176 protein-coding genes, 3 tRNA genes, 1 pseudogene and 1 other annotated feature are annotated in these 194,656 nt (G+C 55.6%); of the genes and pseudogenes, 84 read left to right on the top strand and 96 right to left on the bottom strand.

Going from position 1 to position 194,656, the window contains the following annotated elements; genetic code table 11:
• Positions 1-378 precede the first annotated feature (378 nt).
• The 9 genes from B4056_RS16105 to B4056_RS16145 all read right to left on the bottom strand — a co-directional run bounded on the left by B4056_RS16105 (position 379) and on the right by B4056_RS16145 (position 9,572).
• Positions 379-1,458 (bottom strand): acyltransferase family protein, encoded by a 1,080-nt coding sequence (locus tag B4056_RS16105; RefSeq protein ID WP_094111349.1) that lies wholly within the window; start codon positions 1,456-1,458, stop codon positions 379-381.
• Between the two features lie 399 nt (positions 1,459-1,857).
• Positions 1,858-2,610 (bottom strand): L-cystine ABC transporter ATP-binding protein TcyN, encoded by a 753-nt coding sequence (tcyN, locus tag B4056_RS16110; RefSeq protein ID WP_071667940.1) that lies wholly within the window; start codon positions 2,608-2,610, stop codon positions 1,858-1,860.
• Positions 2,607-3,275, bottom strand: a complete 669-nt coding sequence (tcyL, locus tag B4056_RS16115) for a cystine ABC transporter permease (protein ID WP_071667941.1) — start codon at positions 3,273-3,275, stop codon at positions 2,607-2,609. The genes tcyN and tcyL overlap by 4 nt, the downstream gene beginning before the upstream one ends.
• The gene (gene tcyJ / locus B4056_RS16120; RefSeq protein WP_039385043.1) at positions 3,275-4,075 is read right to left on the bottom strand and encodes a cystine ABC transporter substrate-binding protein; all 801 of its coding nucleotides are present in this window, start codon (positions 4,073-4,075) and stop codon (positions 3,275-3,277) included. The genes tcyL and tcyJ overlap by 1 nt, the downstream gene beginning before the upstream one ends.
• 164 nt (positions 4,076-4,239) lie before the next feature.
• Positions 4,240-5,226, bottom strand: a complete 987-nt coding sequence (locus B4056_RS16125; RefSeq protein WP_094111347.1) for a D-cysteine desulfhydrase — start codon at positions 5,224-5,226, stop codon at positions 4,240-4,242.
• Between the two features lie 129 nt (positions 5,227-5,355).
• Positions 5,356-5,859 carry a flagella biosynthesis regulatory protein FliZ gene (gene fliZ / locus B4056_RS16130; RefSeq protein WP_039385047.1) on the bottom strand — a complete coding sequence of 168 codons (504 nt, stop codon included), beginning with the start codon at positions 5,857-5,859 and terminating at the stop codon, positions 5,356-5,358.
• A gap of 48 nt (positions 5,860-5,907) precedes the next feature.
• Positions 5,908-6,630, bottom strand: a complete 723-nt coding sequence (locus tag B4056_RS16135) for an RNA polymerase sigma factor FliA (RefSeq protein ID WP_039385048.1) — start codon at positions 6,628-6,630, stop codon at positions 5,908-5,910.
• A 140-nt stretch (positions 6,631-6,770) separates the two neighbouring features.
• The gene (locus tag B4056_RS16140; protein ID WP_113655073.1) at positions 6,771-7,742 is read right to left on the bottom strand and encodes an HNH endonuclease signature motif containing protein; all 972 of its coding nucleotides are present in this window, start codon (positions 7,740-7,742) and stop codon (positions 6,771-6,773) included.
• A 153-nt stretch (positions 7,743-7,895) separates the two neighbouring features.
• Positions 7,896-9,572 (bottom strand): FliC/FljB family flagellin, encoded by a 1,677-nt coding sequence (locus B4056_RS16145; protein WP_113655072.1) that lies wholly within the window; start codon positions 9,570-9,572, stop codon positions 7,896-7,898.
• A gap of 335 nt (positions 9,573-9,907) precedes the next feature.
• On the opposite strand from B4056_RS16145, the gene fliD reads away from it, so the two are divergent.
• From fliD to fliT, 3 genes are read left to right on the top strand one after another with little or no spacing between them, the layout of a single operon-like run.
• Positions 9,908-11,329, top strand: a complete 1,422-nt coding sequence (fliD, locus tag B4056_RS16150; protein ID WP_113655071.1) for a flagellar filament capping protein FliD — start codon at positions 9,908-9,910, stop codon at positions 11,327-11,329.
• A gap of 9 nt (positions 11,330-11,338) precedes the next feature.
• Positions 11,339-11,719, top strand: a complete 381-nt coding sequence (gene fliS, locus B4056_RS16155) for a flagellar export chaperone FliS (RefSeq protein WP_094111344.1) — start codon at positions 11,339-11,341, stop codon at positions 11,717-11,719.
• Between the two features lie 24 nt (positions 11,720-11,743).
• Entirely contained in the window at positions 11,744-12,097 is a 354-nt protein-coding gene (fliT, locus tag B4056_RS16160) for a flagella biosynthesis regulatory protein FliT (protein ID WP_094111343.1), read from the top strand.
• A 40-nt stretch (positions 12,098-12,137) separates the two neighbouring features.
• On the opposite strand, the gene yedD is transcribed toward fliT, so the two are convergent.
• Complete coding sequence (yedD, locus tag B4056_RS16165; RefSeq protein ID WP_071667948.1) at positions 12,138-12,605, bottom strand: lipoprotein YedD; 468 nt, start codon at positions 12,603-12,605, stop codon at positions 12,138-12,140.
• Between the two features lie 147 nt (positions 12,606-12,752).
• On the opposite strand from yedD, the gene B4056_RS16170 reads away from it, so the two are divergent.
• Both B4056_RS16170 and B4056_RS16175 read left to right on the top strand, forming a co-directional pair.
• Entirely contained in the window at positions 12,753-13,076 is a 324-nt protein-coding gene (locus tag B4056_RS16170; RefSeq protein ID WP_039385062.1) for a DUF6388 family protein, read from the top strand.
• 308 nt (positions 13,077-13,384) lie between these two features.
• Positions 13,385-13,624 (top strand): DinI-like family protein, encoded by a 240-nt coding sequence (locus B4056_RS16175; RefSeq protein WP_039385064.1) that lies wholly within the window; start codon positions 13,385-13,387, stop codon positions 13,622-13,624.
• Between the two features lie 19 nt (positions 13,625-13,643).
• On the opposite strand, the gene B4056_RS16180 is transcribed toward B4056_RS16175, so the two are convergent.
• From B4056_RS16180 to B4056_RS16195, 4 genes are all read right to left on the bottom strand, one after another.
• Positions 13,644-13,910 (bottom strand): hypothetical protein, encoded by a 267-nt coding sequence (locus tag B4056_RS16180; protein WP_039385065.1) that lies wholly within the window; start codon positions 13,908-13,910, stop codon positions 13,644-13,646.
• Positions 13,911-14,055: 145 nt separating this feature from the next.
• On the bottom strand, positions 14,056-14,460 hold the full coding sequence (locus tag B4056_RS16185; protein WP_288655317.1) for a hypothetical protein: 405 nt from the start codon (positions 14,458-14,460) through the stop codon (positions 14,056-14,058).
• Positions 14,461-14,548: 88 nt separating this feature from the next.
• Positions 14,549-14,839, bottom strand: coding sequence for a hypothetical protein (locus B4056_RS16190; RefSeq protein WP_094111341.1), 291 nt, complete (start codon positions 14,837-14,839; stop codon positions 14,549-14,551).
• Positions 14,820-15,209, bottom strand: coding sequence for a hypothetical protein (locus B4056_RS16195; RefSeq protein ID WP_039385067.1), 390 nt, complete (start codon positions 15,207-15,209; stop codon positions 14,820-14,822). Before B4056_RS16195 ends, B4056_RS16190 begins: the two co-directional genes overlap by 20 nt.
• A gap of 140 nt (positions 15,210-15,349) precedes the next feature.
• Here B4056_RS16195 and B4056_RS16200 point away from each other — a divergent pair, with 140 nt between their 5' ends.
• Entirely contained in the window at positions 15,350-16,006 is a 657-nt protein-coding gene (locus tag B4056_RS16200; RefSeq protein ID WP_288655320.1) for a helix-turn-helix domain-containing protein, read from the top strand.
• 17 nt (positions 16,007-16,023) lie between these two features.
• Here the strand turns inward: B4056_RS16200 and B4056_RS16205 are convergent, their stop codons facing one another.
• Complete coding sequence (locus B4056_RS16205; RefSeq protein WP_039385074.1) at positions 16,024-16,269, bottom strand: hypothetical protein; 246 nt, start codon at positions 16,267-16,269, stop codon at positions 16,024-16,026.
• 242 nt (positions 16,270-16,511) lie between these two features.
• Between B4056_RS16205 and B4056_RS16210 the strand changes: the two genes are divergently transcribed.
• Positions 16,512-17,723: a diguanylate phosphodiesterase gene (locus B4056_RS16210; protein WP_071667952.1), complete on the top strand. Its 1,212-nt coding sequence runs from the start codon at positions 16,512-16,514 to the stop codon at positions 17,721-17,723.
• Between the two features lie 31 nt (positions 17,724-17,754).
• Here B4056_RS16210 and B4056_RS16215 read toward each other — a convergent pair whose 3' ends face one another.
• Positions 17,755-17,943 carry a hypothetical protein gene (locus tag B4056_RS16215; protein WP_039385080.1) on the bottom strand — a complete coding sequence of 63 codons (189 nt, stop codon included), beginning with the start codon at positions 17,941-17,943 and terminating at the stop codon, positions 17,755-17,757.
• Between the two features lie 979 nt (positions 17,944-18,922).
• Between B4056_RS16215 and B4056_RS16220 the strand changes: the two genes are divergently transcribed.
• The 3 genes from B4056_RS16220 to B4056_RS16230 all read left to right on the top strand — a co-directional run bounded on the left by B4056_RS16220 (position 18,923) and on the right by B4056_RS16230 (position 19,960).
• Positions 18,923-19,099: a hypothetical protein gene (locus B4056_RS16220; protein ID WP_158086436.1), complete on the top strand. Its 177-nt coding sequence runs from the start codon at positions 18,923-18,925 to the stop codon at positions 19,097-19,099.
• A gap of 84 nt (positions 19,100-19,183) precedes the next feature.
• Positions 19,184-19,357: a hypothetical protein gene (locus B4056_RS16225; RefSeq protein ID WP_190289136.1), complete on the top strand. Its 174-nt coding sequence runs from the start codon at positions 19,184-19,186 to the stop codon at positions 19,355-19,357.
• Between the two features lie 210 nt (positions 19,358-19,567).
• Positions 19,568-19,960 (top strand): YgiW/YdeI family stress tolerance OB fold protein, encoded by a 393-nt coding sequence (locus B4056_RS16230; RefSeq protein WP_094111339.1) that lies wholly within the window; start codon positions 19,568-19,570, stop codon positions 19,958-19,960.
• A 48-nt stretch (positions 19,961-20,008) separates the two neighbouring features.
• Here the strand turns inward: B4056_RS16230 and B4056_RS16235 are convergent, their stop codons facing one another.
• A complete protein-coding gene (locus B4056_RS16235; RefSeq protein ID WP_039385086.1) occupies positions 20,009-20,320 on the bottom strand; it encodes a hypothetical protein in 312 nt (103 codons plus the stop codon).
• A 394-nt stretch (positions 20,321-20,714) separates the two neighbouring features.
• Between B4056_RS16235 and B4056_RS16240 the strand changes: the two genes are divergently transcribed.
• Positions 20,715-20,972 carry a biofilm development regulator YmgB/AriR family protein gene (locus tag B4056_RS16240; RefSeq protein ID WP_065649031.1) on the top strand — a complete coding sequence of 86 codons (258 nt, stop codon included), beginning with the start codon at positions 20,715-20,717 and terminating at the stop codon, positions 20,970-20,972.
• A gap of 30 nt (positions 20,973-21,002) precedes the next feature.
• On the opposite strand, the gene umuC is transcribed toward B4056_RS16240, so the two are convergent.
• Positions 21,003-22,265, bottom strand: a complete 1,263-nt coding sequence (umuC, locus tag B4056_RS16245; protein WP_288655324.1) for a translesion error-prone DNA polymerase V subunit UmuC — start codon at positions 22,263-22,265, stop codon at positions 21,003-21,005.
• Positions 22,266-22,688 carry a translesion error-prone DNA polymerase V autoproteolytic subunit gene (umuD, locus tag B4056_RS16250; RefSeq protein WP_071668089.1) on the bottom strand — a complete coding sequence of 141 codons (423 nt, stop codon included), beginning with the start codon at positions 22,686-22,688 and terminating at the stop codon, positions 22,266-22,268.
• Positions 22,689-22,971: 283 nt separating this feature from the next.
• On the opposite strand from umuD, the gene B4056_RS16255 reads away from it, so the two are divergent.
• The 5 genes from B4056_RS16255 to B4056_RS16275 all read left to right on the top strand — a co-directional run bounded on the left by B4056_RS16255 (position 22,972) and on the right by B4056_RS16275 (position 28,258).
• Positions 22,972-23,298, top strand: a complete 327-nt coding sequence (locus B4056_RS16255; RefSeq protein WP_288655326.1) for a four-helix bundle copper-binding protein — start codon at positions 22,972-22,974, stop codon at positions 23,296-23,298.
• A gap of 593 nt (positions 23,299-23,891) precedes the next feature.
• Positions 23,892-24,254, top strand: coding sequence for a GtrA family protein (locus tag B4056_RS16260; RefSeq protein WP_113655065.1), 363 nt, complete (start codon positions 23,892-23,894; stop codon positions 24,252-24,254).
• Positions 24,251-25,177, top strand: coding sequence for a glycosyltransferase family 2 protein (locus B4056_RS16265; protein ID WP_113655064.1), 927 nt, complete (start codon positions 24,251-24,253; stop codon positions 25,175-25,177). Before B4056_RS16260 ends, B4056_RS16265 begins: the two co-directional genes overlap by 4 nt.
• Positions 25,164-26,594 carry a glucosyltransferase domain-containing protein gene (locus B4056_RS16270; protein ID WP_288655328.1) on the top strand — a complete coding sequence of 477 codons (1,431 nt, stop codon included), beginning with the start codon at positions 25,164-25,166 and terminating at the stop codon, positions 26,592-26,594. The genes B4056_RS16265 and B4056_RS16270 overlap by 14 nt, the downstream gene beginning before the upstream one ends.
• An 80-nt stretch (positions 26,595-26,674) precedes the next feature.
• The gene (locus B4056_RS16275) at positions 26,675-28,258 is read left to right on the top strand and encodes a hypothetical protein (protein WP_288655331.1); all 1,584 of its coding nucleotides are present in this window, start codon (positions 26,675-26,677) and stop codon (positions 28,256-28,258) included.
• Positions 28,259-28,473: 215 nt separating this feature from the next.
• On the opposite strand, the gene B4056_RS16280 is transcribed toward B4056_RS16275, so the two are convergent.
• Together B4056_RS16280 and B4056_RS17060 are read right to left on the bottom strand one after the other, a co-directional pair.
• Positions 28,474-29,616 carry an acyltransferase family protein gene (locus B4056_RS16280; protein ID WP_288655334.1) on the bottom strand — a complete coding sequence of 381 codons (1,143 nt, stop codon included), beginning with the start codon at positions 29,614-29,616 and terminating at the stop codon, positions 28,474-28,476.
• Positions 29,617-29,696: 80 nt separating this feature from the next.
• A complete protein-coding gene (locus B4056_RS17060; RefSeq protein ID WP_376780623.1) occupies positions 29,697-29,894 on the bottom strand; it encodes a tail fiber assembly protein in 198 nt (65 codons plus the stop codon).
• A 579-nt stretch (positions 29,895-30,473) separates the two neighbouring features.
• On the opposite strand from B4056_RS17060, the pseudogene B4056_RS16285 reads away from it, so the two are divergent.
• Positions 30,474-30,713: pseudogene (locus tag B4056_RS16285) on the top strand (site-specific integrase); the annotation flags it as partial.
• 35 nt (positions 30,714-30,748) lie between these two features.
• On the opposite strand, the gene fliE reads toward B4056_RS16285, so the two are convergent.
• The gene (gene fliE, locus B4056_RS16290; protein WP_288655336.1) at positions 30,749-31,060 is read right to left on the bottom strand and encodes a flagellar hook-basal body complex protein FliE; all 312 of its coding nucleotides are present in this window, start codon (positions 31,058-31,060) and stop codon (positions 30,749-30,751) included.
• Between the two features lie 337 nt (positions 31,061-31,397).
• Here fliE and fliF point away from each other — a divergent pair, with 337 nt between their 5' ends.
• The 15 genes from fliF (at position 31,398) to B4056_RS16365 (ending at position 45,277) form a co-directional block, all read left to right on the top strand.
• Positions 31,398-33,110 (top strand): flagellar basal-body MS-ring/collar protein FliF, encoded by a 1,713-nt coding sequence (fliF, locus tag B4056_RS16295; RefSeq protein ID WP_094111330.1) that lies wholly within the window; start codon positions 31,398-31,400, stop codon positions 33,108-33,110.
• Positions 33,107-34,099, top strand: coding sequence for a flagellar motor switch protein FliG (gene fliG / locus B4056_RS16300; RefSeq protein ID WP_039385125.1), 993 nt, complete (start codon positions 33,107-33,109; stop codon positions 34,097-34,099). Before fliF ends, fliG begins: the two co-directional genes overlap by 4 nt.
• Positions 34,092-34,796: a flagellar assembly protein FliH gene (fliH, locus tag B4056_RS16305; RefSeq protein ID WP_288655342.1), complete on the top strand. Its 705-nt coding sequence runs from the start codon at positions 34,092-34,094 to the stop codon at positions 34,794-34,796. The genes fliG and fliH overlap by 8 nt, the downstream gene beginning before the upstream one ends.
• On the top strand, positions 34,796-36,151 hold the full coding sequence (gene fliI / locus B4056_RS16310) for a flagellar protein export ATPase FliI (RefSeq protein ID WP_288655343.1): 1,356 nt from the start codon (positions 34,796-34,798) through the stop codon (positions 36,149-36,151). Before fliH ends, fliI begins: the two co-directional genes overlap by 1 nt.
• 25 nt (positions 36,152-36,176) lie before the next feature.
• Positions 36,177-36,620, top strand: a complete 444-nt coding sequence (fliJ, locus tag B4056_RS16315; protein ID WP_039385135.1) for a flagellar export protein FliJ — start codon at positions 36,177-36,179, stop codon at positions 36,618-36,620.
• Positions 36,617-37,891 carry a flagellar hook-length control protein FliK gene (locus tag B4056_RS16320; RefSeq protein ID WP_288655345.1) on the top strand — a complete coding sequence of 425 codons (1,275 nt, stop codon included), beginning with the start codon at positions 36,617-36,619 and terminating at the stop codon, positions 37,889-37,891. Before fliJ ends, B4056_RS16320 begins: the two co-directional genes overlap by 4 nt.
• Before the next feature lie 129 nt (positions 37,892-38,020).
• Positions 38,021-38,506 carry a flagellar basal body-associated protein FliL gene (gene fliL / locus B4056_RS16325; protein ID WP_039385141.1) on the top strand — a complete coding sequence of 162 codons (486 nt, stop codon included), beginning with the start codon at positions 38,021-38,023 and terminating at the stop codon, positions 38,504-38,506.
• Between the two features lie 4 nt (positions 38,507-38,510).
• Positions 38,511-39,518: a flagellar motor switch protein FliM gene (fliM, locus tag B4056_RS16330; protein WP_039385143.1), complete on the top strand. Its 1,008-nt coding sequence runs from the start codon at positions 38,511-38,513 to the stop codon at positions 39,516-39,518.
• On the top strand, positions 39,511-39,921 hold the full coding sequence (fliN, locus tag B4056_RS16335) for a flagellar motor switch protein FliN (protein ID WP_039385146.1): 411 nt from the start codon (positions 39,511-39,513) through the stop codon (positions 39,919-39,921). The genes fliM and fliN overlap by 8 nt, the downstream gene beginning before the upstream one ends.
• A gap of 2 nt (positions 39,922-39,923) precedes the next feature.
• On the top strand, positions 39,924-40,316 hold the full coding sequence (gene fliO, locus B4056_RS16340) for a flagellar biosynthetic protein FliO (RefSeq protein WP_039385149.1): 393 nt from the start codon (positions 39,924-39,926) through the stop codon (positions 40,314-40,316).
• A 2-nt stretch (positions 40,317-40,318) separates the two neighbouring features.
• Positions 40,319-41,053, top strand: coding sequence for a flagellar type III secretion system pore protein FliP (gene fliP / locus B4056_RS16345; protein ID WP_039385989.1), 735 nt, complete (start codon positions 40,319-40,321; stop codon positions 41,051-41,053).
• Between the two features lie 34 nt (positions 41,054-41,087).
• Positions 41,088-41,357 (top strand): flagellar biosynthesis protein FliQ, encoded by a 270-nt coding sequence (gene fliQ / locus B4056_RS16350; RefSeq protein ID WP_039385151.1) that lies wholly within the window; start codon positions 41,088-41,090, stop codon positions 41,355-41,357.
• Positions 41,357-42,145 (top strand): flagellar biosynthetic protein FliR, encoded by a 789-nt coding sequence (fliR, locus tag B4056_RS16355; protein ID WP_071667960.1) that lies wholly within the window; start codon positions 41,357-41,359, stop codon positions 42,143-42,145. Before fliQ ends, fliR begins: the two co-directional genes overlap by 1 nt.
• A 628-nt stretch (positions 42,146-42,773) precedes the next feature.
• On the top strand, positions 42,774-43,409 hold the full coding sequence (gene rcsA / locus B4056_RS16360) for a transcriptional regulator RcsA (RefSeq protein ID WP_039385157.1): 636 nt from the start codon (positions 42,774-42,776) through the stop codon (positions 43,407-43,409).
• A gap of 161 nt (positions 43,410-43,570) precedes the next feature.
• Positions 43,571-45,277: a methyl-accepting chemotaxis protein gene (locus tag B4056_RS16365; RefSeq protein WP_288655349.1), complete on the top strand. Its 1,707-nt coding sequence runs from the start codon at positions 43,571-43,573 to the stop codon at positions 45,275-45,277.
• Between the two features lie 49 nt (positions 45,278-45,326).
• On the opposite strand, the gene dsrB is transcribed toward B4056_RS16365, so the two are convergent.
• Together dsrB and B4056_RS16375 are read right to left on the bottom strand one after the other, a co-directional pair.
• Complete coding sequence (dsrB, locus tag B4056_RS16370; RefSeq protein WP_288655350.1) at positions 45,327-45,521, bottom strand: protein DsrB; 195 nt, start codon at positions 45,519-45,521, stop codon at positions 45,327-45,329.
• A 65-nt stretch (positions 45,522-45,586) separates the two neighbouring features.
• A complete protein-coding gene (locus B4056_RS16375; RefSeq protein ID WP_039385165.1) occupies positions 45,587-45,745 on the bottom strand; it encodes a YqaE/Pmp3 family membrane protein in 159 nt (52 codons plus the stop codon).
• Between the two features lie 310 nt (positions 45,746-46,055).
• Here B4056_RS16375 and B4056_RS16380 point away from each other — a divergent pair, with 310 nt between their 5' ends.
• The 3 genes from B4056_RS16380 to B4056_RS16390 all read left to right on the top strand — a co-directional run bounded on the left by B4056_RS16380 (position 46,056) and on the right by B4056_RS16390 (position 48,621).
• Positions 46,056-46,232, top strand: coding sequence for a hypothetical protein (locus B4056_RS16380; protein ID WP_158086433.1), 177 nt, complete (start codon positions 46,056-46,058; stop codon positions 46,230-46,232).
• Between the two features lie 352 nt (positions 46,233-46,584).
• On the top strand, positions 46,585-47,385 hold the full coding sequence (locus B4056_RS16385; RefSeq protein ID WP_094111327.1) for a mannosyl-3-phosphoglycerate phosphatase-related protein: 801 nt from the start codon (positions 46,585-46,587) through the stop codon (positions 47,383-47,385).
• A 15-nt stretch (positions 47,386-47,400) separates the two neighbouring features.
• Positions 47,401-48,621 (top strand): glycosyl transferase, encoded by a 1,221-nt coding sequence (locus tag B4056_RS16390; RefSeq protein WP_039385170.1) that lies wholly within the window; start codon positions 47,401-47,403, stop codon positions 48,619-48,621.
• Positions 48,622-48,656: 35 nt separating this feature from the next.
• Here the strand turns inward: B4056_RS16390 and B4056_RS16395 are convergent, their stop codons facing one another.
• The 5 genes from B4056_RS16395 to B4056_RS16415 form a co-directional block, all read right to left on the bottom strand.
• On the bottom strand, positions 48,657-48,836 hold the full coding sequence (locus B4056_RS16395) for a YodC family protein (RefSeq protein WP_039385173.1): 180 nt from the start codon (positions 48,834-48,836) through the stop codon (positions 48,657-48,659).
• Positions 48,837-49,013: 177 nt separating this feature from the next.
• Positions 49,014-49,148, bottom strand: coding sequence for a hypothetical protein (locus tag B4056_RS16400; protein ID WP_255402073.1), 135 nt, complete (start codon positions 49,146-49,148; stop codon positions 49,014-49,016).
• A gap of 91 nt (positions 49,149-49,239) precedes the next feature.
• Positions 49,240-50,151, bottom strand: coding sequence for a DUF808 domain-containing protein (locus B4056_RS16405; protein ID WP_288655352.1), 912 nt, complete (start codon positions 50,149-50,151; stop codon positions 49,240-49,242).
• 20 nt (positions 50,152-50,171) lie between these two features.
• Entirely contained in the window at positions 50,172-50,438 is a 267-nt protein-coding gene (locus B4056_RS16410) for a hypothetical protein (protein ID WP_039385177.1), read from the bottom strand.
• A 70-nt stretch (positions 50,439-50,508) separates the two neighbouring features.
• Complete coding sequence (locus B4056_RS16415; RefSeq protein WP_094111326.1) at positions 50,509-50,985, bottom strand: very short patch repair endonuclease; 477 nt, start codon at positions 50,983-50,985, stop codon at positions 50,509-50,511.
• 165 nt (positions 50,986-51,150) lie between these two features.
• Here B4056_RS16415 and dcm point away from each other — a divergent pair, with 165 nt between their 5' ends.
• A complete protein-coding gene (dcm, locus tag B4056_RS16420) occupies positions 51,151-52,563 on the top strand; it encodes a DNA (cytosine-5-)-methyltransferase (protein WP_113655056.1) in 1,413 nt (470 codons plus the stop codon).
• A 46-nt stretch (positions 52,564-52,609) separates the two neighbouring features.
• On the opposite strand, the gene B4056_RS16425 is transcribed toward dcm, so the two are convergent.
• Both B4056_RS16425 and B4056_RS16430 read right to left on the bottom strand, forming a co-directional pair.
• Entirely contained in the window at positions 52,610-52,864 is a 255-nt protein-coding gene (locus tag B4056_RS16425) for a hypothetical protein (RefSeq protein ID WP_113655055.1), read from the bottom strand.
• A 72-nt stretch (positions 52,865-52,936) separates the two neighbouring features.
• Positions 52,937-53,641, bottom strand: coding sequence for a phosphohydrolase (locus B4056_RS16430; RefSeq protein WP_039385186.1), 705 nt, complete (start codon positions 53,639-53,641; stop codon positions 52,937-52,939).
• A 584-nt stretch (positions 53,642-54,225) separates the two neighbouring features.
• Between B4056_RS16430 and B4056_RS16435 the strand changes: the two genes are divergently transcribed.
• The 3 genes from B4056_RS16435 (at position 54,226) to B4056_RS16445 (ending at position 56,054) form a co-directional block, all read left to right on the top strand.
• Complete coding sequence (locus tag B4056_RS16435; protein ID WP_039385187.1) at positions 54,226-54,915, top strand: hypothetical protein; 690 nt, start codon at positions 54,226-54,228, stop codon at positions 54,913-54,915.
• Between the two features lie 183 nt (positions 54,916-55,098).
• Positions 55,099-55,875 carry a DgsA anti-repressor MtfA gene (gene mtfA / locus B4056_RS16440; RefSeq protein WP_039385190.1) on the top strand — a complete coding sequence of 259 codons (777 nt, stop codon included), beginning with the start codon at positions 55,099-55,101 and terminating at the stop codon, positions 55,873-55,875.
• Between the two features lie 103 nt (positions 55,876-55,978).
• Positions 55,979-56,054, top strand: a tRNA-Asn gene (locus B4056_RS16445).
• A 58-nt stretch (positions 56,055-56,112) separates the two neighbouring features.
• Here the strand turns inward: B4056_RS16445 and B4056_RS16450 are convergent.
• Positions 56,113-56,970 (bottom strand): glucose 1-dehydrogenase, encoded by an 858-nt coding sequence (locus B4056_RS16450; protein ID WP_288655356.1) that lies wholly within the window; start codon positions 56,968-56,970, stop codon positions 56,113-56,115.
• 274 nt (positions 56,971-57,244) lie between these two features.
• On the opposite strand from B4056_RS16450, the gene B4056_RS16455 reads away from it, so the two are divergent.
• Positions 57,245-57,320, top strand: a tRNA-Asn gene (locus B4056_RS16455).
• 62 nt (positions 57,321-57,382) lie between these two features.
• Here the strand turns inward: B4056_RS16455 and B4056_RS16460 are convergent.
• A complete protein-coding gene (locus B4056_RS16460) occupies positions 57,383-58,510 on the bottom strand; it encodes a hybrid-cluster NAD(P)-dependent oxidoreductase (RefSeq protein WP_280173562.1) in 1,128 nt (375 codons plus the stop codon).
• Between the two features lie 359 nt (positions 58,511-58,869).
• On the opposite strand from B4056_RS16460, the gene B4056_RS16465 reads away from it, so the two are divergent.
• Positions 58,870-60,135, top strand: coding sequence for an aromatic ring-hydroxylating oxygenase subunit alpha (locus B4056_RS16465; protein ID WP_094111323.1), 1,266 nt, complete (start codon positions 58,870-58,872; stop codon positions 60,133-60,135).
• A gap of 68 nt (positions 60,136-60,203) precedes the next feature.
• Here the strand turns inward: B4056_RS16465 and B4056_RS16470 are convergent, their stop codons facing one another.
• The 8 genes from B4056_RS16470 to B4056_RS16505 all read right to left on the bottom strand — a co-directional run bounded on the left by B4056_RS16470 (position 60,204) and on the right by B4056_RS16505 (position 71,040).
• Positions 60,204-60,995, bottom strand: a complete 792-nt coding sequence (locus B4056_RS16470; RefSeq protein ID WP_094111322.1) for an electron transfer flavoprotein subunit beta — start codon at positions 60,993-60,995, stop codon at positions 60,204-60,206.
• Positions 60,985-62,223: an electron transfer flavoprotein subunit alpha/FixB family protein gene (locus tag B4056_RS16475; RefSeq protein WP_150034283.1), complete on the bottom strand. Its 1,239-nt coding sequence runs from the start codon at positions 62,221-62,223 to the stop codon at positions 60,985-60,987. The genes B4056_RS16470 and B4056_RS16475 overlap by 11 nt, the downstream gene beginning before the upstream one ends.
• Positions 62,223-64,181 carry a (Fe-S)-binding protein gene (locus B4056_RS16480; protein WP_094111320.1) on the bottom strand — a complete coding sequence of 653 codons (1,959 nt, stop codon included), beginning with the start codon at positions 64,179-64,181 and terminating at the stop codon, positions 62,223-62,225. The genes B4056_RS16475 and B4056_RS16480 overlap by 1 nt, the downstream gene beginning before the upstream one ends.
• A gap of 87 nt (positions 64,182-64,268) precedes the next feature.
• Positions 64,269-66,332 (bottom strand): dimethylglycine demethylation protein DgcA, encoded by a 2,064-nt coding sequence (gene dgcA / locus B4056_RS16485; RefSeq protein ID WP_094111319.1) that lies wholly within the window; start codon positions 66,330-66,332, stop codon positions 64,269-64,271.
• Positions 66,333-66,423: 91 nt separating this feature from the next.
• Positions 66,424-66,951 (bottom strand): 4-vinyl reductase, encoded by a 528-nt coding sequence (locus B4056_RS16490; protein ID WP_288655363.1) that lies wholly within the window; start codon positions 66,949-66,951, stop codon positions 66,424-66,426.
• 37 nt (positions 66,952-66,988) lie between these two features.
• Positions 66,989-67,966 carry a dipeptidase gene (locus B4056_RS16495; RefSeq protein WP_039385212.1) on the bottom strand — a complete coding sequence of 326 codons (978 nt, stop codon included), beginning with the start codon at positions 67,964-67,966 and terminating at the stop codon, positions 66,989-66,991.
• A 214-nt stretch (positions 67,967-68,180) separates the two neighbouring features.
• Positions 68,181-69,329, bottom strand: a complete 1,149-nt coding sequence (locus tag B4056_RS16500; RefSeq protein WP_039385214.1) for a GlxA family transcriptional regulator — start codon at positions 69,327-69,329, stop codon at positions 68,181-68,183.
• 334 nt (positions 69,330-69,663) lie between these two features.
• Positions 69,664-71,040 (bottom strand): L-serine ammonia-lyase, encoded by a 1,377-nt coding sequence (locus tag B4056_RS16505; RefSeq protein ID WP_039385216.1) that lies wholly within the window; start codon positions 71,038-71,040, stop codon positions 69,664-69,666.
• A gap of 308 nt (positions 71,041-71,348) precedes the next feature.
• Here B4056_RS16505 and glyA point away from each other — a divergent pair, with 308 nt between their 5' ends.
• The 9 genes from glyA (at position 71,349) to B4056_RS16550 (ending at position 83,425) form a co-directional block, all read left to right on the top strand.
• Entirely contained in the window at positions 71,349-72,614 is a 1,266-nt protein-coding gene (gene glyA / locus B4056_RS16510; RefSeq protein ID WP_039385219.1) for a serine hydroxymethyltransferase, read from the top strand.
• 85 nt (positions 72,615-72,699) lie between these two features.
• Complete coding sequence (locus tag B4056_RS16515) at positions 72,700-73,953, top strand: sarcosine oxidase subunit beta family protein (RefSeq protein WP_039385222.1); 1,254 nt, start codon at positions 72,700-72,702, stop codon at positions 73,951-73,953.
• An 11-nt stretch (positions 73,954-73,964) separates the two neighbouring features.
• Complete coding sequence (locus B4056_RS16520; RefSeq protein ID WP_150034277.1) at positions 73,965-74,252, top strand: sarcosine oxidase subunit delta; 288 nt, start codon at positions 73,965-73,967, stop codon at positions 74,250-74,252.
• 12 nt (positions 74,253-74,264) lie between these two features.
• Entirely contained in the window at positions 74,265-77,285 is a 3,021-nt protein-coding gene (locus B4056_RS16525) for a sarcosine oxidase subunit alpha (RefSeq protein WP_150034275.1), read from the top strand.
• A complete protein-coding gene (locus B4056_RS16530; RefSeq protein ID WP_082032665.1) occupies positions 77,278-77,949 on the top strand; it encodes a sarcosine oxidase subunit gamma in 672 nt (223 codons plus the stop codon). Before B4056_RS16525 ends, B4056_RS16530 begins: the two co-directional genes overlap by 8 nt.
• A 67-nt stretch (positions 77,950-78,016) precedes the next feature.
• Entirely contained in the window at positions 78,017-78,877 is an 861-nt protein-coding gene (purU, locus tag B4056_RS16535; RefSeq protein WP_039385228.1) for a formyltetrahydrofolate deformylase, read from the top strand.
• Between the two features lie 181 nt (positions 78,878-79,058).
• Positions 79,059-80,717, top strand: a complete 1,659-nt coding sequence (locus B4056_RS16540; protein ID WP_113655050.1) for a BCCT family transporter — start codon at positions 79,059-79,061, stop codon at positions 80,715-80,717.
• Between the two features lie 64 nt (positions 80,718-80,781).
• Positions 80,782-82,659 (top strand): DUF294 nucleotidyltransferase-like domain-containing protein, encoded by a 1,878-nt coding sequence (locus B4056_RS16545; protein ID WP_288655371.1) that lies wholly within the window; start codon positions 80,782-80,784, stop codon positions 82,657-82,659.
• A 7-nt stretch (positions 82,660-82,666) separates the two neighbouring features.
• Positions 82,667-83,425 (top strand): 3'-5' exonuclease, encoded by a 759-nt coding sequence (locus B4056_RS16550; protein ID WP_113655049.1) that lies wholly within the window; start codon positions 82,667-82,669, stop codon positions 83,423-83,425.
• On the opposite strand, the gene B4056_RS16555 is transcribed toward B4056_RS16550, so the two are convergent.
• A complete protein-coding gene (locus B4056_RS16555) occupies positions 83,414-84,835 on the bottom strand; it encodes an EmmdR/YeeO family multidrug/toxin efflux MATE transporter (RefSeq protein ID WP_288655374.1) in 1,422 nt (473 codons plus the stop codon). The two genes, B4056_RS16550 and B4056_RS16555, sit on opposite strands and share 12 nt — an antisense overlap.
• A 272-nt stretch (positions 84,836-85,107) precedes the next feature.
• Between B4056_RS16555 and B4056_RS16560 the strand changes: the two genes are divergently transcribed.
• Positions 85,108-86,562: an AMP nucleosidase gene (locus B4056_RS16560; RefSeq protein ID WP_065648978.1), complete on the top strand. Its 1,455-nt coding sequence runs from the start codon at positions 85,108-85,110 to the stop codon at positions 86,560-86,562.
• Positions 86,563-86,616: 54 nt separating this feature from the next.
• Here the strand turns inward: B4056_RS16560 and B4056_RS16565 are convergent, their stop codons facing one another.
• Positions 86,617-87,915, bottom strand: coding sequence for an NCS2 family permease (locus tag B4056_RS16565; protein ID WP_217647492.1), 1,299 nt, complete (start codon positions 87,913-87,915; stop codon positions 86,617-86,619).
• Positions 87,916-88,320: 405 nt separating this feature from the next.
• Between B4056_RS16565 and B4056_RS16570 the strand changes: the two genes are divergently transcribed.
• Positions 88,321-89,061, top strand: a complete 741-nt coding sequence (locus B4056_RS16570) for a winged helix-turn-helix domain-containing protein (RefSeq protein ID WP_039385241.1) — start codon at positions 88,321-88,323, stop codon at positions 89,059-89,061.
• On the opposite strand, the gene B4056_RS16575 is transcribed toward B4056_RS16570, so the two are convergent.
• The 5 genes from B4056_RS16575 to B4056_RS16595 all read right to left on the bottom strand — a co-directional run bounded on the left by B4056_RS16575 (position 89,004) and on the right by B4056_RS16595 (position 94,535).
• Positions 89,004-90,050: a carbohydrate kinase family protein gene (locus B4056_RS16575; RefSeq protein WP_071667971.1), complete on the bottom strand. Its 1,047-nt coding sequence runs from the start codon at positions 90,048-90,050 to the stop codon at positions 89,004-89,006. The genes B4056_RS16570 and B4056_RS16575 overlap by 58 nt on opposite strands.
• Position 90,051: 1 nt before the next feature.
• A complete protein-coding gene (locus B4056_RS16580; RefSeq protein ID WP_094112314.1) occupies positions 90,052-90,912 on the bottom strand; it encodes a ketose 1,6-bisphosphate aldolase in 861 nt (286 codons plus the stop codon).
• Positions 90,913-91,027: 115 nt separating this feature from the next.
• Positions 91,028-91,966 (bottom strand): ABC transporter substrate-binding protein, encoded by a 939-nt coding sequence (locus B4056_RS16585; RefSeq protein ID WP_288655381.1) that lies wholly within the window; start codon positions 91,964-91,966, stop codon positions 91,028-91,030.
• Positions 91,967-92,038: 72 nt separating this feature from the next.
• Positions 92,039-93,022: an ABC transporter permease subunit gene (locus B4056_RS16590; RefSeq protein WP_108569559.1), complete on the bottom strand. Its 984-nt coding sequence runs from the start codon at positions 93,020-93,022 to the stop codon at positions 92,039-92,041.
• 10 nt (positions 93,023-93,032) lie between these two features.
• Entirely contained in the window at positions 93,033-94,535 is a 1,503-nt protein-coding gene (locus B4056_RS16595) for a sugar ABC transporter ATP-binding protein (RefSeq protein WP_039385247.1), read from the bottom strand.
• Positions 94,536-94,680: 145 nt separating this feature from the next.
• Here B4056_RS16595 and B4056_RS16600 point away from each other — a divergent pair, with 145 nt between their 5' ends.
• Positions 94,681-97,263 carry an ATP-binding protein gene (locus B4056_RS16600; protein ID WP_145338967.1) on the top strand — a complete coding sequence of 861 codons (2,583 nt, stop codon included), beginning with the start codon at positions 94,681-94,683 and terminating at the stop codon, positions 97,261-97,263.
• 10 nt (positions 97,264-97,273) lie between these two features.
• On the opposite strand, the gene B4056_RS16605 is transcribed toward B4056_RS16600, so the two are convergent.
• The gene (locus B4056_RS16605) at positions 97,274-97,846 is read right to left on the bottom strand and encodes a phosphonate C-P lyase system protein PhnH (protein ID WP_104085160.1); all 573 of its coding nucleotides are present in this window, start codon (positions 97,844-97,846) and stop codon (positions 97,274-97,276) included.
• 279 nt (positions 97,847-98,125) lie between these two features.
• On the opposite strand from B4056_RS16605, the gene B4056_RS16610 reads away from it, so the two are divergent.
• Positions 98,126-100,282 carry a putative bifunctional diguanylate cyclase/phosphodiesterase gene (locus B4056_RS16610; RefSeq protein WP_094112297.1) on the top strand — a complete coding sequence of 719 codons (2,157 nt, stop codon included), beginning with the start codon at positions 98,126-98,128 and terminating at the stop codon, positions 100,280-100,282.
• A gap of 297 nt (positions 100,283-100,579) precedes the next feature.
• On the top strand, positions 100,580-101,062 hold the full coding sequence (locus B4056_RS16615; protein WP_288655384.1) for a transposase: 483 nt from the start codon (positions 100,580-100,582) through the stop codon (positions 101,060-101,062).
• A gap of 291 nt (positions 101,063-101,353) precedes the next feature.
• Here B4056_RS16615 and B4056_RS16620 read toward each other — a convergent pair whose 3' ends face one another.
• The 7 genes from B4056_RS16620 to B4056_RS16650 form a co-directional block, all read right to left on the bottom strand.
• Positions 101,354-103,135, bottom strand: a complete 1,782-nt coding sequence (locus tag B4056_RS16620; protein ID WP_094112147.1) for a thiamine pyrophosphate-requiring protein — start codon at positions 103,133-103,135, stop codon at positions 101,354-101,356.
• Positions 103,136-103,239: 104 nt separating this feature from the next.
• Positions 103,240-104,073: a GNAT family N-acetyltransferase gene (locus tag B4056_RS16625; RefSeq protein WP_150034264.1), complete on the bottom strand. Its 834-nt coding sequence runs from the start codon at positions 104,071-104,073 to the stop codon at positions 103,240-103,242.
• Between the two features lie 60 nt (positions 104,074-104,133).
• A complete protein-coding gene (gene cbl / locus B4056_RS16630; RefSeq protein ID WP_094112145.1) occupies positions 104,134-105,093 on the bottom strand; it encodes an HTH-type transcriptional regulator Cbl in 960 nt (319 codons plus the stop codon).
• A 123-nt stretch (positions 105,094-105,216) separates the two neighbouring features.
• Complete coding sequence (nac, locus tag B4056_RS16635) at positions 105,217-106,134, bottom strand: nitrogen assimilation transcriptional regulator NAC (protein WP_094112144.1); 918 nt, start codon at positions 106,132-106,134, stop codon at positions 105,217-105,219.
• 341 nt (positions 106,135-106,475) lie between these two features.
• Complete coding sequence (locus tag B4056_RS16640) at positions 106,476-107,507, bottom strand: ABC transporter permease (RefSeq protein WP_113655045.1); 1,032 nt, start codon at positions 107,505-107,507, stop codon at positions 106,476-106,478.
• A gap of 14 nt (positions 107,508-107,521) precedes the next feature.
• A complete protein-coding gene (locus tag B4056_RS16645) occupies positions 107,522-109,006 on the bottom strand; it encodes a sugar ABC transporter ATP-binding protein (protein ID WP_039385263.1) in 1,485 nt (494 codons plus the stop codon).
• Positions 109,007-109,039: 33 nt separating this feature from the next.
• The gene (locus B4056_RS16650) at positions 109,040-109,963 is read right to left on the bottom strand and encodes a sugar ABC transporter substrate-binding protein (protein WP_039385265.1); all 924 of its coding nucleotides are present in this window, start codon (positions 109,961-109,963) and stop codon (positions 109,040-109,042) included.
• A gap of 518 nt (positions 109,964-110,481) precedes the next feature.
• Here B4056_RS16650 and B4056_RS16655 point away from each other — a divergent pair.
• Positions 110,482-110,557, top strand: a tRNA-Asn gene (locus tag B4056_RS16655).
• 124 nt (positions 110,558-110,681) lie between these two features.
• On the opposite strand, the gene B4056_RS16660 is transcribed toward B4056_RS16655, so the two are convergent.
• Positions 110,682-111,557, bottom strand: coding sequence for a hypothetical protein (locus B4056_RS16660; RefSeq protein WP_288655392.1), 876 nt, complete (start codon positions 111,555-111,557; stop codon positions 110,682-110,684).
• Positions 111,558-111,739: 182 nt separating this feature from the next.
• Between B4056_RS16660 and B4056_RS16665 the strand changes: the two genes are divergently transcribed.
• The 3 genes from B4056_RS16665 to B4056_RS16675 are packed head-to-tail and all read left to right on the top strand — an operon-like array spanning position 111,740 to position 114,690.
• On the top strand, positions 111,740-112,399 hold the full coding sequence (locus tag B4056_RS16665; RefSeq protein ID WP_104085360.1) for a TetR family transcriptional regulator: 660 nt from the start codon (positions 111,740-111,742) through the stop codon (positions 112,397-112,399).
• Between the two features lie 60 nt (positions 112,400-112,459).
• Positions 112,460-113,842 carry a D-arabinono-1,4-lactone oxidase gene (locus tag B4056_RS16670; protein WP_094112142.1) on the top strand — a complete coding sequence of 461 codons (1,383 nt, stop codon included), beginning with the start codon at positions 112,460-112,462 and terminating at the stop codon, positions 113,840-113,842.
• Between the two features lie 20 nt (positions 113,843-113,862).
• The gene (locus B4056_RS16675; RefSeq protein ID WP_094112141.1) at positions 113,863-114,690 is read left to right on the top strand and encodes a glycosyltransferase family 8 protein; all 828 of its coding nucleotides are present in this window, start codon (positions 113,863-113,865) and stop codon (positions 114,688-114,690) included.
• A gap of 243 nt (positions 114,691-114,933) precedes the next feature.
• On the opposite strand, the gene B4056_RS16680 is transcribed toward B4056_RS16675, so the two are convergent.
• On the bottom strand, positions 114,934-115,956 hold the full coding sequence (locus tag B4056_RS16680; RefSeq protein WP_113655044.1) for an LLM class flavin-dependent oxidoreductase: 1,023 nt from the start codon (positions 115,954-115,956) through the stop codon (positions 114,934-114,936).
• Between the two features lie 216 nt (positions 115,957-116,172).
• Between B4056_RS16680 and B4056_RS16685 the strand changes: the two genes are divergently transcribed.
• Together B4056_RS16685 and B4056_RS16690 are read left to right on the top strand one after the other, a co-directional pair.
• Positions 116,173-116,958: a phosphate/phosphite/phosphonate ABC transporter substrate-binding protein gene (locus B4056_RS16685; protein WP_113655043.1), complete on the top strand. Its 786-nt coding sequence runs from the start codon at positions 116,173-116,175 to the stop codon at positions 116,956-116,958.
• A gap of 68 nt (positions 116,959-117,026) precedes the next feature.
• Positions 117,027-118,094 (top strand): LacI family DNA-binding transcriptional regulator, encoded by a 1,068-nt coding sequence (locus B4056_RS16690; RefSeq protein WP_288655397.1) that lies wholly within the window; start codon positions 117,027-117,029, stop codon positions 118,092-118,094.
• A 36-nt stretch (positions 118,095-118,130) separates the two neighbouring features.
• On the opposite strand, the gene B4056_RS16695 is transcribed toward B4056_RS16690, so the two are convergent.
• From B4056_RS16695 to dacD, 3 genes are all read right to left on the bottom strand, one after another.
• On the bottom strand, positions 118,131-118,451 hold the full coding sequence (locus B4056_RS16695) for a DUF496 family protein (protein WP_039385998.1): 321 nt from the start codon (positions 118,449-118,451) through the stop codon (positions 118,131-118,133).
• Positions 118,452-118,622: 171 nt separating this feature from the next.
• Positions 118,623-119,681 (bottom strand): FUSC family protein, encoded by a 1,059-nt coding sequence (locus B4056_RS16700; RefSeq protein ID WP_039385281.1) that lies wholly within the window; start codon positions 119,679-119,681, stop codon positions 118,623-118,625.
• A 174-nt stretch (positions 119,682-119,855) separates the two neighbouring features.
• Positions 119,856-121,025, bottom strand: a complete 1,170-nt coding sequence (dacD, locus tag B4056_RS16705; RefSeq protein WP_094112140.1) for a serine-type D-Ala-D-Ala carboxypeptidase DacD — start codon at positions 121,023-121,025, stop codon at positions 119,856-119,858.
• A gap of 195 nt (positions 121,026-121,220) precedes the next feature.
• Between dacD and sbcB the strand changes: the two genes are divergently transcribed.
• Positions 121,221-122,642: an exodeoxyribonuclease I gene (gene sbcB, locus B4056_RS16710; RefSeq protein ID WP_039385286.1), complete on the top strand. Its 1,422-nt coding sequence runs from the start codon at positions 121,221-121,223 to the stop codon at positions 122,640-122,642.
• 63 nt (positions 122,643-122,705) lie between these two features.
• On the opposite strand, the gene B4056_RS16715 is transcribed toward sbcB, so the two are convergent.
• From B4056_RS16715 to B4056_RS16725, 3 genes are all read right to left on the bottom strand, one after another.
• Positions 122,706-125,216: an autotransporter outer membrane beta-barrel domain-containing protein gene (locus B4056_RS16715; protein ID WP_288655399.1), complete on the bottom strand. Its 2,511-nt coding sequence runs from the start codon at positions 125,214-125,216 to the stop codon at positions 122,706-122,708.
• Between the two features lie 1,232 nt (positions 125,217-126,448).
• Entirely contained in the window at positions 126,449-127,807 is a 1,359-nt protein-coding gene (locus tag B4056_RS16720; RefSeq protein WP_039385292.1) for an APC family permease, read from the bottom strand.
• Between the two features lie 370 nt (positions 127,808-128,177).
• Entirely contained in the window at positions 128,178-129,593 is a 1,416-nt protein-coding gene (locus B4056_RS16725) for a glutamine synthetase family protein (protein ID WP_039385294.1), read from the bottom strand.
• A 209-nt stretch (positions 129,594-129,802) separates the two neighbouring features.
• Here B4056_RS16725 and puuD point away from each other — a divergent pair, with 209 nt between their 5' ends.
• Positions 129,803-130,564, top strand: coding sequence for a gamma-glutamyl-gamma-aminobutyrate hydrolase (gene puuD, locus B4056_RS16730; RefSeq protein WP_071668093.1), 762 nt, complete (start codon positions 129,803-129,805; stop codon positions 130,562-130,564).
• A 10-nt stretch (positions 130,565-130,574) separates the two neighbouring features.
• Positions 130,575-131,852 carry an NAD(P)/FAD-dependent oxidoreductase gene (locus B4056_RS16735; RefSeq protein WP_150034250.1) on the top strand — a complete coding sequence of 426 codons (1,278 nt, stop codon included), beginning with the start codon at positions 130,575-130,577 and terminating at the stop codon, positions 131,850-131,852.
• Positions 131,853-131,885: 33 nt separating this feature from the next.
• Here the strand turns inward: B4056_RS16735 and B4056_RS16740 are convergent, their stop codons facing one another.
• A complete protein-coding gene (locus B4056_RS16740) occupies positions 131,886-132,713 on the bottom strand; it encodes an SDR family oxidoreductase (protein ID WP_039385302.1) in 828 nt (275 codons plus the stop codon).
• Positions 132,714-132,894: 181 nt separating this feature from the next.
• Between B4056_RS16740 and hisL the strand changes: the two genes are divergently transcribed.
• From hisL to B4056_RS16805, 13 genes are all read left to right on the top strand, one after another.
• The gene (hisL, locus tag B4056_RS16745; RefSeq protein WP_100396937.1) at positions 132,895-132,942 is read left to right on the top strand and encodes a his operon leader peptide; all 48 of its coding nucleotides are present in this window, start codon (positions 132,895-132,897) and stop codon (positions 132,940-132,942) included.
• Positions 132,918-133,039 (top strand) — a sequence feature (His leader region). Its footprint overlaps the gene before it by 25 nt.
• A gap of 54 nt (positions 133,040-133,093) precedes the next feature.
• Positions 133,094-133,993: an ATP phosphoribosyltransferase gene (gene hisG, locus B4056_RS16750; RefSeq protein WP_039385304.1), complete on the top strand. Its 900-nt coding sequence runs from the start codon at positions 133,094-133,096 to the stop codon at positions 133,991-133,993.
• A gap of 3 nt (positions 133,994-133,996) precedes the next feature.
• Positions 133,997-135,304: a histidinol dehydrogenase gene (hisD, locus tag B4056_RS16755; protein WP_104085173.1), complete on the top strand. Its 1,308-nt coding sequence runs from the start codon at positions 133,997-133,999 to the stop codon at positions 135,302-135,304.
• Complete coding sequence (gene hisC / locus B4056_RS16760; protein WP_288655404.1) at positions 135,301-136,377, top strand: histidinol-phosphate transaminase; 1,077 nt, start codon at positions 135,301-135,303, stop codon at positions 136,375-136,377. Before hisD ends, hisC begins: the two co-directional genes overlap by 4 nt.
• Positions 136,374-137,441, top strand: a complete 1,068-nt coding sequence (gene hisB / locus B4056_RS16765) for a bifunctional histidinol-phosphatase/imidazoleglycerol-phosphate dehydratase HisB (RefSeq protein WP_039385309.1) — start codon at positions 136,374-136,376, stop codon at positions 137,439-137,441. The genes hisC and hisB overlap by 4 nt, the downstream gene beginning before the upstream one ends.
• On the top strand, positions 137,441-138,031 hold the full coding sequence (hisH, locus tag B4056_RS16770; protein ID WP_039385312.1) for an imidazole glycerol phosphate synthase subunit HisH: 591 nt from the start codon (positions 137,441-137,443) through the stop codon (positions 138,029-138,031). Before hisB ends, hisH begins: the two co-directional genes overlap by 1 nt.
• A complete protein-coding gene (gene hisA / locus B4056_RS16775) occupies positions 138,031-138,768 on the top strand; it encodes a 1-(5-phosphoribosyl)-5-[(5-phosphoribosylamino)methylideneamino]imidazole-4-carboxamide isomerase (protein ID WP_039385314.1) in 738 nt (245 codons plus the stop codon). Before hisH ends, hisA begins: the two co-directional genes overlap by 1 nt.
• A complete protein-coding gene (hisF, locus tag B4056_RS16780; RefSeq protein WP_039385316.1) occupies positions 138,750-139,526 on the top strand; it encodes an imidazole glycerol phosphate synthase subunit HisF in 777 nt (258 codons plus the stop codon). The genes hisA and hisF overlap by 19 nt, the downstream gene beginning before the upstream one ends.
• Complete coding sequence (gene hisIE, locus B4056_RS16785; RefSeq protein WP_094111770.1) at positions 139,520-140,131, top strand: bifunctional phosphoribosyl-AMP cyclohydrolase/phosphoribosyl-ATP diphosphatase HisIE; 612 nt, start codon at positions 139,520-139,522, stop codon at positions 140,129-140,131. The genes hisF and hisIE overlap by 7 nt, the downstream gene beginning before the upstream one ends.
• 438 nt (positions 140,132-140,569) lie before the next feature.
• Positions 140,570-140,905, top strand: a complete 336-nt coding sequence (locus tag B4056_RS16790) for a helix-turn-helix domain-containing protein (RefSeq protein ID WP_039385326.1) — start codon at positions 140,570-140,572, stop codon at positions 140,903-140,905.
• Positions 140,892-141,368, top strand: coding sequence for a YbaK/prolyl-tRNA synthetase associated domain-containing protein (locus B4056_RS16795; RefSeq protein ID WP_288655409.1), 477 nt, complete (start codon positions 140,892-140,894; stop codon positions 141,366-141,368). Before B4056_RS16790 ends, B4056_RS16795 begins: the two co-directional genes overlap by 14 nt.
• Before the next feature lie 64 nt (positions 141,369-141,432).
• Positions 141,433-142,230 carry an ABC transporter substrate-binding protein gene (locus B4056_RS16800; protein ID WP_113655037.1) on the top strand — a complete coding sequence of 266 codons (798 nt, stop codon included), beginning with the start codon at positions 141,433-141,435 and terminating at the stop codon, positions 142,228-142,230.
• Between the two features lie 111 nt (positions 142,231-142,341).
• Positions 142,342-143,457 (top strand): succinylglutamate desuccinylase/aspartoacylase family protein, encoded by a 1,116-nt coding sequence (locus B4056_RS16805; protein WP_039385336.1) that lies wholly within the window; start codon positions 142,342-142,344, stop codon positions 143,455-143,457.
• Positions 143,458-143,496: 39 nt separating this feature from the next.
• Here the strand turns inward: B4056_RS16805 and wzzB are convergent, their stop codons facing one another.
• From wzzB to wbaP, 26 genes are all read right to left on the bottom strand, one after another.
• A complete protein-coding gene (wzzB, locus tag B4056_RS16810) occupies positions 143,497-144,504 on the bottom strand; it encodes an LPS O-antigen chain length determinant protein WzzB (RefSeq protein WP_094111767.1) in 1,008 nt (335 codons plus the stop codon).
• Positions 144,505-144,572: 68 nt separating this feature from the next.
• Positions 144,573-145,982 (bottom strand): NADP-dependent phosphogluconate dehydrogenase, encoded by a 1,410-nt coding sequence (gene gndA / locus B4056_RS16815; protein WP_039385340.1) that lies wholly within the window; start codon positions 145,980-145,982, stop codon positions 144,573-144,575.
• 162 nt (positions 145,983-146,144) lie between these two features.
• The gene (locus B4056_RS16820; protein ID WP_288655412.1) at positions 146,145-146,558 is read right to left on the bottom strand and encodes a WbuC family cupin fold metalloprotein; all 414 of its coding nucleotides are present in this window, start codon (positions 146,556-146,558) and stop codon (positions 146,145-146,147) included.
• A complete protein-coding gene (locus B4056_RS16825; protein ID WP_288655415.1) occupies positions 146,545-147,759 on the bottom strand; it encodes a glycosyltransferase family 4 protein in 1,215 nt (404 codons plus the stop codon). The genes B4056_RS16820 and B4056_RS16825 overlap by 14 nt, the downstream gene beginning before the upstream one ends.
• Positions 147,759-148,889 carry a non-hydrolyzing UDP-N-acetylglucosamine 2-epimerase gene (gene wecB, locus B4056_RS16830; protein ID WP_288655418.1) on the bottom strand — a complete coding sequence of 377 codons (1,131 nt, stop codon included), beginning with the start codon at positions 148,887-148,889 and terminating at the stop codon, positions 147,759-147,761. The genes B4056_RS16825 and wecB overlap by 1 nt, the downstream gene beginning before the upstream one ends.
• Positions 148,890-148,892: 3 nt before the next feature.
• A complete protein-coding gene (wbjC, locus tag B4056_RS16835) occupies positions 148,893-150,026 on the bottom strand; it encodes a UDP-2-acetamido-2,6-beta-L-arabino-hexul-4-ose reductase (protein ID WP_104085180.1) in 1,134 nt (377 codons plus the stop codon).
• A 3-nt stretch (positions 150,027-150,029) separates the two neighbouring features.
• Positions 150,030-151,073, bottom strand: coding sequence for a polysaccharide biosynthesis protein (locus B4056_RS16840; protein WP_065648930.1), 1,044 nt, complete (start codon positions 151,071-151,073; stop codon positions 150,030-150,032).
• A gap of 34 nt (positions 151,074-151,107) precedes the next feature.
• On the bottom strand, positions 151,108-152,211 hold the full coding sequence (locus B4056_RS16845; protein ID WP_288655422.1) for a glycosyltransferase: 1,104 nt from the start codon (positions 152,209-152,211) through the stop codon (positions 151,108-151,110).
• A complete protein-coding gene (locus B4056_RS16850; RefSeq protein WP_288655424.1) occupies positions 152,208-153,356 on the bottom strand; it encodes an EpsG family protein in 1,149 nt (382 codons plus the stop codon). The genes B4056_RS16845 and B4056_RS16850 overlap by 4 nt, the downstream gene beginning before the upstream one ends.
• A 1-nt stretch (position 153,357) precedes the next feature.
• Positions 153,358-154,755 (bottom strand): lipopolysaccharide biosynthesis protein, encoded by a 1,398-nt coding sequence (locus B4056_RS16855; protein WP_288655427.1) that lies wholly within the window; start codon positions 154,753-154,755, stop codon positions 153,358-153,360.
• A gap of 2 nt (positions 154,756-154,757) precedes the next feature.
• Positions 154,758-155,804: a glycosyltransferase gene (locus tag B4056_RS16860; protein WP_288655430.1), complete on the bottom strand. Its 1,047-nt coding sequence runs from the start codon at positions 155,802-155,804 to the stop codon at positions 154,758-154,760.
• A complete protein-coding gene (locus B4056_RS16865) occupies positions 155,791-156,924 on the bottom strand; it encodes a glycosyltransferase family 4 protein (protein ID WP_113655027.1) in 1,134 nt (377 codons plus the stop codon). The genes B4056_RS16860 and B4056_RS16865 overlap by 14 nt, the downstream gene beginning before the upstream one ends.
• Positions 156,893-158,041 carry a CDP-glycerol glycerophosphotransferase family protein gene (locus tag B4056_RS16870; protein ID WP_113655026.1) on the bottom strand — a complete coding sequence of 383 codons (1,149 nt, stop codon included), beginning with the start codon at positions 158,039-158,041 and terminating at the stop codon, positions 156,893-156,895. The genes B4056_RS16865 and B4056_RS16870 overlap by 32 nt, the downstream gene beginning before the upstream one ends.
• The gene (locus tag B4056_RS16875; protein ID WP_104085187.1) at positions 158,038-158,436 is read right to left on the bottom strand and encodes an adenylyltransferase/cytidyltransferase family protein; all 399 of its coding nucleotides are present in this window, start codon (positions 158,434-158,436) and stop codon (positions 158,038-158,040) included. Before B4056_RS16875 ends, B4056_RS16870 begins: the two co-directional genes overlap by 4 nt.
• A gap of 333 nt (positions 158,437-158,769) precedes the next feature.
• A complete protein-coding gene (gene galE / locus B4056_RS16880; protein WP_288655432.1) occupies positions 158,770-159,783 on the bottom strand; it encodes a UDP-glucose 4-epimerase GalE in 1,014 nt (337 codons plus the stop codon).
• Between the two features lie 44 nt (positions 159,784-159,827).
• Positions 159,828-160,724 carry a UTP--glucose-1-phosphate uridylyltransferase GalF gene (gene galF / locus B4056_RS16885; protein WP_288655435.1) on the bottom strand — a complete coding sequence of 299 codons (897 nt, stop codon included), beginning with the start codon at positions 160,722-160,724 and terminating at the stop codon, positions 159,828-159,830.
• Between the two features lie 380 nt (positions 160,725-161,104).
• A complete protein-coding gene (locus B4056_RS16890; protein WP_039385372.1) occupies positions 161,105-162,328 on the bottom strand; it encodes a glycosyltransferase in 1,224 nt (407 codons plus the stop codon).
• 3 nt (positions 162,329-162,331) lie between these two features.
• A complete protein-coding gene (locus tag B4056_RS16895; protein WP_288655438.1) occupies positions 162,332-162,616 on the bottom strand; it encodes a hypothetical protein in 285 nt (94 codons plus the stop codon).
• Between the two features lie 222 nt (positions 162,617-162,838).
• Entirely contained in the window at positions 162,839-165,049 is a 2,211-nt protein-coding gene (locus B4056_RS16900; protein ID WP_094111752.1) for a phage tailspike protein, read from the bottom strand.
• Positions 165,050-165,107: 58 nt separating this feature from the next.
• Complete coding sequence (locus B4056_RS16905; RefSeq protein WP_104085191.1) at positions 165,108-166,142, bottom strand: glycosyltransferase; 1,035 nt, start codon at positions 166,140-166,142, stop codon at positions 165,108-165,110.
• A gap of 75 nt (positions 166,143-166,217) precedes the next feature.
• Entirely contained in the window at positions 166,218-166,970 is a 753-nt protein-coding gene (locus B4056_RS16910; protein ID WP_094111750.1) for a glycosyltransferase family 2 protein, read from the bottom strand.
• A gap of 65 nt (positions 166,971-167,035) precedes the next feature.
• Positions 167,036-167,953 (bottom strand): glycosyltransferase family 2 protein, encoded by a 918-nt coding sequence (locus B4056_RS16915; RefSeq protein WP_094111749.1) that lies wholly within the window; start codon positions 167,951-167,953, stop codon positions 167,036-167,038.
• A 276-nt stretch (positions 167,954-168,229) separates the two neighbouring features.
• Positions 168,230-170,407: a tyrosine-protein kinase Wzc gene (wzc, locus tag B4056_RS16920; RefSeq protein WP_039385383.1), complete on the bottom strand. Its 2,178-nt coding sequence runs from the start codon at positions 170,405-170,407 to the stop codon at positions 168,230-168,232.
• A gap of 12 nt (positions 170,408-170,419) precedes the next feature.
• Positions 170,420-170,854, bottom strand: coding sequence for a protein-tyrosine-phosphatase (locus tag B4056_RS16925; protein WP_039385385.1), 435 nt, complete (start codon positions 170,852-170,854; stop codon positions 170,420-170,422).
• Positions 170,855-170,863: 9 nt separating this feature from the next.
• Entirely contained in the window at positions 170,864-171,994 is a 1,131-nt protein-coding gene (locus B4056_RS16930) for a polysaccharide export protein (RefSeq protein WP_175540437.1), read from the bottom strand.
• A 299-nt stretch (positions 171,995-172,293) separates the two neighbouring features.
• The gene (gene wbaP, locus B4056_RS16935; protein WP_039385388.1) at positions 172,294-173,727 is read right to left on the bottom strand and encodes an undecaprenyl-phosphate galactose phosphotransferase WbaP; all 1,434 of its coding nucleotides are present in this window, start codon (positions 173,725-173,727) and stop codon (positions 172,294-172,296) included.
• 783 nt (positions 173,728-174,510) lie between these two features.
• Here wbaP and B4056_RS16940 point away from each other — a divergent pair.
• A complete protein-coding gene (locus tag B4056_RS16940; RefSeq protein WP_094111748.1) occupies positions 174,511-176,079 on the top strand; it encodes a TerC family protein in 1,569 nt (522 codons plus the stop codon).
• A gap of 181 nt (positions 176,080-176,260) precedes the next feature.
• Here B4056_RS16940 and asmA read toward each other — a convergent pair whose 3' ends face one another.
• The 3 genes from asmA to udk form a co-directional block, all read right to left on the bottom strand.
• A complete protein-coding gene (asmA, locus tag B4056_RS16945; protein ID WP_288655447.1) occupies positions 176,261-178,057 on the bottom strand; it encodes an outer membrane assembly protein AsmA in 1,797 nt (598 codons plus the stop codon).
• Positions 178,058-178,116: 59 nt separating this feature from the next.
• Complete coding sequence (gene dcd / locus B4056_RS16950; protein ID WP_039385394.1) at positions 178,117-178,698, bottom strand: dCTP deaminase; 582 nt, start codon at positions 178,696-178,698, stop codon at positions 178,117-178,119.
• An 86-nt stretch (positions 178,699-178,784) separates the two neighbouring features.
• The gene (gene udk / locus B4056_RS16955) at positions 178,785-179,423 is read right to left on the bottom strand and encodes a uridine kinase (protein WP_039385396.1); all 639 of its coding nucleotides are present in this window, start codon (positions 179,421-179,423) and stop codon (positions 178,785-178,787) included.
• A gap of 233 nt (positions 179,424-179,656) precedes the next feature.
• Between udk and B4056_RS16960 the strand changes: the two genes are divergently transcribed.
• The 3 genes from B4056_RS16960 to yegD all read left to right on the top strand — a co-directional run bounded on the left by B4056_RS16960 (position 179,657) and on the right by yegD (position 184,375).
• A complete protein-coding gene (locus B4056_RS16960; protein WP_039385398.1) occupies positions 179,657-180,268 on the top strand; it encodes a phosphatase PAP2 family protein in 612 nt (203 codons plus the stop codon).
• Between the two features lie 118 nt (positions 180,269-180,386).
• A complete protein-coding gene (locus B4056_RS16965) occupies positions 180,387-182,951 on the top strand; it encodes a diguanylate cyclase (protein WP_288655450.1) in 2,565 nt (854 codons plus the stop codon).
• A gap of 71 nt (positions 182,952-183,022) precedes the next feature.
• Positions 183,023-184,375 (top strand): molecular chaperone, encoded by a 1,353-nt coding sequence (yegD, locus tag B4056_RS16970; protein ID WP_288655453.1) that lies wholly within the window; start codon positions 183,023-183,025, stop codon positions 184,373-184,375.
• 43 nt (positions 184,376-184,418) lie between these two features.
• Here the strand turns inward: yegD and B4056_RS16975 are convergent, their stop codons facing one another.
• Positions 184,419-185,753: a carbohydrate porin gene (locus B4056_RS16975; protein WP_288655456.1), complete on the bottom strand. Its 1,335-nt coding sequence runs from the start codon at positions 185,751-185,753 to the stop codon at positions 184,419-184,421.
• A 213-nt stretch (positions 185,754-185,966) separates the two neighbouring features.
• A complete protein-coding gene (locus B4056_RS16980; RefSeq protein ID WP_039385402.1) occupies positions 185,967-186,929 on the bottom strand; it encodes an aldo/keto reductase in 963 nt (320 codons plus the stop codon).
• Positions 186,930-187,174: 245 nt separating this feature from the next.
• Between B4056_RS16980 and B4056_RS16985 the strand changes: the two genes are divergently transcribed.
• The 3 genes from B4056_RS16985 to mdtC are packed head-to-tail and all read left to right on the top strand — an operon-like array spanning position 187,175 to position 194,576.
• Positions 187,175-188,380 carry an MdtA/MuxA family multidrug efflux RND transporter periplasmic adaptor subunit gene (locus B4056_RS16985; RefSeq protein WP_094111744.1) on the top strand — a complete coding sequence of 402 codons (1,206 nt, stop codon included), beginning with the start codon at positions 187,175-187,177 and terminating at the stop codon, positions 188,378-188,380.
• Entirely contained in the window at positions 188,380-191,502 is a 3,123-nt protein-coding gene (locus B4056_RS16990; protein ID WP_288655458.1) for an MdtB/MuxB family multidrug efflux RND transporter permease subunit, read from the top strand. The genes B4056_RS16985 and B4056_RS16990 overlap by 1 nt, the downstream gene beginning before the upstream one ends.
• Positions 191,499-194,576, top strand: coding sequence for a multidrug efflux RND transporter permease subunit MdtC (mdtC, locus tag B4056_RS16995; protein WP_039385407.1), 3,078 nt, complete (start codon positions 191,499-191,501; stop codon positions 194,574-194,576). The genes B4056_RS16990 and mdtC overlap by 4 nt, the downstream gene beginning before the upstream one ends.
• The last annotated feature ends 80 nt before the right edge of the window (positions 194,577-194,656 follow it).

The following is a 194,656-nucleotide window of genomic DNA, read 5'->3' on the forward strand; positions in this document are numbered from 1 at the left end:
GGACGCATTAATGCGTCCCCTACGTTTGGCATTGTTATCTCGCAGGGGCGCCATTAATGGCGCCCGGAAACCAGCACGGGCGCATAAATACGCCAGGGAAGCATAAACGCATCAGGGACGCATAAATGCGTCCCCTACGTTTGGCATTGTTATCCCCGTAGGGGCGCCATTAATGGCGCCCGAACATCACCATCGGCGCATGAATGTGGCAAGGGACGCATAAATGCGTCCCCTACGGTTGGTATTGTTATCCCGCAGGGGCGCCATTAATGGCGCCCGGAAACCAGCACGGGCGCATAAATACGCCAGGGAAGCATAAACGCATCAGGGACGCATTAATGCGTCCCCTGCGGTTAAAATTGTTGCCCCTGCATTTATCTACGCTGCTTTGCGACGCTTCATGCCGATCAGCGTCGGGAACAGGAACAGCGACTGACCCAGACCGCGGTTGGTCACTGACCAGACCGCGACTGAACAGAGCGAACAGATCCCGACGATGGCCAGCGGATAGAAACAGGCCCACAGCATGGAGAACCACTCCTGCTCAAACAGGTGATGGCGCTGGGCAAACAGAATCGCCGACATCCCGAAAAACTCAATAAAGATGCGGTGAATAACGTAGATTTGCAGCGTATTGCGCCCTACCCAGTTGAAAAAACGCATACTGAAATGCTGGTTAAGCCAGCGGCAGGCCGCCACGCTCACCAGCACGGCGATGACGCACATAAACAGGCTTTTATCCAGGCCCATAATCACGTGAAGTCCCGTCAGCGCGGCCAGTACCGCCCACGGCAGCAGGTTTTCACGGCGCAGCTCGCTCAGGCGCAGCATCACCGGGCTCCAGAATGCGCCCAGCAGGAAGAACAGGAAATATTGCGCGACGCTCTGCGGCCCCCAGTAGGGAATGATTTTTTCCACCGCCAGATAATTCAGTACCACCGCCACAACCAGCAGCGCGATTTTCTGCTGATGAAAAATTTTTGCACACAGGAAGTAGATCGCCAGACCATACAGATACCAGGAGGTACTCATCGCCATAAACGTCAGCTTGAGAAACTCCAGCAGTGAACCGGCATAGGCCGCATTAAGATTTTGCGAAATGCGTTGCCCGGTGATTTCTGTGGAAATCCCGACAATTGACCACCACTGAATAAAGCCCCACAAAATATAGAGATAGAACAGATTGGTAATACGGCTGGTAAATACCTGTTTCCATGAACGATTCAAAATGCCATTGGTCGCCAGCAGGCCGGAAACAAAAAAGAATGCCGGCATACGTAATGGCGACAGGACCGTATTAAACTGTACCCATATTTCCGCCGGAAACCATCCGGCACTCAAATATTTTATCGTTGTTTCAAATCCCGGTAATACGGTGTGATAGAGCACCACCAGCAAAATACAGGCACCTTTCAGTGTATTTATCCAGCCTATATCATTTTTCCCGTTATCTTTCATCAGGTTGACTCCTAAAGCTGTGTAGGTCTGTAAGAGGTAAACGCATTAATAATCAGTTCGTGAGTTATGGTTATTAAACGATTATTCAACAGCACTGCGGGGAGTGTATCTGGCGAAAGTCCTAAATTGTCTTTGCTGGCCCTGATGTAACAAGACTTTACGTTAATCAAAATGCATTTACATCTGCCTGAAGCGGCACAGAGAGTTATAAATTGTGATTCAGGAAAAATAATCAGTAAGAAAAGCTGCTGTTTAATTAAGAGCAATCTGCAAACAGAGAAGCCAGTTAATAATTTAGCAATAAGACAATTATATGACTATGCACCAAAAGGATAAGAGAAACGCGAAGGAATGTGATAGCAGCGAAAAAAATAAGGGCCAGCGAACCGGCCCTGAATATTACTGATTAAGAAATTTATCCAGGAATTGTCGGGTACGAGCCTGCTGCGGATTACTGAACAGGGTTCTGGCCTCCCCCTGCTCCACAATGCGCCCCTGGTCCATGAAGATAGCGCGGTCAGCCACATCACGCGCAAAACTCATCTCATGCGTGACGATCACCATCGTCCGTTTCTCCTGCGCCAGGGCGCGAATGGTGTTCAGCACCTCGCCGACCAGCTCCGGGTCAAGCGCGGACGTCGGCTCATCAAACAGAATCACCTCCGGGCGCATTGCCAGCGCGCGGGCAATTGCCACCCGCTGCTGCTGCCCGCCGGAAAGCCGGCGCGGAAAGCTCGCCTCTTTACCCGTCAGCCCGACCTTCTCCAGCAGCTGACGTGCCCGCGCCTGCGCTTCTGCTTTCGGCTCACCTTTAACGATCACCGGCCCTTCAATAATGTTTTCCAGCACCGAACGATGCGGGAACAGATTGAAGTTCTGAAACACAAACCCGACCTGCTGGCGCAGCTGACGCACCTTCTCTTTCTGTTTGTTAAGACTCAGGCTGGCGTCAATGGTGATGCCGCCTACCGTCACGCTACCCTGATCCGGTACCTCCAGCAGATTGATACTGCGCAGCAGCGTGGTTTTTCCCGAGCCGCTGGGGCCGATAATCGCCACTACTTCTCCGGCAGCCACGTCGAGATCGATGCCGTGCAGCACCGTCTGCCCGTGAAATTTTTTCACCAGCTGGCGGACTTCAATTGCACTCATTTATCCTCCCGATCCTGACGATTAACGTGCGCTTCAAGACGGTTCTGCAGCGCGGAGAGCACGGTCGCCATGATCCAGTAGATCAGCGAGGCGGCCAGATACATGGTAAACACCTCAAGCGTGCGTGAGGTGATTAACTGCGCCTGACGAAACAGCTCCGGCACCTGGATAGTGGCCGCCAGCGAGGTATCCTTGACCAGGCTGATAAAGCTGTTACCGAGCGGCGGCAGCGCAGTCCGCGCCGCCTGCGGCAGGATCACCCGGCGCAGCGTCTGCCACGGGGTCATACCAATGCTGGCCGCCGCTTCCCACTGCCCGCGCTCGATAGAGGCGATAGCACCGCGCAGCGACTCTGACGCATAGGCCGCCGTGTTCAGCGACAGGCCAATCATCGCGGAGGGAATGGGATCGAGTTCAATGCCAAACTGCGGCAGGCCGTAGTAGATCATAAACAGCTGGGCGATCAGCGGCGTGCCGCGGAACACTGAGACATAGATGCGCGCCAGCCAGTTCACCGGCCAGAAGCGCGACAGGCGCATCAGGGCAAGAATAAAGCCCAGCAGCAGGCCAAAGAACATCCCGCCGATGCTGAGCTGCAGCGTAAACAGTGCCCCTTTAAGTAAAAAAGGTGCTGAATCCAGCACCAGATGTACGCTCTCCAGCATTATTTCGTCACGTCCGTGCCAAACCATTTATCAGAGAGTTTTTTCAGCGAGCCATCTTTCTGCATCTCTGCCATCGCCTGATCGATCGCTTTCAGCAGATCGTCGTTACCCTTACGCACCGCCACGCCAGCCTCCAGGCGCGAGAACGCCGGGCCCGCTACGGCCATGGTGTCACCGGTTTTCTTCACCAGATCGAGCGCGGCCAGGCGATCAACCAGAATGGCGTTCAGGCGGCCGGAGCGCAGATCCTGATATTTTGTCGGGTCATCATCATAGGTGCGGATATCGACGCCTTTGACGTTATCACGCAGCCACTGCTCATAGTTGGAGCCGAGGCCCACGCCCACTTTTTTCCCTGCCAGGTCCTCAGGTTTGGTGATGGTGCCGGCGTTTTTCTTCAGCGTCAGCGCCTGCACGCCCGAGATGGTGTACGGCGTGGAGAAGTCATACTTCTTTTTACGCTCATCGGAGATAGTGACCTGATTTATCACCACGTCGATACGTTTTGAATCCAGAGACGCCAGCATACCGTCCCATTTGGTCGGCTTCAGCGCCGCTTTTACGCCGAGATGCTGTGCCAGCTCCTGCGCAAACTCCACCTCAAAGCCGGTCAGTTTGCCGCGCTCATCCTGGAAACTGAACGGCGGATAGGTGCCTTCAAGGCCCACGCGCAGCTCGCCTTTATTTTTAATCTGTGCCAGCAAATCTTCAGCGGCAAAGGTTTTTGCGTTGATGCCTGCGAGCAGCGCCACCGCCATCATTCCCATCGCCAGCGGGCGACGAATCAGAGAGAAAGCCATGTTTACCCCGTTATTATCTGTTGTGTGTGTCAGTGCAGGTGCGTCGCGTGACGCACCCTGTAACAGATAGCGTAGTCTTATTATGAACGCCACAGAAATTGCATCTCCGTGGTGACGTTACGCCTGTCTGTGGCAGCGATTATAGAGCGTTTCGTCAGCCTGTCTCATACCGAAGGATGATAAGCAAATAACGCCGGTGCGCCACCGGTATGTACAAACAGCAGCGGCCCTTCGCGCCGGAAGCGCTTCTGGCTGATACCGTCAATCAGACCGGCCATCGCTTTGCCGGTATAGACCGGATCCAGCATGATACCTTCCAGCCGTGCCAGCAGGCGCACTGCCTCCATGCCCTCTTCGCTGGGTTCGCCATAGCGCGGCGCGTAGTACTCATCCCAGAGCGTGATCGCCGCCTGCGGCTTCAGCTCAAGCTGCTCTGCCAGCGCGCTGCGCAGCCGCTCTACCACCGGCAGCTGCGCGGCCACGCTACGTGACACTGTCACGCCAACCAGCTCGCTTTCCGGCAGCAGCTGCTCCAGCCCTACCGCCAGACCGGCATGGGTACCGGCGCTGCCGGATGCCACCACCACCGCCGCGAAATCCACTACGCCCTCGCTCTGATGGGCGATCTCCTGGGCGCACTCTACGTATCCCAGCGCGCCCAGCGCATTCGAGCCGCCGACCGGCACGATATAGGGGCGATACCCCTGCGCTTCGAGACGCTCTGCGTAGTCGCTGAGCTGCTGCGGCGGATTATCCAGCGCCGCCACCATCTCCGTCTCCACGTCCATCAGATCAAGCAGCAGGCGGTTGCCGTTAGAGAGATAATTTTCTGCCGTGGTGCCAATCGGGTTTTCCAGCAGCGCCACGCACTTCAGGCCGAGTCGCGCCGCCACTGCGGCCGTCTGGCGTACATGATTGGACTGGATCGCACCGGCGGTCAGCAGCACATCCGCGCCCTGGCGGAGCGCGTCCGCGGCCAGAAACTCCAGCTTGCGCAGTTTGTTGCCGCCCAGCGCGACCGGCGTAACGTCATCGCGTTTGATAAAAATATCGCGGCCAAGGTAATCGGACAGACGCGGCAGATGCTCCAGCGGCGTAGGTGCGCCAAGCAGTTCAAGACGCGGAAACTGGTGCAGAAGATGTAGGGACAATGCAGGCCTCCAGGGCAGTGTGAAGATATCCCTGTAGTGTTGCAGAAGATGCGCTGAGGCGCATCCGGAATTGCGGGGTAGCAGCAGCCCGCTGCGGCACAGATCGCCGCAGCGGACATGAATCATTGATCAGCCGCGCTGCCAGCCGAGGAACTGATCGTATTTACGCAGCGCAATACGGTAGTTGTTATTACCGGCATCGGGCAGATCGTGCTGCAGACACTCATGCCAGCTGTTGCCGGATAGATTTTCTGCCGGGAAATTTCTCGCTTTCAGCATGTCATCAAGTCGACGCAGGCGCACCACATACTCCCGAATCGTACTGTGGTTCATCTCGGTCTGTTCAAACAGATACTGTTTAAACGCCATGATGTCGAAGTAGTTCGGATGGGTATTACAAAAAATATCGCTGCAGAAACGGCATAGCGCGGTCAGTTCGGGCTGCAGCTTCGTCCAGACCTGATCGTCAATCATCTGGTCCATGCGGGCTATCGCCTCTTTATTGATGATCTGGCCACGAAACACCAGCGCCATACGATCTAATACTTTGCCACAGTGTGAACAGTTGCTTTGGCTATGTTTATAGTCTTTAAGATAACGACTTAATGGCCTGACTTTAATTTTGGCTCCCATCGCTGAGTCCCCGGTTTTTTTATTTTTGTTTCCCCAGGACTGAGTCTGTCAGCGCGCTCCCGCTAACCGGGCACGCAGGCGTTTAATCGCCTGACTGTGCAGCTGACTGACGCGGGATTCCCCCACCTCCAGCACCGCGCCAATCTCTTTCAGGTTCAGTTCTTCCTGGTAGTACAGTGTGAGCACGAGCTTTTCGCGTTCGGGCAGCGCCTCGATTGCGTCAATCACGCGTTCACGCAGATTCCCTTCCATCAGCTGATGCAGCGGATTCGCCTCTTCATGGCCCTCTGTCACCAGCTCTGCGCTGTCACCGTGCTCTTCCCGATACTCGTCATAGGAGAAGAGCTGGCTATTGTTGGTATCCAGCAGGATCTGCCGGTACTCCTCCAGCGACACGTTCAGCTGCTGCGCCACCTCCTGCTCCGAGGCTGAGCGGCCGAGCGCCTGCTCTACCTGGTGCATGGCACCGGCTACCTCGCGCGCGTTGCGCCGCACGCTGCGCGGTGCCCAGTCGCGGCTGCGCAGTTCGTCCAGCATGGCGCCGCGAATACGCTGCACGGCGTAGGTGGTAAAGGCGGTGCCCTGCAGCGCGTCGTAGCGCTCCACGGCATTCAGCAGTCCGATGCCCCCAGCCTGCAGCAGATCGTCAAGCTCCACGCTGGCCGGCAGGCGCACCTGCAGACGCAGCGCTTCATGCCGCACGAGGGGAACGTAGCGCTGCCAGAGCGAATGTTTATCCATCACGCCGCCGGCGGTATAGAGATCGTTCACGTTGACTACCCTGCGTTAATTAAGTTATCGGCATGATTATCCAATTCTGTAGCGGTTTCGATTGGCAGAATAGGCGGGCAAAAGCGAGGTTATTTCAAATTAGTGATGGATGGCGGTGGCGGACACCGCCGTTGTGAACGTTATCTGTTGCGCTGCTGCAACCGCTGCCTTGTGGCAGGCGGAACCGCGGGCCACAGCGCGCAGATTTTGCCCGCCAGCGGCTGATAAGCGAAGCCGTCTGCCGCTTCACTCTCCAGCGCCGCGCTGAGCATCACCTGCCCGGTTTCACCATCAATGCTAATCAGTTTATTGCGGAACAGGCGCTGCAGATCGCTGCGTAAAAACAGGCCGTTATCGACGCTGTTATCCGCCAGCAGCCCCGCATCGCTCTCGTCGGTGTTGATATGGCACGCCTCCACCCACGGCCAGCCGTGTGGTTCAGTGAGCGGCGTGCCGGTGATGACGCAGGCGCCGTAGCGCGCTTTCACCGCCGCCAGAAACGCCGCCTGGCTGGCGTGCTGCAGCACGCGGGTTTTCACCCGCCGCCCGACTTCGGTGCCGGGTATCACGGCGGCGGGTGCCGGCTGCTGCGGCGTGCTCAGCACCACGATAAACTGCACCGCGCGCGACAGCGGAAAACAGGGGTGCGCCTGCCCGTCAAACAGCTGCCAGTACGCCTCCTCCTCCTGCTGACGCATCAGCACCAGCCGGTAGCCCCGGCTGGTGAGCAGGTTCTGCGCCGCCGCCGAGTGCGGATCGAGCATCGCATAGACCCGGCTCTCGCCCATCACTTTCCAGCGTCCCGCCTGGCTGGTGTCGTCACTGCGGCGAAAATAGAGAAACGCCTGCTGCGTTTTCAGGTAGCGCTCAAAACGGCGCAGATAATTTTTGTGCTCGTTGTCATCGCTGATAAACAGCAGCTCCTCAAGCGGACTGTTCAGCGCCTGCTGCGCAAACAGCGCGCGGATCGCCAGCTGGCGATAGCTCACCGGGGGGCTCAGCAGGCCGCGCGCGGTGAGCGCTTTTTCGCCAGGATGCTGCTGCGCATAGCGCAGCGCGATCTCCTCAAACGAGAGCAGCTCACCCGGTAACAGATCGTAGTTGAAGCGCATCGCCCCTCCCTGAGTGGAAAACGTGACCTATAGCGGAATGGTTCTGTAACAGATTATCGGCCGCGCGGCGGCAGGCTGTAGCAGACAGCTGCGGTTTTATACGCAAAAAAAAACCCCGCCGGAGCGGGGTTTTGATGCTTACGCGGTGAACGATTAGCCCTGCAGCAGAGAGAGAACCTGCTGTGGAACCTGGTTCGCTTTCGCCAGCACGGAGTTACCCGCCTGCTGAACGATCTGCGCTTTAGACATGTTTGACACTTCAGTTGCGTAGTCCGCATCCTGAATACGGGACTGAGCAGCAGTCAGGTTAGTGGTGGTGTTGCTCAGGTTAGTTACCGCTGAGTTCAGACGGTTCTGAATCGCACCCAGTGAAGAACGGAACTTGTCGATACCGCTGATAGCTGCATCCAGAGCCGCCAGTGGATCTTTAGTTACGGTACCTGCGCTTGTGGTATCAGTAGTCAGTTTGCCAGATGCACTTACATAAGCTTGCGCGCCTACATTAGCAGCGTATTTTCCTGTTCCGGTACCGCCAGTCACCGTTACAGCGCCAGTATCAGCATCTGCTTTATAAGTAGTATTATACGAAGCAGTTTTAGTCATCTCGCCATCATTATCCAGGAAAGTCTCAACAGATTTACCTGAAGTGAATGTTGCAGAGTAGTTTAAAGCTGCTTGGTTAAACTTGATGGTCACATCGCCCGCTACAGCATCGGCTTTAACGTTTGCCAGTAACGCATCTGAAGAGACTGAATCTTTATAGCTTGCACCTTGGTTAGCGCCAGCCGCGAACTTATAAGATTTGCTGTCAAAATCAATGTTTGATGCTCCAGCACCTTTATCAGCAGCTTTGAACAACTCAGTCATTGAAGCAGCTGTAGCACCAGTGACATTGTTAGTAGTCAATGCGCCATCAGTGGTAATGAATGCTGCTGCACCACCGATAGTGATGTTGCCCGAAGCGTCAGTTTCGAAATCGACCTTACCAGTTGTGGAAGTGTAAGTACCAGCTTTAGTCTGGCCTGCAGCTGCTTTGAGTTTTGCACCCTCGGTTGCAACATCAGCAGTAGCGATGGCTTTATCAGTAGTAAAGTTTTTAGCAGTAGCGTCATAGGTATAAGTACCTTTGTTCGCGCCAGTTGCAACTGTAACGGTATCGCCAGTCTTCAACTTATCGAATGCCTGATCAGCAGTCATAGCATCAAAGCTTGTTGCTACGGTGTAAACACCGCCAGCTAATGTACCTTTTGCAGCTACCAGGTCACTTACATTCGCCGCTTTATTAGCAATTGTACCTGAACCATTCACGTTGAAGCCGTTCAGGCCCAGCGTAGAAGAGTCAATTTTCTTCAGGTCGATAGAGATGGTCTGACCATCATTGGCGCCAACCTGAATTTTCATGGTGCCATCTTTCGCCAGTACGTTCACGCCGTTGAACTGGGTCTGGCCCGATACGCGGTCAATCTCATCCAGACGCGATTTGATTTCGTCCTGGATGGAGTCCAGGTCAGACTGGCTGTTGGTGCCGTTCTGCGACTGTACGGTCAGTTCACGTACACGCTGTAAATTGTTGTTGATTTCTGACAGCGCGCCTTCAGTGGTCTGCGCAGCTGAAATACCGTCGTTGGCGTTACGGGCTGCCTGGGTCAGACCTTTAATGTTGGACTGAAAACGGTTAGCGATAGCCTGGCCTGCTGCGTCATCTTTCGCGCTGTTGATACGCAGACCCGATGACAGACGCTCCATAGAGGTAGAGAGAGCAGACTGGTTTTTGTTGATGTTGTTCTGAGTGATCAGCGAGAGGCTGTTAGTGTTAATGACCTGGGCCATGATAAAGTTTCCTGTTTAATCAAGTCTTTCGGTTAAGGTGTGGGCTTCAACCCGTCGGCTTCATCGCCGTCAAAGTTGTTATCGTCTGCCCCTGAACAACCTTTAGATTTTTTTTAGGACCGGGTGAATTTTTATCGCTTCACCTGCCATGCTTCTGGTTATCGCCACCCGCCTGCGCTTCTTTAGCCCCGCTTACTTTTTTTTAGCGCCCGAATTACCTCCGTTACGCCCCTCTATTCCGTTTATTACTCACTGGTGATTAATTCTAAACTTTGCCGCGTTGACGCCGATAATTGCGCTATTCACTCTTTGCAGCGACAGGAAAAGGAAACTATATGGCCAGCATCTCTTCCCTCGGCGTCGGCTCAGGCCTGCAGCTTGGCGATATTCTCGATAGCTTAACCAACGCCGAAAAAGCGAACCTAAAGCCGATTACTACCCAGCAGAGCGCCTATACCGCGAAACTCAGCGCCTACGGCACGCTTTCAGGCGCGCTGACCGCGTTTCAGACCGCTAACAGCGCGCTTAACAGCGCCGATGTCTTTAGCGCCACCACCGCAACCAGCAGCAGCACGGCGTTCAGCGCCACCACCTCTGGCAATGTGGTAGCGGGGAAGTACAGTATTAACGTGACGCAGCTGGCGCAGGCGCAGACGCTGACCTCTGCGGCGCAGAGCAGCAACAGCAGCGCGCTCGGCGACAGCGCCGCCAGCCGCACCCTGACCATTAAGCTTGCCGACGGCAGCAGCAAAGATATTGCGCTCACCAGCGACCAGACCTCGCTCACCGGCATGCGCGATGCGATCAACAAAGCGAACGCTGGCGTCTCTGCCAGCATTATTAAGAGCAATGAAGGCGAGTACCGTCTGTCGCTGACCGCGACCAAAACCGGTGAGGCAAACGCCGTCTCGGCGGTCAGCGTCAGCGGCGACGACACGCTGCAGGCAGTGGTCGGCTTTGATAAAAATGATACCGCAGGAAATAACAAGCTCAGCGTCAGCGTCGCGGCGCAGAACGCAGAGCTCACCGTAAACAATATTCCGATCGTCAATAGCAGCAACAGCATCAGTGACGCGCTGGAGGGGATCTCGCTGAATCTGACCGCGACCACCAGCGGCAGCCAGACGCTCACCGTGGCGCAGGACACGTCAAAAGCCACCACTGCGGTGACCAACTTTGTTAACGCCTATAACACGCTGCTCGATCAGTTCAGTACGCTGACTAAATTTACCGCGGTGGAAAAAGGCGCTGACACGCAGGATGCCAGCAACGGTGCGCTGGTCGGCGACAGCACCCTGCGCAGCATTCAGACGCAGATCAAGGGGCTGCTGACCAACTCCGCCAGCTCCTCCGCCTATAAAACGCTGGCGCAGATTGGTATTACCTCCGATCCCACCTCCGGCGCGCTGACGCTGGACGCAACCAAACTCAAAACCGAGCTGGCGAAAGATCCGGACGGCATCAAAGAGATGGTCGTCGGCGACGGGAAAAAAACCGGTATTACCACGCGACTGGCCGATAACCTTACGACCTGGCTCTCAAGCAAAGGGCCGATCCAGACTGCCAAAGATGGCGTCAGCAAAACGCTGAATGAGCTGACGCAGAAGTACAACGATATGAACACGCGCATCAACGACCTGATTGCGCGCTACAAAACCCAGTTTACCCAGCTGGATCTCGCCGTCAGCAAGCTCAACAGCACCAGCGACTACCTGACGCAGCAGTTTGACAGCATGACCAGCAGCTCGAAAAAATAAGGAGTGACCATGTACGGGGCAAATGGCACGCAGGCCTATGCAAAAATTGGCGTTGAGAGCGCCGTAATGAGCGCCACCTCACCGCAGCTGATGACGCTGCTGTTTGATGGCGCCATCAGCGCCGTGGTGCGCGCGCGTCTGTTTATGCAGGATGGCAACATCCCGGGCAAAGGCAACGCCATCTCGAAAGCGATCAATATTATTGAAGCGGGCCTGAAACAGGGCCTGGACGAAGCCTCAGGCGATGAGCTGACGCTGAACCTTATCGGCCTCTACTCCTATATGGTCCGCCGTCTGGTTGAGGCAAACATCCGCAACGACGTGCCAGCGCTGGAAGAGGTTGAAACGCTGCTGCGCAATATCGCTGATGCCTGGAAAGAAGTCGCTTAATCTTAATTCTTAGGACGCTATGTTATGAATACTGCACCGCACCTGATGCTGGCTTATCAGCAGATCCTCACCCTCAGCCACGGCATGCTGCGCCACGCCAGCCGCGGCGAGTGGGACGATTTAATTACTCACGAAATGGATTACGTCAGTGCGGTGGAGCGTCTGGCGCAGAGTACGGAAACCACGCCGCCATCAGGCCAGCTGCAGGAGCAGCTGCGTCCGGTCCTGCGTCATATTCTGGATAATGAGAGCGAAGTTAAACGCCTGCTGCAGGCGCGCATGGATGAGCTGACGCGGCTGGTCAGCCAGTCCTCAGTACAGAAGTCGGTGATGCGCGCTTACGGTCAGCAGGGTGACGTCTGGCTGCCGCACGGCTGAATGCCTGCCCTCTCCCGCCGGGAGAGGGTCTCTTACTGCATTACTGCGCGGTATGCGCCGCAACCGGTTTCATCAGCTCTGGCTCAATATCCTGAATCACCGCCTCATCGGGCCGCTTCGCTACCTCTTCCAGCGCCTGCTGGCACTCCACGGTTGGCTGTTCCACTTTACGCAGGCGCAGACCATCATACTGCAACTCACCGTTTTCCAGCACCAGCGGCATCACGCGCGACTGGCGATTGACGTTGACCCAGTTGTCGCTCAGACGGGTCAGCTTGCCCGGTTTGGCAATCACCCGCTGCCACTGGCGGCAATCGAGCGTATCGCCGTCGGCGGTGATAATCAGGCTGCCCAGCGCCTGGCCGCTGATCAGCTTGCTCTGCGGCCCGACGGTCTGCCAGTTGCCCTGCAGCGCGGCCGGCGCCGGGGTTTTTACCGCATCACTGTAGCTGTTAATCTGCGCGCACCCACTGAGTGCGACGGCGGCCAGCACGATCCACTTTTTCATTTTGATTCCCTGTCCTCGCGTTAATGGCGGCTACGGTATAATTTTTCTCAGGCGTAAGGCAAGCGATCTGCAGCAAAACCCGGCGCGCCTGACAACGCGGCAGGTTGCAGTTACACTATGCGCCGAGTTAACGACCCGGAACCGAGCATGAAAACCCCTGAAGAGTACTATAGCCTGGCGCGCAGCCTGTTTTTCACCGCCCACCCCACCTTTCAGGCCGCGCTGGATGAGCTGAGCGAAAGCGACGCCCGCGCGGCAAATATGTCACTGCGTGAACTGCGCGACTGGCATGCCGAACGGATTTACGCGGCCTTTATCCGGCAGAAAAAACTGGATGGTATTCTGTTCTCTATTCAGCTCGCCGAGCCGGATAAAGCGGTTGCCGCAGAGGCGATTGAAGCCTATCTGAAGACGCACGCTGAGGCGCTGGGTATGACGTGGGAAGAGTTTTGTATAAAGAACGAGCTTTAGTACTGCACGGCAGCGCGCAAAGTTGTACAACAGAAAAAATATAGTTGTACAAAGGAATATTTTTGTATAAGTTACGCAGCATGACAACCGTCAAGGATTGTCCCTTAACGAATGGTGCGTATGCGCCACCTCTGGAAGTGGTGCTGGTTTTCCACTTCCAGAGGTTCATTTTTTCCCCGGCTTTTTCCAGCGCTTTTCCTCACTCCGCTGATGCGTACACTTTTTTCCGCCTGCACCGCCCGCACCCCTTGCTACTGTTTTTATTTACAGTAATATGATGCCCTGACCTTATTTGATGGATGGTTCTGATGTTTGTAGAGCTGATTTATGACAAGCGTAACGTCGCTGGCCTGCCCGGCGCGCGCGAGATGATTCAGGCTGAGCTCGAAAAGCGGGTACAGCGCGTGTTTCCGGAAGCTGAAGTGCGGGTAAAACCGATGGAGCGCAACGGAATCGATACCGATTTAAGCAAAAACGATAAAGCGACCGTTGCGCGCATTGTCGAAGAGATGTTTGATGAGGCGGATATGTGGCTGGTGGCCGACTAGGCCACCCTGCCGTATGCGGTTAGCTCTCCTGCTCAATATGGTTAACCGCAATCTCTAAATCCTGGATAGTCTGATCGATATTCTCCAGCAGTTTACTCTGCTCATTGATCAGCTGCTCAAATCGCCCTGCATACTCTTTATCTTTGTACTCGCCCGCATCAAACGCCAGCCAGTGTGCAGAGAGCGTTTCAGTGTTGGTCTGCGCGTAGTGACGCATCTCTTTAAGCTGTGAGGTAACATCGCGCAGGTACTCAGGTTTGGTTTTAATCGCTTCTGAATCGCTCATGCTATTTTCCTTTTTGCTTGTTTTGCCCGTTAAAATAACGTCTGAGTGATTAAAGATAGTCGATAATAGCGAAGCCGCATTAAGAATAGTCGGAAGTGGGTTTCTGGCCGGGGCTGACATCCCTGTCAGTACAGATAGCTGCGCATCAGAGGTATTTGCGCGCCAGCGTCATCAGTTCCGCTTTGGCTGCCTCCCCCAGCTGGCTCACGCCATGTTCAACAAACGCAAACGCCTGGACAAAATCTTTCACCCCGGCATCCGGCCCCACCGCGGCCGGTGACGCACTCTCTGTCTGAGCAGGTGCTGCCACCTCTGCCAGCGCAACATCAGCGCTGACGGATGCCGTCGTCAGGGGATCGTCTGCCACAGCCTGTGCCGTCGCGTCAGCCGGTACGCTCTCCTCTGTTGTCGCGGCCGCCTCTGCGCTCGTCGCCACCTCTTCCGTTACCGCCGCGCTGGCCGGTGCCGTCTCGTTAGCAAAGTTCTCCAGCGGAGAAACATCGTGTGGATCCGCTGCTGCTGCCGGGTTAATGCTCTGTTGTTCGCTCATGGTACTCTCCTTCTTTCGGGTTAACGATCGCCGCTGCCGTAGCCATACCGCGATCTGACGGGTAATACTCATCACTGCCTCCCTGCCGCTAGCTGCTGCGTTTAGCCGGTCTGACCTTTTCGCGCACCAGTATGCCGTCGAGTTTCAGCTGCAGCTCTGCCAGCTGTTCTGTCAGTTCGGCCACCCGCGCTTCGCGGCGGTCAGAGATTTGCCGGTACTCTTCCCGGATATTTTCGACGCGCTGGTTGGCTTCATTGCTGACGTAGATAAACATCGCGGTCATGGCAATGCATATCAGCGATAACAGCAGCATCATTCCCCCCAGCAGCAGCTGACGCCGGTGATTTCTGATCGTGAATTCACTGTTTATCTGCACCATCACGGTTCTCCTCGAGCGTGGTAATCAGTTGATTGATCTGACTGCGAAATTTATCGCTGTGATCGGTTTCAGTCGTTGCCAGCAAAATGCCCAGCGCATTTTTTATCAGACGCAGATCGGTCTCCAGCGAAGAGATGCGGCGCAAATTGCGATCGTGACGAATGCGCAACTCATCATTCTCCTGTCGCATCAGCGCATGACTCTCCTTCAGTAACATCACCTGCTCTTTGTAACTGGTGATAATCTCCCCGCCTGCACGATTGCTGGTTACGATGGTGGCAATGCCGGCCAGTAATGGTTTCCAGAACACTGCTGCTGCACCACCGCCGAGAAGCAGTGCGCCAACGCTGGTGATGAGACTACTCTCCATGCCTTACCTCTCAGTACTGGCAAGGGCTCCGCCCGGAATACACTGACCTCCCCTTGCCAGTCATACGATCAGTGTATTTTAAGTTTACTTCAATCATTTAATTTAAGTATACTTAAGTAAACCTTTCAGGAGTTGTCAAGATGAAAAATCAGGAAACGCCAGGCCAGCGCATTCGCGAACGCCGTAAAATGCTGAAACTGACCCAGCAGCAGCTGGCGGCAGACGTCGGCGTCTCGCACGTGGCTATTTCACAATGGGAAAAAAATGAGACGCTGCCGCGTGGCGAGCATCTGCTCCGGCTGGCAGAGCTGCTGCAGTGCCCGGCGGCATGGCTGTTTGATGGTGAGGGGGAACCCTTTGCGGTTGTCAGCAGCCACAGCAGCGTGCGGGCTGTGCCGCTGCTGACACTGCAGCAGGTTACCGGCTGGCTGGATGAAACCCGCCTGCAGCTGCAGCGGGAAGCCGATCGCTTTCTCTACTGTGACAGTGCGGTAAGCGACAGCGCCGTCGCCGTTCAGCTGGACGATCGTTCCATGCAGCCAGCTTTTCTGCCCGGCGATCTGCTGATATTCGAACCACAACGCCCTGCAGCGCCCGGTGAGGTGGTGCTGGCGCTGTATGCCGGGCAGGCGCTGGTCAGAACGCTGCGCGTGCGTTCCCCTTCACAGAATGAAGAGCATTTTTTATTGCGTCCGGTGAATGAAGATTATCCCGTACTCAGTACGGACAAACATGAGGTGCAGATTATCGGTGTACTGGCTGAAATGCGCCGGCACTATCACGCTGGCGGCCAGTAAAACCCCGCACCGGCCCGCTACAGCGTATCGGTCAGGCGATCGATAACGATGCGGCCGGATGCATCCATCTGGGTAATACGGTAGTTCACGTTCCATGAGCGGCGGGTGTTGAATTTGTCGCTCAGCACGACGCTCCCTTTTGCCCTGCCCTGGCTGTCTGTGATCTGCCAGCGGGTAATGGCTTCCCGATCGTTCCGGGCTGTCTGTTTATCCTGCTCAACAAGACGATCTTCTGATTCCAGTTTCAGGTAATCACGTAACATTTTATTCCTCCGGCTAAAGCGGCTTAAGATACGCTTTTTATTAATCCATTCAATCTAAAATATTTATCGTTGATGCAGATTCATTTCGACCGATTGATAAATTGAATTGACCCCTGTTTTGCCGCTACGTTTATCAGATAAATCGGTAAATATTATGCTGATTTAGCCTCTGTGCGCTGGACATCCCGGCCCGTTCGACGGTTAATGTAAGAGCTTAAATAACGTTCCGGCAGGACAATTGCATGCTGACCACTATTCTTTACCGCAGCCATCTCGATGAACACGTTCCCGTCAGAGTTCTTGAAGATATCGTGGCCCGCGCAAACACCAAAAATGCGCTGTCGGACATCACCGGCATTCTGTTATTTGACGGCCGGCATTTCTTTCAGCTTCTGGAAGGACCCGATCGCGCTGTCAGACATATCTACGATCGTATTCGCCAGGATGCCCGTCATCATAATCTGGTCGAGCTGATGCATGATTTCGCGCCGGCGCGCCGCTTTGGTAATACCGGTATGGAGCTGTTCGATCTGCGTCAGCATGAGAGAAGCCGCGTGCTGCAGGCCGTACTCGATAAAGGCACCTCGCGTCACCAGCTGACCTACGACGATCGTGCGCTGCAGTTTTTACGCACCTTTGTTGAGGCGCGTGAAAAAGAGAACTATTTTGAAATTCCACCGGCGAACACGTGGGAGTTTGTCGCGGATGAGTCGACGCTGTGTGAGCTGAACGATTTTCAGCACTCGATTCAGGATTGCCGCTTTGCTTTCCAGCCTATTGTTGATCCCTTTTCACGCCGTATTGCTGCCTATGAAGCGCTGATCCGCACGCCTACCGGCGGTGCGCCGGAAGAGTATTTTGCTGCTTTCGGCGGTGATGCTATTTACCGGGCAGATATTCAGTCAAAAAGCCTGGCCTTCAATCTTGCCAGCAAACTTGGCCTGGGGCAGCATACGCTCACCATCAATCTGCTGCCGATGTCGCTGGTCACCGTGCCTGATGCCGTAGATTTTCTGCTCGCAGAGATCCACGCCAGCGGCCTTATTCCTGAACAGATCGTGGTTGAAGTCACGGAGAATGAAATTATTTCGCGCGCTGATGCGTTCACGGCAGAAGTGCGGAAGTTAAAAGCGGCCGGTATCAGTCTGGCGCTGGATGATTTCGGTGCCGGCTTTGCCGGCCTCTCCCTGCTGGCAAAGTTTCAGCCTGATAAAATAAAAATCGATCGTGAAATTATCTGCGACGTCCATAAAAGCGGACCAAAACAGGCAATCGTCCACGCGATTATTAAATGCTGCGCCTCACTGGAAATTGCCGTGGTTGCCGAGGGCGTGGAAAAAGCGGAAGAGTGGATGTGGCTTGAGGCAGCCGGTATTAATCAGTTCCAGGGCTACCTGTTTGCGCGACCGGCGCTGAATGGATTCCCGTCAATTGCGTGGCCTGAAATCAGATAGCCTCAGTCTGAAGTGCATCTCTGGCAACAATTCACTGCGCCTGCAGCTGCTTTGCAGGCGCATCAAGCGGCTCGCTCAGAATGACATATTTCATCATTTCAAAGGTGCGCTGCGTCATCGGCACCGCGCTGCAGGGACGAAACCAGCCAAACTGCCGCTGATAGAACCATACTTCCGGATAGCGCTCGCCATCTTTCACCCAGTAATATCCATCTTTCATAAGCCTGCTCGCCTCTGTTGCAGAACTGACATTCACTGCCGCCGTTCGCGACATCGTTAAGTGTAGCAGCTGTCACTCCGGACGGGATATATTGATACTCTGCTCGTCGTCCTGCCAGCTATCTGCAAAATAGATTTAATTTTAAAGCACAGAGGATAATCTGCTGCGGTAATAGGCTGTTATAAATTACCTTCAACCCTGCAACGTTTTATTCCTGCAGTTCTTCGTAAATTATTACGCTGTTAATTATTTATTTTCATCGCTTATTTACTGGTTCAGCGCCCTGCTCAGGCTGAGCCCGCACGATAACAAGGCGTCTGAGATAGCGTCACGCCTGACCCTTTAACTTATACAGTCATTTTCTATCTGTATAAGTTATATTTTGACATTTCATGTGGTCGGATGAGATCCTGTATTTTTATTTTAAACCCATCTGTTTTCAAAAAGCCCGAATTTGTTCTGCCCGTCATGAGCTTACTCTGCGCAGAGCATTCTCTTTTGTATAAAAATAAGACGAAAGGCAATACATTTTTGCTGAGAGAAGCAGGATGCCAGACGCTTCTATACAGCCAGCGCAAACCTGTACAACTTTGAAAAACTGTACAACTTAGTCTGACTTTGTGTAAAGTGTGAAATCGATTTCGGCCGCTAAATTCAGGTCTGCCAGATAACGTTCGCGCTGTTCTGGTGCTGCGTTGCCGTTAATCGGGCAGCCTATGCAGAGTGGCCGTAAAAGCCGGATGACAGGTTTCTGCTGTGCCGTGCCTGATAAATGAAATTCAGATTCATAATGAACAGGAGCCCGGTTTCGATTAATGCAGATACGTATGTTGCGCAGAGGCAGAGGATATTCGGCGCCTCAAAAGGTAAGTTGTAAAATAAGCGAAGCGGTAAACAAGATTGATTATCGACTTTACCTGATACATCATTTTGCGGAAATTTAAGAAGGCGTGCCTTCATTCATTTCTGGAGAGCACTAATGGAAACGGGTTTTTACTGGGTGGGTAGCAGAACAACTGAGCCAGAAGTATGGTTCTGGGATGCGGGGCGCGGCTTTTACCGGCCGATGGAGCCGATACCTCTCTCTCTGGCGCGCTTTAAATCCGCGGGCTTTGTTCTTCTCAGCGAGAAACTGACGCCTCCTGAAGAGCGCTGACGGCACATTTTTCTGTGCAGAACGGCGCGCAATGCTTTTAAGCGCAGCGCAGCTGGACTATATTCCTCGCAGGAGGATAAGACGATGCAGGAAGGCTATTACTGGGTGGAGTCAGCCACAACGGAACCGGAAGTGTGGTATTACGCGGGAGAACATAACCAGCAGTGGTTTGGGCCAGGCAAAAAAGAGCCGCTCGATGCTGATGCCTTTGCCGGTTCAGGTTATCGGGTTATCAGTAACCGACTCTCGCTGACCTGAACGCTCTGAGCATAACCAGACGGCTGCTCAGCGCCATAAAAAAGCCAGACCGGGTGCTGGCTTTTTTATGGCCGCGCAACAGTAGCCCTGTAACGCTTCCGCTCTGCTGTATACCTTTTGTTCTGCTGCTCTATTAATTTCACTGCGCCCCTGCTCCCTGGCGAAACCTGTGCCAGGCTTAACGGGTCGATTGACTTCAAGGAGAGTGACATGAACAAAACTACATGGGCTGCTGTAATGCTGTGTCTGAGCTTTGGCGCTTACGCTGAAAAAGGGGGATTTGAAGCGGGTGAAACGCCACCGCCGCAGCATAAAGAAGATGCAGGCTATAAAGGATCGGAAGATACCGGTCAGACGCGCGTGTCGCTGATCCGCGATTTCCGTCAGGGCGGGTATGTAACGCTTGAAGGTTACATTATCAAAAAAGTGGGCGATCACAGCTATCAGTTCCGCGACAGCTCAGGCACCGTACGTATCGATGCTCCTGCTGAAACCTTCAAAGGTAAAACCTATGACGCCACGGACAAAATCCGCGTCAGCGGTAAAGTTTATGGCAAAGGCGACAGCGCGCACCTGAAAGTCGCCCGCATTGATGAACCCTGATACCAGGCTGAAAAGTAACTGCCGATCGTCGCGATCGGCAGTGTTTTATCAGGCGCTGATTTGCCGGTAATACTGTACTGCGGTGTTTTTTCTGCTCTTGACCCGGTAACGCGCGTGGTTGATAACCGTGATCCACGAAGGATGAGCCGTATTGCGGCTGCAGCTATCGAGGATCGTCAGCAGCTCACCCCACATTTCGATTTGCACCATTTTATCAACGGCCATCTCCTCTTTCATCGCCTGAATAACTGCATCGACCTGATGTTTTACGTCGCTAAGATCTTCCCCTGTCTGGTGAGCGGCAGCAAGTTTACGGATTGCCAAAGCGTACACGTTGATACTGACCTGTTGTGAGTGCATGCGCACCTCTGTTGATTATTGGTCTGAGCATTAAAAGTAGCCTGACTTGCAGATTTCGCGCTGCGTTTAGCAAAATAAAATGGGCGCATAATCGTTGCCTGCTCCTGCCTGGTGACCAGCTCGTAAAATTTTTCTTTCAGCCCGGCGCGCGTGAAGGCTGCGCGTTTTGCTTCGCCCCCGGCTAACCTGCTGCTTATAAAGGAAATGATCGTTCTAAAAAATAGCGCAACTGTTTTGATGCATATCATCTACACGTACGACCACACAAAAGAGCGGCGAGATAGTTGTACAACTACAGAAACCTTGTATAACTTTATTGCAACGCGGCGGTCATGCATGGCTGCCACTGTCAGACAATAACACAGGCGATTTCCCCTTTTTTGTGAGGCTTAATATGAAACAGCTTGCTACCCCGGAGTCTCAGCTCAGCGACTACTTTAAAACTACCGGTGAGCAGTATCTGAGTGAACGCGTCATCATCTCTGAAATCCGGCTTGAGCTGACCACGCGCAAAATCCGCGTGACTAACAAAGATATCATTCTGGCACTGATCATGCGGCTTGAGGCGGAACAGGATATTGTGAAGCAGGATATCTACCGCAACGCGCTGGAGATTGTGATCCAGCGTACGCCCGAAGATATGGGCAACTGAAAGCCAGCGCAGGATAGATGAACAGGGACGTTATTTCGCGACCGGCAGATCGGCATAGCGCGTCGTGTAAAACGGAGACAGCATTTCCCGCTTCATCGCCCAGGGTTTCGCGATCCCCTGCCCTGCAAACCACAGCTGCCCCCTGCCTTCCTGGTTTACCTTATCCATCACCTGCATCAGGGCTGCGCTATTTGCACGCGGCTGAAACTCATCAAACAGGTTGAGCTGCGCCACGCCCTGACTGAAAAAATCGCCCAGCATCACGCCCGCTTTCATATATCTCCGGCCATCCAGCCAGATACGATCCAGGGCGTCTGTCGCGACACGGATAATATCCCGGCTGTCGCTGGTCGGGATCGCCAGCCTGCCGAGCGCCTGATTGCCGTAAAATATCTCATCGCCGGCGTGCGGACTGGTACGGATAAACACCGCTATTTGCCGGCAGTACTGGCGCTCTGTTCTCAGCTTCTCTGCGGCCCGCACCGCAAAGTTGCAGATAGCCTCGCGCATATCGCGATAATCAGTGATGCGTGAGCCGAAAGAGCGCGAGCACACTATCTGTTGCTTGTCAGGCGCCAACGCTTCCAGCTCCAGGCAGGATTCACCGCGCAGCTCCCTGACCGTGCGCTCCAGCACCACGCTGAAGTGCCTGCGGATAACCCAGGGACTCTGGTCAGCCAGATCTTTAGCCGTCATCACGCCCATGGCGTTCAGCTTTTTACTGAGCCGGCCGCCTACGCCCCACACCTCCTCTACCGGCACCAGCGCCATAAGCTTGCGCTGTCGCTCTGCATCTGACAGATCCACCACCCCGCCGGTTTTGGTCCACTTTTTGGCCGCATAGTTAGCCAGTTTTGCCAGCGTTTTAGTCTGGGCAATACCCACCCCGGTCAGCAGATGCATTTCCCGGTATATCCGCTGCTGGATCTCTCTGCCATACGCTTCCAGCGGCTTATAACGTCCAAAACCGGTCAGGTCCATGAACGCTTCATCAATTGAGTAGATTTCAACAGCGGTTGCCATCTCCTCAAGCGTGGTCATGACCCGGTCACTCATATCGGCATAGAGCGCATAGTTCGAGCTGAACACCCGCACATTGTGCCGCGTCAGTTCATCTTTCATTTTAAAATAGGGCGCGCCCATTTTGATGCCCAGCTTTCTGGCCTCAGCCGACCGGGCGATCACGCAACCATCGTTGTTACTCAGCACCACAACCGGCTCGCCTTTCAAATCTGGCCGGAATATCTTTTCACACGACGCATAGAACGCGTTAACGTCCACCAGCGCAAACATTTACGGGCCTATCGTCTTGATGGCGTGTCTGACCACACCAAAAATCTCAAACTGATCGGCGTCCTCAATCACAATGATCGCGTGCGCCGCATTCATGGGCCTGAGATGCAGGAACGGGCGCAGCATAAGCTGCTTAACCGTAAATTCACCACAGACCGAAGCGACTACCACATCACCGTGTCCGGCTTTGATTGAGCTGTCTACTACCAGCATATCGCCGTCGTTGATGCCCCCTTCAATCATTGAGTCACCGCTGACCTTAATGAAATATGTCGCGCTGGGATGCTGCACCAGCAGACGGTTCAGGTCGATTCGCTGCTCAACGTAATCCTGAGCCGGTGAAGGAAAACCGCACGGAACGCGGCTGACGTAAAGCGGTAATTCAAGGATGGCGCGGATGTCCGCCGGGTGTAAAAGCTCCATATCCATGGTCTCAAAATGATTACTGTATATAAATACAGTAATAGCAGATCCCGTAAACGATCAAGCAAATACGCCTGATGTTTTTGTAAAGCCTGAGCGGATAAGACAAATTGAGTGAATTACAGGCGTTAATCGATGAATGTTCACGCAGCTGGCTATCTGGCGCGCAGGCAGAATCATAAAATAAGCGCAGTGCTGAAAAAATTATTAACGTATTCACAATTTGCATAATCGAATATTTTTTCCAGGCTTAACAGGTAACCCTGATGACTAAGGAGAAGATATGCCGGATCAATACAAACAGTGCATCGAAGCCTGCTACCTGTGTGCAGCCGCCTGTGATAACTGTGCCGCTTCATGCCTTGAAGAGGAACACCTGGAGATGATGCGCGAGTGCATCCGCATGGATATGGAGTGCGCGAATATCTGTCGTCTCGCGGCACAATTTATGACGCTGAAGAGCGAATTTGCCCCCGCGCTCTGCCAGCTTTGTGCAGAGATCTGCCAGAAATGCGGCGATGAGTGCGGCCAGCATCAGCACGATCACTGCCAGGCATGCGCGAAAACCTGCCATCACTGTGCAGAACTGTGCCGTCAGATGGCTGCGTAATGGCAAAGCCTGAAAACCCGCTTACCGGCGGGTTTTAATCTACAGTGCATTGTGCTTTCCTGAAGAAACAGCGGTAACGTTAAGCTTTTTATTGTGTAATCAGAAAGAAAGTGTCTCTCAGCTTTAAAATCCATGTCCAGCACAGGCTATTGGCTTTAAGATGTGCAGACATTATTTTTTTAATTGTTCGCTATCCTGCTTTCCACAAAAGTCACATCACGCTGTTCTATATATCGAAAGAATAGACACTGTTTATCTTATATACGTATCATATCCCGCTGATTGTTTTCTCCAGTGCAACGGCCAGATTTAATGGCGCACTCTCCTTCGCTTTTCTGTTGTCAGGCTGCGGTGATTCATGCTGCCCGGCCTGAGTAGCTGTTTCACCGTTCTGGATGCGAAATGTCAGTTAACGCGCTTCAACGCTTCTGTGCAGCAGGCAGTAGCCACGGGGCAGGCCTGATGGTTCGCGCTTAGTGGCGCTGTTGTGATTACCCTGTTACCAAAGCTTTTTTTATGCGATTGTTCCTAAAGGGTTGCAGTCTGTTTCACGATGTATAAGATCGTGCAACTCTTAACTTAAGCTAAACGTTATGCTCAAACTATTTTCGCGCTATCTCAGTATCGGCGTACTGAACACCGCTATCCACTGGGCAGTCTTTTATCTGATCCTCTGCACCTCTGATGCTACTCAGTCGCTTGCTAACTTTGGCGCCTTTTGCGTGGCAGTAACGTTCTCATTTTTTGCGAATGCCCGCTGGACGTTCAACTCTGAGACAACAACCCTCCGCTACATGATTTATGTCGCCTTTATGGGCTCTCTGGCCTCTGCTGTCGGCTGGGCGGCGGATAAGTCGGGATTGTCGCCACTGATTACCCTGGTAGTTTTCTCCGCGATAAGCCTGTTCTGTGGCTTCATCTATTCACGATACATCGTTTTCAGGGAAGCAAAATGAAGATATCCCTTGTAGTCCCCGTTTTTAATGAAGAAGACGCGATACCCATTTTCTATCAGGAAGTACGCCGGGAACTCACCGCGCATGAGATAGAAATCGTGTTTATCAATGACGGGAGCAAAGACGGAACTGAGGCAATTATCAATGCCCTGGCAGTGTCAGATCCTCTGGTTAAAGCGCTGTCATTTACGCGTAATTTTGGCAAGGAACCAGCACTGTTCGCTGGCCTTGAGCATGCAACTGGTGATGCAGTTATCCCAATTGATGTTGATCTGCAGGATCCGATCAATGTCATACCACAGCTGATTGAGCGCTGGCAGGCAGGAGCTGATGTGGTACTGGCGAAGCGTGCAGATCGCAGTACAGACGGGCATATGAAGCGGAAAACAGCGGAGTGGTTCTATCGCCTGCATAACAAAATCAGCTCGCCAACGATTGAAGAGAATGTTGGTGACTTCCGCCTCATGTCGCGTGAAACGGTCGAGCACATCAAACTCCTTCCGGAGCGCAACCTGTTTATGAAAGGTATCCTGTCCTGGGTAGGCGGCCGTGTAGATGTGGTTGAATACACCCGGGCTGAGCGCGTGGCCGGCACATCAAAGTTTAATGGCTGGAAGCTGTGGAATCTGGCTCTGGAGGGCATTACAAGCTTTTCAACCTTCCCGCTGCGTATGTGGACTTATATCGGATTGTTTGTTGCAGCAGTATCATTTCTGTATGGCGCATGGATGATATTTGACACAGTAGTTTTTGGTAACCCGGTAAGGGGATATCCATCTATCCTGGTATCCATTCTGTTCCTTGGCGGCGTGCAGCTTATTGGGATAGGGGTGTTGGGTGAATACATTGGAAGAATTTACGTGGAAACAAAGCAAAGGCCACGATTTGTACTTAAGCAAGGGAATGGGAATGTTCAAAATTAATAGGTTTGATAACGGTAGTTGGGTCATTGTGACTGTTACGGCATTGTTTGTTTTACCAATAATGCTCTCTGGAATCCTTTACCAGGATGACATTCTACGATCTGCTAATGGTGAGCCGTATTGGGGTGCGCTAGGTCGTCCACTTTCAGATTTTGTAATAATGGCGCTGGGATTTGGAAGTCATTATGTTATTGATGTTTTCCCTTTATCACTTATCATTGCTGGTGCATTACTTGGCGCTTCTTCATTAACTTTATATTCACGGTTTGCTTTAAAAAGAGGTATATACTCGGGGATCGTATTTTCTCTATTCTCCCTTAGCCCTTTTTTCCTGCAAAATTTATCTTACCATTTTGACTGTTTTCCTATGATGCTGGGTGTTTTTCTTGCAACATTGCCCTACTCTATTCTTGTAACGTCTCTGCGCGCTTGGCTACGTATAGCAACTAGCGCTGCTTGTCTGGTGATGGCTTTAAGTCTCTATCAGGCGACCATAAATGTTTTCTTATCTCTCTGTTCCATCGAAATAATCTATTTGCTTTCTTCATCTCACAACGGCATTAAGGTGTTAAAGCTATCCATTGAAAGGGCTTTATCCGCAGCCATATCAATGTTGATTTACATGAAGGGTGTAACCCCTTTTTATCTTTCGAAGAATGTTCATTCGGATTTAATAACCAAAGCTGAAAGTCCTACTAAAAGCCTAATGTATAACCTTGACAGATTTTGGACCATTGCGGATAGTCTAATAAATCATTCTTTGTTTATGGCTTGGATTTTGGCTTTAATTGTAGCCATTATTGGATTAATCGTCCTCGTCATAAAAATCTTCAAAACCGAAGAGGCGCTATCTTCTAAAGTTACTGGGATTTTGGTTATTGCTATCAGTGTTCTGATTACTGTTTTTTCTGTAACTGGGCCATTTATACTAGTCGATAAAACAGTCGTTGCACCTCGTGTAATGATGGGAATTCCTGGACTGATGCTGCTTGTTGGCTATCTTGCGACAATGACAAGTTTCAAAAAAATAACGGCTGTTACTTGCATTATTCCAGTAGTCTTCTCTTTATCATATGCTTCGGCTTACGGAAACGCTAGCAAGGCGCAAAGGACACTTGAAGATAAAATCTTTTATGATATAGCTTCTTCAATTCCAGAATCATGGGATGGAGAAAAGATATATGTTAATGGTCAACTATCTACAAGCGCTGCCACAGAGATGGAGTTTAAACGATTCCCCTCCCTTAAATGGATGGTAATGCCTCTGTATAGTTGGTCGGGAATGATAATGCTTAGCCATTATGGCATTAAAGCTGAGATGGGAAGCCGTCAAAATGACAAAGGGTTAATTATTTTAAAAGAAAGCAAATTCTTTACTATATCTTCAGGTGAAACTAACGCAATAAATTTAAAATGACACCTGAGATATTTATTAAACCGAACAAGTTTACTTAAAAAGACAGGCATAAATACATAATTTCAGAGGGCGTTTCAAAAATGGGAAGTAGAAGTCATGCTTTTTTGTTAGCTGTGATAGCAATAGCTATTATTTTATACCCTTGCTTTATAGAGGGAACCTTTTATAGCTTTGATGCTATGGCTCACTATCAAAGAATGAAAGATATCAACAATCAACTTTCCCATTTCAACGTACTGCCTTTGTTCGATTACTATAGTAACAATTGGTATGGGTACTCATGGAACCTTTTCTACCCACCCTTAAGTGCTTACTTAATGGGAGTAGTGAAGTTGATAACATTATATTCGATAAGTGATGCAAACCAATTCAAGGCTACTGTTGGCATAATAACTATTATCGCGTTTATCTCTATGTATTTCTCATCACTTAAGCTGCTTGAGTCGAAATACTATGCTTCAATAGCATCAATACTATTTATATGCTCTGGCTATTTTCTAAATGATGCGTATATACGCATTGATATTGGCGAGTTGATGGCAATGGCATTCGCTCCAATGGTTATAGTTGGGGCGCGAGCTATCCTAATAGACGGACCAGGCAAGGTGTTATTCCCTGTCGGCGTTCTTTTCATTCTTCTCTCAAATATACCGTCTTTTATTGTTTGCTTAATATATGCAGTGCTTTACTTCCTCATAAATATTAAAAAATCATTAACGAAGAGAGTCCTGATAATTTTAGTTAAAAGCATCACTTTCGTAGTTTCATCTTCGCTTTTCTTCACAATTCCATTAATCTACCATTTTATTAAAGGCGATGTTTTTGCTTTTCATGCATTGGCTGTATCCTATAATACCATAGGGAAATTTAGCGTTAGTTTGAATGAGATGTTATTTGCGGAATTATTGACCTCAGGAATGACCACAAAAGGGCTAGTTATTTCATCAGGAGTAGTTTTAAATATACTTTTTCTTTGCTATATTGCAAAACGGGTTATACTGGATTCTTTAGAGACCACTTCAATATTCATTATTGCGACGCTATTTTTGATTGCATCTACTCAGCTATTTCCATGGTATATGATAAGTGAAAAGACTCCTGTACTGAGGTTTATACAGTTTCCCTGGCGACTTATGTTAATGGCCGTCCCAGCCATAGCACTACTATCTGTTTCATATTTAAAAAGCATTAACCTTCCATTAATAAACTATTTCGCTTTGATATTTTCATTGATATTTTCATTTTCGCCTATGCAAGCGGCCATTCAAAAAAGAGCAAGCGAAATTCAGCATCACGAGTTTCACGATTATATGAATGCATCTTTCGAAGATGCTAAACACGATAATATAAAAGAGATTCAATCCATTAAAAAAATGGATTATATGAAATCAATAAAACCGTCTTGGTCATCATTGAATTTTGATATTAATCACCCTGAAAATGGAAAAATAAAACTCCCAGTGATGTATTATCCTGGATATAATGCTAAATATAATGGCAGGGATGTTTCTGTTGGCACCTCTGATAATGGAATAGTTACTATTGATGGTCCTGCGCAGGGTACTATAGAGTTAAGCTATAGCAAAATGCTCACGCTAGCGCCGTTTATTTTATCTCTAGCAAGCCTTTTTTCTTTTTCTTTTATTTATTTTCGTAGGCGTTGATTAAAGCCCCGCCAGGGGCTTTAATCATATAATTAGATTCACCTGCGATGTGTAACTCACTAAACAGAACGTTAGCCTCAACAGAGCTAATATAATTTTTCAGCCCACCATTTCATGTCTCAATACTCATATTAAAGGTCCCTCAATCAACCTTAATCCCTCACCCTGTAGCCCGTGCGGTACAGGGTGCCCCGTAGCCGGTGCTTTTTTATAAATCATGCTGTGCTGGCAGATTTCATCTTGCGTAATCTATTGCGCTTTATCCTGTCAGATAGCTTATGTCCAATTTTTAATGTTGGTTTTTCAATATAGTTATACGTTGCATATGAAATGCATAACGTTGCTATCACTAATGAGAACAATATAACAAAGCCATCGCCGTCACCAAAGAGACCAAGCGGACCAATATAAGCAAAAGCCACTTTTTTAACTACAATGTGATTGATATAAATTGAGCATGACATCTCGCCAAGATAAACGAGGAATCGCGGATAAAAAATGTTTAACTCTTTAGAAATAATAAGTATAGATAGCACTATGAAAGCTGAACACCATCCCCAATATAAAGGTCCGACGAGGCCAGTAGCTCTGGACAGCATGAATATTAAAGAGATTGTGAAGGCTAATATCGATAGAAATGTTAAATGAATGCTGCCATTGAATTTTTCAACATAGAAAAGATAGATATATGCCACAAGCATGCCTAGCATAAAATCTATAATTAAAGGGTTGGATACGAAAAGGAAATTATAATACACTCCATGAAAGCTGTTTGTCCCGGATATCGCTTCAAAGGTGAAAACACCATTCATATGCTTCTGCAAAGAAAACATAATTGTGAGAATCAATACAGAACATATCATAGCTCTATATTTATGGCTTATAAGTATTGCTAGTGAAAAAACCACATAGAAATATGATTCATAGGTCAGGGTCCATGCGGAATATATGGTACTCAATCCAAACCATGGAGCTTTGCCATTGTAGTCTATAGGTATAAGAAGATAGCTTTTTATTATATTGACAACAGTAAAAGACTCTTCACGGTAAGAAAGAAGGTAAACTGTCAGAACTACAAAATATAAAGGGTAGAGACGAAAGAATCTCTTTATGGCGAACTCTGAAAAAGTGTTATTTTCTTTATTACGTGATGCGTAAACGATTATGAAGCCGCTGATCACGAAAAAGATATCAACACCAGCCTCGCCGAAAAGAAAAAGCCTGTCCCCAAGATCCTTTAATGGATATACATCATTAATGTAATGCCTGAAATGAAAAAGAACCACAAGCATTGCGGCTACACCCCTGAGCACCTGTATGCTATCCAATCTACCTTTTGCCAATTTATCCTCACGCATAAGCCATTCTATATATTTGCATCACTGATTATGCAACCTGCGGCCCACAAGCGCAATTTATTCAGTAATATGATATATGGTTAGAATGGCGCTTCTGGCCACTGGACATCAGGAGCATCGTTAGTATTAATCCGGTTGAGGAGCACCCTGTACTTTTCAGTCCTGCCAGTTCTTTCACCTCTGAATCGATAGCTATATCCAAATCTACCACACCCTCTGTAAAGGAAGAATTCTTTAACTTTTTTGCATCCGTGGGCCATGAACCGGCTGATTTGCATACATCAACCATACTACCATCAAAAAACATATTGGAACTTGGAGATTAGAAAAGGCCATAATTTTAAAATCCTATAGCTAAATATCGGATTGCTTCTGCAACGGCAACTGCATTATTCGGGTAAGACGCACAACCTGCTAAAAACCCAGAACTATTAAGCGAACCCAATTCTTAACAGTTGACGCCTGTATATGGAGCAGATCCTGACGGGGTGATTTGTTCAATTAGCGTAACTAAGAAACAGCCATTTTGGAATTGAATAGGAAAAGAGACTATTGCGCTGGCAACCCTGACGGCAAAGCCTGTGGCATATACCACTGATGCGCATCTTTGCTTTGAGAAAGAACTGAGGATAGGCGATATTTGGGCTGGACCGTTTAATGAAGCTGTTGAGGTGCCGCTGTATCGCAAACCAGAGATGTAGCCATGCTCATCGGCTTCGTCATTGTAATAGTCTCTGTCTTTCCCGCTCCAGTGTCTGAGCGCATCTATCCAACCATTGAAGCCTGCGAGCAGATAAAGGTCCGGCTGCATGGGCGCCGGCCACTGGTGCAATTAGAGTGCATCAAGATGTACCGGTAAGCGTGCAGGCCTTCGCCACCGTAAGCCATATCAGTCCAGACACACATACGCCTGCTGGTCACTTTATGCAGGGGCAAATCCCAACTTTATCGCTAGTCAGATGGGACACGCTAACGCACAGATGGTTTATCAGGTGTACGGTTCCTGAATAAAAGAAAATGATGAGGCCCAAAGGAGTCTTCTGAACGAAAAACTGAATGGTTTTGTCCCATCACTGTCCCACATTAAAGCCATCTGACCAATAACTATATTTTCATCATATAGTTAACCTGACTAAACCTGCATATTCATAATATCGCTGTACGCACTCACCAGCTTGTTGCGTACCTGGATGCCCATCTGCATAGAGATAGAGGACTTCTGCAGATCAACCATAACGTCGTTGAGCTGCACGCCAGGTTTACCGAGCTCAAAATCCTGCGCCTGCGCGCGGGCGGTGGTCTGGGTTTCACTGATCTTATCGAGTGCCGCTTTCATGGTGGCACCAAAATCGAGCTGGCTGGAGGAGTGAGTATCCTTGCCAGCCGCCTGCAGTGAGGTCATCTGTAGCTGCTGCAGTGCGCCATCTATAGCCTGAATTGACATTTTTATACCTCGCAGAGAAAAGGAAGATTTTTTTTCGACTGCAAAGTTAGCACAGTGTCAATAGGACAAAGGCGCTAAATAGCCCCTAAAACCCCGGCTTATTCAGCCATCGAAGTGATGCGATTCATCAATAATGCCTGCCATAAGATTGGAATTTCATTTTTACCCTAAAGTTTTTGCGCCGCGGTCCGAAGGGGAACGCCCGTGCGGGGAGCTCACTCCGTCAGCTACCGCCGGCACTCTGCAGGCCAGCAGCGCAAATACCGGGTAGACGTATCAGGGAGTCTGTTTTGTTACCACAACTTACCCGGTCAATTATGTCAGGCAGGAATCGGTCATGAATGCGAGTGCAGCCGCTACACAGGAATCAGCAAAGAAAGGCATGTCAGACCTTTTCGCCCGCCTGCGCGCTAATCCGCGAATTCCCTTAATCATCGCCGCGGCCGCAGCCATTGCGGTTGTGCTGGCGCTGGTGCTCTGGGCCAAAGCGCCCGACTACCGCGTGCTCTATAACAACCTCTCTGATGAAGATGGTGGCGCCATTGTCACCCAGCTGACGCAGATGAACATCCCCTACCAGTTCGCCGAAAACGGCGGTGCCCTGATGGTGCCGGCTGATAAAGTGCATGAACTGCGCCTGCGCCTCGCGCAGCAGGGTCTGCCGAAAGGCGGCTCGGTAGGTTTTGAGCTGATGGATAAAGAGAAGTTTGGTATCAGCCAGTTCAGCGAGCAGATCAACTACCAGCGTGCGCTGGAAGGTGAGCTGGCACGCACTATCGAAACGCTGGGTCCGGTCAAGGGCGTGCGCGTGCATCTGGCGATGCCGAAACCTACCCTCTTCGTCCGCGAACAGAAAGCGCCGTCGGCTTCAGTGACGCTGACGCTGCAGCCTGGCCGGGCACTGGATGAAGGTCAGATCCAGGCGATTCAGCATATGGTCTCCAGCAGCGTGGCGGGCCTGCCGCCAGGCAACGTCACCGTGGTCGATCAGACCGGTCGCCTGCTGACCCGCTCCGACAGCGAAGGACGCGATCTCAACGACGCCCAGCTGAAATATGCCGCTGAAGTTGAAGCGCGTTATCAGCAGCGTATTGAAGCGATCCTGAACCCGATTGTTGGCCAGGGTAACGTGCATGCACAGGTTACCGCGCAGATTAACTTCGACCGCAGCGAACAGACGGATGAGAAGTATCAGCCAAACGCCAATCCAGACAACTCGGCGGTGCGCTCGCGTCAGACCAGCACCAGCGATCAGAACGGCAGCGCCTATCCGGGTGGCGTGCCTGGTGCGCTCTCTAATCAGCCGGCGCCCGCTAACAACGCACCGGTGACGAATCCACCGCAGCAGAATGCGGCTAATGCCCAGAACAATGCGGCGCAGAATGCCGGTACCACTACCAGCACCGCTGGCCAGAGCAGTGGCCCGAGCAGCTCCAGCCGTAATGATACGGTGAACTATGAGCTCGATCGCTCAATCCGCCACACCAAACTCAACGTTGGCGACGTGCAGCGTCTGTCAGTCGCCGTGGTCGTGAACTACCGCGATGACGGTAAAGGCAAAGCGGTCGCGCTGAACGATCAGCAGATCAAACAGATTGAAGATTTAACCCGCGAAGCGATGGGCTATTCCCAGACGCGCGGCGACAGCATCAATGTGGTGAACTCGGTCTTCAATACCACCGAGCCTGCGGGTGGCGACCTGCCGTTCTGGCAGCAGCAGTCGTTCTTCGATCAGCTAATGAGTGCCGGTCGCTGGCTGCTGGTGGCGCTGGTCGCATTCATCCTCTACCGCAAGCTGGTGCGTCCGCAGCTGCTGCGCAAACGCGAAGCGGAACAGGCCGCTGCAGAAGCCGTTGCCGCCCGCGCCGCTGCGCAGGAAGAGCAAGCCGCTTACAGCGTGCAGATTAATAAAGATGAGCTGGATCAGGAGCGGAAGTCTTCTAACCGCATGAGTGCCGAAGTGATGAGCCAGCGCATCCGCGATATGTCTGAAAACGATCCGCGCGTCGTGGCGCTGGTTATCCGTGAATGGATGAGTAACGAACTATGAGTCTGACCGGTACAGAAAAAAGCGCCATCCTGATGATGACTATCGGTGAAGAGCGCGCAGCTGAAGTGTTCAAACACCTGAACCAGCGCGAAGTGCAGCACCTCAGCGCGGCGATGGCCAATATGAAGCAGATATCGCACAAGCAGCTGACGGAAGTCCTGCGCGAATTCGAGGCCGACGCTGAGCAGTTTGCGGCGCTGAGCCTGAACTCCAACGATTACCTGCGCTCGGTACTGGTCAAAGCGCTGGGCGAGGAGCGTGCCTCCAGCCTGCTGGAAGATATTCTGGAAACGCGCGAAACCACCAGCGGTATGGAGACGCTCAACTTTATGGAGCCGCAGGCGGCCGCCGATCTTATCCGCGACGAACATCCGCAGATTATCGCCACTATCCTGGTGCACCTGAAGCGTGGTCAGGCGGCCGATATTCTGGCGCTGTTTGATGAACGCCTGCGTCACGATGTGATGCTGCGTATCGCCACCTTTGGCGGCGTTCAGCCAGCGGCGCTGGCGGAGCTGACCGAAGTGCTGAACAGCCTGCTGGATGGCACCAACCTCAAGCGCGCGAAGATGGGCGGCGTGAGAACCGCGGCCGAGATTATCAACCTGATGAAAACGCAGCAGGAAGAGGCGGTCATCGAAGCCGTACGCGACTTCGACGGCGAGCTGGCGCAGAAAATCATCGACGAGATGTTCCTGTTCGAGAACCTGGTGGAAGTGGACGACCGCAGCATCCAGCGTCTGCTGCAGGAAGTGGAGTCCGAGCAGCTGCTGATTGCGCTGAAAGGTTCCGAGCAGCCGCTGCGCGAGAAGTTCCTCAAGAACATGTCTGCGCGTGCAGCCGATATTCTGCGCGACGACCTGGCCAACCGCGGTCCGGTACGTATGTCTGCGGTAGAGAACGAACAGAAAGCGATTCTGCTGGTAGTGCGCCGTCTGGCAGAAGCGGGCGAAATGGTCATCGGTGCCGGCGAGGAAACCTATGTCTGATGCATTTTCTGCCCGCCCGTGGCAGCGCTGGCTGCCTGACGATCTGGCTGCGCCGCTGAGCGCCGTGCCCGATCTGCCGCCTGCAGAACATGACGCTGACGCCATGGCGTTCAGCGAAGAGGATGAGCAGCGGCAGCAGCTGGAGCGGATGCAGCAGCAGATGCGCAAAGATGCGCAGACGCAGGGCTACAGCGAAGGCTATCAGAAAGGATTTGCGGAGGCGCAGCAGAATGGCTACGACGCCGGCTTTCAGCAGGGTCTGGCTGACGCACAGCAGCAGCAGGCGCCGCTGCAGGCGCGCATGCAGCAGCTGGTGACGGAGTTCCACCATACGCTGGAAGCGCTGGATAGCGTCATCGCCTCACGGCTGATGCAGCTGGCGCTGGAGGCCGCCCGTACCGTTATCGGTCAGGCGACGCAGGTGGATGGCAGCGCCCTGCTGCGGCAAATCCAGCAGCTGATCCAGCAGGAGCCGATGTTCAGCGGCAAACCGCAGCTGCGCGTGCATCCGGACGATCTGCAGCGCGTGGAGCAGACGCTCGGCCCCACGCTGGATCTGCATGGCTGGCGGCTGCTGGCTGACAGCACGCTGCACCCCGGCGGCTGCAAGCTCAGCGCTGAGGATGGCGACCTCGACGCCAGCGTGGCCACCCGCTGGCAGGAGCTGTGCCGCCTGGCGGCACCGGGAGCACTCTGATGACGTCTCGCCTGTCGCGCTGGCTTGGCGCACTCGACTCTTTTGAACAGCGTATCAGCCAGGTGCAGTCCGTACGGCGCTATGGGCGCCTGACGCGGGCCACCGGCCTGGTGCTGGAAGCGACCGGGCTGCAGCTGCCGCTGGGCGCAACCTGCATTATCGAACGCCATGATAATGGCCATATCACTGAAGTAGAGAGTGAAGTGGTGGGTTTTAACGGACAAAAGCTGTTTCTGATGCCGCTGGAAGAAGTTGACGGCATTTTACCCGGCGCTCGCGTCTATGCGCGAATTAACGGCGATCACAGCGGCAAACAGCTGCTGCTGGGACCGGAGCTGCTGGGTCGCGTGCTGGACGGCAGCGGCAAGCCGCTGGATGGCCTGCCCGCACCGGAAACCGGCTATCGCGCACCGCTGATCACCCCGCACTTTAACCCGCTGCAGCGCACGCCTATTCATGACGTGCTCGACACCGGGGTGCGTGCCATTAACGCCCTGCTGACGGTGGGACGCGGTCAGCGTATGGGCCTGTTTGCCGGTTCCGGCGTGGGCAAATCGGTGCTGCTCGGCATGATGGCGCGCTATACCAAAGCTGATGTGATCGTGGTCGGCCTGATTGGCGAGCGCGGTCGCGAAGTTAAAGAGTTTATCGAAAATATTCTGGGGGCCGAAGGCCGCGCCCGCTCGGTGGTGATCGCCGCGCCGGCCGATGTCTCTCCGCTGCTGCGCATGCAGGGTGCCGCCTACGCCACGCGCATTGCGGAGGATTTCCGCGATCGCGGCCAGCACGTGCTGCTGATCATGGACTCGCTGACGCGCTATGCGATGGCGCAGCGTGAAATTGCACTGGCCATTGGTGAGCCACCGGCAACCAAAGGTTATCCCCCTTCCGTATTCGCCAAGCTGCCGGCGCTGGTGGAACGGGCGGGTAACGGCATCGACGGCGGCGGTTCAATCACGGCGTTTTACACCGTACTGACCGAGGGTGACGACCAGCAGGATCCGATCGCTGACTCCGCGCGCGCCATTCTGGACGGCCACATCGTTCTGTCGCGCCGGCTGGCGGAAGCGGGCCACTACCCGGCAATCGATATCGAAGCGTCAATCAGTCGCGTAATGACGTCGCTGATTGATGAAACGCATTACGCCCGGGTGCGGCAGTTTAAGCAGCTGCTGTCGAGCTATCAGCGTAACCGCGACCTGGTGAGCGTCGGCGCCTATGCCGCCGGCAGCGATCCGATGCTGGATCGGGCCATTACGCTCTATCCGCAGATGGAAGCGTTTCTGCATCAGGGAATTTTTGAACGCAGTGAATACGATGACGCCTGCCTGCACCTGCAGACGCTGTTTGGTTAACGTGGTTATCAGACGAGGCTAGCCAATGAAAACCGCCAGTGCAATTGACACCCTGCGCGACCTGGCAGAACAGGATCTGGATGACGCTGTGCTCCATCTGGGCAACATGCGGCGCGGCCAGCAGCAGGCCAATGAGCAGCTCAGCATGCTGCTGGACTATCTGGATGAGTATCGCAACAAGCTCAATCAGGATATGTCCGGCGGTATTACCAGCATGCGCTGGAGTAACTATCACCAGTTTATCCAGACGCTGGAAAAAGCGATTGACCAGCATCGCCAGCAGCTGAGCCAGTGGGATCAGCGTACTGAACAGGCGCTGGGCAGCTGGCGGGAAAAGCACAAGAAACTCAATGCCTATCAGATGCTGATTACCCGCGCTGAGGAGAGTGCATTGCGTCAGGAAAACCGTCTCGATCAGAAACGAATGGATGAATTTGCCCAACGGGCCGCACTGAGGAAAAGCGAATGACTACGCTGCAAGCCCTGCTTACGCATACTGCAAAAGTCGCTAAAACAGCTGCCGCAACTGATGCAGCGCCAGAGAGCCAGGCAACGGGTGACGGCCTGCCGTCCCACTTTATCACCGAGCTGGGAAATCAGCTGCTGGCGCTGGCTAAACAGCAGGGAAAACTGCAGCCGGGTGAAACCCGTGACGCAGGCGACGTTGCCGGTAATGACGATAAAGCGTCACTGAGTAACCTGCTGCAGGCACTGGACAAACCAGACGCCTTAAATGCACTTTTCCAGCCGGCGGGATCTAAAGCCGGGCTTAAATCCGCCGATGATAGTGATGAGCATGCCGTAACGCCGTTAAGCGCCAGCGACTTACAGAATGTGCAGGCGCTGTTTGCCATGCTGCCGGCGATGGTGGAAAACCGGCCGCTGCTGGCTTCGGGCACGCCGCCACAGGCAGCAACTGATGCAGCCGCAGGCACGCCGCTGAACGCGGCGCTGAGCGGTGCGCTGCTGACGGGCACCACACCGGCAACTGAGCAGGCGGAGACGGCGACACCACACATCCGCAGTCAGGATACGTCAGCGCTTACCACGCGCGCTGATGGCCTGGCCGCCGGCAGCCACGGCAGCACGGCGCCCGCCAGCAGCGCTGCACTGACGCTGGATGAGAGTTTCCGGCAGATGCTGGGGGGACTCAGTAAAAGCGATGAGCGGCAGGCGCTGTCAGCCGGGCAGGAACAGCCAGCAGCCCATCTCAGCGCTATGTTCAGCAGCAGCGCGCCGGTTAATACCGCCAGCGCCAGCCTGCAGGGCACCCCGTCAACGCCGATGCTGAATGCGCAGCTTGGCAGTCAGGAGTGGCAGCAGGCGCTGGGGCAGCAGATTGTGATGTTCAGCCGCAACGGGCAGCAGAACGCTGAACTGCGGCTGCATCCGGAGGATTTAGGCGCGCTGCAGATCAGCCTCACCATGGATAAGGACCAGGCGCAGCTGACGCTGGTCTCAGGCCACAGCCATGTCAGGGCGGCGCTGGAAGCTGCCCTGCCGCAGTTGCGCAGTGCCCTGGCGGAGAGCGGCATCAACCTGGGCCAGAGCCAGGTGAGCAGCGACGCATTTGCCCAGAGCCAGCAGCAGCACGCCGGACAACAGGAGAATCAGCGCGATGGTCAGTATGGCCGCTTTACTCAGGCGCTGGAGAGTGACAGTGAGATAACGCCTCTGGCCGTTCCGGCGGCCCTGCAGGCGCGCGCCGCCGGCAGCGGTGGCGTCGATATTTTTGCCTGACAGCAGCTAAACGCTGAAGGTAAGCGTAAAACCCGCGTCTTTTCTTCCCATTGTTTGACTTAAGACGCGGGATAATCTGTTCAGGCAAGCCGAGAGGCTTGCCCATAATTCACAGGAAGTACTGCAAACATGTCTGATAACGCGAAAGCAAAAGGCCGCAAACGTTCATTACTGATTCCGGTGTTACTGATTGTAACGCTGGCCGCTTGCAGCGTAGCAGGCTATGCAGTCTGGCGAATGATGAATAAACACGAGGGTGACAAACCGGAAGCCGCGAAAGTTGAGCCACCGCCCGCCCCCGTCTTTTTTGCAATGGATACGTTTACGGTTAACCTGGTCAATCCTGACAACGATCCCGATCGCGTGCTGTACGTAGGCTTTACCCTGCGTCTGCCGGATGAGGATACCCGTCGCCGGTTGAACGATTACCTGCCGGAAGTGCGCAGCCGTCTGCTGCTGCTGCTGTCGCGTCAGAACGCGGCGCAGCTGGCAACCGAACAGGGCAAACAGGCCCTGGTCGGACAGATTAAACAGGTGATGGCGCCGCCGCTGGTAACCGGACAACCTGCACAGGTGGTCAGTGATGTGCTGTTTACCGCCTTCATTTTGAGGTGATTTAATGGGCGATAGCATTCTCTCCCAGGCTGAAATTGACGCGCTGCTTAACGGCGACAGTGACAGCGCGGAAGTAGAGAAAATTTCCACCGGGAGCGATGGCGACATTCGCCCTTACGACCCCAATACCCAGCGTCGTGTGGTACGTGAGCGGCTGCAGGCGCTGGAGATCATCAATGAACGTTTTGCGCGCCATTTTCGTATGGCGCTGTTTAACCTGCTGCGCCGCAGCCCGGATATCAGCGTAGGGGCGATAAAAATTCAGCCCTACCACGAGTTTGCCCGCAATCTGCCGGTGCCAACCAACCTGAACCTGATCCATCTGCAGCCGCTGCGCGGCACGGCGCTGGTCGTGTTCTCGCCAAGCCTGGTGTTTATCGCCGTGGATAACCTGTTTGGTGGCGACGGGCGCTTTCCGACCAAAGTTGAGGGGCGCGAGTTTACCCATACTGAACAGCGCGTGATCCGCCGCATGCTGAAGCTGGCGCTGGATGGCTACAGCGACGCGTGGAAAGCGATCTACCCGCTGGAAGTGGAGTATGTCCGTTCAGAGATGCAGGTGAAGTTTACCAACATCACCACCTCACCTAACGATATTGTCGTTAACACCCCTTTTCAGGTGGAGATTGGCAACCTGGTCGGTGAGTTTAACATCTGTATTCCGTTTTCCATGATTGAGCCGCTGCGCGAGCTGCTGGTCAATCCACCGCTGGAGAACTCCCGCCAGGAGGATACGCACTGGCGCGACAATCTGGTGAAGCAGGTGCAGCACTCTGAGCTGGAGCTGATTGCACATTTTGCCGAAACCTCAATGCGCCTGTCGCGCATTTTGCAGCTTAAACCCGGCGATGTACTGCCAATTGAAAAGCCGGATCGCATCATTGCCCATGTGGATGGCGTTCCGGTGCTGACCAGCCAGTACGGCATGCTGAATGGCCAGTATGCGCTGCGCGTTGAACATCTGATTAACCCGATTTTGAATTCGCTGAATGAGGAACAGCCCAATGAGTGACAGCAAAAACCCGTCCGACGATATCTCCGCGGACGATCTGTGGGCTGAAGCAATGAACGAGCAGACCAGCAGCGGCAGCGCACCGGCCGCCAGTGAAAACGTGTTTAAAGCGTTTGAGAGTGCTGGCGCCAGCGGTGCCATGCAGGATATCGATCTGATCATGGATATCCCGGTCAAACTCACCGTTGAACTGGGCCGTACCAAAATGACAATCAAAGAGCTGCTGCGTCTGACGCAGGGTTCTGTGGTGTCGCTGGATGGTCTCGCCGGTGAACCGCTGGATATTCTGATCAACGGCTATCTGATTGCGCAGGGTGAAGTCGTGGTCGTGAATGATAAATATGGCGTGCGTATCACCGATATCATTACGCCTTCTGAACGCATGCGTCGTCTGAGCCGCTGATCATGCAAAACAGCGCACAAACCCTGCAGCCAGCGCACGCGCAGCCGGTGGTCTCTACCGGCTCCGTAGTGAGTCAGGTCGGCACTATGCTGGCGGTGATTGTTCTGCTGATCCTGGCCTGCGGCTGGCTGGCGAAGCGCATGGGCTTTGCGCCAAAAACGGTTAATGCACAGGCGCTGAAAGTCAGCGCCAGCGTACAGGTCGGGCGTCAGGAGCGGGTGGTGATCGTTGAAACCGCCGATGCGCGCCTGGTGCTGGGGGTAACAGCGCAGCAGATCACCCATCTGCACTCGCTGCCGCCGCTGCCGCCTGAAGAACACCCGCAGGCTCAGCCTGTACCGCAGGATTTTCGTCAGATCCTCCACAACCTGGTTAAACGTCCCGGAAAACCTTAATGATGCGTCGATTACTCTCTCTGCTGCCGCTGCTGATGCTGCTGGCACCGGCTGCGCACGCGCAGTTGCCTGGTCTGGTCAGCCAGCCGCTGGCTAATGGCGGGCAGAGCTGGTCGCTGCCGGTACAGACGCTGGTGTTTATCACCTCGCTGACCTTTATCCCGGCCGTACTGCTGATGATGACCAGCTTTACACGCATCATTATTGTATTTGGCCTGCTGCGTAACGCGCTGGGTACCCCTTCGGCCCCGCCTAATCAGGTGATGCTCGGCCTGGCGCTGTTCCTGACCTTTTTCATCATGGCGCCCACGTTCGATAAAATCTACGCGGATGCCTACCTGCCCTTCAGTCAGGACAAAATCAGTATGGAAGTGGCGCTGGATAAAGGTGCCCAGCCGCTGCGTGAGTTTATGCTGCGCCAGACGCGCGAAGCCGATCTGGCCCTGTTTGCCCGCCTGGCCAATACCGCGCCTATCGACGGCCCGGAAGCGGTACCGATGCGTATTCTGCTGCCGGCGTACGTGACCAGCGAGCTGAAAACCGCATTCCAGATTGGCTTTACGGTCTTTATCCCTTTTCTGATTATCGACCTGGTGGTCGCCAGTGTACTGATGGCATTAGGTATGATGATGGTACCGCCGGCGACGATTGCGCTGCCGTTTAAGCTGATGCTGTTTGTGCTGGTCGACGGCTGGCAGCTGCTGGTGGGGTCGCTGGCCCAAAGCTTTTATTCCTGACCCTTCATTAATCTTTCCCTGACAGGAGCACAGTATGACCCCGGAATCGGTAATGGTAATGGGCCAGGAGGCGATGCGCGTCGCGCTGATGATGGCGGCTCCGCTACTGCTGGTCGCGATGGTAAGCGGGCTTATCATCAGTATTCTGCAGGCGGCAACGCAGATTAACGAACAGACGCTCTCTTTTATTCCCAAGATTCTGGCGGTGGCGGCTACCGGCGTAATCGCAGGACCCTGGATGCTGAATCTGATGCTGGATTACATTCGCACCCTGTTCAGCAACCTGCCTTATATCATTGGCTGATGGTTACCCTCGACAGCAGTCAGCTTATCCACTGGGTGGCGCAGTTTTTCTGGCCGATGGCGCGCCTGCTGGCGCTGTTTGCCAGCGCGCCGGTGCTGAACGAGCGCAATATACCCAAACGGGTAAAGGTGGCGCTTGCGTTTGTGATCACCTGGATTTTGCTGCCGCTGCTGCCACCGGTCGACGTTACCCTGTTCTCACCTGCCGGTTTCTGGATGCTGATCCAGCAGCTGCTGATTGGTGCCGGTATCGGTCTGACCATGCAACTGGCGTTTTCAGCCGTAAAGCTGGCGGGTGAAATCATTGGTTTACAGATGGGATTATCTTTCGCTACGCTGCTGGACCCGAACACGCGGGTTAACATGCCGCTGCTGGCGCGTTTTCTCGATATGCTGGCGATGCTGCTGTTTCTGACCTTTAACGGACATCTGTGGCTGATCTCGCTGCTGGCAGACAGTTTTCAGACCTTGCCCGTCAGTGCAGAGCCGCTGAGTGCTGATGCCTTTATGGGACTGGTCAAAGGTGCCGGGCTAATTTTCCTTAATGGCATGATGTTAGCGCTGCCCTTAATCATTTTGCTCCTCACGCTAAACCTGGCACTGGGTTTGTTAAACCGTGTTTCACCTCAACTGTCGGTTTTCGCTATCGGCTTTCCTGTGACCTTAACGGTCGGTATCCTCTCTATGGGTATGCTGATGCCGCTTCTTGCCCCATTCTGCGAACATCTGTTCAGCGAAGTCTTTGATTTACTCGCCCGATTTGTCTCAGAACTTTCCCCTGCACGTTAGTTAACGATACTGTTACCATTCTGAAGTGATAGTTAAGCAGTCAAAATCATTCCGTATACTTTTCAAACCATTTTTTTCAGAAATCAACTGAGGAAAATCTGATAAATCGATATTTATCGTGAAAAACATTCTTATTAAACGGTCCGTGGAGTATTTTAGTCAGACGATTCTTAAGGTGGTTTCCCTGACGAATCGGTTGGCAAAATGCTCAAGGGTATGTTTTTAAACAAAAAAAATTTAAAAGCGATTTTTCTTGTCTAATTTCCCTTTTTCCGGCATTGTCAACACTCGCTGAAGCGTCACACTTTCGCGAAACAAATGTTTTTAAGATTTGTCCTATCAGAATTGCCTGTAACATGCGCGATAGTGACACAGCTCTCAAAAACAGGGCGGAAGGTATACTTAAAGCAAATTCCTGGTGATTCCCGCTATCGCCGGGGAAAGAATGACGTGGATGGAACACAAAAAACTTCGCAGAACGGGTCAGGGAAGAGTCATGATGGCGCAGGGATATAATTTGCCAGACTGCAAAGCAGAATAAAAAAGTGTCTTTGAAAATTTCTCTCGTACCGCAAACGCGTATTCATCGTTGATTTAAACGGATAACAAATTGGTGAGGGTCGCTATAATGCCAACGATTATTATGGATTCATGTAACTACACACGCCTGGGACTGTCGGACTATATGTCGGCAAAAGGAGTTAAAAAGAAAAACATTACTGCAGCCACGGATATCGAACAGCTACAACAAAAATGCGAGCAATTAAAACCTGGCGTAGTATTTATTAACGAAGATTGCTTTATTCACGAAGCCGATTCCAGCGATCGCATTCGTGCTATTATCACACAGCACCCGGATACTCTTTTCTTTATCTTTATGGCGATCTCAAATATCCATTTTGAGGAATATCTCTACGTTCGTAAGAACCTGATTATTACATCAAAATCGATTAAGACATCGACTCTGGATTCACTGCTGGGTACTTACCTGCAAAAGAAACTCAATGCGTCACCGCGTATTTCCGCCGGGATGGACATTCATCCACTGACGCTGAGCCAGACCGAATCAAATATGCTGAAAATGTGGATGTCAGGCCATGACACCATTCAGATTTCAGACAAAATGCAGATTAAGGCTAAAACCGTTTCGTCACATAAAGGCAATATTAAGCGTAAAATCAAAACGCATAATAAACAGGTTATCTATCATGTAGTACGTCTGACAGATAATGTAACCTCCGGCATTTATGTTAACGTGCGATAAGCTGTCTGCTACATAATTTATGCTGCCACAGGGCTGGTCTGATGACCAGCCCTGTTGTTTTTTAACGCTTTTGCGATCGCGATCCCATATTCTCACCTAAGCCTTTCCCCTGCCCTGCCGATGTTTGCTTTCAGAACCCTTACCACTATGAGAGCAAGGAAATGAAAACAGCATCGATCGATGTAGATAATAAGCTCAGCCTCTGGCAAAACCTGCGCCTGATGCCGCTATTCAGCGTGATATTCGGCGGCATCCTGCTGCTTTTTGCCCTGTGTATTGGTCTCGCCAGCTATTTTCTCATTCAGAGTAATAATTCGCTGAACGATGCCACCGAAGAGATTCAGGTGCGCATGGGCATTTCCAACAGCTCTAACCATCTGCGCACTGCCCGCCTTAATATACTGCAGGCGGGCGCGGCGACGCGTATTGGCGAGATGGATAGCTATCGCGCCGATCTGGCGCGGACAGAAACGCGCATTAAACAGGCGCGTGAAGGATTTACGCTTTATATGGCGCGCGATGTTAAAACGCCCGCCGATCTGGCCCTGGATGCGCCGCTGACCGCCAGCTTCAATCAATATATCGATAAAGGCGTGAAGCCGATGATTGAGTCAGCGCGTCAGGGTAGCTTCGAAGGCATTGTGGCACAGGAGACCGATGTCACCCGTAAACTGGATGACGCCTATAACGCGCTGCTGCTGAAGGCCATTAAAATCCGTACCGAGCGGGCCGAGGCGATTAACGCCGGGGCAGCTCACCAGGCGCGCCTCGGCTTTATCGCCATGGCAGCGGCGTTTGCGGCTGCATTAGTGCTGGTCGGGCTGACCTTTATTTTTCTGCGGCGGATCATTATTAATCCTCTGCGCCAGTCGGTCGTCCGCATTGAGCGAATTGCCCGGGGTGATTTGACCGCCGCCGATGTGCCGTGCGGGCGTAACGAAATCGGCATGCTGTTGCATAATCTGCAGCTGATGCAGGCGGCGCTGGTACGCACCGTGGGCAGCGTGCGCGAAGGGGCGGAGGCTATTTATCAGGGAACCAGCGAAATCTCCGCCGGGAACACCGACCTCTCTTCCCGCACCGAGCAGCAGGCATCAGCACTGGAACAGACCGCGGCCAGTATGGAGCAGCTCACCGCGACGGTGAAGCAGAATGCGGAAAATGCCCATCACGCCAGTCAGCTGGCGGCTGACGCCTCTGACAAAGCGCGCAACGGTGGCGATCTGGTCAACGGCGTAGTGAAAACCATGAACAACATCTCCGGCAGCTCGAAAAAAATTGCTGAAATCACCAACGTGATTAACAGCATCGCTTTTCAGACAAATATTCTGGCGCTGAACGCTGCGGTAGAAGCTGCCCGGGCGGGAGAACAGGGCCGCGGTTTCGCCGTTGTCGCCAGCGAAGTACGCAGCCTGGCACAGCGCAGCGCTCAGGCGGCGAAAGAGATCGAAACGCTGATTGCCGAGTCGGTCGCGCTGATTGGTGACGGATCGCATCAGGTGGGCGAAGCGGGAACCACCATGAGTGACATCGTTGAAGCCGTACGGCGCGTTACCGATATTATGGCAGAGATCGCCGCAGCCTCAGATGAGCAGAGCCGCGGTATCCAGCAGGTCAGCCTGGCGGTGACGGAGATGGATAACGTGACGCAGCAAAACGCCTCGCTGGTTGAAGAAGCCTCTTCTGCAGCGGCCTCGCTGGAAGATCAGGCGGGTAAACTGACGCAGGCGGTAGCGGCATTCCGCCTCAGCGACAGCGCTTACGCCACAACGAAAGTTGCGGCGCCGGTCAACGCGGCGCCAGCGGCTCAGCGCACGGTGCGTCCGGCACTGGCGGTATCAGGCAGCGATAACTGGGAGACCTTCTGACAGCACGCGCCCCGCTGAAGCGTCAGACGGGGCGCGCGGTTTGGTTTGCTCAGCCGGTGCTTTCAGGCTCAACAAATACGCCTTCGGCGTGGTCGCTTTCGTTAAAAAACCAGATGCCCAGCGGATAATCCTCCAGCGCCACCAGATACATGGTCCCTTCGTTAAACGGCTCCACCGCCAGCAGTTTACCTGCGCGGCGCGGGCCGCCGTCTGTTTTCACCGTTACGCGTTCACCTACCTGCATTGCGACCTCTCAGCGACTGTTTTGCGCCAGTGTACCGTAAACAGGCGGCGAAATAGTGATCGCGATCAGCGACGGGCGATAACCCAGACAGCGTGGACGATGCCGGGAATATAGCCACACAGCGTCAGCAGAATGTTCAGCCAGAACGCTCCGCCAAAACCTACCTGCATGAATACGCCCAGCGGTGGCAGCAAAATAGCGATAATAATGCGCAGCAAATCCATACTAACTCCTTGTTATCAATAATAATCAAACAGCGTTAAGCATAGCTGCTTCTGGTAAAAACAGGAGCGACGTCAGGTAAAGAACTGTCAAAAGCCGCTTTTTCACTCTCTTAACGTTTTGCAGCGAGAACCCTGACGGAGAAAACGCCTATCATCATTTCGCTGCATCAACCCCAAAGAAGCAGCCAACCTAAAAGTAACAAGGATTTTTGCCCGCGCAGCGCGGGCTTTTTTTTTGCCTGTCGCGCTGCGCGCGTATGCGCGTGCCGCACTATACTCAAGACTCACCCTGGCTTTACGGAGTCCCCGTATGCGTGCAGAAGAAACCCGCCCTCGCTCCCTTCCGGCAGGCAATCCGGAACAGGAAAAAGAGCGCGACCCGGAGTGGTTTGATTCATCGGGTAAAACCGTGGATCAGGCGCGCTGCCTTTCTGAACAGTGCGAAGTGGATATTCACGATTGCAGCTTTTGCGAAGCGAATCGCTGAGAGTGATTTAAAAAAAACCCGGCTCAGGCCGGGTTAAATTTATCAATGGATTCGTTACACCAGGAAACGGTAATGCCGTTTCAGATTACGCTCACTGTGTATGAAGGCAACCGGCATTTGTGCATATAAAGTGCAGAAATATGCATATCTTCTGGCGTTAAACCGGCCAGAGAGCCGCGCGGTCTGCGCTTCACCCTGCACACTTCATGCACCGGTAGCCGGCGTCGCGCTGCCTTTTAAGATTATTCCTGGTTGTCGCGTTCGGTACGCCGGAAAAACGTGCAATCATCATAACGCTATTATACTGATTACTCTCTGCTTTACTCACCTCTGTGGTGTAAGGAGTATGACGATGATTGATCCCGATTCCCCCCTGCTGGTGGTAACCGACCTGGACGGCTCGCTGCTGGATCACCACGATTACAACTGGGAAGCTGCCCGCCCGTGGCTGGACTATTTTGCCGCACGCCAGATCCCGGTAGTGCTCTGCTCCAGTAAAACCGCTGCAGAGATTATCCCGCTGCAGAAGCGCCTGGGTTTAGGCGGAGCGCCGTTTATCGCTGAAAATGGTGCCCGCATCAGCTTTGGCGACGACGTTACGGTTAATGATGAGCCAGGCGCTGACTATCTGGCGCTGTGCGACACGCTGGCCGCGCTGAAAACGGAATTTCGCTTTACCGGCTTTCACGATCTCAGTGACAGCGACGTGGCGAGCTTTACCGGTCTGGCGCTGAGTGACGCCCGGCTAAGCCGCCTGCGTGACGCCTCGGAGGTGATTTTGTGGCGCGACGAGAGCGATAAGCTGGAGGCATTTCGCGCCGCGCTGGCCCGGCATCAGCTTGCGCTGACGCAGGGCGGACGCTTCTGGCACGTGATGCCGGAAAACTGCGGCAAAGGTATCGCGCTGACGCAGCTGCAGCAGCAGCTGATGCAGCAGGATGGCGTAAGCCGGATAACGCTGGGTCTGGGTGACGGCCCCAATGATATCCCGATGCTGGAGCAGGCGGACTACGCGGTCATTATCAAAGGTTTCAGCAAGTCGCCGGTTACACTCAGCCGTACCGATAGCGACCATATCTATCGCACAGCGCAAACCGGACCGGAAGGCTGGAGCGAAGGCATAGAACACTTTCTGGCCCCCCATAAGCCGTAATCAGAGGATGAGACGATGAGTGATTTTTATCAGAATGGCGTGATTACGAATTTCCATAACCTCACCCATCGCCGCGTGGAGTCGCTGGAAAAAGAGATGGTGCAGTTTGCCCGCCGGCGCAAGATGGGCCTGATCCTGCCCTCGCTGTTCTCCGAACTGGAGGGCCCGGCGCTGGATAATATTGTTAATGAACTGGCGCAGGTGCCCTATCTGGAAGAGATTGTGATTGGTCTCGATCGCGCCGATCGCGATCAGTTTCTGTTTGCCCGCGACTTCTTCTCACGCCTGCCCCAGCGGCACCGCATTCTGTGGAATGACGGGCCGCGCCTGAAAGCGATTGATGCAGAGCTGGATAAAGAGGGTCTCTCACCCAGCCAGCCGGGCAAAGGACGCAACGTCTGGTTCTGTACCGGTTACACCCTGGCGTCCGATCGCACCCAGTGCGTGGCGCTGCACGACTGCGACATTGTGACCTATGAGCGCGGCATGCTGGCGCGTCTGCTCTATCCGCTGGCCAACCCGGCGTTTCAGTATGAGTTTTGCAAAGGGTTTTATGCGCGCGTCGCGGATGGCAAGCTCAATGGCCGCGTCGGCCGTCTGCTGGTCGGACCGATGCTGCGTTCGCTGCAGCAGGTGTATGGCCACTCCGAGTATCTCGACTACCTCAGCAGCTTTCGCTATCCCCTCTCCGGCGAGTTTGCCATGCGCACCCATGTGCTTAACGGCATTAAGATCCCTGGCGACTGGGGGCTGGAGATCGGCGTGCTGTCTGAGATCTATCGCAACTATACGACCCGACAGAGCTGTCAGGTCGAGATCGCCGATCACTATGACCACAAGCATCAGCCGCTGGCCGAAGAGGATGGTACCGGGGGGCTGAAGCGCATGAGCAGCGATATTGTCCAGTCGCTGCTGCGCAAGCTGGCGACCATGGGCGTGCCGCTGACCAGCGATTCGTTTCGCGTGCTGAAGGCGACTTATTACCGTAACGCGCTGGATATGATGGAGATCTACCGGCATGAAGCAACCATGAACGGCCTGTCGTTCGATCAGCATAAAGAGGAAGCGGCGGTGGAGATGTTTACCCAGGCCATTCTCGACGCCGGTCAGTCATTTATTGAACGTCCCAACGATAAGCCCTTTATTCCAAGCTGGAGTCGCGTTCAGTCGGCATTTCCGGATATTCTGCAGCGGATTTATCAGGCGGTGGAAGAAGATAACGAGGGCAAAGTGTAGCGGGATACGGGACGGCGAAACCGTCCCGACCAGATTCAGCTGGCAAGCCGGGATTCCGTAGTCATGTGACTCAGTTCATCACTATGGAATGCCTCGCGGCGCACGCTATAGCCATCATACCAACGACACTCAACCATTCCGCTGGCATAGCCGGTTACCACCATCGTGGGTCCGCCCTGTTTGTGCTGAACTTCATCACTCACTGCAAAGGTCATACCGCGCCCTCCCTTTTACCGTTGATTGAACGCTTAAAGGTATAGCAGCCGGACAGACAATTTGCCTATAGGATAATGTTATTAGTGTGATAAAAGAGGAATAAGCAGTGCAAAATCTGGTTCATAAACAAAGCCGGTAATGTTTATTACCGGCTTTGAAATTTTTAGCTGCGACCGTCAGATTTTGCAGCCTTCGCACTCAGCATCATCACTGAGTTCAGCCGGCACTTCGCTGGCTTTTTCCGCCGCTTTCGCTTCAGCCTGTTCCAGCTGGGCATCGATATCAAATTCAAACATATCGTCGTTCATCATCACTCTCCTGAAAATTAGTGTGCCGCGCGTTATATCGCATTGCCAGAGATAAGCGGTAAGCGGCTTGTGCGCCGCTCGCCGCGCTGGCCTGTTATGCCGACTTACCGCGAACTTTAGCGATCAGGTTAACCACCAGCAGCACAATCGCGCCGACAATAAACCCAAGCACCAGATTGGCCCCGTTACTCAGCAGGCCGGAAACCAGACCGTTAAAGCCGCTGCTGTATTCGCTGATAGCGTGATGCAGCGGCGTGATACCATGCACAATAATGCCGCCGCCCACCAGAAACATCGCCAGCGTGCCGACGACGGTAAGAATCTTCATCAGCCACGGCGCCATCGCCAGCAGAAAACCGCCCACTGCCTGCGCCAGTGAAGAGGACTTTTCCCGCAGCCAGTAGCCGAGGTCATCGATTTTCACAATCATCGCCACAATGCCATAGACACCGATGGTCACCAGAATGGCGATACCGGCGAGGATCAGCAGCTGATTAAGCAGCGGCGCCTCTGACACGATGCCCAGCGTAATCGCCACGATCTCCGCTGAAAGAATAAAGTCAGTGCGTACCGCACCTTTGACCTTGCTCTTTTCATACGCGCGCGGATCCTGCTGTGCCAGGCTGTCGAGCCGCTGCTGACGCGCTTCCGGGCTCTTTTCCTCTTTATCGTGCTGCAGGCTGTGTAACACCTTTTCCACCCCTTCATAGCAGAGGTAGGCGCCCCCCAGCATCAGCAACGGCGTGATAAGCCAGGGAGCAAACGCCGAAATCACCAGCGCCAGCGGCACCAGGATCAGCTTATTCAGAAATGAGCCTTTCGCAACGCCCCAGACCACCGGCAATTCGCGATTGGCTTTGACGCCCGTGACCTGCTGCGCATTAAGCGACAAATCGTCGCCCAGCACGCCAGCGGTTTTTTTTGCCGCAACCTTGCCCATGACTGAAATGTCATCCAGCAGCGTTGCAATATCATCCAGAAGCGTAAGTAAACTGGTTCCTGCCAAAATGGTAATCCTTATTCCGGTTAGTGTTCCTGACAACAGGGGCAGCGCTCAACCCACGTCACCGACATGTCGGCGATGCCCTCACAGTCCCATTCAACGCGTAACGTTTTTCCCTGCGTATCCGCTGCGTGCAGATATTTACTCACCGGACTTTCGGTCATGCCGCTGATCTCCTCTGTGGCAATCAGCCGATCGTCGAGCCAGATGCGTGCCGTGGCCTGTGTCGCCACCAGCCGCTCGTCACGCAGCTGATAGAGCCGCCTGACCGTCAGTTTAATACTGCTCATGGTAGTGCTCCGCGTCCCAGAGAAAAACGTGATCTAAACGGTTATTGCCGCGAAAAGCAATCATCGCCGGCTAGAGTGGTTGGTAATGATGCAATCCCTGGTGATCCAGCTCCGCGCTCTGCCCGGCGGCCAGCAGCCACTCCTCAAGGCGCTCAATCAGCTGATTGTCATCCAGCCGCAGCTTACCGCGCAGCGCGCACTCCCAGACAATCAGAACCTTCCAGCCGGTCTCCTGCAGCTGCTGCACATAGCGCCGGTCACGCTCAACGTTACTGTTGATTTTGCCGTTCCAGAAACTGGTGCGCGTGGCGGGCATTTTAAACAGATAGCAGTGATGACGATGCCAGAAACAGCCGTGCACAAAGATAATGGCCTGCTGCTCAGGCAGCACGAAATCGGGCCGCCCCGGCAGCGCTTTGTCCTGCACGCGAAAGCTGAAGCCGCGATCTTTCAATATCGCGGCCACGCGCTGTTCAATCGCCGTATCCTGATTTCGGATCGCGCGCATATTTTTACTGCGGATCTCTTGTGAGTGAACGTCAGCCATGCCGTTTCCTTTTCCTGCGGGCCTATTCAACTTTAGCGTTTTACGGCAAAAGCGAAAGCGGCGGCGTGAAAGAGTGCGGCACGGCGCGCAGCGCGACACGACGCGCTAATTTCAACCCTGACAGATGAGTGGTAGCATAGTCGCTCAACTGTTAAGGAAAAACGCATGCTCGTTCCCGATCCCGCCGCACCGGCTACCCCCTCTTCATTAACCGCTGCGCAGGATGATTTAGCGCTGTTACTGCAGGTACTGGATATCTACGCGGCGCGCGATGTGATGCAGACCCTCAACGCCGCCGGCACAGGCCACTGGAGCGTGGCGAAGCTGAACCGTCTGCGCAGTGGCAAAGCCGCGTCGGTAATGCTGCTGCCGTCTGAGATCGCCAGCCTGCGCGCCCTGCTGCCATCGCGACCGGCCCACTATGAGAGGCCCGCCTTTCAGTTTATCGATCTCTTTGCCGGTATCGGCGGCATCCGGCGCGGCTTTGAGCAGGCCGGCGGCGAGTGCGTTTTTACCAGCGAATGGAATAAAGAGGCGGTCCGCACCTATAAAGCGAACCACTACTGCGATCCGCTGCGCCACCGGTTCAATACCGATATTCGTCTCGTCACGCAGCCAGCCGGCCTCACTGAGGAGGCGGCTATCTATCAGCATATCGATCGCGCTATCCCCGATCACCAGGTGCTGCTGGCCGGCTTTCCCTGTCAGCCTTTTTCACTGGCGGGCGTCAGTAAAAAGAACGCGCTCGGCCGGGCGCACGGCTTTGAGTGTGAGGCGCAGGGCACGCTGTTTTTTGACGTGGCGCGCATTCTCGCGGCTAAAAAGCCCGCGTTTTTTGTGCTGGAAAATGTCAAGAATCTGAAGAGCCACGATAAGGGCCGCACCTTCGCCATTATTATGGCAACGCTGGATGAACTGGGTTATGACGTGGCGGATGCGGATGATAAAGGTACACCGGACGCCAAAGTGATCGACGCGCGCTATTTTCTGCCGCAGCACCGTGAACGCATTGTGCTGGTGGGCATCCGGCGCGATAGCGGCGTTAAGCAGCCCTTTTCACTGCGCGCGTTGCCGGCGCTCTATCCGCCGCAGGTGCCGCCACTGCAGAGTTTGCTGGACGCAGAGCCGGGTGAAAAATATACCCTGTCGCCAACGCTCTGGCACTACCTCTATCGCTATGCGCAAAAGCACAAGGCGAAGGGCAACGGCTTTGGCTTTGGCCTGAACGATCCGCAGAATCCGCACTGCTGCGTGCGCACGCTTTCAGCGCGCTACTACAAAGATGGCTCGGAGATCCTGATCGATCGCGGCTGGGATCGCGCGCTGGGTGAACAGAACTTTACCGCCGCTGAGAACATGGCGCGGCGACCGCGCCGGCTGAGCCCGCGCGAGTGCGCGCGCCTGATGGGGTTTGAAGCGCCGGGTGAAGCGCGGTTCCGCATCCCGGTCTCCGATACCCAGGCCTATCGTCAGTTTGGCAATTCCGTGGTGGTGCCGGTATTTGCTGCGGTAGCGAAATTACTGCTGCCGCTGATTGAATACTACAGGCTGAACGCGCCAGAGCAGGCTGATAGCTGATCGCGCATAAGAAATAGCTCACCCGCCGGGCGGCGGGTGGCAGAGACTACTTCTTCTTCTTGCTCTTTTTCAGTAGCGCACGGATCTGGCGCAGTTCCGTAGCGCTTAACCGGTCGTCCGGCATCTCATCGGAGTGCAGATTATCTACCGCCGTCTCCTGCTGCAGGGCACTCTGCAGGCTCGCCTGCAGCCGGTTAACAATCTCCTGACTCATTGAAAGCTGATTGTCAGCAGCCAGCTGCTTAATCTCCTCTTTCAGTGCCGGATCAATTTTAATCGTAATGTTCACGGTTTCAGTCATTTCCACACTCCCTGCTATTTTTTTCACAAACGTAGCGGAAGATGAGGCCAGTTAACAGCCTGTCATAAAAATTTAATATTCCTGTAACGTGCAGCAGAAGTCGCGCAGCACGGATTCATCAACCCCCGCCAGGTTCCCCTGCAGCTCGGCACAGAGTTTGGCCATATAGTGCACCAGAAAATCGGCGTTATATTCAGCCAGACGACGTCCCGCTGCCGTTTGCATGGTTTCAGGCAGGCGCAGCAGCTTTTTCTGAAAGTGATCCAGCGTCCACTTCACATCGTCGAGCTCGCGATCGCGCCCCAGCGGATCGTCACTGTCAAACAGCGGCCGGCCCAGTGCGCCAGCCGTGTAGAATACGCGTGCCAGTCCGATAGCCCCCAGCGACTCCAGACGATCGGCATCCTGCACAATTTTTGCTTCTGCGGTCAGCGGCGTAATGGCAGCACTAAAACTGTGCGCCTGCACCGCGTGTGCCACGCTATCTATAAGTTCAGCGGGAAAATCGGGAAAATCCTGCTGCAGAATACGGCGCGTCTCTTCAGCGGCAAATGTAGAGGCAAGATGACGCTGCGGATGGTTCTTCGGCAGATTCACCACGTCGTGAAAGTAGCTGGCGGTCAGTACCACCATGGCATCGGCAGGCGTCTCCTGCATGATACGCGCCGCGCTCATCCAGACCCGACGCAGATGCCCTGTGTCGTGCGCCTTATCATCATGCTGCCAGTTCAGCCGCAGCCAGTGTTCATAACGTTGTTGCCAGTGTGTAATGGACATGATGTTTCTCCTGTTATGACATGTGGTGCGCGGCGGGAGCTCTTCAGACTCAGCCCTATCTTAGCGGGCAGGTCATGACACTTTTCTTACAGCATTTTTGGGGTGAGAGGGAAAAATCTGCGATCCTGATCATGTTATAGCGTTGTTAAGCCCGCTTGCCCAGTGGCCTTTTTGTTTTCAGCTTTTCCTTATGCCGTTTGGCTGTCGTCAGATTTAGTTAACATAGTTTATGTGTCGCGCTTAACCGCGATGCCAGTGCGCGGGGAATTTAAGCGGTCACTCCTCGCTGACAGATAGCCAGTTATTAGCGGAGAAAAAGGTGAAATAGTCTGAAAATATTTCTATTTTGGCCGTTATAACGTACTGTATAGGGGAAATTTCCGCATTTCGCCGGTACGTTAAGCGATCTGCACCCCACTTTTTGCCTGGATGTTTTTTTAATACCGGAACAGGAAGGGAACGCCTGATTATCAGGTGACAAATTATTAAGCAAATTTGTTTGAAACCTTTATGCTAAGGGTCTCGTCCTGTACAGGATGTAACGTCAACGCTTTCCGGGTTCGTGATATAACAAGAGGTAAAAAATGAAAGAACGGCCGATTCTTTTTTCCGAACAGCGGGTTCGCGCCCTGCTGGTTGGCCAGCAAACACAGACCCGACGCATTATGAAAACGCAGGCATTTGGTCCAGGACAGGACCACCATGAAGGCGTTCATGCGTTTGATGTCAGTGCGAATCATCTTCACGGCTACAAACTGATGTCGATGTCCGATATCAGCGCGCACTGTCCCTTCGGGCAGGTTGGCGATCGCCTGTGGGTACGCGAAACCTGGCGCGGCCCGATTGTGCCGGAAGCGCAGCTTGCAGAGTACGATCGCGATCCCCAGCTGTTTCGCCATCCCGACTTCTGCCAGTATCGTGCTGACAGCAACGAGTTTGGTCAGCTGGAGGACGATCTGCAGGACGCGGAGCAGTTTGGCTGGCAGACGGCCATTCACATGCCGCGCTGGGCAAGCCGCATCGATCTGACCATCACCGCGATCCGGGCTGAAAAAATCCAGGATATCAGCGAGGATGACATCATGGCAGAGGGCGTTCAGACGGACTCGCACTTCCTGAACAACTTCTTTACCATGAATATGAATTCAGAGTCGCCCAAAGAGGCGTATCGCAAAGCGTGGCAAAAACAGTATGGCGCGACCAGCTGGGAGGTTAACCCCTGGGTCTGGGTCATTGAATTTGAGCGCGTTCTGCGCGAAAGCCGATCGCTCTGAGCATGCGCCCTGCGCCTCTTCTGCCCACCGGAAGAGGCGCTTACGCCCCGCCCCGCTTTTTTTGCTTTTCACTTTGCAAGCGCAATCACAGACACCGTCCCGGCTAACAGGTTGAATAACGGGTTTGACGTCTGGCACATTCTGTCCCGTCGGCACTCCTTCTCTCCTTTTACAGGCGCTGCGATGTTTAAATGGTCCCGGAACGCGCATAAATCCGATGCTGTCGCTGAACTGCCCTGGACGCAGGCGCTGCGGCAGCCAGTGTTTTCTCTGCTTAATCATGACGAGCACGCCGTTCTGATCGGCATGGCGCAGCGCTTTCTGCAGCAGAAAAAATTTGTCCTGCTGCAGGGCACTGAACTGGATGCGCTGCACAGCGCCCGTCTGGCGCTGCTGTTTTGCCTGCCGGTGCTGAAGCTGGGCGTGGAGTGGCTGGATGGCTTTCACGACGTGCTTATCTATCCTGAACCCTTTGCGGTTGATGATCGCTGGGAAGATGAGAGCGGGCTGGTGCATCAGGCGCCCGCTGTACACGCCGGGCAGAGCTGGACGCAGGGGCCGGTGGTGCTCAACGCGCTGGATATTTCCGACGCGTTCGATCTCTCAGGCTATAACCTGGTGATCCATGAAGTGGCGCATAAGCTGGACGCGCGCGGCAGCGGCTACACCAGCGGCATCCCCGCTATTCCGCTGCGCGAGGTCGCTGGCTGGGAGAAAGATTTGCTGCAGGTGATGCAGGAAATTGACGATGAAGTGGCACTCGCGGGTGAAGAGGCCGCGACCTTTGATCCTTACGCAGCCAGCGATCCGGCCGAATGTTTTGCTGTGCTGTCAGAATATTTCTTCACTGCGCCCGACCTGCTCCTTCAGCGCTTTCCGGCGATGTATCGACACCTGCAGCTGTTTTACCGTCAGGATCCTGCTGCCCGCCTTGCGACACTGGCGGCGGAATCTGCCTGATCCCTGCGCGGGCTGTATCTTTGCTAGCCAGTTGAATGCAATTGTGTTTTAAGCTGTTGACAGGCTCGTGCGGGGCCACTACTATTCGCCTCGTTCACACGATTCCTCTGTAGTTCAGTCGGTAGAACGGCGGACTGTTAATCCGTATGTCACTGGTTCGAGTCCAGTCAGAGGAGCCAGAATTAGAAAAGCCCGCTCAGGGAAACCTGAGCGGGCTTTTTGCTGTCTGCGCCGGCGTTAAATCACCGCTACCCCGCCGGTTACGGCAATGGTTGCCCCTGAGATATAGCTGGCTTCGTCGCTGGCCAGCATGACATAAGAAGAGGCCAGCTCAGCGGGCTGCCCCATACGCTGCAGCGGCACCTGGCTGCCAAAACTTTCGACCTGCTGCGGCGGCATAGTGGCAGGGATCAGCGGCGTCCAGATAGGTCCCGGTGCGACCGCGTTGGCACGAATGCCCTTATCCGCCAGCAGCGCGGCAAGGCTGCCGGAAAAGTTAATGATGGCGGCTTTGGTGGCCGAGTAGGCAATCAGTTTTGGTTTTGGCTGATCGGCGTTGACTGACGCGGTGTTAATAATGGAGCTGCCAGCTGGCATATGCGGTACCGCGGCTTTACAGATGTAGAACATCGCATAGAGATTGGTTTTCATCGTGCGGTCAAACTCATCATCATCAATCTCATCCAGCGAGTCGCGCGTCATCTGGAAAGCGGCGTTGTTGACCACAATATCAATTTTGCCAAAACGGTCCGCCGTCTGCGCCACGATGCTGCGGCAGTGTTCCGCCTGCATAATATCACCCGCGATCAGCAGCGCCTGCTGCCCGGCAGCTTCCACCAGCTGCGCGGTATCTTTTGCATCTTCGTGTTCATCCAGGTAGGAGATGACCACGTCGGCGCCTTCACGGGCGTAAGCGATGGCCACTGCACGGCCAATACCGGAGTCGCCGCCGGTGATAATCGCGGCTTTGCCTTTCAGCCGGCCGCTGCCCTGATAGCTGGTTTCGCCGTGATCGGGCACCGGCTGCATCTCGCGAAAGCTGCCGGGCCACTGCTGCTGCTGCGCCTGCTGCGGATTTTCTGGACGATCGGTCATAACGCGCTCCTTTTTCAGCGAAGAGGTAATCTGGCTCAGGTGAACAGCATCAAGTGTAGCAGCCATAACCAGAATGCAAGGCGGAGTGATAAGCGTAACGGATTGAGAGATAAGTCTATTTCTGCAAAAAACGGCCTTTTCGCAGGGTGTCAGGCAGCGGCAGATGCTGACAAAATCAGCAGGTTGCTGCAGGAAGCAGCAAACAACCGGCGGGCACTAAATCACGTTTTGACAGCCGCCGGAGAGTTGATTATTATGCGCGCCGAAACACAATTCCTCTGTAGTTCAGTCGGTAGAACGGCGGACTGTTAATCCGTATGTCACTGGTTCGAGTCCAGTCAGAGGAGCCAGATTAAAAAAGCCAGATGTCAGCTGACATCTGGCTTTTTGCTTTCCGTCGGTGCGCGGCGGGTCAGAATTCCACGACCACATTGCCTTTCGGCACGCTGCAGCAGGAGAGGATATAGCCCTCTTCGGCATCCTCGTCGGTAATGCCGCCGTTGTGGTTCATCTCAACCTCACCTTCCAGGCACTTCACCTTGCAGGTGCCGCAGATCCCCATGCCGCACGCTTTCGGGATATGCAGGCCCAGCTTGGCAGCGGCGGCGTGAACGGTTTCACCCGGCGCAATTTTCACGCTCTTATCACTCTGCGTAAACGCCACGGTCAGCAGCTCGGAACTGCAGAGCGCGTCGGCCAGTTCGGCCGCTTCTTCCGCCTCCTGCACCACCTGCTCCTGTACCACCTCCGGCGTGGCACCAAACGACTCTTCATGGTAGTGCGCCATATCGTAGCCGACGTTTTCCAGAATCGCTTTCACCGCGCGCATATAGGGCGTCGGTCCGCAGCAGAAGATCTCCCGCTCCATAAAATCAGGCGCGATCATCTGCAGCATGGCGTGGTTCAGAAAGCCGCGAAAGCCTGCCCAGTATTGTCCTGATTCATAGCGTTCGCAGATGATGCTCAGTTTGAAGTTAGGAATACGCGCCGTCATATTCTCCAGATCGCGGCGGAAAATAATATCTTCCGGCGTGCGGGCGCTGTGCACAAACACCATGTCTACATCAGCGTTAGTGTCAAAATACCAGCGCACCATCGACATCATCGGCGTAATGCCAACGCCGCCGGAGAGAAACAGCGCCTTATCGCCGGGATAATCGATGCAGTTAAACTGCCCTACCGGGCCGTGTACCGCCAGATCCATGCCTTCGCGCATATTCGCGTGCAGCCAGTTAGATACCACGCCGCCCGGCACCTGTTTTACCGTGATCGAAAAGCTATACGGCACCGAGGGAGAGCTGGAGATGGTGTAGGAGCGAAACACGGTCTGCCCCTCAATCATCAGCTCCAGCGTGACAAACTGCCCCGGCTTAAAGAAGAACATCACCGGCTGCTCCGCCATAAAGCAGAAGGTTTTCACGTCCCAGGTTTCCTGTATGACCTTAACGCACCGCACCGCATGACGGCCATTGGTCCAGGTCTGCGTGGTGACAGGCTCAAAAGCATTGGTATTCAGTACCGTGATATTTCTCTCTGTCATACATTTCATTCCCGTCAGGATTGGAGTGATCAATTGCCTGTATCGACGCATGGATAACCACAGGCTTTTGAGCCAGAAACTGCGATTCTCCGTGTAACCCCGCCACAGCATTTAGTTATGCGCGACACGGAAATGCCTGAAAAAACCACATCCGCAGGAAATTCTGCACGCGCGTCTTTAATAGAGGGGATTTATGTCGCTGGCAGAACATTGACGGGCGCCGGACCGGTGCAGCATGTCTGTAATCCGTAGCGATCTTATGGGCTTCCGGTAAGGCGGAAGTCCGGTTTTGTTGATATCCGGCTGCGCCTGTCGGGCGCGAACCACTCCCTTTTCAACCGCGCGAGAAGAGCAACATTATGAGCCACAACGATCTGCTGAATATCACCTGTACAAGCCTTGTCGATGCGAGCGACCGCATGCAGGATCTGCTCGAAAAACGCCAGCCCAACTATTCGCTGCCGCAGGCGCTCTATAATGACCCGACTCTGTTTCGCATTGATATGGAGGAGGTGTTTCAGAAAGAGTGGCTGTTTGCCGGCATGAGCAGCGAAATCCCGAAAAAGGGTGACTACTTTACGCTTGAGGTCGGACAGAACCCGGTGCTGGTTCTGCGCGATGCAGAGGGCAACATCAACGCGTTTCACAACACCTGTCGCCATCGCGGCTCGCGCCTCTGCTCAAAGGAGCGCGGCAAGGTGGCCAATCTGGTCTGTCCCTACCACCAGTGGACGTACGATTTAAAGGGCAACCTGCTCTTCGCCGGTTCAGAGATGAATCAGTCATTTGACATGAAGCAGCACGGCCTGAAAAAAGCGCACTGTAAAACCGCCGGCGGGTTTATCTTTATCTGCCTCGCAGAGACGCCGCCGGAGTCTGACTTCGATGAGTTTCTGGCCACGCTGGCGGAGTATATGGAACCCTATGATGTGGACAACACCAAGCTGGCGGCAGAGTCCCATATGTATGAAAAAGCCAACTGGAAACTGGTGCTGGAGAATAACCGCGAGTGCTACCACTGCGCCGGCAGCCATCCGGAACTGCTGAACAGCCTGCTGGAGTGGGACGACACCAACGATCCGCGCGCGCCGCAGAGTTTCCATGACTACTACAACAAGCAGGCGGCGCTGTGGGATGAGCAGGGTATTCCGCATCGCCATCAGAGCTTTGGTCTGCGCAACCGGATTGTGCGTATGCCGCTGAAAGAGGGCACCAAAGTCATGACCATTGATGGTCGTGAGGGCTGCACCCGGCTGCTGGGCCGTTTTACCAGCCACTATCAGGGATCGATGCGTATTCTGCACCTGCCCAACTCGTGGAACCATATGCAAAGCGATCACTTTATCGTGTTCCGCGTGCTGCCAATCTCCGCGCAGGAGACGATGGTGACGACAAAATGGTTTGTGCATAAAGACGCGGTGGCCGGTATCGATTACGATCCGGAGCGTCTGCGCACCGTCTGGGACGCCACCAACGAGCAGGATCGCGTTCTGGGCGAAGAGAACCAGCGCGGCATCAACTCGATCGGCTATCAGCCTGGCCCCTATTCAGAAACCTATGAATTTGGCGTGATTAACTTTATCGACTGGTACAGTGAAACCGTGCTTAAAAACGTAAAAGGCTGACCTGATAACAGAAAACCCGGCTGGCGTCGTTAACCGCCAGCCGGGTTTTTTATTGTTCAGGCGCACAGCTAGCGGATCACGCCCTCCTCCAGCAGCAGATCAAAGACCGCCTGCGCCATCTCATTCACCGGTTTATTCTGCAGCACTTTGCCACCTTCGCTCTGTGACTTCGCCGTGGCCGCTTTAAAGCGATCCGCCGCCGTTTTCGCTTTCACTTTTTTCAGCCGCTTCGGCCGCTTACGCGCCGGCGCTATCTCCCAGGCTGCCATCGCTGTATCCGGCACGTCCACGCCCGCAACGGTGGTGATCTCTGCCCGGTTTGCCGGGCCAAACGCGCTCTGGCGCGGCGCGGCGGCGGCCATGTCCACGCTGGCGATAAACGGCAGCGCCACACGCAGCAGACGCCGCTGACCGCGCGGCAGCGCCTGCAGCACTTCAGCATCGGTGCCGTTCAGGCTGACAATCTCCGCCACGCCGACCACTACCGGGATCTCCAGCGCTTCTGCCAGCAGAAAAGGCAGCATACCGGATGACTCGCCGCGCTCCGCCCGGCCGCCGGTGAGGATCACATCCGGGTGATCCTGCTTAAGATAGTGACTCAGCACCGCCACCGCATCGCCCTGCTCTGTCATCGGCAGCACGCGCAGCGTCTCAACGCCCATGCCCGCATAGCTGCGCAGCGCCGCATTGTGCGGATCGCCGGCGTGAAGAAGCTCCAGATCGCCGGAAGCCAGCGCCAGCCCCATCTCTACCGCACGCGCATCCTGCCCGGCGCGGCGTGCCCTGCCCGACTCGGGATGGAGTCCGATGGATATCAGCGCCGTAATGCGGCAGCCGCTGTGGTGTGCTTTATGCTGCATGGTTAAGCTCCTTATTACGCCAGGCGCGCGCCAGACGCGCCAGTTCAGCCAGGATCGCATCGCTGTCGCCAATCACGCTCAGCGACGCGCGGCTGACCATATCGCAGCCGGGATCGGTATTAATGGCGATAACCCGGTCGCACTGCGCAATCCCCTGCAGATGCTGCACCGCGCCGGAGATGCCCACCGCCAGATAGACCCGCGCCGTCACCCAGGTGCCGGTAGCACCCACCTGCCGGAAACGCGGCATATGGCCATTATCCACGGCCACGCGGCTGGCGCCTTCGGTCGCTCCCAGACTCTCTGCGGTAGCGTGAAACTGCGCCCAGTCGCTGACGCCGTTACCGGCAGACAGAATAAACTCCGCCTCGCCCAGCGGCACCGCTGCCGGATCGACCGGCATCAGTCCGCAGTCGGTAATGCGCGCAGCGCCAATGCTTCGCAGCCCGACGCTCACCGGCAGCGCTTCATGGCGGGTCTCATCCACCGGATCGGCGCACTCTGCGGTCAGCAGCATGACGCGCGCAACCGGATGCGTAATATCGGCGCTGCCGCCCGCCGCCCGGCTGATGCAGCTTTCACCCTCTATGCGCCACACCTGCGTGGCGGGTCGCTCCCCGCAGCGTGCGGCAAAGCGACAGCCCAGCTCAAAGCCTCCGGCAACACTGTCCGGAAACAGCCAGAAGCGCGGTGCCAGTTCGTTTTCTGCCGCCATCAGCGCATGGATGCGCTGCTCCGGGCTGTAACCCTCATAGCGTTCGCCGCTGAAGTGGAGCAGCCGGTCAGCGCCCGCGGTGGCAAAGTTCTCTTCACGATGCTCACCAAATACCACGGCCACGACCACGCCAGCACCGCCAGCATCACGCACCAGCTGATGCGCCTGCCCCAGCACGTCGCGATCGTGGCTGGTCAGGCGGCCGCCGGTCATATCCAGCACCGCCGCCACGCAGTAATCCGGCTGCGCCACGCGGTGCAGCGGCAGCTCAGCGGCGTGCGGCGTGCCGGCGCTGCGCCGGCCGGAGAGCTGGGAAAACGCGTTAACGTTCTCGCGATCGATGCGCTTCAGTCCGTTCGGTCCGGTAAAGCCGACGGCGTGCGGATTTTTACGCAGCAGCCCGGACGGGCCGCGGCTCTCCTGCACCGGCTGCATCAGCTCTGCATGCTGCGGATGCAGCCGGTTGCGGGCAATCCACTCAAGACGCGGATCGCGGCGTACAGGGGTTTCCATCAGATCACCTCCACAGCAATTTGGCGCTCGCGCAGCTTCGCCGGCAGCGGTTTTTTCGGTTCGCTGAGGGCTTCCGCCACCAGTTCAGCGATATCTTTGACCTCCGGACGCGGCCCGACGACACCTTCCAGCATCGCGGTACACTGCTGGCAGCCAACGGCAATCAGCTCTGCGCCGGTCTGTTTTGCATCCTCCATCCGCATGTCAGCGATGCGCCGCTCCCCCGGAATATCCGTAATCGGCGCACCGCCACCGCCGCCGCAGCAGCGTGAGCGGAAACCGGAGCGGTCCATTTCGCTGAGTTTGATCCCCAGCTCCGCCAGCAGTTCACGCGGTGATGCATATTCACCGTTGTAGCGGCCGAGGTAGCAGGGATCGTGCCAGGTCACGCTGCCGCCTTTGTAATCTTTCAGATCCAGCAGCTGCGCCTTAACCAGCTCATTAATAAAAGTGGTGTGATGCAGCACCTCATAGTCGGGCTGCGTGTCTGCCGGGTAGAAATCGGGATACTCATTTTTCAGGCAGTGAAAGGCGTGCGGATCGGTGGTTACGATGCGGTTAAAACGATATTTTTGCAGCGTGGCGATATTGCTGCGCGCCAGCCGCTGAAACGTGGCGTCATCACCCAGGCGTCGCGCCACGTCTCCGCTATCGAGCTCCTCATCGCCCAGCACCGCAAAATTCACGCCGGCGGCCCTGAGCACTTTGACAAACGCGCGCAGAATACGCTGGCTGCGCATATCAAACGCTCCGTCGGAGACCCAGAACAGCACGTCGGCCTGCCCGATATCCTGCATCAGCGGCAGGTTCTGATCGGCTGACCAGTGCGTGCGGCTGCGCGGATTAAAGCCGCCAGGATTATCCGTCTGGCTGAGGTTATCCAGCACCTCTGCGCCTTTACCAGGGGTTTGCCCCTTCTCCAGCGTCATAAAGCGGCGCATGTCCACAATCGCGTCAACATGCTCAATCATCATCGGACACTCCTCCACGCAGGCGCGGCAGGTGGTGCAGGACCAGAGCGTCTCTTCTTTGATCAGCCCTCCGACAATCGGCTGATGCGGCGCTCCGCACGCTTCGCCCACCGGCACGCCCGGATAGGGGCTGCCGGCAAAGCGCGCGTCGCTGCCGCCCGCCATCCCGATAACCATATCCTGAATCAGCTTTTTGGGATTGAGCGGCTGACCCGCCGCAAACGCCGGGCACATCGCTTCACACTTGCCGCACTGCACGCAGGCGTCAAAGCCCAGCAGCTGGTTCCATTTGAAATCGGCCGGTTTTTCAACGCCGAGCGTTGGGGCAGCCAGATCCACCGGCTTCAGGCCCACGGATCGGCCGCCGCCAAAGCGGGCGGGACGACGATGAAAGGCAAGATGCAGCGCACCGGCGAATGCGTGTTTCATCGGCCCGCCCCACGCCATGCCAAACACCATCTCGCCCAGACCCCAGCAGATCCCTGCCAGCAGCAGGACCGCCATCACCCAGCGCCCCGCCTCGCCAAACAGATCGGAGACCGGCAGCGTGGTGATAAAGAACGTTGCCGCAAACACCAGCAGGCTCTTTGGCAACCGCATCCACGGCCCGCGTGAAAGACGGGCTGGCGGATTGCGACGGCGATACCAGATAAACAGTGCGCCGCTAAACATCACCAGCAGCGCGCCCGCCAGCACGCCATCCACCAGCGTGCCGCTGACGCCCGCCAGATGGACCACGAGGATCAGCAGCATCGACAGCACAAAGCCGCCGGCGGTGGCCACATGGCTGCGCGACATATATTTATCACGCGCCACCACGTGATGCAGGTCAACCAGATAGCGGCGGGGCATCGCCATCAGGCCGCTCAGCAGCGCAACCTGTTCCGGTTGTCCGCGCCGCCAGAGCAGGACGCGCCTGACCATACCCACGATGGCCAGAATCACCGCGCCAAGAAGTAACCAGGGGAGTATCCGATCAAGTACCATGATGTGCCCTTTCCAGACAATTTCTGTTAGATGCGGCGTGCGGTACCGCTTCCGGCTACCGCACGCTTTACGTCAGCGACGGCGAAGCTACAGATCCTTGCAGAGACGCAGCGCGTCGTAGATCGCGGCGTGAACGTTACGCTGCGAGACGCAGTCGCCGAGCCGCCACAGGATCATGCCGCTGCCCGCCTGCGCCAGCACCGGCTGCGGACGGATATCAAACAGCGCTTCCACGTCAATCTGCCCCTTGTTGCGCGATTCCGCTTTCAGCGCGTAGTAAAGCTCCTCATTAGGACGGGTGCCGTTTTCCACCACAATCTGATCCACCACCCGCTCCTCTTTCTGCCCGGTGTATTCATTTTCCAGCACCGCCACCAGCTTCTCGCCTTCGCGATAGACCTTCTCCAGCGCCAGATCGGAGGTCATCACCACCGCTTTTTCATACAGGCTGCGATAGTAGGTCGGGAAGGTGGTGCCGCCAATGCCCACGCCGGGTTTGATATCGCCGGTTACCAGCTCCACCAGCGCACCGCGCGCGGCGAGGAAATCGGAGACGGACATCCCGGAAAATTCACAGATAGAGTCATACACCAGTACGTTTTTGCCGGGCTCCACCACGCCGTTCAGCACATCCCAGCTGGAGACCACCAGCCCTTCCGCCGCTCCCCACTCCGGGTTCTGCTCCAGGAAGGGCTCTCCGCCGGTAGCAAGGATGCAGACGTCGGGGGTGAGATCGCGGATCATCGCCATATCCGCCGTGGTATTAGTCAGCACCTTCACGCCGAGACGCTCAGTTTCCATCGCCAGCCAGCGCGTGATACCGGCCATCTGATCGCGCTGCGGCGCTTTTGCCGCAATCGTAACCTGCCCGCCCAGCTCGCTGGCGCGCTCAATCAGCGTGACCTTATGCCCGCGCTCTGCCGCCACGCGCGCTGCCTCCAGCCCGCCCGGTCCGCCGCCAATCACTACGACGTTGCGCACCGGCCCTTCGGTTTTGGTGATGATATGCGGCAGCCCCATATATTCGCGCGAGGTGGCTGCGTTCTGAATGCACAGCACATCCAGCCCCATATATTGCCGGTCTATGCAGTAGTTCGCGCCGACGCACTGGCGGATCTGATCGACCTGATTCATTTTGATCTTGGCGATCAGGTGCGGATCGGCGATATGCGCCCGCGTCATACCCACAAAGTCAACGTAGCCCGCTTCGAGGATACGCTGCGCCTGATTGGGATCTTTAATATTCTGCGCGTGGATCACTGGCACCGTGACCACCTCTTTGATACCCGCCGCCAGATGCAGAAACGGCTCAGGCGGATAGCTCATATTCGGAATAACATTCGCCAGCGTGTTATGGGTGTCGCAGCCGGAGCCGACCACGCCAAAATAATCGACCATGCCGGTTTTATCGTAGTACGCGGCGATCTGCCGCATATCTTCATGGCTGAGGCCGTCGGGATGAAACTCATCACCGGTAATGCGCATGCCGACGACAAAATCGGGGCCGACCGCGTCACGCACCGCTTTCAGCACCTCGATGCCAAAGCGCATCCGCTTTTCAAAACTGCCGCCCCACTCATCGGTGCGCTTATTAACGCGCGGTGACCAGAACTGGTCGATCATATGCTGATGCACGGCGGAGAGCTCCACGCCGTCGAGACCACCCGCTTTGGCGCGCTGCGCCGCTTTAGCGAAGTCGCCGATAACGCGCCAGATCTCCTCTTCCTCAATGGTTTTGCAGGTGGCGCGGTGCACCGGCTCACGGATGCCGGAGGGTGACATCAGGTTGGGCCAGTTCTCTCCATCCCAGCGCGAGCGCCGCCCCATGTGGGAGATCTGGATCATGATTTTGCCGCCGTGCTGGTGCACGGCATCGGCGAGATTCTGAAAGTGGGGAATAATCCGGTCGGTACTCAGGTTAACCGAACTCCACCAGCTCTGGGGGCTGTCGATCGAGACCACGCTTGAGCCGCCGCAGATACAGAGCCCGCAGCCGCCTTTGGCTTTTTCTTCGTAATAGCGCACATAGCGATCGGTGGTCATCCCGCCGTCAGTGGCATACACCTCGGCGTGGGCGGTGCTGACAATACGGTTGCGGATAGTCAGTTTATTTATCTTCAATGGCTCAAACAGCAGATCAAACTGTGACATAGCTTCACCTTAATTCCGTTCTGATATCCGGCCCGCCAGCCTGCGGTTCAGTTGTTGTGCAGGGTACGCAGCCGGCGCTGCGTACCCGGTTTTATACTGGCGAAACGGTAAAAATGCCGTACTCACATCCCTCTTCGGCCGCGCTCTGCGTCTGCACCGCCCGGGTTTTCACGCTGTAGCCGAGGCTCTGCGCAATCTGATCCATCGCGCCGGCAAACCAGCCGGTAAACATGTAGTCCACCTTGCGGTTGACCTTGCCGTACTGATAGACAAACGCAGAGTGATAGAGTCGTATCCGCGCCGTGCCCTGTTTCAGATCGAGCGCTTCGGTGGAAAAGAAGCCCCAGCCGCGCTGAGAAAGACGTTTCATGTAGTGCTCAAATACGGCGTCACCGGAGAGGCCGTGCAGCGCAGCCTCTTTTTCGCACCAGTGCCAGGCCGATTTATAGCCCGCTTTGTAGAGGATGGCGGCGTAGCGTTCAGCGCCAATCTCCTCTTCAATGCCCATATGGTTGTTCACGAAGAAGTGCCGGGGCACGTACAACATCGGTAACGCATCGGTGGTCCAGACGCCGGTTTCATCATCGACGCTGATTGGCATTTCAGGCGCATGTGCCATGGTTTACCTCGCTTAGTGGTGTGAACAGGCCAGACGATCACTCATGCCAGACATTTGCCAGCAGGTTGAGCCAGTTCTCGCCCATAAATTTGCGCACCTGCTTCTCGGTAAAGCCGTGGCGCAGCAGTGCAGCCGTTAAGTTCGGGAATTCACCCAGCGTGCGAATGCCTTCCGGGTTGATGATTTTGCCGAAGTCGGTGAGCTGGCGGGCGTAGCCCTTGTCGTGCGTCAGCCACTCGAAAAATGCCTGACCGTGGCCCTGCGTGAAGTCGGTGCCGATGCCGATCTGATCTTCACCCACCAGGTTGAAGATGTAGTCGATCGCTTCCACGTAATCTTCAATCGTGGAGTGAATGCCATTTTTCAGGAACGGGGTAAACATGGTGACGCCCACAAATCCGCCGTGGTCCGCAATAAATTTCAGCTCTTCATCAGATTTATTACGCGGGTGATCTTTCAGGCCAGAGGGAAGGCAGTGGGAGTAACAGACCGGTTTTTTCGACGCGAGGATCACCTCTTTTGAGGTCTGCGCGCCCACGTGCGAAAGGTCGCACAGCATGCCGACGCGGTTCATCTCCGCCACGACTTCATGACCATAACCGGAGAGGCCGCCATCACGCTCATAGCAGCCGGTGCCGACCAGATTCTGCGTGTTATAGGCCATCTGCACCACGCCCACGCCCAGCTCTTTGAACACCTGAATGTAGCCCAGCTGATCTTCAAACGCGTGCGCGTTCTGGAAGCCCATCAGGATGCCGGTTTTGCCTTCATCTTTGGCGCGCCGGATATCACGGGTGTTGGTTACTTTGGTGACCAGATCGGCGTTCTGCGCAATCAGGTTATTCATTTCCACGATATTATTAACCGTGCCCTGAAACCCTTCCCAGACGGAGACCGTGCAGTTGGCAGCCGTCAGCCCGCCGCGGCGCATATCCTCAAACAGCTCTCTGTCCCATTTCGCAATTACCAGCCCATCGATGACAATCGCAGAATCGTGCAATTCAGTAGCGTTCATATCTTCCTCTCTGGTTTGATTCATAACCGGGTGCGGCCGAATGAAAACAGAATAGGGTTTACGCTGCGGATGAATTGTTCTGAAAACGTCACTTGCCTGACAGCTGGCGCAGCCCCGGAAAGTGAACGGATGGTTTAAACCGATGAGCGGACATAAAAAAGCTGCCCTGAAGGCAGCGTTTTCAGCCGGCACGCATCACAGGCGGCGGGTGGCGTCAGAGATCCGTTGACAGTGCCACTGAGCCAAAGGTTGGCTCAAAGCGCGCCTCATTCAGGATGCGCAGAGAGGCGGATACCGTGCTCTCCTGCTGCCAGTTTGTCAGGCCGGGCATTTCCGCCATAAAGAACTGCGTCAGCGTCTTGCCGCCTCCCTGACTGTGTACGCCCCGCCGCTCTTCGCGCGGCGGCACGCCAAGATGTTCGCGATAGCATTTGCTGAAGTGCGGCGTAGAGACAAAGCCGCACGCCAGGGCGATTTCAATAATCGACATGGAGGTCTGCTTCAGCAGCTGGCGGGCGCGGAACAGCCGCAGCTTCAGATAATAACGTGAGGGCGAGCAGCGCAGGTATTTCTGAAACAGCCGCTCCAGCTGACGGCGCGACAGGCCGACGTAACCTGCCAGCTCATCCAGATCGATCGCCTCCTCAATGTTGGCCTCCATCAGCGATACTGCCTCCACCAGGCTTGGCTGCGCCGTGCCGAGCACGTGACGCAGCGGGATACGCTGATAGTCTGATTCATTGCGTACGCGGTCGCAGATAAACATCTCTGAAATACCGGCGGTGAGCTGGTGGCCAAAGTGGCGCTGGATCATGGTCAGCATCATATCCATCGGCACGGTGCCGCCGCTGCTGGTCATGCGATCGTGCTCAATCACAAACAGCTGGTTGGTACAGATGACTTTGGGGTACGCCTCCTGCATGGACGCAATGCACTCCCAGTGCGCGCTGCAGTGATACCCATCCAGCAGCCCGGCTTCCGCCAGCAGATAGGGTCCGGTACAGATGCCGCCAATCAGGATTTTGCGGCGCGCCATGCTCTGCAGCCAGCTCACCTGACGGCTGGTATAACTGCGGGTAATGTTGACACCCCCGACCACGATCAGCACATCCAGTGCTGCCACGTTAGCCATCGAATGATCGGGCGTAATTGAAATACCATCACTTGCCACAACGGGCGCACCCTCTTCGCTGACGGTACACCAGCTATACAACTCTTTGCCGCTTAGCTGGTTCGCCATGCGTAAAGGTTCAACTGCGGTTGCCAGAGCCATCATGGTGAAATTATTGACCAGTAAAAAGCCTACGCTGCGCTTTTTAATATCAGTAGAGGGACTTTTCAAAATTGCGTCTGTGTCGAACATGTGCGCTGACCTCTATTAGGCTAAACAGAAACATTACCCGGGGCATCTCCCCCAATCGCTTTCCATCACCTATAGAGTAAGCAACAGACATGCCATTCGTCACCAGGATGGCCCTGCGGAAAATGACACACAGTTAACATAAGCGAAACAAATGTTTGTTCAGCTTCACAGATTTGATCATTGCTGCACGAACTACTCCCTTTAGCCTCAAAACAGTGCAGACGCTGACCCGTTTTGGTTAAGTCAGCGCATTTTGCACTCTTTTACATCACTGTCAACTGCCTGTCCGTATGGCGATCCGCATAAGCTGTCGTAACCAATTAGTTACACAGAATTAACATTCAATCGCGTTGACTGCCAGACCCCCTTTCGACGTCTCTTTATATTTATCCTGCATATCGCGGCCGGTATCGCGCATGGTACGGATCACTTTATCCAGCGAAATAAAGTGCTGACCATCGCCGCGCAGCGCCATCTGCGCGGCATTAATCGCTTTCATTGCCGCAATCGCGTTGCGTTCAATACAGGGCACCTGCACCAGCCCGCCCACCGGATCGCAGGTCAGGCCAAGATTGTGTTCCAGCGCAATTTCCGCCGCGTTCTCAACCTGTTCCGGCGTGCCGCCCAGCACGTCCGTGAGGCCAGCCGCCGCCATGGCACAGGCGGAGCCGACCTCGCCCTGACAGCCCACCTCAGCGCCGGATATAGACGCATTCTTTTTGCACAGCGCCCCGACCGCGGCCGCCGCCAGCAGAAAGTCCACCACATCCTCTTCGCGCGCGCGGGGTTCAAACTGCATGTAGTACATCAGCACGGCCGGGACAATGCCGGCGGCGCCGTTGGTCGGTGCCGTCACCATCCGCCCGCCCGCGGCGTTCTCTTCGTTGACCGCCAGCGCATAGAGATTGATCCAGTCCATGGCGGAGAGCGTCGAGCTGATGACATTCTCCGCTGAGGCGCGGCGCAGAGACTGATAGAGCGCTGGCGCACGGCGGCGCACCTGCAGGCCACCCGGCAGGATGCCCTCCTGGGCCAGCCCGTTAGCGATGCACTGCTGCATCACCTGCCAGATCTGCGCCAGCCCGCTGCGGATCGCCGCTTCGTCACGCCATACCTTTTCATTTTCCAGCATCAGCGCGCTGATACGCAGCCCCTTTTCCCGGCAGTGGGCCAGCAGCTCCGCTCCGCTGTTAAAGTCATAGGGCAGCGTGCACTGCGGCACCAGATGTGCAGTGGCCGTGGCCTCCTCTTCATCCAGCACAAAGCCGCCGCCGATGGAGTAATAGACCACCGAGAGGCTGTCGCCGGTGCGGAAATAGGCGTTCAGCCGCATGGCGTTCGGGTGATAAGCGAGCACGTCATCCACAAACAGCAGATCCTGATGCCAGTCAAATTCAATGTTTTCGCCCCACGGCAGCGTCACTGAACCGGTTTCACAGATCGCCTGTACCGTGGCGTCAATGATGTGCGGATCGATGGTATCCGGTGAGGCCCCCATCAGCCCGAGCAGCACCGCTTTGTCCGTGCTGTGCCCGCGTCCGGTTGCGCTCAGCGAGCCAAACAGTTCAATTTTAATGCGGCAGAGCGCCTGCCGCCTGGCACTCTGGCTCAGCTGCTCAACAAAGCGCTGCGCCGCGCGCATGGGCCCGACGGTGTGCGAACTGGAGGGGCCAATTCCGACCTTAAATAAATCGAAGACGCTAATACTCATTCTGCTCTCCCGGGCTCACGGCCATGTAGTGTTTACCTGCCGCATTATCGATGGCGTAAAAAATCGATGGATGCCGGAGAACGACGCATTTCACCGTGAACTCGCCATTTTCCGCCCGGCGTAGCCGCCTTACCCTGCCGCAGGGTGGCGGGCAGCGCCCTATGTCGCAAATTGACATAGCCCCGGCGTTACCAAACATCCTGGCCGCAGTGGCGCTGGGTATTATCAACCCACACTCAATTTACCGCTGCCCTGAATGGCTCAGTTCCGGAGCAGGCGCCGCGCGATTATCCGGGCAAGGAGAGAGCATGTTTGCGAAAAGCGACACCATTCAGAGCTTTGACAGTGAACTGTGGCAGGCAATAGAGCAGGAAGCGGTACGTCAGGAAGAGCACATCGAGCTTATCGCCTCAGAGAACTACACCAGCCCGCGCGTTATGCAGGCGCAGGGAACGGTGCTGACCAATAAATATGCGGAGGGCTATCCGGCCAAACGCTACTACGGCGGCTGTGAATATGTCGACATCGTGGAGAAACTGGCCATTGAACGCGCCTGTACGCTGTTCGGGGCCGATTACGCCAACGTGCAGCCGCACTCCGGCTCGCAGGCTAACGCGGCGGTCTATATGGCACTGTGCCAGCCGGGTGACACTGTGCTGGGCATGAGCCTGGCGCACGGCGGCCATCTGACGCACGGCGCACACGTCAATTTCTCCGGCAAGATCTATCACGCCGTGCAGTATGGCCTGAACGAAGCAACCGGCGAGATCGACTACGACCAGGTGGAAGCGCTGGCGCTGGAGCATAAGCCAAAAATGATTGTGGCTGGCTTCTCCGCCTATTCACGCGTGGTTGACTGGGCGCGCTTTCGCGCTATCGCCGATAAAACGGGCGCATGGCTGTTTGTCGATATGGCACACGTCGCGGGCCTCGTCGCCGCCGGTATCTATCCTAATCCGCTGCCGTTCGCTGACGTGGTCACCACCACCACGCATAAAACCCTGCGCGGTCCGCGCGGCGGTCTGATCCTGGCGAAAGCCAATCCGGAGCTGGAGAAGAAACTGAATGCCGCCGTATTCCCCGGCGGCCAGGGCGGTCCGCTGATGCATGTTATCGCCGCCAAAGCGGTAGCCTTTAAAGAGGCGATGCAGCCTGACTACGCAAACTATCAGCGCCAGGTAGTGAAAAATGCGCAGGCGATGGCGGAGGTCTTTATTGCACGTCAGTACGATGTGGTCTCGGGCGGTACCGATAACCACCTGTTTCTGCTGAGCCTGATCAAACAGGGCCTGACCGGCAAAGCGGCGGACGCCGCGCTGGGGCGCGCCAATATCACCGTCAATAAAAATGCTGTACCGGGCGATCCGCAGTCGCCGTTTGTGACCTCCGGCCTGCGCATCGGTGCACCGGTGATCACCACGCGCGGCTTTAGCGAGGAGAACTGCCGCACGCTGGCAGGCTGGATCGCAGACATCCTCGACGTCATGCACAACGAGGAGCAGCTGGAAGTGAAAATTGCGCAGGTGAAGCAGCAGGTGCTGTCGCTGTGTGCAGATTTCCCGGTTTACCGCTAAGCCAGAACGCCCCCGGCCTGCCGCGGGGCGCCGTCTTACCCTCTGTCCATTCGCACACGCGGTATTGTTACGGGAGTAGATAAACATGCAACGCTATTCAGGATTTGGCCTGCTCAGACACAGTCTGAGCTTTCATGAGAACTGGCAGAAGGTCTGGCGCAACCCGACACCGCAGAAACGCTATGACGTGATTATTATCGGCGGCGGCGGTCACGGTCTGGCCACCGCTTACTATCTGGCAAAGGAGCACGGCATTACCAATGTGGCGGTGCTGGAAAAGGGCCACCTCGGCGGTGGCAACATCTGCCGCAACACCACCATTGTCCGCTCTAACTACCTGTGGGATGAATCAGCCGCGCTCTATGAGCACTCCATGAAGCTGTGGGAAGGCCTGTCGCAGGAGCTGAACTACAACCAGATGTTTTCGCAGCGTGGTGTCTATCACACCTGCCATACGCTGCAGGATCTGCGCACCAATGAGCGGCTGGCGAACGCCAACCGCCTGCAGGGCGTCGATAACGAAATGGTCTATGGCGACCAGCTGCAGCGTGAGATCCCGGCGCTCGACTGCAGTAAAGATGCGCGCTATCCGGTGCTGGGCGCCTCGGTGCAGCGGCGCGGCGGCAACGCCCGTCATGATGCGGTGGCCTGGGGGTATGCCCGCGCAGCCGACAGTCTGGGTGTGGATCTGATCCAGAACTGTGAAGTGATCGATATGGAGATCAGCGACGGCAAGATCACTGGCGTGAAAACCCGCAACCATGGCGTAATTAAAGCCGACCGCGTGGGCTGCGTGACCGCCGGCAACTCCGGCGTGATGGCAAAAATGGCGGGCTTTGAACTGCCGGTGGAGTCGCATCCGCTGCAGGCGCTGGTTTCCGAGCCGATTAAACCCTTTCTCGATACGGTCGTGATGTCCAACCACGTACACGGCTACATGAGCCAGTCTGATAAAGGCGACCTGGTGATTGGCGCCGGCATCGACGGCTGGGTCGGCTATGGCCAGCGCGGATCCTACAGCGTGATTGAGCACACGATCCAGGCGATTGTTGAGCTTTTCCCCTGCACCAGCCGCGTACGCATGAACCGCCAGTGGGGCGGCATTGTCGATACCTGCCCTGACGCCAGCCCTATCCTTTCCGCGACCCCGGTACGCAACCTGTTTTTCAACTGCGGCTGGGGCACCGGCGGCTTCAAAGGCACCCCCGGCTCCGGCAACCTGTTTGCCCACCAGCTGGCGCACGGCACGCCGCATCCGATAGCTGAACCTTTTGCCCTCTCCCGCTTTTATACCGGGGCTCTGGTTGATGAACATGGCGCTGCGGGCGTGGCCCACTAAGGACTTTTAGCATGCTGCACATTTACTGTCCTCACTGCGGTGAGTATCGCGAAGAAGAAGAGTTTCATCCGCGCGGTCAGGCGCATATCGCCCGGCCCGCTAATCCGGATGCCTGCAGCGACGAGGAGTGGGGAACCTTTCTCTACTTTCGTAAAAACCCGCGCGGCATGCATAACGAACTCTGGGTGCACAGCGCCGGTTGCCGCAAGTTTTTCAACCTGACGCGCGACACGCAGACGTATGAGATCAAACGGGTATACACCCTCGATGAACAGCCTGAAACCGGCGAGCAAGGGTAAGGAGCGCAGAGCATGAGCCAGAAAAATCGCCTGCCGTCCGGCGGCAGAATCAACCGTTCCACCACGCTGAACTTTACCTGGAATGGCCGTCAGTATCAGGGCTACGAAGGCGATACCGTCGCCTCTGCCCTGCTCGCCAACGGTATCGATATTGTCGGACGCAGTTTTAAATACAGCCGCCCGCGCGGCATCGTTGCCGCGGGCGCGGAAGAGCCTAATGCGGTGCTGCAGCTGGGCGCCTCAGAGGCGACGCAGGTGCCGAACGTGCGCGCCACGCAGCAGACGCTCTATGAGGGCCTGGTCTGCTCCGCCACCAACGGCTGGCCCAGCGTGGAGTCCGATCTGATGGGGCTGGTGGGGAATCTTGGCGGTAAAGTGATGCCGCCCGGCTTTTACTACAAGACCTTTATGTATCCGCAGTCAATGTGGCCCACCTACGAGAAATTTATCCGCAAGGCCGCCGGTCTGGGCCGCGCGCCGCGCGAAAAAGATCCTGATATCTACGACGCCATGAATCAGCACTGCGATGTGATGATCGTCGGTGCCGGTCCGGCGGGCCTGATGGCGGCGCTGACCGCCGGCCGCAGCGGCGCACGCGTGATCCTCGCGGATGAGCAGAGCGAACCGGGCGGGCATCTGCTCGCCAGCCGCGAACTGATTGAGGGCAAGCCTGCCGCTGACTGGGTGGCTGAGGTGGTGGCTGAGCTGGCCACTATGCCGGAAGTGATGCTGCTGATGCGTGCGACGGTGAACGGCTATCACGATCATAATTTCCTCACCATTAATGAGAACCGCACCGATTACCACGGCGACCGCGCGGCGGCCGGACAGGTACGCCAGCGCATGCACCGCGTGCGGGCGCACTGGGTGGTGCTTGCCACCGGCGCGCAGGAGCGCCCGCTGGTCTTCAGCCATAACGATGTGCCCGGCTGCATGATCCCCTCCGCCATCTCCGTCTATATCAACCGCTACGGCGTGGTGCCCGGCAATCAGCTGGTGCTGATGACCACCAACGACAGCGCCTATCAGACCGCGCTGGACTGGGCCGATACCGGGCGCGAAGTGGTGGCCGTAGTGGATACCCGCGCCGCCACCAAAGGCGAGCTGGCCGCCGCCGTGCGCCGCCGCGGCATTCGGGTAATTAGCGGCAGCGCGGTGATCGACGTGCAGGGTAAAAAGCGCGTCAGCGGCGTCACTATTGCCGCCATCGATAAAAAAGGCGACGCCCTCACCGGTAAGCCTTTTACCCTCTCCTGCGATACCGTCGCCAGCTCCGGTGGCTGGAGCCCGGTGATCCACCTCGCCGGACATACCGGCAGCCGTCCGGTCTGGAACAATGAAGTGATTGGCTTTCTGCCCGGCCCGACCGCGCAGCAGCAGCTGACGGCGGGCGGCATCAATGGCCGCTACGCGCTCGACAATGTGCTGCAGGAAGGGATCAAAGCGGGTCAGGATGCCGTACTGCAACTCGGCCTGACGCCGGTTGAGGTCGCCCTGCCCGAGGTGAAAAAGTGGATTGAGCATCCGCCCGCCGCGCTGTTTCATATTCCGCACACCAAACCGATCAGCCGCGCGCCAAAGCAGTTTGTTGACTATCAGAATGATGTCACAGCGGCCGGCATTGCGCTGGCAACGCGCGAAGGATTTGAGGCGATTGAGCATATCAAGCGCTATACGGCGATGGGGTTTGGTACCGATCAGGGAAAGCTCGGCAACATCAACGGTATGGCGATTGCCGCCAAAGTAACGGGCAAAACCATTCCCGAGACCGGGACCACGGTGTTCCGTCCGAACTATACCCCGATCGCTTTTGGCGCTATCGCGGGGCGTAACTGCGGCGAGCTGTTCGATCCCAAACGCTTTACCGCGATGCATAAGTGGCACGTGCAGCAGGGGGCGAAATTTGAAGATGTTGGCCAGTGGAAGCGCCCATGGTACTACCCGCGTCCGGGTGAAACCATGCAGCAGTCGCTGGATCGCGAATGCCGCGCGGTGCGCAGCGGCGTCGGCATCCTTGATGCCTCTACCCTCGGCAAAATTGATATTCAGGGCAAAGATGCGCGCGAATTCATCAGCCGCGTCTATACCAACGCCTGGGCTAAACTCGGCGTCGGCAAGTGCCGCTACGGCCTGATGTGCGGTGAAAGCGGCATGGTGTTTGATGACGGCGTAACCTCCTGTCTCGCGGAGAACCACTTTCTGATGACCACCACCACCGGCGGCGCGGCGCACGTTATGGAGTGGCTGGAACTCTACCACCAGACCGAGTGGCCGGAGCTGGAGGTGTTCTTCACCAGCGTAACCGATCACTGGGCGACCATGACCATTTCCGGTCCGGAGAGCCGCAACCTGCTGGCGGAACTCTGCAGCGATGTGTCGCTGGATAAAGAGACCTTTAAGTTCATGGACTGGCAGGAAGGCACGGTCGCTGGCGTACCGGCGCGTATCTTCCGCATCTCGTTTACCGGTGAGCTCTCGTTTGAGATCAACGTGCAGGCAAACTACGGCCTTGCGGTCTGGGAGAAGCTGTTTGAGCACGGCGCGAAATATGATCTGACGCCGTACGGCACGGAGACCATGCACATTCTGCGGGCGGAGAAAGGTTTTATTATTGCCGGTCAGGATACGGATGGCTCGGTGACGCCGCACGATCTCAATATGGGCTGGTGCGTCGCCGATTCAAAGCCGTTCAGCTATATCGGCAAGCGCGGTATGGCGCGGGCAGACTGCGTGCGCGAGCAGCGTAAACAGCTGGTCGGCCTGAAAACGCGCGATCCGCTGGTGGTCCTGCCGGAAGGCGCGCAGGCGGTCGCTAATCCGCAGCAGCCGGTGCCGATGGATCTGCTGGGCCACGTCAGCTCCAGCTACTGGAGCGCCAACCTGAACCGCAGTATCGCAATGGGCTTTATCAAAGGCGGACTGCAGCGTATGGGCGAAACCGTGTTTTATCCGCTGGCAGATGGCCGCGTGGTGGAAGCGGAAATCTGCAGCCCGGTCTTTATCGATCCGAAAGGAGAACGTCAACATGTCTGAAACCCTCTTACCTGAAACCAAACCCGCAGAGGCCGTCAGACAGGTCGCGGTAATGAACCAGAGTGCGCCGCAGGTACGCGCTGAATCGCCGCTGCACCATGCCGATCGCGGTAACGTCACTGCCAGCCAGTCGCAGCAGGCGGGCGTTGAACTGCGTGAGCTGGCGCTGCGCGGGCATCTGGTGCTGCGCGGTTCGCAAAACAGCGCGAGCTTTATGCAGGGCTGCCTGACGGTATTAGGCCTGCCGCTGCCCACCGCGCCGCTGACCTCCGCCGAAGATGGCGATATCTCCGTGCGCTGGCTGAGCCCCGATGAGTGGCTGGTGGTACTGCCGATGGATCAGCTGTTCCCGGTGGAGAAAGCGCTGCGCGCTGAAATTACTGGTCACTTTTCGGTGGTGAACGTCAGCGGCGGACAGACCATTCTGGCGCTCTCCGGTAAACACGCGGTCGATGTACTGAAAAAGAGCACGGTGCTTGACCTGCATCCGTCACAGTTTCCCGTCGGCAAAGTTGCCGGATCGGTGTTTGCGAAGAGCAGCGCGCTGATCCGCCGCACCGGTCCGGAAAGCTGGGAGCTGGTGATCCGCCGCAGCTTTGCAGAGTACATCTGGCTCTGGCTGCGGGATGCCAGCCGCGAATATGGGCTGAAGATCACCGCGTAATATCCGGCCGTGCTGGCGCGGCTCTCTGTCCGCCGGCACGCCTTTCCCTTATTATCAGGAGTCGCCCATGAGCGTGCTGCCCGATTCATGGATTTTTACCGCCAGCTGCCCGAGTAAATTAGGCACGGTGGATGTCGTGACCCGGTTTATGGCGGAATCGGGTCACTATATTAATGAGATCCATTCGTTTGACGACCGCGTCAGCCACCACTTTTTTATCCGCGTCGCTTTCTCACCAGCCGCGCACTTCAGTACCGATATATTTCGCGATAATTTTACGCCGCGCGTCACTCCGTTTGAGATGCAGTGGCAGCTTACCCCGCCGCAGCATCGTGAACGCGTGGCTATTCTGGTCTCTAAATTTGATCACTGCCTGAACGATCTGTTATTCCGGCATCGCACCGGACAATTATCTATTGATGTGCCGCTGATTATTTCAAACCATCCCGATCTCTGCTCCCTGGCGGAATGGCACGGCATCCCCTGGTACCACCTGCCGGTAAATAATGCGAATCGCGCAGAACAGGAAGCGCAGATTCTCGCTCTGCTGGAACAATATAATATCGACCTGGTGGTTCTGGCACGTTACATGCAAGTTCTTTCACCGCGGATGTGTGAAAAGCTCGACGGTAAAGCCATTAATATTCATCACTCTCTGCTGCCGGGATTTAAAGGCGCGCGTCCTTATCATCAGGCGTGGGAGAAAGGGGTCAAAATGGTCGGTGCCACGGCGCACTACGTTAATAATGATCTGGATGAGGGACCGATTATTACGCAGGGTATTCAGAGCGTGGATCACGCGCTCTATCCCGACGATCTTATCAGCCGCGGACAGGATATTGAACGCGTCACGCTATTTAACGCGGTGCGTTATCACGTCGAGAAACGCGTATTTTTAAGCGGCAAGCGCACGGTGGTATTTAGTTAGCCGGTGCAGTGTTGAATATAAATGTGCAGCCAATGCACCCGCAGGCTGCACGCTTTTATCTTTTTGCGGAAAACAGGGTAATCAGGGATTGATCACGATCTTCAGCGTTAAATAAAACAGAACCTGGCCTGATAGCAGCGCCGGTTTTTAACAACAACACGTAAGTCGCGAGGAAATCACTATGGCGGATTCCAGAGATCCGATGACGCCTGATGGCGAAGTATCGCCCTATGATACTGACTATCAGGTAGGCCAGGATAATATTATCGTGAACGTCGGGCCATTTGGTCTGGATATTCACAACCGGGTATTCGCTATATCCGGCATTGCCGTAATCGTATTCGTTATATTAACGCTGGTGTTTCAGAGTGACGTTGCCCCGCTGTTTAAAGGTATGCTTAACTGGCTTACCAGCAAACTCGACTGGTTCTTTCTTTCTGCCGGTAATGTCTTCGTGATCATCTGCCTGGGTCTGGTTTTCTCCCCGCTGGGCAAGGTGCGTCTCGGCGGCACCCTCGCCCGACCCGATTACAACTATGTCACCTGGTTTTCGATGCTGTTTGCCGCCGGTATGGGCATCGGCCTGATGTTTTACGGCGTCTCGGAGCCGCTGTCACACTTCTCCAGCGCGATGGGCGGCACGGTGGCTGAAAATGGCGTGCGTACCGACTGGGCGCCGCTGGGCGGTGCGAGTGGATCAGCAGAAGAGGCCACGCGGCTGGCCATGGCGGCTACCATTTTCCACTGGGCGCTGCATCCGTGGGCGATCTATGCGGTTCTTGCCCTGGGACTGGCCCTCTTCACCTTTAACAAAGGCCTGCCGCTGACTATCCGGTCACTCTTTTATCCGCTGCTGGGTGACGCCGTATGGGGCTGGCCCGGTCATCTGATCGATATCCTTGCCGTGCTGGCCACGCTGTTTGGCCTCGCTACCTCGCTCGGGCTGGGTGCCTCGCAGGCGGCGTCCGGACTCAATTTCCTGTTTGATGTACCGCTGGGACAAACCACGCAGATTGTACTGGTGATCGCGATTACCGCTATTGCCACCTTTTCTGTGGTCGCCGGGCTGGACGCCGGGGTGCGGCGCTTATCAGAAGCGAACATGATCCTCGCCGGTCTGCTGCTGCTGTTTATTATCGTGGTCGGCCCGACCATGCTGCTGTTTAGCGGCTTTTTCTCTAACCTCGTCTCCTATATTGAGTTCCTGCCCGCGCTCTCCAATCCGGTCTCCCGTCCAGACAGCAATTTTGCCGCCGGCTGGACCTCCTTCTACTGGGCGTGGTGGATCTCCTGGTCACCGTTTGTCGGCATGTTTATCGCGCGTATTTCACGTGGTCGCACGGTACGGGAGTTTATCATCTCCGTGCTGCTGGTCCCGTCACTGGCGTGTGTACTGTGGATGACGGTACTGGGCGGCACCACTATCCATCAATATTTTACTGAGGGATATCAGAGTATTGCCGATGCCATTCTGCCGCTGCAGCTCTTTACCATGCTCGACACGCTACCGCTGGCAAAAATCACCTGCGTGGTCGCCATCATTCTGGTGGTGGTGTTCTTTGTCACCTCAGCTGACTCCGGCACGCTGGTGATCGATATCATCGCCTCCGGCGGTAAAATTGAATCCCCGACTGCGCAACGCGTATTCTGGTGCGTGTTTGAAGCGCTGGTGGCCATTGCGCTGATCCTCGGCGGCGGGCTGGATGCCCTGCAGGCGATGGTGGTCTCGACCGGATTGCCCTTTGCGCTGGTGCTGCTGGTCGCGTCGGTCGCGGTTGTAAAGGGATTGCTCTCTGAGCCGCGCCCGACGCGCCCGGCTCCCGCCGTGCGCAATCAATAGCACGTAAGCAGGCGGATAGCCGACCGGGCTATCCGCCGCTGCAGGTGCAGGAAGGGAGATCGCTATGCAGGCCGGACATCAGGAAATCATCGATTTTATTCAGCGCTACCCGCCGTTTAACACCCTGCCGCTGACGGCGCTGGCGCGGATCGCAGCCACCCTTGAGGTGAGCTATTACAAAGCCGGCACGCCGATCCTCACCTTTGGTCAGCAGGTTGACGCCTGGTATCTCATCCGCAGCGGCGCAGTGGAGATCTATCGCCGCAACGGCGACCTCTATAATCGCCTCAGCGCCGGCGGCTATTTTGGTGAGTTCGGCTTATTGCGCGAGAACAGCGTGCGCTTTCCGGTTACCGCCCTGGAAGATACGCTGACCTATCTGATTCCCGCCCCGATTTTTAATGAGCTGTTCAGCAAATATGAAGAGTTTGCCGACCTGGTAGAGGTGGAAGATCGCACCCGGCTGCGGCAGACCGTGGCGCGTACCGAAGAGGCGAGCGGCCTGATGACGTCGCGCATCGAGGCGCTAATCAGCCGGCCACCGGTGACCATCGACAGCCGCGCCACGGTGTGTGAAGCCGCACAGAAAATGAGTAAAGAGGGCGTCTCATCCCTGCTGATTGTGACCCCGGAGGCGGATGGGGAGCGTTCCCAAACGCTGGCTGGGATCGTCACGGATAAAGATCTGCGCGACCGGGTAATTGCCCGCGGCCTGAGCTTCGATACGCCAGTCGCGACAATTATGACCGGGCAGCTGACCCACGTCAGTCACCACCAGCTGGTGTTTGAAGCGATGCTCATCATGATGCAGCACAACATACATCATCTGCCGGTGCTGAAGCAGGATCTGCCGGTAGGAGTGATTTCCCAGTCAGATATTATCCGCTATGAGTCACAAAACAGCCTGTTTCTCGTCAGCCGCATTTTTCACTGCAACAGCATCAGTGAGCTGAGCACGCTGAAAAATGAGGTACGCGCCTGCTTTAGCCGCATCGTGCGTGAAGACGCCAATTCGCAGATGACGGGCCGCGCCATGGCGGTGATTGGACGCAGTTTTACGCAGCGGCTGCTGGCGCTGGCTGAAGCGGAGCTGGGGCCGCCGCCGGTGCCCTACTGCTTTATCACGCTGGGGTCGATGGCGCGTCAGGAGCAGCTGCTGGTCACCGACCAGGATAACGCACTGATCCTCGACAACCGGTATGATGCATCCCGCCATGAAGCCTATTTTATGGCGCTGGCGCGCCGCGTCTGTGACGGCCTGGCGGCGTGCGGCTATCACTACTGCAGCGGCAACATCATGGCCACTAACGGCCGCTGGCGGCAGCCGCTGGCCGTCTGGGAAGGATACTTTGATGAGTGGATCGACACCCCTTCCCCGCAGACATTGCTCGACAGCGCAATCTTCTTCGATCTTGATGCCGTCTGGGGCCAGCTGGCGTGGTGCGAGCAGCTGAATAAACGCATTACGCATAAAGTCCGGCACAACTCGCGCTTTCTCGCCTGCATGGCGCGCAACGCGCTGCTGCGCAAACCGCCGCTGGGGTTCTTTAAAAATTTTGTCATGGAGCCTTCCGGTCAGCATACGCAGTCTATCGATATGAAACGGCGCGGCACCGCGCCGCTGGCGGATCTGATCCGCGTGCACGCGCTGGCGGCCGGTTCAGCCGCTCGCAACTCGTTTGATCGGCTGCAGGATATTATGCAAACCGACCTGCTGCCGCACGGACGCGGTCAGGATCTGCGCGATGCGCTGGAGTTTATCTCGATGGTGCGTATCCGCCATCAGGCGCAGGACGTGGAGAGCGGTCAGGAGCCGGATAACCGCATTGAACCGCTTAATCTTTCTGAGTTCGAACGCAAAAATCTCAAAGATGCGTTTCAGATCCTGAGCAACGCACAAAAATTTCTCAAATACCGCTATCAGCCAGGCCGGAAAGTGTGAGGTAAACATGCTGCACATCAGTAAACAGCTGCTGCGTTCAGCCCCCGCGCCGGCGCCGCATGCGGAAGTCTCGCCCGCGTGGCCCGCGCTGCTGGCGCAGCAGGCCGCCACGGCACGCCATCCGGCGCTGCAGCACTACTACCGGGCTGGCGTACCGGACGCGGCGACGCCGATCGGCGAGGTGCCGCTGCTGGCAATGGATTTTGAAACCACCGGGCTGAATACCCGGCGCGACGATATTGTCAGTATTGGCCTTATCCCTTTCAGCCTGACGCGTATCCGGCTGAGTGAAAGCGCACACTGGATCCTCAACCCGCGGGCCGACTTGCGCCATGAATCGGTGGTGATCCACGGCATCACCCACGCGACGGTCGCGCAGGCGCCCGACCTGAGCGAGCGGCTGCTGAAGCTGCTGACGATGATGGCGGGTCGCGTCATGGTGGTGCACCATCGCGGCATTGAGCAGCATTTTCTGAACGCGGCGCTGCAGCGGCGCATCGGAGAGGGCATTATTTTCCCCTGTATCGACACGCTGGCGCTGGAGGGGCTGCTCTGTCAGCACGCCCCGGTCAGCCGGCTGAAGAGACTCTGGCGCGGCAGGTCGCGTCCCTCGCTCTGCCTGCCGGAGAGCCGGGCGCGCTATCATCTGCCGCACTATCCGGCCCATAATGCGCTGACGGACGCGCTGGGCTGTGCCGAGCTGCTGCAGGCGCAGTGTGCCCACCATTTCCCGCCGCAGACGCCTTTGCGTGAGTTATGGTGCTGAGCCAGCCGCTTTTGCCACCATACGCCGGTAGTTATGCAGCCACTTGCCGCTATTGAGCCGCCACCAGAAGCAGAGACCGCGCACCGTCCAGTCCAGGAACATGCCAAGCCACACGCCGATCACCCCCATGCCCAGTTCGATGCCCAGCAGGTAGCCTGCCACCACGCGAGCGCCCCACATGCTGAACATTGATACAAACATGGTATAGCGCGCATCGCGGGCGCCTTTCAGTCCGGCAGGCAGCACCCAGGAGGCGGTCCAGATCGGCATAAACGCGGCGTTGAGCCAGATCAGATGTTTCGTGACTTCAATCACTTCCGGGTCGCGGGTATAGAAGCGCGCCAGCGTACCCGCCAGCGGCACGGTGATCAGCGCCAGCGTACAAAGCCCGATCATCGCCAGCCAGAACACATGCCTGATCTGCCGCTCCGCCTGCATCACCTGATTCCGTCCCAGACGCTTGCCGGTAATAATGGTAGAGGCCGAACCCAGCGCGTTGCCCGGCAGGTTAATCAGCGTGGCGATAGAAAAGGCGATAAAGTTGCCAGCGATTTCATTGGTGCCCATACCGGCGACAAAGATCTGCGTCAGCAGCTTACCGCCGTTAAACAGCACGGACTCAATACTCGCCGGCACCCCGATGCCCAGCACCTCCATCAGAATGGCGCGATCCCAGCGGCGGAAGTAGCTGCTGAGCGTAAGCTTCAGCGCCGGGCTGATACCGCGCCAGAGCGCATAGAGCACCGCCAGCGCCCCGATATAGCGCGAAATCGTCAGCCCGAGGCCCGCCCCGACGAAGCCCATCCCTTCCCAGCCCAGCGCGCCATAAATCAGCACGCTGCTGATCATGATGTTCAGGATATTCATGCCGCCGTTGATCAGCATCGGGATTTTGGTGTTGCCCGCCCCGCGCAGGGCGCCGCTGCCGATCAGCGCAATCGCCGCCGCCGGGTAGCTCCAGGCGGAGGTCTGCAGATAGCTCAGCGCCAGCTGTTTGACCTGCGGATCGGCGCTGCCGGCGATGACGTCGATAATCAGGTGTCCCCAGAACTCAATCGCCAGCGCCAGCACCAGCGCCAGCACGGTCATCAGCCCCAGCGACTGCCGGGTGGCGGCGCGGGCGCGTTTACCGTTACGGCGCGCCAGGCTAAACGCCACCACCACCGTGGTGCCGAGATCGATAGCGGCAAAAAAGGAGATGATCACCATGTTGAAGCTGTCTGCCAGCCCGACACCCGCCATCGCCTCTTTGCCCAGCCAGCTGACCAGAAACGTGCTTAGCACGCCCATCAGCATTACGCAGAGGTTTTCAATAAAGATAGGGATCGCCAGCGGCGCGATCTCACGCCACAACAGCGTGCGGTACATCCGGCGCCGCAGATACCACGCCGTATTACGCACCGCCCGCATTACTGCCACACCGGGATTTTGCAAGAGAGTACCAAATCACTTTGGATAAGAGAGGAGAGGTAATGATGATAGGCGCCCGGCGATTATGCAAAGTCTTTGCAGCGGCCATTTAATCATTATTACAAACTTTTTATTTCTGCCCGCTTTGCGCAGCCACGTTAATTTCTGTACGCAATAATTACGCTGGCATAGCGTCACAGATTCTTAATTATATCAGCCGGTTTATCCGCTATGCTCTGCTCAACCTGATCCATTTTCCTGAAGGAGAATCTATGCAAACACAACGGAACGGATTGACTGCCCATCAGGCACTGGATGAACTGGAGCGCTGCTACGATGCGGCGGTTGAGGCGCTGCGCAACGCTATCCGCGACTTCACTGAACAGGGTACGCTGCCCGACGCAGAGCAGCGGCAGCAGGGGCTGTTTGTCTATCCGGAGCTGCGCCTGACCTGGCAGGGAGAGGGTCCGCAGCAGAACCGCACCCGTGCCTGGGGCCGCTTTACCCATACCGGCCGCTACAGCACGACGATTACCCGCCCTGCGCTGCTGCGCCACTATCTCAGCGAGCAGCTGCAGATGATTGAAAAAGAGTATGACGTGCTGATTGAAGTGGGGCCGTCGCAGCAGGAGATCCCCTACCCTTACGTGATTGACGGTTCGGATCTGTCGCTGGATCGCTCGATGAGCGCCAGTATTGCCCGCCATTTCCCGACCACCGAGCTGTCGCAGATTGGCGATGAGACCGCAGATGGCCTGTTCAACGCCGATGCCCGCTTTCCGCTCTCCCATTTTGACGCACTGCGTACCGACTTCTCGCTGGCGCGCCTGCGGCACTACACCGGCACGGCAGTGGAACACTTCCAGCCTTTCGTGCTGTTTACCAACTACACCCGGTACGTCGATGAGTTTGTGCGCTGGGCGATAGAACAGGTGCAGGATCCCGCCACGCCGTATGACAGCCTCGCCTGCGCCGGTGATGTGGTGATCACGGCGGAAACGGCCGATCCCGCGGCGATGATGTCCGATCTGGCATGGAAAAAGCATCAGATGCCCGCCTGGCATCTTACCTCGCCTAACCGGCGCGGAATTACGCTGGTTAATATTGGTGTAGGCCCCTCCAATGCCAAAACGATCTGCGATCACCTGGCGGTGACGCGTCCGCACGCCTGGCTGATGATTGGCCACTGCGGTGGCCTGCGCGAAAGTCAGAACATTGGCGACTATGTGCTGGCGCACGCCTACCTGCGTGATGACCATGTGCTCGACAGCGTGCTGCCGCCGGATATTCCGGTACCCAGCATCGCCGAAGTGCAGCGTGCGCTCTATGACGCAACCAAGTCAGTGAGCGGTATGCCGGGTGAAGAGGTTAAACAGCGGTTGCGTACCGGTACGGTGGTGACCACGGACGATCGTAACTGGGAGCTGCGCTACGCCGCTTCCGCGCTGCGTTTTAACCTGAGCCGCGCCGTGGCGGTGGATATGGAAAGCGCGACCATCGCGGCGCAGGGCTACCGTTTCCGCGTGCCTTACGGCACGCTGCTGTGCGTATCAGATAAACCGCTGCACGGTGAGATCAAGCTGCCGGGTCAGGCGAATCGCTTTTATGAAGGGGCCATCTCTGAGCATCTGCAGATTGGCATCTGTGCGGTAGAGCTGCTGCGCGCCGAGGGCGATAAGCTGCACTCCCGCAAGCTGCGCACCTTTAATGAGCCGCCGTTCCGCTAACGCACCGGCCAGCCATTATCAGCAGGGAAGCCCGTCCGGGCTTCCCTTTTTTCATCAGGCGCTGAGCCAGCCCAGCTTGATGACAAACAGCAGCGAGAGGATCACCAGTGCGCTATTCACTTCACGGGCGCGGCCGCTCAGCAGCTTAACAACGGTCCAGGTAATGAAACCAAAGGCGATGCCGTTCGCAATTGAGTAGGTCAGCGGCATGGTCAGCGCCGTTACCGTTACCGGTGCCGCCGTCGTCACATCTTTCCAGTCGATTTCCGCCAGGCCCGATGCCATCAGCACGGCGACGAACAGCAGCGCCGGGGCGGTGGCCCAGACCGGTACGCTACCCGCCAGCGGCGAGAAGAACAGGCTCAGCAGAAACAGCGCGGCCACCACAATGGCCGTCAGGCCGGTGCGTCCGCCGGCGCTGACGCCAGCCGCAGATTCCACATAGCTGGTGGTGGTTGAGGTACCGAGCAGTGAGCCAAACAGCGCAGCCGCGCTGTCAGCAATCAGTGCACGTCCCATTTTTGGCACGTTGCCCTGCTCATCCGCCAGACCTGCGCGCTTAGTTACGCCCAGCAGGGTGCCGGTATTATCAAACACATCAACAAACAGAAAGGCAAAAATTACGCTTACCAGCCCCACATTAAAGGCGCCGGCAATATCGAGCTGCATAAAGGTAGGCGCGATTGAAGGCGGCGCGGAGAAGACGCCGCCAAACGGCGTCAGGCCGATGCCCATAGAGATAAAGGTCACCACCAGTATGCCAATCAGCACCGCGCCGGTCACGCGGCGCGCTTCCAGTACCACGATGATAAAAAAGCCGAGCAGCGCCAGCAGCGGCCCTGGTTTGGTCAGATCGCCCAGCCCGACCAGCGTCGCCGGGTTATCCACCACAATGCCGGCCCCTTCCAGCGCAATCAGCGCCAGGAACAGGCCGATACCGGCGGCGATGCCGGCGCGCAGCGGCAGGGGGATGCTGGCAATAATCCACTCGCGGATTTTAAAAATCGAGAGCGCAAAGAAGATCACCGCCGACAGAAACACCGCGCCCAGCGCAATCTGCCAGGTGTAGCCCATATGCAGCACCACGGTGTAGGTAAAGAACGCGTTCAGCCCCATGCCGGGTGCCAGCGCAATCGGATAGTTAGCAATCAGTCCCATCAGAATTGAGCCGATCGCCGCCGCCAGGCAGGTCGCCACAAACACCGCCCCTTTATCCATGCCGGTCGCGCCCAGAATAGAGGGGTTAACAAACAGGATATAGGCCATGGCGAGGAAAGTGGTGATCCCCGCCACGATCTCCGTGCGCACGGTGGTGTTGTGCGCTTTAAGCTTAAACAGTTTCTCTAACATCATTTTCTCTCATGAGCGGAGACGCAGCGGCTGCGCGTTCTCACTGGCCAAAGTGGTTAACAGCTGATCGTTGTTGCTGAAAGCGAGCCTGCCGGACGTGAGGTGTCCCCTCCGCTTTCCCCTGTCCTGATAGCAATTGCTGTGCCATCTCCTGCGCAATCGTTTACGTTTTCCGTTGCGCATCCGGTTAAGAAAAGTCTGAACCAGAAAGAGGCGCGATTATGGTGCATTGCCCCGCTGCTGCGCAATCGTTTTCCTTGCTGCCCTATAAAGCGCGATAATTTTGCGGTGCCGCACGCTTTCGCGTTCTGCATGGCGATATCGCTCACGTTTCTGCTGCACGATTCAGCAGGCTAAAAACAGCAGGTTATAGTGCCTTTACTCTCTGCATGATAACGAGGCCGCGCCATGAAGCCCGCGATACTGATCGTTGACGATGATCGTGCCATCTGCGAACTGCTGCACGATGTCTTAAGTGAGCACGTTTCCGCCGTGTATCGCTGCCACCTCGGGCGCGATGTTCAGGCGCTGCTGACGCAGCATCCGGATATTTCGCTGGTGATGCTCGATATGATGCTGCCGGATACGAACGGGCTGCTGGTTCTGCAGCAGATCCAGCGTGAGCGGCCGGATGTGCTGGTGATCATGCTGACCGGAATGGGATCGGAAGCGGAGATGGTGGTGGGCCTGGAAATGGGTGCCGATGACTATATCGCTAAACCCTTTAATCCGCGCGTGGTCGTGGCGCGGGCGCGCGCCGCACTGCGCCGCAGCGGCAGGCAGGATGAACCAGACGCTGTTATCCCTGCGGGCTGGCAGTTCAACGGCTGGCAGCTGGATGAGGTGCGCTGCCAGCTGCTGAATCCGCAGCGTGAAAGCGTGCCGCTGACGCAGGGGGAATATACGCTGCTGCGCGCGCTGGTCGCACACGCCCGCAAAGTGTTAACCCGCGACCAGCTGCTGGAGCTGACGCACAGCGAAACGCTGGATGTCTTTGACCGTACTATCGACGTGCTGATCATGCGGCTGCGGCGCAAAATCGAAGCTAACCCGCATCAGCCAAACCTTATCCGCACCATTCGCGGCCTCGGCTATGTATTTTCAGCTGACGTGGTGCGTCCGGCAGCGCGCGTATCGCAGATCGCCTGATCCATCCAGCGCTGCATCTCCGGCAGCGGCCGGATCCCATCCAGCGCGTTCGCCGCGCGCAGGTTAAAGCAGGCGCAGGTGTGCGCCAGCTGCAGCGTGGCTGACAGCGTAAAGCCCTCGTGGCTGGCGTACAGCACGCCGGCGCAGAAAGCGTCACCCGCTCCCACGCTGCCGACAATGTCGCTGGCATTCAGCCGCCACGCCGGCTGCCAGCACGCCTCACCGCCCCTTTCTGTCCCCCACGCCCCTTCCGGCGCGTGGATCACCACGCGCTGACGCACCCCCTGCTGCAGCAGCCACGCGCCCGCGGCAGCAAACGTCTCCGGCGATGCCAGCCCGGCGCCGTGCCGCAGCGGGATACCGGTCAGCGCCGCCGCCTCCAGCTCATTAATGATTAAATAGTCGAGCCAGCGCAGCGCCGGCAGCACCAGGCTGCGGTGATCGCCGGCGCGCGAGACCAGATCGAGCGAGGTCAGATAGCCGCGCTGCTGCATCTGCGCCAGCAGCCGCGCGCTGCGCGTGCCGAACTGCGCGTCGGGCCGGTCAAGCTGGTCGAGCAGCAGCAGATAGCCGAGGTGAAAAATGCGGTGCGGAGTAGTAAGGTCGCGGAAATGCGCCACATCAAGCAGCGCGCTGGCGCCGCGCGCGTGAAAAAAGGTGCGCTGACCATCCGGCGCGGTCATTACCTGCGTCATGGCAGTGGCCGCCGCGCGGGTGCGCGTTACGCCGCGGCAATCCACCCCCTCCTCGCGCAGTCGCTGCAGCAGATAGTCACCGTCCGCATCCTCGCCCGTGATACCGGCAGCCGCCAGCGGTAAACCTGACTGCATGCGCGCCAGCGTCAGGAGCACATTCGGCACCGCGCCGCCGCTGCAGCGCTCGCGCGCCACGATTTCGGTCAGCCAGCCCTGATCCGGCCAGTGCGTAATGCGCTGGACATGATCGACCAGCAGAGTACCGGCGGCCAGAATGCCGCTGCGTGCCGTCATCTCAGGCGCGTCCGCTGCTGCCGAAAATCTGCATCTGCTGCGCGACCACGCGGCTGATATTGCGCTCCACCGCCATAAGCAGCTCAGCAAAGCTGTCATAGCGGGCGTCGCGCTGATCCATCTGCGTTTCTATTGCGTCCAGCGCCGCCTGGGACATGCCGGTGTAGAAGTTGATTTTATGAATGCCGAGCGTAATGGCGCGGCGGAAATCGGCGTCGCTAATGCCCGATCCGCCGTGCAGCACCAGCGGAATACCTGCCGCGCTGCGGATCGCCGCCAGCCGGTCAAAGTCGAGGCGCGGTTCGCCTTTATATTTACCGTGTGCGTTACCGATCGCCACCGCCAGGCAGTCGATGCCGGTACTCTGCACAAAGTCAGCCGCCAGCGCCGGATCGGTAAATTTTGCGCTGTCCGCTTCACCGGTCAGCGCCCCGCCCTCGTCGCCTCCCACCGCGCCCAGCTCCGCTTCGACCGAGACGCCCACCGCATGACAGAGTTTTACGACCTCCTGCGTCTGACGCACATTCTCGTCATAGCTCAGCCCGGAGCCGTCAAACATCACCGAGGTAAAGCCCAGGCGCACCGCCTGCACCACCGCCTCGAAATGCAGACCGTGATCGAGATTGAGCACCACCGGAATCGCGTGCCGCGCCGCCTCGCAGCGAATCGCCGCGACCAGGTGATCGAGGCTGACATACTTAAAGTGCACCTCTGCGAGGTTGATGATAAAGGGTGAACGCTGCTGCTCCGCTGCCTGAAACAGCGCGCGCAGAAAGTGGGTATCGAGGACGTTAAATGCGCCCAGCGCGTAGCCGTGCTGCTGCGCATGGGCCAGCCCCTGCGCCAGAGATATCAGTGCCATGAAGTGCTCCCGTCACGTGAGGGGTAATGGAGGCTGCGGCGGCCAGGCAACATACCTGCCGCCGCAGCCCTCTCCTGCAGGCAGGAAAGGGATGACGACCGGAAAATCTGCCGCGTTATTTCACTGTCCAGCCTTTGTAACTGCTCACGTTGTCGCGATCGATCATCGTCACCGGGATCAGCACCGGTTTGTCGGGAGCAGACTTGCCTTGCAGTATGTTGTAACTAATTTCCACCGCTTTCTCCGCCATCACCTGCGGGTCCTGCGCCGGGGTCGCCACAAACAGCGAGCCTTTACGCTTCAGCGCCTCTTCCCCGTCCGGTGAACCATCGACCCCTACAATAAAGAATTCGCTGCGCTGCGCCTGTTTGGCCGCCAGGTCAGCGCCGATTGCGGTCGGATCGTTGATAGCAAACACGGCGTCGATTTTCGGATTAGCGGAGAGCAGACCGGTCATCACCTCCAGCCCGCCTTCGCGGCTGCCTTTAGCGTTCTGGTTGTAAGAGAGCAGCTTAATATCGGGGTGCGTCTTCAGCTCGCTCATGCAGCCTTCGACACGGTTCTGCACCGCCGAAACCGGCGGTCCGTTGATGATCACCACGTTGCCCTTCGCCTTCAGCCGGTCAGAGATATATTTACACGCCATCGCGCCTGCCTGGGTGTTATCCGAGGTAATGGTGGCGTTAGCGCCATCTGCGGCCACGTCCACCGCCACCACGACGATGCCGGCGTCGCGCGCCCGCTTCACCGCTGGCGCAATGCCTTTGGAGTCGGCGGCGTTGAGAATGATCATATCGACTTTGGCGGCGATAAAGTTATCGATCTGTCCCACCTGCTGACCGAGATCGTAGCCGCTGGAGACCAGCGTCACGTTGACCTTGTCACCTGCCAGCTCGCGGGCTTTCAGCTCGGCACCTTTGGTGATCTGTACAAAGAACGGGTTGGCCAGATCGCCTACGGTCACCCCTATCGATTTCAGCTCTTTTGCCTGTACCAGCGGCGCGCTCAGCAGCGTGGCGGCCAGCAGTCCGGTTACAATCGGATTAAAACGCATAGTTGATGTTCTCCTGCTTTTTTTATTGTCAGCGGTCCGCGGGATCGCCACCTGGAAATGTTCTGCCGGCCTTCAGCTGACGTGATGACGGGTACGGTATTTATCGATTAACACGGCGACGATGATCACGCCGCCTTTGATCACCAGCTGCCAGAAGTAGGAGACGCCCATCAGCGTCATGCCGTTGTTGAGCGTGGCGATAATCAGTGCGCCAATCAGCGTGCCGGTGATGGTGCCGATACCGCCGACAAAGCTGGTGCCGCCGAGGATCACCGCAGCAATCGCATCCAGCTCATAGCCCACGCCAAGGTTGCCGTTGGCGCTGTAGAGTCGTGAGGCGCTCATCAGCCCTCCCAGCCCGGAGAGCAGGCCGCTCATGGCGTAGACAAAAATCAGCACCGCGCCGACTTTGATCCCGGTCAGACGGGCCGCCTGCATATTGCCGCCCACCGCATAGATATGGATGCCTAAAGTGGTACGGCGCAGAATGAACCAGCAGAGCGCGATAACCGCAAAGGCGATGATGATCAGCCACGGCACCGGCCCGAGATAGCCGTTGCCTATCCACTCAAAATTGATGCTGGAGTTAATGACCGTTGTACCGTCAGCCAGCAGATAGGCGGCCCCGCGCAGGGCGGTATAGGTGCCAAGCGTGACGATAAACGGCGGCAGCCCGGCCCAGGCGACCAGGATGCCGTTGAACAGTCCCATGATCAGCCCGGCACCCAGTGCAGCAGGGATCGTCAGGCCGGCAAAGGCGGGATCGAGCGACACCACCATCGCGACCACTGCCGTGGTGCCGAGCATGGAGCCCACAGACAGATCGATACCGCCGGTCAGAATGACAAACGTCATCCCCGCCGCCAGCACGATATTGATAGAGGCCTGCCGGGTAATGTTCAGCAGGTTCGCCTCGGTGAAGAAGTTAGGTGCGATAAAGCCAAACACCGCCACAATCAGGATCAGAATCGGCAGGATCCCGATCGTCTGCAGCAGATCGCTCATTAACGCCCGTTTCAGCGTCGGGCTGGTTACGCGTGCGGTTTCGCTGGTCATTCCTTTCTCCTCAGGCTGTAACCGGCTGAGCGCCGGTGGCCAGTGTCATGATATTTTCCTGGCTGATGGCGTCACCGCTCAGCTCGCCGGCAATGGTGCCTTCACGCATGACGTAGACGCGATCGCTCATGCCCACCACCTCCGGCAGTTCGCTGGAGATCATCAGAATCGCCACGCCCTGCTGCGCCAGCTGATTCATCATGCGGTAAATTTCACTCTTCGCACCGACGTCCACACCGCGCGTCGGTTCGTCCAGAATCAGAATGCGCGGCGCAATAGATACCCAGCGGGAGATCAGCAGCTTCTGCTGGTTGCCGCCCGATAGCCCGCCCGCGCGAACCTGCGCATGCGGCACGCGAATATTGAGCGAGGCGATAGCGTCAGTGGCGATCTTCTGCCCCTTACGCCGGTTCAGCAGGCCGTAGCTGGCGTCGCGCTCCAGCGTCGCCATCACAATGTTTTCCCGGGCGGCCAGTTCCAGAAACAGCCCCTGCTCTTTGCGGTTTTCAGTGAGAAAGCCGATGCCGCGCGCGATCGCCTCGCGCGGGGAGCGGATGTGCACTTTTTCTCCGTCAATCCAGATTTCGCCGCCGGCGGGCTGCTGCACGCCAAATATCAGCTGCGCCAGCTCGCTGCGTCCGGCGCCCACCAGGCCGGCGAGGCCGACAATTTCGCCCGCGCGTACCGCCAGGCTGCTGGGGTGGACCTTGTTGCGGTCAGTCAGGTGATTGACCGCCAGGCGGATAGCACCAAACGGAATGTCGCGCGCTTTGTTAAACAGATCGCTGAGCGGACGCCCGACCATCATGCGTACCAGTTCGCTGGCGTTGAGCTGCTCACGCGTCAGGCTGCCGACATACTCACCATCGCGCAGCACGCTGACGCGATCTGACAGCTCATACACTTCAGCCATGCGGTGACTGATGTAGATAATCGCCATGCCTTCGCTGCGCAGCCGCTTGATCAGCGCAAACAGCTGCTCTGTTTCCCGGCTGGAGAGCGCGGCGGTAGGTTCATCCATCACCAGAATGCGGCTGTTGCGGTGCAGCGCGCGGGCGATCTCCACCTGCTGCTGTTCGGCGATGCTCAGACGGCCGACCAGATCGGTGGCGCTGAAGCGCGCGCCAAGCCGCGCAATCACCTGCTGCGCCTCTTCCGCCATCTGCCGGCGTTTCACCAGCCCGCCGCGCGCAATCTCGCTGCCGAGAAAAATGTTCTCTGCCACCGTGAGGTTGGGTGCCAGATTGATCTCCTGATAGATCAGCGTAATGCCCGCCGCCAGCGCCTCTTTAGGGCCGCGGATGGCGTACGGCTTGCCCTCAATCAGGATCTCCCCGCTGCTGGCGCTGTAGGCACCGGCCAGGATTTTCATCAGGGTGCTCTTACCGGCCCCGTTTTCGCCCATCAGCGCGTGTACTTCGCCCGGCCAGATAGTGAGATCCACGCCCTTCAGGGCGTAAAAGCTGCCGAAGCGCCGGGTAATACCGCGCATCTCCAGTATCGGTGCTGTCATTGCCGCGCTCCTGCTGCCGGATAGTGCTGAGCAGTGTCGCCGCGCAACATAAATGGAAAATGTCAGCGCCCGTTCATATTTGTCATATTGCCTCTGCGCGCCACTTTTATACTCGGCTGACGTTCCGCATTGCGAGGGGTGGCGCATGAGTCAGACTTTGCCGTGGTATGCCGGTGCCCGTGGTCGCCTGCTGCTGTTTAATCTGCTGGTGGTCGGCGTGACGCTGGCGGTCAGCCTGGTGGCGATTACCGGATTCCGCCACGCCGGCACGATTCAGGAACAGGCGCAGGCGCAGACGCTGGCCGATATGAATGGCAGCCTGGCGCTGGCGCGTGATACGGCCAACGTGGCAACGGCGGCGGTACGCCTGTCGCAGGTGGTGGGTGCGCTGGAGTATCAGAGTGAGTCGGCCCGCCTGCAGCAGACGCAGCAGGCGCTGCAGCAGGCGCTGACGCAGCTGGCGGCGGCCCCCGTGGCCAGGCAGCAGCCCGCCCTGCTCAGCCGTATTCGTGAGCGCAGCCAGATGCTGGAGCAGAGCATCACGCTGCTGCTGCAGCGGGGGCATCAGCGCCACCTGCAGCGCAACACCATGCTAAGCGGGCTGTGGCAGGCGCAGCTGCTGCTGAACCGGATCTCAGCGCTTGCGAGCGACGCCGCTTTTCTGCCGCTGCGCCAGCAGAGCGAGAGCCTGCTGGCGGTAGCGATCCGCTCTGCCGCGCCGCAGGCTGCGGTGCAGCAGCTCTCATCCATTCTTCCGGTCTGGTCAGCCCTGCCGCTGGAAGGCGTGCTGGCGCTGCAGCGGGCGCGCTTTGTCCATGCCCTCCGTGCGCTGGAGCCGGTCGCCGCCGGGCTTGAGGAGAGCGATACCGGCATCGCCTACGCGACCTACCGTATCAAGGCGCTGGTGGCGATGCTCAATGAGGATATCACCCGCTATGTACAGCAGGTGGCGCAGCAGAGCGATGCGCGCAGCGCCAGCACCCACCGTGAACTCAACTCGGTCATCGGTTTTATCGCGCTGTTTATGCTGCTGGCGCTGCTGATCACCGGTTACGCCGGCTACTACATCTACCGCAATCTCGGCTCCGGCCTTACCGCTATCGCCCGCGCGATGACGCAGCTGGCGCAGGGGGAGAAAGGCGTCAGCGTACCCGGCCAGACGCGGCGCGACGAACTGGGCGATCTGGCGCGGGCGTTTAACGTTTTTGCCCGCAACACCGCCTCACTGGCGCACACCTCTTCACTGCTGAAAGAGAAAAGCACCCAGCTGGAGTCAACCTTTCTCGCCATGCGCGACGGCTTTGCGCTGTTTGATAACAGCGGTCAGCTGGTGGTCTGGAACGCGCAGTATGCGCAGCTGCTCGGTATTGCGCCGCATGAGCTGCAGCGTGGCCTGCACTATCAGCAGCTGCTGGCACGGCTGGATCTGCAGCTGCTCAGCCTGCAGGATGCGCAGGAAGTGCGGCTGCCGGACGGGCGGACGCTGGAGCTGCGCTTCAGTCCGGTGCCGCGTCGCGGCATGGTCAACACCGTGCTGGAGCGCACCTCGCGAAAAGCGCTGGAGGAGGCGCTGCTGCACAGCCAGAAAATGAAAGCGGTGGGCCAGCTGACCGGCGGACTGGCGCACGATTTTAATAATCTGCTGGCGGTGATCATCGGCAGCCTGGCGCTCACCGCCGATCAGCTGCCGGCTGGCACGCTGGCAACCCGTATCGAACGTGCCCGCCAGGCGGCGGACCGCGCCGCGCAGCTCACCCAGCGACTGCTCGCGTTTTCCCGTAAACAGGCGCTCTATCCACGGGCGGTCGCGGTCGTGGATCTGGTAGAGGATCTGCATTCGCTGCTGCAGCACGCCCTGCTGCCCGGTCAGCAGCTGGTAACAGAAGCAGCACGCCCGGGCTGGCCGGCATGGATCGATGCCGGTCAGCTTGAAAATGCGCTGATGAACCTGGTGGTTAACGCGCGCGACGCGCTGCAGCAGCAGCCCGGTGAGATAGTGCTGCGCGTCTGGAACCAGCGCAAAGCGTCCGCGGCGGGTAAACGCGAGTGGGTCGTGGTGGAGGTGATCGATCGCGGCTGCGGCATGTCAGCGGAGGTGCGTCAGCAGGTGTTTGAACCCTTCTTCACCACCAAGCCCACCGGCAGCGGCAGCGGTCTGGGGCTATCGATGGTGTATGGCTTTGTGCGGCAGTCGGGCGGTGAAATTGCGCTGGAGACCGCACCGGGCCAGGGTACCACGGTACGCCTGCTGCTGCCGCGCGCGGCGGAGGCGGTACAGCCGGTGGCGGCTCCTCCACCCGCGCAGCCCGGTGCGAGCCGCGATCGGCTGGTGCTGGTGCTGGATGATGAACCCGCCGTACGGCAGACGCTGTGTGACCATCTGCATCAGCTTGGCTATCTGACGCTGGAGTGCGCCGACGGTGCCAGCGCGCTGGCGCTGCTGCAGCAGACACCCGATATCGATCTGCTGATCAGCGATCTGATGCTGCCCGGTGCGCTCAACGGCGCCGATGTGATACGCCAGGCGCAGCAGCAGTGGCCGCAGCTCGCCACGCTGCTGGTCAGCGGGCAGGATCTGCGCCGGTCGCAGGTGACGTTACCGCTGTGTGAACGGCTGGCAAAGCCGTGGCAGCAGGCGCAGCTGGTTCAGGCGCTGGAGCGGGCCTGGCAGCGCAGCGCACGGCTTAACCGCGCGCGGCAGGCTGCTGCCACACCGCTTTCCCGCTGATAGCCTGCGCTCAGCACACCGCCACCCGGACAGTATGCGGCAGCGCCATGAGCGTTTCACCGCAGGTAAAAATGAGATCTGACCGCTGCCGGCCGGGATGCGGATGCTCACGCAGATAAGCGAGCACCGCCGGCGGCAGCTGCGGTGCAACCGCGCGCGTTTCACGCAGCCCGTCGCCGCTGAGACGCAGCGTCAGGCCGCCGTTCAGACCTGGCAGCTCAATAATCAGCGTGCGGTTATGCCCGGCGGCGGCCTGCCGGGCCATCAAAGTAGCGGGATCGGGATTCGCACGGGCGTGACTCAGGGCCAGCGAGGCGTTGCAGGCGGAGACAAGCGGCATGCCGGTACAAAAATGCAGCGTGCTGCGCAGCGCCGCACTGTCAATCTGCGGATCGAGCCACAGCGTATCTGCCCCCTCTTCCCGCGTCAGCAGCAGCGCGCTGGCAGCAGAGGAGAGTTCGCGCTGGCCTGGCATCAGCGGCAGCGACACGATAACGCCTGGCTCGCTCATCGCTTTGTGTACGCGACGGGACGCCTGCTGAGCATCCGCGACGGAATAATGAAAACTGGCCAGTAAAGTCATGGGTCCTCTCCGGATACCGGAATAAACAATAAATAGCCGGGCGCTTTCAGCGCCGTGTCCGGCTGCCCCGCCCGTTTTAATGAACGCTCAGGATGCGCGCAGCAGATGACAGTGCGGTGATGATGACGTGACGGCGCGATGAATCAGCCGCGGCCAATGAGCAGCTAACGCATCAGGATGATTAATAAGTGCATCTCGCGCCGTGCCGCTCTCCGCCAGGCACAAACCCGTCTTTCTGCTAACTTATTCAATACGGCCGCCTGTTTATATGAAGAAAAAATAATGAATTCAATCAAAACATCCCGTCAATTCCGGCACAGTTTTTTGCGTCAGGTGGTCGCGCCGCTGATCGCAATTCTGGTGCTGTCGTTTGCCGGGGCCGGTAGCGGACTTTACTGGGGGACATCCGTGACCAACAGTGAAGCGCGTGAGCAGCAGCAGCGGATGATTGCCGCCTCATTCGACCAGAGCCTCAGCGAGCATTTGCGCCAGCTGCGCAGCCTGACGCGCTGGTCGCCGCTCGCCAGCCACCTGACGCTGCGTGACGCCGACCGGGCGTGGCTGGATCAGAACGTCGGCAGCTGGCTTTATGAGATGTTTGCCCATCAGCTGATTCTGCTGCTGGACAGCAGGCAGCAGCCGGTTGCCGCCTGGCGCAACGGTGAGCCGGTCAGCCCACAGGCAGTCGGTCCGTGGCTGCGCGATCTGCTCGCCACGCCGCTGGTAGCCAGCGCGGCGGGCGCAGAAGATCGGGCCGATTTTGTGCGCATCGCCGGTCGCGCTGCTGCACTGGCCGTGGGTGAAATTAGCGCGCCTGACACGACAAACCGGTTTAGCCTGGTGAGCGTCGCGTTTCTTGACGACGGCTATCTGCGTCACCTTTCCGATCGCAGCCAGCTGGCGCAGCTGCACTTTAGCAACGCGCCGCCCACTGATAAGGAGATGGCTTTCTGGCCCCTCTCATCGCAGAGCGGCCAGCGGGTAGGCTATCTGAGCTGGCAGCCCGATAAGCCCGGCGCGCAGATGCTGCGCACGATCGTGCCCTCAACGCTGCTGTCGGTGCTGATTATCACCCTGCTCTGCCTGTTTATGGTACGGCGCATCTGGACCTCCTCGCTCAGCCTGTCGCAGTCGCTGGTCCGGCTGGGTGCCAGCGAGGCGCAGGCGCAGCACCTTGCGTTTCATGACGTGCTGACCGGCCTGCCCAACCGCGCGCTGGTGGAAGATCGCCTGACCCAGGCGCTGGCCGCGGCGCTGCGGCACGATCGCCGCGTGGCGCTGCTGCTGCTCGATCTTGATCGGTTTAAAAATATCAATGACACCTGGGGCCATCACGCCGGCGATGAACTGATCCGCGAAGTGGCGCGGCGCCTGAGCGAGATTGTGCGCACCAGCGATACCGTGGGACGCATCGGCGGCGATGAGTTTATTATCGTGATGCCGGATACGGAGACTATCGGCCAGGTGCATACGCTGGCGCAGCGCATTATCAGCGCGCTCAGCGCTCCTTATCATCTGCTGGGCAATGAGCTGTGGGTTGGCGTCAGTATCGGCCTGGCGCTGGCACCGAAAGATGGCGTGGACCGGCTGGAGCTGATGCGTAAGGCGGATATCGCGCTGTATGACGCCAAAAATCACGGGCGCGGTCAGTTTCGCCAGTTTGAGAAAGCGATGGATGAGTCGCTGCGTACCCGGCAGGAGCTGGCGGCAGAGCTGCGTCAGGCGCTGGTTAATTTTACCGGGCTGGCCGTCTGGTATCAGCCGCTGATGGAGATTAACGGTGAGCGCGTTGTCGGCGTTGAGGCGCTGCTGCGCTGGCACCATCCGACCCGTGGCGATATCTCACCGGCTGACTTTATCGCTATCGCCGAAGAGACCGGGCTGATCCTGCCGCTGGGCGAGTGGGTGCTGCGCGAAGCGTGTAAGACGTCGCTGAAGCTGCCGCAGGTGGTGGTGGCGGTGAACGTTTCACCAGTGCAGTTTCGCAGCAGCGGCTTTGTCTCCCGGCTGCTGGAGATTGTTGCGAGCGAAGGCGCCGATCCGCGGCGCCTGGAGCTGGAGATCACCGAAGGCGTGCTGATTGAGGATGAGCATGCGTCCCGCAGCTGTATCATTGCGCTGCGTGAAGCGGGCTTCCGTATCGCGCTGGATGATTTTGGCACCGGCTACTCCAGCCTTAACTATCTGAGCAGTTTCCCGGTCGATAAGATAAAAATCGACCGTTCTTTTACCCAGTCGCTCGGCGTGGCAGATAACTCAACCGCGATTATTGAATCCGTCGTTCGGCTGGGGCACGCCATGGGCCTGACCGTCACCGCCGAAGGCGTAGAAACCGAAGGACAGATGCACGCCCTCGCCAACGCCGGCTGTAACCAGCTGCAGGGCTATCTGTTCAGCCACGCCGTCCCGCTAACCGAGATTGAAAAAATGGTATAGGAAACGACAGGATAAAACCCCGTAGGGGCGCCATTTATGGCGCCCTGATAACAACCGGGCACGGCACATAAACGACGTTAGGTCCACATAAACGAATCCAGGGACGCATAAATGCGTCCCCTACCGGCACCGGAGATGCGTTATTTATCGCGCCCGAACACAACTTTGTAGGGGCGCCATTTATGGCGCCCTGGTAACAACCGGCACCGTTTTCTTTTTCGCGACATCTCGCATCGTTAACGTGGCTGACTCGCCTTTCTGCGCTGAAAAGAGAGAATAAAGGCGCAAGGAGGCACAATGCGAAACCGAAAAAATCCGCGCCTGACGCAATTTGATTATCGTACGCCCGGCGCTTATTTCATTACCCTGGTCACCCGACAGCGTGCGCTGCTGCTGGGTGAGATCCTGTCCGGCAGTATGCACGCTTCGCCGTCCGGCCTTTGTGTTGCCGAAGAGTGGGAGCGCCTTTCTGCCCGTTATAACACGCTGGCAACCGATACATTTATTGTGATGCCCAATCACCTGCACGGCATCATCTGGCTTCAGCCGGGTAATATCTGTTGTTTATCAGCCATTATTAATCACTTTAAAGCGGGTATTTCCCGCCAGCTCGGAACGCCTGTCTGGCAGCGTGGCTTTTATGACCGCGTTATCCGCTCGGAACAGGAGCTGTCTGCAGTTCGCCGTTATATTGCAGAGAATCCATTGAAGTGGGAGCTGGACCGGTTGTTTGTACGAGGAGAGACGAGACATTTAAAGGATGCGGGGGTGAATAGATGATGTCAGGGGCGCATAAACGACGCCAGGGACGCATTAATGCGTCCCCCACGGCGGCACCGGAGATGCGTTATTTATCGCATCTGCACATAACCCCGTAGGGGCGCCATTTATGGCGCCCTGGTAACAACCGGGCATGGCGCATAAACGACGCCAGGGACGCATAAACGACGCCAGGGACGCATTAATGCGTCCCCTGCGAGCACCGGGGGATACGTTATTTATCGCCCCCGAACATAACCCCGCAGGGGCGCCATTTATGGCGCCCGGATAACCGACAGATACCTGGCGGAATCAGCGTTTGGGGCGGATAAGCTGACTGGCGGTGTCACCGATAATCTGTGCCACGCCGCGATCGCCTTTAACCATGGAGGCCATAAAGGATTTCGCCTGCTTAAAGGTGATATGCGGCGGCAGCGGTGCGACTTCCGGATCGGTTTTCACCTCCAGCACCACCGGGCGGTTTGCGCTCAGCGCCTGCTGCCAGGCGGCGGCTAACTCATCCGGATTATCCACCACGATCCCCTGCAGGCCAAGACTCTCGGCAAAACGCGCGTAGGGTACATCGGGCAGCTGCTGTGACGCCTCGAAGCGCGGATTGCCTTCCATCACGCGCTGCTCCCAGGTCACCTGATTAAGATCCTGGTTGTTAAACACGCAGACGATCAGCCGTGGATCGTCCCACTGCTGCCAGTATTTCTGAATAGTGATCAGCTCAGCCATATTATTCATCTGCATCGCCCCGTCTCCGACCAGCGCCACAACCGGTTTATCGGGATAAGCAAACTTAGCGGCGATAGCGAACGGTACAGCGGCACCCATACAGGCGAGACCGCCGGAGAGCGTGGCGCGCTGCCCCTGCTTCACGCGATAGTCGCGCGCAAACCAGTTGGCGCAGGAGCCGGAATCCGAGGTGACAATAGCGTTGTCCGGCAGCTGTGGCGACATCTCCCACACTACCCGCTGTGGATTAACCGGATTAGCCGGCGCCAGCGCCCGCTCCTCCATCAGCTGCCACCAGTCGCGCACCTGCAGCGCAATCTGCTCCTGCCAGTGGCGATCGCTTTTGTGCTGCAGCAGCGGGATCAGCGCCCGCAGCGTTTCGGCGCTATCCCCGTGCAGGTTGACTTCACAGGGATAGCGCAGGCCCAGCATCGCCGGATCGATATCAATCTGTACCGCCCGCACTTTGCCCTCGGCAGGTAAAAACTCGGTCCACGGGAAGCCGGTGCCGATCATCAGCAGCGTGTCGCACTCCTGCATCAGATCCCACGACGGTTTAGTGCCGAGCAGGCCGATTGATCCGGTGACAAACGGCGCATCGTCCGGCAGCACATCTTTACCCAGCAGCGCTTTGGCGACGCCCGCGCCGAGCAGATTCGCAACCTGCACCACTTCCACTGCCGCGCCGCGCGCACCTGCACCGATCAGGATCGCCACCTTGCTGCCGGCGTTGAGGACCTCTGCCGCACGCTGCAGATCTGCTTCATACGGCACGATTTTCGGACGCTGATAGCCAGGACCGGAGTGGGTAAAACCGTGCGCGTGCTGCGGTGGCTGCCAGGTTTCATCCTGAATATCTTTCGGCAGGATCAGCACCGCTACGCCGTTCTGCGCTTTCGCAATGCGCACGCCGCGATCGACCAGATGCTGGATCTGCGCCGGTGCGGCCGCTTCCTGAACAAAATTAGCGACATCAGCAAACACACGATCGAGGTTCATCTCCTGCTGATAGCTGGCGCCGCGCGCGGTCACTTCAGCCTGTCCGGCGATCGCCAGCACCGGTGCATGATCCATTTTCGCATCGTAAAGACCAGTCAGCAGGTGGGTAGCGCCCGGCCCGCCGGTGGAGAGGCAGACGCCAGGCTCACCGGTAAATTTGGCGTGGCCGGCAGCCATAAATGCTGCCATCTCTTCATGCCGCACCTGGATAAACTCAATGCCGGCACCCGCTTTATTGGCGCGCTGGATAGCGCCCAGCACGCCGTTGATGCCATCGCCCGGATAGCCATAAATGCGCGTGACGCCCCACGCCTGCAGGCGCTCGACAAAAAAATCGCTGGTTTTTTTACTCATCCCGCTGCTCCCTTAAAGGCTGTTGTCAGCTTTTAAGGGTAGCTGACAGAAACGGGCGTGCAGAGGATCTGCCGGATTATGGCCTGACTGCGCCCGCTGGCTGCCTAACCCAGCGCCGGGGAGACCAGCGCAAAACAGTGCATCTCCTCTGTCGGGCGCCAGGGGGTGCCGTGCACCATAATGTGCGGCGCATCGACCTGCTGCAGACCCAGCGTTGCCAGCCACTCTGCCAGCCCGGCGTCTGGCGTATCCAGCCGGACAAACTGACCGGTCAGCGTCTGCAGCAGCGCGGCAACGAGCGCCTGCGCCACGCTGCCGTCCCGGGCGATAACCGGGCCGATGGTCCAGCCGCGGCCAAAGCGACGCAGGCTGGCAAAACCCTGTACTCCCTGCGCATCGCGTGCCAGCACGCTGCCGGGCAGCAACTGCTGCAGCAGACGCGCACGCTGCAGGCCGGTCGCCTGCCAGTCGGGCGTGCAGAGTTCCGCACAGGCTGCGCTGCATGCCGGCTCCAGGCTTAGCGCTGGCGGCAGCGCTATAGCGGGAGGCGCGGCTAATGCCGCCGTCTGGTACTGCCATACCTGACCGCACTCCCTGAATCCCAGCTGTGCATAAAGCCCTTTGCCCATTTCCGTTGCATGCAGGCGCAGCGTGCAGCCGGCGAAGCGCGTAATCAGCGCCTGCATTAACTTGCGGCCGATACCGCGTCCGCGCGCCTGCTGGTCCACCACCACCAGGCCAATGGTGGCTGCGCTGCTTCCCCAGCGCCAGCCAAGCGCGCAGCCGGAGAGTCGTCCCGCCTCCTCCATCACCACGCCTTCACCCAGCGCAATCAGCTGCTGCCAGTCCTCAGGACGGTGTGGCCAGCCCGCCTGCTGCGTCAGGGCATGGCCCGCTGCGGCGTCGGCCGCCGTAATATCACGCAACGTCATGCTCATGCGGTTCTCCCTTAGTGAATGCAGAAGAAGAGTGCCACACCGCTGCCGAGCCTGACAGCCTCAGATCTGAAAATCGAGCGCCGGCTCTTCTTCACTCTCATAGGAGAGCGCCTGTCGCCTGATCTCCTCCAGCGACAAATTAGCGTTGCAGAGCTCCAGAAACTGCCAGACATAGTTGCGCTGCAGCTGTCCGCGCTTCAGACCAAGCCAGACGGTGTTAGCTTCAAACAGGTGACGGGCATCAATCTTGACCAGGTTTTCGCCCTGATAGATATCACACGCCTGATCGGCGAGTACGCCAACACCCAGCCCCAGCTCAACATAGGTTTTCACCACATCAGAATCCTGCGCGCTCAGCACAATATCGGGCCGCAGGCTGGCCGCCTGAAACGCCCGATCCACGCGTGAACGACCGGTGATCCCCTGTCGGTAGGTGATTAACGGCCAGGCGCTCAGGCTTTCAAGCGACACCGGCTGCTGCTGCAGCAGTTTATGCCCGGGCGGCACCAGCAGCGAGTGATGCCAGCTGAACCAGGGGAAAGCCGCCAGGCTGGCGTGGTTAACCAGCTGTTCGGAGGCGATACCGACATCCGCTTCCCCGGCCAGCAGCATGGCGACAATCTCCTGCGGCGAGCCCTGATTCAGCTCCAGCCGCACGTTGGGATAGAGCTGGCGGAACGCTTTGATGACGCGCGGCAGGCTGTAACGCGCCTGGGTATGGGTGGTGGCGATCGTCAGCACGCCGCTGGTCTCATTGGTAAACACATCGGCCAGACGCCGCACCTTGCCCGCCTCATCGAGAATGCGTTCGGCTATGGTCAGCAGCGCTTTGCCCGGCTCCGTCATGCCCAGCAAACGTTTTCCGCGCCGGATAAATATCTCTACGCCCAGCTCATCTTCCAGATCGCGGATATGCCGGCTGACCCCTGACTGCGAGGTAAACAGCGTGTTGGCGACTTCAGTCAGATTGAAGTCGCAGCGGGCGGCTTCCCGAATAATTTTAAGTTGCTGGAAATTCACACCCTCTCTCCCTTCTGGCACGGTTTTCGCCATGGTAGGGAGCAGGCGTCAATACAACAAATAATAAAAAACCGCCTGTTATGCGGTTTAGTAATAAAGAGCGTTATCGCGATGCTGTGGTTTTTAGCCCACCAGCATCAGCTCGCGATCGGCAACCGCTGGCTTATTCAGCAGCGACAGCAGTATGGTTTTGACCGCCTGCGCCGCAGGTGAGAGCGGCAGCTGCGCAGACATATTCAGCGACAGCGGCAGCGTCAGCGACGGTGAGGTAATGCGCGCCATCCAGGCGTGCGTTGAGCTGACCAGCGCCCGGGCCGCGGATTCAGGCAGCACGGTTACGCCCAGCCCGCTGGAGATCGCGGCGGTCAGGGTGGCGATCGATTCAATTTCGCCGATGATGCGCGCGCTCAGGCGGCGCAGTGAAAACGCTTCGTCTACCCGCTTGCGCACCGCGCTGTAGTCGCGCGGCAGGAACAGGTTCATCTGCGCCACGTCGGCCAGATCCACCGCCGATCCCGGACAGGCGGTGGCGCCGACCAGATAGAGCTCCTCTTTCAGCAGCGGCAGGCTGGTCACGCCAGCCGCCGGCGAGCGATCGTAGAGCACGGCCATATCGAGCTGACCGTTCAGCACTTTATCATTCAGCGAACTGCCGCTGTTTTCATGCAGATACACCAGCACGTCCGGATACTGCTCGCGCACGGTCTGCAGCAGCGGCATGGTCAGAGAAGAGGCGGCCGTGCCGGGTGCGAGACCAATAGAAACCTGTCCGCTCAGCGTCTGGCCCGCTTTGCTGACGGCGGCCTGCGCCTGTTCACACTGGCGCAATATGGTGCGGGCGTGCGCATAGAGGATTTTACCCGCGTCGGTAGGCGTTACGCCGCGCTTGGTGCGGATCAGCAGCTGCTGATCCAGCTCGCTCTCCAGCGTCGCCACCTGCTGACTGAGCGCCGGTTGCGCAATGTGCAGCACTTCGGCGGCGCGGGTCAGGCTGCCGATATCGACGATGTTCACAAAATATTTCAGCCGTCTTAAGTTCATGTTGCCTCCGTCAATCCGGTTAACCCCTGAAGGGCGCGTAGCCTGCTGGCCGATAAACAGAGTTTTGCAATAAGCAGGCCAGTTATTTCATCGCGGAAAAAAACGGCGGACAGTGGTAATTAAGAGACTGGAAAATAAGCTTTTGTGATTGCCCGAAAGGAAACAGAGTGTGCTGATGCCGCAGCGGGCGGGTAAAGCGGAGGATGGCATGCACTCTGCTGGTGCAAAACCTGCAAGGCAGACGTGCAAAAAAGTGATGACGGAGAGGCGGTAGCGTCGCGTGCCGCCTCCGGCCTGACCCCGGTTATGCCAGGGTCAGCCGTGTCGCAGAGCGAGGTGACTCAGCGTTTTTTGCGGTTGCGATGCATATCAATGGAAACCGCAGCCACAATGATCATGCCTTTGATGATGTCCTGTACATAGGCGTCCACGCCCACGAAGGTAAAGCCGCTTTTGATAAGTCCCAGGATCACGGCGCCGATCAGCGTGCCGGTGATACGCCCTACGCCACCCATCAGGCTGCTGCCGCCGATAACCGCTGCGGCGATAGCATCCAGCTCATACGCCATCCCCATGCTTGACTGGCCGCTGCTGACGCGTGCTGCCAGTACGACGCCTGCCAGGCCCGAGAGCGCGCCGGCGATGGTGTAGACAATGATCAGATACTTGTTAACGTTGATGCCGGACACTTTAGCTGACGTCATGTTGCCGCCAATCGCATAGACATATTTGCCGTAGCGGGTATGTTTCAGCGCGATGTGGAACAGGAACGCCACCACCAGGAAGATGATAACCGGCATGGCGCCCTGACCAATCGAGGTAAAGCTGTCTGACAGAAAGCTGATCGGATTACCCTGCGTATAGTACTGCGCCAGACCGCGCGCGGACACCATCATCCCCAGCGTGGCGATAAAGGGCGGAATACCGGTGCGGGTGATCAGCACGCCGTTGATGACGCCGCACAGCAGCCCGACGCCAATACCGGCGCCAATAGGGATAGCCGCAGGCAGGTTAACCAGCGAGGGAAACATCGGCGACAGGCTTTCTGAGGTTTGCGCCAGGCTTGCCGCCACCACCGCCGTCAGGGCGATAACGGAGCCGGAGGAGAGATCGATACCGGTGGTGATAATGACCTGCGTAACGCCGACCGCGATAATACCGATGATGGCGACCTGCAGCACAATCAGAACTAAACGGTTGGTGTTGAGCAGAAAAGACTGGTCGCGTACGTACCAGCCGGCAATTTCAAAAATCAGCGCAATGCCTAACATCACCACAAAAATGCCGGTATCTTTCGGCAGCTTGTGGCGCAGATTACTGAAGAAGGAGCTTTGTTCAGTGGCCTGCGCGGCCGTAGCTTTTACATTATTCATAGGGATCTCAAGCCTCACTCAGATGCCAGCGACAAAATGGTTTCCTGATCGGCCTCTTCTTTACTGAGGATGCCGGTTATGCGCCCGCCGTGCATCACCATGATGCGGTCACTCATGCCGAGAATTTCCGGCAGCTCAGAGGAGACCATGATGATAGCGACGCCGCGATTAGCGAGTTCGCTGATCAGGCGGTAGATCTCTGCTTTGGCTCCCACATCGATGCCGCGGGTCGGTTCGTCCAGAATCAGGATCTTCGGCTGTGCCAGCAGCCAGCGCGCAATCAGCACTTTCTGCTGGTTACCGCCGCTGAGGTTATTGATGATCTGATCCATGGTCGGGGTTTTGATATTGAGCTTGCGGATCTGCTCCATACAGTCCTGCGCCATTTTCACATGGCTGACAAAGCCGCTTTTGCCGGTGTAACCGGGCATGTTAACGATGCTCATGTTCTCCATTACTGAAAGAACCAGAAACAGCCCTGACTTCTTGCGATCCTCGGTCAGAAACGCCATGCCTTTCTCGATGGCCGTGGAGGGCGAATCGATGCTGACCGGCACGCCGTCAATCAGCACTTCACCGCTGTCGTAGCTCTCCATGCCAAACAGGCTCTCCATCACCTCACTGCGCCCTGCGCCCACCAGCCCGGCCACGCCCAGAATTTCTCCCCTGCGCACGCTGAAGCTGATATCGCTAAAGCGCTCTTTGCTGCTCAGGCCGCGCACCGTCAGCACATCGTCGCCGATGGTGCCGTTGAATTTAGGGAACAGCTGGGTGAGCTCACGCCCTACCATCTGGGTGATCAGCGACTGCCGCGTAAACGCGCTGGTATCGTTGCTGCCGACCCAGGTGCCGTCGCGGAAGATGCTGATCTCATCGGTAATGGTAAAAATCTCATCCATCTTATGGCTGATATAGATAATCGCCTTGCCCTGCGCCCGCAGGTCGCGAATGATAGTGAACAGGTGCGCCACTTCGGTTTCGGTCAGCGCGGAGGTGGGTTCATCCATGATCACCACGTCAGAGTTCCACGATACCGCTTTGGCAATCTCCACCATCTGCTGTGCCGCAATGCTCAGCTCGCCCACCATGCGATCCGCTTTGAGGCGAATATTGAGTTTGTTGAGCAACTCCTGCGTCTGGCGGTTTAGCAGGGCGTGATCGACGAAGCCAAACTTCATCGGTTCACGCCCGAGCCAGATGTTCTCCGCCACGGTCATATGCGGTACCAGGTTCAGCTCCTGATGGATCATCGAGATGCCGGAACGCAGCGCGTCCATGGTGTCCTGAAACTGCACGGGTTCCCCTTTGATGCGAATAGTGCCCTTATCGGGACGGTAAATCCCGATAAGGCATTTCATCAGCGTGGATTTGCCTGCGCCATTCTCGCCCATCAGGGCATGTACCGACCCCGGCCTGATTCGCAGTGAGACGTTATCGAGCGCCTTCACTCCGGGGAAGAACTTGCTGATGCCTTCGGCTTCAAGCGCAAAAGCGGTCATACATCACCTCCATACGGCTTAAGGGGAGAGCGGTTATTTCTGGTTGCGATTCTCAAACTGCGCCATGTTCTCTTTGGTGATCAGCTGGTAAGGGATGTTGATCACTTTCTCAACTTTCTCCCCTTTTGCGAGGCTCACCGCAGCCCGCACTGCGCCTGCACCCTGCCCGCTGGCATCCTGGAAAACCGTGGCGACCATTTTGCCGTTTTTCAGCATCTGCAGCGCATCCGGGGTGCCATCCACGCCGGCGATCAGGATATGGTTCGGGTTTTTACCCAGCGCCTGCAGTGCGCCAATCGCCATTTCATCGTTGTTAGAGGCGATAGCCTGGATGTCATCGCCGGCGGTCATCCAGTTGCTGACCACATCCACCGCGTCGTTACGGGTGAATTTTGCGGTCTGTTTCTGCACCACTTTGATATCGGGATATTTCGCGACCACCGCTTCCACCCCTTTGGTGCGGTCGCGCGTTGATTCGTTCGCTAAATCGCCCATCAGGATCGCCACGTTGCCTTTGCCGTTCATCGCTTTAGCCAGCGCTTCCATCTGCAGGCGACCCGCCAGCTCGGAGTCTGAGCCGACATACGCCATCTTGTCCGTGAGTTCACCGGCAGGTTTACGGTTAACGAAGATCAGCGGAATGTTGGCTTTTTTCGCCGCGTCCATAATCGGTTTCACGGCGTTGGTATCCACCGGGTTGACGATGATGGCGTCCACGCCCTGTCCGATAAAGTTCTGTACCTGCTGCAGCTGCTGTGACACATCCCCTTTGGCATCTTCCAGCTGGCCTTTTACGTTATCTTTCTGCATCTCTTTCTGCATGGCCGTGCGCAGAATGGTCAGGAAATTGTCGTCAAACAGCGCCATTGAGACGCCAACCTGCAGATCTTTCGCCATAACCGCAGCGGGCAACATGCAGGCCAACAGGGAAGTGACTAACGCTTTTTTAAATTTCATAGGGCACCTTCTACCTTCTTATTGTTGGTTAACGCACGCACAGCATGATGCATCAGGTAAATGAAAAAAATTTTTTGCCTTTGCGCACCGCGGCTGGCGTTATTTATGGGTACAGATTTTGGATAGTTGCACTTTTCGCGCTGAAGCCAGCTGATGTTGTTCTGAAGAACGCGCTCCTTATCAACAGGTTAATTTTGCTGTCACCGCCACCGGGTAAAAAATAGTTTCCGGCGTGATGATAAGCAGTTCATTTGTTTCATACTTGCTTCATATGAAATTTTCATCATAAAAGCACTGAAACGGTTGTTTTAAAATCAGCAAACCGCAAAAATTTGACACGCCTCTAACATCTCAGCGGAAATGCCTCTGAAGTGAGATCCTGTTGGCAGTTTGCTTTGCCACCATATCAGGCAGAAAAGCAGCAGAATGGTGCTTTTGCGCGCACTTAAACCAAAAGTGTGCAGTACGGCTTTGACAAGCGGGATCGGGCTCGCTACTATTCGCCTCGTTCACACGATTCCTCTGTAGTTCAGTCGGTAGAACGGCGGACTGTTAATCCGTATGTCACTGGTTCGAGTCCAGTCAGAGGAGCCAGAATTAGAAAAGCCCGCTCAGGGAAACCTGAGCGGGCTTTTTGCTATGTTGCGTTTTGATGTGGTACTGGCTGGTGATGTATCAGGCTGGCCAGAAGGGTCAGGCTTTGGTAGCAATGGAAGAGTTAACTCACTTTAATCGACATGTCTTTGCGGTTTCGCATATTGTGATAAAGAGTTGTATTGCTTTCGGTATCTCCTTCAAGCGTGGAATATTGACTCAACGTGTCGCTGTCTGAATATATACTCGAAGAACATCCTGTAGCAGGACCGAGATCAGACTCAGAATTTTTTCGAAATTCGATAAAAGAAACTATATCATTGTTTGTTATGCTTTTTTCTAAGGTATTTATCTTTGGTTCTGGTTCATTGCTAACAGAAGGTTTAGTATTATTATTCATTCCTGATAATTCATCATATTCACGTTTTAACCTATCTGTATTCTCTTCAGTTGTAATTAATTTTATCTGAGGAGGCACATTACTAAGAATCGAAAAAATATCCTTCGCATTCAAATTAGCTTCATGAATATCTGTAAGATTAATTTCTCCTGATGGCATAAGAAGATCATTATCCCTGCTGAGCCCTAATTTTTCTCTGAGCATGATCGATGAACAGAGAGCAGTAAAATTGCTGTCAGGTACAAAACCCTCTGCCTTTTCGCTTCCTCTGGATACGATAATCTGCATTACGTTATACCGACTATCAGGCCTTAACGTAATATCCATTTTATTAAGATGTAGCTCTATTTTTTCCATATTTTGCAGTGAATCTGGCGTAGCTTTTCTATCACGAAGTTCGGTTCTGAGTTGAGCTATCACTGACTTATAGACTTCCTCCTTTTCTCTTCTGACTCCGCCAAATGTAAAAATATCAACAACACGCTCCAGCATACTTTTTGGCCGGGTAACATCTTTCATATTTAATTCACTGCCGATGCCCATCGCATAGGCGCTAAGCCGGGAAGCTTCTTTGGTACTGATTAAAGAGGGAACTGACATAATTTCTCCTGAACTGCGTCTAAAAAACAGCCCTATAGTAAAAATGATCTCCTCTCTGCGCGCTCTCTAAATTCGCTCCTTACGGCCTGAAATTCACCGCTGGCTTCGCGCCACACGTACTGCTGTCCGGGCTGGAGTATGCCTGTGTTATCATGGGGTTTTTAATCAACGCTGTGAAAACCATGTCTGAGACCCCCGGTAAACGCAAAAATGATCCGGAAGGATTAAAGCGCCGTATCATTGCGGCTGCGCTCTCTGTTTTCGCCGAATATGGCCTGCCGGGCGCGCGCATGGAGCAGATTGCAGCGCTGGCGCAGACCACGAAACGCATGGTGGTTTATCACTTCACCAGCAAAGAAGCGCTCTACATTGAGGTGCTGGAGCAGGTGTATCGCGCCATGCGCGAGCATGAAACCAGCCTGCAGCTTGCCACACTCGAACCGGAACAGGCGATGATCAAACTGGTTGAGGCGAGCTTTGATTATCATGTGGCGCATCCGGACTTTATGCGGCTGGTCTGCAGCGAGAACCTGCTGCGCGGGCGCTATATCATGCAGTCTGAGCGGATCAAAACGCTTAACCGCAGCGCGCTCGATCTGCTTGAAGCGATACTGACGCGTGGCCAGCAGCAGGGGCTGTTTTACCGCGACCTTAACAGCGTGGATGTGCACCGCCTGATCAGCAGTATCTGCGTGCATCATGTGTCGAACCGCTACACCTTTCATACGCTGTTCACGCCTGACGACAGCGAAGCGGAAACCATTCGCCGCAACCGCCAGCTGGCCGTGGCGGCAACGCTGCGTTACATTCGCCAGGCCCCGTCGTCTGCGGGTTCGCTGTGATGGTCTACGCTTGATCTCATCAACGGGACCGTCACAGACCTGAGACTAAGGAACACTGAAGTGAACAAAGATGCCCTTCTCTATCCGTTACGCAACACCCAGGATACTGAACATGATACCGCCCTGTGGAACTGGGCGCAGAACTCTGTCGTGGGCCAGCGTCAGCAGCTGCATCAGCCGCAAACGGAAGCTGAGCTACAGCAGTTGCTGCGCGATACGCGCGGAAAAGTGCGTCTGGTCGGCAGCCGGCTGTCGCCAGGCCGGATGCTCTGCGTGCAGCCTGATGACCTGCTGCTCGACCTGAGCGCCTTTACCGGCGTGGTGGCTGAAGATGACAATTCCATCACTTTTGCAGCCGGTACGCTGCTGCAGGAAGTTTACGACACCTTAACCGCACGCGATCGCATGCTCGCTTCTTCGCCGGGCGTGATTGCCGTTCAGACGCTGGCCGGCGCGCTGGCGACCGGCACTCACGGTCAGGGTTTACAGCAGAGTTCACTGGCCGATGAAGCGCTGCGCATCCGTATGGTGCTGGCTGATGGCAGCGTACGCGAGTTTACGCGCGGTGAGCCCGAGTTTCCGGCAGCGCAGGTTGCACTGGGTTCGCTTGGCGTCGTGACGGCGGTTACGCTGCGCACCCAGCCGTTTCGCTTATTTACCTGCTACAAGTTTGCCGTCAGTGCCGATGGACTGGAGCAGGATCTGCTGAAGTGGAATAGCGACTATGAGCTGAGCAAAGCCTGGTGGTTTGTCGATGACAACCTGATGCACGTCTGGAACGCTGAACAGGCGAGCGATGAGGATACGCAGGCCTGGCACGCCAACGGACGTCAGGTGATTGAGCATGGCGATAACGCCGACAGCAGCCTGAACCATACGATCGATCAGACGCTGGCGCAAATGCACCGCGATACGCAAATCCACGGTAAAGGCGGTAAACAGTTCCGCACCGTCACCCGGTTCCGCGATTTCACCGATGTCAGCGGCGATATTTATCAGCTTTTTTGTCGCGGTATTGCGGTGCCGCAGATCAACGTAGAAATTGCCGTGCCGCTCGATAGAACGCCGCAGGTTATCAGCAAAATCAAAGCCTGGTACGCTGAGCATCAGCCGCATATGCACTACCCGATTATCCTGCGCTGCACCGGCGCCTCGGAGGGCTGGCTGAGCCCGTCACATCAGCAGCCCTCCTGCTTCTTTGGCTTTGTGGTCTACTACGCGGATGATGGCTCGCTGTCGCAGGAGGGCCTGCATTTTCTGACGGAGGTGGAGAAGCTGCTGGCTGCCGAAGGCGGACGTCCGCACTGGGGGAAATATTACGATCCGCAGCGCTATCAGTGGCGCGATATCTATCCACAGTGGGATGCGTTCCGCGCGGTGCGTGAGACGCTGGATCCTGCCCGTCGTTTCAGTAACGACTATACCACCGCGCTTTTTGACTGATGTTTGTACAGGGAGAGAGTATGTTCGCCTGGGTAACGCTGCTGACGCAGCCCGATTATGTTATTGGCGTGAAAGCGCTGCACCGTTCGCTTCAGCGCAGTGAAACCCGCTGGCCGCTGGTTGTGATGGTAACGGATGCAATCGATGCTGACACGCGCGCTGCGCTGCAGGCTGCGGGCTGCGTGATCCATCCGGTCGCACCGCTGATGCCTGACAGCGCGCTGGAGCAGCACTACGCCTCGGCACAGTTTGGCGAGGTGTGGAGTAAACTACGCGCGTGGGAGCTGACCGACTATGAGCGCGTGGTCTTTCTGGATGCCGATATGCTGGTCCTGCAGAATATGGATGAGCTGTTTACGCTGGATATGGGTAAGTATGCGCTGGCCGCCTGCCACGCCTGCCGCTGTAATCCAAACCAGATTGCGAGCTATCCGGCCAGCTGGCAGCCGGAAAACTGTCACTATACCTGGCATGACCGGGGTGAAACGGCGCCCGCCACGCTTGATGCTTATCTCAATGGCGGTTTCCTGGTGCTGAAACCGGATAACGCTGTGTTCAGCTGGCTGCAGCAGAAAGTGCAGGAGATTGACGATCTTAAGCGCTATCCCTTCTCCGAGCAGGATCTGCTGAATGAGGTGTTTGCCGGACGCTGGCTGCCGCTCTCTTATATCTATAACGCGCTGAAGACGCTGCCATTTCAGCACAGCGCTATGTGGCAGCAGGATAAGGTTAAAAACCTGCACTATATCCTCGCCAAGCCGTGGAAGCGCGATCTCAATCAGCCAGAAGAAGAGCGCGACCGCTATTATGCGCTGGACAAGCTGTGGTGGGAGCGCGGTACCACATAGCGGCGCCGGTTTTCATCGGCGGCCAGGGCGCCATGAATGGCGCCCCTACAATGATGGTGTACCGTAGGGGCCGCATTTATGCGGCCCTGGTTTTATACGCGGTCAGGGCGCCATGAATGGCGCCCCTGTAATGGCGGTAAGGGCCGCATTTATGCGGCCCTGATTTTATACGCGGCCAGGGCGCCATGAATGATAATGCAACGTAGGGGCCGCATTTATGCGGCCCTGGTTTCAAACGGCCGGTTAACGCCAGCCGAGCGCCGGGGCGACGTGGGTGAGGATGCTGTCGATAACGTGCGCGCAGTAATCCACGCCGAGCTGATTTGGAATAGTCAGCAGCAGCGTATCTGCCTCTGCAATACCCTCATCTTCTGCCAGCATCTTTATCAGGCGATCCGGCTCGGCTGCATAGCTGCGGCCGAAGATGGCGCGCGTCTTCTCATCCAGAAAACCGACTGAATCCTGATCCTGACCACCGCGGCCAAAATAGGCGCGATCGGTATCATTCATCAGCGCAAAGATACTGCGGCTCACCGACACGCGCGGCGTGCGCTGATGGCCTGCGGCAGCCCAGGCTGCACGGTAGGCACGGATCTGCTGTGCCTGCTGCACATGGAAGGGTTCGCCGGTTTCATCATCTTTCAGGGTAGAACTCTGCAGGTTCATCCCCTGCTCTGCGGCCCAGACGGCAGTGGCGTTTGAGCCGGAGCCCCACCAGATACGCTCGCGCAGCCCTTCAGAGAACGGCTCCAGGCGCAGCAGCCCTGGCGGGTTCGGGAACATCGGCTGCGGATTTGGCTTTGCAAACCCCTCACCGCGCAGCACGTCCAGCAGCGCCTCGGTATGCCGGCGTCCCATATCCGCATCGCTCTCGCCGGCGCGGGGATCAAAGCCAAAGTAGCGATACCCCTCAATCACCTGCTCCGGTGAACCGCGGCTCAGTCCGAGCTGCAGACGGCCGCCGGAAATCAGATCGGCTGCGCCCGCGTCTTCTGCCATATAGAGCGGATTTTCATAACGCATATCAATAACGCCAGTCCCGATTTCAATGCGGCGGGTTTTCGCCCCCACCGCCGCCAGCAGCGGAAACGGCGAACTCAGCTGACGGGCAAAATGGTGGACGCGGAAGTAGGCGCCGTCGGCCCCCAGCTCTTCTGCCGCCACCGCAAGGTCAATAGACTGCAGCAGTACATCCTGCGCCGAGCGGGTGGCAGAATGGGGTGATGGCGTCCAGTGGCCGAATGAGAGAAAACCAATTTTTTTCATGTTTCAGTGCTCCCCGCCGGCGACAAAATCGCCTGACGTTACCTATGTATAAATCGATAAACAGAGGGTACGCCAGCGCGGCAGGCAGTGATAGCCAATAGTTTTCGTGCGCATCTTCAACTTTTTTGTACAACCGCAGCCACCCTCTCGCTTATCAATCTCAGCTATCCTTAAACACTGATTTGCCGAACAGGCTGATGCACTCAGGGATGCCCTATGCACCTTATCTCTTTACCTATGTATGACATCGACAGCGCGACGACGGCGGCCACAACCAGCGCGCTGCTGAAACTGCTGGCAAAACGCGATGTGACAGCAGAGGTGGTCGCCCCGGACGATCTGCTTACCCACTGGCGCGACGACAATCTGCTGCTGAGCCAGACCTGCGGCTATGCGCTGGTCAGTCAGCTGCCGGAGGTACAGCTGGTTGGTACGATGCAGTCGTGCGCAGCGGGCTGCCAGGATCTGCGTTATCGCAGCTGGCTGGTGGTGCGCCAGGCGGAGAACGCCCGCATGCTGGAAGATTTTCGCGGACGCCGTGCCGTATGCAACAGCGCTGACTCACACTCCGGTTACAACGCCCTGCGCTATGCGATCGCACCGCTTGCAGAGAACGGTAAATTTTTTGCCGAAACGCACTTCAGCGGCAGCCATCAGCAGTCGCTGGCGGCGCTGCGCCGCAATGAAGCGGATATCGCCGCCATTGACTGCATTACCTGGGCGCTGCTGCAGAAGTATCAGCCGCAGGCGCTGGCCGATGTGACAATTATTGGCGAGACGCCGCTCTGCCCGGCCCTGCCGCTTATTACCTCTGCCCGCACCGATAGCCTGCTGCTGGAAAAACTGCGCAGCGCCTTATTTGAACTGGCCAACGTTGAGGATTTTAAACCGCTGATGCAGGCTAACCTGCTGGCCGGTTTCTCCGTGCCCCGCCGCAGCTACTATGATGAGGTGCTCGCGTGGGAGCAGCAGGCGGCAGCCATGGGCGTTACCCGGCTCTGAACAACGCGGGAACAGGTGACTAACGGGAAAATTTGTTACACTCGCCGCAGTCAATTCAGGAGAATGTAATGACCGCGCGCTCTGTAACGCTGGATGATGTCGCCCGCCTGGCCGGCGTCTCTTATCAAACGGTTTCCCGGGTACTGAACCATTCGTCGCAGGTCTCGGCACGCACGCGCGCCCGGGTAGAGGCGGCGATGGCAGAACTCAGCTACGTACCCAACCGCGTGGCGCAGCAGCTGGCGGGAAAGGCAACGCGCACGCTGGGACTGGCCACCAGCGATCTGGCGCTGATGGCGCCGGCGCAGATCGCCTCTGCGATTCAGCAGCGGGCCGCGGCGGCGGGGTATCACCTGGTGATCGCCATGGCTAACGCGCAGAGCGCCGCATCCGATACGGTCAATGAGCTGCTGGCGCAGCGCGTTGATGCCCTGCTGATTAACCTGCCGCTGGATGCCGCACAGGCGGCGCAGATTCAGCAGCAGTGCGGCAGTAAACCCGCCCTGTTTCTTGATGTCGAAACCTGCGCGCCGGTGCCGCAGTGTCAGTATCAGAGTAGCTGCGGGGCGCTGCAGGCTGTGGATCATCTGGTGGCGCTGGGGCATCGTGAAATTGGCGTGCTGAACGGTCCGGCGCGCTCAGCCTCTGCCCGCGCACGTTTTGCGGACTGGCAGCGGGCGCTGGCACAGCATCAGCTGCAGCCTTATTGTGTTCTGGAGGGTGACTGGAGCGCGGCGTCCGGCTATCAGGCACTGCTCACCCTGCTGCCGGATCGGCTGCCGCAGGCGCTGTTGGTGGCTAACGATCAGATGGCGCTGGGTGCGATGCGCGCGCTACACCAGCACGGCGTGGCGATCCCGGCGGATATCTCGCTGATTGGTTACGATGACACCGCAGAGAGCGCCTGGTATCAGCCACCGCTGACCACCATCCGGCAGGATCTGCAGCAGCTTGGGCGTATCAGCGTGGACCGGATCCTGGCGCAGCTGGCCGGAGAGACGCTGCCTGCGCCGTTGCTCGAGACCGGGCTGATTCTGCGCGAAACCACGGCCGCTCCGCAGCAGGATGGCCTGGATAACAGCGAAATTGCCCGCCAGCTGCAGGTCCTGGCGCAGGCATTAAAAAGGTCGCCATAATGGCGACCTCGTCACAGTGAAACCTTACTGCCGCACTTAGTGTCCTTTCGGCTCACCCATGCTTTTCAGTTTTTTCGACAGGTCGCGACGCTCTTTCGACAGATCGGCGTTTTTAATGATGTACTCATCCACGCGATCTTCATAGTCCACGCGCATAGAGGCGATGATCTCCTGGATCGCCTCCACGCTCATGCCGGGTTTGATATATTCACTCAGGTTATCCAGCAGCAACACACGTTTCTGGTTATCACGGATTTTCTTTTCGTTATCGTGAATTTCGCGCTGCAGTTTGTTTTTACGACGAAACATACGCACAAACTCCAGCACGTCCTGAAATGATTGCTTGGCATTTTCCATGTTGGCACCTTTCTTAAGGCCTGCAGCAGCAGGCGGAATAGTCATATAACGTCAAGAGTTGTAGCTTAGCGGCTGTTGAGCCGGGTTAGCAATTCTCACAGCAAATTTCAGACTGGCTCTTATCTTAGCGCAAAGAAAGGGCGATTCGCACTAAGTGGTTGCCGGAGAAAACTATTTACGCAGCGCCAGCCGGACCAGATCGGTCATGCGCTCCAGCTGCCGCGCCTGCTCCAGGCTCAGCCAGACGTAGCCGTAAATCGCCGTGGTTTCAAGCTGCGCGCTGCCGCTGGCGATCAGCGCCTCCAGCTCCTGCACTATCTCCTCCAGGGCGTGGCTGTTTGCGATAACCTGTTCCGTCTCGCCTTTTTGCAGCAGCAGCGCCAGCGCGTTCAGCGTCTCTTCAGTCATCTGCTGGGTACGCCGCAGCGCAGGTGCACTGAGCAGCAGCAGATGACTCTCGCGTGAGGCCCACCAGGCTTCAATCTGCATCTGCATGGTATTGACCATGTTACGGTTGATGGTCTGGATCGCTTCAAACACCGATTTTGGAATACGCGTCTCTTTACTGGCGGGCTCAAGCAGCGCGCGCATTCTGATCACGCTGCTGAGCAGCTTCTGAAAGCGCGTATTGAGACGCGGCTTCTCGACCAGATTAGGGGAAAAGCCGGCGTGATGGATCTTTGCCATGCTGACAAACGCATCTGAAAGCTGTATACGCCAGTGGATATAGGCGCGCTGCGCCCAGATGGCACTGAACAGCAGCGCCATCAGCGAGCCTAAAATCACATCGCCGCCGCGCCACAGCGCCACGGTGAAATCACCGGCTGGCGCCCCTACTACCACGCCGAGCGTGATGCCAATCAGCAGCGCCATGTAGGGATGTTTGCCCAGCGTCAGATAGCCACAGACAATCATTACCGCAAAGCACCAGACCAGCATCAGCGGCAGCGAGATCAGCTCCAGCTTCAGCGCAATCAGTCCGGAAATCAGCCCGGCAAAGGTTCCGCTGATGCGCTGAATCACGCGCGGCAGCACGTTTCCCCAGGTTGAGATAGGTCCCATTACCACCACCAGCGTAATCAGTGGCCAGGTACCTTCGGGAATATTTGTCAGCCTGACAAACAGAAAGCAGAGCACAAAGGCGATTGCGATACGCACGCCGTGTACGGCGCGGTAGTGGCGGTAGAACCAGAATTCAATCGACGAGACAGGCTTGTCAGCGCGTAACATGGTGATCCGGAAACGGGAAAAATTTGCGCGCTATGTTACCCTGGCATGGCAGCTGGCTTCAGCCCCTGCCGCCGCTTTTTCCCGCTTTTTTTCTATCCGTACGTATCAGGTAACCGTGGCGTTACATTCTGCTTTCAATAAAGAAACGCAGCGATAACGCCACGGTTAAACCTGTCAGAGTTTACGCTTCACGTAGTCGCTGATACGGGTAAGAATGCCCGCCTCTTCAACCGTCTGCAGCGCATAGAGCGGATAGCTCGCCAGCTGTTTGTCTTTATCCAGTACCTGAATCTCACCAATCTGCTCGCCCGCTTTCAGCGGCGCGGTAAGATCTTTGCGATCGATAACATATTTCGCCATCACGTTAGCCACTTCGCTGCGCGGCAGAGACAGATAGATATCCTGCGTGGTGCCTACCTCGACTTTATGCGGATTGCCATACCAGACGTTTTCGTTGCCGATCTTCTTACCGGCATGGAACAGCTGCACGGTATCGAAGTTGCTCTGCCCCCACGTCAGCAGCTTGCGCGCCTGCTCTTCGCGTCCTTTGGAACTTTTGCCGCCCATGATCACCGCAATCAGCCGGTGACGCCCTTCAACACTGGAGGCGACGATATTGAACCCGGCGCTCTCGGTATGCCCGGTTTTCATGCCGTCGACATGCAGATGCTGATCCCACAGCAGGCCGTTACGGTTGTTCTGCGTAATGCCGTTGTAGCTCAGGGTCTTTTCGCTGTACATGGCGTAAAAGTCCTGCTCGCCATTAATAATGGCGCGCGACAGCACCGCCAGATCGCGCGCCGTGGTGTGCTGACCCGGCGCATCGAGGCCGTGCACGGTTTCAAAATGGGTATGCGTCAGACCGAGCTTCTGTACATAGTGGTTCATCATGGTGACGAAACTTTCTTGGCTGCCGGCGACATAGTCTGCCAGCGCCACGCAGGCGTCGTTGCCGGAGTCGATAATGACCCCGCGCATCAGATCGCGTACCGTGACTTTATCGCCTGGCTTGAGAAACATCAGCGAAGAGCCTTTAAACACCGGGTTTCCGGCCGCCCAGGCATCTTTGCCTACGGTCACAACATCATCCCGGGTAATTTTTCCCTGATCGACGGCGCGATCAACCACATAGCCGGTCATCAGTTTAGTCAGGCTGGCGGGATTACGCTCCGCATCCGGATTGCCGGCAGTGAGGATCTGCCCGGTGGTAGCGTCCATTAATACCCATGATGCGGCATCAATACCCGGCGCCGTCACGGGAAACGCCAGGCTGTCCTCCGCCTGCGCTATTGATGCCACAAACACTAATCCAGAAAGAGTTACCCACACACGCCTTTTCAACACATCGTCCTCAGTTTAAAAATGAATTTACCGCCGCACGTTGTACGGCAAATAGCGCTTTGATATCTGAATAAATTGAAAAAAAGTATGTCCCGTACAGAAAAAACTCAGACCCGCCCGCAGCGCAATGGATGAGGGTTGTGCTGACTGAAACGCCCGACTATTCTGTGGGTTGATTTTTCAATCCAGGATAACGCCGTGCCCGCCTCTGAGTTCACCTTTCTGTTCCATGATTATGAAACCTTCGGGAAGAGCCCGTCGCTGGATCGTCCGGCCCAGTTTGCCGGCCTGCGCACCGATGCCGACTTTAACCCGGTGGGTGAACCGCAGGTGTTCTACTGTCAGCCTGCAGATGACTATCTGCCGCAGCCGGAAGCGGTGATGATCACTGGCATTACGCCGCAGGTTGCGCGCGCGCGCGGCGTTACGGAAGCGGAGTTTGCTGCACGTATCCACGCGCTGTTTACCCAGCCCAATACCTGCGTGATCGGCTATAACAACGTGCGCTTTGATGACGAAGTCACGCGCAACATCTTCTACCGCAACTTTTTTGATCCCTACGGCTGGAGCTGGCAGAACGGCAATTCGCGCTGGGATCTGCTGGATGTGATGCGCGCCTGCTATGCGCTGCGCCCGGAAGGGATTGTCTGGCCGGAAAATGATGAGGGCTTTCCCAGCTTTAAGCTGGAGCATCTCACGCAAGCCAACGGCGTGGCGCACGAACAGGCGCACGATGCGATGTCGGATGTATGGGCGACGCTGGCGATGGCAAAACTGGTCAAAGAGAAACAGCCAAAGCTGTATGCGTTTCTGTTTGCGCATCGTAATAAGCAGAAGCTGATGACCCTGATTGATATTCCGCAGATGAAGCCGCTGGTTCACGTCTCCGGTATGTTTGGCGCCGCGCGGGGCAATACCAGCTGGATCGTGCCGCTGGCGTGGCATCCTGATAATAAAAATGCGCTGATTGTGGCGGACCTGGCGGGCGATATGACGCCGCTGCTGGAGCTGGAGCCGGATGCGCTGCGCGAGCGCCTCTATACGCGGCAGAGCGAACTGGGCGATGCGGCTCCGGTGCCGATCAAGCTGGTGCACATCAATAAATGCCCGGTGCTGGCCCCGGCCAGTACGCTGCGCCCGGAGGATGCGGAGCGGCTCGGGATCGATCGTCAGCATTGTCTGGCGAACCTCGCCCTGCTGCGCCAGCACGTCGCCGTACGCGAAAAAGTGGTGACGCTGTTTGCTGAAGCGGAGCCGTTTACGCCGTCAGAGGATGTTGATGCGCAACTCTATGACGGCTTCTTCAGCGATGCCGATCGCGCCGGCATGAATATTCTGCGTCAGACGGCGCCGCAGAACCTGCCCGCGCTGGATCTTACGTTTAACGACGCGCGCGTCAATCCGCTGCTGTTCCGCTACCGGGCGCGTAATTTCCCCGGCACCCTCGACGATCGCGAGCAGCAGCGCTGGCTGCAGCATCGCCGCGAAGCGTTAAATCCAGAGCGGGTACAGGCGTTTCTGCTGGAGCTGGAGTCGCTCGCCAGCCTGCACGAAGAGGATGCGGATAAGATGGCGCAGCTGAAAGCGCTCTATCACTACGCTCAGGCGCTGGTCTCCTGAGGAGAGGCGCTGCGGCGGCAGGGTGTTGCCTGCCGCCGCAGGCCCGTATCAGGCCGCACAGGCTCAGAACCGGTAACTAATGCTTACCGCCGCCGCCGTATCTGACCAGCCTTTATCACCCACCTGCTGCCCGATGGTGCCTTTTACGCCAAAGCCGCCGCCCAGCGCCCCGTCTATTCCCACGCGCGCCTCCGCGATGTTGCGGCTGCCGCTCTGCGAAACGCTGACATCGTCCATCCGCACCGCATACTCCCGGGTGTTATGGATCCAGTTCAGTTCGGTAAACATGCCAAACTGCCGGCCGGTACTCTCATCCAGCTGCGAGTGACCTTTCATGAACGCCTTCATCCCCAGGCTGCTGCTTATGTTATCCTGGCCTGAACCCTGCACCAGCGTACCGTTGCGCTCAATATGATCATCCGCCTTAATTCCTGACCAGCTCACCCGCGCCTGCGGCTGCAGAAAGAATGCCGTGCGCGCATTTGCGCCCAGCGGGATCACATAGCCGGTGGAGAGTGAGGCGCTCAGCCCTGCTGACCGGTATGATTCGCCCGCCTCATCTTCGCCATTTACGCTGTTGTTAAACCAGCTGTACTGCATGGTGCTGTCCGTCCACAGACCCTTTTCGTCTGTTCCCTGCGCGAACCAGGTCCCGTAAAGGCCGGTAGTGTATCCGTTAACCTGCCCCCGGGCCCGGTAGCCGGTGATATCAGACTGCGTGTTGCTCTTGCTGTTGCCGTAGCCCGCCATCAGGCCCAGTCGCGTAGTATCCGTTGCCGCCACGTCACCACCCAGCATCGTCACAAAGCTGTTCGCCCGGGTCGATAGCTGGCCGTCACCGCCGTTCAGGCGGTTATGATCGCCCGATGTGCGCAGCCACAGCGAAGTATGCTTCTCTTCCCCCGTGACCGGATCAAGGTACCAGGTGCCCTTGCGGTCGTTCATGCGTGTGTCGAACAGCGTCGAAGCCGTGGCCAGGTTTGCCGCATAGGCGCCCCCCTCCGGACGCAGCACCATGACGCCTTTGCCGCTGCCGTCGCTACCGCTGCTGCCCCCGCTGCCACTGCCGTTATCACCACCGCTGTTATCACCGCTGCCGCTATCACCATCACCGCCACCATTATCGCCACCGCTGCCGTTGCCCTCTTCTTCATCCGGAATAATGGGAAGCCCGGTTTCAAGATCCGTACGGTTGGTGAGATACCAGTCCCGGTTCCCGCGCACCAGACGGTAGTCGTAGGCGCCCGCCACGATGCGGCCCTCTTGCGTAAAGGCGCTGCTGTCCGCGCTGCCCTCTACCTCAATCAACGTAATACCGTTCAGCGTCTCTGCGCCGCTACCGCCCAGATTATTCACCTGGACCCGGGTAGTGCCGGTTACATCACCGGTCACGACCAGCCGATCTGAAGTGGCGCTGTCGTCGCCCAGTTCAGTACCAAACAGCAGCAGGCCGTTATAGCCGGTGTAGTTGCCGTTTACGGTCAGCACCGCACCGGCGCTGCTCCCGGCAAGGTTGATGGTACCGGCGTTGATGATGTCGCCCAGCGTCCGGCTAAAGCCGTTAAGGTCAATAAGACCGGTGCTGTTGTTTGTCAGGGTGTCAGTGTGAAGCTGCGTACCGCTGCCGGTAATCAGCACGGTTCCGTCGTTAACGAAAGTGCCTGACGTAAAGCCAGCACCCTCTTCAAGCTGCAGGATGCCGGCGTTGTCATACTGGCCGGAGAGACGCATGCTGCTGCCTGCGCCACTCAGCAGCATAGTGCCGCCGTTCGTCACGCGCCGGGCCGTGACCGCTGCGCCGCCAGTGACGCTGAAGTCAGCATTGCTGGTCAGCCCGTCTGCGAGCGTGAGCGTGGTCCCGGTATCTCTGAGCATGACCCGGCCATTATTAGTCAGCGCAGCTGCAGTGATTTTTGCGCCGGATGCCGCCTCAACAGCGCCCACATTTGTAAACGGTCCGGTAATATTAAGCGTTGTATTCTCGCCAGCCACTGACAGCCGTCCGCTGCCTGTATATCCTGCATTCATATTCACAACGGTTGGTGATGCTGAACCGCTTACGATGACGGTGCCGTCGTTGGTTACCTGCCCCAGATCCTGGCTTAGGCCATTCAGGTCCAGCGTACCTGTGCCTGACAGGCGATAGCGGGAGTTTCTGCTTAAGGCGTTGGCCGCTCCCGCGCGCAGCACTCCGCCGGTTACAGAGGTGGTGCCTGAATAGCTGTTCTGATTAGCCAAAGTAGTGGTGCCGGATAACACGGCGACATCCCCGTTGCCTGTGAGAGCATGGGTAAAAACATAATCTGAACCGGTGTGATCAAATACCACGCCTGCACGCGATGATGACGTTGAAGCCAGGGCAATTGAACGGGTAAAACGGGTATTGATCACGCCTGGCCCATTTATTCCATTTGTGGCATCACCAATCTGGAGGGTTGCCGGGGCTGAGCCTGAGCCTCCGGTTAAGCTGAAGGTATTTGCCGTCAGAGTGCCGCCTCCGGCAAGCAGCAGGCGCCCCCCGGTCTGGACCATATTACCTGTCAGGTCGGCTAATCCGCCGTTTAGGATCTGCACGTCGGTTCCATTTATAACCAGGTCAGCTACCTGTAAAGTTGAGTTTGAACCGTTGATGCCTATTGAGCCTCCATTTGCTACCATATTTACTGGAGGTTGATTGCTACTATTTCGCCCCCGTGTATCGAGCAATCCGCCATTTTCTATATTAATGATGCTGTTTGTTAATCGCTCATCATCAACCATTATGCTTGAATGCATGCTCAGGTATGAGCCCCTACCAGAAACGTTAACTGTGCTGCCGTCACTGATTAAACCGTTTATTTGCGCAACTCTACCTGTTGCGCCGTCCAGTATATTGAGAACCGATCCCTTATTTAACGAATAGTTATTGTCATAATTATATAAAACAAAATCTGAACCGCTACCTCTGACCGTCACAGTGCCATAGATGTCGCTTCGCTGCAGGCTGAGATATCCGCCATTGTTCACCAGCACTGAGCCTGCTCCCGGCGCACTGCTGTCGCCAAGACTCATGCCAAAAGAACTAAGACGAGTAGTCGCGCCAGTCAGCAAAAACGTGCCAAACCGGCCTACTCTGATAATGTCTGAAAGGCTGGAAAACGATCCATCAGAGAGGGTTGCCGTTCCCGTGGCTGAAATACCAATATTGCCTGAACAGCCTCCCGATGGCTGACAGGTGAGAGATGAATCGCCTGAGTTAGAAACCTGAGCCCGGGAGACAGGCACGCTGCAGAGAGCAGCCCCGAGGATGAATTGACAGCTGGTCGCTGTAACGAGCCTGAGAAGCGCCATTCAATATTCCTTTTAAAAGGACACAGAGAGTGATATTGATAATTATTCACTCCTGCTAAATAAAGCACAATCAATTTAGTCAAAAAATAAAGCAACTTTACATAAGTCAGTTTATGAATTAGCAGAAGCACGCGGGCAGATATTCTTATTGATATTTTTTATTTCATTAAGTTGTGAATAAAATAAAAAACTGTGATTTATTCGCGAAAAGGTGTTAGCAGACTTCATTACGCGGCTCAGTGGCTTAATAAAGCTGTGTGGCGTGTTATCGATGATGTAGCAGTGAGCGTTAGGTTTCACCATCGCCCGGCCCGCCGGGATAGTGGCGTCATTATGCTGCTGCTGAGGGACGAGTAATGATGAACAAAGAGCTGGAAGCACAGAGAGGAAACGGCAGACGCAGGTAACGGATATCAGGAGGCAGGTACTGCAGAGAGCAGACCGGGTGCGCATCGCTGCGCACCCGGTCACGAACATCACACTTCTTCGCTGAACTGCGGGACCGGATTACGGAAAGTACGGGTGACGAACGCCAGGTAGATGATACCAATTGCGCCCCATACCAGACCCAGCACCATGGAAGTCTCTTCGAGATTGATCCAGAGTGCACCCACCGTCAGCGCGCCCATCACAGGCAGCACCAGATAGTTGAGATGGTCTTTCAGCGTCTTGTTACGCTTCTCACGGATCCAGAACTGCGCGATCACAGAGAGGTTAACAAAGGTAAACGCGACCAGCGCACCAAAGTTGATCAGCGCCGTAGCGGTCACCAGATCAAAGTTGATAGCCAGCAGTGCCACCGCGCCCACCAGCAGTACGTTCAGTGACGGCGTGCGATATTTTGGATGCACGAAGCCAAAGATACGCTGCGGGAAGACGCCATCGCGGCCCATCACGTACATCAGACGTGAAACGCCTGCGTGTGCCGCCATACCTGACGCCAGCACGGTCACCACAGAGAAAATCAGGATCCCGATCTGCAGCGCTTTACCGGCCACAAACAGCATGATTTCAGGCTGTGACGAGTCCGGATTCTGGAAACGCGAGATATCCGGGAAGTAGAGCTGCAGGAAGTAGGAGACCGCGATAAAGATCACGCCACCAATCAGCGCCGTCAGGAAAATCGCGCGCGGGATCGTGCGTTCAGCATCTTTGGTCTCTTCCGACAGCGAGCTGATGCCGTCAAAGCCGAGGAACGAGAAGCAGAGAATCGTCGCACCGGTGATCATCGGCACCACCTGAGCATGCTCAGACCAGAACGGTTTCGTGCTTACCAGCGTACCGGAGCCAATACCGTGCGCCACACCGTAAACCACCATACCGGTAATCACGGCCATGACCACAACCTGCAGCACCACAATGACGCTGTTGAAGTTAGCCACGGTTTTGATACCACGCAGGTTGGAGATGGTCATAAAGGCCACCAGCAGCACAACGAAAATCCACGACGGAATACCCGGCACCAGCGACTCAAAGTAGCTTTTTGCCAGCAGGATGTTGATCATCGGCATGAACAGATAGTCCAGCAGCGATGACCAGCCCACCATAAAGCCGACGTGCGGACTGATGGCTTTCTGAGCGTAGGTATAAGCGGAGCCCGCAGATGGGAAGCGGCGTACCAGCTTACCGTAACTCACAGCCGTAAACAGAATCGCAATCAGGGCGAAAGCATAGGCGGTGGCGACGTGGCCGTCGGTTAAACCTGACACAATGCCGAAGGTATCAAACAGGGTCATTGGCTGCATATACGCCAGGCCCATCATGACGACCGGAAGCAGGGTCAGAGTTTTTTTCAGATGTGCACGCTGAGGTGCGGCAGAGGTATTAAGCGCCATTGTTCAGACCCCCTACAGCAGCAACTGATGTCAGTTGTACCACAGGGATACTGCGCAACGTGCTGCAGTGAGAAGTGATATTAGTGTTTGCGATTGTCGCCGCGCCGTAATCATCACGAAAGCGAGAACCAGCCAGTGCTGGTGCAATTGTAAACAGTCCCATCTTTGTTCCTCAAATCTCACGCAGAAGCGTGTTTCGGTGTCTATCTATCCGGATACGTGTCCGGCCTCGGTTATGTATGTATTAAAAACATTATGCAAAAAAATAACCGACGCTCAATGCGTCGGCTATGTTCTGTCTTTTGCAGGGGGCATATTTTGCCCCAACTTATACCATCGACACAAGACGTTAACGCAATTCTTCTGTGCGTCAGGCGTTCTTTAGCATCCAGTCAATCTCTGTAGCGGTGATCAATCGCTCAAACTCGCGCAGCTCACACTGCTTGCAGCTATGCCACACGCGGCTGAAACGCTCTCCCAGCAGCTTCTGCAGCGGGTAGCTGCTCTCAAACTCATAGAGTGCGTCGCTCTGGCGAATCGGCAGTGCCAGCCCTTCCGCCGCATGTCCGTTTCCGGTCACCGCATGAGGTAAAGGTAGCTGATTATCCAGACCGTGCAAAATACCGGCAAGAATTGTTGACACGACCAGATAGGGATTTGCATCCGCACCCGCCACGCGATACTCCACGCGATGGTTCTCTTTGTCGCCGCACGGAATGCGCAGCGCCACGGTGCGATTGTTATGTCCCCACGACGCCTGCAGCGGCACAAACGACTCTGGCGAGAAGCGCCGGTAAGCATTGACGTTGGGCGCCAGCAGCGCCATTGACGCCGGCATCAGGTCAATCATGCCCGCCAGCGCGCGCTTCAGCAGCGGCGAGTTGCTGCCATCATCCAGAGAGAACGCGTTATGATCCGCCGCGTCGAGCATGCTGATATGTACGTGCATGCCGCTGCCGGCATACTCTTCATAGGGTTTCGCCATGAACGTGGCGGTCATACCGTGATTTTCCGCTACCTGTCGCACCAGCCGCTTCAGCAGCACCGCGTCGTCGCACGCTTTAAGGATGTCCTGCGTGTGATGGAGATTGATCTCAAACTGGCCCGGTGAGGCTTCCGCCAGAGCGCCATCGGCCGGGATCCCCTGCCGCTGCGCCAGCGCGTCGATATCGCGCAGCACGTCAGCAAAATGGTCGAGATTGTCCACGGAGTAAACCTGACAGTGCATGTTGCGCTCTGCGCTGCCCGGCGAACACGGTGGCTGAATAAAGCCGCCGGCATCGCGCTGCTTATCAACCAGATAGAACTCCAGCTCTACCGCTACCACCGGAAACAGCCCGCGATTGCGCAGCTGCTGCCACAGCCGGTTCAGCACGTTTCGGGGTTCAACGTCAAAGGGAGTGCCATCTTGGTTGCACATCGTCAGCAGCAGCTGGGCAATGCGTTGCGGATCGGAAGCAGAAGGGATAAGCGTGCCAGGAACAGGAATACAGAGGTTGTCGGGTTCGCCAAGTGCCTGTCCGAGACCGGCTTCCTCAACGGTGTTGCCGAGAATATCCATGGCAAAAACAGAGGCGGGAAAGTAACACCCTTTTTCCAGCTTTGGCAGCGCGGCAACCGGAATGCGCTTACCGCGAAAAACACCATTTAAATCATTTAACAGGATATCGACATACTGCGTTTCGGGATGGCGTTCCAGCCAGGTTTTCACCTCCAGCTGGAACGCGCTTGTTCGCTTCTCTTCACTGTGCCGCGTGAAATCTTCTACTTCCACGATATTCGTCATATACCACCCGCCAGTTACCGTTAATGAGGTTTGCGCGATGCTTTAATTCCGAACTACAGCTCTAACATAGCGCCAACACAAATAGTGTGCAAATGTAACAATCTGGTTTGCAGTTCGGCGCGGGCAGATTAGATTGAGAATAACAGGCTCGCTTAAACGCCTGCCTGAATTTGCCGGCAGAGCGTCAGCACTCTCAGCGTGGTAACCCGATGATGACAGATGCTGTAAAACCGCTGATCGGAATAGTGATGTGCCAGAACATGGCCGGTCCCCACCCCGCTCAGACGCTGCACAATAAATATCCGGATGCGGTGGTCGCGGCCGGTGGCGTACCGCTGCCGCTGCCGCATCAGCTGCTGCAGGCACCAAAGCTGCTGGCGCAAAGCATGGCGCTGCTGGACGGCCTGCTGCTGCCCGGCAGCCCCAGCAATATTGAACCCTGGCACTATGGCGAAGCGGGCAGTGAAGCGCACAGCGATCCGGGGCGCGATCGCCTGGCCTTTGCGGCCATTACCTGGGCCACCAGCCGACAGATGCCGCTGCTGGGTATCTGTCGTGGCCTGCAGGAGCTGGTGGTCGCCAATGGCGGCGCGCTCTATCGTCAGCTGCATCAGGTTGACGGGTTTCAGGATCACCGTGAAGACCCCGCCCGGCCGCTGTCGCAACAGTACGCTGCGGCGCATCTGGTCACGCCGGAACCGGGCGGGCTGCTGAGTCAGCTGCCTGACTGCCAGGCCCCCTTCGCCGTTAACTCACTGCATGCGCAGGGCGTACGCACGCCGGGTCCGCAGCTGCGCATAGAAGCACGCGCCGCAGATGGCGTGATTGAGGCGGTGAGCCTGCGTCATCACCCTTTTGCGCTGGCGGTACAGTGGCATCCGGAGTGGCAGTCTGAGCAGAACCCGGTTTCACGCCAGCTGTTTGCTGCTTTTATTCAGGCCGCCAGCGATTATCACCGGGCACGACCCTGAGGAGAATGTGATGCACCATGTGGAGAGCTATTACGCAGCCAGCGCTAATCCGCACGCCCCCTGGCCTGCGCTGCAGGAGAGTATTCAGTGCGACGTCTGTATTATCGGCGGCGGCTTTACCGGTCTCTCCTCGGCGCTGTTTCTGACCGAAGCGGGCTACGACGTGGTCGTGCTGGAGGCGGCCACCATCGGCTTTGGTGCCAGCGGACGTAACGGCGGTCAGGTGGTTAATTCCTATAGCCGCGACGTGGATGTGATCGAGCAGCGCTACGGTAAAGAAACCGCCGCGATGCTCGGCAGCATGATGTTTGAGGGTGCCGATATTATCCGCGACCGTATCGATCGCTACGCCATCAGCTGCGACTACCGGCCGGGCGGTATTTTCGCTGCCCTCAACCCGCGGCAGATGGGCCACCTGCATCGTCAGCAGGCGAGCTGGGCGCGCTACGGCAATCAGAGCCTGGAGCTGCTGGATGAGCGCGGCATCCGGCGGGAAATCGCTACCGATCGCTATGTCGGCGGTCTGCTGGATAAGCGCGGTGCGCATCTGCATCCGCTGAACCTGGCGCTGGGAGAAGCGGAGGCGATCCGCCGCCACGGCGGGCGTATTTATGAACACTCCGCCGCCCTCGCCGTGCACTACGGCGCACCGCACCGCATTACCACCGCGCACGGGGAGGTGCATGCCACCTTTGTGATCTTTGCCGGCAACGCCTATCTGCCGGCGCGGCTGGAGCCGCGCCTGAGCCGCAAAAGCATGCCGTGCGGCTCGCAGATTGTGACCACCGAACCGCTGAGCCGCGACCAGGCGCTCGGGCTGCTGCCTAACAACTACTGCGTGGAAGATTGTAACTATCTGCTCGATTACTTTCGTCTTACCGCGGATAACCGTCTGCTGTATGGCGGAGGCGTGGTATATGGCGCGCGCGAACCCGCTGACATTGACGCTCTGATCCTGCCCAAGCTGCAGCGCACATTTCCGCAGCTGCGCAATATCAAAATCAGCCACCGCTGGAGCGGTAATTTTCTGCTGACGCTGTCGCGGATGCCGCAGTTTGGTCAGCTGGAGCGGAACGCCTATTTTATGCAGGGCGACAGCGGCCATGGCGTAACCTGCACGCATCTCGCCGGCAGGCTGATTGCCGAGGTGCTGCGCGGTCAGGCGGAGCGGTTTGATGCCTTTGCCCGGCTGCCGCATCTGCCATTCCCTGGCGGACGCCGGTTTAAAGTTCCTCTGACGGCAATGGGCGCCGTATGGTATGCGCTGCGCGATCGGCTGGGCGTCTGAGCCGCAGCGGGAGACGCAGATCTCCCGCCGGGTTTATGCCAGCGGCATGCGTGCCGGATCGGGGTAGCGATACTCAAAGCCGAGCTCATCGCAGATTTTTGTGCCATCAATCAGTTTGCCGGTCGGGCGGCCGGACTGCGCACTGAACGTGGGCGGCACCAGGCCCAGCTTCTTTGTCACGTCAGGGTAAAACGTATCCCGCGACGGATGATGCGGCGCGCAGAGGTTGTAGGTGTGCCCGCCTTTTGGCCGCTGCAGCAGCAGCATAATCGCCTCTACCACATCATCCAGATGCACCAGGTTCACGCCGTGACTGCCCTGTTCCAGCCCGGTTTTCCCGGCCAGAAAGCGACCAGGATGGCGATCCGGCCCCACCAGACCGGCGAGCCGCAGAATATCCACGCTGGTGCCCGGCAGGCCGTGCAGCCAGTGCTCCAGCTCGACCAGTGTTTTGCCGGCGACTGTCTCCGGCTGGAGCGCGCTCTGCTCTTTCATGATCCCCTCACCTGCGCCGTAGACCGAGGTGGAGCTGGTGAAAATAATGCGCGGCACCCGGCTTGCCAGCGCCGTGTCCACCACGTTTTGTACCGCCTGCATATAGGCGTCAGCCCCCTGCACGGTGCGGCTGGCCGGCAGCGTAACCACCAGCGCATCCACCTGCATCAGCGCCTCAAGTTCGTCAGCATCACACTCAATTTCCGGCGTCAGTTTCAGCTGATACGCCTCAATGCCGCAGCGCCGCGCGGCTTCAACGCCATCCGGCGTGGTTTTTGTGCCGGTCACTTCCCAGCCCCGCGCCGTCAGCGCCATTGCCAGCGGCATCCCCAGCCAGCCCAGACCCGTAATCGCGACTCGTTTCATCTCTGCTCCTGCTGTTGCGCGCCATCGTTATCTCATCTTAGAGCGGCGCCGCCCGGCAAACCAGCGCAAAGTGTTGCGGAAGGTTCCGTAAACTGACGTTAAAAAAGGGTTGCCAAGCCGCGCCATCTTCGCTAGGTTAATCAGCACGCAAATGAATACTCATTCAGCAACGGAATTTATTATGACACGCGTTCAGTTCAACCATCATCACCACCATCACCCTGACTAGTCTTTCAGGCGATGTGTGCTGGGAGACGTTCAGGATCTTCCAGTGGTGCGAGCGCAAAGAGAGCCCCCGGAAGATCATCTTCCGGGGGTTTTTTTATGGGCGAACGCAAACGTAACACGTTCAGACAGGATCAAATAAGAGGACAGGAACCATGTTAGATAACACCCGTTTACGCATAGCTATGCAGAAATCTGGCCGTTTAAGTGATGAATCACGCGAACTGCTGGCGCGCTGCGGCATCAAAATCAACCTTCAGCAGCAGCGTCTGATTGCGTTTGCGGAGAACATGCCTATCGATATTCTGCGCGTGCGCGATGACGATATTCCCGGTCTGGTGATGGATGGCGTGGTCGATCTCGGCATTGTCGGTGAGAACGTGCTGGAAGAGGAGCTGCTGACCCGCCGCTCGCAGGGTGAGGATCCGCGCTACTTTACGCTGCGTCGTCTGGATTTCGGCGGCTGCCGCCTGTCGCTGGCGATGCCGGTAGATGCCGACTATACCGGTCCGCAGTGCCTGAACAACGCCCGTATCGCCACCTCCTATCCACATCTGCTGAAACAGTATCTCGACAAACAGGGTATCCCGTTTAAATCCTGCCTGCTGAATGGTTCAGTAGAAGTCGCGCCGCGCGCAGGCCTGGCTGATGCGATCTGCGATCTGGTCTCTACCGGCGCCACGCTGGAGGCCAACGGCCTGCGTGAGGTCGAGGTGATCTACCGCTCCAAAGCGGTACTGATCCAGCGCGACGGCGAGCTGCCGGCTGCCAAGCAGGCGCTGGTCGACACCATGATGACGCGCATCCAGGGCGTGATCAAAGCGCGCGAATCAAAATATATCATGCTGCACGCGCCGAGCGAGCGGCTGGAAGAGGTTATCGCCCTGCTGCCTGGCGCCGAGCGCCCTACCGTGCTGCCGCTGGCGGGCGAAGTGAGCCGCGTGGCGATGCACATGGTCAGCAGCGAGACGCTGTTCTGGGAAACCATGGAAAAACTGAAAGCGCTGGGCGCCAGCTCGATCCTGGTGCTGCCGATTGAAAAAATGCTGGAGTAACCGATGAGCACCCTGATGACCCCAATCAGCTGGCAGCAGTGCGACGCCGCACAGCAGCAGGCGCTGCTGCAGCGTCCGGCCATTGCCGCTTCTGCCACCGTCAGCGCCACCGTGCAGAACGTGCTGGCGGAAGTGAAATCGCGCGGCGACGCGGCACTGCGCGACTTCAGCGCGCAGTTTGATAAGGCGCAGGTCAGCCAGCTGCGCGTCTCTGCGGCAGAGATGCAGGCCGCCAGCGCACGCCTGAGCGACGAGCTTAAACAGGCGATGGCGGTTGCCGTGCGCAATATTGAGACCTTCCACAACGCCCAGATTCTGGCCGCGGTGGATGTCGAAACGCAGCCCGGCGTGCGCTGTCAGCAGATTACGCGGCCGGTGCAGTCGGTAGGCCTCTATATTCCGGGCGGCTCTGCGCCTCTCTTTTCCACCGTGCTGATGCTGGCAACGCCGGCGCGCATCGCTGGCTGCGGCCGCGTGGTGCTCTGCTCGCCGCCACCGGTTGCCGATGAAATTCTCTATGCCGCACAGCTGTGTGGCGTGCAGGAGGTGTTTCAGGTCGGCGGCGCGCAGGCGATTGCTGCACTGGCTTTTGGTACCGAATCGGTGCCGAAAGTGGACAAAATCTTTGGCCCGGGCAACGCCTGGGTGACGGAGGCGAAGCGTCAGGTCAGCCAGCGGCTCGACGGCGCGGCTATCGATATGCCTGCCGGCCCCTCTGAAGTGCTGGTGATCGCTGATGAAGGGGCGACGCCCGCGTTTGTCGCTTCTGACCTGCTGTCGCAGGCGGAACACGGTCCTGATTCTCAGGTGATCCTGCTGACGCCGTCGCAGAGGCTGGCCGAAGAGGTCGCGCAGGCCGTTGAGGCGCAGCTGGCCGCACTGCCGCGCGCCGCCACCGCGCGTCAGGCGCTGGCGAGCAGCCGCCTGATCGTGGCGCAGGATCTGGCGCAGTGCGTGGCGATTTCCAACCAGTATGGTCCGGAGCACCTGATCATTCAGACGCGCCAGCCGCGCGATCTGGTCGATGCTATCACCAGCGCCGGTTCGGTATTTCTCGGCGACTGGTCACCGGAATCTGCCGGTGACTACGCCTCGGGCACTAACCACGTCCTGCCAACCTATGGCTATACCGCCACCAGCTCCAGCCTCGGACTGGCAGATTTCCAGAAGCGGATGACGGTGCAGGAACTGACACCGCAGGGCTTTATGAACCTGGCCGCCACCATTGAAACCCTGGCCGCCGCCGAGCAGCTTGATGCGCACAAAAACGCCGTTACCCTGCGCGTTGCCGCCCTGAAGGAGCAAGCATGAGCACTGAAATTGAAGCGTTAGCGCGTGCTAACGTCCGCGCCCTGACGCCCTACCAGTCAGCGCGTCGCCTGGGTGGCAACGGGGATGTCTGGCTGAACGCCAACGAATTTCCGCTTCCGGTGCCGTTTGAGCTGTCACAGCAGACGCTGAATCGCTATCCGGAGTGCCAGCCGCGGCTGGTGATTGAGCGCTATGCCGCCTACGCCGGTTTAACCCCGGAGCAGGTTCTGGTCAGCCGCGGCGCTGATGAGGGCATTGAGCTGCTGATGCGTGCCTTCTGCGAGCCGGGCAAAGATGCCATTCTGTTCTGCCCGCCGACATATGGTATGTACAGCGTCAGCGCCGAAACCATCGGTATTGAGTACCGTACCGTGCCGGCGCTGGACAACTGGCAGCTTAACCTGCCGGCCATTGCCGATAAGCTCGATGGCGTAAAAGTGGTTTACCTCTGCAGCCCGAACAATCCGACCGGTAACCTGATCAATCAGGATGATATCCGGGCGCTGCTGGACATGACCGCCGGTAAAGCGCTGGTGGTGGCAGACGAGGCGTATATTGAGTTCTGCCCGGCCGCAACGCTTGCGGCGTGGCTGCAGGCGTATCCGCATCTGGTGATCCTGCGCACGCTCTCAAAGGCGTTCGCGCTGGCGGGTCTGCGCTGCGGTTTCACCCTGGCTAACAAGCCGGTTATCGATCTGCTGATGAAGGTGATCGCACCTTATCCGCTGGCCACGCCGGTCGCTGACGTTGCGGCGCAGGCGCTGAGCGAGGCGGGCATTGCGCTGATGCGTCAGCATGTCGCTGAACTCAACGCGAACCGCGCATGGCTGTATGAACAGCTTCCGCAGCTGCCCGTGGTGGAGCAGGTGTTTCCGAGCGAGACCAACTACATTCTCGCGCGCTTCACCGACTCGCCAGCCGTGTTTAAATCGCTGTGGGATCGGGGCATTATTCTGCGTGACCAGAACAAAAATCCCGGTCTTGCCGGATGCCTGCGCATCTCAATTGGTACCCGAACCGAGTGCGAGCGCCTGATCGCCGCGCTGCAAGCCTTTTCCGTGGAGCAAGCATGAGCCAGAAGATCCTTTTTATTGACCGTGACGGCACGCTGATTGCCGAACCGCCGTCTGACTTTCAGGTAGATCGCCTGGATAAGCTGGCGCTGGAGAAAGATGTGATCCCCGCGCTGCTGGCGCTGCAGGAAGCGGGCTACCAGCTGGTGATGATCACCAATCAGGATGGTCTGGGTACCGAAAGCTTCCCGCAGGCCGATTTCGATGCGCCGCATACGCTGATGATGCAGATCTTTACCTCGCAGGGAATTAACTTCAGCGATGTGCTGATCTGCCCTCACCTGCCCGCCGATAACTGCGACTGCCGTAAACCCAAAACCCGGCTGGTTGAGGCGTGGCTGGCAGAGGGCGCGCTGGATAAAACCAGCAGCTATGTGATTGGCGACCGTCAGACCGATCTGCAGCTGGCGGAAAACATGGGCATTCAGGGCCTGCGCTACGGCGCCGAAGGCGAGAGCTGGGCCTCCATTCAGGCGCAGCTCACCAAACGCGACCGCTATGCGCTGGTCAACCGCAACACCAAAGAGACGCAGATCAAAGTGGAAGTGTGGCTCGATCGTGAAGGCGGCAGCAAAATCAACACCGGCGTCGGTTTTTTTGACCACATGCTGGACCAGATCGCGGTACACGGCGGCTTTCGCATGAATATCGACGTCAAAGGCGACCTCTATATTGACGATCACCACACGGTGGAGGATACCGGCCTGGCGCTGGGCGAAGCGCTGCTCAGGGCGCTGGGCGACAAGCGCGGCATTGGCCGTTTCGGCTTTGTGCTGCCGATGGATGAGTGTCTGGCGCGCTGCGCGCTCGATATCTCCGGCCGGCCACATCTTGAATACAAAGCGGAGTTCAGCTATCAGCGCGTGGGCGATCTCAGCACTGAGATGGTCGAGCACTTCTTCCGCTCGCTCTCCTACGCCATGATGAGCACGCTGCACCTGAAAACCAAAGGCCGTAACGATCACCACCGCGTGGAGAGTTTGTTCAAAGCCTTTGGCCGCACGCTGCGCCAGGCGATCCGCGTCGAGGGGAATACCCTGCCGAGCTCAAAAGGAGTGCTGTGATGAACGTGGTCATTCTCGACACCGGCTGCGCCAACCTCTCGTCGGTCAGATGGGCGATTGAGCGCCTCGGCTATACGCCTGAAGTGAGCCGCGATGCCGATGTGGTACTGCGCGCCGATAAACTGCTGCTGCCGGGCGTCGGCACCGCACAGGCGGCGATGAACCAGCTGGCAGAGCGCGAGCTGATTGATCTGATCAAAGCCTGTACGCAGCCGGTGCTGGGGATCTGCCTCGGTATGCAGCTGCTGGGACGCGGCAGCGATGAGAATGGCGGCATCAGCACGCTGGGTATCGTTGATGAGCCGGTGGCGCTGATGGATACGCAGGGCCTGCCGCTGCCGCACATGGGCTGGAATCAGATCACCGCCAAAGCGGGACACCATCTGTTCCGCGATATTCCGGATGGCAGCTACTTCTACTTTGTGCACAGCTACGCGATGCCGGTTAACGCCGCCACGATTGCGCAGTGTGACTACGGCCTGCCTTTTACCGCCGCGCTGCAGAAAGATAACTTCTTTGGCGTGCAGTTTCACCCGGAGCGCTCCGGCAAAGCGGGCGCGCAGCTGCTGAAAAACTTTCTGGAGATGTAATGATTATCCCCGCGTTAGATTTGATTGATGGCAAGGTGGTGCGCCTGCATCAGGGTGACTACGGTCAGCAGCGCGACTACGGCAGCGATCCGCTGCCGCGCCTGCAGGAGTATGAACGCCAGGGCGCCGGTGTGCTGCACCTGGTGGATTTGACCGGTGCAAAAGATCCGGCTAAGCGCCAGATCCCGCTGCTGACCACGCTGCTGCGCGGCGTCAGCGTACCGGTGCAGGTTGGCGGCGGCATTCGCCAGCGTGATGATGTGGCCGCCCTGCTTGCCGCCGGGGCCACGCGCGTGGTGGTCGGCTCGACGGCAGTCAAACAGCCAGAAGAAGTGAAAAGCTGGTTCAGCGAATTTGGTGCTGACGCCATCGTGCTGGCGCTGGATGTGCGCATCGACGCGGCTAACCGTAAAGAAGTGGCGATCAGCGGCTGGCAGGAAGCGGCGGGCGTTACGCTGGAAGAGGTGATTAGCTGGTATCAGCCGGTGGGCCTGAAGCATGTGCTCTGCACTGACATTTCACGCGACGGCACGCTGAGCGGCTCTAACGTAGCGCTCTATAAAGAGGTGTCTGCTGCTTTTCCGGACATCGCCTTTCAGAGTTCCGGCGGCATCGGCTCGCTGGCAGATATCGCCGCGCTGCGCGGCAGCGGTGCGCAGGGTGTGATCGTTGGTCGTGCCCTGCTGGAAGATAAATTTACGGTAGCGGAGGCGATCTCATGCTGGCAAAACGGATAATCCCCTGTCTGGACGTGCGTGACGGACAGGTTGTAAAAGGCGTGCAGTTCCGCAATCACGAAATCATCGGCGACATTGTGCCGCTGGCGCAGCGCTACGCGCAGGAAGGGGCCGACGAGCTGGTGTTTTATGACATCACCGCCTCATCGGATGGCCGCGTGGTCGACAAAAGCTGGGTCTCACGCGTAGCGGAAGTGATCGACATTCCGTTCTGCGTCGCGGGCGGCATCAGGAGCGAGGAGGATGCCGCGCGCATTCTGCAGTTTGGCGCTGACAAAATCTCTGTCAATTCCCCGGCGCTGGCCGATCCGACGCTGATCACCCGTCTCGCCGACCGTTTTGGCGTGCAGTGCATAGTAGTGGGTATCGATACCTGGTTTGATGAAGCGAGCGGTAAATATCACGTCAACCAGTATACCGGTGATGAAGCGCGTACCCGGGTAACGCAGTGGGAAACCCTTGACTGGGTGCGGGAAGTGCAGAAGCTTGGCGCGGGCGAGATCGTGCTGAATATGATGAATCAGGACGGCGTACGTAACGGCTACGATCTGGTTCAGCTGCAGAAGGTCCGCGAAGTGTGCAGCGTGCCGCTGATCGCGTCCGGCGGGGCCGGCACCATGCCACATTTCCTCGACGCCTTTACGCAGGCAAACGTTGATGGTGCGCTGGCAGCGTCGGTGTTTCATAAGCAGATTATTAATATCAGTGAGCTGAAAAACTTTCTGATCGACAACGGTGTGGAGATTCGCGCGTGTTAACAGCAGACCAACTGGCCCGCCTGGACTGGGTCAAAACCGCGGGCATGATGCCCGTTATCGTGCAGCACAACGTCTCCGGCGAAGTGCTGATGCACGGTTATATGAATGAGGCGGCGCTGGAAAAAACGCTGGCGGAAGGCAACGTCACTTTTTTCTCGCGCACCAAAGAGCGGCTCTGGACCAAAGGCGAATCCTCCGGCCACTTTCTGCAGGTAGTGAGCATTACGCCAGACTGCGATAACGATACGCTGCTGGTGCTGGCGAACCCGGTCGGGCCGACGTGCCATCTCGGCACCTCCAGCTGCTTCTCGCCCGCCGCCCCGGAGTGGACGTTCCTCTATCAACTGGAGCAGTTGCTGGCGTCGCGGAAACATGCCGATCCCGCCAGTTCTTATACCGCCAGCCTCTACGCCAGCGGCACCAAACGTATTGCGCAGAAGGTTGGCGAAGAGGGCGTGGAGACCGCGCTGGCGGCCACGGTTAACGATCGTCATGAACTGACCAACGAAGCCTCCGACCTGCTCTATCACCTGATGGTGCTGCTGCAGGACCAGGATCTGGATTTAAGCGCGATCGTTAACAACCTGCGCGCCCGTCATAAGTAACCAATTGTGCAACATGCTGCTCAAAATTAGTGACCAGGAATTATTTTGAGCAGCATTCTTCTCAAAAAAAGCAAATCCAGCCCTCTTTGAGCAATATACTGCTCAAAGAGGGCTGGTTATGCTGACCTTACAACTTTACCTTGACGGAGTCTGGCATGATGCTGCCATGCTCAATGTTAAAGCCCCCAGCCTGGTCGTGGCAGCGAAGCATTACTGGCTTATGACTTTACCTATGCAATAGTAAAACTGGCATCTGATTGCACAACGTCTGAACTATCTGGTCTCTGAGAAAAGGTTACTGGAGGCGCTATGTATACTAGCGAAAAAGCTGACTGGTCTTAAGGTGCGCCTGGCGCAACGCGGTGTGCCTGCGTCAATTCTCGAAATGCCCGGCGTTGGCTTCAATTTTCTGGATGAGCGCATTGCAGGGTGGAAATTATGATGAAAACCATGACGCCGTTTGAACGTGAAGCGTTATTCCTGGCGTTATTACGTCAGTCGATTGAAGAAAAAGCCAGCCACGGCAAGTTACTTATGCAACTCCGCAAACAGGTGCTGGGGTTTTCACAGGATCGCTATGCGGCGCTGGCTGGCATCAGCCGGCGTACCCTGTCAGATATCGAACAGGATAAAGAGAGCGTGACCCTGAATGTGCTGAATCGAGCTTTCAGGCCGCTGGGGCTGGAAATGGGTTTGTTGCCACAACAATCTCACATGCGGCAAACGCTGATTGCGCTGCTGGCTCAACAGGGCGCATCCCATGACCACCCATGAAAAACTTATCGCCCTGCTCGACCAGCACGGCGCTCAATATCGCCTGCTGGAGCATGCAGCGAACGGGAAGTGTGAAGCAGTGGCGGCTTTGCGAGGTACAGAGGTGGGCCAGGGTGCGAAAGCGCTGGTGTGCCATGTCAAAGGTAACGGTATCAAGCAATATGTACTGGCGGTGCTGCCGGCCGATCGGCAGGCGGACCTGAGTAAAGTGGCGGCTGCGGTGGGTGGACGTCGTGCCTCGCTGGCCTCCCCGGCAGAAGTGGATGCCCTGACCGCCTGTGTATTTGGGGCGATTCCACCGTTTAGCTTTCATGAAGATTTACGGCTGGTAATCGATCCGCTGTTGTTTGAACGCTATGGCGAAATCGCGTTTAATGCCGGAGTGCTGGAGAGATCTGTAGTGCTGAATATTAACGATTACCAGCGGCTGCATAATGGTAACGTGATGAAAATAATCCTCTAATTGCCATCCGCCATCGCGGGGGGTACTCTCGGAATACCCGCTTTTACAACAGAAGAACCCGTTTATGGCACACTCCCGTTTTACCGCGCGTCTGCGCAATACCGCAGCGCTGGCGCTGCTGGCTGGCTGCGCTTTTGGCGCGCAGGCAAAGATTGATCAGGTGCGTTTCGCGGTTGATCCGACCTATCCGCCGTTTGAGTCCAAAACCCCGCAGGGCAAGCTGGTGGGGTTTGATATCGATCTGGGCAACGCGCTGTGCGCGCAGATGCAGGCCAAATGCGTCTGGGTTGAAAGTCAGTTTGACGGCATGATCCCGGCGCTGAAGGCGCGCAAGTTTGACGCTATCCTCTCCGATATGGGCGTGACCGAAGAGCGCCTGAAGCAGATCGACTTTACTGAACCGATGTATGACACGCACGTGCAGCTGATAGCGCGTAAAGGCTCCGGCCTGCTGCCGACCGCAGAATCGCTCAGGGGCAAAAACGTGGGTGTGGAACAGGGTACGGTGCAGGAGCGTTATGCGCGCGCTAAATGGCAGCCGCACGGCGTCAATGTGGTGCCGTATGGCGACCAGGCACAGGTAGAAAGCGACCTGATCTCCGGCCGTCTGGACGCGGTGTTTACCGACGCTGCGCAGGCGGCGATCGGTTTCCTGAAGCATCCGCAGGGGAAAGATTTTGCGCTGGCCGGCCCGATTGTACAGGACCCGCTGATTGGCCCTGGCACCGCTATCGGCCTGCGTAAAGGCGACACTGAACTCAAAGCGGCGCTCAACGGCGCGTTTGATGAGCTGAAGAAAAACGGCACATTTGACACTATCCAGAAGCGCTACTTCGCGACAGATATCTCTGTCCAGCCGTGAATCTCCGGCGGCGCGTTTGCCGCCGCTTTTTTAACGGAACTATACTCTGTTCAGTCACCTTAACAGGCATGCGCGCTACTGCAGCCTCAGAAACAGGACACCGGCCGCCCTATGCAACAACAACATCATCCATTACTGAGCGCCTCGCTGGGCACCCAGCGAGAGATAGTCAGCTTTCATTTCGGTACCGACTCGCAAAAGCGCGTCTATATTCAGGCCGCCCTGCATGGCGATGAGCTGCCGGGTATGGCGGTTGCCTGGTATCTTAAACAGAAGCTGCTGGCGCTGGAGTCCGCCGGCAAGCTGAAAGCGAAAATCACGCTGGTCCCGGTAGCCAATCCGCTGGCGCTGGGTCAGCACTGGCACGGCACGCATCTGGGGCGTTTTCATACTCTCTCTGGCCAGGATTTTAACCGGCGCTTTCCGGCGCTGGGTGAGAAGCTGGCCGCTGAACTGGCGGGGTCTTTGACGCAGAGTGAATATGAAAACAGACGCCTGATCCGCGATGCCATCGACCTTTACTACCGCGATCAGATAGCCAGAACCGAGCTGGAGTCGCAGCGCTATACCCTGATGCGTATGGCAAGTCAGGCCGATCTGATGATCGACCTGCACTGCGACTGGGATGCGCTGCCGCACCTCTATACAACGCCTCACGCCTGGTCTGAAGTGGAACCACTGGCGCGCTGGCTCGGCAGTGAGGTGCAGCTGCTGGCGCAGATTTCCGGCGGTGAGCCGTTCGACGAAGCGTGCTGCGAACCCTGGCTCACGCTGGCAAAACGCTTTGGCGATGATTATCCGATGCCGCGCGGTCTGCTGCCGGTAACGCTGGAGCTGCGCGGCGTCGCCGATGTCTCTGCGGAACAGGCGGAGAAAGATGCAGATGCGATTATTAATGCGCTCACCGAAAGCGGCTATATCAGCGGCGATCCGGGCGTCTCTCCTGCCCTTCGCCATCCGCCAACGCCGCTGGCGGGCTGTGAATATATTCATGCGCCCTACTCCGGCCTGCTGCTGAACCGGCGTAAGCTGGGTGAGTGGATTAAACCGGGGGAAGTGGTGGCAGAAGTGATCGATCCGGTCAGCGACCACATTACGCCGCTGGTTGCTGAGTATGGCGGCGTGCTCTACGCCAGAAATCTCACCAAGTTTGTTACGTCCGGGATGCTGGCGGTGCGGCTGGCGGGGGAAAGTGCAGGACGCAGCGGTGAGCTGCTGGTGATGTGATGACATAAAAAAACCGGCTCAGGGGCCGGTTTTTTTATTTTAGTGACGACTGCGGTAGTTGCTGACGATGCTGCGGCCAATCACGATAGCCGAACCCAGCACGCCGCCCAGGATCAGGGCTAACAATACGGTAAGGGTCTTTTTCGGACTGTCACGACGAATCGGCAGGTCAGCTTCAGCGATGTAGCGGAACGACTGCAGGTTGTCTGCCTGGATGGTGACATGCGTAATAGAGAGCAGCGCGCGCTCGGCACTGTAGTAGTCATCATCAAAATCGAGCGGCTTGGTCGCTTCATTGGTCACCATCGCGCGCAACGCTTCACTGCCCAGCAGATAGAGTGTGTCATCAGAGAGATACTCTGCCTGACTCAGCTGCGATTTTAAAAGGCCAGCCGCTTCCGCCACCTTCAGCGCCTGATTAATCACATCAAGACGATGCTGTTTTTTGTTAATGGCGATCTGCTTGTGCGCATCCAGAATCTCTTTCAGCTCTTTGGCTTTCACGCCCAGGCTATGCTTTATATCCTGACCATAATCGCTGACGACTTCATTATTGACAGTCGTAAGATACTTTTTCAGCTGCGCCTGCGCTTCATTTGCATTCTGCGCGACAAAAGAGATAGTCAGCGCATCATTACTGCCTTTATTCACCTGACTGATTTTTAATGTTTCAGGCTCTTCCTGATTTGCCAGGGCGCCAGCGAGCGCATTCATTGAGGCGCTAAAGCGGCCGAACAGCTGGTTTTGCAGATCGGTAACTGACGGTTTTTCCTGAATGTTTTGCGCATACAGCACGCTCAGCGTGGCGTTATAGCTGGCAACCTGTCCCGCTGAAGGCTGCGTAACAATAGCCTCAGACGTCCATTTTTCCTTCGCCACACTTAAATAGACAATGCTTAACAACATTGTCACTACCATCGTCGCAATAATTATCCACTTGCCTTTCCACAGCTGGACGATTATATCGAGCAAATCTATTTCATCATTATTGTTTGAAGCCAGAACGCCCGGATCGTTATTCAGTCCGGGCTTATTGTTTGCATTCATAAATTCAGTACTCGCCAATCATTGTCAGCATAGAAAAACACCTCCCGAATGGGAGGTGTTAAGAACAGTTACTCTAACCACTCGGTGTGGAATACGCCTTCTTTATCGGTACGCTTGTAGGTATGCGCACCAAAGTAGTCGCGCTGCGCCTGGATCAGGTTAGCAGGCAGCACCGCTGAACGGTAGCTGTCATAGTACGCGATAGCTGCGGAGAAGGTCGGGGTCGGGATGCCGTTCTGTACTGCATAAGCCACCACATCGCGCAGCGCCTGCTGATACTGGTCAGCGATATCTTTGAAGTATGGCGCTAACAGCAGATTGGCGATATTGGCATCGGCAGCATAGGCGTCGGTGATTTTCTGCAGGAACTGTGCACGAATGATGCAGCCGGCACGGAAGATCTTCGCGATCTCACCATACTGCAGATCCCAGCTGTACTGCTCTGATGCCGCACGCAGCTGTGAGAAGCCCTGCGCATAGGAGACAATTTTGCCCAGGTAGAGTGCGCGACGCACTTTCTCAACGAACTCCGCTTTATCACCGCTTACTGCCTGCGCCTGCGGGCCGCTCAGGACCTTAGAGGCAGCAACACGCTGCGTTTTCAGCGAAGAGAGGTAGCGGGCAAATACAGATTCAGTGATCAGCGACAGCGGCTCACCCAGATCCAGCGAGCTCTGGCTGGTCCACTTACCGGTGCCTTTGTTTGCTGCTTCATCCAGAATCACATCAACCAGGTAGTTACCCTCTTCATCTTTTTTAGTGAAGATATCTTTGGTGATGTCGATCAGGTAGCTGCTCAGCTCGCCGTTGTTCCAGTCGGTGAAGGTTTCAGCCAGCTCTTCATTGCTCAGACCCAGCGCACCTTTCAGCAGTGCATAAGCTTCAGCAATCAGCTGCATATCGCCATATTCGATACCGTTATGCACCATCTTCACATAGTGACCAGCACCGTTCGGGCCGATATATGCTACGCAGGCGTCGCCATCTTCTGCACGGGCCGCAATCTTATCGAAGATAGGAGCAACCAGTTCATAAGCTTCTTTCTGACCGCCGGGCATGATAGAAGGACCTTTCAGCGCGCCCTCTTCACCGCCGGAGACGCCGGTACCGATGAAGTTAAAGCCCTGCTCGCTGAGTTCCTGATTACGACGGATGGTGTCTTTGTAGAAGGTGTTACCGCCATCAATCAGAATATCGCCTTTATCCAGATGCGGCGTCAGCGATGCGATAGTTTTATCCGTCGCTTCACCCGCCTGTACCATCAGCAGAATACGACGCGGTTTTTCCAGCGACTCAACAAACTCTTCTACGGTGTAAAACGGAGCAAGTTTCTTACCCGGATTCTCAGCAATGACTTCATCGGTCTTTTCGCGTGAGCGGTTGAAGATAGAAACGGTGTAACCACGGCTTTCGATGTTGAGAGCCAGGTTACGGCCCATTACTGCCATCCCTACTACGCCGATCTGTTGCTTAGACATTACATACTCCTGTCAGATGTATTTACTGCTGATGTGATTAGCAGCACAAAAGTACTTCGATGTTAACTCACTCATCTCAGATTTAGATAGCCTAAGATGCTTCACCCGGCTCATTTGCGTAAATGTCAGGCATGAAATCAGATAACCCAAAAAATGAATGGCTTAGTTATCTGCCCATGCCGGAGAGGCTTTTGCAAACGCAGGGTCAAACGGCCCTTCTTTGACCTCAAGCATCAGGGCGCGTTCTGAAAGGCATTCAACGCTATGAATATCACCAGGGCTGAATTCAACCAGCGTGATACCCGAGCGTGGCCCCGCAACAAACTGACGTACCACAGCGCCCTCTTCATCATAGAGCCGGATATCCAGCTCTCCTTCCAGCACCGTGAACAGCTCCCACTGATGCGAAAGCTCGTGGTAGTGAGGCTCAACGAAGCTTCCGCTGACTAAACCGATCAGCAGACGCTGAACTTTGTCATCATGGGAAGCATGCATAAGAAGATGCGCGCGTTTGCGCACTGACAGCTCTGCATCCCGGTAGAGCTGCTCGGTAACGGCCTTATCAATGACTCTCATTATTCACCCCAAACGCGTTTTCAATCTGACCTGCGGCAGCGCCCACTGTAAATTGATCCAGCAGCAGCTGATAAGCAGCCGCGCCCGTCTCTTTTCTCAATGCCTCATCCTGCGTAAAGTTTATTGCCGCCTGCAGCAGACGCTCATCTTCACCGTTGATAAAAATCGTTCCGGCTTTGTTAGCATTAACGATATCGGCCAGATCGTTACCTTTGTTGACGCTACCGAGGATAGGGATACTTTGCACCATGTAACCCAGCAGTTTTCCCGGGAAATTATGTGAGGTATGGTTTGCTGCCAGAGAGAACAGCCCAACATCAACTTCGGTCAGCAGATATTTAAACGTTTTCTGATCCACCGACGGCAAATAGGTGAAGTTTGTCAGCGCCCATTCCTGAGCGAGTCGGTTAATCAGAGTGACTTCATCACCCTGCCCGACAAACAAAAAATGCGCCTGCGGAAAAGCCTGCATGCTCCTGACCAGCCGCATCAGGTTCGCCATATCCTGTGCATGGCCAATATTACCGCCGTAGAAAAACACCGTTTTATTCTGCAGGCCGGATGCGTTGATAATTGAATTGTATCCGCTATCCCCTGCGCGAGCAGGTTCAATGCTGGCCCAGTTGCGTAATACTCCCGCTTTTCGGTGCGGGTTATGCTGCATAAACAGCCTGAGGTTGTTTTCCGACATCAGGCCTATATCGCTGGCTTCATCGTAAAGGCTTTTCTCAAAATGACGAAAATACTTTTCGGTTAGCGAGCCCTGCTTAATCATGCCCGCATCAATGGCCCACTGTGGAAAAAAGTCACGCAGAATCAGGTAGGATTTGCATGCACAACGCTGTTTGATCTTCCTGACTAAATATCCCCAGAAAACAGAGGGAGAGTAGTACACGACGCCATCGAATGAGTTTGCTTTTATCTTATGACGTACCGCTCTCCACGCACGCACTGACAGCAGGCTTTCATTAACTGCCCGCTGAATATGACTGATATCTTTTATAGGGCCCGTTCTGAAACGCCAGACGGTAACGCCCTCTAACATATCCTCCTGCAACGCGTGCTGCAGATTTGCATCCGGGGTAATAACCGTAACGCTATGACCACGCTGAATGAACTCCTGCGCCAGCTCATGGAACATTTTTGCGCCGACGCGGGTACTGTGCGGAAGATAATCGTCAATTATAAAAGCAAATTTCATCAGTACTCTTTCCAGACAACCCGTTTAATGTAGTCAGTGTAGGAGTGAATAATCCGGACGACTTTGTCTGATACATTCGGCATGCTGTAGTCATAGACCTGGCGCAGCAAGCGCTCTTCGCCGCGCGGCTGAGTCTCAAGCACGGCAAGCGCCTGCAGTACGCGATCGCGCTCCAGACCCGTCATCATGACCGAAGCTTCTTCAAACCCTTCCGGACGTTCATGCGCTTCGCGAATATTCAGCGCCGGGAAGTTCATGATTGAGGACTCTTCAGTGATGGTTCCGCTGTCAGAAAGCACTGCACGGGCATGTTTCTGCAGGTGGTTATAGTCGTGGAATCCGAGAGGTTTCAGCAGCTGGATTTTTTCGTGAAACACAATGCCGTTGGCTTCGATGCGGTTACGGGTACGCGGATGCGTAGAGACAATAACCGGCAGCTGATACTTTTCAGCAATGGTATTCAGAATATCCGCCAGCTTAGCCAGCTGCTTTGGCGAATCGACATTCTCTTCCCGGTGAGCGCTGACAACGAAGAACTGATTTGCCTGAAGCTGCAGGCGCTCAAGCACATCAGAGCCATCAATCTGCGGCATGTAGTGCGTTAATACTTCATACATCGGACTACCGGTTTTGATAACCCGATCTGCCGGCAGGCCTTCAGCCAGCAGATACTCGCGCGCAATATCACTGTAAGTAAGATTAACATCTGCGGTATGGTCAACGATGCGGCGGTTGGTTTCTTCAGGTACCCGCTGATCAAAGCAGCGGTTACCCGCTTCCATGTGGAAAATAGGGATTTTGCGACGTTTAGCCGCGATAGCAGAGATGCAGGAGTTGGTGTCCCCTAAGACCAGCATCGCTTCCGGCTGGACTTCGGCAAACACCTGGTCAATCTTAATGATTACCTGGCCAATCGTTTCTGCCGCGTTTTTTCCCGCAGCATCCAGAAAGAAGTCCGGCTTACGCACATTCAGGTCGTTGAAAAAGACTTCGTTAAGCTCATAGTCGTAGTTCTGACCGGTGTGAACCAGAATATGCTCACAGTACTGGTCAAGTTTATCCAGCACGCGCGACAGGCGGATAATTTCCGGACGCGTTCCTACAACTGAAACAATTTTTAGTTTTTTCATAAATTACTTATCTAATTTAGAGAAAATAGTATCCGGATGAGAAGGGTCGAAGACTTCATTAGCCCAAACAATAGCTATAAGCTCTTCATCACCGATATTAGTCACATCGTGAGCCCATCCAGGAATCGTTTCTACCATCACCGGTTTATCACCGCTGGTAACCGTTTCATAATATTCATCAGTTAACATATGGCGAAACCTGAAACGAGCCGTACCACTTATGACCATAAATTTTTCAGTTTTGGTGTGATGGTAGTGCCCGCCACGTGTGATGCCAGGGTGAGCGGTAAAATAAGAAACCTGTCCGGAATCTTTACTCTTGAATAACTCGACAAAGCTGCCACGCGGATCGGTATGTTGTTTTACCGGATATGAAAAATCCTGCTCAGGCAGATAGCTGACATAGGTTGAATAAAGCGCTCTTAAAAAACCAGTACCGACGCGCTCGAGTTCCAGAGAATTACGGCCCTCACGAAAACCGGTGATGCTTTCGGCGATCTCACCTAACGCAACATTATATTCAGGAACAACCTTGATAAAATGCTGCTTATTACCAGGTTTTATTTCCTGCTCCAGTAAATCCGTGAACACTTTCACAACATCATCTATATACACGAGCCTAAGAAGATATTGCGGATCGTTGACGGTGACAGGGAGACCATGCGCTATATTATAGCAAAACGTTGCAACCACAGAATTATAGTTCGGTTTAGCCCACTTACCAAAGACGCCCGGAAGACGGCTGATAAACACCGGGTTACCCGTTTCGCTGGCTAAAGTGGCGAAAACATTTTCTGCTGCTAATTTTGTCCGGCCATACTCATTGTCGGCAGACGCGTGAATTGAAGAACTAAATACAACCGGAATATGACGTCCGGTTTCGTTAACACATTTTTTAATCGCGTCGCAGACAAGAGAGGATAAATCAACATTGCCACGCGTAAATTCAGCGGGGTCCTGAGGTCGATTGATTCCCGCCAGATGGAATATAAAATCCGCTTTTTCAATCAAAGCAGAAAGATCTTCAGTTTTGCTTTCACGATTGAAAGATATTACCTGGATGTTCTGACGTTGTTGCAGGCTTAAAGCCAGGTTTTTTGCTATAAAACCATCAGACCCCGTTATCAGGACTTTCAAGGCTTACTCCTCCGCGTCAGCGTACTCGCCATTTGCAATTTTATGCATAAACTCGAGCTTCATAAGGAGCTTAATCATCCCTTCAACGTCAAGTCGAACTGTATTATGAGAATTATATTCTTCACCGCATAGAGCATCCGTGATTTTTTTCTCACCTTCTTCTACAAACTTCGCATAATTCAGATCGCGGGTATCTGCTGGAATACGGAAATAATCACCCATATCTTCAGCGCAGGCACGTTCTTCTTTGCTGAGCAGAGATTCATACAGCTTTTCACCATGACGGGAACCGATGACGCTGACCTGGTGCTCAGGCTTATTCATCACTTTCAGGATGGCTTTGGTCAGGGTTTCAACAGTAGCCGCCGGCGCTTTCTGAACGAAGATATCACCATTGTTACCGTGCTCAAATGCATACAGCACCAGATCAACCGCATCCGCCAGGGTCATCATAAAACGCGTCATGCTGGGTTCAGTGATAGTAATGGTTTTGTCCTGCTGTACCTGCTGAACAAATAGCGGGATAACAGAACCGCGTGATGCCATTACGTTACCGTAGCGCGTGCCACAGATGACGGTGCCAGTGCCTTCAAGATTACGACTGGCCGCTACCATGACTTTTTCCATCATCGCTTTACTGATGCCCATAGCGTTGATTGGATAAACTGCTTTATCGGTGCTCAGACAAACGACACGTTTTACGCCAGCATTGATTGCGCAGTTCAGCACGTTTTCGGTGCCGAGAACGTTAGTGCGCACAGCCTGCATCGGGTGGAACTCGCAGGAAGGCACCTGTTTCAGCGCTGCCGCATGAAAAACATAGTCCACACCACGCATTGCAGCAGCAATGCTATTTTCGTCACGCACATCTCCCAGATAAAATTTCAACTTATCGCTGTTGAATTTTTTGCGCATGTCATCTTGCTTTTTTTCATCACGACTAAAAATGCGAATTTCACCAATATCGGTGTCAAGAAATCTTTTGAGAACTGCATTGCCGAAAGAGCCTGTACCACCAGTAATCAAAAGAGTTTTAGAGTTGAACATAAGCTGTACCCTTAATTAAACATATTTACTTTACTTAATGAGTTTTCTTTAAAAGAATATCTCTATAAGCCACTGCCCGATCAACTGCGGTGGGCAGTCGGGATTGAATATTATACATAATTTCAATTTTTTCTTTTATCTTGTCAGGATTTTTGTATGCACTGGTTATCACTGATGCAATATTTTTGCAATCCATAGGATTAAAATAAAAAGCACCCTCGCCGCAAATTGTTTTCGCGAAACTGAAATCTGAAGTAAAAATCGGGACTTTCATGAATCCTGCTTCAGGATATGAAGCGCTAAAGCATTCAAGTAAAGTAGGAAGAAACATTCCATCTGCATGCGAATAGACTTCAGGGCATTGTGAATTTTTAATTTTTCCAAGCAGGATAAACCTGTGCCAAAAATTTTTGTCAACATTTTTTAAAAATGAATCATCTAAAGTTAAAACAAACTTATAACGTTCTGGCAGTATATTTATAAGTTGATGGATAATTTCTAAATTCTTATGAGGGTAATCATGAGATATAGTTAAAAGCCATATATCACCCGGCGTTTTTTTTAAGTCAAACTCTTTAGATGATAAGTAATCTCTCTTACGGTTAAAATAAGAACTTATTGTATTAGGAACAACAAATATATTATCTTTTTCAAATCCTACTTTCTTGCTTAATAAATTTTTAGCATCATCAGTTTCTACAATAATTTTATGCGCATTTTTTTTGTAAAAATAAGGCTGAAGCTTAAGTAGAAGCATTTTTTTAGCTTTCTGCAAAAATGATAGTTTTCTGAAAACCAGCTTCGTATCATATATAAGCCATGGAAGGGCAAAGCCAACCGTATGATTATTTACTTTAGGACTCCAATAACTGGGTCCAAATACAGTAAATACATGCAATACTTTATAATCTGCCACCAATTTATCAAGTTGCCTACGTGCTTCGAAATTAAATAACCCGGAAGGACTTTTACTAATAACAAAGCATTTTTTTCTGGCATTGTGGCTTAATTGCTCGAAAACAGGTGGTGATACTGCAGCTATGAACTCATCTTCAATTTTAGCGAGTTCTTCAATCACAGAAATGCCTACCTGCATTCCACCACCTACATAAAGATTACTTGCATTGATCAATATCATTTATCGCTTTTTTTCCAATGTTCATAGACAGACTTTGCTCGTTCAGCATCATCTGTCTGCGCATCAATCATTTGAAGCAATGAATTAGAGTATGGTAAGTATTGCTTAGTAAAGTATTCGTTATCTGAAAACTTGAGCCAACTCAAAACTATTGCAACTATAAAAGCAAAAGAAAAAACAATTCTATTAAATATGAAATATTTCACTCTGATTACATATGCAAATGATATTAACATTGCTGGAATAAAATACTCATCATATCTGGAGGTTATAGTTGAAAACGGCATAAAATATACGTCTATTAGCAACATAACTGCAAATAGTATTTCAACAATATTAATCATCGATGTAAGAATGCGATCTTTGGCTAAACTTTCTTTTATTTTACGCCTATTTAAGCAATACAAAGTAAATAGCAATAATTTAAATAAATAATTAAAAGTTATAGCTGTTTCTTCGCTAGCGTTTGTAGCATACCAAACTATTTTAGCTAAATAAGGATTGCTAAAGGCACTACTCAAAACTTTTATAATTTCAACTACAGGGAAAATTTTTGCAATAGCAAGCGCAAACCCACAAAAAGCGACTAATTTTATAATGTTAAAAGCGTTAGCCCTAAATATCAATGGTATAAATACAAAGGGCAATAATGAGATATGTAAGGAAGATCCAATTAAACACAAAATATAGTAATTCGGTTTTTTCCCTTCGATAAAAAATTTAAGTGCAATATAAAAGAAAGCAACTGCAATTATCTGTCTCAATGCCTCGACGTTAAAGCCGAAAGAGATAATAAAATAACCACATAGTGAAAAAACTGGATAGGGAGAGTAACTATAAAAAAAGCGGTTTAACGCTAAGATTAGTATGCCGGTAACACATGCTGAAAAAAACCAGAAATTGAATATAAACGAACTGAGCGAGGTTAGAAAAAGATACCCGGGCTCAATTGTAAGTTTTTTCTCCAGCCCTTCATAACTCTCCTGATAAAATAACCAGTCAACACCAACTTCATATCTAAGACCAATAAAAGTGAAAATAAAAAAAGAAGCTATTAACAATAGTTTATTTTTATGGCTGATTGATACTACATCAAGCAAAGCAAAAGATGCCATAGCAATAATAAAAATAAAATAAGATGTCATTCTAATCGCTCAGCTTTTTATGCAAATTAACTTTGAGGAGAAACGCTGTTATTAAACCAGACAAAATTGTTTTTATTGTAATTGCAATCCATAAAGTAAAGCTATTGTTTACAAATTCAGAAAAATAATAAGCAGCCATAAGGACAAACAAATATATGACAATATAAATAAAACTAATACTGTTATTTTTTGTAAGGAAGGTTGATGAAAGATAGTGGAATATCGTTAACATCACGTAAGCAAACGCCGTAGCCCAGGCAGAACCAATTATTCCGTATTTAGGTATTAATAATATATTAAGGCCTACATTTATCGCCATAGCCAACATGGTAGCAAACGATATAAAAAAAGCTTTCTTTTTATAAAAGACAAAGTTGGCATAACACAAGTAAAGATGCGTAAAAGCATTGGCAATTATTATAATAGGTAATATTTCAATGCTTGAATAGTAGTTTTTATCTGCAACTAAGAGAATGACTTCTTTTGAAAAAAAGATACCAATAATACCTATAGCAAGAATAAGATAAACACTGGCTTTAGTCGTATCAGTGATTTTTATCCCTGAATCCATCTCAATATGTTTAAATAATCTTGGTTGCCATGAAGAGTTCCATGCCATAATCAAAACCACCATTCCCATAGCGATATTATAGGCAAATGAGTAAATACCAGCCTCTCCTGGACCAATCATATTATTTATGATAATTCTGTCGGCTTGTGATAAAAGCGAGTTAGAAAGAACGTGTATAATTAGCGGCACAGAAAAATACAATGCGTCTTTTAACTCACTTGAATTAAATGAACCATTGGAAATAGATTTTAGCTTCTTGAACAAGAAAAAAATCATAAACGTACTGATGATTAGCTGAGCATATATTTTTGAAAGATACTGTTCGCTGGTCATAAAATATGCGAAAGCGAATATTAATACAATCTCGCTTATTTTAGATAAAACATTTATTTTTACATAGACTCCACTTTGACGGGATGCCTGAAGATAACTGGTATATATATATATATAACTTAATAACACGCAAATTAGCATAACCCATAAAAAATCACTTTCACTAATGCCCAAAATCACAGCCATATATTTTGCTATGATTGGTGAAATACAAATTAAAAACACCTGGAATGGTATTAAAAATGAAAAGATGGATTTTAGATAGTTATTGAATCCTTCGGATTTTAGCATATATCTGTTAGTAACTGCGTTTTGAAGATTCAAACTCACAAATACATACATTATCATTATTGCGGTATTTATAATGGATAGCTTTCCATATTGTTGCGGATCCATTATTCGCGATAAGAGAGGCAGCGAAATAAACAAAAAACCCTTAACGAATACGTCTCCTAGAAAATAGTTTCTAAAGTCGCGAATCATTTTACTTTTCATAATTATTTACTTAGTGACTTTGTATAGGAGTCGATTTGAATCTTGCTATTTTCATTGATATCCATACTCTGCAATTCTTTTTTGAAATATAGATATAAATTGCTCATATCATTGATTGCACGTTTCAAGTCAGCCGCGCTATCACTGTTAAAGACAATTCCATTATTGCTTTTAACAACGTCCTTATTGCAACCAACCTTATCACTGACTATTACAGGTAATCCTGCAGCAAGCGCCTCTTCTACTACAAGCCCCCAAGGTTCTACAATCGATGGCAGAATGAAAACATCAGATTCAAGTAGTAAATCGCTAAGCGCTTCATTTTTTATATAGCCCGTAAATTCTATATTTTTTTCCGCTAGCTGTTTTAATTCGTTAGATTGCGGACCTTCGCCAACAACTTTTAAAGGGATTCCTGTTTGGTTGAAAACCTCAATTAATAATTTTAAGTTTTTTTCGTGAGATAACCTTCCAATATATATATATCTTAATGCTTCACAATTCTCTGCTATTTCATTTTTATTAGCTTTTAATTTATGATTGATAATCCCTACACCATGAGTTGTATGTATATCACCTTTAAAACTAACATTCTTCAAGATCTCATTTTGCAAGAAGCCTGCTGGGTATGCTGATGACATTCTTTTTATATAAAGAGATTTTACTTTACCTTTTAATCCAGTAAAGTCACTCTCTATGACACTGCTTTCTATAGCGACAGCATTTTTATTTTTACTTGTCAATAATGAGTTAAAGAAAAACTCTTTTATTTCCCAGCCTGGGTAAATTAACCTTCCATATTTGATACTGGCTAGCTCTTTAGCAAGCCTAAAGGAGCATAAAAATTTATTTCTGGACTCATAATTTCCATCACATAAAAATACATGCTCAAAATTCATATCAAAATTAAAGAAATCGTTATTTCTAATGCTTGATTTATTAGATACAAATATAACCTTTATATTAAGATATTTAGATAAGCCATTGAAAAGATTTACTTTATAAAAAGCAGGTAGATTTGTTATAAAAACAATGTCAAATCTCTTCATTTATCACCCAATCTATCAAATGCTTCCATTGCTTCAGCACAGTATTAGCTCGAAAATCATCAATGCTCTCAGGAGCTATTTTATGTAATTGTTCGATTTTGTCTGGATTAGAAATCAATTTTTCTAACTCTATAGCAAGAGCTGAGACATCATTAGCTTTTACTAAAATTCCATTATTTTTATTAAGAATTGATTTAGGCCCGGCTGGGCAATCAAAACTAATACATGCCAGACCAAATGATAACGCTTCGACCAAAACCATACCAAGTCCTTCATAACGCGAACTCAATACAAAAACTTTTGCTTTGTTATAGTAGTCTGCAATATTCTTTTCGAACGGTATTATGTTTGCGTTTTTTAACGATTTCTCTTTAATGAAATTGAGAAGATTGGTTCTCTCTTCCCCATCCCCCACTATTAACAATTGCCAATCAGAGCTGTCAATTTTTTCCCAGGCACGCAATAATAAGTCAAATCCTTTTTGATGAGTTAATCTGCCAACTGCTAAAACAACATTTTGTCGGGCATCAGGGGGTAAAATAATAACAGGATCTTCAACTATATTATTAATGACGAAATGTTTATCTTTCGGAAGCCATTTATATTTACTTTCATCTTCCAGGGTAAGGGATACAACAGCACTTATTTTTTTATAAAGCTTTATTCTTGCTTTCTTTAAAAGACTATTTATTACATCATACTCAAAGTGCTCAATTGCTATAATTTTTTCATACCCTGACTTTTTAATGAGTGCCGTCATTTTTACATCACAACTAATTGCCACAGCTGTTTCAGGGTTGATTATATTTCTTAACTTACGGGATTTTTTTATTATGTAGTAAACATCAAAAAATGCACCTTTCAACAGGCCCATTTTCCTGTTGTACATGCTTTTTACTAACCCATCACTTAGGATTATCAACTCAACTTCTCTATTGATATTAAAGCTTACGTCTAAATTTTCTTTATATAAAGAAATTATCTTTACACGATACAATGAGCTCAATGCGTTTGCCAGAGATATTGTTACGCGTTCTATTCCACCTTTTGCTGAAACATCACCTAAAAACAGATGTATTTCATTTTCTTTATCTAATAAATTGCCTGAACACTCGCTCACTATTTTTATTATCCTTATGTTTATTTATCATTTCTGATATTTCATTCCTCTTACCTGAAAATTTATCATTCCCTTGCGCCAATTCTTCGAGTTCTATAAGAAGTTCTTTTTGCGTATGAATTTTAGCTCCAGGCATCCAGGATTCTACTGGCTCTAATGTAAATCCACTCCTGCTTTCAGAATAAGCATTTAAATCAGGAATTAAAAAACAAATCGGTCTATTTAATATCATAAAATCAAAATAAGCGGAAGAATAATCGCTTATTAAAATATCCGCCTTTGCCATTAAATGATTAACATCAACGTCATGTTCTCTTAGAGTGGCAGTTGTTATAAGCGTTATATTCTCGCCGAGATTTATATCAATCAGTGATTTTTCTTCGTATGGATGTAGCTTAATAACAAGGTGGTAATTATTTTCCTTTAAAAAACAATTTAACTCATTCAAAGAGAAATCTGTTACTCTGAAAAAATTATCTTTTTCAATTTTTTTACCGTCCGAATACCTTTCAGCTTCTTGATTCTCTCTAAAGGTAGGCATGTAAAGTATAATTCTTTTATTTTCCTGCCTTCCTGATAATAAGCTATTTGCTTTATCTCCTTCGAAGAGATAATCGTTCCTGGGTTGTCCAGTGATATATACATTGTTTGCTTTTTCTCTAAAACTTGCCGAAATGATCGAGCGCATTATCTCTGAAGAAGCTATTCGGTAGGCTGAGTAATCTTCCATTCCTTTATAGTCGTAATCCCCCAGATAGCATATCTTTTTCAGTGGCATGCCGTGCCATAAGCTAATATAAACCTGATTATTGCCTTTGACACCAATCATTTCATTATGTGTTGTAACGATATATCTTGAACGTATAAAACAAAAAAACCATTTAACTGATTTTGGCTTGACCGTTTTAAGATCAGGACGTGTGCTTTGATTTTCAATTACCCAGACAGGGTCAAACTCTGGATGATTTATTATTATAAACTCATAAAATGCTCTAGCATTGCCACTAAAATCAGGTCTACTTTTGAACAGAATTAAATTGCTTTTTTTAGGTATGACCGAATTAATCGCACAAAATAAAGCTTTCAAAAATTTGACAATTGCTTTTTTTATTATCATCTTTTACTCGACTTCACAACTTCAATGATTTCTGTGGTGGATATTGAAGGTGTTCTTGGCAGATAGATTACGTCACATACATCATTTACCCAATCAAATCGTCCAGCCCAATCATCACCCATGACCAAAATATTAGCATCATAATTGATTATATATTCTTTCTTTTTTTCCAAAGATTCTTCTATGAACACTTCATCTACATACTTTAAAGAGCTGATTATTTTACATCTGTCATTTTCGTTGTATATAGGGTAACGCCCTTTCTTGCTGAAATTCAACTCATCAGAACTAACTCCTACAATCAGATAGTCCCCTTGCTTAGCGGCTCTTTCCAGAATATTGATATGTCCTACATGAAAAACATCAAAAGTTCCGAATGTTATAACTTTCTTCAACCCGAATCTCCTTAAGACAAATGAAAATAAAGCCTGTTGACCGGTATTAAAACCCAAAGAAAAATTGTGTTTTACCTATGATTTAAAGGATTTTTAAGAAAATGCAATGCTACCGCCCTTAGCTTAGCTGCCAAAAGCTCAAATCATTCAATTTGTTAAGCATCCATAATGCAAATTATTACTAGCAAGGATAATTGCTAAGCCTTCAATAAACAACCAAATTTAATCAGACATTGCTTCAATTTTAAACAATTAAGCTGTGCGATATAAAAAAACCCCTCAAACTACTGTATGAGTGTTACAGCGTTTGAAGGGTTTATTTATTAGTTTGATTTAATTATAACCATTCGGATTCTTCGACTGCCAGTTCCACGTATCGCGCATCATCGCGTCGATGCCGCGCGTGACGCGCCAGTCGAGTTCATTGTTCGCCAGCGTTGCATCGGCCCAGAAGGCTGGCAGGTCGCCGTCGCGGCGCGGTTTGAACTCAAATGGGATCGCTTTACCGGAAGCCGCTTCAAACGCTTTAATCATCTCCAGCACGGAGAAGCCAACGCCGCCGCCGAGGTTGTAGGCTTTATAGCCCTCAACCTTGCTGAGGTGATCCAGCGCTTTCAGGTGCCCTTCTGCCAGATCGACAACATGAATATAGTCGCGCTGTGCAGTGCGATCTGGCGTCTCATAGTCGTTACCGAATACGCCGAGCTTGTCGAGACGGCCAATCGCCACCTGCGCAATGTACGGCAGCAGGTTGTTCGGAATGCCGGTCGGGTCTTCGCCAATCTCGCCAGACTCATGCGCGCCTACCGGATTAAAGTAGCGCAGCGCGATAGCTTTGAATTTGGGTTCCGCTTTGGCGAAATCGCGCATCACGAGTTCGGTCATCAGCTTGGAGGTGCCATAAGGACTGGTGGTGCCGCCAATCGGCGTGGTTTCCACATAAGGAACCGGGGCGTCAGCACCATATACGGTGGCTGATGAACTGAAGATAAAGTTCCAGACGCCCGCGTCACGCATCTCTTCAAGCAGGACCACGGTGCCGGCTACGTTGTTTTCGTAATATTCCAGCGGCTTACGCGTGGATTCCCCAACGGCTTTCAGCGCAGCGAAGTGGATCACAGCAGAGATGCTGTGGCTGGCAAACAGATCGCGCAGGCAGGCGCGGTCGCGGATATCGCCTTCAACGAATACCGCTTTTTTACCCGCCAGTTTTTCAACGCGGTTAATCGCTTCGCGTGATGCATTGCAAAGGTTATCCAGAACTACCACGTCGTCACCGCGCTCCAGCAGCGCCAGTACCGTATGGGATCCGATATACCCTGCCCCGCCCGTTACCAAAATAGCCATGTCTACTCCTTGGAAACCGCGCAGGCTGCGCGGTATGGGAATGCTTACTTATCCAGAATCTTATGAATCGCTTCGCGGAAGTCGCGGCCCTGTGTGTTGCTGCGCAGGCCATAGGAGACAAACGCCTGCATGTAGCCGAGTTTACGGCCGCAGTCGAAGCTGGTACCGGTCAGCAGCTGCGCATCAACCGGTTTGGTTTTGATCAGCGACGCGATGGCGTCAGTCAGCTGGATACGGTCCCATGCGCCTGGCTCGGTTTTCTCAAGCTCAGCCCAGATGTCTGCAGAAAGAACATAGCGACCCACTGCCGTCAGGTCAGAGTTCAGTTCAGCGGCATGCTCCGGCTTTTCAACGATGCTGGTGATCGTGCTGATATCGCCCGGGTTGTCGATAGGCTGCTCGGTGGTCAGCACGCCATACTCAGAGAGATCTTCATTTGGCATATGTTTTGCCAGAACCTGGCTGCGACCGGTCTCTTCAAAACGCGCAACCATTGCGGCCAGGTTATAGCGCAGGTGATCGGCAGTAGAGTCATCCAGCAGTACGTCTGGCAGCACAACTACAAACGGGTTGTCGCCAATCATCGGACGCGCGCAGAGTACGGAGTGACCCAGACCCAGCGGATCGGCCTGACGAACGTTCATGATGGTAACGCCTGGCGGGCAGATAGACTGCACTTCGCTCAGCAGCTGACGCTTAACGCGCGCTTCCAGCAGGGCTTCCAGCTCGTAGGTTGTATCGAAGTGGTTTTCCACCGCATTTTTGGAAGCATGGGTGACCAGCACAATCTCCTTGATGCCTGCCGCCACGCACTCGTCAACGATATACTGGATCATTGGTTTGTCGACGATAGGCAGCATCTCTTTTGGAATGGCTTTAGTCGCAGGGAGCATATGCATACCGAGGCCCGCAACCGGGATTACTGCTTTAAGCTTGGTCATATTTGTTCCATTTTATGAAGTGTAGACATGCATCGATTATGCAGGAATGGCCGCTCGGGCAAGTATAATCTTTATCTGAAAAGGCGACACTAACTCTCTGTCACAGCATCAAAAATTAGTTATTTCAGGCGGTGAGCAGCAGTAATTTTCCGGGCAAATTCAAGCGCTAAAGGCGGTCAAAAGCGTGACGTAAATAACATTCGGGCATGGGATTAAGACCGCCGTTTTTCAGAATGATACGACGCGCATAGGGTGGTCAGACAATAAACAGGGGCGTCATGAAGAGCGCCCCTGCCGGTTAGATTCTGAGCCAGCGCGCAGGTGCCCGGGATTGTCACGCAAATGACCCTGCCGATAGCCTGCCCGGGCGTTCATTCTGCTTACACCATCTGCTCCAGAATTTTCGCCAGTTCCCCGTAGGCAATGTGCTGGTTAAACTCTGTTTCCACTTTATGACGCGCGGCAGCGACTACCGGTGCCACATCTATGTCCCCGCGCGACAGACGCAGCAGCGTGGCAGCCAGCTCGTCAGCATCGTTCTCAGAGACCAGCCAGCCGCTGACGTTGTTCTGGATCAGCTCCGGAATGCCGCTGTGGTAGGTGGATACCACCGGCAGCCCTACCGCCATAGCTTCCATCAGCGCTACGGGGATCCCTTCCATATCACCGTCGGCGGCCGTTTTTGAAGGCAGGAGAAAAATGTCAGCGTCGTTGAGCGCCTGGCGGATCTCCTCCTGCGGCTTAAAGCCCGGCATGCTGACCATCTCTTTCAGGCCGGCACGGGCGATATGTTCGCGCATCATCCCTTCCTGCTCGCCATTGCCGATAATGGTGAATTCAAACTGGCCGCCTTTGTCGCGCAGAATTTCACTGGCTTTGACGGCAACGTCCAGCCCTTTTTTCTCGGTCAGGCGCGCCACAGAGACGATGCGCAGCGGCTGATGAAACGCTTCGCGCGGCCGGAAGTTGAATTTCTCCGGTTCAATGCCCATGCGCGTCACGTGCACTTTTTCGCGCGGACAGCCCATCTCAATCAGCTTGTTCTCCCACAGGTGACTGATAGGCAGCATCAGCTCGCTCTGCTTAAACAGATTGACGTAATCCTGCTTGTGCTCTTCCAGAATATGGCGACGTGAGATATCTGCACCGTGGAATACGGTCGCCTGCTTGCCTTTCAGCACGCCCAGTTCGCGCAGCTTGTTAGCCAGCGCGCCGGCGTAGCCAAAATGCACCAGAAAGACATCGGCGGTGAAGGTCTGTTTCGCATTAGCGACAATCGCCGGCAGCAGCAGCTTCTTCGCCTGTGCACCGTAGCGGCCCACGTTGAGCGATTTGATCAGCGCCGGTTTGGCAATCTTCGGCAGCATCAGGCCGATACGCTGCGTGAGCTTGTCGAGGTTCGATACCTTCTCTTCCGGCAGCAGATAGTGTGTTTTTGCCGCCAGGTTATAGTCGTCGAACGCGGCGTGACGGTTGATCATGTCACCCGGAAACACCGAGATGATTTCAACGTCATAGCCGGCATCAATAAAGTGAGTTACCTGGTTGAGGACAAACGTCTCAGAGGCAACCGGAAAACGCATGGTGAAAAAGGTTAACTTCATCACTTACTCCAGTACAGTCAGAAGTTCTTCGGTGATGCGGTTGCCTGTTTCACGCGCCTGCGCGACCGCGGTATTTACGTTCAGTTTTACATTTCCGTCGTCAGCCAGCACGCTCTTACGCTTTACGCGAGCCATCAGGCTTCGGGGCGTTTTCTGCTGCTGATAACAGCAGGCCGGATCGCTATCCTGCTCTGCGTACGCTGCCTGCAGTAAGTCAGTCATCCCGTGCAAAATTGCGCCATCACCGCTATTCCCGCAGGTATGATTACCCGCCAATAAAATCCTCATACAAACTCCAGATGTATTTTTTGTAATTCTTACAAGCCGCCGCTTCTGTCCTGAGCAGCAAAGTGAACTCTGGCAAAAAAAACTGCAATGGGACAACGCCCGAAAAGTAATGCCAACTGCCTGTTATCTAACCTAAAGCTTCTTACGGGATTTCAGGGGCGCATAAATGTGACCCCTGTGTATCCCATTGGGGCGCATTAATGTGCCCCCTGCAGCGTTTATTTATCCCTTAAGGGCGAAATAAGGCATCGCAACCTGCTCGCCGTTGATTACTACCGACACAAACCCTTTTGGCTGACGGGTATCGACCTGCTCCGGTTTCAGCTCACGTGACGCCATCAGCAGATCGCCCTGCTCATTGCCACCGATGCCCGCTTTACCGTTATGCAGACTAAAGCGCTGCGGCGCCTGCTGGCTGCCGTTGCCTGGCGTACCTTTGACCATCGTGGCGTCAACGCGCGCACAGCGTCCGGTCATAAAGCGATCTTTGGCGGTGCTTTTTATCAGCACCACGGTGGCCGGCGTCCAGCCTGCCAGCCTGACCCAGACTTTGGTATCGGTGTCAGAGCGTGCCACCAGCCGCACCTCCAGCACCGGGGAGCTGCCTTCGGCTGACCAGCTCGCCTCCGCTTTCTGCGTTTTGCGCTGCAGATGGATCACCGCCCGTCCGCCAGTCTGCTTGCCGCCGGTCACCTCCATCATCGGCGCATTATCGGTGCCGGGGCTGAACTGTGACTGGCCAAACAGCTCAATTTCCCAGCTATCGCCCACGTCCGGCGAGTAGAAATTGCCCAGCTCAAACCACGTCGCCTGATTGGTGTTATTACTCAGGCGGAAGCGCGAGGTGATGTAGTTATATTTAAGGCTGCCGTCGATGGCGACGCCATAAGACTCCACGCGGGTAGAGCCCATCTCCCAGATGCTCAGCCAGCGCTCACCCTGCAGCGAGTTGTCGATCCAGCTGCCTGACTGCAGATTCGTCTGGCGCATATTGAGACGTGAGTTGCGCGCATTAAGCGGGTTTTTGCAATCTTCCAGGCTCAGCGCGTCGATAATCCACTGTCCGTTAGAGATATCGCCAGGATGCTCGCTGTGCTCAATCCAGCCGTTATGAATAATCGACTGACTGCAGCGCGGCAGGTTCAGCACCATCCCGCCGGTACAGCGCTGGGCGTTGAAGTTAGAGAGCTCTATCGCCGTGCTGTGATCCCAGGCGCCCGCTTTCTGACCTGACCAGCCCGCTTTGATAACATCACCGGTACAGGTATCGGCATACCACTGGTCAATTTTGCAGTCGAGCGTATCGAGCAGGCTGATTGAGGTGCCTCCCACGCGGTTGAAGCGCAGGCAGGCGCCGCGAAAGAACTGGCCGCCCGGACAGGTATTGCTGAACAGTCCCTGCCGGTTGGGCCGCTTGTCATTCTGGCCGTTGAAGTTGAGGTTGGAGATCTCAGTCCAGCGCGCTTTGACTTTAAACACAAAGTCGGAGCGGCCATCAGAGACCAGCGTGGTCGCCGGAAAATAGCCAAAGTTAACCATCGCGCCGGAGATACGGAAAAAGCGCTGCTCCTCCTCGCCGAAGTCACAGCCGGTGACAAAGAACTTACCGGCCGGAAACTGCACGCAGATTGGCTGACTGTTATCAAGTGACCACTGATACATCGCCTTGATAGCCGGCGCCGCATCCGTTTTGCCGTCGGCGATAGCGCCGAATTCAAACAGCGTCAGGCGGTTAAAATCTTCCACCACGCGCCGCCAGTAAAAACCGCTGCCGCTGAAGATGACGCCATCATCATCGCGCGCGTCGCCGTACGTCCCGACAAATTCACCGCCACCCACTTCCAGCCCTTCATGCCAGCTCTTGAGCTTGATCTTGGCGCCGGCAAACAGCGGGCGGGTTTTACGCAGCTCCTCAACGGAGGGTATCTCGCCAATCAGCTGATAGCCGTTTGGCTGGGCCAGACGCTGGCTGAAATTATTCTGGCCGGGGCGTGAGACATCGGTGATGGAGAAGAGCGTGTTTCCTTCGCTGTCTTCCACCGCCATGGAGTGCGCCGGATTGGCGATCAGCGCAGCATTATCATGGATAAACTGCGCAAAATTACCTTTGTTCAGCGCGATCGGCTGGCTGATTTGCGCCACTTTACCGCTGGCGTCGCGCAGATACACCGGTATCTGATTGCCTTTCTGGCTGGCGTCGCTGCCCGCTTTACCGATCCACAGCCTGCCTTCAAAGTTCTGCCAGAACTGCGGCGGCATGGTATAGACATTTTCCGGCGTAAGGATGGGCACATCGCCCTGCGGCACGCTGGCCGGATCGACCGGCTTCAGCGCGGGCTGGCCGCTTTTCGCCGCATAGCTGGAAAACGCGCTTACGGAAAGCGCGGTGACAATGGAGGAGGCGGCTGCCTGCAACACTTCTCTTCTTTTCATGCTGATAATCCCGTGGTCAAAGTCAGTGTGTCCCGGCAGGCATAAAAAGGCGTGACGCTTATACCAGCGCCAGCCAGCTCTGTTTGATCTGATTACCGTCAAACTTGAGTGCGGTCTCTTTTGTCTTATCGCTCATGGCAAAGAACAGGGCGTCATCGCTGGCCAGCTGCTCCATCCGCGCCAGAAAAGCGGCTTTATCGTTCATCGGCACCAGGAAACCATCTGCGCCGTGGTTGATGATCTCCTGCGGGCCGGTCGGGCAGTCATAGGCCACCACAGGCAGGGACCAGGATTTCGCCTCCAGCAGCACCAGCGGCAGCCCTTCATAGCGCGACGTCATCAGCGCCATATCGCTGTCGCGGTAGTAGTCATTGATGTTGCTGACCTTACCGACAAAGTTCACGCTGTTGGTAATGCCGAGTGCGGCCGCCTGCTCATGCAGCTGCTGGCGCAGCTCGCCATCGCCGGCAATCGCCAGCGTCCACTCCGGATGCTTTTTGCTGAAATCTGCCCAGATATCCAGCAGCAGATCGAACCCTTTCTGGTGATCAAGCCGCCCGACCGCCAGCGCCTGGCGGCTGCGCTGACGCCGTTCAAAGCCTTTGTACACCACCGGATTGGGGATCTGCTGGCTGCGGATATGCCAGCGGCTGAAGACCTGCTGATCTTTATCCGTCAGAACAATCACGCGATCGTAGTAGCGCAGCAGCAGCCACTTCATGAGTTTGATCGGCTTACTGAAGGAGTTGATAGCGATATGCTCGCAGGCGTAGGCCTTGAAGGTTTTTTTCTTCAGCATCATCAGGTTCCAGAACGCAAACATAACGCTCAGACGGCCCATACTGATGAGAAAAACGCTGTCGAAACCTTCCTGATGGATACGTGCTACGGCGCTTTTAATCGGGTTGCTGTGGCCTTCAAAACTGACGATCTCTTTTACATGCGTAAAGGGGTAAAAGGTTTCGCCATGGCCCTCAAGGGAGTAAACAGTGACGGCGTGCTCTTCACCGAGGCACTCTGACATGAAGTTACAGATGTTCTCGGTGCCCGCATAGGAGTAGGCATCTTTGATCACCAAAACGACTTTTTTCATTTAACGCTTTCCACCTCAAAAATAGTGAACGTAAAACCCCTACTGGCTGCATGACTGCACGCAAACATGCGGATTTCAGCGATGCTTCAGGGCGAAAAGGACGCCATTCACCATATACCAGGTGTAATAGTAATAAACTTTTAATGGGTTGTTTTTGTAGATAATTCTTAATAATTCCAGATGCCATTTCGCCGCCTTGTTTTTGTTGCGCGACAGCGAATCTCCCAGCTCGTAATAGTTCACCAGCGTTTTGCGGATCACCCGCGCCTGTTTGTAGCGGGAGAAGAGCTCATACAGGAAAAGAAAGTCTTCATGCCCTTTACGCTGGAAGAAGATCCCCTGGGGCGGACGACGGAAGCAGACGGATGAAAAGCAGACGCGATACTGCTTCTTCACGAAATTATCCTGCTGCAGATATGGCTTGCCCCAGGTGATATCGTGTTCGGCGCTCTGCGTTTTATAGTGATAGTGGGTGATAACGAAGTCATCGCCGGCGGCAATGGCGGCGGCCTGCTCAGCCAGCTTCTCAGCGTGCCACTCATCATCGCTGTCGAGAAACGCGATGATCTCTTCGCTGGCAGCACGCAGTCCGACGTTGCGCGTTTCTGCAGCGCCCTGATTAACCTCATTGCTGAGGATAGTAATGCGCGGATCCTGGCAGTGCTCACGCACCAGGGCCAGAGAGTCATCCGTGGAGGTGTCGTTAACCAGATAGAGATGCCAGTCGCTGTAGGTCTGTTTAACAATCGACTCGACCGCGCGCAGTACCGTTTTACGTGCGTTATACATCGGCATCACAATACCGATGGTGCCAACATGATTTGTCATTTTTATTGCCCGGAGTGTCAGGAACCAAAAAAATTGCTCCCGCGCAGGGAGCAAGTGAATGTGTGTCAGGAGACCGCTTTTCTGCCGCCAAACCGCGATTTCACCTTATCTTTCAGGCGATTCATAAAGTAGGCGCGGTTGTCGCGGTTGGTCAGGAAAAAGTAGCGGGCAAAGCTCAGGCTCGCCTGCAGCGACTTACCGTCCATCTTGTAGCGCAGCGGCAGTTTAAATGCCTTATAGGTATGGACGTCTCGCGTGGTCAGATGCGGCTTCATGCTATCCAGCCAGAAGTAGGAGTATTTCACCGACTCCCCTTTATGCTTAGAGCCAAATTTGGTCACCAGGTGATAGGTCGCCAGCGGTTTGGCAATCATCACAAACTCATAGCCCATGCGATCGGCGCGGATACAGAAATCGTAATCCTGATGGCGGATGTAGCGCGTATCGAACTGGATTTTCAGCGCATCCTCGCGCTTCAGCACGATGGTACTGGTCTGGATAAAGCCGTAACAGCCAAACAGATATTCAGCGACGGTCTCATTTTTGCCCGGCGCCTGCATCGGCATCACTTTCAGAAAGTGGCCATCCTGGTGGATATTGACCTGGCTGAAAATGACGTAGCGTGACCGCCCCTGCGCTTCCAGACGCGCAATAGTGTCGCGTACCTCTGCAAGTTTATTCGGGTGCCACTCATCATCCGCATCGAGGAAGCTGATAAAGTCGCCTTCAGCCAGTTCAATACCTTTGTTACGGGCGCCGGCGCCGTTGAGTTTGACCTCAGAGAGCTCCAGCTTGATTGTCAGCTCCTGATAGCGCTCACCCTGCACCACCTGCGCCAGCTCGGCCGCATCAGCTGATTTGTCATCCACAATGATGACTTCAAAATTACGATAGCTTTGCGCTTTAACGCAGTCGAGCGTGGTGATAATCGATTTCGACGCGTTATACGCCGGAATAACGATTGAGAAGCGAATGTCCTGCATTGCCAGCACCTCTTAAACAGCTGTTCCAGATCCAACGGTAGCGCGAGCAGGCCATGGAAAGAAATCGGTTTTATTCCGAAAAATCATACCGTTATTACTCTTTCTTCTGAGGATGCCGCGTACCATTACGGAAATACCAAAGATTGTGCTGTGTGTCTGTTTTGCGGTGCAAAACGCACCAAAAAGAGGGTGAGGCTGAAAAGCCCCTGCCCTGCGGTAAGCCGCTATTCTTCACCATAAAAACGGGGCGGATAAACCGCCCCGTGAAGGTGTTATTTAGCTTTTAGCTTCTTTGCCGTATTCGTAGTTGTAGTAGTCGTAGCCATAACCGTAGGCGTTTGACGCTTTGCGTACCACGGCGTTGAGGATCACGCCCTTGATCTCGATGCCGTTCTGCGCAAAGCGCTTGTAGCTGACATCCAGTTCTTTCGTCGTGTTGGTCTCAAAGCGTGCAACCATCAGCGACGTTCCAGCCAGCTTACCAATGATGGATGCATCGGTAACCGCCAGAATTGGTGGGGTATCGATCAGCACCAGATCATAGTTCTTGCTCGCCCACTCCAGCAGCTCACCCATACGACGATGCATCAGCAGCTCAGACGGGTTAGGTGGCACCTGACCGCGTGGCAGGAAATCAAAGCCGTAGACGCCGCGCTGAATCATCGCCGGAGAGAACTCAGTCTTGCCGGAAAGGACGTTAGAGAGGCCCTGCTTGTTATCCGCACCCAGCAGCTCATGGGTATAGCCGCGACGCATATCACCATCGATAAACAGTACGCGCTGACCCGCTTTGGCGACCAGGGTTGCCAGGTTGGCACAGACAAAGGTTTTACCAATGCCCGGGCTGGCGCCGGTGATCATCAGGATGTTGTTCTTCGCTTCCATCATCGCAAAGTGCAGGCTGGTACGCAGGCTGCGAATCGCTTCGATGGAGAGGTCAGTCGGGTTACCCAGCGCCAGCAGCGTATTGTGCGGATCGCTCTTCTCTTTGTGACCACGACGCGCCAGGGCTTCGGTATCTTTCTTGCGCTGCCACTCAGAGAGCGGGACGCTGGCGTAGACGTTCATGCCCAGCTCTTCCAGCTGCTCAGGATTGTCGATACCGTGATGGAACAGCGCTTTCAGCAGCACCAGACCAACCGAGAGCACCAGACCGAGAATCAGACCAGCCAGTACAATCAGCGTTTTCTTCGGTGCAACCGGGCTACCGGCCGTTTCAGCGTTATCGATGATACGCACATCACCTACGGTGCTCGCCTTGCTGATCCCCAGCTCCTGCTGACGGTTCAGCAGCTGCATGTAGATCTCCTGACCGGACTGTACGTCACGCGTCAGTCGCAGGATCTCCTGCTGCGTCTGCGGCATAGAGGAGATGCGCTTGTTCAGCTGAGCCTGCTCCGCTTCCAGCGTTTTGCGTTTATCCAGCAGCGCGCGGTAGGTCGGGTGATCTTTGGTGAACAGCTGCGAGACTTCCGCTTCACGGAAGGTCAGCTCGTTCAGCTGGCTCTGCACGCTGACAGAGGTATCCAGAGCGGATTTGGCTTCCAGTGACATATCCACTGACGCGTTCTGACGACGGAAGGTGTTCAGCTTATCCTCCGCATCATCCAGCTTGGCGCGCACCTGAGGCAGCTGATTGCGCAGGAACTGCAGGCTCTTTTCCGCCTGTTCAGATTTACGCTCAACGTTCTGCAGCAGGTAGTTGTTGACGATCTGGTTCAGGACACGACTCGCCTGCTCCGGATCTTCATCACGATACTCAAGGCCCAGTACGCCGGTGCTTTTACCTTTATCGGCTACGGTCAGCGCGCCCAGAACGGTTTTAATCGCCTGCAGGTCGGTCAGTTTCGTGACGCTGAAGGTCGTGCCTTCATCCGCCTGAATACCGCTGACCAGCATAGTGACTTCGCCATGCTGCTCCAGCTGACCCACGCGGCCCTTGAACAGCTCGTCGCCGTCGCTGCTCACGGTATAGGTATCTGCACCGGTCACTTCCAGCTCAACGGTACGCTTATCGATGCTGCGCGGGATTTCCAGGCGTGAGATAGCGATCTGACCCGGCTTGTTACCCATCAGGCGCGACAGGCCTTTACCGATAACCGGGAAGTAGTGCTGCTGCACCACGCTGTCCAGGCCCAGGTCCTGAACGGTTTTGCCGATAACCATACGGGATTCAAGGATCTGAATCTCGGTATCGGATGCCGGCATGGCTGGCAGAACGTCGGTCAGGTCGTTCAGCACCGAAGCGGTGTTCTTCTGCTCAACCTGAACCATGGCGTCTGCGCTATAGATTGGCGTCGCAAACAGTGTGTAGAGCGTTGCCACCAGCATAAAGAAGGCGGTAACGGCAACAATGATCCAGCGGTGATCAACCAGCTGTCCCACAAGATGCGCCAGATCCCATCCATTCGAATCTTCTTTTGGCGCGGTCATGACCTTGTTTTTAATATTCATGGATAATCCCAACTATCGGCTTAATACGTTGACCCATTTCTGGGTTGCGTTGTCCAGTAACCCGTACACAGCGTCGAAGGCCTCACGGCTCTTTCGGTACGGGTCCGCAATTTCCTGTTGATTAAGCCAGTGCCCCAGCAGCATCGTTTTTCCGCGCGCGGCGGGATCGATGCGGTTGACCTGCTCAATGTGGCGCTTCTCCATCACCAGAATCAGGTCGAAGTCACGGCACATCTCTGCCGTTAACTGCTGCGCCTGATGTCCGTCGAGCGAGAGGCCATGTTCAGCGGCAACCTCACTGGCCATCTTATCGGCCGGGTACCCTTCCAGGGCACCCAGGCCCGCCGAGGCCACGCGCGTTTGCGGCAGTGCACGCTTCAGCAGCCGCTCGGCGGTTGGCGAACGGCAGATGTTACCCACACAGACCACTAACACTGACTTAATCATGGTAAAACCTTAGTTCGACCAGTTGCGGAAGCGCAGCGCTGACGAGCTTGCATCGTCGATACCTACGATGGTCGGCAGCAGTCCGGAGATAACGCGGTTCCAGCGGGTAATCGGTGTCGCGGTGACGTAGACGATGTCATACGGTTCCAGCTGGAACTCCGTACCCATCACCATTGACGCCGCATCCTTGGTATTCAACTGATAGATGTTGGCGATTTTGGTGCGGTTCGCGCCGCGAATCGGACGGATAACGAACACGCCGGTTGCATCAGAGGTGGTCTGATCCATACCCTGCGCGTTGCCCAGTGCTTCTGCCAGCGTCATGCCGCTGCGATCCATCTTCAGCGTAGCCTGCTGACGCACTTCACCCATCACAAAGACTTTCAGGTCGTCATTACGCGGAACGTAAAGAATGTCGCCCGGATAGAGCAGATGGTTCTGGCTGAGGTCGCCATTTTGCATCAGCGCCTGCAGCGAAATACGCTGCTCGCGGCCGTTATGCGTCAGCACGACGTTGCGCCAGTCAGCATCAGCGGCCAGGCCGCCCGCGGCGTTGACCGCATCCAGAACGGTAAGCGGCACGTTGGTAATCGGCTGCTGACCGGAAGTGGTCACCGACCCGGTGATATACGCTTTCTGCGAGCGGAAAGCCGCCAGGTTGACATCTACCTGCGGGCTTTCAATGTACTGCGCCAGACGACGCGCAATCTCCGCACGCACTTCCGTTACGGTGCGACCCGCAACGCGTACCTTGCCGATGTACGGATAGAAAATCGTGCCGTCAGCCTGTACCCAGTTGCCGGTGTCGCTGGCGCTGCGATACTGGCCGGCCGGGGTCGTCAGCTCCGGGTGATCCCAGACGGTGACATTCAGCACGTCGCCCACGCCGATGCGGTATTCGTAGCTCTGAATCTCGTTCTGCAGCTGTGGGTTAGCCTGTGCAACCAGTGGCTTAGGACGCATCTGTTCAACCAGACGAGGAGTCATCGGGAAGACGTTTACGTATTTATCGATGTCAAAGTTGCTATCCTGTTGCTCAATGACATCTTTTCCGCTGGTCGTAAGGTGCGAACCTGGTTCAATGGTGCACCCGGAGAGAAAAGTTGCGGATACCAGTAAAGGTATCAATTTAGTTTTCATTATCATCTGGTTATTCGCTATCAGTTAATGATTGATAGAGGCGAAAACGCCGCTGTGTAAGCGTCTTACAAAAATTTAATTTAACGGGTTAAACACTGAAACTGTGGGTCATTATCATTGCTCCCTTGGTTTTTATGTTGTCACCGTGCCCCCGGACGACATCAATTAAAGCGGAATAGTGCAGCTCAACAACCTCTCCGCTTTAATCAGGCTCGATAATGGCAGTGTTCAGATAACAAGACTCCCAGCACCGGCAGTTATTCAGCGAGAGAGATACCCTCCCCCGCCTTCGCTGTCTATCAATATGCGCCGTCGCGCTTAAGCACTACGCCGACTGTCTTAAACAGAATCGCGATGTCATTCCACAGCGACCAGTTTTTGACATACCACGAGTCGAAATAGACGCGTGTTTCGTAGTCAACGTCGTTACGACCGCTGACCTGCCACAATCCCGTCATGCCTGGCTTCGCCATCAGGTAGTAATCTACATCCCCGGCATAACGGCAGAGTTCATCTTCAATCACCGGACGCGGCCCGACAAGGCTCATGTCACCACGCACCACGTTCCACAGCTGCGGCAGCTCATCCAGACTGGTTTTACGGATGAAATGGCCGACTTTGGTAATACGCGGGTCGTTTTTCAGTTTGAAATCTTTATCCCACTCCGCTCGCGCAACCGGATCGGTGCGCAGCACCTCCTCCAGCACTTCTTTGGAGTTAATCACCATTGAGCGGAACTTCAGGCATTTAAACTTACGTCCGTTCATACCGACGCGTTCGTGACCGTAAATCGGCGGTCCGCCATCGCGGCCAACCATAAAGCCGAGGACCAGCAGCGCCGGCGACAGCGCCACGATAATACCGAGCGCACCAACGATATCGAACGCGCGCTTGAGGAAGCGCGAGGTACGCTTCGCCAGGTTATTGTTTACACGCAGAATCATCACTTCGTGGCTGAAGATATAGGCCATATCCGTACCATAGAGCGGTACACCACGCAGCGTCGGAATAACGGAGACTGAACGGCAATTGTGCATAGCCAGGTTTTTCAGCCACAGATCGCGATGCTGACTCTGCTCAGACTCAACCGCAACGATAAACTGCGTTTCGCTGTTGGTTAACTGCCAGAGCTCAGCTTCGTTATGCAGCACAGGTACGCCGGAAATGCTGGCCTGCGGACAGCTGCCGTCGACATCAAAGAAGGCGATAACGTCAAAGCCCATCACCTCTTCACTCTGCAGCGCCTGCCAGGCTTCCTGTGCGTTACGGCTGCTGCCAATGATGATGGTCTGCTTTTTCCACATACCAAAATGGTTCAGTACCCGTTTGGAAACGGCACGCGCCACCGGGATCAGGATCAGCGCCAGAATCCAGGTGAGTACCCAGACAAAACGCGACATCTGCCACTGCGATAATGCAGAAATAGACAAATCGATAACCGAGAAAATAAACACGGTACGAAATATCTCTTTCAGCTCAAACCAGAAAGGTTTGCGGTAAGTGTAATGGCGCAGACGAACCCAGAACCAGCCCGTACAGATAATTGACAGACAGATGTGAGTAGCAATTTTTAAATTGAGATCTTTTTCAGAGATATCAGCCAGTGGCGAGTCAGATAATGAATTAATCAGGGCGAGTGCAATAAACAACGCCGCGTTAAAACAAATTAAATCTGAGCACGCCAGTAAAAATTTGGTCAGAAGACTTTTATATGTAAATTCGTTATCGCGCATATTTAACTCTTTTATTTTATTTCCCTAATCCCTAACGCTACAGGCCTGTGTAATAAATGAGCGATACTCAGTCGGAGCCTGTTGAGCAAACTGCGGCGAACTCCCCGGTATTTAGGTCAATTCTCTATTGCTTTTCGCCAGAAAATTGTGATAAATACCAACGGATTAGTCTGAGTTCCATTGCCGCTACACCAGACAGTTCATTTCCTGTTTAAGCCGGTTCAGGCACGCTACCGCCCCTGGCTGTCGCTGCCAATACCGCCTGCTCATCCTGTTTTGCGCTTTTTTAACCATTTTTCCAGGATAACTCCTGGCAGGATCGTGCAGGTTCACAATTCACAACTTTAAAATGCATTACCCTGCGCTATTAACCAGATTGGCGCAGACATTTACTGACACGTTGCTATACTAGTTATTACTGGCTTGTTTACAAGTAGGGCCCGTGCCCCCTGTGCTATTTTAGGAAAAAGACTACCAGCCATTAGTAATGACGCCACATCTGCCGCGCAATCAGCGGTGAAAATTCAGAATTATTCGGATATACGATTGGTAAAATGTACGCGGCAAACCTCACCACCTGGCATAACAATTAATTGTGCGCGACGCCCCTCCTCCTGCATTCTTAATCCATACATTTTGCTTATTTTGCCTGCTGCACTCTGAACATTTTCCCGATTGACACGTATAACCTTATACCAGCAGGGTCGGCAGGGTTTTGCCCTGTTTCCGGCCATTCACTATCATCAGATTAAACCCATTTTGAGACATTACGGTGACATGAGTATGTGGGAGTGGATCTTTGATCCGTCGCTCTGGGCGGGATTAGTAACGCTAATCATTCTGGAGCTGGTGCTGGGCATTGATAACCTGGTGTTTATTGCCATTCTGGTCGAAAAGCTGCCGCCGCTGCTGCGCGACCGGGCGCGCGTGATTGGCCTGATGCTGGCGCTGCTGACCCGCCTCGGGCTGCTGGCCTCGCTTTCATGGCTGGTCACGCTGACACAGCCTCTGCTCACCCTCTGGCAGCATAGCTTCAGCGCACGCGATCTGCTGCTGCTGCTGGGCGGTATTTTCCTGCTCTATAAAGCGACCACTGAGCTAAATGCGCGACTCGAAGGGGGTGACGATGAGGGTGGTCAAAATAAGAACGGCGCTAAATTCTGGCCGGTGGTGGCGCAGATCGTGGTGCTGGATGCCATTTTCTCCCTCGACGCAGTCATCACAGCAGTGGGCATGGTCAATGAGCTGCCGGTAATGATGGCCGCGGTCACCATCGCTATTCTGCTTATGCTGCTCGCCAGCAAGCCGCTGACGCGTTTTGTGAATAGTCATCCCACGATTGTGATCCTCTGCCTGAGCTTTCTGCTGATGATTGGCTTCAGCCTGGTTGCAGAGGGGTTTGGCTTTGTTATTCCCAAAGGGTATCTCTACGCCGCTATCGGTTTCTCTATTCTGATTGAAATGCTCAATCAGCTGGCGAGCTTTAATCGCCGCCGCTTTTTGTCAGCCGGCCGTCCGCTACGCCAGCGCACGGCCGAAGCGGTCCTGCGCATTCTGCGCGGAGAGGCGCAGCGTGCTGAACTGGATGCGGATACGGCCTCGCTGCTGAGCCACAGCGATGAAGGCGCTCTGTTTAATCGTCAGGAGCGGCTGATGATCGCCCGGGTGCTGGGGCTGGCGCAGCGGCAGATCAACACCATTATGACCTCCCGGCACGATGTGGAATCGGTTGATTTAAGTGAAGCGCCTGAAGAGATTATGGCGAAGCTCGATCGCAATCAGCACACGCGTATTCTGGTGACGGAAAATGGCCGCGATCCGCTGGGGGTGGTGCACGTTATCGATCTGCTGCATCAGTCGCTGCACAGTGATTCCCTTGACCTGCGCGCGCTGATCCGTCAGCCGCTGGTGTTTCCGGAACGGGTAACGCTGCTGCAGGCGCTGGAGCAGTTTCGCCAGGCGCGCACGCATTTTGCCTTTATTGTCGATGAGTTTGGCTCCGTCGAAGGCGTGGTGACGCTGAGCGACGTGATGGAGACGATCGCCGGTAATCTGCCTAATGAAGGAGAGGAGCTGGATGCGCGCTACGATATTGAACCCGGCCCGCAGGGAGGCTGGATCGCAAACGGGCATATGCCGCTGGACGATCTGGCGCTCTATGTCGCGCTGCCGGTAAATGATAAACGCGATTATCACACGCTGGCCGGCCTGCTGATGGACACGCTGCAGCATGTCCCCGAAGAGGGTGAAGAGCTGCGGATAGGAGATTACCTGCTGCGCGCGCTGCAGGTGGAGAATCATCGGGTGCAGAAAGTGGAAATTATGCCGCATCCTTTATCAGAAGCGCCGTAGCAGCGTCCCTGTAAACGCAGGGGACGCATTAATGCGCCCCTGGTGAATCCGCAACCCGGCATTCGGGCGCCGTAAACGACGCCCCTACAAAACCGTAGGGGGCGCATTAAGGCGCCCCTGGCGTGTTTATGCGACCCAACCGTGTTGATGCGCCCCTGGTGGTTAACGCGCACCTGCCGTATTAATGCGCCCCTGACGGATGGCGATCGAGCCACTGATTAAGACGCGATTTCGCTTCGCTCTGCAGCTGCTGGCGCACAACATCATCTATCGGCAGCGAATATTGCAGTTTGTCCCAGCGACCATACATACGGAGCGGAATGGGCTGCTGATTCAGGACTTTTGCCAGACGCTCGTCCCCTTTCCAGCCGCGCAGCATCATATTGATGGTGACATCCAGCTGCTGTTGCACAACGTCAACGGTTCCGCGCGTCTGAAGTGCCAGCTGGCTGCTGCCGCCCTGCAGATCGGTAAACGCTACTTTTCCCTGCTGCAGGCTGATATGGCCCGCCAGCTGCTGTATGCCCTGGCTATCAGGCTGATCGTTGGTGACCTCACTACTGGCGCGCGCAACGGCCCGGCGTACCATCTGTTGCAGATTAAGCTGCGTGAGCTGCAGATTGGTGGCCTCCAGATCGGCACTGCCCTGCCAGTTCTGCTTCGCCTCTTCTACACTCAGCCCGGCTCCACTCACCTTACCCTGCAGCGATAGCGTCCCCTCAAGCGCAGCGGGCAGCGCCAGCGCTTTCAGCAGAGGGGCAATCGCAATATTCTCCAGTTCAGGCTGAAACGCAGCCCGGGTAACCGGCTGCCGGATATCAATCTGACCCGGCAGCGAGAAATGACCGTCACCCAGCCGGCCCTGTAACCGGCTAAGCGTCATCAGCCCCTGCTGGTTGCTGGCGTCGATCTGCAGGTTACTGAGCGTCAGCCCGCGCCACTGGCTCTGGTCCGCCTTCAGGGCAAGCTGCAGATCGAGCGTATTAAGCGGTGAATCGGCGTTATTGCGCAGTACCGGTTCCGCAATGACCGGCGGCTGCACCGGCGCGGCCTGCACGGTCCCGCTGCCGCTGCTGACCGGCGTACTGACGGCGAGGTTATCGATGTTTAGCGAGGTTGCATGCAGCGCCAGGCGCAGCTGCTGCGGCATCGCAATACGTCCTTCCGCGCTGCCCTGCAGCGTACTGTCATTGGCGGTAAGCTGCATATCGGCCAGCGAGAACTGCTGTTTATCGGCGTTCCATATCGCTTTTCCGCTCAGCGCGCCTTTAATGCCCTGTACCGGCAGGTTCGCGCCATCCAGCGCATAATCAAGCTGCGCCAGCTTGCCGCTGACCTGATGCGGATAGCGTGAGACATCCATCTCGCCCTGCAGGGCAACGCTGAGGTTGCGCTGGTTACGCGACAGGCGCGTGCTCAGCTCAATGTGGTTCTGTTTGCGGCTGTCCTGATCCAGGCTCAGATTAAGATTGCGGAAGTTGTACTCTTCCCCGCCCGGCTGCTGCCAGATAAGCAGGCTGTCAGCCACGCGCAGTTTCGCAATGGCCAGGCTCCAGCTCTGTGAGGCAGCTAATGCCGGCTCGCTGTCGCCAGGGCCGATGGGAGCGCCGCCAGGCTTCTGCGGCGCACTATCCGGCGTGGCGCGGATAATCGCGTTTTTCAGCATTACCTGACTGACGCTGAGCTGATGCGTGAGCAGCGGCCAGAGGTCGACGTCCAGCCGCATATTTTCGGCGGTCACCAGCGGCTGGCTGGCACCGGGTGCGGTGAGGCTCATACGTCCGGAAAGAATGCTGAGCTGAGGCCAGACGTGCCAGCGCAAATCGCTGCCCGTGACCAGCTGATAACCACTGCGCTGCTCTACCTGTTTTACCATGTAGGCGCGAAAGTCGTTGGGGTTAACCAGTAGTACCAGTGCGGCCATCCCTGCCACCACTACCACTAACAGGATGGCCAGCGTGGTTATCAATCTTCTCATTGCATCCTCAATGTGATGATCCGCGCCTCGTCAGCCCTGCCCGGGCGCGGGTACAGCGATTAATCTTTATCGATACGGCTGGCGTCAGCACCCTGCTGACCGCGATATTTTGCATCTTCACGCCGGTTATAGGGACGTGCGGCCGGGCCCGACAGCGGTTCAAAGCTCAGCGCTCCAATCAGCATACCGGGACGCAGCGCCAGCGGCAGCTTGCCGGAGTTGTAAAACTCCAGCACGATACGCCCCTGCCAGCCCGGATCGATGCGGTGTGCCGTAACGTGAACCATTAACCCTAGTCGTGCCAGGGAAGAACGTCCATCCAGCCAGCCAACCAGATCGTCCGGAATGGTCACCGACTCCAGCGTCACCGCCAGCGCCAGCTCACCCGGATGCAGGAAAAACGCTTCGCCATCCGGTAACACAATCTCGTCACTCATTACCCGATCCAGCGCGGCGCTTACCGCCTGCTTGGGTCCGCTCAGATCGATAAAGGCGGCAGTATGGCCGCTGAAGGTACGAAACCCGTTACCCAGCCGCACATCTACCGTGGCGCCGTTAATGCGTTCCACCGGCGGACGCGGCTCAATGGCCAGCTTGCCGCTGTCAAGCCAGGCTTCAATATCGCGATCGCATAATCTCATCGCAGTAACTCCCTAATTAAAGTGTAGCGAAAGGCCGCCAGCACGGTGACAGCCCTGACGCATTCGATCCATGCCGAAACAGCGTATTAAAGATACTGATTAATTTTCGCTTTGAGAATATCGATAGCGATACGGTTCTTACCGCCGCGCGGCACAATAATGTCGGCGTACTGTTTGGAAGGCTCGATAAACTGCAGGAACATCGGACGGACCGTTTTCTGATACTGATTCATGACGGAATCCATAGAGCGACCGCGTTCATTCACGTCGCGCTTCATGCGGCGCATCAGACAGATATCCAGCGGGGTGTCGACAAAAATAGAGAAGTTCATCTCCTGACGCAGGCGCGCGTCAGTGAGCAGCAGAATGCCCTCAAGGATAATCACTTTTTTTGGCTTCAGATGAATGCTTTCGCTGGTGCGGGTATGTTCAACGTAGCTGTAAACCGGCAGATCGATATCCTGTCCTGACTTGATCGCACGCAGATGCTGCAGCAGCAGATCGTGATCCATCGCGCTCGGATGGTCATAGTTGGTTTTTACCCTCTCTTCCATGGTGAGGTGGCTTTGATCTTTATAGTAGGCATCTTCGGGGATCACACCGATATGCTCGTCACCGACCTGGTCACGGATTTCACGAAAGAGCGTGCTGGCAATAAGGCTTTTTCCGGATGCAGATGCACCTGCGATGCCAACGATCACGCACTGATGGGACTTGTCAGTCATACTTTTTTGAGACCTGATAACTGGGAGCACGCCTCTGCCGAAGCAGCAACGGGCCAAATGAGAGGGTTTGGTGGCGGCAATTATAGGTATTTCGCCGGTTTGACGCCAGAGTAAATGCGGCGGCACCCTTTTTCAGAAAATCTCCTTTTGGCAGGCAGCCGCTGAACCGATAGACTGTCGGGCTGCCCGCGCCCGGTTTGTGCGGGTCGCCCGTTAGCCCTGCAAGGAAAAATATGAGCTGGAGAACACTGACCTATTTTGGCGACAGCATGCTGCTGATCCCCACCGCGGTGATCATCGCCCTGGTGCTGCCGTGGAAAAGCAGCAGCCAGCGTACCGTCTGGTACTGGCTGCTGGCGTTTGGTCTCGCCGGGCTGCTGGTCAGCCTGTCTAAAATTATGTTTCTTGGCTTTGGCATCGGCAGCGCACGCTTTAACTTCACCGGCTTCAGCGGCCACAGCGCGATGTCCTCCACGCTCTGGCCGGTAATGATGTGGCTGATCTCCGGGCGCTGGTCCACTTTCTGGCGCGCCGTGACGATCGCCATCGGGTATGCGATCCCGCTGATGGTGGGTTTCTCCCGCCTGGTTATTCATGCGCACTCCGTCAGTGAAGTGCTGGCGGGCCTGCTGCTCGGTTTTACCCTGAGCAGCGCGTTTCTCATCAGCCAGCGCCGCACGGTATTGAAAGGCTTTAGCGCCCTGCAGGTTGGCGTCGCCTTCCTGGTGCCGCTGCTGCTGATGGGTCACGGGCGCGTCGCCACCACGCAGCAGTTCCTGGAGCGTCTGTCGGTCAAGCTCGCCGGACTGGAAAAACCGTTTAAGCGTGCCGACCTTTTTCGCTAACAGCGCCATGACTTAAGCCAATTCAGCGTAAAGATCCTGTCTGAATGTGCTAGCATGCAGAGCAGAAACTGACTGGCGTATTTTCCCCATACCGGGTTGCGCGCTGCTGGACTGGTACATGATTGTTGAGATAGTCACCGCGCAGGATAAATCGCCAGGCCGCTGGCTGACTGCCGTTACGCTGAGCATACTGGCTTTTCTGCTTACGCTGTTTTGTCTGGAGCTGATTGTGGTCAGCGGTCGTATTTCGCCGCTGTGGTACTCAACGGCGCTGATGACCGGCGTCGTTTTCCGCGCGCCGCTAAAACATATTCCGCTGCTGCTGGCGGGCTGCGTCGCGGGCACCGCGCTGGCAAATCTGCTGGTTATTGGTCCCGCGCTCAGCAATGCTAAATTTGCCCTTCTGAATCTGATACAGGCGCTGCTGGCCGGCGGCATGCTGCGTCTGCTGCTGAACCGCCGCGCGCCGCTGAACGCCCTGCCCGACTGGATCCGCTTTGCGCTCTGCGCCGGCCTGCTGGCTCCCCTGCTGGGCGGGCTGATTGCGCTCTGGCTGCTGCAGGTGGATAAGCAGGCGCTGCTTCCCTTCTTCTCCACCTGGGTGATTTCGGAAGTGATCGGCGTGCTGGCGTTTGGTCCGGTGGTACTGCTGTGGCCCGCTAAGCCGCTGCGTGAACTGATCGCGCCGGGCCGCCAGCTGGAGACCCTGCTGACGCTGCTGGTTACCCTGCTCGCCAGCTATCTCTCCCTGCGCTTTCTGCCGTGGCCGTTTACCTTTATCGTGGTGATCCTGTTCTGGTGTGCGGTCCGGCTGCCAAAATTTGAAGCGTTCCTGCTCTGCTTTATTAATGCCAGTTTCATTTCGCTGCTGCTGGCGCTGGACTGGGTCAACCCGGTACAGAGTGGCGCTTCGCCCGGTCTGGTCTCTGCCTGGCTGCCCTTTCTGCTGGTGCTGCTGCCCAGCCATGTCATGGCGCTGATCATGGACGCCTTCCGGCGCGAGAAAAACCATATCACCGAGAGTGAAGCGCGCTTCCGCAATGCGATGGAGTACTCTGCTATCGGTATGGCGCTGGTCGGCACCAACGGAAAGTGGCAGCAGGTGAACCAGTCACTTTGCCGTACGCTGGGTTATCGCGCCTATGAACTGACGCAGCTGACCTTCCAGGAGATCACCCATCCGGACGATCTGCACAGCGATCTGCAGCTGATGGAGCGTCTGCTGGCGGGCGACCTGATGTCCTATACCTTTGAAAAGCGCTATTTCCGCAAAGATGGCGAGATCGTCTGGTCGCGTCTGACCGTCTCTATGGTGCGCGACGCGCAGCAGCAGCCGCTCTATTTTATCGCGCAGATTGTCGATATCTCCGAGCTGCGGCAGAGCGAGCAGCGCAACCGCCAGCTGATGGAGCGTATTACGCTGGCCAATGAAGCGGGTGGCATCGGCGTCTGGGAGTGGAACCTGAAAACCGGGGAGATGCTCTGGGACAAACGCATGTATGAGCTGTTTGCGCTGGATCCACAGCAGAAACCCACTTATGACCTCTGGCTGCACCTGGTCGATCCTGCCGAGCGCGAAAGCCTGGCGCTGGTTGTGCAGCAGGCGATTGAGCGCCGCTCGGCCTTTCATCTTGAGTATCGTCTCAACCTGCCGCACGGCGTACAGTTTATTCGCTCAGAAGCGAACCGTATCCTGAGCCAGGATGGACAGATCGAGCGCATGCTCGGGATCTGCCAGGATATTACCTCACTGCGTACCCTTAATGACGCGCTGTTCCAGGAAAAAGAGCGTATGGCGATCACCCTGGATTCGATTGGCGAAGCGGTGATCAGCACCGACGATGAGATGTGCGTGACCTTTATGAACCCGGTTGCTGAAAGCCTGAGTGGCTGGCCGCAGGAGCAGGCGGCCGGCACGCCGCTTGGCGAGCTGCTGAATATCACGCGCGGCGCTGACGGCCCGCGCATCGACAATCTGCTGCTTTGCACGCTGCCGGATGAAAAAATCTCTCCGGCGCTGGATGAGGGACTGGTGCTGCATACGCTGGCAGGCGCGCAGATAGAGATCCACTACAGTATTACGCCGCTAAAAACCCTGGCCGGCAGCACTATTGGGGTGGTGATGGTCATTCAGGATGTCAGCGAATCGCGCCAGATCATGAAGCGTCTGAGCTATAGCGCGTCACACGACATGCTGACGCAGCTGCCTAACCGGCCCAGCTTTGAAGATCGGCTGAAACGGCTGGTGAATGATGCGGCCGTCACCGGCACGCCGCATGTGCTGGTGTTTATCGACCTGGATAAATTTAAAGCGGTCAACGATACCGCCGGCCATGCGGCGGGGGACGCGCTGCTGCGCGAGCTGGCGGTGCTGATGCAGCAGCAGCTGCGCAGCAGCGATATGCTGGCGCGCCTCGGCGGCGATGAGTTTGGCATCCTGCTGCCGCACTGCGAGGTCGATCAGATCCGCGATCTGGTGCAGGGCATCGTGAATGTCGTCAATAACTATACATTTTACTGGAAAACGCATCCTTACCAGGTGGGTGCCAGCGCCGGCATCACGCAGATTGATGCGCGCAACTGCCTCAGCAATATGGTGATGTCGCAGGCCGATGTCGCCTGCTACAGCGCTAAACATGCCGGGCGCGGTCAGTATCAGGTTTATCAGGATGCGGAGAGATGAAGCACTGCATATTGCCAGCATGACCAGCCTGCGCTAAAGTCGCCCCCTTTTTTTCTGGCATGGGGCATAAGATGTATATCGGTTTTGACTACGGCACAGCGAACTGCGCTATTGCAGTAAGCGATAACGGCACGCCGCGGATGCTGGCGCTGGAAAATGACCAGCCGCTGCTGCCCTCGATGATCTGCGCCCCGGTGCGCGAGGCGATCAGCGAATGGCTGCATCGCCACCATCAGGTGCCCACGCCCGCGAGCGAAAACACCGCCCTGCTGCAGCGCGCGCTGCGCTACAACCGCGAAGAAGATATCGAGATAACCCCTGGCAGCGTGCAGTTTGGCCTGACCGCGCTGCAGCAATATATGACAGAGCCGGAAGATGTCTGGTTCGTCAAATCACCGAAATCCTTTTTGGGCGCCTCTGGCCTGAAGCCGCAGCAGATCGCATTTTTTGAAGATCTGGTGTGCGCCATGATGCTGCATATCCGCCAGCAGGGTGAAGCGCAGCTCGGGCAGCAGATCAACCAGGCGGTTATCGGTCGCCCGGTCAACTTTCAGGGGCTGGGCGGTGACGATGCCAACCAGCAGGCGCAGGGGATCCTGCTGCGTGCGGCACAGCGCGCCGGCTTTCGTGACGTTGAGTTTCAGTTTGAGCCGGTGGCCGCCGGGCTGGACTTTGAAGCCACGCTGGACAAAGAGACGCGCGTGCTGGTGGTCGATATCGGCGGCGGCACCACCGACTGCTCCATGCTGCTGATGGGGCCGGAGTGGCGCCAGAAAGCTGACCGCCACGCCAGCCTGCTGGGGCACAGCGGCTGCCGCGTCGGCGGTAACGATCTCGATATCATGCTGGCGTTTAAAACGCTGATGCCGCTGCTGGGTCTGGGCGGCAGCACCCGCAAGGGCACGGCGCTCCCCGCCCTGCCGTGGTGGAACGCTGTCGCAATTAACGACGTTCCGGCACAGAGCGAGTTCTACTCCGCCGCCTGCGGCAAGCTGCTGCAGGATCTGGTGCGCGATGCAGAAGAGGGAAACCGCGTGGCGCATCTGCTCAAAGTATGGCAGCAGAAGCTAAGCTACCGACTGGTGCGCGCGGCTGAAGAGAGCAAAATTGCGCTCTCAGCGCAGGCGGAAACGGATGCGTCGCTGGCGTTTATTGCGCAGTCGCTGCAGGCAGAAATCAGCGCGGCGCAGCTGGAAGAGGCGATCAGCCAGCCGCTGGAGCGGATGCTGGAGCAGGTACAGCTGGCGCTGACCACCAGCGAGACCCGACCGGACGTGATCTATCTTACTGGCGGCAGCGCACGCTCGCCGCTGCTGCGTGCGGCGCTGCAGCAGGCGCTGCCCGATACCCCGATTGCCGGCGGCGACGACTTTGGTTCGGTGACCGCCGGACTGGCGCGCTGGGCAGAGGTGATGTTCCGCTAGCGGATCGTAACAGGAGGCGCAGCCTGCGCCTCCTCCCTGCCCGTCAGAAGTTGATATTGGCTGAGATGCCGCCGACAAAGGCATCTTTCACCTCTCCGACCGCGCCCGGCGCCACGACATACTGCAGGTTAGGCCGCAGCTGCAGCCACTTCGCCAGCTGCGCATTGTAGTAAATCTCATAGTTGTATTCCGATCCCGCCTGCAGCGGCAGATAAGCCGGGCTGTCAAAGCGCGTTTCACCACTGGCTGCGTTCTGCTGGCGCAGGGCGCGGCTGTAGGCGCTGTTAACGTGAATACGCGCGGCACCAATACCGATTTCATCCTGCGGACGCGCATCAAGCGGCCCCTTCCAGGTAAAACTGATGGACTGATAATTATCGGTTTTCGACGTCTTACGATCGTTCATGACCGCCTGCACCGTTACCCCCAGTCCGCGGCTGGCGTCTCCGCCCTGCGCGGTCAGCTGCTGCTGCAGCAGCAGGTAGCCGCCATAAGCGTGATCCTGACGCTGATAGCCCCCATCCCGCCAGCTGCCGTAATTATCCCCGTTTACGGATGAGTAGTAATAGCCGAGTCGATAGTTGCCCGGCAGCCCCGCTGCGCCCAGGGTCGGTTTCCAGCCCAGCTCGACCGGCACCAGATTGCCTTCTGAATGACGGGTATCCAGGCGGAAACCGTCGCCGCGATCGTAGTTGGCGCGATTCTGGTTGTAAAAGCCGACCTGGAAGAAGAGTTCGGGCGTGATATTCGCTTTCAGGCGTCCGCCCCACTGTGAAACCGGCCAGTTAAACCAGCGGTCGCCGCGCCAGTTGCCTGCCTGACCGCTGCCAAAGGCAAGGTTCTGAAACCTGCTGTCGAGGCTGTCAAAATCTTCTCCCACGGTGACCCGTCCGGCCTTGAGATTAACCCGGTTGTCAAACAGCCCCTTGCTCAGCCAGAACTGTGTCAGACGCCACGTCTGGCCGCGGCCATAGACCTCCTGCACGGAGGAGAGCATGCCGGTGCGGCGATCGGCTACCTGATCGGAGATGTTGCGCCCGTCGCGATTAGTGACGGTGACCTGGAACTGCGCATCCTGCCAGTCGAGCAGCTTTTGCAGATCGAAATTCGCGCCAAACGCCCACTGATCGCTGTAGCGCATTGAGGTGTGGCTGTCCGCTCCGCCGCCGAGATTAGCGGCGCTCTCCATGGTGTAATTTACGTCAAACTTCACGCCGGTACTCTCCAGCTGCGTGCGGCTACCGTTCCAGTCGCCCAGCATCCAGGGCGAATCGTAGCTGAACGCATCTGCCGCGACGGCGGCAGAGCTGAACATAGCCAGCATCAGCGTGCCCGCAGCCAGCTGCGGCAGCGGGTGCAAAGCAAAAATTGTTTTCATCGTTGTTATCTTCTGCAAAGTTATAAGGAAAACCGCGCAGAGGATAGTGCCGGGCAGCAGCAGGGTTTTGCAATTTCGTGTGGATTTACGCCTGCTCAGTCAGTGGATTAGCGCATTTGTGATGAAGATCTAAGATTTAAACATTTAAAGTGTGACAGTGACTATTGATTGCTCTGTATCAATATACGGGGTGCCGCAGCACCCCGGGCGGGATCAGAGGTGGCTGGCGCGCGCCAGCTCCTCAATTTCCTGTTTGCTCAGCTCCAGCTGGGTGGCTTTTACCAGCTCATCCAGCTGCGCCAGCGATGTTGCGCTGACAATCGGCGCGGTAATGCTGGGACGCGCAATCTGCCACGCCAGCGCCACCTGCGTGGCTGACGCATCGTGCGAGGCAGCGATATCCTCCAGCGCCTCAATAATGCGGCTGCCGCGCTCATTGAGATATTTTTCCACTATCGCCTGACCGCGCGGGCTTTTACCCGCATCCTGCGGCTTTTTATATTTGCCGCTGAGAAAGCCGCTCGCCAGCGAGTAGTAGTTGATCACGCCAAGACCGTTTTTCACCGCCACCTGCTCCAGGCCGTTCTCATACCCTTCGCGATCGTAAAGGTTATATTCCGGCTGCAGCGTTTCATAGCGCGCCAGCCCCTCTTTGCTGCTGACATCCAGCGCCTCCTGCAGACGCGCTGCGGAGTAATTTGAGGCGCCGATAGCGCGTACCTTGCCCTCTTTGATCAGGGAATCAAACGCTTTCAGGGTATCTGCCAGCGGCGTCTGCTCATCATCGCGATGCGCCTGATAGAGATCGATCACGTCTGTCTGCAGCCGGCGCAGGGAATCCTCTATCGCCTGGCGGATATACGCAGGCTTCAGCCCGGTTTTTTCCGGCGACAGCTCCATGCCGACTTTAGTCGCCAGCACGATGCGATCGCGTTTGCCGCTCTGCTTTAACCATTTGCCGATGATCGCTTCCGATTCACCTCCCTGATTGCCCGGCACCCAGCGGGAATAGACATCCGCGGTATCGATAAAAAACAGGCCATTTTCGACCAGCGCATCCAGCAGTGAAAAGGAGGTCTTCTCATCGACTGTCCAGCCAAAAACGTTACCACCAAAAGTCAGGCGCGGAACGGTAATACCGCTGTCGCCCAGCTGACGGGTTGCAGGTTGTTTCATTGCGCTCTCCCTGGTTAAACGAGATAGGTTTGTCTTTAAGCGTAGCAAATGAAAAAGTCGCACCGGGGTCTATTCATGCCAGAATAGTGTCAGAACCGGGAAATCCTTTACGCCGCGCTGAGCAGATATTCTTAATTCCTTCAATTTTCGCCCGGCGCAGGCGGCTACACTTATTTTCGTTTGCGCTGTCCGGATGTCGGGCAGGCGTATCAGGAAAGCGACATGGCTGGAGAGCACGCAGAGTAATGAAGAGTCGAACCAAAACAGGTCTGTTAATTCTTATCGCGCTGGCGGTAGCGGCTGGCGGTTATTACGCCTGGCACTCGCGCGCCACGCCAGCACAGCCGGCGCAGGCTAAAGAGAAGCGCGGTGGAGCAAACCGGCCAGCCGCGCCGGTACAGGCGGCAACGGCTGAACTGCAAAGCGTGCCCTACTATCTGAACGGCCTCGGCACCGTCACCGCTGCAAATACGGTTACGGTGCGCAGCCGTGTTGAGGGGCAGCTGATGGCGCTGCACTTTACAGAAGGCGAGCAGGTGGCTGCCGGCACGCTGCTGGCTGAGATCGATCCGCGCCCGTATCAGGTTGCTCTCACGCAGGCGCAGGGCCAGCTGGCCCGGGACCAGGCCACGCTGGCGAATGCCCGCCGCGATCTCAGCCGCTATGAGAAGCTGTCGAAAACGTCCCTGGTATCGCAACAGGATCTCGACACCCAGCGCGCGCTGGTGAGCGAAACGCTGGGCACCATTAAAGCGGATGAGGGCAACGTCGCGAGCGCGCAGCTGAATCTGACCTACAGCCGCATCACCGCGCCGATTGCCGGACGTATCGGGTTACGCAAGGTCGACATCGGCAACTACATTACCACCGGCGACACCGATGGCCTGGTCGTGATCACCCAGACGCATCCGATTGATGTGGTATTCAGCGTGGCTGAGAGCTATATCAGCCAGATCCTGAAAGCGCAGAAAAGCGGTCAGCCGCTGGTGGTGGAGGCCTGGGATCGCAGCAACACCACGCTGCTGACGCAGGGCACGCTGCTGAGCCTGGACAACCAGATCGACACCACTACCGGCACCATTAAGCTGAAAGCACGCTTCAGCAATGAAGATGACACCCTGTTTCCCAACCAGTTTGTTAACGCACGTCTGAAAGCGGATACGCTGCAGAACGCCGTGACTATTCCGGCCGCCGCGCTGCAGATGAGCAATGAGGGCCACTTTGTCTGGGTAGTTAACAGCGAAAACAAGGTCAGCAAGAAACGCGTCACCGCCGGCCTGCAGGATAGCCAGAAAGTGGTGATCAGTGCCGGACTGGAAGCGGGCGAGCGGGTCATCACCGACGGCATCGATCGCCTCACTGACGGCGCAACGGTTGACGTCGTGGCGCCACAGAGTACGGCAACAGAGACCACGCGTGCCGCGCAGCCAGCCCGGGGAGAGCGTCAATAATGCAGGTGCTGCCTCCTGACGCTGGCGGCGGTCCGTCACGTCAGTTCATTTTACGCCCGGTCGCCACCACGCTGCTGATGATTGCGATTCTGCTGGCTGGCCTGCTTGGCTACCGCTTTCTGCCGGTCTCCGCCCTGCCGGAAGTGGACTACCCCACTATTCAGGTTGTCACGCTCTATCCCGGAGCCAGTCCGGATGTGGTCACCTCGTCGATTACCGCACCGCTGGAACGCCAGTTTGGCCAGATGTCCGGGCTAAAACAGATGGCGTCGCAAAGTTCCGGCGGCGCCTCGGTGATCACGCTGCAGTTTCAGCTGTCGCTGGCGCTGGATGTGGCGGAGCAGGAGGTTCAGGCGGCGATTAACTCCGCCACTAACCTGCTGCCTGGCGATCTGCCCAATCCGCCCGCCTACAGCAAAGTCAACCCGGCCGATCCGCCTATCATGACGCTGGCGGTCACCACGACCAGCCTGCCGCTGACGCAGGTGCAGGATATGGTGGAAACGCGCGTGGCGCAGAAGATTGCGCAGGTCTCCGGCGTAGGCCTGGTTACCCTTTCCGGTGGACAGCGTCCGGCGGTGCGGGTCAAAATGAATGCGCAGGCGCTGGCAGCGTTAGGACTGACCAGCGAAGATGTGCGCACGGCTATCAGCAACGCCAACGTCAACTCAGCGAAAGGCAGCCTTGATGGTCCGGCGCGCTCTATCACGCTGTCAGCAAACGATCAGATGACATCGGCTGAGGATTACCGTCGCCTGATTATCAGCTACAGCAACGGCGCGCCGGTACGACTGGGCGACGTTGCGACCATTGAATCGGGCGCAGAGAACAGCTGGCTGGGCGCCTGGGCTAACCGCCAGCAGGCGATTGTGCTGAACGTCCAGCGTCAGCCCGGCGCCAATATTATCGACACCGCTGATAATATCCGGGCGCTGCTGCCATCGCTTACCGCCACGCTGCCCAAATCGGTCGACATGAAACTGCTGACCGATCGCACGACCAATATTCGCGCCTCGGTATCTGATACGCAGCATGAGCTGATGCTGGCCATGGCGCTCGTGGTCATGATCATCTACCTGTTTCTGCGCAACGTACCGGCTACGATCATTCCTGCCGTGGCGGTACCGCTTTCGCTGATTGGTACGTTTGCCGCCATCTATTTTATGGGCTTCTCGATCAACAACCTCACGCTGATGGCGCTGACTATCGCCACCGGCTTTGTGGTGGATGACGCCATTGTAGTGATCGAGAATATTTCACGCTATATCGAGAAAGGCGAGAAGCCGCTCACCGCCGCGCTGAAAGGGGCGGGAGAGATCGGTTTTACCATTATCTCGCTCACCTTTTCGCTGATTGCGGTGCTGATCCCGCTGCTGTTTATGGGCGATGTGATTGGCCGGCTGTTTCGCGAGTTCGCCGTCACGCTGGCTATCGCCATTCTGATCTCAGCCGTGGTGTCGCTGACGCTGACGCCGATGATGTGCGCGCGCATGCTGAGCGCGGAGTCGCTGCGCCGGCAGAACCGCTTCTCACGCGCCAGCGAGGCGCTGTTTGAGCGGGTCATTGCCGGTTACGGACGTGGACTGACGCGCGTGCTGCAGCATCCGTGGCTGACGCTCAGCGTGGCGCTCGGCACGCTGCTGATGACAGTGCTGCTGTGGGTGGCGATCCCGAAAGGCTTCTTCCCGCAGCAGGATAACGGCATTATTCAGGGCACCCTGCAGGCGCCGCAGTCGGTCTCTTACGCCAGCATGGCGCAGCGCACGCGCGATGTCGCCTCCGTGGTGATGAAGGATCCGGCGGTTGAAAGCCTGACCTCTTTTGTCGGGGTGGATGGCACCAATCCTGCGCTTAACAGCGCCCGGCTGCAGATCAACCTCAAGCCGCTGGATGAGCGCGACGACCGCATTCCGGTGGTGCAGGCGCGGCTGCAGCAGGCGGTGGCGCAGATCCCGGGCGTCTCGCTCTGGCTGCAGCCGGTGCAGGATCTCACCATTGAGACGCAGAGCAGCCGTACCCCCTATCAGTTTACGCTGCAGTCTGGCTCGCTTGACGCCCTGAGCAGCTGGGTCCCGACGCTGATCGGCCAGCTGGAAAAGGCACCGCAGCTGCGCAACGTCAGCAGCGACTGGCAGGATCAGGGGCTGGAAGCGTATGTGCGCGTCGATCGCGACAGCGCCAGCCGGCTCGGGATCACCATGGCTGACGTCGATAACGCGCTGTATAACGCGTTTGGTCAGCGGCTGATCTCAACGATTTACACGCAGGCAAACCAGTATCGCGTGGTGCTGGAGCAGCATAATGCGCAGACGCCGGGACTGGCGAGCCTGGAGGGGATCCGGCTTAAAAGCAGCGACGGCGGCAGCGTACCGCTCAGCGCTATCGCCAGCACAGAGGAGCGGCATACCGCTCTCAGTATTAATCATCTCGATCAGTTCCCGTCCGCAACCTTCTCTTTTGACGTGGCCGATGGCTATTCACTTGAGGAAGCGCTGCAGGCCATTACCGCCGCAGAAGGGGCGCTGGGTATGCCGGCGGATATCGTCACGCAGTTCCAGGGCAGTACGCTGGCGTTTGAAGCCGCGCTGAGCAGCACCGTCTGGCTGATTGTGGCGGCCGTGGTCGCAATGTATATCGTTCTTGGCGTGCTGTATGAGAGTTTTATTCATCCGATTACCATTCTCTCTACCCTGCCCACCGCGGGCGTCGGCGCGCTGCTGGCGCTGATGCTGAGCGGCAACGAGCTCGATATCATCGCCATTATCGGCATCATTTTGCTGATCGGTATTGTGAAGAAAAACGCCATTATGATGATTGACTTTGCGCTGGCGGCGGAGCGTGAACAGGGCATGGCGCCGCGTGACGCTATCTATCAGGCCTGCCTGCTGCGCTTTCGCCCGATCCTGATGACCACGCTGGCGGCGCTGCTGGGCGCGCTGCCGCTGATGCTCAGCACCGGCGTCGGCGCTGAGCTGCGCCATCCGCTCGGCATCGCCATGGTGGGCGGCCTGATCCTCAGCCAGATCCTGACGCTGTTTACCACGCCGGTCATCTATCTGCTGTTTGATCGCCTGGCGCACGCTACCCGCAGGCGCTTCGGTCGTCCGGAGGCGCAGTCGTGAAGTTTTTTGCCCTCTTCATTCACCGCCCGGTCGCCACCATCCTGCTGACGCTGGCGATTGCGCTGGCGGGGATGCTTGGTTTTCGTCTGCTGCCGGTCGCCCCGCTACCGCAGCTCGATTTTCCGGTGATTATGATTTCGGCCTCGCTGCCGGGTGCCTCACCGGAAACCATGGCCGCCTCGGTGGCCACGCCGCTGGAGCGCTCGCTGGGGCGCATTGCCGGCGTCAGTGAAATGACCTCGACGAACTCACTGGGCAGCACGCGCATCATTCTGGTGTTTGATTTTGACCGCGATATTAACGGTGCCGCGCGCGATGTGCAGGCCGCGATTAATGCGGCGCAGAGCCTGCTGCCGTCGGGCATGCCGAGCCGGCCTTCTTATCGAAAAGCGAACCCCTCGGATGCGCCGATTATGATCCTGACGGTGACCTCGGACGACTATAATCCGGGTCAGCTCTATGATTACGCTTCGACGCAGCTGGCGCAAAAACTGTCGCAGATTGAGGGCGTCGGCGACGTCACGGTAGGCGGCAGTTCGCTGCCCGCCGTGCGCGTCGATCTCAATCCGCAGGCGCTGTTTAATCAGGGCGTGTCGCTGGATGCGGTACGCAGCGCCATCAGCAACGCTAACCAGCGGCGACCGCAGGGCGCAATCGACGATCGCCAGCAGCGCTGGCAGCTGCGTACCAATGATGAACTGCAGAGCGCCAGCGCCTATCAGCCACTGGTGGTGCACTATAACAACGGTGCGGCGGTCCGCCTTAGCGATGTCGCCAGCGTGCAGGATTCGGTGCAGGATGTGCGTAACGCCGGGATGACCAACGGCAAGCCGGCGGTGCTGCTGGTGATCCGTAAGTCGCCGGACGCCAATATTATCGATACCGTGGATCGCATTCGCGCTGAGCTGCCGGTGCTGCACGATTTCATTCCGGCGGCGATCGATCTGCAGATTGCCCAGGATCGCTCACCGACTATCCGCGCTTCGCTGCATGAAGTCGAGCAGTCGCTGGTGATTGCCGTGGTGCTGGTGATTCTGGTGGTGTTTCTGTTCCTGCGCGACGGCCGGGCCACGCTCATTCCTGCTGCGGCGGTGCCGGTCTCACTGATTGGCACCTTTGCTGCCATGTATCTGTGCGGCTTCAGTCTTAACAACCTGTCGCTGATGGCGCTAACCATCGCCACCGGGTTTGTGGTGGATGATGCGATTGTGGTGCTGGAGAATATCGCCCGCCACGTTGAGGCTGGCATGAAGCCGCTGCAGGCGGCGCTGACCGGCGTCCGCGAAGTGGGCTTTACCGTGCTGTCGATGAGCCTGTCGCTGATTGCGGTGTTTCTGCCGCTGCTGATGATTGGCGGCATTATCGGACGCTTCTTTTCGGAATTTGCCATTACGCTGTCGGTGGCGATTCTGATCTCGCTGTTTATCTCCGTCACGCTGACGCCGATGATGTGCGCGTATCTGCTGAAGCCGCAACCGGCACAGCCTGCCGCGCCCGGGCTGTTCAGCCGGCTGCTGCAGCGGACGCAGGATGGCTATGCCCGCTCGCTGCGCTGGGTGTTACGCCACGCCATCTGGGTACTGCTGCTGCTGGGCGGCACGGTAGCAATGACCGTCTGGCTGTTTATTACGATACCCAAAACCTTTATGCCGGAACAGGATACCGGTCGCCTGAGCGGTTTTCTGTCTGCCGATCAGAGCATCTCGTTTCAGGCGATGCGCGGCAAGCTGGAAGATTTTATGAATATCATCAAAATGGATCCGGCGGTGGATAATGTCACCGGCTTTACCGGCGGCCTCGGCACCAACAGCGGCCTGATGTTTGTGGCGCTGAAGCCTCTCTCTGAGCGCAGCGAAAGCGCCCAGCAGGTGATCGCCCGCCTGCGCACCAAACTGGCTAAGGAGCCGGGGGCCAGCCTCTATCTCAACGCCGTACAGGATATTCGCGTCGGCGGACGGGAGTCGAACGCCAGCTATCAGTACAGCCTGCTGTCGGATAACCTTGCCGATCTGCGTGAGTGGGAACCCAAAATCCGTAAGGCCTTCTCTGCCCTGCCGCAGCTCACTGACGTTAACTCCGACCAGCAGGATAAAGGCAGCGAAATGGCCATCACCTACGATCGTGAAAGCATGGCGCGCCTCGGCATAGACGTTTCAGCCGCCAACGATCTGCTGAACAACGCCTTTGGCCAGCGTCAGATCTCAACCATTTATCAGCCGCTGAATCAGTACAAAGTGGTGATGGAGGTAGATCCGCGCTATACCCAGGATATCAGCGCGCTCGACCAGATGTTTGTGGTCAGCAGCGACGGCAAAGCGATTCCGCTGAGCGGTTTTGCCCACTGGCAGCCCGCTAACGCACCGCTCTCCGTCAACCATGAGGGGCTTTCTGCAGCGACAACCATTTCGTTTAATTTGCCGGAAGGCGTCTCTCTGTCGCAGGCCTCCGCGGCGATCGATCGCGCCATGACGGTGCTGGGGGTGCCCTCCAGCGTGCGCGGCAGCTTTGCCGGTACCGCGCAGGTGTTTCAGCAGTCGCAGTCCAGCCAGCTCTGGCTGATGCTGGCAGCCATCGCAGCGGTCTATATCGTGCTGGGCATTCTGTATGAGAGCTATGTGCATCCGCTCACGATTCTGTCGACGCTGCCGTCGGCCGGAACCGGCGCGCTGCTGGCGCTTAAACTGTTTGATACGCCGTTCAGCCTGATTGCGCTGATTGGCATTTTGCTGCTGATAGGGATTGTGAAAAAGAACGCCATCATGATGGTCGACTTTGCGCTGGAGGCGGAACGACAGCAGCAGCTGAGCCCGCGCGAGGCGATTTTCCAGGCGTGTCAGCTGCGTTTTCGCCCGATTCTGATGACCACGCTGGCCGCGCTGTTTGGTGCCCTGCCGCTGGTGCTGACCAGCGGCGACGGTGCTGAACTGCGGCAGCCGCTGGGCATCACCATCGCCGGCGGCCTGGTGGTAAGCCAGCTGCTGACGCTCTACACCACGCCGGTGGTCTATCTGCTGATGGATAAATTACGCCGCCGCAAAGCCGTCACAGAGCCAGCAACCACCCGAATTTCGTAGGGGGCGCATTAATGCGCCCCGGGAAAACAACGCACACGAAACCCGGGCGCCATTAATGGCGCCCCTACAGGGGAACATGC

It is taken from the genome of Pantoea sp. UBA7232, from assembly GCF_002473195.1.
GTDB lineage: Bacteria > Pseudomonadota > Gammaproteobacteria > Enterobacterales > Enterobacteriaceae > Pantoea > Pantoea eucrina.

What these genes read in the sequence shown, in the direction of transcription:
- B4056_RS16845 (WP_288655422.1), bottom strand. Translation starts at nt 152,211, where the DNA reads ATGATATTGATCAATGCAAGTAATCTTTATGTAGGTGGTGGAATGCAG.
- hisF (WP_039385316.1), top strand. Translation starts at nt 138,750, where the DNA reads ATGCTGGCAAAACGGATAATCCCCTGTCTGGACGTGCGTGACGGACAG.
- wzc (WP_039385383.1), bottom strand. Translation starts at nt 170,407, where the DNA reads ATGAATATTAAAAACAAGGTCATGACCGCGCCAAAAGAAGATTCGAAT.
- B4056_RS16260 (WP_113655065.1), top strand. Translation starts at nt 23,892, where the DNA reads ATGCTCAAACTATTTTCGCGCTATCTCAGTATCGGCGTACTGAACACC.
- B4056_RS16795 (WP_288655409.1), top strand. Translation starts at nt 140,892, where the DNA reads ATGACCACCCATGAAAAACTTATCGCCCTGCTCGACCAGCACGGCGCT.
- B4056_RS16625 (WP_150034264.1), bottom strand. Translation starts at nt 104,073, where the DNA reads ATGAGCATGACGTTGCGTGATATTACGGCGGCCGACGCCGCAGCGGGC.
- B4056_RS16545 (WP_288655371.1), top strand. Translation starts at nt 80,782, where the DNA reads ATGCAGGCCGGACATCAGGAAATCATCGATTTTATTCAGCGCTACCCG.
- B4056_RS16985 (WP_094111744.1), top strand. Translation starts at nt 187,175, where the DNA reads ATGAAGAGTCGAACCAAAACAGGTCTGTTAATTCTTATCGCGCTGGCG.
- B4056_RS16195 (WP_039385067.1), bottom strand. Translation starts at nt 15,209, where the DNA reads ATGGAGAGTAGTCTCATCACCAGCGTTGGCGCACTGCTTCTCGGCGGT.
- B4056_RS16915 (WP_094111749.1), bottom strand. Translation starts at nt 167,953, where the DNA reads ATGCAGGACATTCGCTTCTCAATCGTTATTCCGGCGTATAACGCGTCG.
- B4056_RS16395 (WP_039385173.1), bottom strand. Translation starts at nt 48,836, where the DNA reads ATGACCTTTGCAGTGAGTGATGAAGTTCAGCACAAACAGGGCGGACCC.
- B4056_RS16390 (WP_039385170.1), top strand. Translation starts at nt 47,401, where the DNA reads ATGAGTGATTTTTATCAGAATGGCGTGATTACGAATTTCCATAACCTC.
- tcyJ (WP_039385043.1), bottom strand. Translation starts at nt 4,075, where the DNA reads ATGGCTTTCTCTCTGATTCGTCGCCCGCTGGCGATGGGAATGATGGCG.
- B4056_RS16140 (WP_113655073.1), bottom strand. Translation starts at nt 7,742, where the DNA reads ATGCGCTTCAACTACGATCTGTTACCGGGTGAGCTGCTCTCGTTTGAG.
- tcyL (WP_071667941.1), bottom strand. Translation starts at nt 3,275, where the DNA reads ATGCTGGAGAGCGTACATCTGGTGCTGGATTCAGCACCTTTTTTACTT.
- B4056_RS16640 (WP_113655045.1), bottom strand. Translation starts at nt 107,507, where the DNA reads ATGAATAATGTAAAAGCTACGGCCGCGCAGGCCACTGAACAAAGCTCC.
- fliM (WP_039385143.1), top strand. Translation starts at nt 38,511, where the DNA reads ATGGGCGATAGCATTCTCTCCCAGGCTGAAATTGACGCGCTGCTTAAC.
- B4056_RS16365 (WP_288655349.1), top strand. Translation starts at nt 43,571, where the DNA reads ATGAAAACAGCATCGATCGATGTAGATAATAAGCTCAGCCTCTGGCAA.
- B4056_RS16620 (WP_094112147.1), bottom strand. Translation starts at nt 103,135, where the DNA reads ATGAGTAAAAAAACCAGCGATTTTTTTGTCGAGCGCCTGCAGGCGTGG.
- wbaP (WP_039385388.1), bottom strand. Translation starts at nt 173,727, where the DNA reads ATGCGCGATAACGAATTTACATATAAAAGTCTTCTGACCAAATTTTTA.
- B4056_RS16550 (WP_113655049.1), top strand. Translation starts at nt 82,667, where the DNA reads ATGCTGCACATCAGTAAACAGCTGCTGCGTTCAGCCCCCGCGCCGGCG.
- B4056_RS16790 (WP_039385326.1), top strand. Translation starts at nt 140,570, where the DNA reads ATGATGAAAACCATGACGCCGTTTGAACGTGAAGCGTTATTCCTGGCG.
- B4056_RS16825 (WP_288655415.1), bottom strand. Translation starts at nt 147,759, where the DNA reads ATGAAATTTGCTTTTATAATTGACGATTATCTTCCGCACAGTACCCGC.
- dsrB (WP_288655350.1), bottom strand. Translation starts at nt 45,521, where the DNA reads ATGCAGGTAGGTGAACGCGTAACGGTGAAAACAGACGGCGGCCCGCGC.
- B4056_RS16520 (WP_150034277.1), top strand. Translation starts at nt 73,965, where the DNA reads ATGCTGCACATTTACTGTCCTCACTGCGGTGAGTATCGCGAAGAAGAA.
- nac (WP_094112144.1), bottom strand. Translation starts at nt 106,134, where the DNA reads ATGAACTTAAGACGGCTGAAATATTTTGTGAACATCGTCGATATCGGC.
- B4056_RS16240 (WP_065649031.1), top strand. Translation starts at nt 20,715, where the DNA reads ATGAAACAGCTTGCTACCCCGGAGTCTCAGCTCAGCGACTACTTTAAA.
- gndA (WP_039385340.1), bottom strand. Translation starts at nt 145,982, where the DNA reads ATGTCTAAGCAACAGATCGGCGTAGTAGGGATGGCAGTAATGGGCCGT.
- B4056_RS16375 (WP_039385165.1), bottom strand. Translation starts at nt 45,745, where the DNA reads ATGGATTTGCTGCGCATTATTATCGCTATTTTGCTGCCACCGCTGGGC.
- B4056_RS16725 (WP_039385294.1), bottom strand. Translation starts at nt 129,593, where the DNA reads ATGACGAATATCGTGGAAGTAGAAGATTTCACGCGGCACAGTGAAGAG.
- B4056_RS16895 (WP_288655438.1), bottom strand. Translation starts at nt 162,616, where the DNA reads ATGAGGATTTTATTGGCGGGTAATCATACCTGCGGGAATAGCGGTGAT.
- fliD (WP_113655071.1), top strand. Translation starts at nt 9,908, where the DNA reads ATGGCCAGCATCTCTTCCCTCGGCGTCGGCTCAGGCCTGCAGCTTGGC.
- B4056_RS16595 (WP_039385247.1), bottom strand. Translation starts at nt 94,535, where the DNA reads ATGACAGCACCGATACTGGAGATGCGCGGTATTACCCGGCGCTTCGGC.
- B4056_RS16735 (WP_150034250.1), top strand. Translation starts at nt 130,575, where the DNA reads ATGCACCATGTGGAGAGCTATTACGCAGCCAGCGCTAATCCGCACGCC.
- B4056_RS16900 (WP_094111752.1), bottom strand. Translation starts at nt 165,049, where the DNA reads ATGAAAAGAAGAGAAGTGTTGCAGGCAGCCGCCTCCTCCATTGTCACC.
- B4056_RS16820 (WP_288655412.1), bottom strand. Translation starts at nt 146,558, where the DNA reads ATGAGAGTCATTGATAAGGCCGTTACCGAGCAGCTCTACCGGGATGCA.
- B4056_RS16615 (WP_288655384.1), top strand. Translation starts at nt 100,580, where the DNA reads ATGCGAAACCGAAAAAATCCGCGCCTGACGCAATTTGATTATCGTACG.
- B4056_RS16270 (WP_288655328.1), top strand. Translation starts at nt 25,164, where the DNA reads ATGTTCAAAATTAATAGGTTTGATAACGGTAGTTGGGTCATTGTGACT.
- B4056_RS16220 (WP_158086436.1), top strand. Translation starts at nt 18,923, where the DNA reads ATGGAAACGGGTTTTTACTGGGTGGGTAGCAGAACAACTGAGCCAGAA.
- B4056_RS16840 (WP_065648930.1), bottom strand. Translation starts at nt 151,073, where the DNA reads ATGTTCAACTCTAAAACTCTTTTGATTACTGGTGGTACAGGCTCTTTC.
- B4056_RS16425 (WP_113655055.1), bottom strand. Translation starts at nt 52,864, where the DNA reads ATGACTGAAACCGTGAACATTACGATTAAAATTGATCCGGCACTGAAA.
- B4056_RS16530 (WP_082032665.1), top strand. Translation starts at nt 77,278, where the DNA reads ATGTCTGAAACCCTCTTACCTGAAACCAAACCCGCAGAGGCCGTCAGA.
- B4056_RS16645 (WP_039385263.1), bottom strand. Translation starts at nt 109,006, where the DNA reads ATGACCGCTTTTGCGCTTGAAGCCGAAGGCATCAGCAAGTTCTTCCCC.
- fliR (WP_071667960.1), top strand. Translation starts at nt 41,357, where the DNA reads ATGGTTACCCTCGACAGCAGTCAGCTTATCCACTGGGTGGCGCAGTTT.
- yedD (WP_071667948.1), bottom strand. Translation starts at nt 12,605, where the DNA reads ATGAAAAAGTGGATCGTGCTGGCCGCCGTCGCACTCAGTGGGTGCGCG.
- B4056_RS16975 (WP_288655456.1), bottom strand. Translation starts at nt 185,753, where the DNA reads ATGAAAACAATTTTTGCTTTGCACCCGCTGCCGCAGCTGGCTGCGGGC.
- B4056_RS16910 (WP_094111750.1), bottom strand. Translation starts at nt 166,970, where the DNA reads ATGACAAATCATGTTGGCACCATCGGTATTGTGATGCCGATGTATAAC.
- fliL (WP_039385141.1), top strand. Translation starts at nt 38,021, where the DNA reads ATGTCTGATAACGCGAAAGCAAAAGGCCGCAAACGTTCATTACTGATT.
- wzzB (WP_094111767.1), bottom strand. Translation starts at nt 144,504, where the DNA reads ATGAATGCAAACAATAAGCCCGGACTGAATAACGATCCGGGCGTTCTG.
- B4056_RS16170 (WP_039385062.1), top strand. Translation starts at nt 12,753, where the DNA reads ATGAAAACCCCTGAAGAGTACTATAGCCTGGCGCGCAGCCTGTTTTTC.
- B4056_RS16215 (WP_039385080.1), bottom strand. Translation starts at nt 17,943, where the DNA reads ATGAAAGATGGATATTACTGGGTGAAAGATGGCGAGCGCTATCCGGAA.
- B4056_RS16255 (WP_288655326.1), top strand. Translation starts at nt 22,972, where the DNA reads ATGCCGGATCAATACAAACAGTGCATCGAAGCCTGCTACCTGTGTGCA.
- B4056_RS16680 (WP_113655044.1), bottom strand. Translation starts at nt 115,956, where the DNA reads ATGAAAAAAATTGGTTTTCTCTCATTCGGCCACTGGACGCCATCACCC.
- B4056_RS16175 (WP_039385064.1), top strand. Translation starts at nt 13,385, where the DNA reads ATGTTTGTAGAGCTGATTTATGACAAGCGTAACGTCGCTGGCCTGCCC.
- B4056_RS16940 (WP_094111748.1), top strand. Translation starts at nt 174,511, where the DNA reads ATGTGGGAGTGGATCTTTGATCCGTCGCTCTGGGCGGGATTAGTAACG.
- tcyN (WP_071667940.1), bottom strand. Translation starts at nt 2,610, where the DNA reads ATGAGTGCAATTGAAGTCCGCCAGCTGGTGAAAAAATTTCACGGGCAG.
- asmA (WP_288655447.1), bottom strand. Translation starts at nt 178,057, where the DNA reads ATGAGAAGATTGATAACCACGCTGGCCATCCTGTTAGTGGTAGTGGTG.
- fliS (WP_094111344.1), top strand. Translation starts at nt 11,339, where the DNA reads ATGTACGGGGCAAATGGCACGCAGGCCTATGCAAAAATTGGCGTTGAG.
- B4056_RS16200 (WP_288655320.1), top strand. Translation starts at nt 15,350, where the DNA reads ATGAAAAATCAGGAAACGCCAGGCCAGCGCATTCGCGAACGCCGTAAA.
- B4056_RS16525 (WP_150034275.1), top strand. Translation starts at nt 74,265, where the DNA reads ATGAGCCAGAAAAATCGCCTGCCGTCCGGCGGCAGAATCAACCGTTCC.
- B4056_RS16690 (WP_288655397.1), top strand. Translation starts at nt 117,027, where the DNA reads ATGACCGCGCGCTCTGTAACGCTGGATGATGTCGCCCGCCTGGCCGGC.
- B4056_RS16500 (WP_039385214.1), bottom strand. Translation starts at nt 69,329, where the DNA reads ATGTTCGACACAGACGCAATTTTGAAAAGTCCCTCTACTGATATTAAA.
- B4056_RS16230 (WP_094111339.1), top strand. Translation starts at nt 19,568, where the DNA reads ATGAACAAAACTACATGGGCTGCTGTAATGCTGTGTCTGAGCTTTGGC.
- B4056_RS16660 (WP_288655392.1), bottom strand. Translation starts at nt 111,557, where the DNA reads ATGTCAGTTCCCTCTTTAATCAGTACCAAAGAAGCTTCCCGGCTTAGC.
- B4056_RS16580 (WP_094112314.1), bottom strand. Translation starts at nt 90,912, where the DNA reads ATGGCACTGATATCTCTGGCGCAGGGGCTGGCCCATGCGCAGCAGCAC.
- fliF (WP_094111330.1), top strand. Translation starts at nt 31,398, where the DNA reads ATGAATGCGAGTGCAGCCGCTACACAGGAATCAGCAAAGAAAGGCATG.
- fliJ (WP_039385135.1), top strand. Translation starts at nt 36,177, where the DNA reads ATGAAAACCGCCAGTGCAATTGACACCCTGCGCGACCTGGCAGAACAG.
- B4056_RS16210 (WP_071667952.1), top strand. Translation starts at nt 16,512, where the DNA reads ATGCTGACCACTATTCTTTACCGCAGCCATCTCGATGAACACGTTCCC.
- B4056_RS16185 (WP_288655317.1), bottom strand. Translation starts at nt 14,460, where the DNA reads ATGAGCGAACAACAGAGCATTAACCCGGCAGCAGCAGCGGATCCACAC.
- fliN (WP_039385146.1), top strand. Translation starts at nt 39,511, where the DNA reads ATGAGTGACAGCAAAAACCCGTCCGACGATATCTCCGCGGACGATCTG.
- fliH (WP_288655342.1), top strand. Translation starts at nt 34,092, where the DNA reads ATGTCTGATGCATTTTCTGCCCGCCCGTGGCAGCGCTGGCTGCCTGAC.
- galF (WP_288655435.1), bottom strand. Translation starts at nt 160,724, where the DNA reads ATGACCAAGCTTAAAGCAGTAATCCCGGTTGCGGGCCTCGGTATGCAT.
- B4056_RS16990 (WP_288655458.1), top strand. Translation starts at nt 188,380, where the DNA reads ATGCAGGTGCTGCCTCCTGACGCTGGCGGCGGTCCGTCACGTCAGTTC.
- B4056_RS16265 (WP_113655064.1), top strand. Translation starts at nt 24,251, where the DNA reads ATGAAGATATCCCTTGTAGTCCCCGTTTTTAATGAAGAAGACGCGATA.
- B4056_RS16980 (WP_039385402.1), bottom strand. Translation starts at nt 186,929, where the DNA reads ATGAAACAACCTGCAACCCGTCAGCTGGGCGACAGCGGTATTACCGTT.
- B4056_RS16605 (WP_104085160.1), bottom strand. Translation starts at nt 97,846, where the DNA reads ATGACTTTACTGGCCAGTTTTCATTATTCCGTCGCGGATGCTCAGCAG.
- B4056_RS16515 (WP_039385222.1), top strand. Translation starts at nt 72,700, where the DNA reads ATGCAACGCTATTCAGGATTTGGCCTGCTCAGACACAGTCTGAGCTTT.
- yegD (WP_288655453.1), top strand. Translation starts at nt 183,023, where the DNA reads ATGTATATCGGTTTTGACTACGGCACAGCGAACTGCGCTATTGCAGTA.
- B4056_RS16930 (WP_175540437.1), bottom strand. Translation starts at nt 171,994, where the DNA reads ATGAAAACTAAATTGATACCTTTACTGGTATCCGCAACTTTTCTCTCC.
- B4056_RS16410 (WP_039385177.1), bottom strand. Translation starts at nt 50,438, where the DNA reads ATGAGCAGTATTAAACTGACGGTCAGGCGGCTCTATCAGCTGCGTGAC.
- B4056_RS16180 (WP_039385065.1), bottom strand. Translation starts at nt 13,910, where the DNA reads ATGAGCGATTCAGAAGCGATTAAAACCAAACCTGAGTACCTGCGCGAT.
- B4056_RS16925 (WP_039385385.1), bottom strand. Translation starts at nt 170,854, where the DNA reads ATGATTAAGTCAGTGTTAGTGGTCTGTGTGGGTAACATCTGCCGTTCG.
- B4056_RS16480 (WP_094111320.1), bottom strand. Translation starts at nt 64,181, where the DNA reads ATGGTACTTGATCGGATACTCCCCTGGTTACTTCTTGGCGCGGTGATT.
- B4056_RS16400 (WP_255402073.1), bottom strand. Translation starts at nt 49,148, where the DNA reads ATGATGAACGACGATATGTTTGAATTTGATATCGATGCCCAGCTGGAA.
- B4056_RS16385 (WP_094111327.1), top strand. Translation starts at nt 46,585, where the DNA reads ATGATTGATCCCGATTCCCCCCTGCTGGTGGTAACCGACCTGGACGGC.
- B4056_RS16585 (WP_288655381.1), bottom strand. Translation starts at nt 91,966, where the DNA reads ATGCGTTTTAATCCGATTGTAACCGGACTGCTGGCCGCCACGCTGCTG.
- B4056_RS16435 (WP_039385187.1), top strand. Translation starts at nt 54,226, where the DNA reads ATGAAAGAACGGCCGATTCTTTTTTCCGAACAGCGGGTTCGCGCCCTG.
- umuC (WP_288655324.1), bottom strand. Translation starts at nt 22,265, where the DNA reads ATGTTTGCGCTGGTGGACGTTAACGCGTTCTATGCGTCGTGTGAAAAG.
- galE (WP_288655432.1), bottom strand. Translation starts at nt 159,783, where the DNA reads ATGGCTATTTTGGTAACGGGCGGGGCAGGGTATATCGGATCCCATACG.
- rcsA (WP_039385157.1), top strand. Translation starts at nt 42,774, where the DNA reads ATGCCAACGATTATTATGGATTCATGTAACTACACACGCCTGGGACTG.
- B4056_RS16720 (WP_039385292.1), bottom strand. Translation starts at nt 127,807, where the DNA reads ATGGCGCTTAATACCTCTGCCGCACCTCAGCGTGCACATCTGAAAAAA.
- B4056_RS16740 (WP_039385302.1), bottom strand. Translation starts at nt 132,713, where the DNA reads ATGAAACGAGTCGCGATTACGGGTCTGGGCTGGCTGGGGATGCCGCTG.
- hisH (WP_039385312.1), top strand. Translation starts at nt 137,441, where the DNA reads ATGAACGTGGTCATTCTCGACACCGGCTGCGCCAACCTCTCGTCGGTC.
- B4056_RS16560 (WP_065648978.1), top strand. Translation starts at nt 85,108, where the DNA reads ATGCAAACACAACGGAACGGATTGACTGCCCATCAGGCACTGGATGAA.
- B4056_RS16280 (WP_288655334.1), bottom strand. Translation starts at nt 29,616, where the DNA reads ATGCGTGAGGATAAATTGGCAAAAGGTAGATTGGATAGCATACAGGTG.
- hisA (WP_039385314.1), top strand. Translation starts at nt 138,031, where the DNA reads ATGATTATCCCCGCGTTAGATTTGATTGATGGCAAGGTGGTGCGCCTG.
- wecB (WP_288655418.1), bottom strand. Translation starts at nt 148,889, where the DNA reads ATGAAAAAACTAAAAATTGTTTCAGTTGTAGGAACGCGTCCGGAAATT.
- B4056_RS16870 (WP_113655026.1), bottom strand. Translation starts at nt 158,041, where the DNA reads ATGATAATAAAAAAAGCAATTGTCAAATTTTTGAAAGCTTTATTTTGT.
- B4056_RS16415 (WP_094111326.1), bottom strand. Translation starts at nt 50,985, where the DNA reads ATGGCTGACGTTCACTCACAAGAGATCCGCAGTAAAAATATGCGCGCG.
- B4056_RS16575 (WP_071667971.1), bottom strand. Translation starts at nt 90,050, where the DNA reads ATGACGGCACGCAGCGGCATTCTGGCCGCCGGTACTCTGCTGGTCGAT.
- B4056_RS16695 (WP_039385998.1), bottom strand. Translation starts at nt 118,451, where the DNA reads ATGGAAAATGCCAAGCAATCATTTCAGGACGTGCTGGAGTTTGTGCGT.
- fliT (WP_094111343.1), top strand. Translation starts at nt 11,744, where the DNA reads ATGAATACTGCACCGCACCTGATGCTGGCTTATCAGCAGATCCTCACC.
- B4056_RS16855 (WP_288655427.1), bottom strand. Translation starts at nt 154,755, where the DNA reads ATGAAAAGTAAAATGATTCGCGACTTTAGAAACTATTTTCTAGGAGAC.
- B4056_RS16505 (WP_039385216.1), bottom strand. Translation starts at nt 71,040, where the DNA reads ATGAGTATTAGCGTCTTCGATTTATTTAAGGTCGGAATTGGCCCCTCC.
- B4056_RS16105 (WP_094111349.1), bottom strand. Translation starts at nt 1,458, where the DNA reads ATGAAAGATAACGGGAAAAATGATATAGGCTGGATAAATACACTGAAA.
- B4056_RS16495 (WP_039385212.1), bottom strand. Translation starts at nt 67,966, where the DNA reads ATGAACGCTACTGAATTGCACGATTCTGCGATTGTCATCGATGGGCTG.
- B4056_RS16555 (WP_288655374.1), bottom strand. Translation starts at nt 84,835, where the DNA reads ATGCGGGCGGTGCGTAATACGGCGTGGTATCTGCGGCGCCGGATGTAC.
- B4056_RS16235 (WP_039385086.1), bottom strand. Translation starts at nt 20,320, where the DNA reads ATGCACTCACAACAGGTCAGTATCAACGTGTACGCTTTGGCAATCCGT.
- B4056_RS16700 (WP_039385281.1), bottom strand. Translation starts at nt 119,681, where the DNA reads ATGTTACGCGCTGACAAGCCTGTCTCGTCGATTGAATTCTGGTTCTAC.
- B4056_RS16600 (WP_145338967.1), top strand. Translation starts at nt 94,681, where the DNA reads ATGAGTCAGACTTTGCCGTGGTATGCCGGTGCCCGTGGTCGCCTGCTG.
- dgcA (WP_094111319.1), bottom strand. Translation starts at nt 66,332, where the DNA reads ATGTCACAGTTTGATCTGCTGTTTGAGCCATTGAAGATAAATAAACTG.
- B4056_RS16320 (WP_288655345.1), top strand. Translation starts at nt 36,617, where the DNA reads ATGACTACGCTGCAAGCCCTGCTTACGCATACTGCAAAAGTCGCTAAA.
- B4056_RS16190 (WP_094111341.1), bottom strand. Translation starts at nt 14,839, where the DNA reads ATGGTGCAGATAAACAGTGAATTCACGATCAGAAATCACCGGCGTCAG.
- B4056_RS16490 (WP_288655363.1), bottom strand. Translation starts at nt 66,951, where the DNA reads ATGGCACATGCGCCTGAAATGCCAATCAGCGTCGATGATGAAACCGGC.
- fliG (WP_039385125.1), top strand. Translation starts at nt 33,107, where the DNA reads ATGAGTCTGACCGGTACAGAAAAAAGCGCCATCCTGATGATGACTATC.
- fliZ (WP_039385047.1), bottom strand. Translation starts at nt 5,859, where the DNA reads ATGGGAGCCAAAATTAAAGTCAGGCCATTAAGTCGTTATCTTAAAGAC.
- B4056_RS16275 (WP_288655331.1), top strand. Translation starts at nt 26,675, where the DNA reads ATGGGAAGTAGAAGTCATGCTTTTTTGTTAGCTGTGATAGCAATAGCT.
- fliE (WP_288655336.1), bottom strand. Translation starts at nt 31,060, where the DNA reads ATGTCAATTCAGGCTATAGATGGCGCACTGCAGCAGCTACAGATGACC.
- B4056_RS16430 (WP_039385186.1), bottom strand. Translation starts at nt 53,641, where the DNA reads ATGTCCATTACACACTGGCAACAACGTTATGAACACTGGCTGCGGCTG.
- puuD (WP_071668093.1), top strand. Translation starts at nt 129,803, where the DNA reads ATGATGACAGATGCTGTAAAACCGCTGATCGGAATAGTGATGTGCCAG.
- B4056_RS16650 (WP_039385265.1), bottom strand. Translation starts at nt 109,963, where the DNA reads ATGAAATTTAAAAAAGCGTTAGTCACTTCCCTGTTGGCCTGCATGTTG.
- hisD (WP_104085173.1), top strand. Translation starts at nt 133,997, where the DNA reads ATGAGCACCCTGATGACCCCAATCAGCTGGCAGCAGTGCGACGCCGCA.
- B4056_RS16145 (WP_113655072.1), bottom strand. Translation starts at nt 9,572, where the DNA reads ATGGCCCAGGTCATTAACACTAACAGCCTCTCGCTGATCACTCAGAAC.
- B4056_RS16465 (WP_094111323.1), top strand. Translation starts at nt 58,870, where the DNA reads ATGAGCCACAACGATCTGCTGAATATCACCTGTACAAGCCTTGTCGAT.
- B4056_RS16850 (WP_288655424.1), bottom strand. Translation starts at nt 153,356, where the DNA reads ATGACATCTTATTTTATTTTTATTATTGCTATGGCATCTTTTGCTTTG.
- B4056_RS16685 (WP_113655043.1), top strand. Translation starts at nt 116,173, where the DNA reads ATGCACCTTATCTCTTTACCTATGTATGACATCGACAGCGCGACGACG.
- B4056_RS16450 (WP_288655356.1), bottom strand. Translation starts at nt 56,970, where the DNA reads ATGACCGATCGTCCAGAAAATCCGCAGCAGGCGCAGCAGCAGCAGTGG.
- B4056_RS16590 (WP_108569559.1), bottom strand. Translation starts at nt 93,022, where the DNA reads ATGACCAGCGAAACCGCACGCGTAACCAGCCCGACGCTGAAACGGGCG.
- B4056_RS17060 (WP_376780623.1), bottom strand. Translation starts at nt 29,894, where the DNA reads ATGCAAATCAGCCGGTTCATGGCCCACGGATGCAAAAAAGTTAAAGAA.
- hisC (WP_288655404.1), top strand. Translation starts at nt 135,301, where the DNA reads ATGAGCACTGAAATTGAAGCGTTAGCGCGTGCTAACGTCCGCGCCCTG.
- fliI (WP_288655343.1), top strand. Translation starts at nt 34,796, where the DNA reads ATGACGTCTCGCCTGTCGCGCTGGCTTGGCGCACTCGACTCTTTTGAA.
- dcd (WP_039385394.1), bottom strand. Translation starts at nt 178,698, where the DNA reads ATGAGATTATGCGATCGCGATATTGAAGCCTGGCTTGACAGCGGCAAG.
- dcm (WP_113655056.1), top strand. Translation starts at nt 51,151, where the DNA reads ATGCTCGTTCCCGATCCCGCCGCACCGGCTACCCCCTCTTCATTAACC.
- mtfA (WP_039385190.1), top strand. Translation starts at nt 55,099, where the DNA reads ATGTTTAAATGGTCCCGGAACGCGCATAAATCCGATGCTGTCGCTGAA.
- hisG (WP_039385304.1), top strand. Translation starts at nt 133,094, where the DNA reads ATGTTAGATAACACCCGTTTACGCATAGCTATGCAGAAATCTGGCCGT.
- B4056_RS16805 (WP_039385336.1), top strand. Translation starts at nt 142,342, where the DNA reads ATGCAACAACAACATCATCCATTACTGAGCGCCTCGCTGGGCACCCAG.
- B4056_RS16570 (WP_039385241.1), top strand. Translation starts at nt 88,321, where the DNA reads ATGAAGCCCGCGATACTGATCGTTGACGATGATCGTGCCATCTGCGAA.
- hisB (WP_039385309.1), top strand. Translation starts at nt 136,374, where the DNA reads ATGAGCCAGAAGATCCTTTTTATTGACCGTGACGGCACGCTGATTGCC.
- B4056_RS16565 (WP_217647492.1), bottom strand. Translation starts at nt 87,915, where the DNA reads ATGATGTTAGAGAAACTGTTTAAGCTTAAAGCGCACAACACCACCGTG.
- B4056_RS16475 (WP_150034283.1), bottom strand. Translation starts at nt 62,223, where the DNA reads ATGGAAACCCCTGTACGCCGCGATCCGCGTCTTGAGTGGATTGCCCGC.
- B4056_RS16225 (WP_190289136.1), top strand. Translation starts at nt 19,184, where the DNA reads ATGCAGGAAGGCTATTACTGGGTGGAGTCAGCCACAACGGAACCGGAA.
- purU (WP_039385228.1), top strand. Translation starts at nt 78,017, where the DNA reads ATGAGCGTGCTGCCCGATTCATGGATTTTTACCGCCAGCTGCCCGAGT.
- B4056_RS16540 (WP_113655050.1), top strand. Translation starts at nt 79,059, where the DNA reads ATGGCGGATTCCAGAGATCCGATGACGCCTGATGGCGAAGTATCGCCC.
- udk (WP_039385396.1), bottom strand. Translation starts at nt 179,423, where the DNA reads ATGACTGACAAGTCCCATCAGTGCGTGATCGTTGGCATCGCAGGTGCA.
- fliO (WP_039385149.1), top strand. Translation starts at nt 39,924, where the DNA reads ATGCAAAACAGCGCACAAACCCTGCAGCCAGCGCACGCGCAGCCGGTG.
- umuD (WP_071668089.1), bottom strand. Translation starts at nt 22,688, where the DNA reads ATGGAGCTTTTACACCCGGCGGACATCCGCGCCATCCTTGAATTACCG.
- B4056_RS16965 (WP_288655450.1), top strand. Translation starts at nt 180,387, where the DNA reads ATGATTGTTGAGATAGTCACCGCGCAGGATAAATCGCCAGGCCGCTGG.
- fliP (WP_039385989.1), top strand. Translation starts at nt 40,319, where the DNA reads ATGCGTCGATTACTCTCTCTGCTGCCGCTGCTGATGCTGCTGGCACCG.
- B4056_RS16470 (WP_094111322.1), bottom strand. Translation starts at nt 60,995, where the DNA reads ATGCAGCATAAAGCACACCACAGCGGCTGCCGCATTACGGCGCTGATA.
- B4056_RS16800 (WP_113655037.1), top strand. Translation starts at nt 141,433, where the DNA reads ATGGCACACTCCCGTTTTACCGCGCGTCTGCGCAATACCGCAGCGCTG.
- B4056_RS16205 (WP_039385074.1), bottom strand. Translation starts at nt 16,269, where the DNA reads ATGTTACGTGATTACCTGAAACTGGAATCAGAAGATCGTCTTGTTGAG.
- glyA (WP_039385219.1), top strand. Translation starts at nt 71,349, where the DNA reads ATGTTTGCGAAAAGCGACACCATTCAGAGCTTTGACAGTGAACTGTGG.
- B4056_RS16380 (WP_158086433.1), top strand. Translation starts at nt 46,056, where the DNA reads ATGCGTGCAGAAGAAACCCGCCCTCGCTCCCTTCCGGCAGGCAATCCG.
- B4056_RS16460 (WP_280173562.1), bottom strand. Translation starts at nt 58,510, where the DNA reads ATGACAGAGAGAAATATCACGGTACTGAATACCAATGCTTTTGAGCCT.
- B4056_RS16960 (WP_039385398.1), top strand. Translation starts at nt 179,657, where the DNA reads ATGAGCTGGAGAACACTGACCTATTTTGGCGACAGCATGCTGCTGATC.
- B4056_RS16860 (WP_288655430.1), bottom strand. Translation starts at nt 155,804, where the DNA reads ATGAAGAGATTTGACATTGTTTTTATAACAAATCTACCTGCTTTTTAT.
- B4056_RS16890 (WP_039385372.1), bottom strand. Translation starts at nt 162,328, where the DNA reads ATGAAGTTAACCTTTTTCACCATGCGTTTTCCGGTTGCCTCTGAGACG.
- B4056_RS16675 (WP_094112141.1), top strand. Translation starts at nt 113,863, where the DNA reads ATGTTCGCCTGGGTAACGCTGCTGACGCAGCCCGATTATGTTATTGGC.
- fliQ (WP_039385151.1), top strand. Translation starts at nt 41,088, where the DNA reads ATGACCCCGGAATCGGTAATGGTAATGGGCCAGGAGGCGATGCGCGTC.
- B4056_RS16905 (WP_104085191.1), bottom strand. Translation starts at nt 166,142, where the DNA reads ATGAAAAAAGTCGTTTTGGTGATCAAAGATGCCTACTCCTATGCGGGC.
- B4056_RS16665 (WP_104085360.1), top strand. Translation starts at nt 111,740, where the DNA reads ATGTCTGAGACCCCCGGTAAACGCAAAAATGATCCGGAAGGATTAAAG.